Genomic DNA, 230,686 nt, shown 5'->3' on the forward strand with positions numbered 1-230,686 from the left:
TCGAGGTAGCTATCGCCGCTCTCTGGATGGAGTTGCTCAAGCTGGATCGTGTCGGGCGCCATGACAACTTCTTTGCCTTGGGAGGTCACTCCCTGCTAGCCATCTCGCTTACGGAGCGGATGAGGCGACTCGATCTTCAGGTCGACGTAATTGACATATTCGCGAATTCCACCCCGGCAGCCCTCGCGGCGAAGCTCATAACTTCGAAGTTTGTGACCTCAACTCTGATAAGCGCCGTTTGTATTCATCGGGGAGCGAACAATGAGAAGCCCCTTTTCTTAACACACTGTGGATCTGCTCAAATCATTTACGCGCGAAACCTAGCTCGATATCTCGATTCCCGCATACCCCTATACGGTCTACCCGGACCCACCGACCTCACTCAAGCCAATCTAACCATTGAGGGTATGGCCGCAAAGCTCGTGCAGATGATACGAGGTATTCAACCCTTTGGACCATACCGAATAGCCGGTTGGTCTTTTGGTGGAACCCTCGCGTACGAAGTTGCGCACCAAATAATTGGTGCTGGAGAGAACATATCGTTTTTGGGTCTCTTTGATGCCACGTACGCCCCCCACTACATGGAACAATCAAACGGCTCACCTCATATGTTCTCACTCCCGTTCAACAGTAGCCAAGCGCTAAAAATGCTAGTCCTTACCCGACTATTTTCAGAGGAACGCACCGCCGTCTCGGAGCGCATCGCGACCTCCGTCGCGAAAGATTCCTTCACACAAACCGTAGCCGCGCTGAACAAGCAAGATCTCATTCCGTACCCCTACTCACTAATGAGCGCCGAAGAACTCCGCACTGGTCTCCACCGCGACCACATTTTCTCTAAGGCCCTGTTTGGATATTGCGCTCAACCTTTGCCAATAGACCTTCACGTTTTCATCGCGGCGGACACCGCCACCGCTGAGCCTTTCAAGGGGTGGGAGGATGTTGTGCCACAGAAACAGATGCACCGGCACTTGGTCCCAGGAACCCATCACCTGATGATGGATGATCCCAATGTACCGATCCTCGCCAATCTCCTTTCCGGGCTGCTACTATCTTCATCCGAGCCCGCAAGCCATATCTACCGAAAGGCCTCGCTTAATACCATTCAACGATCAGCGACACAGAAGTATCCTCTTTTGCTCGTCCCCGGAGCCGGAATGGCGATCACATCTTTTCTCGACCTCGTCCAGGAACTCAAGCACGATGGATCTATCTTCGGCCTTCAACCCCCAAGTCTAGAACACAACGTTTCCGTTCCATACAGCAATGTCGAAACTGCCGCAACGGACTATTTGCAAGCCATGGGAAAAACCTTCGCGACCCCTCCCGCAATCATAGGTTATTCCTTCGGAGGATGGGTTGCTTTCGAAATCGCCCTCCGGTTGCAGAATGTCGGTGCGGAGGCCCCCGCATTGCTGTTAGTCGATACTGAACCGCCCGATAATGACCCAGCCGTCGTCCATGAGCTCACTCATTTGGAGGTTCTATCAGAATGGATCAGAGCTTGCGAGCTCTCGGGCGGTGTTAGCCTTGGCATCGATGATGCCCTCCTTAGATCCCGCAGCCACGCCACACAATTATCTCTGATCCATCGGCGCATGGTGGCTGCTAAAATGCTGCCATCACGTTCCACTCCTGAAATCCTTTATGCGCCGATCCGCAATCTCGCGGCTTCACTTCGAACTACTTACGCACCGAAAGCCCCCTACATGGGCGAAGTTCTTCTCGTTTCAGCGGAGGATCCTATGCGCCCATTCGAGACGGCGGCCTCCCAACAAGAGGATGTGCTCACACGCTGGAGAAAGTTTGCCCCAAGGCTCACGAACAAGAGACTTTTCGCCAACCATTTTCAACTGCTCAAGGTCCCATATGTCCATGAGCTAGCCCAGATCATTAAAGATGGCCTCCCACAATGACCACCGTCAATCCACATACCACTCGTCCGAGCAACACGATTTGCGGTTACATGAGGTTGATCGAAGGATGCACAGCTCAACTGGCTGAACAAAAAGTTCTTTGCAATGACTCGTATCTGACTGCTACGGGACCTACTACTCAATCTCAAACCAATCCGATTCACGAGGGCTACTAATGCTAAACCATGATATGCCGTTGAGTATTATTGATCGCTTACAGTTCTCAAAGGATTCCCTGAATGGCACATTACCGATCCATGTCATTGACGGAGCAAAGAACTGGCCGGCAGTCAAAAAATGGAACCCGGAAGACATTGCGAATCTCGTTCCTAGCAGGCAGGTAGACCTCACTATTTCTCTTGATGGTAGTTTTGGGATAAACCCAGATGGATTGCCTTCACATCCAGATACTCGCAAGATTATCAAAAATGTGTCTTTCAGGGAGGCTGCCCTCATAATTTCTCAAAACCACGACGCTCAAACGAGGTTTTATATAAGTCAACAAAGCATTAGTCAGAAACTTCCAGAACTTCTAAATGACATTGAGCGCTGGACAACAACAGATGAAGGAATAAACATTTGGTTTGGATCTGCGGACGTCTCCTCCCCATTGCATTACGATCCTTCGATAAATGTTTTTGGCCAGATATACGGTTACAAAGAAATTACACTCTTCAGTCCCGCAGATACCCCTTATCTCTATCCCTTTCCTCCAGATAGCTTGCTACCGCATCTAAGCTTTGTTGATTTTAGCGATCCCGATCTTGAACGTCACCCCCAATTTTTGCTTGCGACCCCGATCAAAGTCACGTTGGGTCCAGGACAACTACTATTTCTTCCGCCCTTTTGGTGGCACCACGTTCGCTCGAAGACAATATCTATCTCCGTCAACCAGTGGTCTTCGCCCAGGCTTCACCAGTACCTTGGTGACGGAGCGCGTGATCTCCTTCGGCGCCAGTTGCCGATCGACCGAATGCAACGGAAGACCCAAACAAATTTTATGGTCTCAGAGTTGCTAGACGGAGCGGAGCAGCTAGCCCTGTTAGATCCCAAACTATCGATCGGGGCCCTGCTGGCTGCCCTAAACGGGACTATCTCTTACATAGATCCGAAAATACACAGACAGTTGCAGGACAAATTACTTTATCTCGCAAATCAGCTGGATCAATTTCCTCAGTTGCCCTCGACAGATATAATCCATTGTGTACGCCAAATCCGATTTTCCTTAAACACTGTCATCTCTTAGGCGTTCCAGAGGATGCATTAATTGGCGAGTCCAGCATGGCATTATACACCCTCCCCTACAACATAGCTATGTTAAGGTCATCTAAGATGAATACCTACCTTCCACATAACAAGATCTACGAATTGGAAGATTTTCGCAGAGACGATATTCAAGCCATTCTTAGATCTCATCTCGGCTCAGCTGAAACTCATGGCATGGAGCTACGACTTCGTCAGCGCTCGGACGCATGATGGCCGCAGCGTAACGGCTTCTCAACCTGATCGACGAACACGCGCGAGAGATTACTGGTGTGTGGAGAACGCCGCGGGTTCAGTTCCAGGGTCATCTCTGCGCTGGCCGATATGATTGTGATGAAGGGCGTGCCGGAACACCTTCGCTCGGACAATGGGCCAGAGATCTTTCTCCGGCCCCCCGACGGCGGCTACTTGAACTCTGAAAAGCTGCGCTAAACCAACTCATCCAACGGCATAGGAGATAAGCCACTCCATTTGTTGTAGGCGATGTTCGGCCCCGCCAACACGGTAGGCGCTCTTGACTATAACTAAAGCTCTTCCGCTTCTTGTTTGACTTAAGCCTCACACAAGGGCTAAGTGGTGACGGGTCAAACGAATGCGCTGAAGCATCTCGTACTGCAAGGCAAGATCAAAGATCGAGACAAGATAATGCTTGTGGGCTTCGGAGTGGGGCATTTCCTGGGCCTACGCAATTGTGCAATGGTGCCCAACAAGTACGGTTTCTATGAATGCCTGATGAATACGATGAATCGCCCGATCCAGTCAAGGCTCTAGCCCACCTATGAACATGTCAGTGTTTGCCAGAGTCAGCGGTTACCTCCGAAGCGATTCCCCGAACGGTTCCGGTATCAGGAGCGAGAAAATCCTCGAACGATAATTCTATCCCATACGCTGACCGAATTCTAGAAATACAGAGCATGGCGCTGAGCGAATCACCTCCTAGATCCAGAAAATGAGAATCTAGGGCGACATCATCTACCCTCAAAACCTCCGACCACAGTTGGCAAACGTATTGACACACCGCACTGAATGATATGCCGTCTGGCGCTGGTATACTCATGCGTTCTCCTAGTAATTGGGAGCTTCTTGCTGCAATCGCTTGCCACTCATCGCCTTACTGCATTATGCAATCTCTGAATAGACACTAGCGAATCGTTATAATACCATGACCACACATGGAGAGTATACCAAAACGCGGGCCTGTAGTTTCGGTTGTAATGGCTTACAGGAATGAAGAAGTGTTCCTCTTTGAAGCCATTAGGAGTATTCAAGAGCAAACCTTTCGCAATTGGGAACTCTTATTAATAGATGATCACTCTGATGACAATAGTCCGACCATTGCGCAACGCAGTGCGCTATCAGACGGTCGCATCCGGTTACTTCGATCGCCCTCCTACGGTTTAGTTCCCGCCTTGAATTATGGGTGCGCCATGGCCACTGGCACATATATTGCGCGACTTGACAGCGACGATATCGCCGTCTGCTCCCGACTCGAGATGCAAGTGGAGTTTCTTGATCAAAACCCGTCTGTCACTATCGTCGGTGGACACATTGAGTGCATCGACAAAGATGGTCATTTACTGTTTACAATGCTCTGGCCGACTCTGAACCAGGGGCTACAAGACTTCTTGCTTATTGACTGTTGCGTATCTCACACAACGGTCATGATGAGGCGTCAGGCTATTATAAACGCTAATTACTACCGCCTAACATATACTCATGCAGAGGACTACGACCTTTTTTTACGATTCAGCGACGGGCTTCATGTCGAAAATATGCCCACCGTCTTGTCACAATATCGGCTCCACAAAAAGCAGACATCAATGCTTCATGCAGAGCAACAGGTTATCTCAGGTATTGCGGCCCGGATTGCAACGAAAGAAAGGAGAGCGGGACGTCGAGAACCTTTCACAAGCACTTCATCCATTACACGTTATGACATCGAACAGTATGGCATATCCCCAAAACGCATTGCATCTGGCGTCAGCAGATATCAGGACTCAGCTCTGTCCCTAGAGCAAGGTTGGCGCTGGTCTTCGTTGCCCTTCTGTATGGTGCCTGGCAGATGACCTCTCCTCAATTTGTACCTAAGATGCTGGGAGATAAGATTAGCTTTGTCTTGCCCCTGTCTCTAAATGAGTCTTCATTCGGTAATAAATATGTTTATTGGCGCTCCGACACAAGCGAGGTTAATTTCCTACGCCTCGAACGCTTCCTGATTAGTTTTCTTCGATGCTTCAGGCAAAGCGATTTGGGATCATTCCTCATTGTCTGCCCGGTTCAAGATGTCACCAGGGCGTCTGCAATTCTTACGCAGGTCACTAGTGACGCGCGATATTCAGTAATAGAAGAGGAGAGGTACCTGCTAAAACAGTTGCCCGGCAGCGCGGGTTTTCCCTTGGGAGTTTCGGATGGAGAATTCAGCAGGCGATAAAGCTTGCGTTTGCCTTCGAGACGGATTCCACGTTTTACTTAACTTTAGATTGCGATATTCTTTGCATTCGTCCATGTAAACTCTCAGACTTTGTTTTTAATGGAAAAGCCAACACTGGCGTTGAGACCACAGAGACCTATGAAGCACTCTATACCGCGTCGTTTGCGGCAACGGAACTCAAGAGAAAGCGGGAGAGATATAGCAACTCAGCCACGCTCCTAAAGATGAATGCTAGCCCGGAGCCTCGCAACAGTTTTTACAGCGAGACACCGGTTGTTCTTAATTCTCTCTACGTTAGAGATCTGTTGGAGTACATAGCGGAACTTTATGATCGCTCATGGATTGAGGTTTTGCTTAACCGCGCAGGCTGGTCAGAGTACGGACTCTATTTTCAGTTTTGCGAGTTGCGGTGCCTCATGCAACGGAGCTTCGGTCTTGGCAACAGTAGGACAATACTTGACTTGGATAGCTCTGTATGGCAACGCAATGGCGCCTATAAAAGCGCTCGTTCTTATTCGATAGAATCACTGTTATTTGCACAGTCTAAGAATACAGGGGCATTCATATCTATACAATCATGGCTCCCCCCCCCCGATCCTGGCTACCTCCGAATATCTCGTCCCTCTTTTGCTTCTATCGCAACCTTCGCATGTTTTTGAGAAGCGATAGATATCTTTCACTATAGCGGTGAACACATCGGTAACGTTTTTATCCTGATACCGTGCCGATTTCTTGCGACGCATTCTGGCACCGCACTCTTTTGATCTGCTCATTTTGGAATCTTTTACGTTTCTAGTTCCGCGCTTTTTTGTCACCGACACCTTGCCGACTCGGATTGTGCTGATGGCCTCCCATGGTCGGGGTGCAGATTTGATGGAAGTGACCGGGTTCAAGAAGCTAGTCGAATGCTTCCGGAAACCATCGCGTCCATTTGGCGGAAATGAGGCGTGACTTGATGAATGCGTTTGGTAAATCCTCCGCTCATTGGGAGACCTCAATGGGATTACGTAAATAAACGATTTATTTTAAATCTTGCTTTCTGATACGATTATCGTCAAATGGCTAGATCTAATTCCACGTAATAGCTTCCCCAAAGGAGAAGAACTTGTTAAAGTTCAATTTTAGGATACGAATGAATGGGAAAGTAAAAGCTAAATGTGATCGGCATCCGAATTACGACCCAAGTACTAAGGGAAAAGATTTTATTAATGATCGGTGCGGAACCTGTAAGGAAATTGCGGATTTATATGACTCCAAGACCGTACTCGAGAAGGCTCTAAAGAACTTCGAACGTAGAGTAGTGCCATGGCAGACAATCAGGAAATCCATTCGGGAAAATCCGGAAATAAAATGAGCGGCGATGATCGTGTGAAGATATTCAGAGTTCACCCTTAAATCTTGGAGGGGCCTGCCCGATCTTTTGTACCGCGGAGTGTCAGTGTAGCGCAGCTTCTTTTGAGGTCAAGTAGCCGCTGTCGAGGGTGTGGGGAAGTGGAAAGCGTTCTTTGCTTTCCACTTCTCCATACCCTGTTTTGGTTTCCCGCGTCTCGGGTGCTGGTGGCCGATTTCCCAGTGACGAGTGTGGCCGGATGGTTGTAGTGGACTCTCGAGCGTTCTGCGAGAATCCTGATCTCCTTCATCGAGTAGAAGATCTCTCCGTTCAGGAACTCATCGCGCAGCTTGGAGTTTAAGCTCTCGCCGTAGCCGTTTTCCCAGGGTAAGCGTGGGGTGTTGGCCGTTCTCAAGGAATTTAGGGTTTTGAGGGGTGTCACTTGTCGTTATGTGTCCACATAATTTTATGTGGGCACATATTCGTGACTGGTTGTTTGTGGTGTGAGGGTGACGTTCCAGGGCAGGAGTTGGTCGATGGTGGTGATGGGGTGGTCTACGATGCGGGCCAGGACATGGTGGAGATAGAGCTCCGGGTCGAGGCCGTTGAGCTTAGCTGATCCGAGCAGCGAGTGGATGTTGGCGGCTCGTTCGCCGCCTGCATTTGATCCGGCAAAGAGGTAGTTCTTGCGGCCCAGAGCGACGACGCGCAGCGCTCGTTCTGCAGCGTTGTTGTCGATCTCGATGGTTCCATCGTCGATATAGCGAGTGAGTGCAGGCCAGCGCGAGAGAGGGCGTAGCGGATCGCCGCAGCCGTGTCGGACTTGCGTGAGAGCTTCGCAAGTGTATCTTCAAGCCAGGTGTGCTTGGAGCCGATCAGCGGCCTGGCCCTGGCCTGGCGGATGGTCTTCCTGATCTCTGGCGAAGATCCACGGATCTGTGCTTCGATGGCGCAGAGAGCAGCGATGCGCTCGATGGCTTCGGCTGTAGTGGGGGAGGCATGGGCGATGTGGATCTCATGTGGAACTTGCGTCGCGCACGTGCCCAGCTTGCGTCAGGGTAAGCCTTGGAAGGGGGGAAGTGATTTAAGACAACACGGAAACCTTTTGTAGCATTCCAGAGGGTTCGACTCCCTCGCGGCAGAGGCTAGCCGGCCAGCCGAAAGCGAGTCTTGCATGGGCAGGGGTAACTCTGTTCGTGAAGCGTAGACAGCGGGTATTGAAGCCATGTGCTTGGCCACGAAATCATGCATCGTCAGAGCCTTCGTTGTGTTGGGTGCGGGGGCAATATCGAGACGACCGTTATCGGCGAGGTCGTCTGGGTCTGGCCGGGGTCTTGGAGCATGGCAGAGGTATGGATGGAATGCCAAGGAATCTGAGAAGTCCTGTGCTGTCCACGCAGGGAAGCCGGAATGGGGGACGTCGGCGTCGAAATGCCCCTGGCCTGAAAAGACCGCCTCCGGTCTGACAGGAGCGCGTAAGCGATCCACGAATCGAGTGAGGGAAGCGCGGAATCTGGGAGCGAAACCATAAGCGACCGGTATGCAGTGCAGGATGGCGTAGCTTCACCGTAGTATCGCCGAAGCTGGGGAACCTGATCGAGGGGACCCGGTGGAAAGAAGGGAGACGCCATGGAAGAGAGCTGTTGACGGGAAACATGGGAGGAGACTCTGGACTCTATAAACCTGTACACGAAACGGCAGCAGATAGCGGAACTGGCGAGGAACAAACCCGGCGTGGCGCTGTACTCGCTGAGCCACGTCATCGATTTGGAATGGATCGGGAAAGCCTACCGACTGACGCGCAAGAGTGGTGCGCCCGGTATCGATGGAGCCACGGCTGCGGAGTATGAAACGAACCTGGAGGAGAACCTCAAGAACCTCCTTGAGCGTATTCGATCCGGCAGTTATAAGGCTCCACCGGTGCGCAGGGTGTACATACCCAAGGCGGATGGAACGCGACGGCCTCTTGGAATCCCAACCTTCGAAGACAAGGTGGCGCCTCTTCCTTCAGCAAAGATCATCCATCGTTACATCGTTGAGAGCGAAGCTCTTCCGTGAGGAACCGGATGCGGGAAATCCGCACGTCCGGGTCTGTGAGGGGTGAGGGCGGAGACGTCCTCACCTACTCGGCACGCAACTTCGACGATGGTTCCAGACTCGTAGAGCTGTTGGAAGCCGGCGTAGGCGTCAGCCAGGAGAGCGCCCTTGTAGAGCTTCAAGTGCTGGCGCGGGTTCTCCCCCTTGCGATCGGGCGAGTAAGCGAACCAGACAGCGGGCGCGACCGTGTCGCCCGATGGCCGGTCGTCGCGAACATAAGTCCAGAGTCTTCCTGTCTTGGTCCGGCCGTTGCCTGGAGCGAGTACAGGTACCGGCGTGTCGTCGGCATGGAGCTTGCTTGCCGCCATAACATGATCGCGGACGGCTGCGACCAGCGACGCAAGCAACTCACTGGTTGCTCCAACCCATCCGGCCAACGTGGAGCGGTCAAGGTCGACGCCTTCGCGAGCATAGATCTCTGACTGCCGGTAGAGCGGAAGATGGTCGACATACTTCGAGGTCAGCACATGCGCGAGTAGGCCTGGTCCCGCGAGACCACGATCGATAGGCCTCTACGGTGCCGGTGCCTGCACGATCCGGTCGCAGGCATCGCAGCTCAACTTCGGACGCACATGACGAAGAACCTTGAAGCTGGCGCGAACGTACTCCAGCATCTCGGCGACGTCTTCGCCGAGTTCCCTCAGCCTGCCGCCGCACTCTGGGCACGCCTCATGATCTGGCATGTGGGTATGGACTTCTCGAGGAAGGTGCTCGGGCAGAGGTCGGCGGAAGGGCTTGGCCGGTGCAGGCCGGTCTGCTGGAACGACGGACTTCAACTCTCCTATGGCGCTGGCCGCCTGCAGTTCTTCCAACTGCAACTCAAACTGGTCGATCTGGCGAAGAACCTTTTCGCTCTTCGCGCCGATGAGCATCCGTTGCAGCTTCTCGACCAGCAGCACGAGACGCTCGATCTCGCTGCTGCGCGAGGTCAACGCTGCCGTGTATCTCTCATGCTGATCGATCAACATCATCTTCAACGCGGCGGGATCGAGAGTGTCCAGATCGGGCAGGTTGAAGGCGGAGAACATGAAGGCAGTATGCCACAAGAGTAGAGGCGATTAGCAGAAAAAACCCTTATAAAAACTGGATAAAACCTCAAACACTCATCACCTGTTCTGCGGTCCTGACGGGCGCTCTCCAGTCGATTCCTTCAAGCAGCATCGACAGCTGTGCACGGCTTAGAGAGACGGTGCCGCTGCTTGCCTGCGGCCATACGAAGCGCCCCCGTTCGAGCCGCTCGGCAAGCAGACACAGACCGTCTCCATCGAACCATAGGACCTTCAAAATGTCTCCGCGCCTGCCGCGAAAAACGAATACATGGCCTGACAGCGGCTGCTGTTCAAGTACGGTCTGCACCTGGGCGCTGAGCCCATGAAAGCCGCGACGCATGTCCGTCACTCCAGCCGCGATCCAGATCTTCGTACCCGCAGGTAGCGCAATCACGAGCGCAAGCTCTTCAGCACAGCACGCACGATGGCGGGATCAACACAGCCTTCGAGGCTGATCCGGATCTCGCCCGGCAACTCAATATGAATCGAGCCCGAACTCACCGGAAGCAACTTCACGTTACTCTGCGCTATGGCCCCGAGGTTGCCGTCCCGATACAAACGCCGCCACTGAAACACCTGGTTCGCGTTGACCCCGTGCTTCAGCGCAACCTTCGCCACCGAAGCACCCGCTTCCAACGTCTCCTCTACCACTCGGCGACGCTCCGCTGCGCTACGACGCCGACGAGATCCAAACCCTAATCCAGCCCCCAGATCAAGCTCAATCATCCAAACATCATCACCACTCACGATGTCGAAGTACATGCGGCCCACACAGGACGCTTACCATACGCTCATCAACGAAGAATATTGTTCCTTTACTGGAACAGTAGTAGGGCCGGAGGAACTGCCCGAGGTCTGATCTGGGGCCAATCCGTTCTGCTCGACGCACTGGTGCGAGAGTACGGAACTTCCGGATCGACAGCCCTCGATGCAAAGATCAAGTAGGGCATGGAGTTGACGGGGAGCGAGTGCCTTCCGCGACGCGCTCAGTCGCTGAACTCCCTCCCAGCCTCGCTCACACACCGGCAATATTTGCTCATGTGTTCGACAAGTTCGCTACAAAGCTCACTGGCAGGCGCCACTGTTACGGGATCACCGGCGCGGTCCACACTTGTTGGTCACTCGCTCACAGGAGAAGAGCTGAGCTTTCTCGGCTTTCATCATCCTGATATCGGTAAACGTGTGGTCTGGGCCGTTCCTATAAAGTCCGTCAGAGTTGTGAATCCACGCAGCGATATGTGGGTGTGACCTGCCCTCTTTTCTCACCCAATCATAACTAGAGTTTCTCTGTTTAGTTGATGATTATGGTTGGCGAAGGGAGAGGGGCCATAGTCCCTCTCCCTTCGAGGGTTTTGCGGAACTCGTTGGGGGTGCGGTCGTCCAGCGAGCTATGAGGCCGCTCGCAGTTGAACTCTTCACGCCAGGTTTCCAGAGTACACCGGACATCGTTGAGAGTCCGGAACCAGGTTGCGTTGAGGCACTCGTCGCGCAGCATGCCATGGAAGCTCTCTACGTGGCCGTTCTGCATCGGTCGGCCCAGCTTCTTCCACGAAAAACGATGACGTGGCCCGACAGCGGCTGCTGTCCAAGCACTGTCTGCAACTGGATGCTAAGCCCGTGAAAGCAGCGCCGTATGTCCGTCGCGCCCGCCGCGATACAAATCAGTGTTCCTGCCGGGAGCGAGATTACGAACGAAGACTCCTTAAGTACAGTGCATAATTAGATCCTATTCGACACTGCCTCCGAGGCTGATCCGGATCTCTCCCGGCAATTTGATATGAATCGCGCACAAACGTGGTCGAATCACTTCTACGTCCTCGGACTTCGCATACTCACTGTCGTCGGCTACGCTCACCTGCAATAAATTTATCGGGTCCTTCGACGCCGCGCCCAGCTTGCCATTCCGATACAAGCGCGCCACTGGGGGACCTGGCTCGCGTTGTCCTCATGCTTCAGAGCGACCTTCGCAACCGAGCACCCGCTTTCAACGTCCCCTCAAACACCCGCCGACGCTCCGCTGCGCTACGGCACCGCGAGGCCCAACCCCCAACTTAGCGCCCAGATCAAGCTCAGTCATCCAAACATCATCACCAATCACTAAGTTGAAGTATATGCGCCCCATACAGGGCGCTAACTAAAGCCTCCCTTGATGCATAAGGATTAGACGATCCTTTTAGTTGAATGCAGACCACACGCTTACGCTCGTGCGGCGCGCTGAGGTCCATCTTTACTTCGAAATTCAGTATCCCGCGAGGCCGGCCTATTTCTGGTCCGCGCTCATACGCCGCCCATATTGAAAAGGGTCACAAATTCGCCTAGTGAGTGTAGAGTGAAATCATGGCTTATCCTAGGATATCTGTCGTGGTGTTGCGGATTCCAAATCGTTTCGCGATCTGACGCGGCAGTTGAACTCCAAGCCGAGCTCGCGTCATCGCGACATATAGCAAACGCGCCTCTGACGCGATGACTTTAGCTCGCTCTGCGGGAGCAAGGCGGGCAGCCCTCCCAAAGCCAGCCTCAAAGTCCGAGTCTAGGTGCACATAATTCCATTCCCGCCCCTTGGCCCGATGGGCGGTGGAGCAGATGACCTGCGCCGTCGACTCACTCTGTTCGCATTGAGAAAGCGCTCGCAGCATACGGGTTTCGTCGTGCTCCTGAACCAGACTTACCAGCGCCCTGAGCCCCTCACCTTCCGGCCGAGTGCTGAAGCTCATCACATCCTTCCAGCCTTGAAAGCCGACCAACTCTGGAGACTGTCCTGGCTGATCCTGTTTCACTCGTTGCACGTCGGTAAGGATACGCTCCAGTTCGCTCGTTCCACCAACCACAGCACAGCGCAGATTCCGAGCGAGGCAGCGGAGGACATTCGCTATTACGCCCGCATTAGTTCGTGAAAGGAGGGCGTTCGGCCTGACGCGACCAATATGGGATATCAGAGTCGGAGCACCCCGAAGGGCTTCTCGCGCGCCTAAGCTACGGAGCACAATCGTCGCGGCTGCCGCGATCTCCGGGCCAAAGCGAAAAGACTGGGAGAGCAGGCAGCGGTGGCGCGTATGGGCTTGTTCCATAGCGTTCACAGCTCCGCGCCACTCATAGATTTGCTGATGCACGTCGCCCACATAGACAATCTGACACTTAAATCGATTGAGCACCTCCAACAGGACTGGGTTGAGGTCTTGTGCTTCATCCACCATGATGTAATCAGCCGTGGCTTTAGGATTGGATAGTGCCCAAAGTTTAAGATAACCATCATGCCCCAGCGGCAAACCGCTGGAATGTTCAAGCATGCTCCCCCAGAGATAACCAAGGTGTTCAGTTACCTGCTTGGCGAAGCTGTCGAACTGTTCCAGGGTCAATCGGTCAAGAACACCATAGCAAGGAACGTGGACTGCCTTGGGGACCTCATCACTGCTCTGTAAAAATCGTTTAATCCCATCGCGGAGAATCGCTGCGTAGGACCTCTGTTCCAGCACAACTCCCGAATGGAAAGTGATTGTTTCTGGTAAGCGGAACGCTCGGAGGATCAAGTTTGGTGACAGGCTCTCAGTGAGCTTCCATTCCGGGTAACCCAGGCTCTTGCGAACTGCACCGAATGCGACTGAGTGCGTCGTGGCGCACTTGACGTGCGAAGGGAAGCTCTGCTGAGCCTCGATTGCAATAGATCGGTTGAAAGCTAGGTACAGAGCGCGATAAGGCTTGCTTTCAGCTAATAACCTCAATGTAGTGGTCTTCCCCGTTCCAGCAAAGGCGTCGATACGGAGGTTGCCGCCGCCAAGAAAGAGATCAACGGCGAGCCGCTGCTCAACAACCGGCCGAACGGACGATGTGCTCAATTCCAACATTCGATCTTGCCCCTATTCGCTTCTCAACCAATACCCCTAGCGTAGCTCATCAGGGATTCGCTGGCGTGAGACCTACCGGTGTGGGCTATTACCCCAACTATTTGCTCACTCACGTCATGTGATCGAAACCGTTACCCCCCTGCTGTCCAACAACTAGGTCCATTTCCAGGGCAGCAATGAGGTCCAACCAATCGGATATGTGGCTACAACCCGAGCGTCCAACGTATTCGACGAGGTCGAATTGCCATGAGGGCGGGTGGCTATCAACCGATCTTGAAGTACCGGACCAAACTGAGACTCGTCTCTATCGAACGGAGACGAGTTGTAAGCGTCCTGTGTTGACCGCGTGTACATCTCTCTTTTGGGGCGATGGTGATGTACGGATGGTTAATGTTTAGGGTCTGGATCTTGTGTGTCGTTCCGGTCGTCGTCCGCTCAGTGCCGCGGAGCGGCTGCGGATTATGGAAGAGACCTTGTAGGTGGGTACTTGGGGGGCTCGCGTGGCACGCAAGCACGGGATCAACGCAAACCAGGAGTTCAGCAGCACATACCCATAGACCAGCCATCGGAGACGATATGGTGCATCGTCATCAGAAGCACCTGTTCGTCGTATTCCAGCCAAGTAAGATGGCCACGAATCAATGGCCCGGATTCAAAATCAAAGTCAGCACCGACTTCCTGCCCGATCAGACGAATGGGCTCTTACTCTCTCTTTGTGTTGACGAAGATCATCTTCCCGCAAGAGAGAAGTAAGCGTTCGGTCTTGGCCGTTCTTATGAGGGATACCAGAGTTATGTATCCACATGACGTTATGTGGATACATAAGTAAGCGGGCATGGTCTGGCTGGGAGGGCTACGTTCCACGGCAGCAGTTCGTTGATCTTGCTGATGGGATGGCCGGCGATGCGATCAAGGACGTAGTGAAGATAGAGTTCCGGGTCGAGCCCGTTGAGCTGCGCCGAGACGAGCGGGGAGTAAATGACGGCGGCTCATTCTTCGCCCGCATTCGATTCCGCGAAGAGATAGGTCTTCCGTCCGAGCGCGACGATGCGCAACGTGCGTTCAGCGGCGTTGTTATCGATCTCCAGTTGTCCGTCGATTGCGTAGCGGGTGAGCGCGGGCCATCGCGAGAGGCGTAGCGGATCTCCGCCGCCCTGTTGAACCTGCGTGAGAGCTTTGCGAATGTGGCATCGACCCAGGTCCTCATGCCGTCGAGCAGAGGTCTCACCCGGACCTGACGAATGCTTTCTGATCGCCGGCGTGCTTCCCCGGATCTCGGCTTCGATGGCGTAGAGCGCGGCGATGCGTTCGATGGCTTCGCTCGTTATGGGCGAAGCGTGCGCGATGTGAATCTCGTAAAGCTTGCGTCTTATATGGGCCTACCTTGCCACCTTGACGATACTTGCATCTTCATAGAACTTGTTATACGCATCGGCCTACAGCGCACCCTTGTAGAGCTTCAGGTGCTGGCGCGGGTTCTCTCCCTCGGGGTCAGGCGAGTAGGCGAACCACACGGCTGGCACGGCCATTTCGCCCGATGGCAGGTCGTCGCGAACATACGTCCAGAGTCTTCCAGTCTTGTTTCTTCCGTTGCGCGGAGCGAGCACCGGCACGGGAGTGTCGTCGGTGTGCAGCTTGCTTGCCGCCATGACATGATCGCGAACCGCTTGAACCAGGTCCGCGAGCATCTCGCTGGTTGCGCCGACCTATCCGGCCAGCGTCGACCGGTCGAGGTCGACTCCTTCACGGGCATAAATCCCCGACTGCCGGTACAAGGGGCAGTGGTCGGCATACTTGGACTTCAGCACAAGCGGGAGCAGCCCAGTCCCGGGAGTTCGCGATCGATAGGCCGTGACGGTACCGGTGTCTGCACGATGCGGTCGCAGGCGTCGCAGCTATGCTTCGGACGAACCAGACGAAAAATCTTGAAGCCGGCTCGAACGGATTCAAGCATTCCGGCTACATCGTCGCCGAGTCCGCGCAGCCTGCCGCCGCAGTCGGGACACGTCTCATGACTGGGAATATGGACTCCGCACGGAAGATGTTCCGGTAGAGGTCGGCGAAAGTGGCTGGCCGGCGCAGGCTGTTCTGCTGGACAACGGCCTTCGACTCTTCGATGGCGCTGACCGCCTGCGGCTCTTCCAACTGTAACTCAAGCCGGTCGATCTGACGGAGGACCTTCTCGCTCTTGGCACCGAAGAGCACCCGCTGCAGCTTCTCGACCAACAGCACGAGGCGCTCGATCTCTACCGCCCGGCGACGCTCTGCTGCCTACGAGGTCCAACACCTAACCCACCACCTAGATCAAACTCAAGGATCCAGACGGAATCACCACTCAAGATAGCCAAGTACACACGGCCCAGCCAGGACGGTTACGGAGAAAAGGACCGTAACTCGCAATATTCTGCACCGGCTGTCCGTCGACCAGGCTGAAAGTAGTACGCAGAGCTTCATTCGATCCAGTATCCCGTCGAAAGCATGTCGCAAGGCCTACCGGTCCAGGCTGCCGGCCAACCGAAGACTGAACGGCATGTGATACGCCTCACTAGCACCTTCCATCTGCGCGAAATACCACAACGTCTGCTGATCAAACGACAAGGGAAGATCGTCTTCTCGATCGGTCGGGTGATCGGCAACGTTTTCAATCTATTTAGTACAGTGCAAAGTTGTATATTTAGATACAACTATTCTTTCCCTGTGGGTAATCCCATGTTAATGGGCGTCAATTAAAATCATATTTTGCCAACAGAGACGCCTGTCGTTCAAATATTGCCGCATATAATGGGCCGATTGGCACGGACAAGTTGGAGGGATTTTACGCCCTGCGGAGTCGAGGTCTCGACGAAGTCAAGCAAAATACCCATCTGCGGTCTAACGCGCACCTTGATTGCGACTTACATAGATGGAGGTCGACCACGTGTGACGCTATTCCTTCACCAGCGCGGGACAGAATCACTGCAGGCCGGAGCAACCAAAAGGCCATACCTGACATGTTGCTGATCGATGAAGTACCCAGTGAAGCCGACCTTCGCGTACTCCCCGACAACTGGGGAAGCGACGTGATCATTGGCAAGGGCAACCGCTCGGAGGTTGGCGCGCCGGGGGAACGCACGACCCTGTTCGTGGAGCTGGTGCGGCTAGGTAATGCCAAAGCGCCCAACTTCGCTGCGCGCTTCTCGACCCTCCTCAACGGGGTCGACAGCCAGATGCCGCAGTCGCTAACCAGGGAACCGAGATGGCACACCACAAAATCCTTACCGCCACAATGGCGTCGAGGTCTACTTCGCCCATCCACGCTCCATGGGATTGCCGGATCTGCGAAAACGTAAACGGACTCTTCCGGCAGTGCCGCCCAAGGGAACCGTACTCTCGCTCCCCTCCCCGCAACAGTCCGACGAAATCGCTTGGAGGCTCAATGCCAGACCCAGAAAAACACTCCACTGGAAGACCAGACGGAACTCTTCCTTCCACAAGGGATCATCGACATCGTGAAACACTGGCACCCAGACGACCAAATTGAACTTCTGTCTTTAATCCACCATTATAACTTTCTCTTCTTTTTTTTGCGCAGCCTTTCGCTCAGTACGGCCCGTGAATGTATGGGGCCGAGATCCAAGTGAAACTTCCAGCCGTTCCTAGTTATTAAGGACGTTCGTCCACTTCACTAACGCCGCGGCCCACGAAAACCCTACACCGAATCCCACTAGCACTACTAATGCACCTGAGAAGAGGCGACCTTCTAATTGCGCGTGTCTGAGCGCTATAGGGATACTCGATGAAACGGTGTTTCCACAATGGCCCAATGTCAGTTGATATTTATCCTCAGGAATAGAAAGTATTCTTCGAATCTCCTCAAGCAAATAGACATTGGCTTGGTGAAAAACGAAAAGATCGACGTCAGCCATCTCCACACTCGATCTTTCAAGTAAAGACCGCACACTTTCCGGTACCGTCTTTACAGCAAAACTAAACACATTCGGTCCGTTCATGTGTAGGCTCATCGAGCTGCGAGCCTCGCCTGATTCTGTATTCGCGACCGAAGATCTTCGCATACCGCTATTAGGGACGATTAGATCATCAGCGCCGCCGCCGTCTGTCCCATAGACAAATGGCCCTAGCGACTGAGGGATTTCCCGGCTTGCCTTAATCAAGGTCGCTGCCGCCCCATCTCCAAAAATGGCACGTGCGCTCTTGTCGTCCTCGCGGAGATATTTTGTGTATGTGTCAGCTGTGACTAACAGAATTGACTTTGCCTGGCCGGAGGCTATCAGCCCTTGAGCCAATCCTAGACCGTAAACATACCCAGAGCATCCAAGGTTAAAATCCAAAGCACCTGCCGTTGTGGAGATGCCAAGACGTTTTTGCAATAAACACGCGGTAGTCGGAAGTATATAGTCGGGACTTTGAGTGCAGAATAGAATAAAGTCGACTTCTTTGCGAGCATGTGGCGCGGAATCAAACAGAGCTTCAGCCGCGGCACAGGCTAAATCAGAGGCGCATTCCCCATCTGCAGAGATATGCCGCTGCAGGATGCCCGTTTTCTCGGCAATCCTTTCGATCGATCCTCCGGGAAAGCGGGAGGCGAGATCTCTGGTGGTCTCGACCCTCGCTGGAAGGAAATACGCAACATTAGCAATATATCCGTGCATCTAACGACTCCTACTCAACTGGGTTATGACTCAATTTAGGTGAACTAATGGTGGGAATCAATGCGAACGTCTCCGGCAGCGCTATGAGCGCTGTCCAATAGACACCTCGCCGTTTACATTTTGAGGAAACTAGACTCTTCCTGACTACTCTATCGGCTGTCGGTCATACACAAATGCCGTAACGTGTGAGACATGAAGCCTTCGGCCCCAGCACGTCTTGCGATGTCAGAGATGATTCTGATCATACCAGCGCTTAAACCGGCTGCGCACGGTTTCGCGGCGACTCCCGACTGGCCAGCCTCATAGTAGCAGCCTGGGAGAAGTCCTTGGCGAATCCGTAGCAGCTTATGACGTCACTCAGCAACTTGGCATTCTCCTGTGTCTTGACGAAAATATTGGTGGGCTTGCTCCAGCAATTTTCTCTTGTCAAGCATTGCGTTCACGATCGCATGGACTTGCTCCATCTGGTCGCCCGACAGCTTGCCGAGTAGCATGCCCAGAAAGTCCGCGATGGCGCGCTTGACGGCAATCGCGTTCGGGTATTGAAATTCCTGAAAGGGTTCCGGATCGGCAAATGTGGCCACGGTCATCTTCTGTTCCAAGACCAGCTCTGCGATCTCCGGGAGCCCCCGCTCAGGGCGGCGCGCGGATAGCCCATTCTCGACGCAAGCCCCTCGATGCGGTCGGCCTGCTTCTCGACGACCGTCTTTTTGAAGGCACGGTAGCGATGGAGTGGGATCGGCCCGCGGTCCAGTAGACGGGGGCCATAGCGCCGGACGCCATGCTTGACATAAAGCTCCATGTCGAACAATCCCTTCCATAGCACGGCCGTCTCCTCCGCCGACTGGGGGTTCACCGTGTAGAAGGTCCCGTCAGCATAGAAGCTCCCGTCAGCGGATCCCCGTCCATCGCCGCCTACTTTGCACCGCTCCAGTTCCCGGGCGAAGGTGCAACTCGGCGGTGCTTTGTCGCCCTATCGCGGAAGGCGTCTCTTCTTCTGATGTTACCGGACCGCTTTCACACTCACACGCTGGCACCGTTGCCAGAATCATTCCGACAAGGTCCAATCCCGATCCGCTTCGGATCAATTCGCAAAGACGAAACCCTGTACTCCACCAAGTCCGTTCGATCGGTCTCCTCCCGATGTCCGCGAGAGCGCTGGCTGCTCGGGCTTCTGAAGAACCCAGTCGAGAGGCCGTGTGAGTTTTGACAAGCATCATCTCTTTACGAGAATTTCATCTCCGGCTTTGGTTTGGACTGAGGGCGACGCGATTGCCACCTGACGAAACGAATTCCTATCGCGCCCGAATTCCGGTTCTTGACACTGCTGGTGCGCCTTGAGGAGATTCAGGTTCCCGGATAGATCCGAACCTTGGGGTGCCCACCCATCGTTCATTGCATTTTCCTTCGTCCATATCGCCGTCGCGAAATCTCCGGACAAAGCATAGGCACATGCGAGTGTGTCCAAGGAATCTCCGTTTGGGAAGATTGCGGTCGCCTGCTGTCCAAAGGCAACTCTTTTTTCGGGATCTCGGAGCTTGGTTTCAGGAATCACCGTGTAAAGCCACGAGAGATTATTGGCCGACTCATTTGGTCTGCCCGGCTTGAAATGTGCCAGTGGATAAGAGAGAACTGGACAAGGTGAGTATTATGGACGAGCGAAGAAGTACCAGCCTGAGCAGGTGGTAAATCTGTTGCGGCAGATCGAAGTGGCCATAGCGAACGGGAAGACGACTGCTCTGGCGTGTAAGGAAGCCGGGATCGTGGAGCAGACATACTTCCGCTGACGCAAGGAGTACGGCGGGTTGTAGGTCGATCAGGCGAAGCGGTTGAAGGAGTTGGAGCAGGAGAACTCCAAGCTGAAGCGTCTGGTTGCGAACCTGAGCCTGGATAACCTTGTGTCGAAGGACTTTGCCTCGGGAAACTTTTAAGCCCTGAGCGACGACGGATCGCAGCAACTCTGCGCGGCAGAGGCATGGGATGACGGAGCGCAGGGCGTGCCGGCTGGCCAAGCAGCCTCGCGGCACGCAGCGCTATCGTGCGATCCGGCAGGAAGACGAAGATGCGCTCACGCAGGCGATCGTTCTGCTTGCCAGCCAGTACGGTCGTTACGGGTATCGCCGGATCACGGCGCTTGCTGAAGCGGGACGGCTGTGGGTTGGCAAGGATCGCGTGGAACGTATCTGGCGTCGCGAGGGGCTGAAGGTACCGCAGAAGCAGAAGCCACGCGGTAGGTTGTGGCTCAACGACGGCTCGTGTGTGCGTTTGCGACCGACGCATAAGAACTATGTGTGGAGTTATGACTTCGTCAGCGCACGGACGCATGATGGCCGCAGCGTACGGCTACTCAACCTGATCGACGAACACGCGCGCGAAAGCCTGCTAGTGCGCGCGGAGCGGCGCTGGTCCAGCTCCAGGGTCATCTCTGCGCTGGCCGATGTCATGGTGATGAAGGGCGTGCCGGAACACCTTCGCTCGGACATCGTACTAACACAGGAAGGAAAAGCTGGAGAGAAGAGAAGATCCCTTAGCATCCCGTATGGGATGTGCTTGACGACGACTGTACCTCCAAGTGGCTTCCACGAGCAAGGGCTGAGCGTTCGACCATAGCAACACGACCATTTATATTGAACTGGTTAGAGGAGGGGACGAATCGCCGTTCCACAAGCCATTCCACACCGCAAAGACTGCGATACGCGACTTCCCTGCCCTTGGAAACAGTTCGACCGCCTCATGTGGCTTGAGAATGCCACCTCATCAAGGTGGCGATCGATCATCGTAGCTGCCCTGCGCTATGCGTGCTTCATCAGCATCGTGTTGCGTAGGGACAAGGGGCGGCTGGATTCGACTGTGCCTGGCGGTATCCTGCACAGTCGAATCCTGACGACCACGCCGCGTTACCTCTGAGTCGCCCCACGCGGGGCGTGATGATTTTATGGATTGCGTGGACTGGCGTTTGAGCGCTCGATAACATTTGGACTCATGGCTTACCTTGAAATAGGGAATCCAAATCGTAAGTGATGCCAATCTGTCCGCGCCATGTCGGCGAAGTCACAAGTTCTGTGCGGTTTGAATAGGTCACAGAAAGTGGGACGTGAATATTTGACCCGGAACCGATGGTGAGCCGGAACTGCCCGACAGCGATGTTGCCCTTCTTAGCGTACACTTGGGTCGCGGTACTTGGTAACCCAGTAAACGTGACACCATCTACAGGCGAGCCTGGAGTTACATCCAGAATTGCGGGGCTAGTCTGCTCCTGATCGTAGAAGGCGCCAGTCCCAGTCATTCCGACTTTACCCGTCGGCAGCGTAATCGAGAAATCATGGTCTGCCTGAGCGGCGAACTGAAAATCACGCAAACGCCGACCGCCAGCGATATCAGCAGAGACTGGTGAATTGTAGAAAGAGACCGCGCCGTTGGCAGTCATCGTCCATCCGCCAAGTTTCTTCTGATAGATGCCGCGCACCACCGAGTTGCTGGGCTGCCCGCTTGGCAGGTTGTCGTCGTACTCGAAGGAGAGGACAGCGGGACGAGCCATGGTTGCTGCGACTGTCTGTTCCGCAGCCAGGGTTTGGGTATACGCGACAGCGAAGGCACCGGCTTTGTTCAAAAATTCGTTGTCCTTAGCGTCGTCCGGGGAGACGTCCGGCTTGAGCCCGGAGAACATCTCCACATAGGAGTTCGCCAACTTCAACCAGTCAGAGACTGCGTCGGCCTGTCCCTTGCTTGACGCATTGTGGGACATTGGTTCACGGCTATTCTGAGAAATCCAAGCCTGGAAGGTTGAGTTGATGCTTGCTTCCCTCAGTTTGAAGTACTGGGCTTCACCGGCCGCATCACCTGTCGCCTTAACTGAATCGTATGTTTTAAGCGCGGCCGTTATATTTGCCGTCGTTGGCTTACCTTGGATGACAACCCATTTTGCCGTCACGGCGTTGATGCTAGGAGAGGATGAGGATGTGAACGTGGCAGGGACCGTACTGCCAGTTCCAGTTGCGTTTCCGGTGGTCATCTGGCTGTTGGAACTTGTATTGAAAGAGACACTATATGAGACGCGGTTGAGCCGCGACACCAGCTTTGGATTGAAGCAATGTCCATCGCTCTCGAAAAGGCTGTATATATCCGAGGGACATAGCTGCAGTGCGCCCTTGTTGATCAAGGCTAGCGGTAATCCCGCCAGTGTTCCGGACGCAGTTGTGGTTTGCCCGCTGGTTGTCTGTGTTACCGCGCCGAACTCTGATGCCAAGGAGAGCAATTGTGACGCGGCGCCTTTGGAGACGAGGTTAGTCGTTCCGCTGGCACCCGAATTAGCACCTTGCTGCTGAGATAAGGTCTTATAAGCCGAAAGCACAGAATCCTTGATGATCTGCTGATCGGCGGGCTCTGTAACGAACGTTCGAAGTGTTGACTTCAACTGGTTCAGAATGAGCCGAGGGTCTGTATTCTCCATGCTCTTGGACTGCGCCTGCTGCATCGTCCTGAACTGTTTGCTGCTCAGGATCAGATAGAGCGGGCAGAGCTGATCGTTGAGCATGTCGAAAGCACCGTCCGTTTGGATCTTTTCTATGCACGCGATCGGCACACGTTTGGCGGCACCTGGACTTAGATTTTGCGCGATTGCGCCAGCCGGGATTAAAGAGGTAGCCGCAAACATCATGGCGAGCAGAAAGGTGAGAATCAGCTTTTTCATTGGACACTCTCGATGATGTAACCCGGAAACAGGTTGACAAGGGTGACGGCGTCAATAGTCTGGCCGCACGGCTCCTCTTTCACTTGTGCTTGCGCAGACAGTGGGTCAACCAACTGGCTGCACGCAAGGCTTATTAGATACTTCTTGCCCGCTACCATATCGAACTTGAAGCTGGAGGTTGTTGCTGTGAATGGCGGAGAATCATGAGTGCCCGGTATAGACACGTCAAAGACCGTACATTGCAGCGGGCTAAAGGCGGTATTTCCGACAACATCACTGAGCACGAGGGTCAACGTTCCCGCTTGAGCGGTGAAACGGTTGGTCCCCGGGGCGCGGGTGAGAAGGCATGAGGGCATGATGACTCTCCAAGGGTGAAGTCTTTAAGAAACTGCAAGCGGGCGATAACTCTGAGTTCGCCAGGCTGCCCGTACTTCCTCGCTTCGATAGCCTGTCTTGTATGGGTAGGCGTTGCCCGATGGAAAAACAGGCCATGGCCTTTCGTTTTTTCCTCAAATACTCTTTTCCGTCAGGTAGCAGCCCGGGCAGTTCGCTCGCACACCCCGGGTCGCGGCTACGGAGTCGGCATACTGAATGCTATGATTGGGGCTAAATACCCACATCCTCCAGAGGCGTACTGTGAGTTCCAACGACGGGGAAGTGACCCGAATCCTGCACGCAGTGAGGCAGGGAGACAGAGCGGCCCAGGATCTTCTCATTCCGCTCGTCTATCGTGAGTTACGCCGAATCGCGAGCGCCCACCTAAAGCACGAATCTCCGAATCACTCCCTGCAACCGACGGCATTGGTGCATGAAGCCTTCATGCGATTGATCGGCATCGACCGTGTCGACTGGCAGAACCGTGCGCATTTTTTCTCTGTAGCGTCCTCGCTCATGCGACGCGTCCTCGTCGACCACGCCCGTGCTCACCGGGCCGACAAACGCGGTGGAGGGGCTGAAACGATCTTCTTAGAAGAAGCGCTAACGCCTTCGCCGGGCCGTGCCCGGGAATTGGTTGCCCTTGACGATGCACTTGATCACCTCGCGCAACTTGATAAACGCCAGGCCAAGATCGTTGAGATGCGCTTCTTCGCTGGCATGACCGAGGAAGAGACAGGCGAAGTACTTGGCATCTCCCCGACTACCGTCAAGCGTGACTGGCGGATCGCCAAGGCCTGGCTTTACAGGGAATTGGGAAACTGAACAAGAGCCGAGCGGCGCGAAACCGTCTGCGGTCTCTCTGCTCACGATTTGCTTTGGAAATGAGTCAGAGAAAAGAATTTGACACGATACGCGAGTCAGGCGAACCTGTTCACTCCCAGGAATTGTGGTCCGATGAAGGCGTTCGCGCGAGGTAACCGCCTTCGCACTGATCCGTTACTTCTAATGCTTTGAGACGCGAATAGAGGTTGTTGATCGGCAGTGTCGGACCGCGTCCTGCGTTCTACCGAGGGCGAATGGTCGAAGAGCAATGGAAGCGGGTTTCAGACATTTTTCACGACGCGCTGGAGCTACCCGTCGGCGATCGGGATCGTTACGTCTTCGACGCCGCAGCCGGCGATGCGAGCATTGAGTCTGAGGTGCGCGGTCTGATTGAGGCTGACAATCTCGTGCCATATGACTACATGCCCGCCTTGATGTCTCAGGACACCAGTGAAGTCGAGCCTAGGCATCGCACCCCGCTTCTACCCGGAGATGTCGTCGCTGGCCGATTTCACATCGTGAAGGCAGTCGGCGAAGGAGGCATGGGCCATGTATTCGAGGCATACGACGCGGAACTCGCAGTCACCGTTGCCCTCAAGGTGATCCATCCCGGCGTCGCAAGCGATAGACACGCTGCGAGCCGGTTCGTACAAGAAGTCCGTCTGGCTCGCCGTATTACGCATCCCAACGTCTGCCGAACATTCGACATCAACCGCGAGGCGCGAGTCGACGCCGCGAGTGGAAAGTCAAGCGAAATGGTCTTTTTGACCATGGAATTTCTAGAAGGCGAAACCCTAGCCACGCGTCTGAAGAGGACTGGTATTCTGTCGCCGGACGAGGCGCTTCTAATTGCCTCCCAGGTGGCCGCGGCCCTTACAGCCGCACACTCATTGGACATTATTCATCGCGACATCAAGCCCTCAAATATCCTTCTGGTTCAAGGCGAGCCGCGCGGTCCGATGCCGTTGCGAGCGGTCATCACCGACTTCGGCCTGGCTCGCCTCAATCCTGTCCTGCCGGGAATTGAAGTCAAATCGTCGGCCCCATCGAACCAGTTTGTCGGCACGTTGGCATACATGGCTCCAGAGCAAATGGATGGAAGTCCCGTCTCCCCTGCGACGGATATCTATGCCTTCGGTCTTGTGCTCTTCGAGATGATCACTGGCAGGCGTGCCTTCCCGTCGGACAGCTTGTTGAACGGCATCTGGCAGAGGATCTCAGGTGAGCCGCTCTTTGAAACCAACTCCGCCATCTTAGCCCACCCTTGGAAAGACGCCATCGCTGGATGTTTGCAGCGCTTGCCATCTGAGCGATTCCAGTGTGCAGAGGAGGTGATGTCTGTTTTGCGTGGCAGCAGACTTAAGCAGCGCACCCCTGAGATAAGAAGTGTACAGTCCGCTTTGGCGTCTAGCCTGGTTGGCCGCACATGGATAGGAAAAATCGCGGCCGCTTTGATTGCAGTGATCCTATTTGTGGTTTGTTTGCGCTTATATGAGATGAGAGGGAAACCAGAGGTCGCCGCCGGCTCTCTCATCTACCTCGCACCGATCAGCAATCGCACAGGAGACAAAGCCTTGGACGACATGACGGAACTTCTTCGGGCTGGAATCTCTCAATCTACCCAGGTCAACTTTGTTAGTGAAGAACGCGTTGGAGACATCATGCAACAGATGGTCAAGGCTCCAGGGACCGTGATCGATGCGAACACCGCACGCGAAATTGCAATGCGTGCGGGAGCAGTAAGGGTCATCTTTGGTACTGTAAGCCGGAGCGAGGGCGAAAACCGCTTCGAGGTTGACATTCAACAGCCGGACAGTCTCCCTTCCAGATATCGCAATCGATGGAGAAAGGCTTTTCATTGGCAGACCACATCCGTTGACTACGCTTCCAAGAAGATACCTGACGAGCTCTTGACTCAGGTTCGCGCAGCCAGTGACTGGGTTCGACAAATGGCGGGAGAGTCGCAACATGACATTGCTCGACTGGACATTCCACCGGAAGATGTGACGACCGGCGACTGGGAGGCACTGATGGACTTTGATCAGGCAGAGCGATGGCTGACCAAGGGTCGCAAGGACGAAGCGATCACTCTTCTTCGTGAAGCCGTTCGACGTGATCCTGGCTTCGCCCGCGCAAGCGCTGAACTCGCCGACAATCTGGTTTCGATGGGGAAGCTGAGTGAAGGATATGAGGCCTACTTGCAGGCATTGAACAATGAGTCCGGCGAACGCCTCACCCGCAAAGAGCGTGATCGAATCAAGGCGGCTTTTGCCACCGACACCCGAGACTATGAAGCCGCAGTCGAGGCGTTTCAGGACGGCACCGCTTTCTACGAAAACGACTTCTACGCCTGGGCTTACCAGGCTTTCCCTCTGGACAAACTAGATCGCCCTCACGATGCACTCCGCGTTCTTGAGCGCGCCGACAGACTCACTCCCAACCATGGCGCCGTCGGCCAGATGGCGTATCCATACATGTTGCTGGGTAATTACGTCGCGGCAAAGCGCACAATCGCAATGGCACGCTCTGAGGGGCGCTTGGATCTTGCTCTCTATCTTGATGGGCTCGAGGCAATGTGTGAAGGCGATTACTCACGGGCCGGTGAATCGTTTGTCCGGCTCAAGCAAATGGATCATTCGCATCTCTTGAGACTCGGATACCTTGGAGAGATTCGTCTGCTGGCGGAGGAGGGACGCTATGGAGAAGCGTTCACCAGCGTGACCAACGCCATCTCCAGCCTCGACGGGGCTGTGGGAGACGAGGAGAAGGCCAAGCTGTGGCTGGACCGCAGTTACCTCGAGTTTCGTTTGGGACATGAACGCCAAGCGTTAGAAGATACAGGGCGAGCACTCGACAGCAGTAGTACGCCAGATACATTGCTATACGCGAGCACAATCGTAGGTGAAGCAATACCAACGCTTGCTCCGCCAGAGACACGTCAAGCTCGACTTATGCTTGCCCGCATGGAAGCCTCCTTGCCTCAAAAAAATCTCGGCGTTGTGTTTTCCCTGGCCCGCGAGCAGGTGCGCGGCGAGCTTCTATTAGCTGAGGGTGATGCACTCGGTGCCCTGACCGCATTCCGCACTGCCGCCAAGCTGGATGCGCCTATTGCTCCGCGCGAATATCTTGCGCGGGGGCTCCTTGCAGTCGCTGTTCAGCAACACGACCCCGCCCAAGCGAGCGCTTTGCGTCTGGAGGCTCTGAAGATCTACGCTCGGGTGGCTACTCGTCCCGCAACCGCGTGGATCGATCTCTGGAGCATGCCCCCGGGCTTTGTCGCGGACCGGATGACCGCGTACCTCAACGTTGCTCGTAAGTTCCACCATTCGGACTCCAATACGGCATCTGTTGCTACATCGTTGGCGGCACTCCGCAAGAGCTCTTCCGTTGCTTCCACACCACCCCGTGCGGTACGCATGAAGCCGCGCACGTCCCATATTCGCTAAGGAGGAAATACCGATATGAGCAGAACATCCAAAGTGACCCACGCCAAAGCACTTGAGGCGATCCATACTCTTTCAAGTCTTGCCACGGATATTGCACCCACAGTACCTCCATTTTCTTACAGTGATCAGATCCCTATGACACCTTACAACGCAGCTCCGGCGTTGGTCGTTTGGCTTTACCTGGTCACCAATCCTCAGTTCCTGCAAATACTGGATACTGCTCCTGATTATGACTTCGTCCTCCCGCCAGGTCAGCCAAGGATTGTTGTAAATACCGTCCAGGAGATTGCAACTGCAACCAATCTCACCGTGCCCGCTGTTGGCGCAATTCTAGATTCGTATCGCAAACCTGATCCGACGCTTCAATCACAATTCGATGTGAAGCAAACCTTCCGAAATGTTGCAAAGACTTTCCAAAGCTTCGCTGCCAGCTCTCTCTACCCACGTACAAACTGCCCTGGAGACGGAACAGCGATGCTGAATCTTGCAGAAAACGGAGCAACCGTCGATCCGCAGGCGACCAGCTTTCCCGCCTAGTCTGCCGGCGCTGCTCAGAGTTACGAATTTAGATCTCCTGTCGAGGATCAAACGATGAGAAGAATCTTGCTGACGGCAGTCCTAGGCGGCATGTTGTGTGTCTGCGGCATGCTACCTTTCGCGACCAAACTGATGCGCCACGCGCTCTCTGCAACAGTCGTGGCTGCTTCGGCCAGGCTTGTGGATTTCCCGGCACCGCGATTGAGTCACCTTCGCAATACTCCGGGGACCAATCAAGCCTCGCTGATTCGACAACACGCTTGGAAATTGTTCGCTCAACTAAGTCGAACCGCCGGTAAAGGGGCATCGGTGTATACCTCATGGCAGCAACAATGGCCCACAAAATGCAATAAGGCTCAGCTCAGCAGCTATTGTCCTTCTTCCAATTTGCGTGAAAGCACCAAGCAAACCGGAACTTCACCACCGTCGCCTTCATCGACTGCACTACAGTTTTCTACTGTTTATTACAACCAAGCTGTTGAAGACTGGATCTTTGTAAACAGGCTGTATGACAGCGATTCCTTACTGAAGATGATGACGCCCGACCACGGGACAGTTGGCGGTTCGCGTCTCGAAATTAGGACTCAACTCCCAAAGGGAACCCCGGATCATGCTCCCGACTCATCGATCGTGATTAAGGAGATATGGGAGGCTGTCCAGGCGGCTCCTGACAATCATCAAACCTGGGCGCTCAAGGTTTACGACCCCGGCGACTTCCGGGACGGGCAGGGACCAGGGTTCCAACTGAAGACAACGTTGGGGTCGAGAGGAGATTTCGCAACTTGGCAAAGACGGGTAATTCTCAGAAGCACTGATGGAAAGATCGACACTGATACACCGTGCCCACGGAGCAATATTCCGCTCGACCGTACTTACACAACTCTGGACGATAGCGCCTCAGTGAGCAAATCTGTGCCGATCAATTGCTTCTTTTATCGATCGGAGGGACAGGCATGCTCAAACCTGATCTCGGCCACAGTACCAGTGCCGCACCCGATAGCAGTCGAACAAGTCGCTAAGCCCTGCGTTCTCGTGTTGGTAGGCGTCCAGATGATCACTCGCGAAGGCCTTCAGAATTGGACCTGGAGCACCTTTTGGTGGACTGCCAATCCCAATGGTACCGGCGTCGATTACGCTGCGGATAAAAGTAGCATCCCGTTGGGACCGCTCTTTCAAAACTATGCAATGGACACCATGCTTGGAATGGACGGTGATCCTTCCAGGCAAGAGACGCCGCCCTTTATGTTCAATCCTTATCTGGAAGGCCTCCAGGCAAACGGTACACAAACCAACTGCCTGAAATGTCACGCTGCCGCAGCTTATATACCGCAAGCTCATGTGAATCTACCGGCGAATTGCCAAAAGCCCCAAGGAGCCACGGGCCAACGCAACGGCAAAGACATAACCCGCTTGATAGCAAACCCTGGCTCGATACATAACTGCACCGCACAGGAACTGGCTTCCCCCGCCACAAATAGTTGTGCGTTACGGACAAGCTTGCTTTGGAGTCTCGCAAGCAATCAAGACTGCAATGCAGACGCCGCTCAATAGATTCCCCGACCGTAAGGAGGCTTTCGCCTGGACCTGGTGGAAGTCAAAGCGCAGATTTCCGTTCCACAACCCGTTCCACAATTCGTCACGTCTTACGCAATTTGCAAGGATTTGGGTAGCCCTCGCGGTGCTGTAACTTGTTGTAATACCCAGTAAGGGACGATTCACACTGTGGAAGTCTACCTTGAGGTTCACGCCTTCTGTGTCCCCCTAAAAATCTATATATCAATTCTTCCAAGTAGCGGGTGCCCCGTCCCCAGCCATAGCTTTTAAGACGGTCGGATACTGTCACCCGTCGTCCCTCTTACCGACTCCGACAGGCCCCTTAGCACGACAGCCCGGTGCCGGGCTAAAGCGGGCCGGTGCCGGCCCCAAAACATTCCAGGATGGTTCCATCCTGGTTCTACTGAGGAAGGTGGTGCGGGCGGGGGGACTTGAACCCCCACGACCTATTAGGGTCTGCGGATTTTCATACCACTTCGGCTTTCGCCGCCCTGCTAGGCAAGTTCGTGGTCTGGACTATCCCTTCACCATACCTCGTGAGAGGTTTAGGTGCTGCCCATCTAGTCTCTACACCTTCCCGGAAAACATCCGGGCTTGGCTCGGGATTGCCATTCAAGGTTTCCCCGACTTTGAGCAGTTCTACTCCGCCGGTTTCCCAGACGGGCACTCAATTTCCTTAAGTCCGCTGTGTCTGCCGATTTCACCACGCCCGCGTGATGTGTGCCACTTCCCCATCATAATGCACAGGGCGGAGGACTACGCTTCCTCCGCCAAACGCAAAGCTTCCACTCGACCGGGTCCTTTCCTTGAAACAGCTTTTTTCTTCGGGCGCGGCCTCATGATGTTGATTGCGGAAGCATCGAGCCGTGTCTTCAGATGGGCTGCGTAGTATTTCTCAATCATCTCCACGCTCGTCCGGCAATTCTTAGCAATCTGATAGATGTCGGCACCTTCCAGCAGGCGCAGGCAAATGTAGGTGTGGCGCAGGCTGTACGCCGTTCGTGGTCTACCGTCTCGGTCGATACGGAGCTTTTCTTCCCCAAGAATTGCATTGAATAGATCGCGTGGCCATTTCGGAAAGAGAAGATCGGTAGGCCCTGGCTCGTGCCACTCGCCATTCGCCATTGATGCGGTGCGGCTGCCTGATCTGCCGGGACCACCGTCTGGACGTAAGCGGGCTTTCAGTCGCTCGAATGGATGAACCGCACCCGCTGTACTCTTACAAAAACCAACGCCTCGCTTTCCACGGACTTCGATTTCCAAAATGGTTTGGCCGCTGCCCTCGTCTTCAACCACAGTGACATCGCGAAACTGAAGACGCAACGCCTCATCGGGACGGAGGCCAGTGTTGGCTGAGAACAGAACATAATCGTGAAGTTGCTCCGCTTCCCAACGGAAGCGGGGCTGCTTCGGATCGAGGGCGCGCTTTCGCGTAGCCTCGTAAAGCTGCTTGTACTCTTCCGGTGAAAACCATGCTCTATGTGAAATCTTCGGCGACGAACGATACGGTTCTGACAAGTCCGGCAGGTGATCGATCCATCCATGCCGCAGAGCGGTTTTAAATATCTGGCGCAGAGTCACGATCTCCTGGTGCATGGTGTTATGCGCCGGTGGCTTGCCGCGTAGAGCCCTGCTCTGTTCGAGCCGTTGGATTCGATACTCATTGACCCTGCCAGCAGTGATTTCGGGAAGCACCATGTTGCCGAAGAACGGTATCAGGTGGCCGTTTGTACGCGCGTGTTGTCCACGCGCATAAGTCGGACTCCGCTGTCCCTGAGTGATGATGTCAAACTCGCGCAGGTACAGCTTCGCGGCCTCGCGAAACATTTTGCCGCTCTTAAGATCGCCGTCGCGAAGTTTGCCTCGAAGCTGCAAATACCAGTCTTCCGCGAACTCCTTTGCTTTTGAAAGGCTGTCTTCTTTCGTGGTCGTGCGTCGATTCTTCCCACCCAGATAGCTCGCGCATTGCCAGCGAGGACTGTTGGGCCGCCTATAGATGTGAACTTTGCCGCCAAGGATCGTGTGATTTTCAGACATGCTAATCTCCTCCACACACCCATAAGAACACTCTAAACGTGTAAGAGTTGCGTAAGGTACACGTAATCGCCGATCCGACGATATATATATTATTTTCATGTATTTACGGGTTTTAGAAAGCAGACGTTACCGATTTTAAGTCCGCTGTGTCTGCCGATTTCACCATCCGGGCGTCGGTGGCTCTCATCATGCTAATGCATTCGGGCGGAGGTACGTGCCTCGGTCGAGTGCAGGCCCGAGCGCCAGATCAAGAGGTCCAGTCGATCAAATACAATTCTGTGCGACTTCGAAACGGTGTGGCTGCGTTATCGAGTGAGCTACGCGGCCTATCCTTTCGATTATTTCCAGCAATGAGGTCCGTGCATGTCGATGTCCCGTCTCCTGGCTACTCTGGTGACTCTTCCGGCTCTGTTGCTCACAGCAGCCTGCGCCAACGCCCAGACTCCCTCAGTCTTCCCCGATCCCACGCATCTGCAGACGTACACGCTGCATCGGTCGTCGAGCCGTGAAGCTACCGGCGCGAATGCCGATGCGCGGACAGTAACGCCGGGGCAGACGTTCACCATACTCGATGTCGACGGGCCCGGGATGGTCTCGCACATCTGGTTCACGCTAGATGACTGGGAACCTTACGCGCTGAAGCGAATCGTGCTGCGGATGTACTGGGATGGAGAGGCGACACCCAGCGTCGAGACTCCGATTGGGGACTTCTTCGGACTCGGAACGGGGACTTATTACCACTGGGAGTCGATGCTACTCTCCGCCGGTAATGACAAGGCGCTGAACTGCTATATGCCGATGCCCTATGCGCGCCATGCGCGGATCACGGTCACGAACGAAGGCAAGCAGGCGCTTCGCTCGCTTTACTGGAACATCGACTATCGCGTGGACGCGAAGCCGCTGCCGGACGACACCCTCTACTTTCACGCACAGTATCGGCAGGCGCAGCCCAACGCGGGATGGACGGGCAACTGGTACGAGAATGGCGATCCGATCGTGAACTACAAGCGCAATCTCGATGGCAAGGACAACTACACCTGGTTTGAGGCTAAGGGACGAGGTCAGTTCGTGGGCGTCACCTTCTCCGTGCTGCAGAATCAGGATGGATGGTGGGGCGAGGGAAACGATATGTTCCAGGTCGATGGCGACACGCCTTCAATCGTGGGCACGGGAGGGGAAGACTACTTTTTGGGAGCGTGGTCCTACGGCGGCTCACAGGACTATATGCTGCATGGAGCTCCGGTCGTCGGGAGAGAGCTTGCGGGTGAGCGATCGAGTATGTACCGGTTCCACTTCGACTCGCCGATCCCATTCACCAAGTCGATCCGGGCCAGTATGGAGCATGGCCACGCGAACCATCGTTCGGACAACTTCTACTCCGTCGCTTACTGGTACCAGGCGGAGCCGCATGCGGCCTTCCCTGCCCTTCCGGATGTGGATCAGAGGATTCCGACGCTGCAGTTTGTTGGCGGGCCGGGGAATGCGAAGGGGCCTTACGATCCGAACAGTTTGCATCCGCGTTAGAGGTGAGAACCGTCAAAACCCGGGGCGAGGGCTCCATTTTGGGGGCGCTTCGATTGCTGCGGGCTGAAGCCCGCTGCTACTCCTTGTCTTCGCAAGTGCCAACGGTGCTAGGCGTCGCTGTCGGTTCGGCGTGCGTGTCTGGCGAGGGTGTACTTGGGCAGCCACGAAGCGGCGACTCGAGCCGCGCGCTCGTCCAACGTCGACTCGGATTTGATCGCGATAATTGCTTCGCGCAGCATGCTGACTGCCTCCATCGCTCCGGGCCAGAAGACGCGATTTTCGCTCATCTGGTCGTCGATGAGATGGTTCGCGGCGCGTTCGAGGCAATCGACAGACCAGCCCCTGGCCTGGTTGGAACGGCGGCGGTCCCAGTTCTTCGAGCCGAACGTCAGGTCGGCGAGATCCAAGTCAGACAGGTATTCAGAAGACAAAGATGAAGGCATGAGTTTCCCTTGTGCGGCTAGGATCTTTGGAGTCAGGCTCATGCAGAGTAACAGCGGTTTTCAACCCGGGGCATAGCTCCATCGTGTCATGTCCCGCGTTTAGTCACTAGGCAACTTACTCGAGGAAGGTTACGCAGACACCGTTCGGGTCGATGGCCGCAAACTCTAACGTCCCCCAGGGTTTTCTTGCCAAGCCGCCGTTGGGATGCACCTTGCCTCCGCGCTGCTGGTACTCAGCGAAAAATCTCGTTACATCGTCGACGACTATTCGAACCATAGTCTGGTCGCCAACGGACTTCGCTACGGCTTTATCGGTTATGGAGGCGATATGGATCGAAGCGCCATCGCGGGAGATGCCGGCGTAGTTTGGCGGGGTACTGTCGCGAAACGTCTCGGTGAATCCGCACACGCGGGTCCACCAGGCGAGGGAGGCCGCGACGTCCGTGGCGGGCAAGATGGGCACAGCAGCTTTTACCAAAGCGCTCATGGGAAATAAGACTAAATCATGCTGACGAGGTCCACTGCCGCCTTCACAGGCTTTCCTGTCCTATCTCGGCGTTCTCACCGTCTCCGAGCAGCCGTTGCGGATGCAGCGCTGCCAGTTCGTAGACAGAAAACGAAGAGAAAGTCCCGTCATTGAAGTTGACGAGAAGCGTCTGCTCGCTCAGATGTTCCACCTCAATGATTGCAAGACGTACGTTCATCCCACTCCTATTGCCGGCAGGCCTGGGTCTTGCAAATAAAAAAAGACCGTCCGTGTCGCGAGTGCTAACCCTAGCACTCACGACACGGACCGTCTGTACTGTCACCAACACTGTTCGCCGAACTTCGGCGAACAGGCAGCCCGTAGATCTACTTCAACGTGTTCAGGCTCGGTGGAGGATTGTCGACCTTCACGCCATCGATGCCCGCCTGGAAGACGATGATCTTCTTCAAGATCTCGTAGGGCATAGCTGCTGGCGAGACCGGGAGCATACGGCCGTTGACCGAGAGGGTGGGTGTCTGGTCGATGCCGGCTTCCTCGGCTAGTTTGGCGGAGGCGGCTACTGCGGCCTTGGTCTCAGCCGTCGCCGCGCAGAGGTCGATTGCAGCGGGATCGAGTCCGGCCTTGGTCACTGCCGCATCCAGAGTCTTCGCTGTGCCCTCGGGAGTCAGCGCCTCCTGCGTGGCGTAGACCGCGGCCTCGTACTTGAAGTAGGCATCGGTGCTCTGCTTGGCGACGCAGGCACCTACGGCGGCCGCCTGGAAGGCCGCGGGATGGATGGCTGTCAGCGGGAAGGCTTGGTGCACGATGCGGGCCTTGGGGAAGTCCTTCGCTAATTGCTCCATGGTGGTCGCGGCCTCTTTGCAGTGCGGGCACTGCAGGTCGGAGAACTCAACCAGGAGAAGGTCCTTCCCGGCGGCCCCCTGAGCGGGGCCGTTCGCGCGTTCCTGGAGGAGCTTGCGCTTCTCGGCGTAGGGGTTGATGCCGAAGTCGATCATGGTGTCCGCGATGGCGTGCTTGCCATCCGGCATGACGTAGAAGGCAGTGCTCTGGACCTTCGCGTTGGGGGTCTTGTCGGAGACGTAGACGATCACCTTGCTGACGCCCGGGGCAGAGGTCTTCTGGATGCCCTCGACGCGGTAGATGCGGTTTTCATCGTACCCCCAGAGTGAGTGCAGGAAGCCGTTCACGGTATCGCCGGACGGAGTATCAGTCGTAAAGTACTTCATGTTGACCGGGGGAAATGGATCGGTCGGTGCAGCAGGCGCTGGCTGAGCGGAGGGAGCCGTCAGCGACGGTGGCGCTGCCTGCGCGAATGCAGTTTCAGAGGTCCCAAACGCTCCCACTACCAGAACAGCCGCAAATCCCGTCGAAACTATCGCTGCAATCTTCAAAAACTTCCTCCGTGTATGTTGCTGTTGCGCTACTTAAATTTGAACCTTCGCCGCGATGGGAAACCGTCTGCCCAGACCGAAAGACTTGGGTGTCACCTTCAACACGGGCGCGGCCTGCTGCCTCTTATATTCGCATCTCTCCACCAGTTGGAGGACTGACCGCACCAGAGCTACATCAACACCCTGGTCGCGGGCGATCTGCTCGGCGGAGCAGTACCGCTCTACGTATGCTTCGAGGATCGGATCGAGCACCTCATAGGGAGGCAGCGAGTCCGTATCCTTCTGGTCTGGGCGCAGCTCTGCTGATGGGGGTTTCTCAATCGTCGACAGCGGAATGATTTCGCGCTGGCGGTTCGCATACCGGCTCAACGCATAGACCTTCGTCTTCATTACGTCACCGATGACCGCCAACGCTCCGACCATGTCTCCGTAGAGCGTGCAGTAGCCGGTGGACATCTCGCTCTTGTTGCCGGTGGTCAGGACCAGAGCGCCGAACTTGTTCGAGATGGTCATCAGCAGGCTGCCGCGAATCCGCGACTGCAGGTTTTCCTCTGCGAGCCCAAACTTCGTGCCCGCAAACAGAGGAGCGAGGATTGACTCGCACTGATTGAAGACGTCATGAATTGCCAGCAGTTCGAACTTGATGCCGAGATTCTGCGCCAGAGAGCGAGCGTCGTCGACCGATCCAGTCGACGAGTATTCGCTCGGCATGCCGATGCCCATTACGTTTTCCGGGCCGAGAGCTTCGACAGCGATAGCGGCTACGAGGGCGGAGTCGATGCCTCCGCTCAAGGCGACGAGCGCTTTCGAGAAGCCGCACTTGCGCACGTAGTCGCGCGTGCCGAGGACGAGGGCGTCCCACATCGCGGAGATCTCGTCGTCAACGTTTCCTTGACTGCCCGCACCCTCGCCGAACGTGGCCCCGCTCCCAGCGGGTGGGACGACACCGGAGACGCCATCGCCGAAGCGCACCTCTCCTGTTGCGGAAGCTGTATCGAACAGGATGATGTCTTCAAAGAACGAAGCCGCCTGCGCGACCACGCTACCGTCCGGCCCAATCACGATCGAGGTTCCGTCGAAGATGAGGCTATCGTTGCCACCGACCTGGTTGACCATCGCGACGAAGGCGTTGTGACGCTTGGCCAGGGCTGAAAGCATGTCGCGGCGAACCGTTCGCTTGCCGCGCCAGAAGGGTGAAGCGGAGATGTTCAAGATGACCCGGTGAAAGCCGGGAGGCGCGTCGTCCCACTGCCGCATCAGCTCTTCGACAGGGTCGGTGGGATAGAGCCTGCGCGGCCAAAAGCCCTTATCGTTCCAGGCGTCCTCGCAGATGGTGATGGCGAGCGTCTCGCCGCCGACACTGGTCAGCGCCTGATGACTGGCCGGCTCGAAGTACCGCTGCTCGTCGAAGACGTCGTAGAACGGAAGGAGCATCTTCTGCTGGGTGAATGCGATCTTTCCGCCGTGCAAGAGGGCGGCGACGTTGCGCACATGCTTACCGATCACGGATTTCAGCGGCATGATCGTTCCGCAAAGAATTGCCGGCCGGCCCCGCTCGGCGGTCCATGCAGCGATCCCGGCGAGCGCCGCGCCCGCGCTGTCGAGGAAGTCCTTTTTCTCGAGCAGGTCAGCAGGTGGGTATCCGCAGATGGCGAGTTCGGGGAACATCACGAGTTCCGCGCCCTGCGATGCAGCCCGCGCTGCGAATTCTATGATCTTTTGGCTGTTTCCGGCGAAGTCCCCAACCGTGGGATTGATCTGGGCGAGCGCTATTCTCACAACTTCAAGTCTAACCTGCGGCGTGGCGAAACTGTCATCCAACGGAGAAGCGCCCCGATCATCAACGGATGAGCGGGGCGCTTGATTGTGGAACAAGAGGAGAGGCTAAGAGCCGGTACCGGTAATGACTACCCCTACCGTTCTGACCAGAATCTTGAGGTCGAGAGCGAGACTCCAGTTTTCTACATAGGCGGTATCAAGCGAGATGTAGCTGTCGAAGGACGGATCCTGCCGCGCTTCCACCTGCCAAAGACCTGTCAGGCCGGGGAGGACGTCCAGACGCTTTAGGTGGGAGAGCTCGTACTGTTCGACCTCAGAGGCGATGGGAGGACGCGGACCGACCAGGCTCATATCGCCGCGAACCACGTTGTACAGCTGCGGCAGCTCGTCGAGCGAGTACTTGCGGAGCTTGATGCCAACCCGGGTGATGCGAGGATCGTTGACGATCTTGAAGAGAATTCCCTTGCGCTCGTTCATGTGTTCGAGGTCGGCCTTCAACTTGTCCGCATTGGTGACCATGGTGCGGAACTTGTAGCAGTCGAAGCAGCGCCCCTTGCGTCCGATACGCTTGGCCGCGTAGAAGACAGGGCCTTCCGAATCGATCTTGATCCAGATTGCAAGGACGGCGAGGAAGGGAGAGAGAGCCAGCAGGCCGAGGGCGGCGAGCGTAAGATCGAGCGCTCTCTTGACTAGGTAAGCGCCAATGGGAAAATCTCTGCGGTGCAATGGAATGGTTGGGAACTGGCCGACGTACTCGACCGGCGCGTTCCAGGCGAGACCGTCGTAGAGGTCGGGAACGACGCGGACGTCGATACCGGCGGTGCGGGCCTCCTGCACCAGTCCGAGCACGAGCTTCTTATCTGCGGGGACAGAAAGAAAAATCTCGTCGACGAAGAGTGTGCGCGCCAGCTTCAGGCAGTTCCTGAAGTCGCCCACAATATCAGCGTCGCCGGAGTCGCTCTCTTCCTCAGTGATGGCGACAAATCCCTTGAAGCGGAATCCGAGGTGATCGAGCGAGTTCAGGTGGTTCCGGAGAGCGTGCGCGACGCGGCCTGCGCCGACGATGAGAACGTTGCGCGTCTCAATACCCGCGCGAAAACGCTTGTACATCATGTGTCGCCGGAACATCCGGCGGACAATAATCATCACGAAAGCGATGAGGAGGGTCAACGTAATCTCGATGCGCGAGATCTGGGCACCGCTGGAGAGATAGAGGGTTCCGCAGAGGGTCAGACCGGCGACGACGCTGGCGTGCGCGGTCATGCGGAGTTCGTGCAATCCACTCATCTGCTGGATCGGACGATAGAGACCGTAGGTCCGCATGAAGAAGACGAGGCACAGGCCGAACCAGAGGATGTAGGTCATGAAGACGCCTACAGAGGATAAGGGCAGGTGCCCTCCATCCCACGGGCCTCCCCTAAAGGGGATGGAAGTGCGCAGCCTCATGGCGAGGCCGCCAGCGATCAGGGCGCTGATCAGGTCCAGTGAAGCGGACAGCAGACCCGTTACCGACGGACGATTGAAGAGCCCGAAACTGGTCACCGATGATCCGTCGGCGCTCGATCTTCCGCCGTCCGAGGTCGATATGGGACGCAAATAATCGGGAGCTGCCACACTGCCTCCTTACAAAGTGAAGACGACCCGATGCACAGGTCTGACCTGAATCTCGTGATAGCGCCACCCTGGATCAAACTCCGGTGATCTATATCGAGACTATAGCGGAAGCTGGAAACGCCAAGTCTACTACTATCGTTCAGAACGACAGCCACAAGTAACACTCCTGTGGTAGACGACTAAGCCATTTGGCGTCCGGCCGTAACCTGACTCACTGATAGAAGCGGGCCTGGATTGCATCGGGGTTGGGGAGGTTGAAGTTGATTGGAGATGCGCGTTAGCCAAGCGTAGCCTCACTTCAGCATTTATGTCAACCGCAATTCCCGTCCAAAGCAACTTCACCTCGAATGATTGAGGCAACTGGAAAAACCTCCCACCAGCCGCGTACGTCATCAACTTTCGCTATCCAGTTCAACTCGGTAAGAGAAGTTCGTCTAGCTCCAGGAATTCGTGGATGATGGGATCCTGGCTTGTCTCCATCTCCGCCATGGTGCCAAAGAAACGTGCATTGCCTTCGTGCAGAAACACGATCCTGTCAGCCAGCTTCTTTGCCAACCGCATGTCGTGGGTCACCACGATGCTGGTGAGGTGAAGCTGATGCTTCAAGCGCTGGATGAGATCGCCAAGGAGATGGCCCATTAGGGGGTCCACCATCGTCGTTGGCTCGTCGTACAAGATCGCCTCAGGCTGCGAGGAGAGTGCTCGCGCTATGGCGACGGACCTCTTCATACCAGTGGAGAGATCGGAGGGAAGCAGATTTTCCATCCCTGCGACTCCCACCATCTCGAGGAGGCCCTTCGAAACCTGCAGTATCTGGTCCTCAGCTAACTCTCTCCGCTCCCGCAAAGGGAAGGCGACGTTCTCTCCAACGGTGATCGAATCGAAGAGCGCCCCGTTCTGGAAGACCATCGTGACCTTCCGGCGAATCTCCTGCATTTGCTTCTCATCGAAGCCGGCGATGTCTTCACCGGCAACCCTTACGATGCCCGAGTCCGGCTTGAGGAAACCCATCAGCATCTGCAGTGATACCGATTTGCCCACGCCGCTTCGGCCCAGGATGCAAAGGGTCTCGCCCGAGTTCACACAGAAGCTGACATCCTTCAAGACGACAAAGCTGCCGAAGGACTTCGAAACATTTTCGAACGAGATGTAGCTGCCCGGCTTGGAGTTGGTATCCGGAATCGCATCGGCGGCAGCTTCATTCTGCGCCGCGGCCTGCTCCATAAATTCATCAACGATGGGAGCGACATCTTCGCTGACGCCTTCACTCAAATCCGTTGCCGATATCCCCGGCGATTCGTCCGTTGAAGCAGACGTGGCCTCTCGCGAAGCCTTCGGAATATCAACAGAATCTTTACTTAGATCAGGCATGGCTCTCCAAAAATCTTCAGTTACTGCATCTACCGCGCGATAGTCATTGGATGCGGTCGAGGTCCGTACTTTACCACCCTCCTGCAATTATCTCGCAAGCGGTTCAGGCTGGTTGTTCGAACCCTTGTGCCTGAGCAAAGTCGCGACTTTTATTAGATCAGCTTCGGTATTCACATTGATAAATTGTTCTCGACACTCTCTGAACGAACATTCATTTTGAACCGCATCTTCGGAGGCAACTCCAAGATGAATTCGGATCAGAGATGCCCATTGAAAGCCCAAAGAGTTGACCACGCGGATAGGAGTCGATGACGACACTGTGGCTTGGTCCTGACTTAGAAGTTCCTGATCGAATAACGCGCAACATGCCCCTATAGATTGCAGCACTGACACGACCTTATACCGGCCTGCCAGCAACGCTTCCCGAACCAACTCCAGTGCGGAACGATGGATAAGACTCACCAGAGGTTGAGGCCTTCCCTCCACTTCAACAAGGCAGGCACCGAGACTCTCGCTCTTTGAGAATTCGATGACCCACGCAGCCAATAACTGCTCGATCAACGCTTCGGAGAGCAGCGGCATGTCCACCGGGATGAAGAACGCCCAGTCGGCATCGTCTCTTGTCGCCAGATCATTCAGTGCTGCCTCGATGCCGCCCAAGGGTCCACAGGACGGATATCGATCAAGGATCGCGCGGTCGGCTCCTTCAAGAGCATCGCGCTCGCCGCAGATGGTCACCTCGACGCGCCCATCCTCCGATTGCAGCCCTCTTGCCGACCGGAGAGTATCGACCGCCCTCGCGAGCAGCGTCTTCCCCTCGAGCTCCAGCATGGCCTTGTCACGACCCATGCGGGAGCTCTTGCCGCCGGCCAGGATGTACGGCCTTATCCGCAGGACCAAGCTCAGGCCCCGACCGCTGCGAGGAACCGGATGATGGACTCGATGCCGCGATGGAAGTTGGACAGGTTGAACTTTTCGTTCGGCGCATGAAGATTGTCGTCTGGCAGACCGAAGCCCATCAGCACCGTCGGCGTCTTCAACTCACGCACGAAGTCACCGACGATTGGGATGGATCCGCCGCCGCGCACGAAGACGGTGTCCTTGCCGAAGACTTCGCGCATGGCTTCGGTCGCTGCCCTCACAAAAGCATTGTCCGTGCTCACCACGATTGGATCGCCAGAATGGATCAGCCGGACTTCCAGCACAATCCCCTTCGGGCAGATGGATTCGACGTACTCCTTATAGAGAGCAAAGGTCTCTGCAGGCGTCATGTCCGGCACCAGCCGCATGCTTACCTTCGCAACAGCCTTGGCGGGAATTACGGTCTTCGCTCCAGCACCGATAAAGCCGCCCGGCATCCCGTGAACGTCGAGCGTTGGCCGCGACCACGTCCGCTCCAGCGTCGTATAGCCCGGCTCGCCTGTCAGCTCCGTCGATCCGACTTCATGCTCGCGATACTCTTCCTCGTCGAACGGAAGCGCCTTCCACGCCTTCAGCTCGGCGTCCGTGGGCGTCTGTACCTTGTCATAGAAACCGGGGATCAGTATCTTTCCGTCTTCATCTTTAAGCTTCGCGATCACCTGCGCCAGCGCCACGAATGGGTTCGGCACTGTGCCGCCGTACATGCCGGAGTGCAGGTCGGTCCTCGCGCCGCGAGCTTCGATCTCGGTGTAGATCATGCCGCGAAGGCCAACGCAGAGGGTTGGAGTCTCGGGCGCAAACATCTCCGTGTCTGATACGAGAGCCACATCCGCCTTGAGCCGCTCGCCATGCTCACGGACAAAGGTCGCGATGCCCTCGCCGCCAACCTCTTCTTCGCCTTCGAGGATGACACGGAGGTTTACCGGCAGCTTGCCGCCACACGAAATCATCAGCGATTCGATCGCCTTGACGTGCATCCACATCTGGCCCTTGTCGTCGACGGCGCCGCGAGCGTAAAGATTGCCGTGGCGTTCCGTGGGCTCGAACGGGGGCGACTTCCACTCGTCCAATGGCTCCGCCGGTTGCACATCGTAGTGCCCGTAGCAGAGGACCGTCGGCTTGCCTGTCGTGTGCAGGAAATCGGCATACACAAGCGGGTGGCCGCCCGGACGCTCCGTCGTCGCCGTCTCAATCAGCTCGATATTCTCGAGCCCGATGCGCTTCAGTTCGTCCGCGCAGAACTGCGCCGCACGGCGTACATCTTCCGCATGCTCGGGCGCGGTCGAAACCGACGGAATCCGCAGCAGCGCCTTCAACTCGTCAACGAATCGGTCCCCGTTCGCCTTTGCAAACTCAACTGCGGCCAGTGTCCCGGCTCCCACTTCCATCATCGCCATTGATCCCTTCACTCTCTATCACTGAACAGCAGCGGCCAGATACAGGCATTCCCTTCAGATGGCATTAGAAGTTCTAATACCGCTCGCACTCTGGCACACACAGGCACGAAACTTGAGTATATGAAAGATCAAGCGACTCCATCATCTACCATCACCGGCCAAACCTGGGACACGGCAGCCTACGCCGCCAACGGACGCTTCGTGGCTACTCTCGCGAAGGGTGTCGTGGAACTGCTCGCACCCCGGCCCGGCGAACACATCCTCGACCTCGGCTGCGGCGATGGTGCGCTGACCGAGGAACTCGCCGACGCCGGGGCAATCGTCACCGGGGTCGACGCATCCGCGGCCATGGTCGAAGCTGCCCGCGCTCGAGGTCTGCGCATCGACCACCATGACGCCACGGCTCTACCCTACGAGAGCCAGTTCGACGCTGTCTTCTCGAACGCGGCATTGCACTGGATCCGCAACGCGCCGGCGGTACTTGCCGGAGTCCACCGCGCCCTTCGACCTGGTGGGCGCTTCGTCGTTGAGATGGGAGGCCACGGCAACATCGCTGCGATCCGCGTCGCGTTGCAGGCGGTAATGGCCGGCTACGGCATTGACGCGGAGGAGACAGCAGCGTCCCTGTTTGCATCACCGGCCTTCTACTCACGCCTGCTCGAAGCCGCCGGCTTTCGCATTGAATCGATCGACCTGATTCCCCGCCCTACCCCGCTTCCGTCCGGCATGGAGGTCTGGCTGAACACCTTCCGCAACGGTGTCCTCGACCGACTCGCCGGCGCAGACCGCGCCCAAGCCGTCGCCCGCACCCTCGAGTTGCTGCGCCCCGTCCTCTGCGACTCCGACGGCAATTGGATCGCCGACTACGTCCGGTTACGGTTCCGGGCTATTCGCGACTGATTCCACTGCCCTCGCGACTTATCCACCTCACCCCGCATCTAATCCGAAATACCATAAGAGAGGCAGGACGCGGCATGCGATACTGACGCACCGGGCTGTATCATTTAAGCCCCAAACGGCTGGCGCGATCTCGGGATGGCATCTCTACATCCTCGATTCATTTGTCCGGGAGCAACGCTGCACACGGACCCTTCCATACAGAGTTTGAAGCATCTCAACCGTACGACAGGAGAACATGTACTCAAAACTCCGCAATCTCACGATGCCCTCACTATTCCTCGCCGCGATCAGCTTCTCAGCGGCGGCGCTCGGTCAGCAGATCGCCCAGACCCTCCCGAACGCTCCCGACTTCCCCGCCGCGACCGAGCCGGCCTACAGCACCAGTGCCGGCCCGTCGGATGAGACGACCGTCCAGCAGGACCAGACGCCCATCCAGGCCGCTACTACGCCCGCTCACCCAGCCCACCAAGACGGCCAGACCAAGCGCATCCTTGGCATCATTCCCAACTTCCGCTCGGTCAGCGCGAATCAGCACCTACCGCCGCAGTCGATCAAGGAGAAGTTCATCACGGCCTCGCAGGACTCCTTCGACTATTCCTCGATCGTCGTCCCTGCCCTCCTCGCGGGCTATAACCAGGCGCGCAACCAAACGCCTGAGTTCCACCAGGGGGCTGTAGGCTATGGACGCTATCTCTGGCATTCGACGCTCGATCAGACGAGCGAAAACTACTTCGTCGAATTCATCGTCCCAGCCATCGCGCACGAAGACACCCGCTACTACACTCTCGGTGACGGAGGCTTCTCGAAGCGCGCGCTCTATGCCATAAAACACGTCGTGATCACCCGCGATGATGCCGGCAAGGACGTCTTCAACGCCGGCGAAGTTCTGGGCTCAGGTATGGCCGCTGCGCTTTCGAACGCCTACTACCCCTCGCCCGAGCGCACGTTCGGAAACACCGCCGAACAGTGGGGCACCAGCGTCGGTATCGACGCCTTCACCTTCGCCTTCCGCGAGTTCTGGCCGGACATCAACCACAAGCTTTTCCACGGTTCGAAGGAATAGAGGTGAGTTGTCAGTTCTTAGTAAGAGTTAAGAACTGACAACCCCTTTAGCCTTTCTTCCACACTTCCCGAATATCCCTGCTCATCATCCCTGCCCGGAGTGCGGCTTCAAGACCCTCGTCCGTATCTTCAAAGACGATGCACTCGGCAGGTGCCACTCCTATACGCCTCGCCGCCTCCAGATAGACATCAGGCGCCGGCTTGCCGTGTTCCACCTGTTCGGCAGTCACGACGTGGTCGAAGAGCCCCAGAAGCCCGGTGACTCTAAGCGTCGCCTCGACATTCTTCAACTGCCCATTCGAACCCACCGCCATGGGCACCTTGCCATGGTTCGCTCGCGCGATATCGGCGACCACCGCAATTTCTCGCACTTTGTCGAGGTTGCCGGTAAAGAATGGCGCATACCGCCGCCCCAGGTCGGGCTTGTCGAGAGTGACGCCCGTTAGCTCTTCGAAATCGGTAAACAAGGCCGTCGGAGTCAGCCCGGCTCGGGCGTAGTACCAGTCCTCCGGCATCTCCAGCCCCAGCGGCTTCAGAGCCTCATTCACCGCATAGAAGTGCACCGGGGCTGTGTCTACCAGCGTCCCATCGCAATCGAAGATCAATCCCGCATACGGCTCGTCCAAAGTGAAAGCACTCATCACTTAAGCCTACCGCAGGCTTGGACTACTTCTCGCTGCTTGGCGGAACGAGTCCCTTGAGGCGCAGATAAAGCGCCAGCGTCGCGTACTGCTCGTTGTCGTGCGAGACCGTCCCCCAGGCCAAGCCGATGCGCGATCGCGTCGACGGTCCCGACGGGATCATCTGCAGCAGATTCGCCTCGGTCAACGATGCGAAGGCCTTGTCGCACTCTGCGAACGAAGCATTCAATGCCGCGACGATCGTCGCCTTGTCCGCAGTCTCCTCAGAAACTTTGGGCTGCGCCTCCGCTGCGGTTCCATTGATCGCCCCACAACTATGCCACTGTGCTTCAGTGATATGGTTCACCACTCGCGCATACGTCCGAACCTCTGGTGTCGGTCGATACGAATAGTTCTCTGCAGGCATCCTGTCGGCGGACTTCAGGATGTTCCCCTTCAAGGCTGCGTAGCCTCTCTGAACGTCGGAAAACGGCGTGACCGGCACCGTAGAAACCGGCTTGCCCGGAGCCTGCGCGACCAGGAGAGAATTCACGCCCACAATGGCTGTAACAACTACGCAACGCGATAAATTCAGACTCAGATTCAAAGATGGCTCCTTGGTATGCAACGGTATGCAACTCTGACCGTACTTGCTGTTCACTGCAGATTACTCCAACCCGCGAAAACCCTCGTGACAAATCCGCCCAACCTGCAGCGGACGGCGAACTTAGGCATCGAACCATTTACACTAATCAATGGACGCTATCGCGCCCAAAGGACCGGTTTTGATTAACTCAGTAATCTCGAAAGTCTTCGGTACCAGCAATGAACGCGCCGTCAAGCGCCTGATGCCCCTCGTCCAGCAGATCAACGACTTCGAGCCGTCCATCGTCTCGCTCACGGACGAGCAGCTCCGCAACAAGACCGTCGAATTCCGCCAGCGCATCGCCGAATCGATCGCCGCAGCGAACGTGCCGAATGACGAGCAGGGCAAGCCCGACGAGGACGCCCTCTACGCTGCTGAAAAGGCCGCGCTTGACGAGATTCTGCCCGAGGCCTTCGCCGTCGTTCGCGAGGCTGGCAAGCGCGCCGTCGGCATGCGTCACTTCGATGTCCAGCTCATCGGCGGCATCATCCTGCACTCCGGCAAGATCGCCGAGATGAAGACGGGCGAAGGTAAGACGCTGGTCGCGACGCTTCCCTGCTACTTGAACGCCCTTGCGGGCCGCGGCGTCCACGTCGTCACCGTCAACGACTATCTCGCCAAGCGCGACGCCGAGTGGATGGGCAAGATCTACGGCTTCCTCGGCCTCTCGGTCGGCGTGATCGTGCATGATCTCGACGACCGCCAGCGCAAGGAAGCTTATGGCTCCGACATCACCTACGGCACCAACAATGAGTTCGGCTTCGACTACCTGCGCGACAACATGAAGTTCGAACTCGCCGACCAGTCGCAGCGGGGCCACTACTACTGCATCGTCGACGAGGTGGACTCGATCCTGATCGACGAAGCCCGCACTCCGCTCATCATCTCCGGCCCGACCGACCAGACAACGGACAAGTACGCCCGCGTCAACGTCATCATCCCCGAGTTGGAGTTGGGCGAACTGATTGAGACGCTCGAGACGAAAACCTACTCCGGCGACTTCGTCGTCGACGAGAAGGCCCGCGCCATCACGGTCACGGATGAGGGCTGGGAGAAGATCGAAGGCCTGCTCGGCATCGGCAACATCGCCGACCCCGAGAACTGGGACCTGAAGCATCACGTCGAGACTGCCATCAAGGCGCACAACCTCTATAAGCGCGACGTGGAGTACGTGGTAAAAGACGGCGAAGTCATCATCGTCGACACCTTCACCGGCCGTCTCATGCCGGGCCGCCGCTGGTCGGATGGCCTGCACCAGTCTGTCGAAGCCAAGGAAGGCGTGGCCATCAAGAAGGAAGACCAGACGCTGGCCACCATCACCTTCCAGAACTACTTCCGCATGTACAAGAAGCTCAGCGGCATGACCGGTACCGCCGACACCGAGGCCGCCGAGTTCGATAAGATCTACAAGCTCGACATCGTTGTGACACCGACGAATCGCAAGATGCAGCGTATTGAGAACTCCGACGTGGTCTTCCGTACCGCGAAGGAGAAATACTTTGCTGTCGCCGACGAGATCTCCCGTCTGCACGAAGAGAAGCAGCCCGTCTTGGTCGGCACCACGTCGATCGAGAAGTCCGAGTTGCTCTCGGACATCCTCAAGCGCAAAGGCGTACGTCACGTCGTCCTCAACGCGAAGTTCCACGAGAAGGAAGCCGAAATCGTCGCGCAGGCTGGACGGCTTGGCATGGTCACCATCGCCACCAACATGGCGGGCCGCGGTACCGACATCCTGCTCGGCGGTAACTCCGAGTTCATGGCTCGCCAGGAGCTGGTGAAGAAGTCCCAGGCGCGGGCTGTCTCCGCCGCTGAAGGTGCGATCAATCCCATCGCAACTCCAGGCCACGTCCGGTTCTATTACCAGTCGCAGGAGTTCGAGACGCCGCAAGCCTCCTGGGATGCTGCTATCGCTTCGCACGAGTCTGCGGCCAAGGCCGAGCACGCGGCGGTGATCGCTGCCGGTGGTCTGCACATCATCGGGACTGAGCGCCATGAGTCACGACGCGTCGACAACCAGCTTCGTGGTCGCGCCGGACGCCAAGGCGACCCCGGAGCGTCGCGCTTCTATCTCTCTCTTGAAGACGACCTGATGCGCATCTTTGCGCGCGAGTGGGTCTCTACCCTGCTGCAGCGTATGGGCATGGAAGAGGGCGTGCCCATCGAGAGCAAGATGATCTCGAACCGCATCGAAGCCGCACAGAAGGCAGTTGAGACGCAGAACTTCGAGTCGCGCAAGCACGTCCTCGAGTACGACGACGTGATGAACAAGCAGCGTGAGGCCGTCTACGGTCTGCGTCGGCAGCTGATGGGAGGCGTCGACCAGAAGCAGCTCATCACCGACGACTACGTCTCGACGATCCTTTCAAACATCCTCGACGAGAACGCACCCGAGAAGGCGCATCCCGACGAGTGGAAGACCGACGTCATCTTCAACCAGCTATATGATGTCTTCGGCGTTCGCTTCGAAAACGAGCTCAAGATCGAAGAGCTGACCCGTCACGAACTTGGCGAGACGATCTTCGAGAAGCTGCGTGGGCGTTACGACCGCAAGGAACTCATCCTCGGACCGCAGGCGATGCGCTATCACGAGCGCATCGTCATGCTCTCCGTGCTGGACGGCCTTTGGAAGGATCACTTGCTCGCCATGGACCACCTGAAGGAAGGCATCGGTCTGCGCGGATACGCGCAGCAGGACCCGCTGGTCGCCTACAAGAAGGAGTCCTTCGAGATGTTCGAGCAGATGATGATGCGCTTCCAGGAAGACACGGCACGCCATCTCTTCCGGATGCAGATCATCGGTCCCGACGGAACGCCTATCGATCCCGAGACGGTCACCTTCATCGCTCCCGATGCCCAGCTTGGGCTTCAGGAGCCTGACGATGAGCCAGCACAGCGCGAGCTAAGACAGGGCGAGCCAAGGCAGATTGAGGCAAGCTCCAACGGAAACGGCAGCGCTGCCCAACATCAGGCACCGGCACCTGTCGCGGTTCCGACGCGCGCTCCTTCGACGACCATCGATGCGCTCGAAAAGGAGTTCCAGCGCAAGAAGCAGCGGGAGCTTGATGCCGCTCGCGCGTCTGGGGCAGCGGCTAATGGCAATGGGGCAGCAACTCCGACACGGACTGGCGAGAAGGTTGGCCGGAACGACGACTGCCCTTGCGGCTCTGGCAAAAAGTACAAGAAGTGCCACGGCATAGCTTCTTAGCGCTGCAGAGAACGGTCTAGGTGCAGCCGTTCAAACCGCGAACTTCGCCGGCTCACTTTTGAACGTCATCGACCAACAAGTCCGCCTTGGTCGCAAGGATCCTCGCGCCTTCAACGTCACCACCCTTGAGGGCGTCTGAGGCTTCCTTCAGGAATAGTCGCACCTTGGCGATCTGTCTCTGCTCGTGATCCTGCACGGTGCCAGGAAGGTCGATGATCCGTTTCTCAACTGCGGAGATTTTGTCGGCCACGTCCTTTTGCTGGCCAGGACTGGCGTCAATGCCCGAACCAAGCGCGCCGAGCTTTGCCGAATCAGGCGGCGGCATCTCGACGGGGGGATTGGTCGTAGCGACCGTGGGAGTCGGCGGAGTCGTGCTCGGCTGCTTCTTCGGCCGTTTCTTCGGCTTCACCTCTTCGGCGACGACCGGCTTCGCATCGGTGACACCGGCAGGAGGCTTTGAATCCATGGGCGGAAGATCGGCTTGATCCGGAGGCGGAACGTAGATGTTCGGCGTCTTCGCATGGGGGGCCAGCGCGGGAGCGGTCTGCTGATGAAGGCATCCAGCCAGAAGCGCGCACATCAGCGCAAGGCCGGTCGACGCGCCGATGTTCGTCCGAAGCTGTGTCACGCTTGTGCGCCTCGTACCGCAAAGCTGTTCTGGGTGGATGTGTCTACCCGCATGTTAGAACCCGGTGATGAGATCGGCAAGGTGAGCGTAAATGCGCTGCCTCGATCCTCCGACTGCATGTCAGTCGTAGACCGGACAGCCAGCGTTCCCCCGTGCATTTGCAGGATACGGTACGTGGTAGCCAGGCCAATACCACTTCCGGTCTTTTTTGTCGTGAAGTAGAGTTCGAAGATTCGTGGCAAGAGCTCCGCCTCGATTCCGGTGCCGCGGTCGCGTACTTCGATGACGGCGGATTGATTTTCGCGGCGCAGGATGATGGTCACCATGCCGCCGCCCGGCATGGCCTGCATCCCGTTCAGAACAAGGTTGAGGATCGCCTGGCGGATCAGGTCCGAGTCTACGTGGACAAGAAGCGGACCTCGTACCGCCTCAGCCTTCACTGTTACGTTGTTGTCCTTCATCTGTTCCCAGGTCAGGTCGATGACCGAGGCCACGACTTCGCGCAGATCGACGATACGCAGTCTGAGCTCCATGGGACGGGAAAAGTCTGCGAGCGTCTGCACTACACGGTCGAGGCGTTGCATCTCGCTGGCGAGGATGTTGACGTGGCGTTGCGCGGACTCGCCAGAGTCGCCGTTGGCAGACAGCTTTCCACGCAGGAGCTCAAGGTGAAGGACCATGGCGTTGATGGGATTCTTGACCTCATGCCCGACACCGGCAGTGATCCTTCCGATGGCGGCGAGACGGCGGGACACCTCGAGCTCCTGCTCCAGTTGCATCGCGCTGTCGATATCGCGAAGCGTCAGCATGATGCCAATGTCCGATCCCGGTGTATTGCCATCGGGGATGCGGTCGAGCGAGATCTGGACCTGCCGGCCGTCGTCGAGCACAGCGAACTCAGGGGTGGTTCTGTCATGCTCGAGGGCAGCAGCCACCGCAGCACCAAGCGCGGTCTCCGGCGCAAAGATCTCCTCAACGCGGCGGCCAATGAGTTCGCCGTGGCGTTTTGGGGGGCCTTCCTCCCCAGGCACGCGTAGAAAGGGAGCGACCGCGTCCGACACCATCACCGACCGCAACTCTCCCGTAGCCCGATCCGGGGCCAGGAGCAGGACGCCGTCGCGGAGCGTGTCCAGCATCTGTTCCATGTTGGCTTGAAGCGCGGTGTATCGAGTCTCCTTGCTGCGCATCTTGCGCTCCAGCCGGTCGATGGTCTTGGCGACGCGCACGACCGTGTCTCGCTGCTCTCCGTCTGGATGATTCGAGACGCCGTCGACGGACTGAGCGCCGTCTTCTTCGGCACCGACGCTGAGGAGTTCCAATTGCGCGTTGACCGCTTCAAGCGGCCGTAAGGCAATGTTTGTCAGGGCTCCCGCACCCAGCACGAGAAGAAGCGTCGCCGGAACAGCAAAGAGGAGAGCATCACGCAGGCCGGGGGCGAATGAGGCGCGAATGAAGGTCGAACGCACTCCTATATGGACGATCAGAAAGGGTTGACCGTTACGATTTAGCGCCGATCCGAGGTCGAAGACATGCGGTACGCCGAAGACCTGCCGCCACTGATAGATAAGTCCGCGCATCGATACAGCCTGAAGGCTTATACGGCCCGCGGAGGGCTGGTCGACCGCGTCAGGATCGGTGCTGGTAAGGACGATGCCGTGCGAGTCGGTGACGTTTACATCCTGCACAGTCAGCGAGTAGCGAACGATCGCGCCCATCTGGGCCTGCAACGTCTCATCGCTACGAAGCACGGCGCTGACGCTCTTCATCAGCTCGCCTTCGGAGGCTCCGGCGCTAAGGTCGCGGGCAAGACCGGACTCAAGCGCATGCCGCGCTGTCGACCTTACCTGGTTTGCCAATACCTCGTTTGAAGTGGCGGTCTGCTCGATCCTCTGCCGCAACAGCTCCGCGATAAAGAGCCCAGTCAGCAGCAGCACAACAAACAGCGTGACCCCGGTCGCCGCGAGAACGAGCTTTGTCTTCAGCCGCATGACTTAATTATTCCGTCCGCATGGAAGCACTATATTCCTTCAGCTTGTTCTGTAAAGTTTTGGAACTGATCCCGAGAATCTCAGCTGCCTTGGTCTTGTTGTTCTGTGTGGACTGCAGGGTCTTCAGTATAAGCTGGCGCTCCGCCTCGTCGACGGTTGTGCCCACCTCCACTGAGACCATCCTCTCCTCGGCGCGGCGCTCCTCCGCCCGGCGCTCCGGCGAGGAGGGCTGTGCAACCTCACCGTCAGGCATCGTGCGTTGGGAGTTTCTGGGTCGGCGCGCAAGCGGAGAGAATCCGGGTTCGCCGAAGTTAGGCGGCAGATGATCGACGCCGATCGTTCCGGAGCCGGCAAGAATCGTCGCCCGCTCGATCGTGTTTCGCAGTTCGCGGACGTTTCCTGGCCAGTCATAGGCGGTCAGCTTTGCGAGCAACTCTTCGGACATTCCCTGCACCGTGCAGTCGTGCCGGGCGTTCATGTCGTCGATCATCTTCTCGGCGATGGCCTGGACATCGACCAGATGCTCCCGCAGAGGCGGCATCTGGACGTTGAAGACATTGAGGCGATAGAAGAGGTCTCCGCGGAGTTCGCCGTTCTCGACGGCCTCCTGCGGATTCTTGTTGGTCGCGGCGACGACTCGGACGTCGATCGGCGTCTCGACCTTGCTGCCGAGCCTGCGAAAGGCCCGGTCTTCGAGGACGCGAAGCAACTTTGCCTGTGTTGCCGCAGGCATCTCGCCGATCTCGTCGAGCAGCAGGGTGCCCTCTTCTGCGAGTTCGAAGCAGCCGGCCCGGCGCTCGATGGCGCCGGTAAAGGCGCCTTTCTCATGGCCGAAGATCTCGCTTTCGATCAGCGTCTCCGGGATGGCGGCGCAGTTGACGGCAACGAAGGGTTTGGTGCGTCTGGCGCTAAGATCGTGCAGGGCACGGGCTACAAGCTCTTTGCCGGTGCCGCTTTCGCCGGTGATGAGGACGGGAACATTCGACGGCGCCACGCGCTCAATGAGTTTAAAGATGGCCTTCATGGCCGGGGAGCTGCCGACGAGCGATCCGAGCGTGCCGCTGTCATGGGCAAGTCGACGAACTGGCTCAAGCTCAACATCGGTCTCCTTCTGGAGAGTTGCGTTGTGCAGGATGGTCTTGAGGCGGGCGGAGTCGATTGGCTTGGGCAGATAGTCAAAGGCCCCCAGGCGCATCGCTTCAACGGCAGAGTCGATCGACCCCTGGGCAGTGAGCATGACGACGGCAATCCGCTCCGGCAGATCGGTGATGCGCTGCAGCAGCATCATTCCATCCATGCGTGGCATTTTGAGGTCGGTAACAACGATCGTCGGGGACCACTGGATTACCTTCTCCAGGCCTTCAACACCGTTTGAGGCGGAACTGGCGCGATATCCCCAAGACTCAATGAGCTCCGTAAGACCGGTTCTTGCGTGCTCTTCATCTTCGACGATCAAAACTTTATTCACAGAACAACAACCCTCCGCACGTTTCCGGTCCTGTTTGTGGCCGGAGGTGCTCAGAAAATTTAAACATCGCCATGACGGGGCGCAAGGAAAGCCGACTCAGTCGATGTCATCGATTGGAACAGGTTGCACCATTCTTGGGCATATTACCTTGGTTCCAAAGGGCAAAACTCTGGGCATCCTAAACGCCGGTTCCAGTCACCAAACGCTTCAGGTTTTCGGTCCGCGAGGCACCTTGGTAGCCAGAGCAGAAGGAAGTTATTCTTTTAGAATGCTCGATCCAGAGATCAATGCGCAAGCCCTTGTCCTGCAACTGAAACAAACCGATCCCCCTCTGCTGCTCGACGTTCGCGAAAAATGGGAGTTCGACACCGCGCATATCGACAACTCTTTGCTGATGCCGATGGGCGATGTGCCCTCGCGTGCTCATGCAGAGATAGACCCCGACGAGCCCATTGTCGTTATCTGCCACCATGGGGCGCGATCGCTGAATGTGACCATGTGGTTACGGGCGCAGGGATTCGAACATGTGCAATCGCTGGCGGGTGGAATCGATGGCTGGTCACGTTCGGTCGATCCGAGCGTCCCGAGGTACTAGCCGCACCGTTGGGCACATAGTGGCGAGACAGGTTCGCGTCCGGTAAAAGCTAGCTGCGGGCCCTGGGATGGGTCTCGTCGTAGACGCGCTGGACCTGGCCGACGGTGAGCTGGGTGTAGCGCTGGGTCGTCGAGAGGCGCTCGTGGCCGAGCATCTCCTGGATGGCGCGGAGGTCTGCGCCCTCTTCGAGCATGTGGGTACCGAAGGCGTGGCGCAGGGTGTGCGGGTGGACGTCGGCAGCTAGGCCACGAGACTGGGCGATCGCCTTTACGATACGACCGACGCTGCGCGTGGTGAGGCGGCAGTCTCCCCGCGCACGCATATTGATGAGTAGCGGACCTTCCAAGAGGAGCACGCCCTTCCCTGCCGCGGTGAGCTTCGCTTCGCGGGCTGGCAGATAAGAGCGAATGGCAACGGCGGCTTCGTCTCCAAGCGGGACATAGCGTTCTTTCCGGCCCTTACCGCGCACCAGGATGGTGTCGTTGCTCCACTGGATGTGGTTGAGGTCGATGCCAACCAGCTCCGAGTTGCGGATGCCGCAGCCGTAGAGAAGCTCGAAGATAACTCGGTCGCGCTCCGGCCACGCTGCGGCCTCTTCCTGCTTGGCCGTGCCTTCGAGCGAGTTGAGGACACGGTTGACGTCTTCCATGCTCGGCACGCGCGGAAGACGAACCGGGCGCTTAGGCGTGGAGACAAGCAGCGCGGGATTCTGCTGGACAACCCCTTCCTTCGCCAGCCACTTGAACCAGGAACGAATGGCCGCGAGCGCGCGGGCGGCGCTCGCCTTGGTGAGGCCGCGGTCATAAAGAAGAGATAGGTAGGCGCGGATGTGGAGGTGCTCCACCGACGCAAAGCTGCCGGAGGAAGTGAAGGCGTCGTCGAGATGCGCGGCGAAATTGTGGATCTCGCGAGTGTAGGCGCGGAGGGTGTGCGCGGAGGAGCCGCGTTCGTTGGCGAGGATCTCCAGGAAGCGCTGAGCTTGCTGGTGGAATGCGCTGGGGATGGTTGCCGGGGCAGAAGAATGCGGGGATTCTTCGCTGCGCTCAGAACGACGAGCCTTTTCCTCTTGGCTTTCGGCGGATTCGGCGGTCATGCGACGGCCTCAACAGGACGCTCGCGGCGCTTGCCTCTTGGGTGATGCAGGCGGTGGACCTGCTTCAGGTGCTCCATGGCGACGTGAGTGTAAACCTGCGTGGTCGCGATGTCGGCGTGGCCGAGAAGCGTCTGCACGCTGCGCAGATCAGCTCCGTGCTCCACCATGTGGGTGGCGCAACTGTGGCGAAGCTTGTGTGGGCTGGCCTTGGTGCCTGCCGGAGCGGCCGAGCGAACCATCTCCCACACCCATTGGCGGGTGAGGGCTTTGCCGGTTTTGCTGAGGAAGAGAGCGCGCTGGATGCGGGCCTTCGCCAACGCCGGACGACCGCGCTGCAAATAGCTTTCGATGGCTGCGACCGCTTTTTCGCCGAGCGGGACGATACGCTCCTTATCTCCCTTTCCGCGAACCTGGGCGCGGGCCTGGTCCAGGTGAAGGTCTTCTTCGCGTAGGGCGCAGATTTCGCCGACGCGTAAGCCACCGGCGTAGAGGAGTTCGAGGATGGCGTGGTCGCGCAGCGCGAGAGCGTCAGCCTCAGGATGGGAGGCAGCGATGCCAGTGCGGTCGAGCATCGCGGCGACTTCGGACTCCGCGAGCGACTTGGGCAAAACCTTCCAGCTTGCGGGCGTCTCGATGTTGACAGTGGGATCGTGGGCGACCTTCTTGTCTATCAGCAGCCAGCGATAGAAGCCGCGCAGACCGCTCAACTTGCGGGCGATGGAGCGGGATTCGACGTGATTGGCACGTAGGCGCTGCATAAAAGCACTGACGTCAGCTTGAAGGGCGGTGAGCAGGAGACCGTCGGTCTTCTCGAGATGTTCGGCGAACTGCTCGAGATCGAGCGTATAGGCGGCGCAGGAGGCCGGACGCAGGCCCTTCTCCACCCGGAGATAGGCGGCGTACTCGCGGATGAGTCTCGCGCTCCCCTCGACGGGGGCGTTCGCCGTCGTGCCCTCAGCCGCGTTCTCACTCGGGTGCATGGGTTGATTATCGGCTCCGTGGCGCTTCTTGAAGGGCGGGATGAGGTCAGTCGAACCAGCCACGCTAGCACCAGCCTCGCTACGTGTATCTCGCTGATAAACTGGTGACGAGACGAAAATTATGTTTGAGAACCTTTCCGATAAGCTGCAACGATCCTTTAAGCACCTGCGTGGCCAGGGCACCATCTCCGACGAAAACATTGGCGAGGCACTGCAGGAGATCCGCCTCGCGCTGCTGGAGTCCGACGTAAACCTTACGGTCGTCGACGAACTCGTCAGCCACATCCGCGCCAAGGCGATGGGGACGCAGGTCACCACCGCGCTCAGCCCGTCCGAGCAGATCGTCAAGATCGTGCACGACGAACTGGTGAACCTGTTAGGCAAGGACACGGCGAAGTTTAAAACCGCCTCGCAGCCGCCGAGCGTCATTCTTATGGCCGGCTTGCAAGGTTCGGGTAAGACCACCACGTCCGGAAAACTGGGCCAGTGGCTGAAGAAGTCCGGGCATCGGCCGATGCTGGTCTCGGTCGACGTATACCGTCCCGCCGCGCGGCAGCAGCTTGCGATCGTCGCGAAGTCAATCGGAGCCAACATTTACGAGGGCGACCTGAAGGGCGAGACGGCAAACTCCGATCTCGTGCTTCGACTCGCTAGGGAAGCGCGCCGGGAGGCCGCCAACTTTGGCTGCGACATCCTGATCGTCGACACCGCAGGCCGCAACCAGATCGACTCCACATTGATGGACGAGATGGCGCAGTTGAAGAAGCTGCTGAACCCCTCCGAAATCCTATTTGTCGCCGATGCGATGACCGGCCAGGACGCGGTGAAGTCCGCGAAGAGCTTCCACGACTTGCTCGCGCTGACCGGCGTCGTGCTGACGAAGATGGACGGCGACGCGCGCGGCGGTGCTGCGCTCTCGATCCGCCACGTGACCGGAGCGCCGATCAAGTTCCTCGGCACGGGAGAGAAGCCGGACGCCTTCGAGGCGTTCCACCCGGACCGCATCGTCAGCCGCATTATGGGCATGGGCGACATCGCCACGCTGCTTGAACGCGCGGAAGAGAAGCTCGACCGCGGCAAGGCGGAGCAGTTCGCGAAGAAGGCGCTCTCGGGTGACGGCTTCTCGCTCGACGACTTCCGCGACCAGTTACGGCAGATCAAGAAGATGGGATCGATGAAGTCGATCCTGAAGATGCTGCCCTCGGTGGGCCCCTTCGCCGGCATGGCTCAGGCTGCGGAAAATGTGGACGAGAAGCAATTTGGGCGCGTGGAGTCGATCATCAACTCGATGACCAACAAGGAACGCCAGGACCACGAGATCATCTCCGGCAGCCGCCGCAAGCGCATCGCGCGGGGCAGCGGCACGACGGTGCAAGACGTGAACAACCTGCTGCGTCAGTACGCGCAGATGCGGAAGATGTTCAAGACCATGGGCGGCGGCGGAGGCATCAAGGCGCAGCAGAGGATGATGAGCCAGATGCAGGGGAAGCAACGGTTTGGGCGATAGGCCTCGCGTCTCAACATCTTTATTACGCCACGATCAAAATCTGCATCTCACTCCGTGTTGTGAAATTAAGTAGCACGGAGAAAGCATGATTATCCTTCTGATCGTTCTGATTTTGGTCTTCGGTTTTGGCGGAGCCCGCATGGGCCCTGGGCTTGGCTACTATGGCGGAGGCGGCATCAGCACGATCCTGCTCATCGTCCTAATTCTGCTTCTGCTCCACGTCATATAATTGCAGCACCTGAATGACATCGTCCTTCGCGCCGGCTTTGGCCTGCGCGGCTCGAAGGATGATGGTTGTACTTAAATCTCTTTCACCATCCGCACGACAGCAATTCCCTCCCCTGCACCAACCGGCACCCTGATCTCCTCCTGTTTGCGATAGCCCTTGAGGTTGTAGAGCGGCACGCCCGAGAGCGTGCTTCCCATCTCGAAGCGGCGGAAACCGGCGTCCTTTGCGGCATTCTCAGATCGTTCGAGGATGGTGGAACCGAGGCCTTGCCGCGAGAAAGCCGGGTGAATGAATATGGCGCGGATCTTTGCGGCGTCCATCGCTGGATTGAGGAACTCGGGTTCGATTGCTTCAACCTGGTGGTCGCCGCCGTAGAGCGTCTTACGCTTGCTCCATCCGCCGCAGCCGGCGAACGTGCCGTCCGCCGCGAAGGCGAGGAGGTAGGTGCCGTCGGCGATCAATTGCGTATCGACAGTGAAGACCGTTGCGAGGGTAAGTTCGCGCTGTTCGACCGTGTATTCGATTTGGAGCGTGCGGACCGAGGCGGCAATAAGCTCGCGGATGGCGGGGATGTCGGCGACAGTGGCGGCGCGGAAGTGGAAGGCCATCGAGACAGTTTAGCGGTTTGCGGCGCTTCGCCAACTTAGCGACGATAGAGCTGTCGCGAAGATGGGGCGCCCGAACTTGTTGGCGATTCATCGGGTGAATTCAATCCTCGCGCCACGGTTGTCGCGAGACGCGGGGGCGGATTACACTTCTTCGCATGAAGCCATTCTGGAACCGTTCCCTGCTCAAGCTTGCCGCCGCCCTCGTCCTGGTTCCTCTCGCCGCTCCGGTTGTTCATGCGCAGGACTGGGCAAAAGCACGGCTCGACAAGTCGCCGCGCCATCGCGAGTGGGTAACGCTGAAGCATGATGGCCGTTCGTTGCAGGCGTATGTCGTCTATCCCGAGGTGAAACAGAAGGCGACCGTGGTGGTGCTGATCCACGAGATCTTCGGGCTGAGCGACTGGGCGAAGGAGATGGCCGATGAGATCGCGGCGGAGGGATATATCGTCGTTGCGCCGGATCTGCTGAGCGGCCTTGGGCCAAAAGGTGGCGGATCAAGTGAGTTCGCCGATCAGGAGGCTACGGTGAAGGCCGTCTCCGGACTCGACGCTGCTGTGGTGACGGCGGATCTGGATGCGGCGGCGGACTACGGCAAAAAGCTTCCCTCAGCAAATGGCAAGTTCGCAGTTGCGGGCTTCTGCTGGGGAGGCGGCAAGACGTTCGCGTTCGCGACCCATCGCAAGGACCTGTCGGCGGCGTTTGTTTTTTACGGGCCTCCGCCATCGGATGTGACCACGGTTGTGGCCCCGGTGTATGGCTTCTACGCGGGTAATGATGCGCGCATCGGCGCCACCCTGCCGGACACGATTACGGCGATGAAGGCCGCAGGAAAGAAGTTCGAACCCGTGACCTACGAAGGCGCAGGACATGGATTCATGCGCGCAGGCGAAGATCCTTCGCCCGCGACGACTCCCGCCAACAAAAAGGCGCGAGAGGAAGGGTTTGCACGGCTGTTGACGCTGTTGAAGCAGGTTGATCAGCAAACAGCGCAGGCCGCCGCCCCGGATGCCGACCGTCCTGTTGTGAAGCAGGCGAAGACTGCGGCGCCAGTGAGTTGCGAGCACGGAACCGTGACGTCGGACACAGCGAAGACCACCGCCACGGCTGCGATAATGTAGTCATGAACGTTACACCGCAGACGAGCCTGCAGGACAGGCTGGACGAGATTACAACCAGGACGCGGGCTCTGGTGCAGGCCGATCGTCTGGCCATCTCGGAACAAGCCACGGCAGAACTGTTTGCCTCAGGTATTGAAGACGCGATATTGAAGCCCGGGCGGAAGGCACCGGACTTCAGCCTGATCGATGCCAGCTCACGCAAGGTCGTGCAATTGGCAGACCTGATCTCGCTGGGACCGACGGTAGTTAGCTTCTTTCGTGGCAGGTGGTGTCCCTACTGCGTGACCGAGATGGAGACGTGGCGCGAGCTTCAGCCGGAGCTGCGCAAGCGTGGGGCGTTGTTCGTCAGCATCGCGCCACAGAGCGTGCGGCAGAGCAACTTCATGATCGAGCAGCATGCGCTGACGTTTCCCGTGCTCTCCGATCCCGGCGCGGCGGTCGCGGAAGAGTATGGCGTTGCCTACAGCATTCCCGAAGTTCAGCGTCGGTACTACCAGAGCATCTTGATCAACATCCCCTTCAATAACGCGGGGCTGAGCTACCACAATGCGACTGAGGCGAGTTGGCGGCTGCCGTTGCCGGCAACGTTCCTGGTCGGGCGGGACGGCGTGATCGCTTATAGCCAGGCGCATGCTGACTTTCGCGTGAGGACGGAGCCGGCCGAGGTTCTGGCGCTGCTTTAACGGCTCAGCAGCCGACCTTGCCGCGCCGTTTAGGAGAGTTCTTGCCTATTGGGGCGACGCCCGATCCGACCCAGGGCTGGCAGTCGGGACACCAGTACGTTGATCTCGCCTGCTCGCCCTGCTTGCGCATCATGATGGTGGCTCCGCAGCGGCGGCACTCTTCTCCCTGACGGCCGTAGACCCAGAGACGTTCGTCGCGGTTTGAGTTTCCTGTCGTCCGGCGATTGCCGAAGTAAGTGACGATACCGTCACCAGAACCGTCGAGAACGTTGGCCTGCATATAACTCTGTGCGAACTCGGCCATCTGTTCCCTCTCTCGCGGCGAGATGGTGCTCATAGCGCGAAAAGGGTTGACGCCAGCGATGAAGGCGATCTCGCTCTTATAGACATTCCCGAGACCTGCGAGCACGCGCTGATTCAGCAAGGCGACCGCGATCTCGGCGTTGGGGTTGGCGGCACCGTATTCTGCCAGACGCTTCGCGCCTGCTTCGACGGTGAAGTCGTCCGACAGAATATCGGGGCCCAGCTTGGGGATCTGCGTATAGCGTTCGAGTGAGCGTGCGGTGTGGAACTCAGCAACCGGGACGTTGAAGGCGACCGCTTCGTAGTCTGCGACATGGATGACTGCACGCATGGCGCGATGAGGCATGCGCCAGCGCTCGCCGGTGCGATAGATGTGCCAGCTTCCGCTCATCAGCATATGGGTCACGAGGATCAGATCGCCGGAGAAGTGAATGAGGCACCACTTGCCTCGGGACTCGACGCTCTCTACGGTGCGGCCGATGATCGGGGTGTCGTCGTTCACGCGAGCGAGCGGGGCCAAACCGGTTTCGAAGCCAGTGACGACCTTGCCGCCGATGGCGCGTTGCAGCGCGCGAGCGGCTCGGAAGATTGTGTCGCCCTCAGGCATTCGGTCGCGCCTCTCTTTGCTGGCTGGGCAACGACGGCAGATTGCGGCGGACGTTGAAGCCCATTGGGGCAGCCTGGAAACCGGCATCGAGGAGGATGCGGGCGATAGGGTGTTCTGCGACGGCGATGCCGTTAATGGTTGCGATCAGCATTCCGACGCGTTCGCTGGGTTGCGAGCTTTCGAGCTGTACGTGGCTTACCAGGAATTCTGCGAGTGTGCGAGCCGTCTGGGACCGCTGCGGCTCTTCTTCGGGGAGGAAGACTTGCAGATTGGAATTGCCACGGCGCAGGTAGGCGATCAGCGAGCCATTGCACAGAATCACGCGAGCGCCGACGCTTCGGGTGAGCGACGAAGATGCGTCGGGAGCGGCCGGCCAGCGGAGGAGTGAGCCGTAAGGATTGGCGGGATCAGTTGCGGCAAGTTGGACGATCTCGCTCTTGCCAGGGTCAGGCTCGTTGCGCAACGAGCGCAGCAGATCAACGGCTGCGGGCATCGCAAACTGCGTGGCTCCTAGGTCAGCGGCAAAGTAGCCACGGCGGACCTTGCCACTCTCTTCAAGGGCCTTCATCACGTCATAGATCGCGGAGAAGCCGCCGGGGAGGTTCTCGGCATGTGCGGTCTCACGCAGGACGACGCCGTAGCGCGTGAGCAACTGATGCGCGATGGCGTGCGACCAGTTGGTGGCGGAGCGTTCTGTATCAAAGGCAGTGGATTGCAGGGTCCATCGGCCTTGCACGGTTGGCGGAGTTGTGCGGCGAGAACGGAAGGCGCTCTGGTTATGGACGCGTTTGGCTGGGCGTGAGTTGGTGGAAGGACGCTCGCAATAGGCGCGCAGGGCGGCGAGGCCGTCGTTGCGAAGCTGGCCGCGCCAGACGAGGTTCCAGATGGCGTCGATGGTCTCGCCGGGATAGCCACCGCCGAGGGCGTCGTGGATGTCCGAGAAGAAGGACGCTCCGTGGCTCCGCAAATATGCAACGATCGCGGTTTCTTTTTCCGCGGCGCCCGCGTACTGCTCTTCTCCTTTCTCCCTCGTTCCTTCACTCTGCGTTATTGGCCAGAGCTCGGGAAGCTTTTCCGCAAGGTAGAGGCCGATGCGGCCATCGCGTTCGCCTATGGGATCGAAGCCTGCCCAGACAACTTCGCCAGCGGCGATTAGGGTGTCGAGGTCGGAAGACTTGTAGTTGAGGATGCGCGCGGGAAGGATCTCGGTTTCGAGGATGGAGGCCGGGAGAGGTGCGCCCTGAAGATTTTCGATGACGTCGAGGAGAGCGTCGAGGCCGCGACGAGGCTGGATGACTCCTTGCCAGCGCGTGATGAGGCGAGCGAGCGTGCGCTGCTCGACGGGTTCAACTTCTTTCCGAAGTCTTGCCAAAGATTTGCGTCGTATCGTGCGGAGAACCTCGTTGTCGCACCACTCGCGATGGATGCCGCCGGGGCGGAAGCCGCCTTCGACGATGCGTCCTGTACCGACGAGGCGATTCAACGTGGCATCGACTATCGCGGGCGAGAGCGCAAAGCGGCCTGCGGCCTCCTGGGTTGTAAATGGGCCGTGAGTGCGACCATAGCGACGCAGCAGGTCGAAGAGCGCTTCAGGGACTGCGTTGAGGAAGGCCGAAGGCAGGCCGGGTGGCAAAGGTACGCCTAGAGCATCGCGGTAGCGCCCCGAATCTTCGACGGCGATAAATCTCTTCTCTCCCGCTACGGTGACTTCGAGTACGCGTCGTGCCTTCGCGAGGCGACCCACTGTATTTGCAACCTCTTCGGTTACACATCGGCGAAGTAACTCTTCCCTGCTGAGATCGCCGAGACGCAGCAGCAGGTCGTGCGCGCCGTCCATATTCTTTGCCTTGTATGTGTCGGCGAGGCACTGGAGTTGTTCTTCGGTCTCTTCGATGGCGTTGAGGTCGAGGAGCTCGCGAAGGTCGGCGTCGCCCATGAGTTCGCGGAGTTGGTCCTGGTCGATGGAGAGCGCCTGCGCGCGGCGTTCGGCCAGGGGAGCGTCGCCATCGTAGATGTAGTTCGCTACGTAGCTGAAGAGCAACGCCGAGGCGAAGGGTGACGGCGTGCGCGAGTCCACGGTGTGGACACGGAGTGAACGATTGCTAACGGCGCGAAGGATCTCCATCAGCGCGGGCATGTCAAAGACGTCGCGCAGGCATTCGCGATAAGCCTCCAGCAGAATCGGGAAAGACGCGTAGCGGGAGGCGACACTTAGGAGATCGTAGGCGCGCTTGCGTTGTTGCCACAGAGGTGTGCGGCCATCGGCGCGGCGGCGTGGCAGTAGTAAAGCGCGAGAGGCACTTTCGCGAAACTTCGCGGCGAAGAGAGCGGTCGAGCCAAGTTGGCGTAGCACTAGTTCGGCGGCTTCTTCGGGTTCGAGCAGCAGCGGTTCAATGGGCGGAGCTTCATCGGCCTCGGGGAAGCGAAGAACGAAGCCATCTTCGCTCCACATGGTCTCGACTTCCATTCCGTTGTTGCTGCGGATCTTTGCGGTGGCTGCCATCGCCCAGGGTGCATGGATGCGGCTGCCGAAGGGTGTCAGCACGCAGACGCGCCAGTCGCCGAGCTCGTCGCGAACACGCTCGATGACGATATTGCGGTCGTCAGGAACAGTGACGGTGGCGATCTCCTGGTCGGCGAGATAGCGCAGGACGTTCTCGGCGGCTCGGGGTTCAAGGTCGTGCTGCGAGACGAGTTGCGTGATGGCCACGCTGCGCGGCATCTCGCGAATCTCGCGGACGAGAGCGCCGATGCGGCGGCCAAACTCCAGCGGGCGGCCTGCGCGATCGCCATGCCAGAAGGGCATCTTGCCGGGGTCGCCGGGCGCGGGTGAGACGAGGACGCGGTCGTGGGTTATCTCATCGATACGCCAGGTCGATGCGCCGAGGATAAAGGTGTCTCCGGTGCGTGACTCGAAGACCATCTCTTCGTCGAGCTCCCCGACGCGGACGGGCTTGCTGCGCTCGCCCGAGAGGAAGACGCCGTAGAGGCCGCGGTCCGGGATGGTGCCGCCGTTGAGGATAGCGATGCGTTTGACGCCGGAGCGCGGGGTGAGCCAGTTGCGGTTGCGATCCCAGGTAATACGGGGGCGGAGCTCGGCGAACTCATCCGATGGGTAGCGGCCGGCGAGCATGTCGAGCACGCCGTCGAAGACGCTCTGGCTGAGACCCGCAAACGGAGCGGCGCTGCGAACGAGAGCGTAGAGCGCGGCGTAGCTGATGCCGGGAGACTCTTCTTCATCGGACTTCTTCTTGCTGCGCATAAGAGCGTCGGCAACATCGAGCGGCGGATGCGCGATGATCGCGACCATCTGCTGTGCAAGCACGTCGAGCGGATTGCGAAGAAAGCGCGTGGACTCGACGTGACCTTCGTGCATCGCGCGCGTGACGGCGGCGCAGGCGATGAGGTCGGCGCGATACTTAGGGAAGATGATGCCGTTTGAGGGCGCTCCGACCTGGTGACCGGCGCGGCCGATGCGTTGCATGCCGCTGGCGACTGATGGGGGAGCTTCGATCTGGATGACGAGGTCAATCGCCCCCATATCTATGCCGAGTTCGAGCGAAGAGGTTGCGACCAGCGCTTTGATCTTGCCTGCCTTCAGCAATTCTTCAATCTCGCTGCGTTGCGTGGCGGCGAGCGATCCGTGATGGGCTCTGGCTATGGGCTCGCCTGCGAGATCATTCAGTGCACCGGCAAGGCGTTCCGCGACGCGGCGGGCGTTGACGAAGATGAGCGTGGAAGTGCGCTCGCGAATAATCTCCAGCAGGCGTGGGTGAATCGACTGCCAGATAGAAGTGCGCTTCGGACCTTGCGATGCCGGGCCGCTGGGAATCTCTTCGATCTCGCCAAGCTTGGCCATGTCTTCAACCGGCACTTCGACGCGAAGGTCGAGGAGCTTGCGGGCTCCAGCGTTGACGATGGTAACGGGGCGATAGACCGGACCCGCGGCATCGGACGGCGCTGCTGGATCCTGTGCGACCTCCATCAACACTTCGGAGACTTCGCCTTCGACGTTTGCGATCAGGCCTGCGTCGGTGCCGGAGTTGACAGCGTCTGCTCTGGTCGTTGCTCCGACGAGAAAGCGCGCGACCTCTTCGAGTGGGCGTTGCGTGGCGGATAGGCCAATGCGCTGGATGGAGCGACCCGTGAGCGCCTCGAGACGTTCAATGGAGAGAGCCATGTGAGCGCCGCGCTTGCTAGGGACGAGGGCGTGGATCTCGTCGATGATGATGGTCTCTACGGAACGGAGAGACTCGCCTGCTTCCGAGGTGAGCAGGAGATAGAGTGACTCGGGTGTGGTGATGAGGATGTCGCCGGGATGGTTGCGGAAGCGTGCGCGCTCCTTCGGCGAGGTATCGCCGGTGCGAACACTGATCTCCGGCATGCGGAAGGGAACGCCTTCGCGCTGGGCCATGTTGGCAATGCCCTGCAGCGGCGAGCGGAGGTTGCGTTCGACGTCGGCGGCAAGCGCCTTAAGCGGTGAGATGTAGACTACGCGGCAGCCCTTCGGCGCACTGGCGGGCGTTTGCATCATCAGCTTGTCCAGGCACCAGAGGAACGCGGTGAGGGTCTTGCCGGTGCCGGTGGGCGCAAGGATGAGCGTCGATTCGCCGCGAGCGATGGCGGGCCAGCCCTCACGCTGCGGAGCTGTGGGACCGTCAAAAACTGCGCGGAACCACGCGGCGGTGATGGGGTGGAAGAGTGCCAGTGCGGCTTCGGCGGATGCGACGTTCTCTTCCACAACGACGGCCTCAACATTGGCCGTCTTCTTCGGTTTCGACTCTTTCGATTTGGCAGGGGTGCGCGGCATGAAATCTTTCACCCTTAGCTTACTTTGGGCTCTCGTGATGAGATGCGGATTCCTCGCGATTATGTGTGCGCCATCAAAGCATTCGGTCAGCGACGATTGAGTAAGATGGCGGTATGTCCGATTCCCTGCACGCCAGCGGCTTTGCCGCCGCTACGATCGACGATCTTCTCCAGCAGGCGAAGACGGTTGCCGAACACTCGCACTCCCCTTACAGCCGATTTCGGGTCGGCGCAGCCATTCTGATTACCGCTGGCGAGTCGCCAGAGCAGCATGTTGTCACCGGCTGCAACGTCGAGAACGCGTCGTTCCGGTTGACGACCTGCGCGGAGCAGTCGGCGATTGCAACGGCAGTAGGAATGTATGGGCCGAAGATCAGAATCCATGGTGTCGCGGTCGCGAATCTGAATGGCGCGGCGAGCATGCCGTGTGGAGCTTGCCGGCAGACCATTCTTGAGTTTTCGACACCGGAGACCTGGGTCTTTTATCCGGCGGAAAAAGGTGCGGCGGCAGAGGCGAAGCTCACCGACCTAATTCCTGCGGCCTTCCGATTGGAGCAAGTATGAATGAGACCCAACAGATCCATCCTGTCGATGTGATCCTGCACAAGCGCGACGGCCTCGCGCTGAGCGATGCGGAGATTCAGTACTTCATCCATGCCGTCGTCGAGCACACTGCCACCGACCCGCAAATTGCCGCTTGGCTGATGGCGGTTTGGCAGCGGGGGCTAAATGCGCGCGAACTGGCCACTCTGACTACGGCGATGCGCTACTCCGGTGAGACATTCGATTCGGCTTTCCTCAACAGCTTCTGCATCGATAAACACTCGACCGGCGGCGTGGGCGATAAGACTTCCCTGCTGATCGCGCCCATCGTCGCAGCCGCCGGGTTGAAGGTGCCGATGATCAGCGGGCGATCGCTTGGGCACACAGGCGGCACACTTGATAAGCTCGAGACCATTCCCGGCTTTCGCACGCAGCTCTCGATGGCGGAGTTCGCCGATGTCATCTCACGGTGCGGCTTCTTCATGGCCGGACAGACGCCAAGACTGGTTCCCGCCGATCGCATCCTGTACGGCCTGCGCGATCATACGGGCACGGTGGAGTCGCCAAACCTGATCTGCGCCAGCATCATGAGCAAGAAACTGGCTGAGGGGATCAACGGCCTTGTGCTTGATGTAAAGACGGGCAGCGGCGCATTCATGTCGAAGTACGAGGACGCGAAGCACCTGGCGTCACTGATGGTCGAGACAGGCGAACTTGCGGGAACAAAAACGGTCGCTCTGCTGACGGCTATGGATGAGCCGCTGGGTCGGTTCTCCGGCAATTGGGTCGAGGTTTGGGAGTGCGTCGATATCATGAGAAACGTACGGCATCCCATGTCCGCCGACCTAATCGAGCTATCGAACATTCTTGCGGGATGGATGCTCTATCTTGGCGGCAAAGCTGAGACGCCGGAGTCAGGTGCGGTGCTCTCAGACGAGATGCTCACGAGCGGCGCGGCGTACAAAACATGGCTTGAGATGACAGAATTGCAGGGCGGTAATGCCCGCGTCTTCGATGACCCTGCATCGCACCATAAGCCAGTAGCCACCCGCGTGCTGAGCGCCGAGACTGCGGGCTACCTGTATTCGATGGACTGCCGCGAAGTTGGCTGGGCGGTCCAGCGTCTGGGAGCGGGACGCGCGAAGCCGGGCGATCCGGTAAGCGCATACGCGGGTATTGAGGTTCACACGAAGCTTGGCGCAAAGGTCGAAAAGGGCCAGCCGCTGCTGACCCTCTTCGCCGAAGATGCGGCCTTACTGGATGAGCCGGAGGCGATGCTCCGGGCTACCTATAAGATCGCGCCGGAGCCACCTGAGTTGAACCCGATGATCCGCGAGATCATCAGGCATGAGGGATAGAACTAAGCGCTGCGCCGGCGGCGTCCGCTGATGAGGTAAATCGCAGCGCGAAGCTCGAGCAGAGGGTCGTTCGATGGCTCGATGCCGTCGACGCGCGGGATCGGATCGAAGATGGTGTGCTTCTGCTCGGCGGCATCGTCTTCGACCAGCGAAGTCAGCGTAATCGAACCGAGATCGACGATCTTGCTGTCAGCAGCCCAGTGGATCGTCGCGTCGTCGACTACTTCGGCCACTCCAGCCAACTGCGCCTTCACCTTGAAGGCGATCGGGGCGGACTTCACACGGGTGGCGATCTCGTCGAAGAGGTAGTTCGCTTCTTTCGCCTTGGTCGCTTCGTCGTTGAGGTGATCGAGGCCCGCCTCCGGAGAGATCTGGTACCGGATGAACTGCGAGGCTCCTTCAGCGTTCAGGAACTCCATCGCGGTCACGCCGAAGTAGCCTTCCGTGGCGAAACTGACCGGGGCAGGCTTGGGTGTCTGCACGAATGCGAGAGCTGCGGGATGCGAGCCGACGAATGCTTCGACGGGCGTGGGAGAGGGTGTTCCGGGAGCGCTTGCAGCGATCGCCTGCAGGAATTCGAGGAACTCTTCGCCGGTGTGGGTTGGGAAGCCGTCAGTGGAGTGGGCGACGATGTCGGTGTGAACACGCTCGCCGAGGTGGAAGCGGACGGCGATGCCGCGCGGGTTCGCATTCGGGTCGTTGTCCGGGATGAGCGGGACGCCAGTCGAGTTTGAGAAACGCACTGTGACCGGGGTTGAAGCGCTCGCAAAGTGGGGAGCACGGCTCAGCGTCGAGGCTCCCGCCGCAGGGGTGAACTCGCCCTTCAGCAGGATGCCCTTGGCATGCGCCGGACGGATGCCGGGATAAGCGCCGAAGATGGCCTGAAACTTTTCGATCAGGGCTTCGCTGAGTGCGATGAGCTTTTCGTCATTGGGAAGCGGCATAAAGTGATCTCCTGTATTGGTTCGCTGCAAAGGGTTGAAAGCTAACTTTACCGAGCATGGCGACGGAATGCCACCCCCGCTCCGGTATTCGGAATAAAATCCGTGTGAATCTTTTCAAGCGCGGTCTCTTCCCTCAGCGTGCTCAAAGTGGGATACTAAGTCGCTGATGCGTAAGCCACTGATCGCCGCGAACTGGAAGATGTACAAGACGCCCGCTGAGTCGGTCGCCTTCCTACACGAGTTTCTCCCCCTGGTCTGCAACATCGACGACATCGACATCGCGATCTATCCGACGATGTCTTCGCTGGCGTCTGTCATCGGGGCCGTCCAGGGCACGAACGTCTCGGCCGGAGCGCAGACCATGCACTGGCTGAATGAAGGCCCGTACACGGGTCAGACTTCGCCCACCATGCTGGCGAGCATAAACTGCGACCATGTGCTGTTGGGTCACTCCGAACGTCGTATCTACGCGCACGAGACGGACGACATGGTGAATTGGAAGCTGCGGGCGGCGCTCGCGCAGGGTCTCATTCCCATGGTGTGCGTGGGCGAAACTCATGACAAGCGCGAGTCGGGACTGACTGAAGCGGTCCTGCGCTGGCAGATCAGTTGCGCGCTGAACAGCGTTAAGCCCGAAGAGGCCGAACCCATTGTGATCGCGTACGAGCCCGTCTGGGCGATCGGCACGGGATCTGTGGCGAAGCCGGACCAGGTATCGGAGGCGCATCGGATCATTCGCCGTGAAGTCGCAGCGCGGCTCGGAGAACAGTGTTCGGAGATGGTGCGGATTATCTACGGCGGAAGCGTGAAGCCGGACAACATCGCGGGCATCATGGAGCAGCCGGAGATCGATGGAGCCCTGGTCGGTGGAGCGAGCCTGAACCCGCAGACCTTCGCCGCGATCATCCAGAATGCGCTGCCGGTGGCACACGCCGCCAGCCGCCTGAATTGCTAAGCGCGATAGCACCCTGGAACGAACAGGCTAGCGGACTACGCCCATCTGATCCACCGGCCAGTAGACAAACGCCGCTTTGCCGTAGATGAGATCGCGCGCTACGGGACCGAAGTCACGGCTGTCGCTGGAGATGTTCCGGTGGTCACCCATCACCCAATATTCGTGCGGCGGGATGACCGTCTCCGGCTGCGAACGTTCGTCCTCATATCGGATGGGGACATAGCCCTCTTTGAGCGGCTCACCATTGACGTAGACCTGCCCATGGTCAATCCTCAGCCGGTCGCCGCCCACCGCAATGACCCGCTTGATGTAGCTCTTCGAGTGATCGTGGGGGTAGAGGAAGACGACCACGTCCAGGTGATGAATGTCGCCCACGCGGTACGCAATTTTATTGATGAAGAGCCGATCCTCATCCTGCAGCATGGGCAACATGCTGGTGCCTTCAACGCGAACCGGCTGGTACAGGAAGACGATGATGAACGCCGAGACGATGACGGAGACGAGGATGTCCCGTGCCCAGGAGGATGTCCACGGGCGCAGAGCGGTCGCTGCGGAATCGTTACTGTGACCGGCGGGTTCAGCCTGTAAAGGGTCGACCATCGCACCGGAATCCGGCGGGAGCTCCGGGCTGGGGGCGCTGGCCGGATGTGGCTGTAGATCTTCTGCCTGAGACACGTCGGTGATCGCTCCTGCCTGTGGTCAAGTAGCCTCCAACAGTGCCAGCTGGAGACCTTTCCCTTCACCAATTTACACTCGCTCGTTCACGAAGCCCAGCGGCGGCGATCGAGACTGGACGCCGAAAAGCCTCTCCGATGTATCAATCCCCTCGCGAAAATACGGCCATAGACCGAAATCCGGCAGGAAATCGCTTTAGCGAGTGACCTGAAAGGAAACGTAAGGTACTTTGGGCTCACTACTCCCTAAGCCAGTTGCTACCCGCCAAAGCTTCAAACTACGCCTACATCCAGCATCTCAATGACATTCGTTAATCCCTCAAAGATACAGATCTAACTGCAAAACAATTTACAGACCGCAGGAGAGACGTCATGAACTCACGTCAAATCACACGAATTGCCTTCGCTTATGGCCTTCTAGTCGCATCTACCGCAGCCGCGATGGCGCAACAGCCGGTATCGAATGTGGTGCCAAAGAGTGACGCAACCCCGGCGGTCACTCCCGCCGTTACGACATCGACCTCGGTCACAACACCAGGCGGCACTGCTGGACTGATGCCTGTCTTTACTGGCACCTCGACCATCGGCAACTCCATCGTCTATCAGACAGCCAACGGCATCGGCATCGGCCGTTTCCCGAACGCAACCCTGGACATCGGCGGAACCTCCACCTTCCGCGGATCGATGGGGGTCTCCCGCGCGGGCGATGCGACGACTTCAGCCGGAGCAAACTCTTACCCTATCCTCATGCAGTCGTCGGTCTACAACACGTCGCAGGGAAAGAACGTGCTTCCCTACTTCCAACTCATGACCGAACCCGCTGGGAACAACACGGCCACCGCGGGAGCGACGCTGAACTTTATGTACTACAGCGGGGTCGGTGCCGCACCGGCTGAGAGCGGTCTCTACTTCAACGGAAACGGCGTCATCCACTTCTCCCCATCCCAGACCTTCCCCATCACCCAGGGCCCGGCTGGCCCAGCCGGGCCAGTCGGCCCTGCGGGACCTAAGGGCGCAACCGGAGCTACTGGCCCGCAAGGGCCCTCCGGCACCCTGGCGTTGCCATACGCCGCATCAGGTGTGGGCACTGCCAAGCCCGCATTTCAGGTCACCAACACCGGCGTCTACTCAAACACTGCTCCCTATTTGCCAAACGGCATCGCCGGATACGGGGGCTCCTCTGGCACCGTGAACTACAGCTCAGGGGGCACCGGCGTCCTTGGCTATGGCGGAGTGGCAACAAGCTCGTCGACGATAAGCACCTACGGTGGAAATGGCGTAGTCGGCATTGGCGGTGTTGGAAATCCCCTGGGCACCAGCAGTTCCGGCGGCTTCGGCGGCGAATTCACCGGCGGTGACGGTGGTGGCGGCACCAGCCCCTTCGGTGGCGACGGTGTCGTTGCCTTTGGTGGCTCTCCAAACGGTGTCGGACTCTACGTTTACTCCGCCGGCGAGAGCACGCAAAGTACAGCAGCTGTCTTCATCGGTGCGGTGGATGTCTATGGAAATCTATACAAGTCCTCCGGAGCCTTCAAGATCGACGACCCCATCGATCCCGCCAACAAGTACCTTGTTCACTCATTCGTAGAGTCCCCCGACATGATGAACATCTACAACGGCAACGTAGTCACCAATGGCAGCGGCGAAGCCGTCATTATCATGCCCGACTACTTCGAAGCTCTGAACCGCGACTTCCGGTACCAACTCACCACGGTTGGCAGCTTCTCCCGGGCAATGATCGCCTCCGAGATCAGCAATGGGAAGTTCGTCATCCGCACCGAACAGGGCAACGTCAAAGTCTCCTGGCAGGTCACAGGAGTTCGTCAGGACGCATGGGCGAACGCGCATCGTCTCCCCAACGAGGTAGAGAAGACCGAGAAAGAACGGGGCCACTACATTCATCCGGAACTCTTCGGCCACAAGGGTGAACCAAGCATCAACGAAGTGCTGCATCCCGCAGGCCGGACTAGTCCATTGAATGCTCAACAGTAGCCATCTACGCGGGTGAACTCCACGGCACGTCTTCGTGAATGGCACGGCAGACCACACTGTCGGGCAACGAATCGCTCTGGCTCGCCAAAAAATCTGCCGTACGCTCGCATCCCCATTTGCGAACGTACGGCATCCTCTTTTAGGCTCGACTTCATCGATTCAAGAAGTCGTATGAGCCATGAGTTCGCGTTCTCACCCAAAAGATGGAGTGTGCAAAATGAATGGTCGAATAGACTACGGGGTAAGTTGATGGTCGGCCACGCTGCCGACCTCTGTGTTTCGGAAGCCGGCTCAGCCCCAAGGTCGGACCACTTCGGCGCTGGCAGCCGCAATCGATGAGATCCCAGAGGCGCTATGTCGGAAAGACCACATAGCGACCTGCACACCTTGCGGGCGAATCAGCGGCGTTATCCATGCATCACCATTCCCTATGGACAACATCAAAGTTAGCAGTAGAATGACTCAGGATCGCATACACCTATGGCTACTCTCACACTGCCCGACCTCCCCATCGTACAGAAGGCTGGTACAAACTACGTGTCAGATCCGCTCCTGATCACAACCGAGACGGCGAACGCAGCGTCCGAGGGCTTTGACAAGAAATCGGCTCTTGAGATTGCCCGCATCATCAACCACGAAGACGCCAAAGTGGCGGCGGCAATCAAGAAGGCACTTCCCGAAATCGCTGTCGTGATCGACACCGTGGCCCGCGCACTTCGCGACGGCGGACGCCTAATCTACGTTGGAGCCGGATCGAGCGGACGAATTTCAGCGCTTGATGCCTCTGAGTGCCCGCCGACTTATTCGACCACTCCGCAGCAGGTCCAGTACATCATGGCCGGCGGCCCGAAGGCACTCGCCTCTGCTTCCGACGTGAATGAAGATTCTCCAGAGATTGGCCAGCGTGACATTGCCCGCCGCCGTCCTACCCGGAAAGACATCGTAATCGGCGTCTCGGCCAGCGGCCGAACACCGTATGTGGTGGGTGCCGTTGAGTATGCTCGCGCACGCGGAGCCAAGACCGCCGCCGTCGTCTGCAACCTGCACACCCCGTTGGCGGAGGTCGCCGACACGACTATCGTCGCCGAGGTTGGCCCGGAGGTCGTCTCAGGCTCGACCCGCATGAAGGCTTCCAGCGCCCAAAAGATGATCCTGAACATGATCACCACGGGAGCGATGACCCGTTTGGGATATGTGTACGACAACCTAATGGTCAACGTACACATGAAGAACGCCAAGCTCGTCGAGCGCGGCATCCGTGTTCTGATGACCGTATGCGAGATCGACCGCGATACCGCGATCCGCACTATCAAGTCTGCAGGCAAGTCGATTCCGATCGCCGTCGTGATGCTGAAGGCGAACGTGGACAAGATGGAAGCTGTACGACGCCTGACGAAGTCTGACGGAAACGTCCGGCTGGCGATTGAAGACTCCAGGCTGGAGTTGTAAGACCCTATCGACTCATGGATTCCGTTTCAAGTGAAGGGCGAAGCGTAACAGCTTCGCCCCCTTCCGTTTTTGGACTGCCCGCTTGAGCGGGATTCCCTTGACTCTCCTTCGCTCTCCACTGCCTTCCCTCCGCCCCGGTGATGACGGCCGTAAACCGCGGCAGCGCTCGATTCAGGATGGTATAAACCGCGACCAAAAACACAATTACTGCGATGGGAACCAGGAAGAACAGCAACAATTCCGAAACTGTGCTGTGTGGCTGAATAAGACGGAAGGATACCTTTCGCAGAATCGACAGCAGGGGTTCGTGCGCGGCATAGACGAAGAAGCTGGCCTCCGCCAGACGTTCCAGCGGCGAGCGCCATTTGGGCCGATCTACCGCCCATTTTGTGAGACCCCACGCAAAGGGCAGGCCGAATAGCATCATCGAATTCACGATAAGTCTTAGCACTTCAGGGTTCGTCTGAGTCGTAATCATCAGGACATCCACGAGCAACAGCAGGCTTCCGAAACCTACACCCAAAGGAACAATCCAGGGATCGGGGCGCGTCGGATCCATATTTTTTGACGCGATGTAGCAACCTGCGATGAAAAACAACAGCGTCTCAGATCCGGGAACAACCAGGGGCCAATAGCCCGTCATCCACAAGGCGAGCATGATGGTCAGGAAGGGTATCGCCACCGCTCGGCGCTTTAGCAGTAGATAGATCAGCGGCGACAGAACGACCATCACCATCAGGTCCCTGATAAACCAGAACTGGTACGACATCGGAAATTTGACGGTGAAGCCGAAGAACGCGTTCGCATAATCAAGCGCTGTAAACGATCGAATGGGCGGCCAGTATTTCGTCGCGAAATACACCTTGGTGGCGGGGATCGACTCGCCGGCGAAATAGACCAGGTAGGTTGCGAAGTTCCAGATAAGAAACGGAATCAGAAGTGTCTTGACTCTTCGCGAGAGCTTTTCCTTATAGGTCGCCCACGAACCATCATATTTCTGAAAGAACAGGAAGCCGGAGACCAGGAAGAAGAGTGGAACCGCGAGATTCCCGAAGCCCTTTGAGACAAAGATCCGAACAAACGCCGAAACCGGATCCACTTGCTGTGACCCTGCTATGCCGCCTCCCGCCAGGTCTACCGAGGCTGTATATGCGTGAAAAAAAACGACTAAAACAATCAGGGGGAAACGTAACACAGTCAGTCGTGACGACACGGAACGGGTTATCACTCTTCCCTCGCAATCGGACGGCAGTTCTTTCGTCGGTCAGGTGGTGCAATAGACCCTGGATAATGGCCCACAATCAAACTTTCAACGGATCAGCTGCAAGGTCAGTTTAGTTTTTCTATCCGCAAAAGTCATTGCACCTTGGCGTCATCTGCGCGCTAACAATTTTCTGTTGAACAAGAACGTTCAAGAAGGCCGGGAAAGGCTCTTGAAGCGCTTCTCGCGTAAGGCGAACGCAGGCATGGCGACCCTATTAGCTCTTTGGATCAAAAGACAAGGTCTTCCGTCAGGCCAGATACTTTTCGTGGAAGAGCGTCAGATGATGCTCAGCGTGGCCAGCCAGAAGAAATGCCATCGCGCGCACGGTGAAGCTCTTTCCGCTTGCGGTTCCGCTCCGCATCCAGGCATCTGGCGGCAGGTTTCGATAGAGCGTCAAGGTTGAGAGCCTGACCTGGCGAAAATCCTCCAGGTGATCGGCAAGACGCACCCTATCCGCATCGGCTCCGGCCACTGAGACATCCTGGTCGAAGCTGGGCAAAGGGTCGTTCAGGCCGCGGGCAAACCACAGCGCTCGGCCTGCGAAGATGCGCTCCGTATCGGTGACGTGGCTCATGGATTCCCGGATGCTCCACTTGCCGGGAGCGTAGCGATGAAGTGAACGTTCCTCTGACAATTCTCCAAGGAGCTCCTCAAACTGCGGCAGTTGGTTCAGAAGAGCCGCCAAAGGATCGTCGCCCTCCACCTGGTTGATGTAGTTCCAGTGAAACTCCGCTGCCTCGTGCCGCTCCGGTCGTCCGATCATGGCAACACTCTAGCAGAATGACTGAACCACCCCCGCCACCCATTTCCACCCCGAATCCCCATAAACTAAGGAGATGGACAAGTTTGTAGTACGCGGCGGCAACCCGCTTCTCGGCACGATCAAGATATCCGGAGCGAAGAACTCCGCGCTTCCCTGCATGGCCGCCGCCATCCTCACCGCTGACGAGGTCATCCTCGAAAACATTCCCCAGGTCCGCGACATCGAGACCGAACGCAAGCTGCTTGAATCGATGGGTGCGGAGGTCGAGCTGGGCTATGGTCGCGCCCAACATCGGACGTCGATCAAATGCGCTATCCTCTCCGATCCGGTCGCCAAGTACGAGATCGTCAAGACCATGCGTGCGAGTTCGCTGGTGCTTGGGCCGCTCCTCGCCCGCACCGGCATAGCTCGCGTCGCAATGCCGGGTGGCTGCGCCATCGGCGGTCGCCCGATCGACCTGCACATCAAGGCCCTCGAACAGATGGGCGCTGTCGTCACCTACGATCACGGCTATCTTGAAGCGAAGACTGACCGCCTGAAGGGCACGCACATCGTCTTCGACAAGATCACCGTTACCGGGACGGAAGACATCCTGATGGCGGCCACGCTGGCCGAGGGCGAGACCATCCTTGAGAACTGTGCTCGCGAGCCCGAGGTCACCGACCTTGCCGCGCTGCTGATCGCCATGGGCGCGAAGATCGAAGGCGCTGGCACGTCGACGATCAAGGTGCAGGGGGTATCGAGCCTGCATGGCGCGCGCTACCGAATCAACCCGGATCGCATTGAAGCGGGCACGTTCCTCATCGCCGGTGCGATCACCGGCGGCGATCTCATCGTCGACTGCTGCGATCCCTCGCACCTCGGATCAATCATCGGCAAGCTAGAACAGGCGGGCGTGCGGCTCGACGTCGGCACCGATAACATCCGCGTACGCTCCGAAGGCGGCGGCACGCTCAAGGCCGTCGACATCTCGACGGAAGAATATCCCGGCTTCCCCACAGACATGCAGGCGCAGTATATGGCACTAGCGACGCAGGCCGAGGGCATGTCCATCGTGACGGAGAACATCTTCGAGAACCGCTTCATGCACGTGAACGAACTCATCCGCATGGGCGCAAACATCACCGTCTCCGGCCGCACGGCGACGGTGCGCGGAAGGACTCCGCTGCAGTCCGCAGCCGTGATGTGCTCTGATCTTCGGGCCTCCGCGGCGCTGGTCCTGGCGGCACTCGTAGCCGATGGAGAGAGCATTCTCGACCGCGTTTATCACATGGACCGTGGCTACGAGCGCATGGAAGAGAAGCTACGCGGAGTGGGTGCCCAGATCCGGCGGATGGGTGACGTCTTTGGGAAAAAGTAGAGCGACAACTGTCCCGGGTTCAACTCGATCGACTGTGTCAATGGTGAGAATCTGGGGTCTCTCCCCTGCGTTTCGCTTTGGCCGATACGGCGAGCTTTTTCTAAACGTCTAGAACCACGTTGCAATAGCACCTCGATTTCGGTGATAATACATCACGGAATCGAGGTGTTGATTGCCAGCTGCCCTACTCGTTGAACAACTCGCTCCCAGTGTCACCGGCTATCCCTTTGAGCACGCGGCGAACCTCGCGGATGAGCGCGAACGAGCCCGGCTGAGCGCGAGTGCGTTGAAGGCATTCCTCAACATCGCATCCAAGTGGGAGTTAAACGAGGTGCAGTCGCGCGGTCTGCTTGGCGGGGTAGCTTCGTCCACCTTCCACACATGGCGGTCGAATCCGGGCGGTAAGAAGCTCGACCAGGACACGCTTACCCGAATTTCACTGGTGATCGGTATCTATAAGGCGCTGAACATCTACTTCAGCAAGCCATGGTCGGATCGCTGGATCACGCTCGAAAATCGCGGGCCGCTTTTTGCCGGTCGCGCGCCGATTGCATATATGCTGCGCTATGGCCAGCCGGGGATGGTCGAAGTCCGCCGCATGCTGGACGCCTGGCGTGGCGGGCACTAAGATCGCCGTGGCTAGCCCTCCACTCCAGCCATTTCGCAAGCGCGGCGTGCATCGCCTGATCCCTTCGAAGTTCAGTGAAGGTGGAACGGTGCTTGCCGACGTGGCCGACGATGAATCGATGCTCGCCGACATGATGCTGCTCGACGGCGCAACCAACGATCGTATCCAGGGTGAACATCATGGTCTCTCCGGCATCACGCCTTTTGAGTTGGTCTACGGAATTCCGAACGCGCACATCGTGCGAGCGGCATACCTTCATCCCAACCCATTCGGCAGCCGGTTCAACGACGCAAGTCGGGGAGCCTGGTACGCGGCGATCAAGCTGGAGACATCGCTCGCAGAGGTGATCTGGCACCGCGGCGAGCACCTGGGGGAGATCGTCGTGCCGGAGTTACCGGACGAGCGGCCTGACCATGAACTCTCGGAGTACGACGACTGGCAGGCGGACTTCAACACCGCGTTCCATTCGCTTGAGCCCCTGGAAGCTTACGAGGACTGCCTTCAGCACGGTCCCGTGCCACAGTGCTACGTAATTCCGCAGGCGCTCGCCCGCAAACTACTCAGCGACCGCTCGAACGGAATCATCTATCCCAGCGTTCGTCATGCTGGAGGCACATGCGTCGTGTGCTTTCGGCCAGCGCTGGTCTACAACCCTCGCCGGACTGGACGATATCAGATTGAACTTAGAATGGCAGGCGGAGCCTACAGAAGCAGCATCCGCCGAGTGAAGTTCGACTAACGCTGCTGGCCGCGCCAGAGCTTGTAAATTCCCCACGCCGCCACCGTGCAGTTGTCGACGATGGTGCCGTCGAGGATCATTGCTTCGAATCGCTCCAATGGTACGCGGTGAATCACTAGGTCATGTTCCTCAGCGTCAGGTTCAGACTCGCCGGACTTGAGGTCTTCCGCGAGGAAACAGACTTGCTTCTGGTTCATTACGCCGTAGGCAATCTGGAAGGTCGTGAGGTGGGTCATCTTCCCTGCCGTGAGGCCAGTCTCTTCGCGCAGCTCTCCGCGAGCGAGCTCTTCAGGATCGACATCGGCGGTCTCCCATCCCCCCTGCGGAAACTCCAGATGATTTGCAAGGACGGTGTAGCGGAACTGCTCGATCAAATACAGGAATTCGCCTTCGGCTGTAACTTCAAGCGGAATGACGATGCAGGCTGGGTCTTTATCGACGACTCCGTAGATTCCGCGCTGGCCGTTTGCACGCTCGATCACGTCTTCGCGAACGCTCGTCCAGGGATTGCGATACACCTCTCGCGTGCTGATCGTCTTGATCGACATCTCTCGAGCTCTCCTCTTGGGTGCTGGGCGAAACTGCTTTAACCTTAGCAAGCGAAGCGCGCTTTCGAGTGAAGACTAACCCAAGAGTTGCACTTAGTTCGGGCTGAGAAACTCCAGGCGCGAAGGATACTTCGGCGAGCCGTAGATGGTCATGGTCTGAGCCTTGTATGCCCCAGCTGGTGCGGACATGATGTTTGGAACGAAGGTCTGCGGGTTGCGGTCGTAGAGCGGGAACCAGCTTGACTGCACTTCGACCATGATCTTGTGCCCCTTCAGGAAGGTGTGGTCCGCGCCGTGGAGACTCCACTTGTACTCGTTCACTTCGCTGGGCTTGATGGCCTCGGGATGCTCGAAGCTCTTGAGATAGCGCCCGCGGAATATCTCGTCGACGATCATCAACTGATAGCCGTTCATGGGCGCGGGAGCGTCATCGGGGCTTACATCGATCAGCTTGACTACCCAGTCGGCATCGGTTCCGGTGGTTGCGGCGAAGATGTCGGCGACGATGTCTCCCGTGACCGTCACATCGTGGTCGAGCACCGGCGTTGTGAAGTTTGCAAGATCCTTGCGCTCGCTGACGAAGCGCTGGTCTTCCACCAGCCATGGTCTCCATCGCGATCCGGTTCCATAGGTCGATTCAACGGGCCGCGCGCGGAAAGGAATCGGGTCGGCGGGATCGGCAACATAGGCACCGGCAACGGTGTTGTAGTCGCCTGTGGGCGCGATGAATCCAAGCGCATGCTCCGCGCCGAGATAGAGCTTCTCGCCCTTGAAGCCACTGACCGGTGGCCAGACATCGTAATGCTCCCACTGGTTGACGCCGGTACGGAAGCTGGCTACGCCCTTCAGATCGAAGCCACTCTGGCCTTTGAGGTACTTCTCAAAGAATGGAAATTCTATGGTCTTGCGATAGTCTTCGCCCGTGGGTGCGCCAAAGTCTACCGCTCCCAAGTTTTTGCCCGGGCCGCCCCATCCGCCGTGGTTCCATGGGCCGAGCACCATGAAGACTTCGCCCTTCTTATCGTGCGGCTTCAGCGCGGCGTACTCGGCCTGCGTGCCCCACATGTCTTCCTGATCCCACCATCCGCCGACCTCAAGCGTTGGCACCTCGACCTTGGTCAGGTGCGATTCGACGGCCATGTCCTGCCAGAACTTCGTGTAAGCCGGCTGCGTGAGGAAGATCTTCGCGGTGGGCAGATTGCTCATCTTCGCAGCCTCGGCTGCGCCGGCGAAGTTCCCATGTTCAAGAAAGAAGTTGTACTGGTCTTCCTTGGAGTCAGCGGGGACGTCGGTCTTCTGTGCCTCTAACTGCTGCACATAGTCGAAGCCGTAGGTCTCGCGGAAGGCACCGTTATGGAAGAAGTCGTCACCCTTCCATACGTTCGTCATGGGCGCCTGAGGAGAGATTGCTTTCACGGCAGGATGAGCGTCGATGCCGGCCATCATGGCGAGGAAGCCGGGATAAGACACACCGAACACGCCCACCTTGCCGGAGTTGTTGGGCACATGCTTCAGCAGCCAGTCGATGGTGTCGCGGGTGTCGGTGGTCTCGTCGACATCCTGCTTCGAATGGTGCGCGACGATGGGGCGGTTCATCACGAAGGTGCCTTCGGACTTGTACCGGCCACGAATGTCGCAGAGGACGAAGATATAGCCGCTGGCAACCAGCTCCGGCTTGGACATATTGATCCGCTCGGAGGTAGCGTGCTCTGCTCCATACGGCGTGCGCTGGATAAGGAACGGCAGCGACGGGCCAGACTTTTCAGAGCCCACCGGCCGCAGGATGACGACGTGAAGCCTCACGCCGTCCCGGGCAGGGATCATCTCTTCCTGCCGGGTGTACTCGTGATCGTGATGTTCCGGCTTCGCAGCGACATCCTGAGCGAACGATGGCAGAGCAGCGGATAGAGAAATCGAAACTCCCAGTGCGAGAACTGCTTTACGGAATACGGTCACGATTACCTCGTCTCACAAATTCGTACTGCTTGCTGCGCGGCCAAGGTACGGGGCCATCTTCTGTCTCAAAAGGTCCACCAACTCGGGCTGCATGTAGGTGTAACGGTCCAGCACTCCCAGGCAAACGACGGTCTTGTCTTTCAGAGCTTCAGCGAATCTGGTCTGCAAAAACTTCTTCTGCCGCGCTTCCATCACGAAGATGGCGTCCGCCCATTCCACCATTTCCACATCGATTACGCACTCGGCATCCGGAGCAGTACCCGCAGAGCTGGTCTCGATACCGTCAACCCCGGCAAAGACGGCCTCTGCCGACGGCGAGCGAAGACGATTCCTCGCGCAGACGAACAGAAGCCGCTTCATTTATTTCGGTTCTCCAAAGCTTAGCCCAGCGCTACCGGCTCGACCGGAATCGGGCTAGCGTCGCACTTCCAGCCCTCGCGGCCGTGGGTTCCGTCGCAGAACGGGCGCTTGGACGAGAGTCCGCAGCGGCAGAGCGATATCGCCGGCTTGCCTGTCAAATCCCACACATTTCCGTTCACGTCCACCAGTTCAATCAGACCCTCAACCCGGAATGGGCCATTCGGACGAACCGTGATCTTGACCGACGGCACCGGCGTCTCAGCCGCACTCACAACTACTTCTTCAGACATTCAAATCTCCCTCAAAGCCAACCTGCGCTTGATAAGTCAGCATAGCAAACGATTCGTGATCCACTTCGCAGCCGAAGGTTAAGCTTTGACCTTTGCGATGGCCTGACGCAACGCCGGTATGCCGCCCTGACGCACCGGACCGTGGCCGCAGGCAAATCTCTCAATGGGGTAGGCAAGCAGGTTCTCTGCACTGGACACTGCAACTTCGGCGTTCCACGTTACAAATTTGGGAAACGGAAAGAACCAAGGCGCGTGGTTGCTTACATTCAGCTCACCCACCGCCACCAGCGCATCGCCTGCAAACAGTGTTCCATCGCGTTCATCGAGGAACGACATGTGGCCGGGGATGTGGCCCGGCGTGTCGATGCACCTGAGCGAGCCGACCGTCTCTCCTTCAACCAGCAGACGGGTCGGCTTTGACTTGATGCCGGGAGTACCACCTTTGATCTTTCCCGGAGCCTCGCCCGGCCGCATGGACAGATCGGGCGGCGTCCGCAGAATCGGCAGGCTTCGTTCGTTCGAGATCAGTTCAACCTGATCTGCTCCGAGCTTGTTCACCAGCGCATCGACTGAGCCCACATGATCCGTGTGAGCATGTGTCAACAGAATCCGGCGAATCGTCCCGCCAAGCTCCCGCGCAGCATCGAGAATGCCCGCAGCGCTGCTACTGAAGATGCCGGTATCAATCAAAGTGAAGCCGTCATTCTCCCGCACCAGGTAGCAGTTCACGAATCCAAGCCGGTTCAGTTGATAGGAGTTCTGTGTAACCTGGGTCATCTTCATTGCGAGTGGCACCGCCCTTTACTACTGAGAACCATACATGCAGTAAGACTCTTGGATGCGTCTACCGGCGGCCCTGTTCTTCTGCAACGGGCCTCTAAAAATCGATATGCGAGCGGACGCTGAATACGATGACCGGCCCACGCGCCGTGTTGTAGCCCGGATGATCGATGAACTGCGTATCGAAGGCGTAGAAGAGGCCGCGCCAGGCGTGGGCGTTGTAGTAGCCCTCGAGGATGTCCTCGCGGCCATAGCTCAGGTTGCCGTCACCAAGGATGAAGCCATGGCCGCCAAGTTTCAGATACTCCTGGTGATCGTGCTTGATCGCGTTGGTGACGAATGCGATGCCGATCTTATCGAGCGGGCGATTCCAGCGTGATCCTGCATAGTCGCCGCCGACCTCGAAGGTCTGATCAACTTCGGTGTAGGCGAAGGATTCGTGCTGGCCTTCGTTCCAGCCGACTCTGCCGAAGACGCGAAGCTCCTTCGATAGCTCCTGCTCCGCGTTTAACCCGAAGCCGTACTTCACCTCGCTGTTACGTTCGTGAGTGACGATGTCCGGTACCGCGTCGGTGCCTTTTAGGTAGGCGTTGATCGCATCGCGATAGAGACCCATGTGGGCGTGGTTGGCGTATCCCAGAAGGCGGACGACTGTCTTTCGGCCTTCTCCGGCGCCGCTGCGAAGCAAGGGAAATCTAGACTCGAACTCGAAGTTCTGCCCGCTCGCGCGCCGGAGAGCCCAGTCAAGATCGATGCCATTCGCCACAGTGGGCATCAGAGCCAGTGCATAGCGTGCTGTCCATTGCCTGTCGTCGTACTCGGTCACGACACCGTAGGTGTAGCCGCGTGTGTCCGCCGCATAGTCCCATGCGCCGTTGTTGTCCACGGTCCAGTTCATGAACTGGAGATGGCTGTCCGTGCCGATGGAGTTGATGTCGAGCGAATCAGGTAGACCCATCTTGCCGGCGCGGATCTCGAAGCGGCGTTCCGGCACCAGCGTGGCCAGGTTGAAAACACCACGCTGTGCCTCAACCATCTTGCTCGTCAGGCCTATCGTCTGGCGAAGTTGCACCCGCGCAAGATACGGCTTTGATCCGAGGTTCGGATTGCGAACGACGTCGAGGTTGGTAAAGCCGGCGATGCCCAGAGCCTCGCTGAGACCGCGCCCGCCCGCCGATTCAAAGTCCAGCAGGAAGTCCGTCTCAGTGCGCGGATTCTTGCGGAGCTGCATGCCGAGATAGAGCGTGCCGACGAGGGAGACTTTGTATTCCCCTCGATTGATGAAGCTGTTCACGCCTTCGTACGGGGAATGGAAGGCCGGATCGGCCTGAAAGATGATGTTGGTCTGGCCCGCGGCATAGAACCGGGACGTATTGGAGTGCGGGAATACGGTGACCGGAGCGCTCTCAGCCGGAGGCACCTCCGCGCGCGCTGCAGAGTCGGCAGCCGATGACGCCTGCGGGGCATCGGGTATCGTTTGAGCAGAGGCTGTAGGCTGGAGGCCGGAGGCGATCGCCAGTAGCAGAGCCGTCGCTCCCCAGAGTCGCCAGATTGATGTCATAAGCCTTTGATTTTCATGCTTCGAGATGAACGTCGTGCAAAATTGCATGAGGACGGATTCGCTTTCGGCCAAGCGGGTTCAGATATGAAAAGTGTTTATATGAGATTAGTATACCCCGGTAGGGTATAGGCGGGAGCCATGACGAACGACAAACCCGGTAAAGAACGTGTGAAATTGCTGAACCGCGTCAAGCGACTTCGCGGTCAGTTGGATGCAGTGGAACGAACCCTGGCAGAAGACCGCGAGTGCGCGGATGTGCTGATGCTGCTGGCGGCGGTTCGCGGAGGGATCAACGGCCTGATGGCCGAGGTGCTCGAAGATCACATACGGCTGCACCTGCTGCAGGATGGCCGGGTGCCGCTGACGCCGGAGCTTGGGGAGGAGCTGATCGACCTGGTGAGGGCTTATCTAAAGTAGCTCCTACGACCGGGCTTTCAGGCCGTGGCAAGAATGATTCCCGTTTTTCACAGGCTATTTGACTTCCAACTCCCACGGGTCTATTTTCTAGCTACACGGGAAAGGAGGATGGTCCAGCCTATGAAAATTGATTGTTCCAGTTGCACAACGCTACGTGAGGTGACTGAGGCTTAGAGCGTCCTAGCTCTAGTCCCAGCGGTTTTTCTCAAGTATCCCCGCAGCGGCCCATGCACGAGTGTGGACGCCTCAAGTCAATCCCACCAGATCACCGCCGAACGGCCCGCATCGATCCTCGATGCGGGCCGTTCGCTTTTGCGCGACACCCACACTTCCGCCGTAAAATAGTCCACATGATGAGTCCTCTGGTAATCGCGGGAAAGGCATTTCAGTCGCGCCTGATCGTTGGCACGGGCAAGTATAAGGACGGGGCCGAGACCCAGGCTGCCGTCGAAGCCTCCGGCGCGGAGATGGTCACCGTTGCCGTGCGACGCGTCAATCTCGACCGCTCGCGTGAGTCGCTGCTCGACTTCCTCGACCCGGAGCGCTACTTCCTTCTGCCCAATACGGCCGGTTGCTACACCGCCGAGGAAGCCATCCGCGCCGCGCGTCTTGGCCGCGAGGTAGGCCTGTCGGATTGGGTCAAGATCGAGGTCATTGGGGATCAGGCGACCCTGTATCCGGATATCCAGGCCACGCTTGAGGCGACCCGCGTTCTCGTGAAAGAGGGCTTCACTGTGCTTCCCTACACGTCCGACGACATCGTCTTCGCCAAGCGCCTCATCGATGCCGGTGCCGCCGCCGTCATGCCTCTGGGAGCGCCCATTGGCAGCGGTCTCGGCCTGCAGAACACGGCCAACCTTAGGATCCTGCGCGAGCTCATCACCGAGGTCCCGCTGATTGTCGACGCCGGTGTCGGAACGGCGTCGGACGCGGCCCTCGCCATGGAACTCGGCTTTGATGCGGTGCTGATGAACACCGCCATCGCTGCCGCCAGCGATCCCATTCTGATGGCCGAGGCAATGCAGCATGCTGTGCTCGCTGGGCGGCAGGCGTTTCTTGCGGGACGGATGCCGAGGAAGCTTTACGCGACGGCTAGTTCTCCGCTTGAAGGCATCTCCAAGTGAGACGCACGGCGGGCCTCACCACCCGCCGTGCGATCAGTTAGTCATTGTTCTCGTCGAGCTGCAACAGACTCGCCGTGCAGCTTGTCTGTACAGCGCTTCCATTGAAATAACCCTCGTCTGAACCGCTGGTGAATGTCCCGGTTGCGGATGGCCGTGTCAATTGGATGTAATCCGATGCGATGGTTCCCACCCCTAAAAAGTCTGGGTCGGCACTCGTTACGCTGAGCGTCAGCTTCTTTCCATCGGTCGAAACACATCCTGTACCACCCGTCGTTAAGACGACAGTGCTGGCGGTCTTTGTGAAGCCTGACCATGCTGTGCAACCGCCGCCCGCAGGCACAGTAAAGTTCGGTGCGATGAAGGTCGTGCCGCCACCTCCAAAGCCTCCATTCGCTGCGATGCAAACGGCGTTGCCGGTCCCGGTCCCGCCAGGGAAGATCTGAGCCGGGGAGAAGTGGAGGGTCCCGTTCGGGTTCAAGAAGAACCCGGTCTCCTGTGGTCCGGCGCCGCCGATACCGCTGTAGTAAAGGAAGTTCATCGTCGCTCCGGTGCTTGCCGTATTGTTCCCGGTGGGCTCAGTCTCGATCTGGAAAAAAGGCAGCACGTTGGAATTGCTCGAGCTATTGTGGACCGACGATTGAAAGTAGAACGGGAAGGACGGGAACGCTTTCGTTGTCGTGGCATCGGCCGACCGGGAGAAGCCGAGTGAGCCGCGAATGACCGCGTTACCGTTGACGTCCAGCATAGCGGCTGGCAAACGTCCGATGCCTAACCCCGTCGCGTTGACAAAAATATTCGAACTCTCAATGTTGTTGCTGGTCGTGAACGTCGGAATCGTACCCGGCTTACCTCCGAGACTGGTTGTGACATTCGTTACTGCGGCAGGCGTGATAGCTGATTTAACTCCAGCCGGCGCGCTCGAAGACTGGCCCGTTTGACCAGCAAGCACGAAGGCCGAAGCTGGATAGCCTCCAAGCGTAGCCGCGTCCGCAGCCTTCAGCGCGTATGGAACGCTGGTAAACAGGGTTCGAGGCTGGGTTGGTTGCCCCGTAACCTGGACTTCCAGCCATCGGACTTCGCCTGAGCCGAACAGATCGAGAGGGATGCCACTGCTCCGGGTTGAACCGAGGCGGACGGTGTAATGGCCATCCGAATAGGGAACGACAGTCTGGGTTTCGGTATAGATCGGCTCGCCACCAGTCTGGTCTTTGAAGAGAAGAAAGGTCATCGCTGTCTCGCTGCTCAGCGCGCGGCCTTCCCGGTCAACGGCAATCCCTGAGAAAGGCACAAGCGCAGGGACAGCAGTCTGCGCGCTTGCTGCAACCGGCGTGATCGAAGCTACGCTGGACGATTGAAGCTGCGCGAAAGATAGACTACTGGCGAGTGAGACTGAGAGCGCAGAGAGACTTAGGAAGTATTTCGGACGGATCGTCATGGATTCTCCTTGAGACAATTTGAGCGCGACCTGGAGTGTTTCTGGATTGGGATTATTCGGCGGAAAAGAGTCGGGCCGGCTACATCCGCATGGTGAGCCTGAAGCAAAAATCGTTTCCATATAGAAATTATTCGGCGACCGAGTTATTCCATCACCAGGACAAATGACCAGGTTTTTACTTCGGCCTGATACGTATGTGCTTTACCGCGCTCTTTCGCAGGTATGGAAGCCTGTCGATCCAGTTGCGATAAACTTCCACCATGCGCGTCTTCGGCATTGATTGCGGCACCGAGTTCACCGGCTACGGCGTGGTCGAGATGGACCACGAGGCGCGCAACCCGAAGCTTCTCCACCTCTGCGCCGGGACCATCAAGCTGAACAAGAAAGAGACCACGCCGCAGCGACTGGCGCAGGTCTACGCCGAACTGATCGAGCTAATCGCACGGCATGAGCCGGACGTTGTGGCAATCGAAGAGGTCTTTTTCTCCGCCAATGCCAAGTCCGCGCTGAAGCTCGGACAGGTTCGTGGAGTTGCGATGCTTGCGGCCGCTACCTGCAAGATGCCCGTCGTCGAGTATGCTCCGCTTTCGATCAAGAGCGCAGTTGTCGGCTATGGCCTTGCCGCCAAGGAGCAAGTACAGTTCATGGTGACGCGGCTGCTCGAACTCGACGAGATTCCAAAGTCACCCGATGCCTGCGACGCGCTCGCCATCGCCATCTGCCACATCCACACCGCGCAGACGCTGACCCTGCAGGGAGCCACTCGTTGACCGCACTTGTACGAAGCTTTGCCGCAACTTTTCTGCTCCTTGTTCCCTTCGCTGGACTCTCTCAGACGCAGCCCACAGCCTCGGAGGTTTCGTTCCACTTCGAGCATCCAGGTCTACCCGTCCCGATGTTCACCCTCACGGTCGATGAGACCGGCACAGCGCGCTACGAGGCCGAAGAGGCAGCCACCTCGCGAGGAGCCCCGGACGCTGATCCGCCGCCGACGCAGCACATCTCCCGTACCGTCACCCTGAGCAAGGCCGCGACCGAAAAGATCTTCGCAAACGCCCGGGCGCTTGACCGCTTCAATACCGCCTGTGCCTCGAAGGCGAAGAACATCGCCGACACGGGCAGCAAGACGCTGCACTACTCCGGCTATGGTGGCGACGGAAGCTGCACCTATAACTTCTCGGAGAACAAGAGGGTCGTCGTGCTCACCGAACTTTTTACCGGCATTGCTCGGACGTTGGATGTGGGCCGAAGGCTGGACTTTCAGCATCGGTTCGACCGGCTGGGGCTGGATGCCACCATCGCCAGCCTTGCCGAAGAAGTGGACGCTGGCAGAGCTGTTGAGGTGAGTGTGATCACGCCGACGCTGCGCTCGCTGGCCGACGACGGCGACTTGTTGCAACGGGTGCGTCAGCGGGCGGCGCGGCTATTGCAGGCAGCGCAATCACCCTCGTAACCAACGCTCTAGACCCACCTGCGTTACCGCCGCCAGATTTTTTAGTCCCGGTGCCCGCTGCAGCACGTCTAATTTCTGTCGCCTGTGTTTCCATGAATTGTGCGACGAGAGCGCACGACTGTAGCGCAACACAATGGGAGTTGCATCAATGTCCCTCTTTCCTCTGCTTACCAGCCCGAAGTCCCTCTTCTCCAACCACAGCAAGGCCGTGTTTCTGGGGACCTTTGCCGTTCTCGTGGCTCTTGCAACGGGGACTGTCTTCGCTGAAGATGCCAAGCCTTTTCGCACGGCGCGGCTAACCTATCTGGCGGGCGATGTGCGTGTGGAACAGAATGGCACGTCGTCGGGATCAAAGGCGGTGGTGAATCTGCCCCTGGTTGAGGGTGCGGTGCTGTCGACCGGCGACGACGGACAGGCGGAAGTGGAGTTTGAGGACGGCAGCCTGCTTCGGTTGACGCCGCACTCCGGCACGGGACTGGTGAACCTCGGCATCGACAGCAGCGGCGAGTATCAGACCCGCATCGCTATCCTGGGCGGACTGGCGTACGTAGAGCTGCGCGGTGGGACGAAGTATCACTACCTGGTTGACGCGGGTGGGGACGAGCTTTCTCCAGTGGAAAATGTAATTGCGCGCATCAACTTCGATCAGCCACCAGCGTCGATCTCGATCTTGGATGGAAGCGCGCACCTAGTTGCAGCCAGCGGGTCAGATGTCTCGGCTACGGCTGGGCAGACAGTGCGAGCAGGCGATGAGTCCGAGGGGGGAGCATACATGGCTAGGGAGATCGTTGCGCCGGAGAGCTGGGACCAGTGGAACCTTGACCGCGATGCGGCTGCCGCGGGCGAGTCGGGGAGTGAGACCGATGTGCGGTCGAAGTATGCGGGTGACCAGGGGTATGGCTGGTCTGATCTCGACGCGAATGGAAACTGGTACAACGTCCCCGGGCAGGGCGAGATGTGGCAGCCGGATGCTGCAGCGCAGTCGGTTGATGATGGCAGCGATGACGCTTCGGCTCAGACCTCGTTCGATCCCTACAGCTACGGAAGCTGGGCGTATACGCCTGCAGGATACGTTTGGGCGTCGGGCTACGGCTGGGGATGGCTTCCCTACCACTGCGGCAACTGGAACTACTGGGACGGCTTTGGATGGGCTTGGAGCCCAGGGCTTAACTGCGGGGCATTTGGCTTTGGCGGCTACTCGGACGGCGGTGTGTACATCGGCCGCGCTCCCGTTTACTACAAGAAGCCCGGACGTCCTCTGCCAAAGCCGGGGCCGGTCCATCCGATCCTTCGCGGTCGTGGAGGGCCAATGCCGGTTGCGCCCGTTCACCCCATCAAGCGACCCAATTCGAACAATCCTGATCCCAACAGGCTTGAGCGCCGCGATACCGGAGAGCGCGTGATCGCTGGCATCCGAGTGATGCCTCTTCCTCGCGCGGGAGGCCAGGTTCCAGCGCACGATGCATCGAGCAACGCTCGCGCGACGGTGGGAGCGGGGCTGCGGCGAGACTACGCCGCCGACCCGACCGGAGCTCCGGTAACGGGCGTGCAGCCCTCGACGTTGTATGGTTCTCCGTCATCGAACGCGCGAGCCCCGTGGCATCCGGCGCAGTCGACGGACGGAACAACGCGTCAGTCGACGGTCGTGCAGAGGCCTGGCTACTCGGCGCCCGAAGGTGGCAGCCGTCCTGTGCCTGTCGTGCGGTCAGCGCCGGTTCTTCCGCAGCGCCCTCCCGCTCCGGCTCCAGCACCCCGGGCGGCTCCCGCGCCGGCTCCGCGCCCCGCTCCGGCTGCGTCTGCCGGCCACCCGAAGTAAGCCGGGCGAAGGCATACTGGAGAGGTGACCGTTTCCGCACAACTTTTTCTGTTATTGGAGGCGGCAGCGGCCTTCGTGGGTCTGATCTTCGGGAGCTTCCTGAACGTCTGCATCGCCCGTCTGCCGCAGGGCGCGAGCGTCGTGACTCCGCGGTCGCGGTGCATGTCCTGTGGGCACACGGTTCGCTGGTACGACAACTTCCCTGTCCTGAGTTGGCTGGCGCTGAGAGCGCGCTGCCGCGATTGCAAAGCGGCCATTTCCTGGCAGTATCCTGCGGTCGAGATTGCGACGGCGGCATGGTTTGCTATCGCGGTCTCGGGGTTTGCGAGGATGGTCTCTTCGGCCCAACCTGGCCAGGGTTACAGCACGGAAGAGTGGGCGATCTCCGCGGTCTCAACCCTCTCGATCGCCCTTCTTGGCTTTCTGCTGATTGGCCTGATGATGATGGATTGGCAGACCTACCTTCTGCCGGATGCGTTCACCTTGGGCGGGATGGCGGCGGCATTCTTCCTTACATGCAGCGAGGCGATCTTTCTTGCTCCAGGCGAAGACCAGATCGTGCTGAACTCGACTCACCAGCTCCGCTTGCGCAGTCCGGGCAGCTTTGCTTCCATGGGAAACGTCTTTCTGACTGGACCGGAGCACCTGATCTTTGGCCGTTTGGCCGCCGCCTGCGGCGTAGCGCTGCTTCTGCTCTCCATCCGCTGGATCTACAAGGCCCTGCGCCAACGCGAGGGCATGGGCATGGGCGACGTGAAGCTGCTGGCGATGATTGCCGCATTTCTCGGCTTCTGGCCGGCGATTCTTGCATTGTTTGTTGGCGTCCTGACCGCTGCTATTTACTCCGTCGCCCTGGTTACCAAAGGTCGAGGGACGGTGACGACCCGCATCGCCTTCGGCAGTTTCCTCGCACTCGGCGGATTGTTCTCGGCGGTCTTCGGTGACCGCGTCATTGCGGCGTATTCCCTGCTGCTGCAATGACTCCCAGCCGCCGCAAGAACGGGACAATCCTTTCCACGAGACCACACTCAACTCCTTGTTTGCTTGACACTTGACAGTCGCACTCTTAGTCTCAAAAGTGGCCATGCAAAGTTACCCATACATCTGGAATTACCTTCCGCTCGTGCTTCAGGTGCTGGTCGCGCTGGGGTTGGCGTGCGGCATGGTAGGCGCATCTTTCTTCATCGGCAAGCATAAAAACAGCCGCACCAAGGGTGGCGCATACGAGTGCGGAATGGATCCCGTCGGCGACGCGCGCGGCCGATTCTCCGTCCGCTTCTACATGGTAGCGATGCTGTTCATCCTCTTCGACGTGGAAGCCGTCTTCATGCTTCCGTGGGCTGTAATCTTCCGCCGCCTGCCCGCGATCACTGGCTCGAAGTTTTTCGGCTTCAATGAGATGATCGTCTACCTCGGCTTCGTCGCCGTCGGCCTCTTCTATGTATGGAAGAAGGGCATCCTGGACTGGTCGAACGACAAGGGAGACCTGTAAATGTACGATCCCGCAAGCAAGATCGCCGGATTTGCCGCTGTTCTTGAGGCTCAGCCCGAGAACGCCTCAGTAAAGGCTCTGACCGCTCTGGCCGTCGATGCCAAGTTCGATCGCAACGAATTCACCTTCACGGTCAACCGCGAGAACATCATTGAAGCGGCGAACGCAGTGAAAGCCGCCGGGTACAACTTCCTCGAAGACGTCACCGCTGTTGATTGGTATCCCTCCGAGCCGCGCTTTCAGATCAGCTACCACATCCTCTCGCACAAGCTGAAGGAACGTATTCGGCTCGTCGTGCGCCTCTCTGGCGACGATGCGAATGTCGACAGCATCATCTCCGTCTGGCCCTCGTGCAACTTCTATGAGCGCGAGATCTTCGACCTCTTCGGCGTCCACTTCGCCGGCCATCCCAACCTCGTCCGCATCATGATGCCCGAGGACTGGGAGGGTCATCCCCTACGCAAGGACTACCCCGTGGAGGGCTACCGCTAATGGCTCCTGTCGCAGAAGAAGAAGCAATCAAGCGCTACTCCGCGCAGAACCCCGGTGTAAACGACGTTCTCGCCGATGCCCGCGCACACAGCACCGGCACAACCAAAGACCACACCATGGTCATCAACATGGGACCGCAGCATCCGTCGACGCACGGCGTGCTCCGGCTCGTCGTGGAGATTGATGGTGAGTCCGTCGTAGGTCTGGCTTCGGACATCGGCTACCTGCATACCGGCATCGAGAAAACCTGCGAGGCGAAGTTCTACCAGCAAGTTGTCCCGCTGACCGACCGCATCGACTACCTCTCGCCGATGTCGAACAATCTCTGTTATTGCCTCGCGGTCGAGAAGCTGTTGGGCCTTGAGATTCCCGAGCGCGCGCAATATCTGCGCGTTCTGTTCAACGAACTGACGCGCATCCAGTCGCACCTGGTCTGGCTGGGAACACACGCCATGGACATCGGCGCGCTGACCGTCTTCCTTTATTGCTTCCGTGAGCGCGAAGCTCTGCTGCGCATCTTCGAGGCCGTTGCCGGCCAGCGCATGATGACCAGCTACTTCCGCATCGGCGGCATTAGCCTGGAGCCGCCAACCGACCTCTATAAGGACATTCGCAAGTTCCTCGATACGATGCCGTCGTACATCGACCAGTACGAGAACCTGCTGACCGGCAACCCGATCTGGATCGGCCGCCTGAAGGGTGTCGGCTATCTCTCGCCCGAGGACGCCATCGCTCTCGGCGTGACCGGGCCTCCGCTGCGTGCCAGTGGCGTCGACTTCGACCTGCGCCGCGACATGCCCTACTCCGGCTACGACAAGTTCAAGTTCAACGTTCCCACCTCGACCGATGGAGACGTCTGGGCCCGCTACGAAGTCCGAATGCTGGAGATGCGCGAGTCGGTAAAGATCTGCCTACAGGCGCTCGAGGGACTTCCCTCCGGGCGCATCGTGGCCGACGCTCCGAAGATCATCCTTCCCGACCGCGAACAGATGAAGACGCAGATGGAGTCGCTGATCCATCACTTCAAAATTGTGACCGAGGGTTTTGGCGTACCGGCTGGCGAGGTCTATCAAGGCATCGAAAGCCCGCGCGGACAGATGGGATATTACGTTGTCTCGGACGGGACGGCGAAGCCATATCGCGTCCACATGCGCAACCCCAGCTACGCTACGCTGCAGGCGCTGGAGACGATGTGCAAAGGCAAGTTGCTGGCGGATGTGGTGAGTGTGATTGGGTCGATTGATATTGTGCTTGGAGAGATTGATCGGTGATGAGCGGAAAGGATTGGCGATGCTATGTCTTAACCGGGCTCCTGGTGGTCGCCACTTTGTTTGGAAGGCCATCACGCGCTTCAGCGGAGAAAGCATCTCTTGCTCCAGCAGTCGTCGCCGCGAAATCCGTGTTTCTTGAAAATGAGACGGGTAATCCTGCCGTCTTGGAGACAGCCAAAAAAGAGTTCGGGGATTGGGGCCGTTTTTCATTTGCTCAATCAGAGGATGACGGAGATCTGATCGTCATCTTCAGTCATAAATTTGGAATGGATGTATTCGGCGATGTCAGCTTTACTGTGATGGATGTCTACGTAAGGGGCGTGACCGATTCTCCCGCTTTCGAAGCCAAGAATGCTGTCAAACTAATCTGGGATCCGCAGCGGCGTACGCGGGTCTGCATAACGGATTTTCGGAAACGTTTAGAGAAGAAGAACTAGAACTGAGAAGCTTACAGTTTTGTGAAAGGCATTCGAAGTCATTGGAACGCGCTCTTCACACCGAACTTTGGACCTCCTTCGCTTCGCAGATTCGCAGTTACGGCGCGGCACACGGGCTCAACAGTCAGCACCAGGCAGTCGTAGAAGTAGGCAGTGACGTAATTCTCCTTCGTGTCGGAACCCGCTGGCTCCGCTTCACCCCCAGCGAGATGACCGAAGACAACAACCGATCTCACCCCTTCCACCTGAACGAAGATGGAACCGTGACCGTCGGAGATGTAACCGAAGATATGGACTTTACCGCCGAAAGGCTGACGCGGGAGCTAATGCAGTGAGCACAATCGCCAACACGATCTTCTCGCCAGAGATGGCGGCACGCTTCGACAAACTCGTCACGATCTATCCGGTGCGCCGCTCGGCTCTCGTGCCCATGCTGCTGTATGCGCAGGACGACCTGGGCTACGTCTCGGACGCAGCCGTCGCCGAGATAGCGCTCCGCATCGAGATCCTCGAGCTCGACGTGCGCAACGTGCTCAGCTATTACTCCATGCTGCGCACCAAGCCCGCAGGCAAGTACAACGTGCAGGTGTGCACGAACATCTCCTGCATGTTGCGCGGCGGGTACGAGATCCTCGACCACTGCAAGCACAAGCTGGGTATCGGCCACAAAGAGGTCACGCCGGACGGCGTCTTCTCGCTTGAAGAAGTCGAGTGCATCGGTGCCTGCTGCTGGGCTCCGGCCATGCAGATCAACTATGACTTCCACGATGATTTGACGCCTGAGAAGGTCGACGTTCTCTTCCAGATGTATAAGGACGGCCAGGGAAAGGACGTGAAGTAAATGCCTACACTCGTCTCGCATCCCGATGAAGTGAAAGTCATCTCGCGCCGCTTCGGCATGGGCGCAACCGATATCGACAAATACGTTGAACTGGACGGCTACAAGGCCGTGCAGAACGCCATCGCCGAAGGTCCCGAGTGGATCATCAATGTGATGAAGGCCTCAGGCATGCGCGGTCGTGGCGGCGCGGGCTTCCCTACTGGGCTCAAGTGGTCGTTCGTGCCCAAGCAGTCCGAGAAGCCGAAGTACGTCCTCGTCAATGGCGACGAGTCCGAACCCGGCACCTGCAAAGACCACGTCATCTTCCTTCATGACCCGCACGCGGTGATCGAAGGCACGATGATCGCCGGCCTCGCCATCGGATCGAAGCTCGGCTTCATCTATCTTCGCGGCGAGTACCGCTACCTGCTCAAGATTATGGAGAAGGCCGTCGCCGACGCTTACGCGAAGGGCTTTCTGGGCAAGAACATCTTCGGCACCGGCGTGGACTTCGACATCATCACGCAGTCGGGCGCTGGAGCGTACGAGGTCGGCGAAGAGTCAGCGCTGATGGAATCGCTCGAAGGCAAGCGCGGAGTTCCGCGCATCAAGCCTCCCTTCCCTGCTGTCGTCGGTCTCTACGGTGGCCCCACCGTCATCAATAACGCTGAGACTATTGCGGCTGTTCCTCACATCTTGCTGATGGGCGGCGAGGCCTTCGCCAAGCTCGGCTCGGAACGCAACGGCGGAACTCGCCTCTTCGGCATATCCGGACATGTGGAGCGGCCCGGCGTCTATGAACTGCCCATGGGCTACAGCCTGCGCAAGGCTATCTACGATGTCGCAGGCGGCGTAAAGGGCGGCAAGAAGCTGAAGGCCGTCGTGCCCGGCGGATCGTCGTGCCCAGTGCTGACCGCCGACGAGATCGACGTTGGCCTCGACTTCGACCAGATGGGCAAAGCCGGAACCATGCTCGGCTCAGGCGGCATCGTCGTGCTCGACGAGACCGTATCCATCGTCGAGTTCGCCCTGCGCACCATCAGTTTCTACCAGCATGAGAGCTGCGGCTGGTGCATTCCCTGCCGCGAAGGAACAGACTGGATCAAGAAGACACTGACACGCGTTCACGCAGGCGGCGGATCGAAGAAGGATGTCGACAACGTGCAGTATCTCGCCGAAAACATGCTGGGCCGGACGTTCTGCCCGCTCGGCGACGCAGCAGCCATGCCGACACTCGGATTCGTGAAGAAGTTCCGCAAAGAGTTTGAAGATTACATTGACGGCAAGAAGGCCGGCACACCCATCATCACCGTGGACCAGTTGGTCGGAGCACATTAATGCCAGACGTAACCTTTACTGTTGACGGAAACAAGCTCACCGCGCCCGCGGGCACCCTGCTCATCGAGGCCTGCAAGTCGGCTGGCATCGAGATCCCCGCGTTCTGCTACTACCCAGGGCTCTCGCTTCAGGCCGCCTGCCGCATGTGCGTCGTGCGCATCGAGAAGATGCCCAAGCTGCAGACCGCCTGCACCACGCCGGTCGCCGAGGGCATGGTCGTACAGACCGAGACACCCGAGATCGCTCAGGCGCGCAAGGCAACTCTCCAGCTCCTCCTCGGCAACCACCCCCTTGACTGCCCCGTCTGCGATGCCGGCGGCGAGTGCGAACTGCAGGACATGACCTTCAAGTACGGCGCCGCCGACAGCTTCTACGCCGAGCCGAAGAACCACCGCGAAGAGCAGAAGTGGTCGCCCGTCGTCTACTTCGACCGGCCGCGCTGCATCCTCTGCTACCGCTGCGTGCGCATGTGCGGCGAGGGCATGGACGTCTTTGCTCTCGGCATCCAGAACCGCGGAAGCTCTTCCGTCATCGCTCCGAACGTGCCCGCGCAGATGTCCCCCGACGACCTCGCACACGTCGACTGCGAACAGTGCGGCATGTGCATCGATGCCTGTCCGGTCGGCGCACTGACCTCCGGCACCTATCGCTACAAGACCCGTCCGTGGGAGATGAACCACGTCGCCACCGTCTGCACGCACTGCGGCGATGGCTGCAAGACGACTCTTGGTGTTCGCTCGACCTCCGACGGAGCCGAGATCGTTCGTGGCGACAACCGCGACAAGTCCGGCATCAACGGCGACTTCCTCTGCAACAAGGGTCGCTACGCCTTCGACTTCGCCAACTCGCCCGACCGCATCACGCAGCCCCTGGTTCGCAATTCGAGCGGCGTGCTGCTTCCCGTCTCCTGGGAGCAGGCTCTTGAGCACGTCGGCAAAAAGCTTCGCGAACTCCGCGACACCCGCGGCGGCAAGAGCATCGGTGTGGTCGGCGGCAATCGCCTGACCAACGAAGAGGCCTACCTGCTACAGAAGTTCGCCCGCACGGTACTGCAGACGAACAATATCGACCATCACCGGACTGCAGACTATGTGAGCTTCGCGCAGGCTCTCGCGGGGACCACCGGAAAGGCAGCCTCGCAGCGCGATATCGAAAAGTCTCCGGCGATCTTCATCATCGGCGGCGATCCGACCAACCAGAATCCGCTGACCGCGTGGAACCTGCGCTCGAACGTCCGCCTGAACAAGGCGCGCATCTACATTGCGAACACGGAAGAGATCAAGCTTCGCCGCAACGCGAAGGCATTCCTGCACGTCGCTCCGTTTGGCTACAGCGCGCTGGCTGACCTGATGTCCGGCGACGATTCGACCCTCGAATCGCTCGTCCAGCCCGGCACCAATAAGCAGGTGGCCCTCGACTTCCGCGCCGCACTTCGCGCCGAAGAAGAAGTTGTCGTCCTCATCGGCTCCGAGCTTCGCGGCGGCGACCTGAAGAAGGTCATCGAGTTCGGCACCAAGCTGCCGGGCCGCAAGTTCGCGCTGCTCTCGGACTACGTCAACTCGCGCGGAGCAGCCGACATGGGCCTGCTCCCAGACATGCTTCCCGGCTACACGCCCATCACGGCGGGCAGCAATCTCGCGACCGAATACAACATCGCGACCGAGCCCGGTCTCGACATGCTCGAGATCTTCGATGCGGCTGGCAAGGGCGAGCTTTCGGCGCTCTACGTTGTCGGAGCGAACCCAGTTGCGCGCTTCGGCGTCGATCCCGCCGCGCTCAGGAACACCTTCGTTGTCGTGCAGGAGATGTTCCTCACCGAGACCGCTGCTCTCGCCGATGTCATCCTTCCGGCAGCCAACCTCTACGAGAAGTCGGGCTCGGTCACTAACAGCTACGGCGATTTGCAGCAGGTCAACAAAGCCGGCGACCGCGCCGGTGTCCGCACTGACTTCGAGATGATCGTCCGCATCGCCGACAAGATGGGCGCGAATATGCGCGCTCTGGTTCCCTTTGGCAAAGGCCTTCACGCCGACATGGGCCAGACCCGCGGCGCGCAGTCCGGCGAGGCCGATCGCCATGCTGTCTGGCTGACCGCGAACAACCTCGAACCGCGTCTGAGCCCGTTTGATCCAATGGCGATCCTCGACGAGATCAATCGCCTCGTCCCCGGCTACAGCCTGCTGCGCCTGCAACTGCTCTCTGGCAACGATCAGCACCTGTCGCCAGCCGCGCCCAGCGACCTCGTCCAGATCACCAACCGCCGCGACCTCGTGCTTCCCGCGAACGACGGCCTCTTCACCTCCGGTACACTGGGCCGCTACTCCGCCATGCTCGCCGACCTGCAGCAGAATGCAGCCAGCAGAACCGCCGCCGCCGAACAGACCGCAGCCGACTGAACGTTTTTCGAGAGATGAGATAAAGAGATACGATGACGCACCTTCTAGACAGCCTCTCCGAGTTCCAGATCTTCCTGCTGATCACGATCGTAAAGGTCGTGGTGGTGCTGGTGATCACGCTGACCGCAGTCGCCTACACGGTGCTACTCGAGCGCAAGCTCATTGGCCGCATGCAGAACCGCTGGGGCCCCAGCCGCGTCGGTCCCTTCGGCCTGCTGCAACCGCTCGCCGACGGCATCAAGCTCTTCCTGAAAGAAGACCTGACGCCGCTCGCGACCGAGAAGCCACTCTTCCTCATTGCTCCGATTATCGCGCTTACCTGCGCGCTGATCTCTGTGGCGACGGTTCCCTTCGGCGCGATGCACCGCGTGGTGGTCAACGGCAAGGCGAACGCAGACATCTTCCAGATCGCTGACATCAACGTTGGCCTGCTGGTCATCCTCGGCATCACATCGATCGGCGTCTATGGCATCGCGCTCTCGGGCTGGGCATCGAACAACAAGTTTGCCCTGCTCGGCTCACTCCGCGCCACCGCTCAGGTCATCAGCTACGAGTTGGCACTTGGCCTCTCGCTGGTCGGCGTTGTTCTCCGCGCCGGGTCTCTGCGGCTGCGCGACATCGTCGACGTACAGTCGACGCACGGCTTACTCTCCTGGAACATCCTCGGCGGATTTGCTCGAGAGCCGGATGGTCACGGCGTTGTGGGATGGACCGTCGTTGGCGGATTTCAACTACTGGCCTTCTTCATCTACCTGATGGCCGCGTACGCCGAGACCAACCGGTCGCCCTTCGACCTTCCCGAGGCCGAGTCCGAGCTCGTCGCCGGCTACCACACCGAGTACAGTTCCATGAAGTTCGCCATGTTCTTCATGGCCGAATACGCCAACATGATCACCGTGAGCTGCGTCGCCACGCTGCTCTTCTTCGGTGGCGCTTCCAGCCCGCTCGGCCACCTGCTACCGGATAACTTCGGTGGCCCGATCCTCGCGGCCATCTTTCCCATCCTCTGGTTCGTCGCCAAGATCTTCTGCTTCCTCTTTCTCTACATCTGGGTCCGTTCCACGCTACCCCGCTTCCGTTACGACCAACTCATGGACTTCGGCTGGAAGTTCCTTCTCCCGGTCGCCATGGCCAACATCGTCGCCACCAGTCTCGTATTAGCACTACGCGGCTAAGTTTCACGTAGCTAGCTGTTTTACAATCAGCAGATAGCCGCAACCTCTGCTGGAAACCGTTTGAGCTTCACGCTTTCGTGCTGGCTTCAGCGATAAAGGATTCGACGGACGAACATGGAACTGGCACTCTTCATCATCTTCGGGCTGATCGCGGTGGCAGGGGCGCTCAACTTCCTCTTCCAGCGCCACCCCATCAACAGCGCGCTGTCGTTGGTCACCGTGATGATGTCGCTGGCCGTCCTCTACTGGTCGCTCGGCGCGGAGTTCCTAGCCGCCGCCCAGGTCATCGTCTACTCAGGCGCGATCATGGTGCTTTTCGTCTTCGTCATCATGCTGCTGAACGCGGGCGAGGAAGAGCGCACCACCGGCAGCCGCATGGCCTATATCGCAGGCTTCCCCGGAGCGGCTGCGATCTTCTGCCTGCTCAGCTTCGTCTTTTTGACGGAGCGCAAGGCGCTTGGTAACGCGAACATCGGCGGATACCTGAACAATTTCACATCGAACATCTCGGAGATCAGCACCGTTCTGTTTACGAAGCTGCTGCTTCCCTTCGAGGTCACCTCGGTGCTTATCCTGGTCGCAATCCTCGGCGCAGTCGTCCTCGCCCGGAAGGAGCAGTAGCCATATGGTCCCCATCGCCTGGTACCTGATCCTCGCCGCGATCCTCTTCTCAACTGGCGTAGCGTCATTCCTCATCAAGCGCAACGTCGTCACCATCTTCATGTCGATCGAGCTGATGCTCAATGCCGTCAACCTGACCTTCGTCGCCTTTGCGCATATGTGGCACCAGGTCAACGGTCAGATATTCGTCTTCTTCGTGATGGTCGTCGCAGCGGCAGAGGCCGCTGTCGGCCTCGCCATCATCATCGCCATCTTCCGCACTCGCAGCACGTTGAACGTGGATCAGATCAACCTGATGAAGTCGTAACCGTCGCTCTGACAGGCAGGAAAAAGTAAGCTATGCCCTCTTCGTATCTCTGGTTGATTCCGCTGCTTCCCTTCGCCGGCTTCCTCATCAACGGAACCGTCGGTCGCAAGCTGCCACGCCCTGCCGTCACCGGAATCGCTCTACTCTCCACGCTCATTCCCGCACTTCTTGTTGCATGGATCTGGAGCGGAGTTCTTGCCGGTGCTGCGCCAATCTCGATTGTCAGCGCTCCCTGGATCAGCATCAGTGGCTTCACCGTCAACTTCGCCTTCACGGTCGACCACCTCACCGCGATCATGCTGGCCATCGTCACCGGCGTCGGCTTCCTCATCCATCTCTACTCCGCCGGATACATGGCGCATGAGGACGGGTTCTGGCGTTTCTTTGCCTACCTGAACCTCTTCATGTTCTTCATGCTCATCCTGGTGCTGTCGTCTAGCTTCCTTCTGCTCTTCGTCGGCTGGGAGGGCGTCGGTCTCGCCTCTTACCTGCTCATCGGCTTCTACTTCAAGAAGGACTCCGCCGCCAACGCCGGCAAGAAGGCCTTCGTCGTCAACCGTATCGGGGACTTCGGCTTCCTGCTCGCGATGTTCCTCATCGTCGCCCACTTCGGCTCGCTCGACTTCGCGACTGTCTTTGCCCGTGCCTCCATGTTCCACCTCAGCGGCGGCTTCCTCACCACCATCTGCCTCCTGCTCGTCGTCGGAGCAGCCGGCAAGTCCGCCCAGATTCCACTCTACGTCTGGCTGCCGGACGCGATGGAAGGTCCCACCCCGGTCTCAGCGCTCATCCACGCCGCGACCATGGTCACGGCGGGAATCTACATGGTGGCCCGCTGCCATGTGCTCTTCGATCATTCGCCCACGGCTTTGATCGTTGTCGCCTGCATTGGCGCGGCCACTGCTCTCTTCGCCGCCTGCATAGGCCTGGTCCAGACGGACATCAAGCGCGTCCTCGCCTACTCCACGGTCTCACAGCTCGGATACATGTTCCTGGCCTGCGGCGTTGGAGCCTACTCTGCCGCCATCTTCCACCTGATGACCCACGCCTTCTTCAAGGCGCTGCTCTTCCTCGCGGCCGGATCGGTGATCCACGCGCTCTCGGGTGAGCAGGACATGAACAAGATGGGCGCGCTCCGCAAGCGCATCCCCGTCACCTTCTGGACGATGACCATGGGCGTCATTGCTATCGCCGGAATTCCGCCATGGGCCGGGTTCTTCTCGAAGGATGAGATCCTGTACCAGGCGTTTACTTCGACGAACCCTGTCGGCAAGCTCGTCTGGGCAGTCGGCCTGATTACCGCAGGCATGACCTCCTTCTACATGTTCCGCCTTTGGTTCAAGACCTTCTTTGGCGAATCGCACGTAGAAGAACATTCGCAGGGACACGACAATCACGGTGGTCACGCCCACGGTGTGCATGAGTCGCCCGCAGTCATGCTGGTCCCTCTCGCAGTCCTCGCTATTCTTTCGATCATCGGCGGCTGGGTAGGCGTCCCCGAAGCTCTCCACGGCCACGACGAGATCGGACACTTCCTCGCGCCCGTCCTTAGCTCCGGCGCAGCCGAAGCCGTCGAGGGTAGCCACGGCACAGAGATCGGCCTCGCCCTCGTCTCCATCCTGACAGCGTTCATCGGCCTCGGCGTCGCCTACTTCCTCTACATCGTGAAGCCCGGCACCTCAACCAAGCTCGCCATCACCTTCAAGCCCGTCTACACCCTCTTCGAGAACAAATTTTACGTCGACGAAATCTACGCGGCGCTCATCATCACGCCACTGCAGGTCTTCTCGCGGCTCTTCCTCGCCGGTCTCGTCGATGGCGGCGTCGCCAGCGGAGTCCCTTCAATGACCGCCGCCGGCGTTCGCGGACTGGGCAGTATTACTCGCAAGATGCAGTCGGGAAACATTCGCTCCTACGCCGGATGGCTCGCGCTTGGCGCGGCAGCCGTGCTCGTCTTCATGATCTTCGTCCACGTTCGATAACACTCGGGTGCCCCACATCTCGACTTTGAGATGTGGGACGTAAAAGTTCAAGCAGTTGCTTCGCCAAGGAAAAGATGAACTTCGATCCCTACATCCTTTCGATCATCACCTTCGTCCCGCTCGCGGGCGCACTTCTGCTCGCGCTGCTGCCGGACAAGGGCAAGACGATGCAGTGGGGCGCGCTTGCCGTCAGCCTCTTCACGTTCCTCTGTACGCTGCACCTGCCCGCGCACTACGATTACAGCGCCCACGGCTACCAGTTCGTTGAGAACTGCCCGTGGATTGCCGCGCCCGCCATCAACTACCACCTCGGTGTCGATGGCCTCTCGCTCTGGCTGATCGTCCTCACCGGCTTCCTCGCCCCGCTCGGCGTGCTCATCAGTTGGAACGCGATCCCGAAGCGCAAGAAGACCTTCTACATCCTCTTCCTGCTGCAGCAGACAGCGATGTTCGGCGTCTTCGTCGCGCTCGACCTCTTCCTCTACTACGCCTACTGGGAGCTCACGCTCGTTCCCATGACCATCCTGATCGCCACCTTTGGCCGCACCGAAAAGCGCCGCGCCGCCGCGATCAAATACTTCCTCTACGCCTTCATCCCTTCGGCGATTCTGCTGGTCGCCGTCCTCTGGCTCTACGTTCAGACCGGCACGTTCGACGTTCCAAAGCTTACGCAGCTTGCTTCAGTTCACGGCATCTCAGCCAACTCTCCCGCCCTCTGGCTCGCCTCGCTGGCCTTCCTCGCGGCGTTCGCAGTCAAGGTCCCCGTCTTCCCGCTGCATGGCTGGCTGTCTGACGCTGTCGCCGAAGCCCCCACCGCTGCCGTTATGGTGCTGGTCGGCAAGCTCGGCCTCTACTCCATCCTGCGCTTCAGCTTCGGCATCTTCCCGGACGAGAGCCACCGAATCGCTCCCCTGATGATCGCGCTGGCCGCCATCGGCATCGTCTACGGCGCATTGATCGCGCTCGTACAGAAAGACCTGAAGCGCCTAGCCGCCTACGGCACGCTAGGCCACGTCTCGGTCGCCGTCCTCGGCATCTTCACCTTCACCATCGCCGGGCTCGACGGCGGTATCTACCAGACGCTCAACGAGGGTCTCGGCGGCGCGGCCTTCTTCATGCTCCTCGGACTCCTCTACGAGCGCTACCAGACCTACGATATGCGTGAGTACGGCGGCCTGGCCGCCAAGTTCCCGTGGATGGTGACACTCTTCGTCATCACCACGCTGTCAGTCATCGGCCTTCCCATGCTGAATGGCTTCGTCGGCGAGTTCCTCGTCTTCTCCGGCTCCATGCAGTGGTCGCTCGCGCACGGCAGCAGCTTCTGGTGGACGGCCCTCGCAACCTCAGGCGTCATTCTCACGGCAGCTTATATGCTCTGGATGATCCAACGCGTCTTCTACGGCGATCTTGGCATCAAGAGCGAGACTGTTACCGGGTGGGACCTCGACGCCCGTGAGCACATCGCGTTGTGGCCGCTGGTTGCTGTCTTCCTCGTCATGGGCTTGGCATCGCCCTACTGGACCAAGGCCATCGATACGTTCGGAGCCGCTGCTTCTTATCCCATGTCGATCTATTCGCCTTACGTCGTGGAGTACAACAAGACGCATCATCACGGCCACGTCACACTCTCCATTCGTAACGCCGATGGCACAATGCAGCAGCCTAAGCCGATCGGCGTAGTCGACCCCTCACTCGCCGCCGACGCCCTCAACAAACCTGCTCCGCAGACAAACAAGGGAGCCCGCTACTAATGTCGCCCAACGTCATCGCCCTGCTCCCTGAAATCGTTCTCACCATCACCGGCGTGCTCGTCATGCTCATCGAGGCCGTGCTCACGCCCGGAACCAGCCGCAAATCTCTGGGATGGTTCGCCATTCTCGGCACGATCGCCTCAGGCGCTGCCGCCTTCTATCAACTCCAGTTCGGCACCGTCCAGGCCTACTCCGGATCGATCCAGATCGACGCGTTCTCGGTCTTCTTCCACGTCCTCATCGCAGCCGTGGTACTCGTAACGCTGCTCGGATCGCTCGACTACTTTCATGGCCACGCAACCCATGCCGGCGAATACTTCGCTCTCTCGCTCTTCGGCGCTGTCGGCATGATGCTGATGACCTGCTCGGTCGAACTGCTCATGGTCTTCATCGGCCTTGAGATCTCCTCCATCTCGACCTACATCATGGCCGGCTTCCGCAAGGGACAGGCCACCGGTTCTGAGTCGTCGATCAAGTACTTCCTTCTCGGAAGCTTCGCGACAGCCTTCTTTCTGTACGGTATCGCGCTTGCTTTCGGTGCAACGGGCTCAACCAGCATCGCCGCCATCGCCGCCGGCCTCGGCAGCTCCGCCACACCTCTGATGGCCTTCATGGCCCTCGCCATGATCATCATCGGCATCGGCTTCAAGGTCTCCGCCGCTCCCTTCCACGTCTGGACGCCGGACGTCTATCAAGGAGCCCCGGCCCCCGTCGTCGGCCTCATGTCGACCGCCCCCAAGGCCGCCGCGTTCGCCGTGCTCCTCCGCATCACCTTCAGCGGATTCCCCGGGTTCGAGCCGCGCTGGGCGCTGCTTATCGGCATCATCGCCGTTCTGTCGATGACCATCGGAAACCTCGGTGCCCTGCTGCAGAAAGACGTGAAACGCATGCTGGCCTACTCCAGCATCGCCCACGCCGGCTACCTGCTTGTCGCCTTCACCGCCTTCCCGAAGGACGCCATCGCCTCGGCAGCCTTCTACATCGCAACCTATTCGGCGATGAACGTCGGGGCATTTGCGGTCATCACGCAGGTCTCGGGCTACGATGAGACCTCACGCACCGCGGAAGACTTCACAGGTCTTGCCTTGCGCCGCCCTGTGATGGCCGCACTGCTCACCTTCTTCCTGCTTTCGTTGATAGGGATTCCCTTCACCGGCGGCTTCTTCGGCAAGTTCTACGTCTTCTCCGCTGCCATCGGCGCCGGCCATATCTGGATCGCTGTACTCGGCTTGGCCAACAGCGGATTCGCCTGCTTCTACTATCTGCGCTTGATCGCCGCGCTCTACACGAAGTCCCTCAAGGACGTTACGACGGCTGGCGAAGACATCGCTCATCCTTTCACAGCAACCACCATCCCTGCAGGCATCGGCCTCACGCTCGCCGCCGCTGCCACGCTCATCCTCGGCATCCTTCCCGGGCAGGTATTGCAGCTTGCCCAGCGCGCTGGCACCACGTCGCTCGCTCCGGTCGAGAAGGCGTCCATGCCGGTCATTGAAGTAAAGTGAGAATCCCATAAACACAGATTCCTTTCGGGATTGCAAACGAGAAGAAAGGCCCTGTTCGCAACGTGCGGACAGGGCCTTTTCGATTTCGGCAGGAATCCGCACCGGTGATCGCACACCGATTTGCCACCCCCATTCTGAAAGCGGAAAATTGAAGGTAAGTCACACTCGGAGAAGACAATGCGCAAGAAGGTCACCATCGTAGGTTCGGGCAATGTAGGAGCAACCGCAGCACACTGGATCGCCGCCAAGGAACTGGCCGACGTCGTCCTGCTGGACGTAGTTGAAGGCGTACCGCAGGGCAAAGCGCTCGACCTGCTCCAAGCCATGCCGATTGAGAAGCGCGACTGCAACATCCTCGGCACCAACGACTACGCCGACACCGCGAACTCCGACATCGTCGTCATCACCGCCGGCATCGCCCGGAAGCCCGGCATGAGCCGAGACGACTTGTTGAACACCAACTCCGGCATCATGGCCAGTGTCGTCAAGCAGGTCGTCGCTGCTTCTCCAGACACCATCATCATCGTCGTCTCAAACCCTCTCGATGCCATGGCCCAGGCTGCATTCAAGCACTCCGGCTTTCCTCGCGAGCGCGTCATCGGCATGGCCGGCGTACTCGATTCCGCGCGTTTCCGGACGTTCATCGCGGCGGAGCTGAACGTCTCAGTCGAAAACGTCACCGCCTTCGTCCTGGGCGGCCACGGCGACACCATGGTGCCACTCTCTCGCTACTCGACAGTCGCCGGCATCCCGATCACCGAACTAATTGAGCCCTTGCGCCTCAAGGAGCTTGAGAGCCGCACGGCCAATGGCGGCGCAGAGATCGTGAAGCATCTCAAGACCGGCTCGGCCTACTACGCTCCATCAGCGGCAGCAGTCGAAATGGTCGAAGCCATCCTGAAGGACAAGAAGAAGATCCTTCCCTGCGCAGCCTATCTCCAGGGCGAGTACGGCATCTCAGGACTCTACGTCGGCGTGCCTTGCAAGCTTGGAGCGAAGGGACTCGAGCAGATCATCGAGATCAAGCTCACGGCTGAAGAGCAGGCAGCGCTTCAGAAGTCTGCCGACTCGGTGAAGGAACTATGCGCTGTCATTGGCGTGGCCTGAGGAGGTTCGCTTCCCCATGCAATTCCGACGGGTTACACACACCAAGCATGATCGAGCCCTGGTGTGTGTAACAAGTCATCTCTCCAAGGTTTCGCCACGCTGCTGATTCTTCGGGTGCGACGAAAAGTGCGCAAGGTACTGTAGCCGTCCTACATATCCCAGTCGAATCTTTTCACTCGCGTGCGGCATAATCCAGAAAGCCCCATATACAAAAAGGAGCGCGGCAGCCGGAAAGCCATAGGCAAAGCCCTTGCGCACGGGGTTTGGCTCTTCTGATGCGCGCTTTTCTTTTGCCTTTGCATCAATGAGCATAAGCAGTATCTGGATACTGACGACGTGGAGATAGATCCACCTTCCCCAATCGACCGCGTAGACAAAGAGTGCTATCGATACGAGAAATGAACCGCAAGCAACCGTCCAGACAGTAATGATCTCTCGTCGAAACCCGGATCGTATAAGAACCACGGTCTCTCCCACTGCGGGAAAGATGGCAAGCAAGCTAAAGATCGTGAATATCTTGAAATAGTCGTATTGCTGAATGACTGCCCAAGTGTCCGCTCTAGCTATTTCTTTTGTTTTAGTCAAATAGGGAATCGCTCCGCTGGCGCAGATCTCAAGTCCTCGGGGAGCTCCAAGTTTGTAACCCAGCGAAGAGCATATTTTGTCAGCCACCTCAAAATTCCCTGGATGAAGAAGGCAGAAATAAAATGCAATTCCAGCCAGCGCGAATGGGATCAAGCAAAGCCGCATCGCTTGAAGCGGCGTTCGGCCAGAAAGCATCAGCAGGGCAATAAAATATGGGCAATAAAAGATTGTCACTTCGTGGGACAACGTACCAAATACAAGAACAGCACTGAGAAATCCAACGATTGCTAAAGAAGAAATTCTATGTTGCTGGAGCAACAGCGCCAGGAGCGCGAAAGCCGCCAGATAGATGAGTTCCTTGTGAAAGCCTGCCTGCGGACCGAGTATCTGGAGCGATAACGTTGCAGGCGAGACCAACAGTGCCAGTATCCAAAAGTTATAGGATGTCGCCAGCGTGATTTTGCGCACCGCCCAAAGAAAAATTGCGTACAGAGCGAGGTAATCCAGGACAGCGAAGAACACGGGCGTTATGTGCAGGAGCCGCGCAAGATGAAAGGCTATCTCTCCTGGAAGACCACGACGCACAAATCCGCCCTGGTAATTGATAAGCCAATCGGAGATGGTCCACCCTCTCGATAGCCGCACCATTAAAAATCCTTCGACCAGAGTCACGGCTCCGACATAAAGGAAAAATAAGTTGATTGCCAGCCTTGAGCTCTTTGGCGGAAACGCAGAATCCATCATTGCCTCCGGCACCATCCGTAGTATGCGCGCCAGTTAGATTTTTTCGCGAACTGCTATCTGATATTGAGTTGGAAAAGGCAGATGAGTATTTACGGCCGGACTCGATCACCCCATCGTCCGTACAAGGCAACTATAGCTGAAGTGCATCACCGTTTCCAGATCGGCAAGGACGCCGTTCAAGTGCAAGCCATAGCCTCTATTTGCACGCAAAAAGACGATGGGCTCCTGCTCACTACGCGGCGAGCAGGAACCCATCTTCATGCCAATCGTAACTCCGCTCCCGTGTCCTGAAACGGAGAATAGGTCGGCAGCGTCGTCAGGCTTTACAAACTCGACTATGCAACGCGGTCAATGGTGACAGACTCGAGGACTACCGGAGTTTTGGGCCGATCCATGCCGTCCTTGCTGACCTTCGAAATCTTCTCGACGATGTCGTAACCCTCAACGACTTCGCCGAAGATGGTGTGCTTGCCCGTCAGCCAGCTGGTGTCCGCAACGGTGATGAAGAACTGCGATCCATTCGTATTCGGGCCGGCGTTCGCCATGGCAAGCTTGCCCTTCTCCTGGAAGCCGTGCTTCGAACCCTTGGTCTCGTCCGCAAACTTGTAGCCGGGGCCGCCCATGCCGGTTCCTTCCGGGTCGCCGCCCTGGATCATGAACTGTGGAATCACGCGATGGAAGATGGATCCGTCATAGAGCCTGTCGCCCTTCTTGGAGCGGCTGGTCCATTCCTTGGTTCCCTCGGCGAGACCGATGAAGTTTGCAACCGTCTGCGGGGCGTCCGCCTCGAACAGCTCGCAAACTACAGTTCCCTCGGATGTCTTGAATGTGGCGTATACGCCGGGCTTGGTAGGCATTGTGAATCTTCTCCTTGCAGGTTAGTGGATCGGTAAAAGAGCGCTCCCGCTGGATCGCAGGATGTGCGCAAACTATTTTGGAGTCGCCGCAGGTGCAGCTACGGCTGGCAGCGGCGGGATGGGTTGGCCTTCACGCACAACTGTCACCTTATTGATGATGACTGGCTCGCGAGGTTTGTCCTGGGCATCGCGATCGACGCGCGCGATCGACGCTACAACCAGCACACTGTGCTCATCGCACTGGCCGAAGATGGTATAGCCGCCGTTCAGATCCGGGTATGCCGTCTCGGTGATGAAGAACTGCGATCCATTCGTACCGCTGCCGTTCGCACCCTGGCCGGCATTCGCCATGGCGAGCCGACCGGGAACGTCGAAGGTCAGCGATGGGTCGGTCTCATTGTCGAAGTAGTAGCCGGCATCGCCCATGCCCGTGCCCAGGCGGTCGCCGCCCTGGATCATGAATCCCGGAATGACGCGGTGGAAGGTAACGCCGTTGTAAAACGGCTGATGATGCACCTTCTTGTGGGTGGTCTGATCCTCCCAGTCTTTCGAGCCTTCCGCCAGGCCGATGAAATTCGCCGAAGCCACCGGAGCGATCTTGTCGAAGAGCTTACAGACCATCCGGCCCATGGAGGAATCGATCACCACAGTCGGCCCGGCGGGTGCCGGTGGTGCCTTGACGTGGCTCACGGTACTGGGAGCGTCGGGCAGGTCGTCTGAGGCGGCTGCAGGCGCTGATTGGGTGGTGGTGGGCGCCGAAGGCGGGGTCTGCGAGGCCGGAGCCTGCGCCAACGCGGAAGAACAATATGCGGCTGGGCCTAAGAGCGCCACCAGCGCGAACGAGCGAAAGATCATTGAGCGGTAAATCTCCACTTAGACAGGCTATCGCAGCCGTCGGTATGAAGCAAAGCCAGCCGCGTAGCCATAACTGCGCTTCAAAACGGAACGCGCGCGCCGTGAAACGTTGCGCTCTCGCGTAACCTCTGCAAACCTGGTGCATCATAGCAACAGCAACAGGAGGCTAGACCTATGGTTCGTTACGCACTGTATGGACAACTGAAGGCAAAACCCGGCAAGGAAGCCGACGTGGAAGCATTTTTAAAGCTGGGCGCGGAGATGGCAAAGCAGGAGAAGGGCACGGTCACTTGGTACGCGCTGAAGGAGGGCGAAGGAAGTTACGGCATCTTCGACACGTTTGAAGATGAAGCCGGCCGCGATGCCCATCTGAACGGCGATATCGCCAAGGCGCTGATGGCTAAGGCCGAAGAACTCTTCTCGACCCCGCCAAAGATCCACAAGATCGACATCCTCGCCGAAAAATAACAGTTTCAGCGGCGTTTCCGATTGCTTTCCGCCTGCGACAACCTCGCGCCTACCTCCTACATCACATGAACGAACATGGAGGTGCTTTTCATGGCACAGGGACTTGATTCAACCAAATCTGCAGCACGCCCGTCGCACGAGGCAATTGAACAGGAAGCCGACGCAACCGAGCTTGGAAACTCCGAACAGAAGCGTATCGACCACATCGGAATGGAAGCGGCGAAACGCGGCAACAACCGCATCATGAGCAACGATGAGAAGATTCCGTCGAGCACGATCTTCTCTAAGTAACGACATGACATCACTTCCCCAGAACGGCATAAGAAAAGGCGCTCCGATTGGAGCGCCTTTTCTGTTCTACCGTGGCCCGAAGGCCGAAGACTAGACAGCCTTGAGGTAGATGATGACGAAGGTGAAAAGTGCGAGGGACTCGATGAAGGCGAGACCGAGAATCAGGAAGATGAAGATTCCGGGACGGGCGCCGGGGTTGCGTGCGAGAGCTTCGGTAGCTGAAGCGGTCGCCTTGCCCTGACCGAGACCGCAGAGGCCCGATGCGAGCGCCATGCCGAGACCGGCAGCCAGCGGAACCGAGTTGAATCCACCTGTCGCAGTTCCCTGCGCGAAGGCCGGCGATGCGATGAGCAACGCAGCCAAGGACATAAATACGTACTTGAAAACCATGAACGTGTTCTTCATTGTGTTGCTCCTGCTCCCAGAATGTACGTCGCCAGTGGGTGGTTGATGCTCACCGTGCTGGCACCCTCACGCTATGCGACGCTGTTGCAATCCCGCGGAGTGGGAGCCACTCTCCACGGCGAAACTTGGCCAATCTCTAATGATCGTGTGAGACAGCCAGCGAGAGATAGATCGTCGCCAGCAGGAAGAAGACGTAAGCCTGAACCACGGCCACGCCTAGGTGCAGACCAAGAAAGATCAGCGGCACGCCGATCGGCACCAGCGAGAAGAACGCCAGCGTGACCAAGTCGCCCGCCAGCATGTTGGCGTAGAGACGAACCGTGAGCGAAAGGACGCGGGCCAGGTGCGAGATGATCTCGATCGGCAGCATCAGCGGATAGAGCCACCACACCGGCCCAAGGAACTGCTTGATGTAGCCCGCGCCGTTCGCCCGGATGCCGTGGTAGTGGTAATAGAGGAACGTGCAGAGCGCAAAGCCGAGCGGCACTGAGGCGACTGCTGTCGGCGACTCAAGGCCCGGGATCAGGCCGAGCAGGTTCGCCAGCAGGATGAACAGAAAGAGCGTCGTCAGGTAGGCCGTGAACTTTTCATAGCCATGGCCAACGATCGACTCGCTCTGGTCGGCGACAAACTCGGTGGTCATCTCCGCGAGATGCTGCACCGCACCGGGCTTCTCGACGCTTAGCGACATCCGCACCGCGATGAAGTACAGCAGCAGGAACGCAGTCACGAGCAGCTCCATCGCCACGGCATTCGTGATGGGAGCCTTCGGGTGAAGCACATGAATATGCAGCGCAGCCAGGAGCGAGTCCACCGGTCCGGCGAAAAGCGAGTTCAAAGACTTTGTCAGCAGTAGCTGTTTCGGCATAAGTAGTTTCTTTTGATCTGAATTCTGACTACACCGTCCAGGCCTTCATCAGCCGGATGCCCTCGATTGAGAGACAAAACACTCCCAAACCAAGGCCAGCCGCGAGCGCAAACACTGAGCCGTGTAGAACCTTAAGGCTACCATACAGAAGCACGACGGTAAGCCCCAGCCGCAGGAAGAAACCCAACAAAACACGGCCCATAGGCTTGGCTTTCCCGGTACCTCCGGGCTCGGCATCCATCTGGGCGATTACGGCTGTCATCAGGCGCAGCCACTCCCAGAGGCCTGAGCCGGAGATGGCCGCGCCGACCAGTAGCAGCGCAGCGCTGGGCCAGCCAAGTTTCAGCCAGAGCGGGACTGCACCGACCACGGTCAGGATTGCCAGCAGCCTGATAGCTCCGATCACTGTCCGGCGAAAATCATCATCCGTAAATTCGTCAAAAGCCTTCATCAAGTCTTACTTACGCCTCGTTGCAAATCCGTCATCCTGAGCGGAGTCTCTTGCAGCATCATAGCGAGAGACGTAGTCGAAGGACCCCGACGCCGCTCGCTCCGCCACGACTGCGCGGACCTTTCTACCGCCGCCCTACCGCCCGTCACTCAGAAACTTCGAAGCTGTCCGGAAGATCTGGATGAACCCGGCGGCAGCGCCCAGCAGAATTCCGACGATCCCGATCCAGTGCTGGTGGAAGTGCCGGTCCGCCCATCCCCCAGCCAGCCATCCGATCAGGCACCCGGCAGGCAGCGCGATCGCCAACTGGATCATCGACTCGGCCTTGACCACCTCGCCCAGCCCACGCTTCTTGTCTTCACTCGCCATATCGCCTTTCATTACATCATGGCTGCATCGCTGCTGGCTCTGCCGCGATGTAGCACCTCGTTATACTGAAGTGTCTGGCCTCCACGCCAGCCGTCAAAGGGACACACGTGTACGAATCGAAGTTTGAGGAAGACCTCTACCAACTGCGCCGCGACAAGCTGAAGCAGATCGCCGACCTCGGCCAGCCCAGCTACCCCAACAGCTACGCCGCCACGACGACCGTGCCCGAGATCTGGGCCGCCTACGACCCCATCACCTCCGAGCAGTTCGAGGCCGACATCGCCGCCGGAAAGAAGATCGAAGTCTCCATCGCCGGGCGGATCATGGCGATCCGAGTCCAGGGTAAGGCGGGCTTCGCGCAGTTGCAGCAGAGCGGTCGCCGCCTGCAGATCTATGTGCGTAAGGACGATGTGGGCGAGACGGCGTTCGCCATCTACAAGCTGCTCGACCTGGGCGACCACATTGGCGTGCGCGGCCACCTCTTCCGCACCCGCACCGGCGAGCTGACCATCCACGTCGCGGAGTTGACGTTCCTGACCAAGGCGATGCTCTCCCTGCCGGACAAGTACCACGGCCTCGAAGATACCGAACTGCGCTACCGCCAGCGCTACGTCGATCTCTTCATGAACACCGGCAACGCCCCAAAGGCAGCCACTGCACCGGGAGCCACCACCATACCGGGTACGAATACGGAACCGGGAACCACGACAGAACCGGGTGCCGCATATCTGGCGGCCTCATCGCCAGATGTGGGCGAAGCGCCACAGGTCCAGCCCGAAGGCCCACCCAACGTCCGCGAGGTCTTCGTCAAGCGGGCCGCCATTCTCCGCGCTCTGCGCACCTTCTTCGACTCGCGCGGCTACCTCGAAGTCGAGACGCCGATGATGCACTCCATCGCCGGAGGAGCCGCCGCGCGTCCCTTCACGACGCACCACAACACGCTGGACATGGACCTCTTCCTGCGCATCGCGCCGGAGCTTTACCTGAAGCGGCTGGTGGTCGGCGGCATGGACCGCGTCTACGAGATCAACCGGAACTTCCGCAACGAAGGTGTCAGCACCCAGCACAACCCCGAGTTCACCATGCTCGAGTTCTACCAGGCGTATGCGAACTATCACGACCTGATGGATTTGACGGAAGAGCTGGTGAAGTTCGTAGCGGTGGAAGTGAACGGGACGACCATTTGTAACTTCAATGGGAACGAAATCGATCTGGGCACATGGACAAAGGTTTCAATGCGTGAGGCGATCGTGAGGTGGTGGCCGGACGGGTTCGGCCCCGCACCATCTCTGGATACTTTCGATAGCGCAGCTACGTTAGAGGAGTTTTTGCACGGCTCACTCATTTATCTACAGGAGCACTATCCGCAGATATCGACGCCCACCTCCGAAGTTACAGGAGTTGACGTCGAGGAACATCGCCTGCGCCGCAGTCTAATGATCCTGATTAGCACCCAATTGATCCTGCTTCGTGGGGATCTGGTATCACGATTTCCGAAAGAATTCTGGCAGGCTCTCGGTCTTCCGTCTCCACCTCCGCCCCGACCGGCTTCCCCACAACCACTCGGAAAGACGATTGCGGGAATCTTTGAGGCAGTTGCGGAACGCCACCTTATCCAGCCCACGATCATCTACGACTTCCCTCTCGCCGTCTCTCCGCTCTCCAAGCAGAAGCCCGACGAGCCCGACTGGGTGGAGCGTTTCGAGTTCTACATCGGCGGCTTCGAGGTGGGCAACGCCTTCTCCGAGCTCAACGACCCCGACGAGCAGCGCCGCCGCTTCGACGCCCAGATGGCCGAGAAAGAGCGCGGCGACGACGAGGCCCACGGCATGGACGAGGACTACGTCCGCGCCCTCGGCTACGGCCTGCCGCCCACCGGCGGCGAGGGCATTGGCATCGATCGCCTCACCATGATCCTTACCGGCAGCCGGTCGATTCGTGACGTGATCCTGTTCCCGCTGATGCGGCCTCAGGCAAAGGCGCAGCAAGCCACTGCTCCCGAAGAAGATCAAACCGGAAAGTAGCTCGACCCGATGTGTCCCAGCCGATGTCCGTGCCCCATTCATCGCAGCCGTATCGCGATGAATGGGTGAAGCGGAAAAACTCTTCAACGGTTGTACCGCGTAAACACTGGCCGTGCGGACTGTTTACGTCCCACTCATCGCGTGAAACAGAGGCGCGATGAATGGGGCACGGAAACGTCGCACGGAGACGTGGCGTAGATCAACCCTTCTTCAGCCGCTTCACCACCTGCGCCAGCGTAGTCTCGTTCATCGCCGCGACCGCGTGTGATGCAGTCTTCTTCATTTGCGAAGCGAGCGCCTTGTCCTCGACGCCCAGCCAGTCCCCTGCCGTCGCCGCGAAGACATCGCCGATGCCGATCTCCTTCGCCGCCACCTTCAGCTTCGCTCCTCCGCTTGGCCCCTTGCGCTGCACGATGAAGCCTGCATCGTGTAGTTGAAGAAACACACGGCGCACCATCACCGCGCTTTCGTTGAGCTCATCCGCAATTGCCTGCGAGGTGTGCATCGCCTCAGGTTCAGCCGCCAACAGTGCCAGAACACGCAGCCCCAAATCGAAACGTCCATTCATTGCCATGCAAAGCAAGCTATCACACGCTCTGCTAGCATTTCGAAGTGAATATCCTCTTTGTCGGCGACGTCTTCGGATCAGCCGGCCGCCATATCGTCCGCGAACACCTCCCCCACGTCATGGAAACCAACGCCGTCGACCTGCTGGTCATCAACGGCGAGAACTCCGCCGGCGGCTTCGGCATCACGCCGTCGCTGGCCGAAGAGTTCTTCGACATGGGCGCGCATGTCATCACCACCGGCAACCACATCTGGGACAAGCGCGAGATCTTCGAGTACATGACCGTTCCGGCCGACTCGCATGTTCGCGGTCGCCGCGTTTTGCGGCCGGCCAACTACGCTGTGGGCACGCCGGGCTTCGGCGTCTACCAGGGCGAGCTGCCCACGGGGCAGAGCTATGCCGTGCTGAACCTGCAGGGCCGCGTCTTTATGTCCTCATGCGACGACCCCTTCCGCAAGGCCGATGAGCTGCTCTCGAAGATCACCGCGAAGGTCATTTTGTTGGATTTTCATGGCGAGGCGACATCCGAGAAGGTGGCGCTTGGTTGGTATCTCGACGGCCGCGTCACCGCCGTGCTGGGCACGCACACGCATATTCCGACGGCCGACAACCGCATCCTGCACAACGGGACGGCTTACCAGACCGACGTGGGCATGTCGGGGCCGTACGACTCGGTGATCGGTGTCGAAAAAGAGCTCATCCTCGCCAAGTTTCTTACCGGGATGCCGGGCAAGTTCGAGGCGGCCAAGGGTAATGCGAAGATGTGCGCCGCGTTGATCGAGTGCGATGGGGCGACCGGGCGGGCGACGCAGATTCAGCGGATTATGCTCGGGGAGTAGGGGCTACGGCTCGAAGCGGAGCTTGCTCAACTGCTGGCCGGAGCTGTCGAAGTTTTCGGGATTTAACCAGCGAAGATATCCAACCCGCAGCCTCGGCCACTCGCTGTCAAGCATGGAGAACCATGCCGTGTCGCGGCTTTGACCTTTGACCACCATGTGCCGACGGAAGAGTCCTTCGTACTGGAAGCCGAAGCGTTTCGCGGCGCGCTTCGAGGGGACGTTCAGGTCATTGCACTTCCACTCAAAGCGGCGGTATCCGAGCGCGAAGATGTAGTCGGCAAACAGGAAGAGTGCTTCGGTTGCAGCACGCGTGCGGGCGATCGCCGGACCCCAGAGAATGTTGCCAATCTCGATGACACCATGGGCGCGATTAATCCGCATGAGCGTTTGGCGGCCTTCGGTCAGTCCGGTACGTTTATCGATGACGGCAAAGAACATGGGGTCTCGGCTCGGTTCGAGCTTGCTCACCCATTCGGAGAAAGCCCCCAAATCGGTCGGGGGCTCATCGAAGAGGTACCGGAAGCGGTCCTCGGCACCCGGGGCCTGGGAGGCTCGGAAGAGAGATGAGGCGTGAGCCTCCGCCTGCAGCGGCTCAAGGCGTACATAGGCCCCGTCGAGCGTCTTGTGTTCCGGGTTCGGGACACCGTTCCAGCCAGATACTTCCACGCGATGTTTCTCCTGGGTGACGTCCTTCCAAACATAAGAGAGGCAGCCCAAAGGCTGCCTCTCTTAGTCTGCTGCCGCTCAAACTACTTGGCAGCCGCCTTCTTGTGTACAGGAGCCTTCTTCACGGGAGCCTTCTTGGGTACGACAAGCTCAGCGTCGCTCATGGTGATCATCAGCGGGCTGGGCGTGTAGGAGGCGTAGGTTCCGTTCAGCGTGACCTTGTCGCCGACAGCCGGAGGAGGCGTCTTGAGGGGCTCCTTCAGGGTGAAGGTGAAGTCAGCCGTCTTGGCCTGGACAGAGTCGTCGGAGACAGAGACCTGAATCGCAGAGTCGGTGGCCGAAACGACCGTGATCTCAGGCAGTTCGACCGACTTGCCCTTGATCGTCTGCCATACCTTGTCCGCATCCTCAGGCTTGCCGTTGGCCAGGATGAACTCCTTGTCGCCGACTGCGAGGGTGGAAAGATCCGGGGTGTCCTTGATGACGCCGGCGACGATGTCAGCAGGCGAAGGTGCCGGAGCGATGGTGAAGCCCGCTGGCGGATCAAGGTTCGTCTGAACGGCGGCGGTTACGGCTTCATAGCCATCAGCCTTGCCGTGGTACTTCTTGTAGCAGTAGTTGGCGACCTTGAGGAACTCAGTCTTGTAGGGGTCCGGAGCGAAGGCGGCGGCGCGCGAGGTGTACCAGGTGCAGTTCACGTAGTCAGGCGGAGTGGACTGGTAGTAGGCGATGCCGAGTTGGTAGGTGTCCTGAAGCAGGGGGCCAGGCTTGGTCGTCTGATCCACGGGAACCGAGGAGAGTTCCGACTTGTAGTTGGTGATTGCGGTTGCAGTATCCTTCTTGGCAAGCGCGGCAGTAGCAATCGCGCCGTAGAAGGTCGGGGTCACGCCGGACTTAAGGGTGTTGAAGTCTGCGTCCGCCATGTCTTTGGGCTTGGTTGCGGCAAGGCCCTTGGTGGCGTAAGAGGCGGCGGCATCGAGAGCGGCCTGCTTGGCGGCTGGATCGGTCACGGCATCGGCATTCTGTTTGCGGAGGAAGACTTCGAAGGTCAGGCCGCGAAGATTGTTCGGGTCGACCTGCAAGAGACGATCCGCTGCGTCCAGAGCCTTATCGGGAGCGGGAACCTGGCTGTAAGCGATCATCAACTGCTGAAGCACATCGGCCTTCACAGCGGACTGCGGAAATGCCGTCAGATAAGCCTCGCAAGCGGGGGCCTTGGCGGCGGGTGTCGTCGCGCTGGCGCAACCGTTATACGACGCAAATTCGGCGGCCGGCATCTGCACCTGCCCCGCGTCTGCTGCCTGACCAAAGGCGGTCATGCTGACTTGAGGGGCAAAGCTTGCGACCGTCAGGAGAGATGCAACCACTACCTTCTTCATTCAAAGCTCCTCAAAACATTCAGGTTGTCGATTGGCCAACGGAGTGCCCAATTCCTATGCACACATGAAGGACGTACTCCGCTGCGTCCAACTGCCAGTGAAGCGGATTATAGAAACCGTGAACTACTCATGCAAGTTTCAAGGGTTTTGCTCAACAATACACGTCAATTCGCAACGCATCCATAGAGATTTGTATCCCATATGTATCGCGGCGGGTGACGCATTCACGCCTTGCCGTCGTTGAACCGTTTCGTCGACTAGGCCAATCTTTGCTTCACAAGCATGTGAGATGCGTTCTTCTTCGTTCTGGTGCTTCTGTTCCGGGATTTCCCCTTTCCAACCATTTAAGACCTGAAGGTCGACGGTTTGGAGACGCCTCAATACGCAGCCGGCATCTATTTGTTGGGTTACGCCCCGATTTCCCACAAGATGTAGCGTTGCACATGTTGCCTGACGAGGTTCGCGCCACTAAAGTACAGCTAGGCGGTCTTCTCCTGATCCTCGGAATGCGCCGCGTCCAAGAGGCCACATGCTCAAGCTCAAAAAAGTTCAGATCCTCGGCTTCAAGTCCTTCTGTGACCGCACCGAAGTCCAGCTATCAGGCGAAGGCATCGCCGCCATCGTCGGGCCGAACGGCTGCGGCAAGTCGAACATCTCTGACGCCATCACCTGGGTGCTGGGCGAGCAATCCGCCAAGAGCCTGCGCGGCATCAAGATGGAAGACGTGATCTTCGCCGGCACGCGTGATCGCAAGCCGACCGGCATGGCCGAGGTATCGCTGACGCTGGTCGATCCAGACGTCTACGACGGCAATCAGTTGCATGACGAGTCCGATGTCGTCGCTATCAATTCCACATCTGTCTCCGACTGGGACGAGACCGCGCTCCGCCAGCAGCGCGCCGAAGAGACCGAAGAGGCTGTCGCCGACGCGCAGCCCGGCACCGTGATCGAGGGCGATCAGAAGATATTGCCCGCAGAGGCGAATGCTGAGCCCGATCCGGCCAATCCCGATAACGTCGTCCTGAAGATTCGCCGCCGCAAGTTCGGTCGCGCTCCTGTGCGCGCCGGGGAGATCACCATCACCCGCCGCCTCTTCCGCACCGGCGACTCCGAGTACCTGCTCAACGGCAAGATCTGCCGCCTGCGCGACATCCAGGACATCTTCATGGGCACGGGCCTTGGTGGCGAGAGCTACGCCATCATCGGCCAGGAGCGCATCGGACAACTGCTCAGCTCGAAACCGCTCGACCGCCGCGGCATCATCGAAGAGGCCGCCGGCATTACGCGTTTCAAGACCAAGAAGAGACTCGCCGAGCTTCGCCTCGAATCGGCCAAGCAGAACTTATCGCGGGTCAACGACATCTTCGACGAAGTCACCAAGCAGATGGGCACGCTGAAGCGCCAGGCCGCCAAAGCCGAGCGCTACGGCGCGTTGCGGGACGAGCTTCGCACGAAGCTTCGCGTAGTGCTCGCAAGCCGCATGTCGCAGCTCGATACCGAAGCCAGCGCTGCGGCCACGGAGATTGCGCGCCTCGGGGTCGTGATTGACGCGCAGGCCGCCGACCTGGAGACGATGGACGCCGCGCACACTGAGGGCGTCAGCACCGGCTACACGCTGGACGCGCAGATTCGCGAGGCGAACACCACCGCGAACCAGTCCGCCGTGGAGCTTGAACGCATCACCGCCCGCACCGCATCGAACACGGATCGCGTCGCAGAGCTGACCAACCGCATCGCCAATGGCGGCGAGGAGCTAGAAGGCGCCCGACTGCAACTTGCGCAGCTTGCCGGAGAGCAGGAACAGCACCGCAGCTTCCTCGAGACGGCAACGGAGGAGTCGACCGGATCGCGCGAAGCCGCACAAGCCCAGCAGGCCGCAGCGCAGAACGCTATCCGCGCCCTCGCCCAGGCGGAGCAGCAGGTTGAAAACAATCGTCGCAACGGCATGTCTCTGCTGCAGCGCGCATCGCAGACTCGCAACGAAGAGGCTCAGGCTTCCGCCGCTCTCGCCAGCCTCGACCGCGAAGGCGAGCGTCTCAAGAGCGAGTCCGACGTCGCGCGCCAGGAGCTCACACAGCTTGGTCTTGAGCGTGGACAGGTCAAGATGTCCTTCGAGTCCGTCACCGAGCGCCTGAAGCGCCTGGAGGCCGAGATTGCGGCCCTGCGCCTCGAGCTCGAACAGGCCCGCAACGCCGAGAATCAGTCGAAGCGCCGTGGCGACCAGCTTCGCGGAGAACAGGCCACGCTGCAGGGCCGTCGCAACTCGCTTGAATCGCTGATCCGCGAACACAGCTACTCGACCGACACGGTCAAGAACCTCTTCCGCGCCAAGCCCTCGGCTGGTGCTGGCGAGCTTGCACCGATGGGCACGCTCGCCGACTTCCTCGATGTCGAAGGCAAGTACGAAGGCATCGTCGACGAGTTCCTGCGCGATGAGCTGAACTACGTCGTCGTCAAGAGCTGGGACTCGGCCGGCGAAGGTCTCCGGCTGTTGCAGAAGGATGTCGCCGGACGCGCCACATTTCTCGTCCATACCGAAAATCCCGATGGCTTCGCCAACGGCGTGAACGTCGCCAATCAGCCCAGCGGTGACGGGATCGTTGCGCTGAAGGACTGCATCAAGGTCCGCAACGGCTTTGGCCGCTCGCTCGAAGTTGTGCTGCCGCGCCTGCGCGATGGCTATGTTGCTCCTGACTCGGAGACCGCTCGCAACCTTGCTCTCGAGTATCCGCAGGCCTTCTTCCTAGCTCCATCTGGGGATACCTTCCACAACGTCACCGTGACCGGTGGACGGACTCGCGCTCAGGGTCCTCTCGCACTGAAGCGTGAGTTGAACGAAGTCCAGCAGAAGGTCGACGCTGCGGCAGCCGAGCTTGCAGCAACCGACACGAAGACCGCCGAGTTGCAGCACAGCATCTCCGAGCTCAATCGCTCGCTCGAAGGCAAGGGGCACGAGCGCCGCGACGCAGAGCGCGAGGTTGCCAACTCCGGCGCTGCCCTTCGCCAGATGGACTCCGAGGCCCAACGTATCGAACGGCGCCTCCAGGACTGGCAGATCAACAGCGAGCGCAACCGCGACGCGCGCACGCAGAAGGCCGACCTCATCGCCCGCTTGCAGGACACCGCCGAGAAGCTCGACACCGAGCGCGCCGCTTCGGAGGCCGGACTCGCCGACCTGCAGCAGCAACTCGGCAATCTACGCGAGCAGCGTGAGCTTCTACAACAGGCTGCGGCCGAAGCCTCCGCCTCCTTGGCCGGATTGGAAGAACGCCGCCGCAACGCCGCCGCCAACCTCGAACAGACCGCGCGCCTCTTCAACACGCAGAACGCCCGCATCCAGCAGCTTGAGCAGCAGCTCGCCCAGGCGAGCACGGAGAAGCAGCGCCGCGAAGAAGAGACCTCATCGCTTGCGATTCAGCACGAGCAGTTGAGCGAAGCCCGCGCTACCGCCGCCGCAAACGGCGCTCGCCTTACCTCAGAGGCAGCAGAGCTTCGCGCGCGCATGACCGAGCTCGACCAGAAGCTCCGCACGCTGCGTCACGAAACGGAAGCGTTGCGCGAACAGCGTGCTGTACTGACCGCACGCGCTGCCAAGTTGGCTTCGGACATCGAGCACATTGAGGCGACGTGCCTCAACGACCTCGGTGTGGTCGCGACGGCGCTGCGTGAAGATGCAGGCATCGCCCGCATTGAAGGCGAAGCTCTGGTCACCGAAGAGGAAGAGTCCCGCTCGCTCAAGCAGCGGCTTGAAGCCATGGGCCCGGTCAACATGATGGCGCTTGAGGAGTACACCGAGACCGCTGAGCGCCACACCTTCATGGAAGGCCAGCGCAAGGACCTGCTCGAATCGATCGAGAACACGCAGGCGTCGATCAAGGAGATCGACGATGTCTCGCGCCTCAAGTTCGACGAGGCCTTCAAAGTCATCAACGACAACTTCTCGGTCACCTTCACCAAGCTCTTCGGCGGCGGGCAGGCCTTCATGCGCCTGACCGACGAACAGAACTCGGCCGAGTCCGGCATCGACATCGTCGCCTCGCCCCCGGGCAAGAAGCTACAGAATATCCTTCTGCTCTCGGGTGGAGAGAAGGCGCTCACCGCGCTCTCTCTGCTGGTCGGAATCTTCCAGTTCCAGCCCGCGCCGTTCTGCATCCTGGACGAAGTCGACGCTCCGCTGGACGAGACCAACGTGGGCCGCTTCGCCAAGCTCATCTCCGACATGAGCGCGACAACGCAGTTCGTGGTCATCACCCACTCGAAGCGGACGATGTCGCAGGCGGATGTGATCTACGGCGTCACCATGCAGGAGCCGGGTGTGTCGAAGATCGTGAGCGTTGCGCTCGGCAAGGGCAACCGCAACGAGCAGGACCGCCGCGCCGTGGCGTAGCTCCGACGAAAACAAGTTTGCGCAGCCGGGAGCGTAATCACTACGCCCCGGCTTTTTTCTCTTTCCCGCTGTTAAGCAGGTTTATAAATGGCTATGCCCTTTCGTTCGCTTCTCATTCTGGTCTGCTTGGGATTCTTCGCCTCTAGTCAAGCCGAAGGGTCAGGCTGTGGACTCAGCGCGATCCGTGAAGCGACGACTCTTCTATATCCGCCGATTGCCAAGGCCGCACATGTTTCCGGCCAGGTGATCGCCATGATGAAATTTTCGCCCGATGGCACTGTCTTGGATGTTGAAATATTGAGCGGCCCAGAAATGTTGCGTAAGTCAGCGAGAGACTTCCTTGCGGGCTGGACTGTCAATCCCTATGGGGGTTCCAGAGCTTGCCCTGTCGTAATTACCTACAACATTGGTGATGCTGAAGAGCACGACAAGTTCATTCAGAAGGACATGCAACACTATGTGCTCACGGGGTACCCGATACATCTCCATGGCCCCGTGCTTTATTGATTCTCAGAGGTCTCGCTTCTAGCCTCTTGAAAATCGCAATTACTACCTTGCCCGTGAGTCCTATTCCACCTGTTTCATCACCAGTTCCCCAGCCTGTTCCACCGTCACATTTGGGGATTGAAGCTCGAACTTCGTCCGCTCATCATCCTCTTCCAGCGACACGCTCTTGAACAGCAGAGCGTTTCCGACGAGGTGAACATGCAGCGACGTAAGCTGCCACAGTGAAGGCCCGGTCTGCGACTGCTCCAGCGCGAACGAGCTTCCCTCCTTCAACCTTCCCAGCAGGCCGCCGCCGAAGGTTATCTCGTGGGTCAGATGCCCGCTCATGCTGCGGACGCGCAACTGCTGGTTGTCGACGACAACGTCGCCCACCATGCCGCCGAAGACCTTCGCCTCGCGGGTTGGAGGGTGGAACTTCGGATCGGGCTCGAAGTGCAGCGTGGTGTTAACCGCGTCGGATGACGTCTGCGTCCAGATAAACGCCACCGGCAGCAGTTTCAGGAAGTCATCGATCTGCTTCGCGTCGTGGGCGTCTTCCTCAACCGACTTCTTCTGGGCGTGCGCGTCGTGCAAAAATTCCTGCACAACATCGCGCTGCCTCGCATCCGGAATTCGCTGCCCGTTGCGCTGGCAGACGCGGTGTACGTCGCCGTGCTGGGTCGCGGCCACCCACTGCACGACGCCGTCCTTCGGCTTCTTTACTTCTTCGTGATACATCCAGTTCGAATGATCGTTCTGGTTGGCCGCGCGTTCGGAGTTCACCGCCCGCTGAATCAGCGACTGCGGACTCTCGGCACTCGCCGCTGTTGTAGTCAGCAAAATCCCCACCGCGAAGACTACCACTCCCCGCAATCCCATCCCGCCCCCTTATGCTCGCTACACCTTCGGCGAAAAGTCTGTCATGGTCATGAAAGTAGAGTCGACCTTCTCGACGATTTTTCCGCTGGCCTCGCTGTCCGTCTTCACCTTAATCCAGTCGGGATCGTCCTGGAACGCCTTCCAGTTCTTGGTCGCCTCCTCGCGGCTTGGATGCTTCAGCACGTAGATGAGCGTCTTGTCCTTCAGGGGATCATCGGTGGGCGTCCAATAGGCAACGCTGACGATGCCGTGTTTCGTGAAGAGGCTTACCGTGTGGTCGCGGAACCGCGCCAGCAGCGCAGGCAATCGGCCTTCCACCGTGTGATAGATCCGCAACTCGAAGACGGTTGCGCCGTCCTTTGATCCGTCCTGCGCCTCCGCCGAGAGACCGCCCATGGCAAACATCATCGCTCCCGCTCCCATCGCCTTCAGCATCGTGCGTCTTTGTTCTTGCATACCGCGAATTGTAGCGCGAGACTGTGAGTGACGATCAAGTCTATTTACCGCATGCACAGGGAGCCTTCCATGAAGCTGTACCGCGCAGGGATGTACGTGCTTCCCGCACTCTGCCTGGCTGGCCTGAGCCTGTGGCGAACTGCGCCGGTTCATGGATTTGCCGGCCCTTCCAATCCGGGTGCGGGAACATGGGACAAGGCAGCGGCGGCAAAATATCTGGATGATCGCGAGGTATGGTGGCAGGGCTGGCCTCGGGCGCAAAAAGATCATGGCACTGTCTGCATCTCCTGCCACACCAATGTGCCCTATGCGATGGCGCGTCCGGCGTTACGAGCCGCGCTACACGAAACCTCGGCTGCAGCGCCGGAGACGGTCATGATCGCCAGTGTCGAAAAGCGCGTCGGCCAGTGGGGCGAGGTAGTTCCCTTCTACTCGGACGCGCATGACGGCGCTGGCAAGACGGCCGAGTCGCACTCAACCGAAGCTGTGATGAACGCAGTCATTTTGCTCAGCTACGACGCCAACCTGGGGCGGGTGCGGCCCATAACGCGCACCGCGTTGGATGAGGCATGGGCGCTGCAGTTGCAGGCGGGAGACGATGAAGGCGGGTGGATCTGGCAGAATTTTCATCTCTCCCCTTGGGAGTCGAACGAGTCGAGCTACCAGGGTGCGGCGATGTTGATGCTGGAACTGGCGTCTACCTCGCCGGCCGCACTCACTTCGCCGGAAGACGCGCGACATTTGGGGCTTTTGAAATCCTACCTGCGAAAGCACTATGCCGAACAGCCGCTGCTGAACCAGTTATACGTTTATTGGGCATCGGCGAAGGCTTCGGAGTTACTGGACGCTGCACAGCACGGGGATCTTCTCGCCCGGGTGCGCAAGCTGCAGCAGAGCGATGGAGGATGGAAGATCGCCTCGCTGGACTCGATCGATCGCATTGACAAGACGGCGCAGCCCGCGGAGAGTGACGGCTACGCTACCGCGCTGGTCGCTCTCGCGCTAGAGGCCAACGTGTCCGATCGCAAGGACGCATCGCTGCGAGGCGCGCTCACGTGGCTCGAAGACCACCAGGGCAAAGATGGCCGCTGGCAGGCCGCTTCGTTGAACAAGCAGCGCGATCCGGAGAGCAATATCGGCAAGTTCATGAGCGACACCGCGACGGCTTATGCCGCGCTTGCGCTGGAGCAATCGGCCGCGAAGCCCGCCCTTTAGAGCTTTAATGAAGAAACAGGATCATGTGCTCCTCGTCGACATACTCATCGCCGGCACGGAGCGCTCTCGGCTCTAATCCGAAGGGCACAAATCCCAGGCCAAGATAGACCTTGCGCGCGCCGGTGTTGAAGACACCTACAGCCAACATCAGCTGCTCGATGCTGGGGTCTGTCTTCACCTCGTCGATCAACGCGCCGATAATCGCCTTGGCAGCTCCACGCCCGCGATGCGAGGCTGCGACGTACACTCCGCGAACATGTCCTTTATGACGTTCTTTGCTTCCGTGCTCGCGTTCGAATCGGGCGAATCCGATCATGGCTTCGCCATCGAAGGCACCCATTACGAAGGTGTCCTGCCCAAAGAGGAACGCGACGATCTCATCGATCGTGACCTGCCGGTGCTCCTCGGGCGTCGGGCCAAATGATCGCGGTTCGCGTTCTATCGCCTCCAACCGCAGCGCCCAATACGCGGCGGCGTCCTCTTTCAGCAACTTCCTATACTCCAACTCTTACCCTCGCTTTGGCTGATTTCGAACAGCAGATTCCCATCGGGAATGACAAACAAAAAGGACGAGCAAAGAAGACAAGAACGGGATTGGCCCTTTATCGAGATGATCGCACGGCACCCGGCGTTCTGCGAGATACTGGAAGTCCCATGAATTCGCATACGTCTTCTGCTCTGCTCACTACCTCTCTCGGCGATATCCCGCTCACCGCTCGCGGCAAGGTCCGCGATCTCTACGCCATGGGCGAAGAGCTTTTGTTCATCGCCACCGACCGTATTTCAGCCTTCGATCACGTGCTCGGCTCCGGCATCCCGGAGAAGGGAAAGATCCTCACCCAGCTCTCGCACTTCTGGTTCGATTTCGTTGCAGATACCGTCCCGAACCACCTGCTTGCGTCGCCGTCGGCGGAATTGCTCGCGAAGATCGCGCCCTACGAGTCGCAGATCGAAGGCCGATCCATGCTCGTCCGCCGGGCGGAGATGTTCCCTGTCGAGTGCGTGGTTCGCGGCTACATCTCCGGCTCTGGCTGGAAGGACTACCTCGCCACTGGCTCCGTCTGCGGCATCGAGCTGCCTAAAGGCCTGCGCGAGTCCGACAAGCTTCCCTGCCCCATCTTCACGCCAGCCGCGAAGATCAACACTGGCGGCCATGATGAGAACATCTCCTACGGCGTGATGGTCGACACCATCGGCGAGCATTATGCGGCGGAGCTGCGCCGGCTCACGTTTGCCATCTACGAGAAGGCGTCGGCTCATGCCGCGACGGAGGGCCTGATCCTCGCCGACACCAAGTTCGAGTTCGGACTTGTGGACGGGAAGATTGTGCTCGCCGACGAGGTCCTTACCCCGGACTCTTCGCGCTACTGGCCTGCGGAGAGCTACTCACCCGGCGGTGCGCAGCCCAGCTTCGACAAGCAGTACGTCCGCGACTATCTCGAATCCATCCACTGGAACAAGCAGGCACCCGCGCCATCGCTGCCGGATGAGGTCATCTCGAAGACGCGCGAGAAATATCTCGAAGCCTTCCGGCTTATCACCGGGCGGTCCGGTCTCGAAATGGTGAGATAGACATTACCCGCGAAGGTACCTTCACGCCATCTGGTGATCGTGGTTCGCTTACGGGCGAGAGAATATGAGGAAGGTCCATGAACGTGCCTGATATTCGATCCTTCAACCTATTCGACTGGTTTCTTGTCGCGGTCGTCGCCTATTCGACAATTGCGGCGATCATGCGCGGCTTCTTCCGAGAGGTCTTTTCGCTGGTGGGGCTTATAGCCGGCATCCTGCTGGCCAGCTGGAACTACTCGCTCTTCAGCGCCTACCTGACGCGGCTGCTGCCTTGGACGGTCGCCCAGATCGTGGCGTTTCTGCTGATCGTAGTAGTCACGATGGTCCTGTGCGGGCTCGCGGGGACGCTGCTGCAGAAGACCGCCAAGACAGTCGGGCTGGGCTTCATCGACCGCCTGCTCGGCGGCGTCTTTGGATTGGTGCGCGGCTGCCTGATGGGCGTTGCGCTATTGATGGTGGGCGCCGCTTTTCTGCCTCAATCGTTCTACCTGAGAAATTCTGCTCTCTCCGGGTATTTCCTTCAGGGGGCGCATGCGGTATCCTTCGTGGTGCCAACCAACCTTCAGCAACATATCCGCGAGGGCATCCAGCAACTCCATCACAAGAGTTGAAGCACAGGACCTTCGATTGGATCAAGCGGTCGATGTAGAGGCACAATGTAAAAGCTGGTCCCGCATAAAAAGGCGGGGCCACGGTGAGGGAAGCCTTTGAAACGCGAGCTCGATATACTGGTTACCCAGATGCACGCCAACGGTGTGGATTACACCGAAGCTGTGCGCCAATTCAAAAAGCGCTACATCCTCGAAGTGCTCGCGCACCACAAAGGCAACCAGTGTAAGGCAGCCGAAGAGCTTGGCATGCACCGCAACACGTTGAGCCGGACCCTCGCCGAGCTCGACATGGACACCGCGAAGATCCGCAGCGGCATGCGTCGTCCGCCCAGTAGTGACAGAATGGGCGACCGCGCCAGAATTACGAGCATCGCCAGCGCCCGATAGTCGCCTCATCCGTCTAAACTGAAGTCGGATGAGACTTCCAGCCCTCCACGCTATCTACGATGACACCAGAAAGCGGCCTTGTCGGCGCTTTGTCTTCGCTGGACTCGTGCTGGGTGCCTGTTTCTGCTCGCACTGCGCGTCTTTGATAGCCCAGACCTCCGGGACAGCGTCCGATCCTGGGATCACTACCTCCGTCACTGGTGCCGTCTCCCAGCAACGCAACCCCAAGAACAACACCCACGCGAAGGAAAATAGCAGGGCCGAGCAAGCCTTCATCGACGGCGCACGTCTGCTGGAACGCAACGACCGCGAGGCTGCCGAGCGCCAGTTCCAGATTGCGGCCAACCTTGCCCCTGATAACCGGGACTACGCGCTGGCGGTGACGTCGGTTCGCGAGGGCCGGGTCGTCGAACTTGTGCATCAGGCTGGCAAGGCCCGCATCGACGGCCATGTGATACAGGCCGAAGCTCTTCTGACGCAGGCGCGCAAGATCGATCCTGACAATCCACTGTTGGCGCAGCATCCGAATCCGAACGAACCGGTGAAAAGTTCCAGGGTGGACTCATGGATCATCGATGGACCGCGGCTGGCCGGCCCTGTCGAACTGAAGCCCGCGGCTGGTTTGAAGAGCTTTCACATCCACGCCGCCCTGCCCGAAGCCCTGCGTCAGTTGGGCGCAGCCTACGGCCTGAAGGTCATAACGGATAGCACCGTCCCGCAGCAGCAGGTCAAGTTCGACCTTGAAGACGTTACTTTCGCACAGGCCGTTCGCGTCCTGAGCCAGATGGGAACCATCTTCACAGTTCCGCTGACTCCGGATAGCTTCTTCGTTGCTATCGACAACCAGGAGAGCCGCACGAAATACCAGCACCAGGTGCAGGAGACCATCTACGCCGCGGGAATGACCAATGAGCAACTGGCGGAGCTAGGCAACATGATCCGAAGCGTCTTCGAGGTGAAGCAGGTTACGGTTCAGAACAGCTTCGGGACTCTCGTCGTCCGGGCCCCGGCCGACACCCTCGACGCGCTGAACCTGACCTTGCGCGATCTGCTCGAAGGAAACAGCGAGGTCATGATTGACCTGAAGCTCTACAGCGTCGATAAGACTACGACCCGGAACATTGGGGCCACGCTCCCCTCACAGGCGGGGGCCTTCAGTCTTGCCGGCGAGGCCCAGAGCCTGGTTGCCGCAAATCAGACGCTCATCAATCAGGCCATCGCGCAGGGCCTCGTTCCCGCAGGTACCAGCGACATCCTGGTGGTGCTGGCGCTTATCAAGGCGGGCCTCATCACCAGTCCTCTGATCTCCGGACTGCTTGCCACGGTCGGCGGAGGTATCACGACAGCGGGGATCTACTCCACGACGACCTCGGGACTGAATCTTGCTCTGAACTCGAGCGACACGCGTGCACTCGATGAGATTCAACTGCGGGTCGGGGACCGCCAGAGCGCGACCTTCCGTGCCGGCTCGAAGTATCCCATCACGCAGTCCACTTACTCGACTACTGCCGCATCTACCTCGGCGCTTGGGGGCGCCACCGTGAATGGCGTCAGTGTGGCTAGCCTTCTAAACGCCGCGACGACTGCCACCACCCCACAGATTCAGTACGAAGATTTGGGCCTGACGCTGAAGGCGACCCCGACAATCCAGAAAGCGGGTCTAATCAGCCTTCACCTGGACTTCAAGATCGAATCGCTCGCCGGCGGCTCGGTAGATAACATTCCCGTCCTTACCAATACGTCATTCACCTCGGACGTGACCGTCGCCGACGGCGCGACCGCATTCCTGGTCAGCAATATGTCGCAGAGCCAGTCAGCCGCGGTAACCGGAATTCCCGGGCTGAGCGATCTTCCCGGATTCCAGAGCACCCCCGATCTCTTGCGTACGGTCGACGCCGGTGAGTTGTTAATGGTGCTGACACCGCACCTTGTCCGCAAGCGCTCCAACGATACGGCGGGTCCGCTGATTCCGATCACGGTGCCGGCTTCTTCTACCTCTGAATAGCTGATGTGCTAGACCAGATCGGCCTCAACCTCTGTGTGGATCACCACGTGCCCGCTCGTAGCGGATCCCGCATCCGCGGTGAGGCCGAGGCTGTCGAATACCGGGGCCAGCGTAAGCAAAGACATACACAGGATAGCGACGTGGAAGTCGTTGAGGTGCGGCGCCGCAGCCTCATGACCGTGGGCGTGCGCTGCCAGTCGAAGCGTGACTGCCCCGACGGCCACGCCTACGCCCATCGATAGCTGCATCACCGCCGATAGGAAACCGTTCGCCTGGCCCATTCGCTCTGACGGAATTTCGGTGTAAGCCAGGGTGGTCATGCAGGTGAACTCGAGCGACCTGGAAGCACCGTGGAAGTACAGGATGGCAATGATCAACAGCGGCGGCGTGCCCGGAGAGATGACCGCGCAAAGGGCCACTGACGCTGCCGTAATCACACCATTCACGATCAATATTCGCCGGAAGCCGAAGCGCCGCAGCACCTGTATGACAAACCCCTTCATGCTGAGGTCGCCTGCGAAGAGCGCCAGCAGATACAGCCCAGACTGAAAGGCAGTCATGCCAAAGCTGATTTGGAACATCAACGGAAGCAGGAATGGAAGCACCGCGACAGCAACCCGGAAGCCGCTTGCCCCATAGATGGAAAGTGCATACGACTTCAGCTTCATCGATTCGAGATCGATGAAGGGGTAACTTGAACGCTGTGCCGCAAAGACTGCCAGTACCCCGCTTATCACGCTCAGGGCGAGAATCAACAGTGCAGAGGAAGTAGCCATCGCCGCGCCGCCGAGACTTTCGAGCGCATAAACGACGCCAGTTGAAGCCACGCCGGCGAACAGAAATGTCAGCCAATCGAACGGATGGCGTTCGTCCGAGCGGAGGTTCTCCACCCATAGGAGTGTCAGCGTCAGCGCCACAGCGCCCAGCGGCAGGTTCAAGAAGAAGATCCAGTGCCAGCTGAAGTAGGTTGTGATGAATCCGCCCAGCGGGGGGCCTACAACCAGGGCCGTAAGAGCCGGCCAAGTCATATAAGCGATTGTCTCGGTAAGATCTTCCTTCGGCGTATCCCGCAGGACGATCAACCGGCCCACGGGAAACATCATCGCCCCGCCCAGCCCTTGCACAACGCGCATCAGGGTGAACTCTGTCAGCGTGTGCGCGAGCCCGCAGAACAGCGACGCTATCGTGAAGACACCAATCGCGGCGGCAAAGACACTTCGCGAACCGAACCTGTCTGCTACCCATCCGCTGATGGGAATGAAGACAGCCAGCGCAAGCATGTACGCCGTCATCCCGATGTTCAAGTGAACAGCCCCAACATTGAAGCTCTTCGCCATCTGCGGCAACGCGGTCGCGATGATCGTCCCGTCGAGCATCTCCATGAAGAGGGCAGCGGCAACAAGCGTCGTAATGTAATACCGCGAACGGACCTTCGACATACTTCTTCTATTTTACGAGCAACGACTTACTTCTTCGTTCCCGACCATTCGAGATAAGAGCTGAACTCAGTAGCCCCGGGCGGCTCAATCTGGAACTTACCCGTCATGACGCCGCCGTCGAGGTGATAGATCAACCGGAACTTGGGTCCTGGTGCGATTGTGAGAAAAACCACTGTCTTCGCGTCGGGAAAGCTGATGTCGTAGTGCAGCACATGCCCCTCGTTGTCAGCATAAAAAGCATGGAGCGTTGCATCGCCCATGTCTCGATAGATCGTCAGCAGATCATGATGCTGGCAATCAAAGCTGGCCGAGCCTTTACACGAGTCCGCGGAACCCGTCCGCGAGATGACCGCCCCGCCAAGATCGCTCTGGAACGTGTACGTGCCCAGCGAAGTGGCTCCCGCACTTCCCTTCGCGGATGTGGCAGCACCCCACGTGCCTAGAAGAAAGTCAAAACCAGCGAACGGAGCCGGTGTTTGGGCAACTAAGCGAATCGAGACAAAGGCGAAGAGAAAGAGAAGGCGGCGCATGGCCATTTATAGCACCACGCCCCGCCAGTGGAAATCTTTCTTTTGGCCTAGGCCTTTACGACTGCCCCATCCACAACCTTGACTGGATCGAGGAACGGCATCGACTTCCGCAGTTCGGCTCCAACCGACTCGATCTGATGCGCAGCCTCGGCCTTACGAATCCGAGCGAACTCGTGCCGCCCAGTCTCGTTCTCTTCGATGAACTTCTTCGCGAACGTGCCGTCCTGGATGTCGTTCAGCAGGCCCTTCATCGCTTTCTTGACGTCAGCGGTCACGATGCGAGGCCCGGCAACGTAGTCGCCCCACTCCGCAGTGTCGGAGATCGAATGACGCATGTACTCGAGGCCGCCACGATACATCAAATCGACAATCAGTTTAAGTTCGTGCAGCACTTCGAAGTACGCAAGCTCCGGCTGATATCCAGCCTCGACCAGCGTCTCGAAACCAGCCTTGACCAGGGCGGAAGTTCCGCCGCAGAGCACAGCCTGTTCGCCGAAGAGATCGGTCTCGGTCTCTTCCGTGAACGTCGTCTCGAGCACGCCAGCGCGCGTGCATCCAATTGCCTTCGCGTAGCTCAACGCGAGTGCGAGAGCCTTGCCGCTCGCATCCTGCTCGACCGCAACCAAAGCTGGGACGCCGCCGCCCTCGGTGTAGACCTCACGCACCCGGTGCCCCGGCGACTTCGGCGCAACCAGCGACACATCAACGGTCGCAGGCGGCTCAATCGTGCGGAAGCGGATGTTGAAACCGTGCGCGAACATCAGCGTTGCGTCGGACTTCATGTTGGGTGCAATCTCTGCGTGGTAGACCTTGGCTGCAGTCTGGTCCGGCGTCAAGTTCATAATGACGTCGGCCCACTTCGAAACCTCGGCGACGGTATCGACAACCAGACCAGCCTTCTCCGCACGTGCCGCGTTCGCCGAGCCGGCCCGCAGACCAACCCGAACATCTACGCCCGAGTCCTTCAAGTTCAACGCATGGGCATGGCCCTGCGATCCGTAACCGATGATTGCAACCTTCTTCGCCTGGATAAGAGAGAGGTCCGCGTCTGCGTCGTGATATGCCTTTGCCATGTCTGTCCGTTTCTTCCTTTTCTTCAGTTAGTAAATCTCTATCAATCGCGAAAAGCACCTTCTCGCATAAATTCCGCTCGACGCAACGCCTCTACTCATGTCGAACTTGTCTTGCTTAAGGGCACGACTTCAGCCGTGCCACAAATTCATCGTTTGCCATGCGGCTTGAGCCGCTGAGGTACTTCTTTACTCCTCTTCTTCGTGCACGTCGTCAAATTCGTTTGGAAGAATCTCGGCGCTTGTCAGTTTTGCATCGTCATTAGCTCCATTGGGCCCACCAAGAGCCTTCATCACGCGGCTTGTATGCTGCCCGCGCCGCATCGCCATCCTGCCCGTCCGTGATACTTCAAGAATGTTGTAGCCACTCTCCGTAATCACCTGGATCAGGCCTTCGATCTTCGACGCCGCGCCGGTCATCTCCAGCATGATCGACTCCGGGGCGAGGTCTACGACGCGCGCGCGAAAGACGTTCGCAAGCTCGAAGATCTGCGACCGCGAGTTCTGTCCGAGCGGATGCGACGGCCCGGCCTCCACCTTGATCAGGCATAGCTCGCGAATCACCGCCTCGCTGCGACCGACTTCATCCACATTGACTGTGATCTCCAGCTTATACAGCGACGCCTTGATGCGATGCGCCGCATGCTCGGGAGCCTCGCAAACGATCGTCATTCGCGAGACATCCGCTCGTTCCGACTCACCCACTGTCAGCGACACGATATTGATATTCAGCCGCCGAAACAGCGAAGCCACCCGCGTCAAAACTCCCGGCTTGTCACTTACCAAAGCTACAAACGTATGCAGCATAGTCCCTTTCACTTCCGTCTACTGCGCCTAACCCTTTGTCATCCCTGAATGGGATCTGCTTTTCCTTCTAACTCCCCTTCACATAAACCTTCTCCGCATCCCACAACTCCGTCTCTTTATCCCCATCGCGAATCACTCCTCGATCCAGCTCCTTATTCGCATATCCGCCATAGGTATAATCCCCGGCACCGTTATAGCGATTGCCGCATGGCAACGGCCCATCGGCATACTTCTCCGCCGCACACTTAGGTCCACGATAGATATGAAACCAAACCAGCGGTGCGCGCTCATCGACCATCTTCTGGCTCACCTTCAACGCATCAAGAGTCCGAGCATGGGCTGCATCCCGCAACTCCCAGATTAAGCTCTCGATCTCCTCATCCGTCGCATCCTGCTTCGTCACTAGCGTGATGATGCTGTCGTGCGTATGAAAGACCTTGAACGACGGTGGCTTTACCGTGGGTCGCACAGTATAGACAACTGTGGGCTCCGCAGCTTTCGGCAGCGCGGTCCGGGCAACGGGCTGCGAACTTTTGCAGCCGGCGACAAGCATCGCAAGCACAGCCGAAGCACCGACGTTCGCGATAAATGGGGATCGAAGGTTCATTCGCACTCTCTACTCATCCTCCGCCGTCTCCAACAAAGGGTCCTTCGTCGGTCGTCTCACCATCTCATGCAGCGCGGCGCCTGGAGCGATCATCGGATACACTCCGTCTTCCTTCTCTACCTGGAAGTTGATCAGGAACGCTTTCCCGCTCGTCCTCGCTTTTGTAACCGTAGGAGTTACATCCTTGCGCTTGCTCACCGTCGCCCCATCGATGCCGTGTGCCGCTGCCAGCATCACGAAGTCCGGCGAAAGGATCGGGCTGGCCGAGTAGTTCTTGTCATAGAACGCCTCCTGCCACTGACGCACCATTCCCAGAAATCCGTTATTGATCACGGCAATATTAATCGCATAGCCTTCCTGCACGATCGTGGAAAGCTCCGACGCCGTCATCTGGAAGCCGCCATCGCCCGCGATCACCCAGACGTCCTTCTCCGGGCAAGCCGCCTTCGCTCCAATCGCAGCGGGCAACGCGAAGCCCATCGTGCCAAGGCCGCCTGATGTGATGAGACTTCGCGGCGCGTCGTGCTTGTAGTACTGAGCCTCCCACATCTGGTGCTGGCCTACATCGGTCACAATCACCGTCTGCGCCAGCCTTCCCGCATCGAGCGCCTCGCGCCAAATATCGTTGATCACGTGCGCCGCATACAGGTGCCCGTTGTCCGGCAGGTTAATGATGTCCCGAACCGATGCCGTCCCCTTCATCGCGTCGATCTCGCGCAGCCACTCCGTCGGAGGTTCACCATACGATTTCTCGTTGGCCCTGTCCCACGTATCCTCCGCAACCGGCGAATCGCCCAGCATCGGCAGCAGTGCATCGAGCACCTTCTTCAGGTCGCCGATGAGCGCCACGTTGACCTTCACGTTCTTGTTGACTTCCGAAGGATCGATGTCGATATGGATCTTCTTCGCATTCGGAGCGTAGAGCGCGAGGTTGCCCGTCACGCGGTCGTCAAAGCGCATGCCAAACGCCAGCAATAAATCCGACTGTTGAATCGACTCGTTGACCCACGACTCGCCATGCATTCCCATCATCCCCAGCGACAGCGGATGATACGTCGGGAACGCCCCGAGCCCGAGCAATGTGCTCGCCACTGGCACCTGCAACTTCTCCGCGAACGCGATCACCTGCTCCCGCGCGCCCGACTCCACAATCCCATGCCCCGCAAGGATCACCGGTCGCTTTGCTGCCCTGATCAACTCAATCGCATCGGTGAAGGCATTGGTCTCCGTCTTCAGCATCGGGTGCGGCCGCGCCGGAGCGGGCTCCGCAGCTTCAAAGCTGAACGCGGCCATCGCCTGCTGTGCGTCCTTCGTAATGTCGACAAGCACCGGCCCGGGGCGTCCTGACCGCGCTACCTGAAACGCTTTGCGGACAGTTGCAGCGATGTCCTCGGCGCGCGTGACGAGGAAGTTGTGTTTCGTAATCGGCAACGTGATTCCGGTGATGTCCACCTCTTGAAACGCGTCGCTGCCCAGCACCTTTGATGACACCTGCCCGGTGATGCACACGATAGGAATTGAATCGAGCATCGCCGTCGCAATGCCGGTCACAAGATTGGTCGCGCCCGGCCCGGAGGTCGCCATGCACACGCCCACCTGCCCCGAGGCACGCGCGTAACCGTCGGCCATGTGCGACGCTCCCTGCTCGTGCCGCACCAACACATGGTGGATAGGAAACTTCCGCAGCGCATCGTAGATAGGAAGAATTGCTCCGCCGGGATAGCCGAAGACCGTGGTAATTCCTTCGCCGACAAGCGTGGCCCAGAGGATTTCGGCTCCGGTTAGTTGCGGATATTGATTTTGTTCAGCCATGTTTCTGTCCTCCTAGAAGAGCAGATGTCTTTTATGAAATATCAATGGGTCTGAATCTGATTGCAGCGTCAGCGTGAGATAGCCAAATAGGTTGTCAAACATACCAAATGCGTAATGATCGTCTCGACCTACCGCCGCAGCAGGCGCGTTCAGAAAGCTTCCTTCGAAAACGATATGTGCATCAGCATTTCCCATAAAACGCCAAGTTCCTGAAGCATTCTTCTTCTGACCGTTAGTCAAATCTTCCTGTTCGTAAGTATGGTCGGTGCGCAGATACAGTACATCCGACCTGCTTGACCTGTCCGCGACATATGTACCTGGTATGTTGCCATCCGTAAAGTTATTGCCCTCGTAATACCAAAATGCAAAAACAATAAAGAGAGCCAGGAAAGCAGTGGCAGGCACGAGCTGCTTTCGTAGCCAACTCGATGTCCCGCCCCGAATCTGTGCGTTGCTCTTCATACCTACGTAGTGACCGCTCCCTCACTTGCACTGCTCACGCTCTTCGCATACTTCGCAAAGACTCCCCGCTTATACCTGGCCACCGGGGCTTTCCACTCCTTCAGTCGCGAAGCAATCTCTTCCGCCGACACTTCCAGCCGCAGCTCGCGCTTCGGAATATCGAAGCTGATCAAATCACCCTCGCGCACCGCGGCAATCGGGCCGCCTAGCTGCGCCTCAGGAGCGACATGGCCCGCCATCAGACCGCGTGTAGCTCCCGAGAAACGACCGTCGGTAAGAAGAGCTACAGTTTCGGATAATTCAGGGATGCCCTTAATCGCCGCCGTCACCGCCAGCATCTCGCGCATACCCGGCCCGCCCTTCGGCCCTTCATAGCGGATCACAAGTACATCTGACGGACTGATCTTGCCCGCTTCGACTGCAGCATGGCACGCATCCTCCGAATCAAACACCCGCGCCGGTCCTTGATGAAATAGCCGCTCGTGCCCGGCGACCTTGATCACGCAGCCCTCCGGCGCAAGGTTTCCCTTCAGGATCACGAGTCCTCCAGTCGCCTTCAGCGGCTTGTCGAGCGTATGGATCACCGGCTGCCCTGGCGTCTCCACCGCAAGCGCCGCCTCTTCCGAAATCGTGCGGCCAGAGACCGTCGGCTGCGAACCGTCCATCAGCCCAGCATCGATCAACCGCTTTGCCAGCACGCGAGATCCGCCCGCCTCCTGGTAGTCCGTCGCCGCGTACTTGCCGCCCGGCGAAAGGTCGCAGATGAACGGCGTCTTCTCGCTGATGCGGTCGAAGTCGTCCATGCTGAGCGGAATGCCAAGCTCACTTGCAATCGCGATCAGGTGCAGGACGGCATTGGTCGAGCCGCCACTCGCGCAGACCGCAACGATCGCATTGTCGATGGCCTTGCGAGTAAGGATCTTGCTCGGCCGAACATCATGCCTACAGAGGTCCATGATCATGCGGCCAGCCTCGCGACTCGCGCTTGCCTTCTCTGCCGACATCGCGGGAACGCCCGTCAGGTTGAATGGCGAGATGCCGAGAAACTCGCCCGCCATCGCCATCGTGTTCGCCGTGAACTGGCCGCCGCAGGCTCCCGGCCCAGGGCAGGCCGCAGCTTCGAGTGCCTCAAGCTGGTCGTCGTTGATCTTGCCAGCAGCGTGCGAACCCATGCCCTCGAATACGTTCAGGATGGTGATGTCCTTGTGAGTGCCATCGGGCTGGGCAAGCTTGCCCGGAGCGATCGACCCGCCATAAAGCATAATTCCCGGAATATCCAACCGCGCCATAGCCATAATTGTTCCCGGCATGTTCTTATCGCAGCCCGCGATGCAGACGATGCCGTCGAATAAATTTCCGCGCGCTACCAGCTCGATAGAATCGGCGATTACTTCGCGCGAGATCAGGCTGGCCTTCATGCCCTCGGTGCCCATGGTGATGCCGTCCGAGATGGTGACGGTGTTGAACTCCATCGGTGTTCCGCCTGCATCGCGAATCCCCTGCTTCACCGCGGCGGCTACTTCGCGCAGATGGAAGTTACAAGGGCCGATCTCGGTCCATGTATTCGCGACGCCGATGATCGGCTTATGCAGGTCTTCTTTCGAGAAACCCACGCCGCGCAGGTAACTCCGCGCCGCTGCGCGTGATGGGCCTTCGGTAAGAGGGATGCTGTACTTCTTCGGGTTTATTTCGTTGCTCAAACTGGTCTCCGTATTCCTAAGTACAAATGCGAAAAGCAGATCCTCCGCTACGCGAAGGATGACAGCTTTTAGGCGGTGCGTGGCGTCAGCCAGAACTCTGCGTCGTGCTTGGTCTCATAGGTATCCAGCTCCGCTTGGTGACGCAGCGTTAGCCCGATATCGTCTAGGCCATTCAGCAGGCAATACTTGCGGAACGGATCGATCTCGAACTTTGCTGAGAAGCCTTCGTCATCCGTAACCGTCTGGTCTTCAAGGTTGATCGTGATCGAATGGCTGGGACGCGCGGCACTGCGATGCGTCAGCAGATTGACATCGTCCTCAGAGAGTCGGACGAGAATCATACCGTTCTTTCCCGCATTCGAGAAGAAAATGTCTGCGAAGCTAGGAGCGATCACCGCGAGAAATCCAAAGTCGGTAAGCGCCCATGCCGCATGTTCGCGTGAGCTACCGCAGCCGAAGTTCTTCCCGGCAATCAGAATCTTCGCGCCAGCGTACTCTGGGTTATTCAGCACAAACGAAGCATCCGGTTCACCTACGCTCGGACCATCCTGTACTCGACGCCAGTCAAAGAACAGAAATTCGCCATAGCCCGTGCGCTCGATGCGCTTCAGAAACTGCTTCGGAATAATCTGATCGGTATCGATATTCGAGATATCGAGCGGCGCGGCAGTGGAGGTAAGAATGTTGATTGCCAGCATTAATTCGCCTCCTTAAACTTCCAGTTGCGAATATCCGTGAAATGTCCCGCAATCGCCGCAGCGGCAGCCATCGCTGGACTTACAAGGTGCGTGCGGCCACCGCGGCCTTGGCGGCCTTCGAAGTTGCGATTACTGGTCGAAGCGCAGCGCTCTCCCGGCGAAAGAATGTCAGGGTTCATGCCCAGGCACATGCTGCAGCCGGGCTCGCGCCAGTCAAAGCCCGCCTCGGTGAATACTTTGTCGAGACCTTCCTTTTCCGCCTGCGCCTTCACCGATTGCGACCCCGGGACGACCATCGCCCGCACCGTCGTCGCAACATGGTATCCCTTCACGACAGAGGCGGCGGCGCGCAGGTCTTCGATCCGCGCATTGGTGCAGGAGCCCAGAAACACAGCGTCGATGTTGATTGCCTCAATCGGCGTCCCCGGCTTCAAATCCATGTATTCAAGGGCCCGCTCGAAGTTCTTCTGGTCTGCTTCACTTGCCGCGGGATCAGGCAACGGCACGGTCGATTGCACACCCGTTACCATCCCTGGCGAGGTCCCCCAGCTAACGGTCGGCGTAATCGAAGCGGCATCGATGCGAAGCTCGCGGTCGAAGATTGCTCCTTCGTCGGTTACAAGTCCTGACCAGTGCGCGACCGCTTCGTTCCAGGCCGCATCCTTCGGCGAAAAGCGGCGGCCCATCAGATAAGCGAAGGTCGTAGCATCCGGCGCGATCATGCCTGCCCGCGCTCCCGCTTCGATGCTCATGTTGCAGACGGTCATGCGGCCTTCCATGCTCAACGCGCGAATCGCAGAACCTGCGTACTCGACGACGTATCCGGTCGCGCCCGCCGTACCGATCTCTCCGATGATGTGCAGTACGACATCCTTCGCCGTTACGCCGTAGGGCAGATCGCCTTCAACCGAGATGCGGAAGGTCTTCGGCTTATCCTGCGGCAGCGTTTGCGTGGCCATGACGTGCTCCACCTCGCTGGTACCGATGCCGAAGGCCAGCGCTCCGAATGCACCGTGCGTGCTGGTGTGTGAGTCGCCACACACAATCGTCATGCCCGGCTTGGTCAGCCCAAGCTCCGGCCCGATGATGTGCACGATTCCCTGCTCCGGCGACTGCACGTCGTACAACTCAACACCAAACTCCGCGCAGTTTTTGCGTAGCGCCTCGACTTGCTTCGAAGCGATCTGGTCAATGATATGCAACCGGTCCTGAACGCTTGACGTCGGCACATTGTGGTCGACCGTCGCGACGGTGCGGTCGGGGCGGCGCAGCTTGCGGCCGGCAAGTCGCAGACCATCAAACGCCTGCGGGCTGGTGACTTCGTGCACGAGATGCAGATCGATGTAAACGATCGACGGCTCGCCCGCGGGCGCGGCCACAACATGTTGCTGCCAGACTTTTTCGAACAGGGTACGTGGTGTGCTCATTGTGCGTCCGTTTCGGGTTTGGGCGTTGGCAGCGTGATGCCAAGCGCTGCGATGGGTAACTGGTGCGGCGTGCCGTCCGGGTCGACGAGGATAGCGTGCGTGATCTTTTCGACGATGACGGTGCCAGGCATCGGCTCTTTCGTCCATCGCGAGATGCTGCGAACCAGCGCGGCGGGAATGTGGTTGGTGGCGTCAGCCGTCAATCCAAACGCCTGGTTTGAAAATAGCCACAACGTGTATTCGGCATCCGGCTCACTTGTCGTCTTGCTGTCGCGAATCCAATCGACTCCCGCAAACGCCACTAGATTTGTGGTCTTCGGCGCAGCGTTCAGATCAACCCACAGCAGCCCGCGCGACGGGCAAAAATGAAAGACGCAGCCGGTGATCGTGAGATAGCGATCGTCATCCGCGATCACCTTGCCGGGCACGGAGAGGAAGTCCATCGCTGTATCGGCCAACGATTTGTACTTCGTGCCCTGCACCCCCCAGAACGACTGCGGTGCGGTCAGGCTCTGCTTCAGAAATGGGTAGAACCGCGCGTCCTGGATCAACTGGTTCTCCCTTCCCTCAGCCGGCGGTGGACCGTACTGCCACATCCACTCGGCGTCCGAATACTGCTTCTTGTCTTTCTTGTGCTTCGCGCCATCGATCTGTGGCGAATGAAATTGCGCCATCGCAGACCATGCCATCAGCGCGAAGAGCACTGTTGGCACAGCCAGCTTCGGCAACCTAAACCGCATGCATCGCCTGCTGCTGGTCGATCGATTGGGCCAGCGCTTCATGCACCAGCCTGCCCATCTCGTGCGTTGTGACTGGAGTCTGCCCAACGGTCTGGCCGCGTGCAATGTCGCTGGTGCGATAACCCGCGTCGAGCACCTTGACGACTGCCGTCTCGATCGCTGCAGCATCCTGTTCGAGGCCTGCGGAGTGACGGAGAATCATGGCCGCGGTGAGGATCGCACCCAGGGGATTCGCCTTACCCTGCCCTGCAATATCCGGAGCTGAGCCATGCACGGGCTCGTAAAGATTGACCGCTCCGCCAATGGTCGCCGAAGGCAACATGCCGAGCGAACCGGTGATCACGCCAGCTTCGTCCGAGAGGATGTCGCCAAAGAGATTTTCCGTCAGTACGACGTCGAAGTTTCGCGGCGTATTCATGATGTGCATCGCCATGGAATCGACTAGCTGATGCTCGAGCGTCACGTCGGGATAGTCAGCAGCGACTTCGCTTACCGCCGCGCGCCAAAGTTGCGAGACCTCAAGTACATTGGCCTTATCGACGCTCGTCACCTTTTTCCGACGCTTGCTGGCAAGCTCGAAGGCGATACGTGCAACGCGGACTACTTCAGCCTTCGTATAGCGCATCGTGTTGATGGCGACTTCCTTCTCGCGGTCCCACTCACGCGGCGCTCCGAAGTAGAGTCCGCCCAGCAACTCGCGCACGAAGAGCATGTCTACGCCTTCGGTGACCTCTGGCCGCAGTGGAGAACTCGCCGCCAGCGACTTATATGCGATCGATGGCCGAAGGTTCGCGAACCCGCCCAGCGCCTGGCGAATCTGCAGCAGACCCGCCTCGGGGCGCTTGTCCGGCGTGAGAGAGTTGAACTTGTTGTCGCCCACAGCACCCAGCAGAACAGCATCGCACTCAAGCGCCGCATCGAGCGTTGCCGTTGGCAGCGGCGTGCCTGCTTCGGTGATCGCGACGCCACCAATCAGCAGCGGCACGAAGCTGAAGTCATGCCCGCCAAACTCCGCCACGGCGCGCAAGATACTCGTCGCCTCATTCGTCACTTCCGGCCCGATGCCGTCGCCGGCAAGCACTGCAATCTTCAGCTTCATATCTCTTTCCTCGACGTTCTTAGTTGGCGGCTGTGACTTCGACGGAGGGTGCGCGCAGGAGGCCAATCAGGTCCTCGTCGTAGATCGCCTTCTTGCGGTCGGCGAGTTCGGTGAACCGCGTGTAGGCCTTCTCAAGCTCGTTCTTGGAGAGCGCGTGGCCGAGTTCGATAAAGCGATGCTCCAGCGCCTTCCGCCCGGAGTGCTTGCCCAGAACGATAGTTGTCGCCGTCACTCCGACCGAAGCCGGAGTCATGATCTCGTAGGTCAGCGGGTTTGACAGCACACCATGCTGGTGAATGCCGCTCTCGTGCGAGAAGGCATTCTTGCCGACGATCGCCTTGTTCGGCGCGACCTGGAGACCAAGGATCTCCGAGAGCAGGGCGCTGGTCGGATAAAGCTTCTTGTGGACGATGTTCGACTTGTAAGGCAGCACATCCTGGCGCACCAGCAGGGCCGCGGCCACCTCTTCCAAGGCCGCATTGCCGGCACGTTCGCCGATGCCATTTACGGCAACTTCTACCTGTCGCGCGCCGCCTTCGATGCCTGCGAGCGTGTTGGCGGTCGCGAGGCCAAGGTCGTCATGGCAATGGGTCGAGAAGATGATCTTCTCTGCGCCCGGAAGCTCGCGCAGCATACGGAAGATCGCCATGTACTCCGCGGGGGTGATGAAGCCGACCGTGTCGGGAATGTTGATCGTCGTCGCGCCCGCTTCGATCGCTACTGCGACCATCGCGGCCAGGAAGCCATGGTCGGTGCGCGTGGCGTCCATCGGCGAGAACTCCACGTCATCGACGAAGGTCCGAGCCTGGCGAACGGACTCGCCCGCAAGATCAAGAGCCTGGTTCCGCGACATCTTCATCTGGTGTTCAAGATGGATGTCTGAAGACGAAAGAAAAGTGTGGATTCGAGCGAGCTTCGCCGGTGCTACCGCGCGTGCTGCTATCTCGATATCGACGGGTTTCGCCCGGGCCAGCGCGGCGATTCGCGCTCCTTCGACCTCCGATGCAATGGTGCGCACCGACTCGAAATCTCCCGAAGACGCGATGGGAAATCCCGCCTCAATGATGTCGACGCCAAGCTCCGCAAGCTGATGGGCAAAGCGCAGTTTCTCCGCCGGGTGCATGGTGCAGCCGGGCGACTGTTCGCCATCGCGCAGGGTGGTGTCGAAGAAGACGATCTGATTCGATTCGGACATAGTTCAATGTTCCTTCAGCTCTAAAACTGTCTGGACTCGATCATAACGCAGGCTTATGATCGTCTGCACACACATCACAATTTCTAATCCAACTATTCACTCAGAACGATAACAACAGCATAGTCTCGCAGAGGCCCCCCGATGGACCTGTTCCAACTCGAAACCTTTCTCGCGGTCGCCGAGGAGCGCAGCTTCTCCCGCGCCGCCACCCGACTGCATCGCACGCAGCCGGCCGTCAGCCAGGCGATCTCCAAACTCGAAGGCGAGCTCGGCGAGATCCTCTTTGAGCGCTCGTCGCGCGATGGCACGCTGACCGACGCCGGGGGGGTCCTGCGTGAGTACGCCCTGAAGCTCCTCAACCTGCGGACGGAAGCCTCCAGCGCGCTGGCCGAGTTGCGGGAGCTCCACAGCGGCAAGCTGCTTCTCGCGGCGAATGAGTACACCTGTCTCTACCTCCTGCCTCTACTGGACGAGTTCCGCCGCCAACACCCGCGTATCAAGGTGGCCGTGCAGCGCTCGCTCGCCAGCCGCATTACTGACGAAGTTCTGATGCACTCGGTGGAGATCGGCATCCTGTCTTTCCGCCCCGACGACGTCCAGGTCAAATCCACGGTTGTCTACCGCGATGAGCTGATGCTGGTTGTCAATCCGAAGCACCCCTTCGCGCGGTCAGGCGAAGTCGCAATTCGCCAGCTCGGTACTCAGAATTTCGTCGCGCATAATATCGCATCTCCGCAACGCCAGAAGGTGATTCAGACCTTCCGCAAGTACAAGACGCCCCTCCAGATGGGCGTTGAGCTGCCCACCATGGAGGCGATCAAGCGGTTCGTTGAGATGGGCAACGGCGTAGCCCTGATCCCTGGCCTTAGCGTGCGCAAAGAGCTCGCCAGCGGCGAACTCGTCCGCATCCGGGTCAAGGAACTCCAAACCGAGCGCAAGCTTCGCCTGGTCTACCGCCGCCAGGCAAGTCTCTCGCACGCGGCGCTTGCCTTCCTACGGATTGTCGAGAAGTTTTCGGCAAGCCACGGTGATCCGTACAGCTTTCTTCCTGAGCGCGGCTAACCGGCCAAACATATTTGCGTATCGCGGAAACTTTTCCCCTCGGCCAGCGTTTGTACAGGCAGAACGACCAGCCCGGAGATGCTTCCGGATCGACGTTTCACGAGGATTACACCGATGAAGATTACGATTCCCGCAACAAAGCATATGCGCTCCGCAGCGCTCGCACTCTGTGCCTTTGCCGTAGCCTCCGCGCCGGTATGGGCACAGGCCACGCAGGACGCTCCCCCGCCTCAATCCGACGGCAGCGCACCGCCGGCGCACGGCCGCGGCGAACACATGCAGGAGCGTCATCTTGAGATGATGACCAAGCACCTCAACCTCACCCCCGACCAGGTCGCCCAGGTCAAGGCGATCGACCAGGACGGCATGACCCAGATGAAGGCGCTGCACGAGGACACGACCACCGCGGCAGCCGACAAGCATGCCAAGATGAAGGCGATCCGCGAGACGCAGACGGCCAAGATCCGCGCCATTCTTACCGACGAGCAGAAGCCGAAGTTCGACCAGATGATCGCCCGGCAACAGGAGCACATGGATCACCGTCGCGGCCCCGGTGGTGAAGGCAACGAGCCGCCTCCGCCGCCCGCAGCTTAGCCAGAACAGGTCATGCGACCCGGAGCTGGCTGCGTAGACAGGCTGGCACGATCAACTCAAACTCCACTCTCCCAAGAGACACCGCGAACAGGCGGGCTGACGGTCACCCCCGACGTTAGCCCGCTTCTTCCTTTCCGGTCACCCTCAATCGCGCGGCTACGGGTACAATTGGGTCAGCGACTTTGCCCGCAGTCTGTTTCGCGGCAAGAGCCATGCCGTGTTGCGCAAATGCTAAGGGGTTTGAAGAAGAATGAAGAAGACGATGTTGTTGTGTGCTCTGCTTATGTCGGCGTTCGCCGCCCACGCGCAGGAGAGCCGTCAGGATGTAAGCATCAGCGCCACAGGCACCTTTTCTCCCACCATTCACGGCGCCACCGGGACCTACACCAATACTGATACATCGCTCGGAGCACTAGTTAGCTACCGCTATCTGCTCACGCCCCGCAGCGGTCTTGAAGCAAACTACAGCTTCACGCAGAACACCCCGAGATACGTTGTCCCGGGAACTTCGGACAACAACGTCCATCTCCGTCAGCAGGAGTTCAGCGGTGCTTACGTCTACACCATGACCTTCAAGCGCTATAACCCCTTCGTGGAAGGCGGTGTCGGGGCGATGTTCTTCTCGCCGATCAAGGACTTCCAAACCACACAGCTAGACGTGAAACGCACCACGGTTCTCGGCGGTCTATTTGGTGCCGGTGTCGCCTATGAGCTGAGCCCAAGCTTCGACATTCGTGCCGAGTATCGCGGCTTCCTCGGGAAGACTCCGAACCTTGGCCACGAGGCCTTCACGACGAACCGCTACAGGGTGCTCTCGATGCCTACCCTCGGCATTGCTTACCACTTCTAAACCGTACTGACGGATCATCAACGGCCCCGGAGCGATCCGGGGCCGTTTTGCGTTTAGCGAAAGTCGCTTATGCTGAGTTCATGACGCCAACTCTTGAAGGTCAAAACATCCGTCTGGAGCCGCTCACGCTTGCCCACCTGCCTGCGCTTGAGAAGATCGCCCTCGACCCCGTCGCGAAACCGGTCATCTGGCGCTACATGGTCCATTGGCCGCAGAGCGCGGACGACCTTCGGGCCTGGGTGCAGGTCGCACTCGACTCTGAGGCAGAGGGAACGGCGATGCCGTGGGTAACTGTGATCAAGTCGACAGATCCCGAGGTTCCCGAGCAGGTAATCGGCAGCACACGATTCTTTACCTTGGACCGCAGCCATAAGACTGTCGAGCTGGGCCACACCTGGATCGCACCCGCCTTTCACGGCACCCGAGCCAATACTGAGGCGAAGTATCTTCAGCTTTCGTATGCGTTTGAGGAGCTTGGGCTGAACCGCGTCGGCATGAAGACCCACCATGAGAACCGCCGGTCCCAGGCAGCGATCAAAGCCATCGGCGGCGTCTACGAGGGAACCTTCCGCAATCACCTGATCATGCCGGACGGCAGCCAGCGCGACAGTTGCTGGTACAGCTTCATCAAGCAGGATTGGCCCGAGGTGAAAGACCTGCTCCGACGACGTCTCCAGGCTCCCGTCTAGCTCGCGAAGAGATAGCTCCGGCTCGCTTCCGCTAAACTGGATCGAGACATGGCCTTCTCACTCTTCGGCAAGCGCACCCCTGATCCGGAACCGGAAATACCTGCTGCGGCAGAGCCCGCAGCTGAACCCAAGCGCGGCTTCTTCGACCGGATGAAGCAGGCGGTCACCCGCACCCGCGACACCTTCACCGAATCGATCAGCTCCGTCATCGCGCTTACCCGCGAGATCGACTTCGCCTCGCTCGACAAGCTTGAGGCCGTTCTACTGGCGGCCGACATCGGTTCTGCCACGACCTTACTTGTCATCGAGAACCTGAAGCAGCGCGCCCTGCGTCAAGGCATCGAGGGCGGTGCTGAACTCCGCCGTCTCCTCAAGATCGAGCTAAAGGCCGTCCTGGACGGTGTCGCAGTCCCCGTCAAACACCCACAGATGCCGCCCGAAGTCATCATGATGGTGGGCGTCAACGGAACCGGGAAGACTACCACCTCCGGCAAGCTTGCAGCGCTCTTCAGCGCGCAGGGAAACTCCGTTCTGCTGTGCGCCGCAGACACCTTCCGTGCCGCAGCTATCGAGCAGCTCGAGGTCTGGGCGAGTCGTTCGAACGTGCCCCTCATCAAGACCAAGCAGGGCGGCGACCCTTCGGCCGCGCTCTACGACGCCTGCGCCGCCGCCAAATCCCGTGGCACCCAGGTCCTCATCGTTGACACCGCCGGCCGCCTTCACACCAAGACCGACCTGATGAAAGAGCTGGACAAGATGCGACGGACAGCGGAGAAGCTGGTCCCTGGCGCGCCTCACCAGACGCTGCTCGTCATGGACGCGACGACAGGACAGAACGGTCTGCAGCAAGCGCGCCTCTTCACCGAGGCCGCCCGGGTCACCGGTATCGTTCTCACCAAGCTCGACGGGACGGCTAAAGGCGGAATTGTGCTCGCCATTGCAACCGAACTACGGCTTCCTGTCGTCTACGCAGGCATCGGTGAGAAGATGGAAGATATTTTGCCGTTCGACAGCGACAGTTTCATTGACTCACTTCTGGAGTAATCGGGCCGACCAAAATTCAAAGATCGTATCCATCAGAGCGTGACCACGATGCCCGAAGATCTTCACTTTATGCAGCGAGCCCTTGATCTCGCCGCCAGCACCATCGCCCTCGCGTCCCCTAATCCCCAAGTAGGCTGCGTCGTTGTGAAAGACGGCGAAATTATCGGTGAAGGGGTTCATCTATATGAGACACGCGACCACGCCGAGATCGTCGCTCTAAGGCAGGCTTCCTCAAGCACTGCGGGCGTAAAGGGGGCAACAGCCTACGTTACGCTCGAACCCTGTAGCCACTTCGGTCGCACTGCTCCATGCGCCGATGCGTTGATCGCTGCGGGCATCTCACGCTGCGTCGTCGCGACCGGAGATCCGAACCCCTTCGTTAGCGGCACTGGCCTTCAACGACTCCGCGACGCCGGGGTCGAAGTGAGAGTCGGTGTTCTGGAACAGGCCGCCCGCGATATCAACGAAGCCTTCGCGCACTTCATCCAGACCCGCACTCCCTTTGTCACACTCAAGGCCGCTATCTCGGTTGACGGAAAACTGGCTCCGCCACTAGCGAATCGCGCGCCCGGCAAACCGCACTGGATCACAGGACCCGAAGCCCGCGCCGAAGTTCAACGCCTTCGCCACGCCTCGGACGCCGTTCTAACCGGAATTAACACCGTCCTCGCCGATGACCCGGCATACACCGACCGCACCGGCCTTCCCCGCCGCCGCCCGCTCCTGCGCGTCATCCTTGACACCCACCTCCGCATCCCGCTCGACTCGCAACTGGTCCGCTCCGCCAGCACTGGCGGAACCCCCAACGAAGACCTGCTCATCTTCTGCGACAGCGCCGCGGCCGCAGCGAAGATTGCCGCGCTCGAAGATGCCGGAGCCGAGGTCGAACCCATCGTCTCGCACAATGGACGCCTCAGCCTCCCCGCCGTCCTCGCCGACCTGCACGACCGATCCATCGTCTCGCTTCTGCTCGAAGGCGGATCGCATCTGAACGGCAGTTTTCTCACCCAGCGCCTTGTCGATAAGGTTGTGCTCTTCTGCTCGGAGACCGAGCTGGGGGAAGCAGCACTTCCCTTCGCCGCAGGCTTTCCATCCCCGTTCCTGCTCGAACAAAGCCTCCGCCGCACGACCAACGCTATTTTTGGCCCACCTGACCGGCCCGACAGCTGCCTTACCGGATACCTGACCGACCCATGGCCACCCACTTCCGCCTAGGGCTACACCCTATCCTCTAAACGCTGTACCCTGTCCTTATGTTCACCGGACTGATTGAATCCACCGGCACCATTCTCGCGCTCGGCAAATCCGAGGGAGCCACCCGCATCACCGTCGCTGCGCCCGCCCTGGCCGCACGGCTAACCACCGGCGACAGCATCGCCGTCAGCGGCGTCTGTCTCACCGCATTGCACATTGAGCCTAATGCCTTTCCACCGCGCTTTTCGGCCGATCTAGCGGCTGAGACGATCGCCCGCACCACGCTCGCGCATCTCCGTGAGGGCTCCGTCGTCAACCTCGAACTTCCGACGCCTGCAGGATCGCCCCTAGGCGGCCATGTCGTGCAAGGCCACGTCGATGACACCGCTACCTTGATTTCGCTCGATGCCATCACGCCAAATGCCACGGAGACCGACTGGCGCCTCCGTCTCCGCATCCCGGAGGCACTCACCCGCTACGTCGTGCCGCAAGGCTCGATCACTATCGAAGGCATCAGCCTGACGGTCGCCGCGCTGCATGGGCAGGATATAGAAATCGCCATCATCCCGCACACCTACGCCGCCACCAGCCTGTACACCCTTGCTCCCGGTAGCCCGCTGAACATCGAGGTCGATGTTCTCGGAAAATATGCCGAACGCCAGATGCAGACCCCCACGAAACATCTGCTCACCGAGCAGTACCTCTTGGCGAACGGCTACTAGGTCAAACGCAAGAAGGCGCGACCCGAAGGCCGCGCTTTTCGCTAATTCGCTGACAGCTAATCAGCTCTTTCGCTCGAACTAAATCGAGCTCATATTATGTAGGAACTCCTGGTTGTTTCTGGTCTTCGCCAGCTTGTCCGTCAGCAACTCCATCGCTTCAACCGGCGACAGCGGATTCAGCACCTTGCGCAGAATCCAGGTCCGCTGCAGGTCTTCCTTCGGGATCAACAGCTCTTCCTTACGTGTGCCCGAGCGCTGAATGTCGATCGCCGGGAAGACGCGCTTGTCGACCAGCTTGCGGTCGAGGATCACTTCCATGTTGCCGGTACCCTTGAACTCTTCGAAGATGACTTCGTCCATGCGCGAGCCAGTATCGACAAGAGCCGTTGCGATGATGGTCAACGAACCACCCTCTTCGATGTTGCGGGCAGCACCGAAGAAGCGCTTCGGCCTCTGCAGCGCGTTCGAGTCCACACCGCCCGAGAGCACCTTGCCCGAAGGCGGCACAATCGTGTTGTAAGCACGCGCGAGACGCGTAATCGAGTCAAGCAAAATGACGACGTCGCGCTTGTGCTCAACCAGACGCTTCGCCTTCTCGATCACCATCTCGGCGACCTGTACGTGGCGCGCCGCCGGCTCATCGAAGGTCGAAGAGATGACCTCGCCCTTGACCGAACGCTGCATGTCGGTGACTTCTTCCGGACGCTCGTCGATCAGCAAAACGATTAGAACGACTTCGGGATGGTTGGCGGTAATGCTGTTCGCGATCGACTGCAGCAGCATCGTTTTGCCGGTGCGTGGGGGAGCGACGATCAATCCACGCTGGCCCTTGCCCACCGGAGTCAGGAGATCCATTACGCGGCCGCTGATGTGGTCGCGGACCGTCTCCATCTTGATCCGCTCCTGCGCGTAAAGCGGGGTGAGATTGTCGAAGAGAATCTTGTTGCGGGTCTCTTCCGGAGACTCGAAGTTGATCGCTTCGATCTTGACCAGAGCGAAGTATTTCTCGCCCTCATGGGGTGGGCGAACGTTGCCGCTGATCGTGTCGCCGGTCTTCAGGTCGAACTTGCGGATCTGCGAGGGCGAGACGTAGATATCGTCCGGGCCGGGGAGATAGTTGTAATCGGGCGAGCGGAGAAAGCCGTAGCCGTCGGGGAGGATCTCGAGCACTCCCTCGGCGAAGATGTGCCCTTCCTTCTCACTCTGCGCCTGCAGAATCTTGAAGATAAGGTCTTGTTTGCGGAGGCCGCTGGTGCCTGCGATGTCGAGGCCACGGGCAAGCTTGCCCAACTCGGCTATGTTGTGTTCTTTCAATTCAGAAATCGTCATTTTTTACCTGGAGGTGTCTGGGAGTTCGGATGGAAGGAGGTTGATGCGGAGGCGGGATCTGCGAGACAGGGGCCGTCAGGACGGATCGGAAGAATCCAATCGCCCGGAACGGGGGTCGTGCGGAAAGCCAAGTGCAGTGATCTGAGTATAGCTCAGGATTTCAGTGTGAGAGGTGTTGCAGGAGGAGTGAGAGGAGAGGCGGGTACTGGTTAGAGTTCCGAGTGTGGAAAGAACTGCCGCGCACTAAGCTGCGCGGCGTTCCTGAAGCGATACCTTCTCGACGACCGGTTCGACGGCTTCATCCATCGGAACGGTGTCCTTGAAGCGGTCGAGCACCTCGTTGGTCGTGTCCTGCAGACGGGTGTTGGGCTTGTGCAGCTTGCGGGTCGCCTTGGAAGCGAGCTGGCAGAGCTGGTAACGGTTCGTGACGTGCGTGAGTGCTCCAAAAATCAAATCTGAGCGCATAATTTCTTTCTCCTTCAGAGCGAACAGGGGCGACAAGGACCCTGCTCGATCGTCGTACTCGCAGTTAGAAGCACCGGCGATTGCCGGGCTGACGTTCTTTTAGACGCTTAATTGCTGGACGGCGGTGCGAAAAATCTACATCTGAGGAATCTGCATGGTTCCGTTCGTCGGCAAGGCGCATGTGATTTGACGGTGTCTCTATATTCTCTGTATCTCAGGTTGCAGGCCCGCAGCTATGACCGCGTTGCAATACCCGACCAAACCTATTCTGCGTGACCACCCATCACCATCGCTCGACTCTGAGATATGCGAAAGATCGTTTGGTTGGCTGTAACCGATCAAAACTCACCGGCCCACATGAAAAGTAACGCTTCGTCACGAGAAGGTCAATACTTTTTTTAGAAACTTGCCGAAATCGTTATTCCATAAACAGGATTTCCCCGTGGTTTGACCGCTTTGCCTGGCACCGGGATGAGATCTAACCAGCAAGCTATTGATTCCATTGTATCTATACGAAAGAGTGTCCCACGATGTCCCCTATTGACACCGTGAAAGTGCGAGCAAACCTGCCGTGCGGAGAACTCGTCAGGGCAGCTAAGACCAGTAGCTCCGGTCCAGCGTCCGGTACTGGATGGCCTCGGCGATATGTTTCACGACAATGTCCTGCGACTGTTCGAGATCGGCGATCGTTCTCGCCACCTTCAAAATCCGGTCGTGCGCCCGCGCGCTCAACCCCTGCTGTTGCATCGCCCTCTCCAGCAGGCGCTCGGCGTCGGAGTTCAGTTCGCAGTGCATTCGGATCTGCTGCGTCCCCATCTGCGCGTTCGCATAGACCTGACGCGATGCCGCGCTCGCCGATCCGCGCGTGCGGTCGCCGGCCTGTGCAAATCTCTCTTTCTGCCGCTCGCGTGCCTTCAGCACCCTGGCGCGAATCTCCGCTGATCCTTCCGCTGCGCTCCCGCCGCGAAGCTCCTTATACTGCACCGCCGGAACCTCGATATGGATGTCGATCCGGTCGAGCAGCGGCCCGGAGACCTTTGACACATACCTTTGGATCATCGGCGGCGTACACATGCACTCCCGCGACTTGTCGTTGAAGTAGCCGCACGGGCAGGGATTCATCGCCGCAGCTAGCATGAACCGCGCTGGAAAGCTGAGACTCATCGCCGCCCGGGCAATCGTCACCATGCCGTCTTCCAGCGGCTGCCTCAACACCTCCAACACGTTACGCGGAAACTCCGGCAGCTCGTCCAGAAACAGCAGTCCGTTATGCGCAAGAGAGACCTCGCCCGGACGCGGCATCATTCCGCCGCCAATCAGTCCCGCATCCGAGATGGTATGGTGCGGCGACCGGAATGGCCGGTGCGTCACCAGCCCCTGCTCGGCATCCAGAACGCCAGCAACCGAATGAATCTTGGTCGTCTCGAGCGCCTCCTCGAAGCTCAGCGGAGCCAGGATCGACGGCAGCCGCTTTGCCAGCATCGTCTTGCCCGATCCCGGCGGCCCGATCATCAGGATATTGTGGCCGCCCGCAGCCGCTACCTCCAGCGCGCGCTTCGCTACATGCTGTCCGCGAACGTCCTTGAAGTCGAAGGGAAAGTGCTGCAGCTCCTCCAGCAGATCGCTCGTCTTCACCTTCAACGGAGCAGCCTGAACCACCCCCAACGTCGTCCCATTCAGTAGCGCGCGCACTTCCAGCAGCGAGTGCACCGGGTAGACGTTCACGCCCTCCACTACCGCCGCCTCCCGAGCGTTGCTCGCCGGGATCAGCAGGTTGTGGATACCCTTCTCCCTCGCTGCGATCGCAATCGGGAGCATCCCCTGCACCGCCCGGAGGCTGCCATCAAGCCCGAGTTCCCCGACAAGGAGATAGTCCGAGAGATCCTTTGTCTGCAGCGCTCCATACGCTCCTAGAATGCCGATCGCTATCGGCAGGTCGAACCCTGAACCTTCTTTCTTAAGGTCAGCAGGGGCGAGGTTGATCGTGATCCGTGTGGGAGGGATATCGAAGCCGGAGTTCTTAATCGCGGATCGGACGCGATCGCGACTCTCACGAACAGCCGCGTCGGGAAGCCCCACCGTCGCAAACTGCTCCTTCTCCATCTTCACACCGGAGAAGTCCACCTCGACGTCGATGATGTTCGCGTCGATGCCGTACACCGCAGCGCTGCGTGCTTTGAAGAGCATGATTGTTTGCCTGATATTTCCCTGAGGCCGAAAGTCTCGCGAGTATAGCATTTACAATCGCGTTCATCCCCCAAGACACGAACAGGTCCTCTAACCGGTAAAACCCACACGCATCGCCGGAGCCAACAAGTGAAACTCACGCACGACCGATTCCGTTCCATCCGCGCCACTCGCAGCTCTTTCTTCGCCTGCCTTCTTCTGATCACGCTCAGCGCGTCAGCACGATACCTCGCCGCGCAGAACAGCCCACAGGCCGCTGCTTCGGACGTCGACACGCCTCCTCCTACCAACCGTCCCGCGCATGACTCCCCCTCTGTCGACATCGACACCGCGTGGTCGATGCTTACCTCGGCGCTGCTGGACAATAAACACACACCGCTACAGATCCAGTCGCTGGCGGCGCTCGGCACCATCGGTTTCAACCCACGCGCTGCACAGTTGATCACGGAATCGATGCGTGACCCCGACCTAGATGTCCGCACTGCTGCGGTTCTCGCAGCCGGGCAGACTCCTGCCCTCACCGCAAAGCGCAACTTCTCCATGGAGCTTCGCACGCTGCTCGATGATAAGGAACCTCAAGTTGCTGTCGCCGCCGCGTCCACACTATGGAAGATGGGGGACCACTCCGGCGAAGACATCCTGGTCGCTGTCGCCGCGGGCGAGCGTAAGGCCAGCGCGGGCTTGATGGATTCCACGCGGCACACCATCACAACCGACCTGCACAACCCCTCCACCATCGCCCGAATCGGTGCGCTCCAGGGAGCGTCCATGCTCCTCGGCCCCTTCGGCTTCGGCGTCACCGCGTATGAGTACATCCACAAGAACGGAGCCGACACCTCGCGCACTCTCGCTATCGAGCTGATCTCGCAATCGAAGACCAAGCCCATCCACGATGAACTGATCAACGCCCTGACCGACAAGGACGTAGGCGTCCGCGCCGCCGCAGCTAAAGCACTGGGCGAATACCACGACAAGGAGACCGCCGCCGCCATCGCCAACCTCTTCTACGACTCCAAGCCCCCGGTCCGCCTGACCGCAGCAGCCTCCTACCTCCGCGCGTCTGGTGCAGTCGCGTCGCCCGCCGCCCACGCTGCGAAGAAGTAGCTCCCGCAATCAACTGTCATGATCGAGTGCCCATCTATGCAGTGTCATCGCATCGGTGGGCATTCGTGCGATACACCAAGGACCACTCCTTGCTCCACTTCAAGGCAGAGGAGTAGCGTGATCCCATGATCCTGGTCAGACGAGCGAACCAGCAAGACGCAAGCGCAATCGCCCGCGTCCACATCGCAAGCTGGCGGACGACCTACGCCGGCATCGTCCCGAACGATTATCTGAAGAGCCTCAATGAATCGGAACGAGTTCTCCAGTGGCAGGACTGGCTCGCGCGCGACGTCAGGGTCTACGTCGCGGAACTGGACGGCGAGGTTATCGGCTTTGCCAGCGCCGGGCCGACGCGCGAGCTGCTCGAGGGCTGCGACGCGGAACTCTACGCCATCTACCTGCTCAATCGAGCCCAGCGAATCGGCATCGGAACCACTCTTGTGCGCACGCTCGCGACCTACCTCTGTGCCAAAGATTTCAAGTCCATGATGGTGTGGGTCCTGGAACAAAATCCAGCGATACACTTCTACGAAAAATCCGGGGCCGTACGCGTGACTTCAAAGCAGATCGAGGTTGGTGGTGCGGTCCTCGGCGAGATCGCTTTCAAATGGCCCGATCTCTCGATGCTTGCATCGCTCACCTAGCCGACTTCCCTGCTTCTGTTCCGAGATACAGGAGACATCCGTGGCCACCGCCAACGACTTCCGCAGACTCGCTCTCAGCCTCCCCAACGCGATCGAAAGCTCTCACATGAACCATCCGGACTTCCGCGTCCTCTGCCCGGACAACAAGCTGCGCATCTTCTGCACGCTCTCAGGCGAAGCCCTCGGCAGAGGCGTCGTCAATCTCACGCTCGAACAACAGGCCGCCTTTTGCGAAGAGCTTCCGCAGGTCTTCGAGCCTGTGCAAGGAGGCTGGGGCCGCATGGGAATGAGCTACGTCTATCTCGAAGCCGTCGCCGAAGACACATTGCTCGGCGCACTCACCACGGCTCATAGAAACGTCCTCGCCAAGTCGATGACGAAGCCAGCCGCCAAATCGGTCGCTAAGAAAACCACCCGCACTAAAGCTAAGATGAAGTCGTGAACACTAGCCTCTTCGAGCTCTTCAAGATCGGCATCGGACCATCGAGTTCCCACACCGTCGGGCCCATGCGCGCGGCCTTGCGCTTCGTTCGCGAGCTCGACGGAGACGGCAAGCTCGACCGCACTGTCAGCGTCACCGTGCATCTCTATGGGTCGCTCGCTCTCACTGGGATTGGCCATGGAACCGACCGTGCCATCCTCCTCGGACTGCTCGGCGAGGCTCCCGACATGCTCGATCCCGCCACCGTCGAAGCGAAGCTTACCGAGATTCGCGACAGCCATTCGCTCCCGCTCATCGGTCGCCACCGCGTGCCCTTCTCCGAGTCCGCCAACCTTCCCTTCCATCGCGACCAGATGTACCCGACGCCGGGCATCCCGACTCATCCCAACGGCATGAAGTTCACCGCCTGCGACGCCTCCGGCTCACTCATCTCTGAAGCCGTCTTCTACTCCATCGGCGGCGGGTTCATCGTCACCGAAGCCGAACTTGCCGCTCCGCAACAGACCTCCTCGCGGAACGTTCCCTACCCATTCCGAAGCGCGCAGCAACTCCTTGCACTCGCCTCCGAGCACAACCTCTCCATCGCAGACCTGCTGCTCGCCAACGAGGTCGCCCTGCTCGCGGACCCTGCGGTGAACATCAACCGCCCCGGTTCGCCTTCGTCAAGCTCGTCGCCGGAAGAAAAGATCAAAACCAGCATCCTGGAACTGTGGCGCGTCATGCAGGAGTGCACCTCCCACGGCATCGCCACGGAAGGAATCCTTCCCGGCGGCCTCAACGTACGACGCCGCGCTCGGCGCCTTACCGAGCGGCTCCTCAGCACGGGCTCGAAAGACCCGCTCGCTCCCATCGACTGGGTCACGGTCTGGGCGATGGCCGTGAACGAAGAGAACGCCGCCGGAGGCCGTGTTGTCACGGCCCCCACCAACGGAGCCGCAGGCGTTATCCCGGCCATCGCGCACTATTACGTCCATTGCGTCGCTGACCTGCCTGATGTCGCACTCTCAAAGGAAGAGACCGAAGCGGGCCTCATCCGCTACTTCCTTACCGCCGCCGCCATCGGCATCCTCTACAAAGAGAACGCAAGCATCTCCGGAGCTGAGGTCGGCTGCCAGGGCGAGGTCGGTGTCGCCTGCAGCATGGCTGCGGGCGGTCTCGTCGCCGCGCTCGGCGGCACGAACGAGCAGATCGAGCACGCCGCCGAGATCGCCATGGAGCACAACCTGGGAATGACGTGCGATCCCATCGGCGGCCTCGTACAGATTCCCTGCATTGAGCGCAACGGCATGGGTGCGGTCAAGGCCATCAACGCCAGTCGTATGGCCATGCATGAGACCGGGGGGCACAAGCTATCGCTCGATCAGGTGATTGCGACGATGTATCAGACAGGCCTCGATATGCAGTCGCGGTACAAGGAGACTTCGCTCGCCGGGTTGGCCCTCAACATCATCGAATGTTAGGTCTGTCGAATTCCGCACCTCAAATACCTATTCGCGATTAGGCTACGAAGATGCCCGTTGAGTCTGCGGAACAGCCCTGCGAAGTCGAAGTAAAACAGCCTCCGCTGCCTGCACCGTGGCAGCACACGCTGCTCTTAGCTTTCGTGCTTGTACTGTGGGCGATCTATGGAGCGCTCCGGGCAAATCTCACGACAAGCCAGATGCCGCAACTCATCAGATACATCTCCACGGGCATCTTGCAGTGGCTGCTCGTTGGATCAACGATCGCGGGTCTCTATCATCGACGAAGCTTTATCCTCGGTGTCCTTGGCTTGCCGGCGCGTCGAAGGCTCGGTGGAGATCTACTGTCTGCTCTTGCGATCCTCGTCTCGGGATGGATCGTAGTCATCGCACTACGCATCGGCCTTAGACACACCTCACTGCATGTCGATTCCGCGAACAACGCAGTAAAAGCCTTGCTGCCTAATACACCTCAGGAGATGATTCTCTGGGTCTTCGTCGCGATGACCGCCGGAGTCTGCGAAGAGTTCATCTTTCGCGGTTACCTTCAGCGGCAGGTGTCTGCATGGTCGGGAAGCGCAGTCGTCGGGATCGCTATTCCCTCGCTGATCTTTGGATGTCTCCATCTCTATCAGGGCATCGGCAGTGCAATTGGCATCACAGGGCTCGGTCTTGTCTATGCAATCTGTACTGCGCGCATTGGCAACGTAAGGAGCGTGATGATCGCACATGCCAGTCAGGACCTGCTAGTCGGACTCATACATTACCTCCGTCATAGCTGAGAAACGCGCACCATCACGCAATCGGTGCACCGGCCGCTTTATAGATCCCCTCCATCGCCACCAAATCTTTCAGTCCCTCATCCCCGCTCGTCCATGGCTCCGTATTGTTCCGGATGCAATCCGCAAGATGGTCTGCCTCCAACGTGAACTGGTACGGCATCACACCCTTGCTCGTCTCATCGACCGCCCCTGTCTTCGTCTCTCCCTTGAACCTCACGCCCTGATACCCATACGCCGGCTCGACACGAAGATGCCCCTCTGTTCCGTAGATCATCAGGTAGTTGTCGCCCTCGACTCCATACGACGAGCCCGCTGAAGCCAGCACTCCCGAAGCCATCTTCAGGCTGAACTCCACCGACTCCTCAACCGATGCGAACCTCGGCCCCGGAAGTTTCGTAGCAACCTGCGCCGCGAAGCTCACCGGCTCTTCTTCCGCGATCCAACGAATGGCATTCAACGGATAGACCCCCAGATCCATCAGCGATCCTCCGCCGGAGAACTTGCGATCAAGCCGCCACTGCCCTGCCTTGAAGTTGGCGCGGAAGCCGCCCTGGAACTCCTGTATCTCGCCGATCGCTCCCGATCGCGCAAGCTCCTTCACCCTGAGCCAGATCGGATCATAGTGGACGCGATACGCAATCATCAGTTTCACGTTCGCCTGCTTGCACGCATCGATCATCGAGCGGCACTCTGCCGATGAGATCGCCATCGGCTTCTCGCACAGTACATGCTTGCCTGCCTTGGCCGCGCGGATCGTGTACTCCGCGTGCATGCTGTTCGGAAGTCCGATGTATACCGCATCGATCTCCGGGTTGTGCGCCATCTCATCGAAGGTCTCGTAGTTGTAGATCGACTTGTCCTGCACGCCGTAGAGAGACTTGTACTTCGGTGTCTTCTCCTGCACGTGTCCGCTGATGAGCCCTGTCACCTTGCACTTCTTGGATTGCGAAACCGACTTCATGAAGATGTCGGAGATCTGCCCGAGTCCCACAGCCGCATAACGTACCGGCTGCTGCGGCTGCGCGAACGAAGACATCGCCGACAACGCGGCAGTGGATGCGGCGACCTTAACAAAGCTGCGACGATTCATGGACATGATGGGACTCCGCTGGAGTGACGTGAACTTGTGCTTGATTTGGCGCTGTAAAAATCGATTCAATACAAGCGTCTGCCAGCATAGCAAAGCGAGCGATGACGGCGCTCGACGCGAGACGATCTCACCATGGTCCTCTTGCGAGCTCGCAGCAGTTCCACATGAGCAGTGCCACGCCTAAAAAAAATGTGCCAACGTATCGATTTCTCTTGACACTCTTTTTCACGAAATCTATACCTTCGTTAGCTGCAATGCACGTTGTGCAGCGCACACGCTTGATCACAGGGAGAACAGGCAAAATGGCAACGAAGAAGGCAGCCAAGAAAGTCGCAAAGAAGGCAGCGAAGAAGAAGTAAACCCAACAGGCAAACATAATAAGGGGGACGCCGATGGCGTCCCCCTTATTCGTTTAACTCATATCTCGATTACACGCCCATACCGCCAAAAGCCGCATGAACATTGAGTTTACTGCGGAGCGTCCGCTCCTTTGGGTGCGTTCTTGGGCGTCGACAGGTATCCCGACACCTTGTTCTTGTCCAACTGATTCACCACCAACTCGTACAGCACCGGAGTCTTGCCCGTGTAGAACTGCACCGGTTCGTCGAGTCCCTTGTCCTTCTTCTCGATGTTGCGGTCGTCGGCGCTTACGTTCATCGTGTAGCGCGAGTGCTTCTCGTCCACCTTCTTCAACTGCAGCTTGATCGTCGCCAGCAGCGTTGGCTTGCCGCCCTTCTGCAGGGAGAACTCGTAGTAGTTCCGATCGCCCTTGTGCCTCAGCACTTCGAGCTCGTCGTGGTTCGTCGCAATCAGGCCGCTCATCACACCCTGGTCGCCCATCGTGCGATTGAGCTGTGTCTTTGTTGCTTCAAGATCGCTCTTCGTTGTGGCGACGTCGGTCTTCACGCCGCCCACGTCCGTCTTCACACTCGCCACATCGTTCGAGACGGCGCCGACCTGCTTCTCGGTCGCCTGTTGTTGCGCCTGCAGCTTTGCGGCGATGTCGCGCTGCGCCGCCTGCGCAGCCAGAAGACCCTGCGTCTTCAGCTCAATCTGTTTCTGCGTCATGCCGACACTCTGTCCGAGCGTCTCGGTCGTCGCACGCAGCCGAGCGTTGGTCGTGTCCAGCTTCGCCGAAAGCTCCGTGTTCTGTTGCTGCGCCTCGGACAGCTTCTGTTGATTCACGTTCACGTTCTTCTGCAGAAAATAGCACCAGCCCAACGCGCCAATGGCGCTCAGGAGCGCAACCGCTACGACGCCTATGAACGCACCTGAGACAGACCGTTCCACTTCCACTTCCTTCACGTATTCCATCGCTTCACCCCGAACTTTCGAATGACGAACGTCACTGCCATCCACAACTGAATCTAACGCTCTCCCATCCTACAGGCGAAGGCCAAACAACCGAGGCGGTAAATTATTCCCTACCGGCTCCGTCGCGCCGCGCGTTTCACACATTTAGACGTAGCTTCCCTCCCTTCGGCGAGGAGTTTTGAACGGCGCCCAGGACGGCGATGACCTTAGACTTGGAAGTATGACTCAATCGGACATCTGTATCGCCGGCGCTGGAATTATCGGGCTCTCACTCGCGCTTGAGCTCCGCGCCCGGGGCCTGAGCGTCATTGTCCTCGATTCAGGCGCGCCGATGCAGGAGGCCTCGACCGCAGCCGCTGGGATGCTGGCTGCGGATGATCCGCATAACCCGCCGGAACTCTTCGCGCTGTCACACTTAAGCCGGTCGCTCTATCCCTCCTTCCTCGACCGCGTTCGCGACCTAGGCGGCATTGCCGTTCCCTTCCAGACCCACCGCACACTGCAGGCCCTGGCCGGCAACCGTGCATCTACGCTGCCACAAGAACTGCAAACCGAACTCCTCGTGAAAGACAGCGATGCCGTCGTCGATCCCGGCTCCGGGTTCACCTTCCTTCGCGAGCACTCCATCGATCCGCGCCAACTTGCTCCCGCGCTTATCGAAGCCATTGCCTCCACATCGATCCGGACTCTCTACAATTCTCCCGTCATCACAACCGGCTACGGCGCGGGACGAGTCACCGTTCGTACTTCTGCCACGACGATTCAGGCGGACCACTTCGTCGACTGCACGGGCGCGTGGGCCGGTTCCAGCGAAACCGACACGGCATTCCTCGCCATACCGATCAAAGGCCAGATGCTTGCGCTCACTCTGCCAGCCGATTTGCAGCTAAAGACCACGCTCCGCGCCGCAGACATCTATATCGTCCCGCGCACACTCGGGCCCGGTAAGGGTCGCGCCATCGTTGGGGCGACCGTTGAAGATGCAGGCTTCGATAAAACAGTTGAACCGGCAGCGATCGAATCGCTCCGCCAGCGCGCGATCTCCCTCGTCCCCGGCCTGGCCCACGCCACCATCGCCGACACGTGGGCAGGACTTCGCCCCGGAACCCCGGACCGCCTTCCGATCATTGGGCCACATCCCACGCGGTCGCATCACTGGTTCGCCACGGGCCACTATCGCAACGGCATCCTGTTAGCGCCTGCTACCGCCCGAGTTATGGCGGACCTTATCCTTGGCCAATCACCGACAGCCTCGCTCGAGTCCTTTTCTCCATCGCGGTACACACTCTCCTTAGCGATCGGCGTCCAATGAAGAGACAGACCGAAATCGCACAGCCGCACCGATATTCGCGCACAGCTTAGACAACGCTTTCTCCGCTGCGCTACCCTGAATTACTTCATCTTCCGATAGGAGAGAGATCGAATGTCCACCACTGTTGCACCCAAGGGTCTCGAAGGCATCGTCGCCACGACCTCGTCGATCTGTTACATCGACGGCGAAGCCGGCGTCCTCTCCTACCGCGGCATCGATATCCACGAGCTCGCCGGCCATTCAACCTTCGAGGAGACCACTTATCTCCTCTGGTTTGGCAAGCTCCCCACCGCGGATGAACTCGCTTCTTTCTCCGCAGAGCTTGCCGCCGCTCGTGTGCTTCCCGAAAAGGTGGTCGAACTTCTTCATACAGTTCCGGCGGATGCTACGCCAATGCAGGTCCTCCGTACCGCCGTCTCACTGCTCAGCATCTACGATGCCGACGAACCCAGCAGCACACACGACGCAAATGTCCGCAAGGCATACCGACTGACCTCGCAGATCGCGATGCTTGTCGCCACCTTCGACCGAATCCGCAAGGGAAAGTCCATCGTCGAAGCCGACCTCACGCTCTCGCACGCCGCCAACTTCCTCTGGATGCTAAACGGCGAGAAGCCCTCGGAGACCGCGACCCGCGCCTTCGACATCGCGCTCATTCTGCACGCCGACCACGAACTTAACGCCAGCACTTTCGCCGCACGCGTCATCGCGGCCACCCTCGCCGACATTCACTCCGCCATCACCGGCGCGATCGGGGCGCTCAGCGGCCCTCTGCATGGCGGCGCGAATGAGGCCACCATGCGCCTGCTCTACGCCATCGAAAAAGCCGGTGCCGATCCCGTCGAGTACGTCCGCGACATGCTCGCCGCTAAGAAGAAGATCTCCGGCTTCGGCCACCGTGTTTATCACACGGAAGATCCTCGAGCGACCCACCTCCGCCGCATGTCTGAGGAGTTGGGCAAGGCCGCAGGCAATACGAAGTGGTTCGACATGTCGAAGAAGATCGAGGGCTACATCAAGTCCGAAAAGAAGCTCAACGCCAACGTCGACTTCTACTCCGCCTCCACCTACACCACTCTCGGCATCGACATCGACCTCTTCACGCCGATCTTCGCCGTAAGCCGCATCTCCGGCTGGGCCGCCCACGTGATCGAGCAGCACGACGACAACCGCCTTATCCGCCCCCGCGCCGATTATCTTGGGCCTGCGTATCCCGCACCATACATTCCTCTAGCCGACAGAGCGTAAGTCAGACCGCTTCAATAAGAAGCGTCGTCTCGACCGAGCCGCGTGAGCGGGGATTCCCCGCATTTTGCTTTCACGCGCACAAAAGCCCGTCATTCGAACCAGAATGACGGGCTTCGTACAAGCTTGATACTTCTCACCGATCCTGGAAGATTCGGTCCGCTACTTCGCACTGGCCGGGGGCACAATCCCGTTCATGCGCAGGTACTCGCAAAGCTGCCCGTAGTGGTCGAAGCCGTGCGCAATCAAGCCGCCCGCCAGACTGGCGCGCGTCCCGGTTCCGCGTACACTTTCGAACGCATTTGCCGGCGTCAGAGTCCCAATTGCCTTATGCGCAAACGCGAAGGAAGCCTCCAGTGCCGCCACGATCTTTTCCTTTCCCTTCAGGGTCTCCATCGCCTTCGTATCGACGTCGGGCTTGGTTCCGCTGAGCGCGCTCCCGTAGTAATAGTTGGCCTCGGCAATATGCAGCACCATCGCCCCGAACGTCCGCACGCCCGTGTACTCCGTCTTCTGCCCGGGCACAAAGATCGCCGCGCTCGGAGCAAAGTCATACTTATCCGCCGGCATCGCCTTCACGAGCGGCACCAGCTGCTTCTCGAGACTGCTCAACGCATCGTCGAAGCTCTTCGACGGTGCAACGATTGTTCCTGCTGCAACTTTCGGCGCCGCATCCATCTGTGCGTTCGCCATCACCATCTGTCCGCTACAGAGGGCAAGTGCAGCTCCCAATGCCACCTTTGCCATCACGCCTTGCTTCGTCATCATCGATCTCCTGAACAGTTTGTGAAACGCCCTAAGCCTATCAGACCTTCGCGAGCAACCACCGTAAGCAGCCGGCGGTCGCAAACGGCGTAAACTAGAGATATGCGCCGGATCTACATGGACGCGAACGCCACCACGCCTCTGCTCCCCGAGGTCTTTGAGGCGATGCGCCCCTTCTGGATCGAGCACTTCGGCAACGCCAGCTCCATCCATCAGCAGGGCCAGCAGGCACGCGCCGCAGTCGACCACGCCCGCGACTCGGTCGCCCGCCTGCTCCACTGCCGCACCTCTGAAGTCGTCTTCACCTCCGGGGGCACCGAGAGCGACAACCTCGCTGTCTTCGGCGTGCTCCAGCCGTACATCACCTCCGGCGAACCTGCCCACCTCATCACCACATCGATCGAGCACCACGCCGTCCTGCACGCTGCCGAGGCACTCCGAGACCGCGGCATTGAAGTAACCTTTCTCGAATGCACCCCGCAGGGCCTCATCACGCCGGACGCTCTTCGCGCCGGACTGCGACCGCATACCAAGCTTGTCAGCATCATGCTCGCGAACAACGAGACCGGCGTCGTCCAGCCGATCGCCGAACTCGCCGCGATCGCTCACGCACACGGCGCTCTCTTCCACACCGACGCGGTCCAGGCAGCAGGCAAGCTGCCCCTTGACCTTTCGAAGACTGGCGAGTTGAAGGATGTCGACCTGCTCTCCATCTCCGGCCACAAGATGTACGCGCCGCAGGGAACGGGTGTTCTCTTCACTCGTCGCAACGTTCGCCTCTCGCCCATGTTCTTCGGCGGAAGCCACGAGCGCCAACGCCGCCCGGGCACGGAGAATGTCGCCGGCATCGTAGCGTTAGGCAAGGCTGCCGAGCTCGCACAAACCTGGATGTCGGATGGCGGACCAGATCGTCTCGGGGAACTGCGAGACCGCCTCGAACAAGGCATCCTTTCCGCGATTGAAGAGTGTGGCGTGAACGGCGCCGGCCTTCCCCGCGCCGTCAACACGTCGAACCTCTACTTCGATCACGTCGAAGCCGAAGCTCTCGTCATTGCACTCGACCTCAAGGGCCTCGCCGTCAGCGGGGGCTCCGCTTGCCAGTCCGGCGCGACTGAACCCTCGCATGTCCTCACCGCCATGGGCCTAAGCCCGGCGCGCGAGAGAGCCAGCGTTCGATTCTCCCTGAGCCGCCTCACGACTGCCGAAGAGGTTGACTACGCCCTCGAGATCATCCCAACCGCAGTTGACCGCCTGCGTAGCCTGTCACCTACCTGGAAGAGGCCGGTAGCAGCACTCGCCTAGCTCTGATTCCAGAACGAGAGATGAACCCTGGCAACAAGGGCAGAGATCTCTTGCTCATCAATCCAATCAGGCAGAAAGCTTGAAGCAGCTGCAGTTTCAGCATCGAGCTTTGCCCGCTCCGACTCAGCCAGAAAGCGTTCCAGCGTCCAGCTTCCGCCTCGGAGATCGATCAATACCTCTCTCTCCGGTCGCGGCAAAGTAATCGTGCCCTCCTGCATCAACTCACGGCACTCGAACAATAGCCGCAGCGTGTGCATCGCCGCTTTGGTGTCGTACCCGAACGCACCTTCATACTCAGGCCGTGTGCCCTTCGCACCCTTGCCTTTTTCTCCTGAAATTCGCTTGAGCTGATTCTCCGCGAATCCAAGAAACTGGACGGCGGATCGCTTCGAGAGAAACAATTGCTTCTGATCCTGGATCAACGACCAGACAGGTGCACTCGCGGCAGTCGCAGCTGCAAATAGGAAGTGGAGTGCCGTTGCATTTCCCTTTGCCGCCATCGCCGCCCACTTGCTCAGCGAATAGAGTGTCAGGTCGACGTCGTCCGGCCCATTCCGCCGATCATCGCTCGCCGTCGACCAAACGAAATGCTCCTGTGGATTCAGTCCGAGAACATCTTCAGGCTCGCCAATGAACACGCCATAGAGATCGAGATCATCGGTCGCACCAACCTTAGCCCCGTGCAACTCCGACCCGCCCACGAAGAGGTGAATGACAGAATCTACCGGACCGAATCCCGAGCGCTCAATCTGCGCCAGATGAGGAGAAGTCAACATCTACGTTCACAGATACCAGGGTATGTTGACCACCACTACCCGCTGCTTCGCCCGCAACAGCAGCAGCAGCTTCAGCAGCTGCACCCTCTGCCCATGCAGCGCATTCTCCCACCAGTGTTTCACCACCAACTCTGGCAGCAGCACCGCAACCTTGCGATCAGGGTTGTCGCGCTCAAGCGTCAGGATGTACTCCATCAGCGGCGCGATGATGAACCTGTAGCTCGAAGCGATTCGAACGAGCTCCGGCTCCTGCATCCCCTTCTCCTTCAAAGGGTCCAGAACCATCTCGTCCCAACAGCCTGCAAGCTCATCCGGGTCGTCTTCCGAATGCACATGGACCACCTTGATCTCTTTCGAGAGCAGCAGCCCGAAGCGAAGCGCCTTTTCCGTGATCCGGTCCCAGTGCGCCATCGGGATGACTACGATCGGCTGGGTCAGGTTCTCAAGGTTGATCGGTGTCCGGTCCACCATCTCGGCGTGCACTCGCGTGTAGTGCTTCTTCACGCTGTACATGATCAGGATCAGTGTCGGCACCAGCAGTGCTGTAACCCATGCACCGGCCATGAACTTCGCTACCAGCACAACGATCAGCGTCAGTCCCGTCGCACCCGCGCCCACGCCGTTCACGAACATGTGCCAGACCCGGCCGCCCTTATGTTCGCCATGCTGGTTCTTCCAGTGCACGACCATGCCAGCTTGCGACAGCGTAAACGCCAGGAACGCACCGATCGCGTACAGCGGAATCAGCCTGTCTGTGACTCCATCGAACAGGATCAGGATGACCGCCGTCAGCCCGGTCAGAGCATAGATACCGTGCGAGAAGAGCAGCCGCCGACCGCGCAGAATGAACACATGCGGCAGGTAGTCGTGGATCGCGATCGCCCGGGTGAGCCGTGGGAAGTCCGCGAACGCCGTGTTCGCGCTCAGAGCGAGAGCCAGCAGCACGCTGCCCATGGTCGTGTAGTAGAACCATCCGCGGCCAAAGACAGCCTGCACCAGCAGGCTCAGCAGGCTCTGGAAGTTTGGCTCGTCCGGGCTCATTGCCATGATGCCGTAAGCCCTCGCCAGCCACGCGGTCCCAAACAGCAGGACAATCAGGATCACGACGATGATCGAAAGCGTGATCTGCGCCTTCCTCGCTCTCGGCTCACCAAACGCCATAACGCCATTCGACACTGCCTCGACACCGGTCATCGCCGCGCATCCGCTGGAGAAGGCCTTGATCAACATCCAGTAGCCGAGATATTTCACCGTCTGCGGGATCTCCGGCGGCAGTGGCTCTATGGAGTGAGGATGTCCGCCGCTGAGGATCGTCTTGTAGACCCCCACAACGATCAGGGTCAGCAGCGTGCCAATAAATAGAAAAGTGGGAGCGATAAACGCCGTTCCCGTATCCTTCACTCCGCGCATGTTGATGATCGCCAGGATCATCAGAATGAATAGGCAGAGCAGAAGCGTATGCGGCTGCAGGCTCGGCACAGCGGAGGTTAGCGCGGTAACGCCAGCCGAAATTCCCACCGCTGCCGTCAAAATGTAGTCGATCATCAGGGCTGCGGCTGCCAGCAGCCCCGCATTGTTACCCAGGTTCTCGGTCGCCACGGTGTAGCTGCCACCACCGTTCGGATAGGCCGCGATCGTCTGCCGGTAGCTGAAGAAGACGATCACCAGCAGCACCAGGATCGCCGAGATGATCGGCACAATGTACGTCACGCCGAGCGCCGCACCCAGCGGGATCAGCAGCGTCATCGCGGCCTCTGGCCCGTAAGCCGCGCTGGTCAGGGCGTCGAGCCCAAATATCGGAATACCGGCGGCGATGCCGATATGCTCTCCACGTTCTTCACTTGTTGCCAGGGGCTTGCCAAACAGTACGTCGCTAATTGCCATGTCGACTGTTATGGTATCTGGTCTGTCAACGATCTCAACTGGCGAGCGCCCGGAAACTTACGCAATCTTTATGACTTCTTTCATCCCGTGATAGCCGGACCCTGCTGGCCGGCTGCACCATTCGTCGGTACAGGTAATAATTGAGACATGGCTAATCTTTACGACATTCCCGTGAACCGGATCACCGGAGAAGGAACCTCGCTCGCCGACTTTCGCGGTAAGGCGCTCCTCATCGTCAATACCGCATCGAAGTGCGGCCTTACCCCGCAGTACGACGCCCTCGAAAAGCTGTACGCCCGTCACAAGGCGGACGGCCTTGAGATCCTCGGCTTCCCTGCCAACGACTTCGGTGCCCAGGAACCTGGATCGAATGAAGAGATCGCCACCTTTTGCAAGGGCAGCTTCGGCGTCTCGTTCCCCATGTTCCAGAAGATCGTTGTCACCGGACCGGACACTCACCCGCTCTATCAGGAACTGATCGCGGAGAAGCCCGAAGCCACGGCTAAACAGCCAGGCGAATTCCGTCAGAAGCTTGCGAACTACGCGCCGCCTAACCCCGCGCCCGGCATCCTGTGGAACTTCGAGAAGTTCGTCGTCGATCGCCATGGACGCGTGGTTGAGCGGTTCTCACCGGAGACGCTGCCTGATGATCCCATCGTCCTCTCCGCGATAGAGACAGCACTCCAGAGCTAAGCCGGAAACCGTCCCTGTACTCACCTTGTGCCCCACGCCTCGCAGCCTTATCGCGATGCGTGGGACAACTCCCGATGTGCGCAACCCCTGAGAACTCGTCTTCTCGACAGGAGCGCAGCGAAGTGCAGAGACCCAGCTTTCTTGCACTCTCCTGTAGAGATCAATCGCCTCTGCGTCTTCCCCAGCACCCATTCGTCCAATAATTAAATAGTCATTTCAGCTGCTTTCCCCGAGAGGATCCAATCCATCCTGATGCACTCCATTCTCAAGTCCGCCGCACTTCTTCTTGCCGCCTCTGCCGCAGCGGCCCAGACCGCTCCCATCCGCATCGCCGCCGACCTCACCGACACTCCACGCAAGGTCTATCACGCTGAGATCGACATCCCGGTCAAGCCTGGTCCCGTCACCCTCACGACCCCGCAGTGGATTCCGGGTACGCACCGCCCAACCCCTCTAGTCGACTCCATCACTGGCGTGGTCTTTACCGCCGAAGTAGCCGGCACGAAGCAGACGCTCGTATGGCGTCGCGATGACGTAAATATGTACGAGTACCACGTGACCGTGCCGAAGGGCGCGACCAGCTTGCATGCGCATCTTGATCTCATCAATCCCGGTCGCCAGACCACAAAGCTCGCTTCGCTGGAGTGGGAAGGGCTGCTCCTTTACCCCGCAGGCATTCCCGTCGCAAAGATCGCAGTTGAACCCACCGTCATCGTTCCCAAGGGATGGGGAGTAGGCACTGCGCTGTCCCCCGTCGGCTCTTTTCACGGTATGGGACCCGGCGACGTTCACAAGTTCGCCGCCACCACCGTTGAGCAGCTTGAAGACTCGCCCGTCGACACCGGCCTCTATTACCGCCAGTTTGCGCTCGCACCCGAGATCTCCCCCAAGCACTTCCTCGATGTAGTCGCCGACGAACCCGACGACGTCAACATCCGCCCCGCCACGCTCGCCGAGATCAACAACCTCGTCCGCGAGGCCGACGCGATGTACAAGTCGCATCACTACAACGAGTACCACCTACTGCTCACGCTCACCGACGCCACCGGCGGAATGGGTCTCGAGCACGGTCAATCCTCCGACAACGGCATCAACGAGAAGGGCTTCTCAACCGACGAGCAGCAACTAGGCAACTCCGATCTGCTCGCCCACGAGTTCACCCACTCATGGAACGGCAAGTACCGCCGCCCGGCACGCCTCTATCAGCCAGACTTCGCCACCGCCCAGCAGGGCGACCTGCTCTGGGTCTACGAGGGCATGACGCAGTACCTCGGCAACGTCCTCGCCGCCCGCTCCGGCCTCAAAAATCAGCAGCAATACCGCGAGATACTCGCGCTTTCGGCCGCAAACCTCGACTACAAGTCCGGTCGCCAATGGCGGTCGACAGAAGACACAGCGATCGCCTCCAGCATCCTACGCGGGGGCACCGCAAGCTGGTCCAACTGGAAGCGCGGACAGGACTACTATCAGGAAGGCGAACTCCTCTGGCTTGATGCTGACACCCTGATCCGCAAGCTCACGGACAACAAGAAATCGCTCAACGACTTCGAGGCGATCTTTCTCGCCAAGGGCGGTAACACTGGCCCGCTCATCGTTCCCTACGAACGCCCCGAACTTATCGCCGACCTCAACCAAGTCGTCGCCTACGACTGGGCCACCTTTCTGCATGAGCGCATCGACGACATCAATCCCCACGCTGACCTGGCGGGTATCGAGCGGGGCGGTTACAAGCTCGTCTACAACGACCAACCTTCTCAAGCACAGAAGACCCTGACCGCTGCGGGCGGCCGCCGTGGTGGAGGCATCAGCGCCTGGTACTCACTCGGCATCAACTGCGGTGCGGACGGCACCCTTACCGATGTCCGTTGGGGCGGCCCAGCCGACAAGGCAAAGCTCGCGCCCGGGCAGAAGATCTACGCCGTCGACGGTCGCACCTTCTCGGGCGACAACCTGAAGGCGGCAATCAAGAAGGCCAAAGGCACCTCCGAGCCGATCCACCTCATCCTGGAGCAGGATGGCCTCGTCACGCTGGCCGACATCAACTACCACGATGGCGAACGCTACCCCACGCTCGTCCGCGTAGAAGGTACTCCTGCGTACATGGACGACATCACGAAACCACTGACAACAGCACCGACCAAGTAAAGTGTTCCCCTCTGCTAAGAAGGCTGACACCCGCAGAATCGCGGGGGTCAGCCTTCTTAGTTTTGCCTCTTGGCAATCCAGCCGGTTTCTACTTACCGCCCCAAATCCTCTCCATCACAAGCTCAAATCCGGCCACACACCCAGTGCCTTGCACCGACGTGGGATCTTCCAACACTTCGGCTTCCTGTCCCGGCCGATAGATCGTCACCCTGCGCGTCTGTGAATCGACGAGCCACGCAAGCTCAGTACCATTGGCTATCCATTCGTCCAGCACTTTCTTCTTGACGTTTTCAAGCCGGTCGCTCGGCGAGGTCAACTCGATCACAAATTCCGGACATACCGGGGCATAACCAGTCTGCTGTTCCGGCGTGAGAGCATCGCCTTTTCGATGACTAAGCCATGAAGCGTCCGGAGATCGAATTGCACCGTTTGACAGCGTGAACCCAGTGCTGGAGTCAAATACCACACCGCGACCATCCTCATCCGCCCAAACTCCGAGCGCCTGCGATATCCGCTGATTGGTCGACCCCGTCCGATAGCCCGTCGGTGTCATGATGAGAATCTCTCCATTCGGCTCACGCTCCATCCGGTACGGACGATTCTCCCTGCTGAACCGCATCAACTCCTCGTCGCTCATAGGCGTCTCAGGCCTTAAGCGAATTGGAAGGTCCAACGATGACAGATCCAGGTTCATGGATGAAGTGTACTCCGGACAGATCACGAAACCCGGTATCATTGATGATTGATGCCATCGCAGTCCCAACCCGAGACCATCGCCGTCGCCATGTCAGGAGGAGTTGACTCCTCCGCCGTCGCCGCGCTGCTCCGCGCCCAGGGCCACACCCTGATCGGGCTCACCCTGCAGCTCTGGAATCAGCGCCGCCTGGCTGGCCACGAAGGCATGCCCGAAGCTGTTCAGGGCCGCTGCTGTTCGATTGACGACGTCTACGACGCTCGCCGCGTGGCCGAGCAGCTCGACATTCCTTACTACTTGGTCAATCAGCAGGACCGCTTCGAAGCAGAGGTAGTGAAACCTTTCGTCAGCGAGTACCTCGCAGGCCGCACGCCGATCCCCTGCACTCTCTGCAACAACCACCTCAAGTTCGATCAGCTCCTCATCACCGCCCGCCAGATTGGCGCCGACCGCATCGCCACCGGGCATTATGCCAGGAACCATTTTGACGAGGAGAGAGACCGCTGGATCCTCTCCCGCCCCGAAGACAAGTCCAAAGACCAGACTTACTTCCTCTTCGGTCTGACGCAGGACCAGCTATCCCGCACCCTCTTTCCGCTCGGCGAGATGCAGAAGCCTGCAGTGCGCGCCATGGCGTCAGAGGCAGGCCTCAATGTCGCCACCAAGCCCGACTCGCAGGAGATCTGCTTCATCCCCGGCGGCGATTATTCCACCTTCCTCAAGGCATATCTGGACGAACAGGGCGAAGATCTCCCCGACAGCTCAGGCGAACTCGTCACGACGACCGGCGAAGTGATTGGACGCCATAACGGCATTCATAGCTTCACCGTGGGCCAACGCAAGGGCCTCGGGCTGACCTCGGCGAACCCACTCTATGTCTTGAATATCCATCCGGATTCGCACCAGGTCACCGTCGGAGCCGATGAAGACTTGATGTCCCGGGATCTTCGCGCCGACCGCGTTAACTGGATCTCCGTTCCCAATCTCGCTCGGGGCGAGACCCTCCGCGTCCAGATCAAGATTCGCCATCGCCACGAGCCCGCGTGGGCCACACTCTCAAGCGACGGTGGCGATGACGCTAGTGCTATCTTTGACACACCGCAGCGCGCCATCACACCGGGCCAGTCCGCTGTCTTCTACCAGGGCGACGAAGTCGTAGGAGGTGGCTGGATCTACTGAAAGCCGGCATCAGGCGCAAGAAAACGAGGGTCTCAGCCCCCGTTTTATCGATCCGCCGCAACCTCTAGTCTTCGAACTTCGTGATCGCAACCGACTTTACCTTTGGTTTCGACTTACTGAACAGCACATCCATCCCTGCCTTGAATCCGTTCACAACCCCCGACATCTCCACCAGGGGCATCCGGATGCCCTTGTGAACCATCTCAGCGAGCGAGCCAGTAGCCGTCAGCGCTGTCGAGACCATCCCGTCCACACGGGCCACCTGAGCCCTGGTCTTCAGATTCACATCGCTCAGCGTGACATCGAACTCTTTAGCTTTCGATTTCACGATCTCACTCGTCTCCACAAGATTGTCGGAAATCCTCTCGATCTTGGGCAGCGTAACCTCGACCAGTATTTCAGCCTTATTGATGATGGGGATTGCCTTGTCAATAAGTGGCGTCGCCCGAGTCCTGAGCTCCTCCGCGATCGCCAGAACCCGCTTCTGCGTCTTCGTTGCGCCAATCGCGGCGACGATCACCACGATCGCCTGTACGAACATCGAGAGCGCAACGATCCCGACGAAGATCATCAACAGTCGTGTATTACCGGCGGAGATCGAGTCGTTCTCTAATCCCTGCCACGCCGCCATCATCCACATGGTTCAAACTCCGTCTCTGCGCAGAGCGCATGTCTTTCATCTTAGGAGATACGCTCACTTGCACGCCAAAACGGGGGTGGACTGCATTGCAGCCACCCCCGGCACGGCGGCCCAAAGGTCGAAACTTCCCTTAGACTAAGTGCTATCAGCCGTGGGTAGTCGTGTTCACGTAAGCATCCTTACCGGCTTCAACGGCGGCGGAAACCTTCTCCTGCTGCTCGTTCACCAGGCTCTTGCCCTTTTCAACGTATTCGGTCCACTGTGAACGACCCTTGTCGTAATACTCACGGCCTTTGTCGACATACTCGCCGGCAACCTGCTTAGTCTGCTCGACCGCCTGACCAACCGCCTGCTTGCTCTGGTCTACATACTGTCCGACAGCCTGCTTGCCCTGATCCACATATTGGCTTGCGACTTCGGCCCCGCGCTGCGCCAGAACTGCCGCGCGCTCCTTGGCATCAAGAGCTCCGGAGACGAGATCCTCGCGGGTCTCCTTGCCAGACTTCGGCGCGTACAACACACCGACTAAGGCACCTAGTCCCAGCCCTGCAAGAAACCAGCCGAACCCGCTCGCTCCGTTATCGTTATCCGCCATGATTGCCTCCGTTATCTCGTATCTTTCGTGTCTGATTTTGATGAATCGCTTTGAGGCGATGAATCGACGCCTGTTCGAAAGTCTATATCGTCTTACCTGCTTCTTACGCGCTCACATAAAATTCCAAGTGCAAGCCCAATATTGCTCTCTCTTGGAAGATGCCCTTTGCCCACCTTTGGTTGCGCCAGCAATGACATCCGCCACCCAGGCACGCGGTGAAGTCTACTCCGCTGGGATGGCCTCGGCCAATCGGCCCGGTCTCGAGGGCCGAATGTACATCTGCGGGTGTCGGCGATGAGAGATTCTCGTGCCCCAATTCCAAACGACTACCGTCAAACTCAGCAGGGTCGATCATGACTCGCCTCTTCCGACACGACTGGAGAGTCCGACGCAGGTTTAGCGCATCAAAAGTGAGTAAAATTTGCTTATACGAAGCACGACGCCTTGCAAACGCGGTAACTAAGGCACGAAGGAACACTGACATGCACGATAACGAGATTGTCCGCCTGGAATCAAGAACTTCAACCGCCGCAATCGAAGACGTGTGGGGATATCTCGCCGCAATCGCCGTACTGGCCGCAGCGCTCTCCGTCACCGGATGCAAGCACTCCTCTGCTCCCGCTCCGCAGGATGACACCTCACTTACCCAGGCGGTCCAAACTAAGATCGCGGCGGAATCCTCGCTTGCCTCTGAGCCCATCCAGGCATCCGTGCGGCAAGGAGTTGCCACGCTCACCGGCACCACCAGCAATGATGCCGCACGTTCGCTCGCTGCCAACGACGCGGCCCTGGTCTCAGGTATCAGGACGGTGGTGAATAATCTCACGGTCGTCAGCAGTCAGCCCGCTCCGGCACCGCAGACCGCTTCCGTTGCTCCGCCACCCCCGGCTCCCATCAAAAAAGAGCCGCGCCCCGAGCGCAAGCCAAAGCCAGTGTTGCCTGCCCCGCCGGCTCAGACTTATGTCGCTCCCGAGCAGGCTCAGATCGCTTCTCCACCGCCTCCGGCTCCGATTGAGCGCGCCACTCCAAGTGAGCCGCCAGCGCCACCACGCGTCCGCTCGGTGACCGTGCCTGCCGATACGACCATCCCGGTTCGCCTGAACCAGACCCTTGACAGTGCAACCACCCAGGAGGGCGATACCTTTTCGGGTGTGCTCGCCTCCGATGTCCTGGTTGAAGGCAACATCGTTCTCCCCCAGGGCACCGCCGTCAGCGGGCGCGTCGACACCGTTCAGGAGGCCGCGCACTTCAAGGGCAGCTCTCTACTGGTCATTCAGCTCACCAGCGTTCATCCTCGCGGCGCAAATCTCGCCGTCTCAACTGACGCCTACAGCAAAGCCGGCACAGGCCGCGGAAAGAACAGCGCCGAGAAGATCGGTGGGGGAGCCGCTGTCGGAGCTGTCCTTGGGGGCATCTTCGGTGGAGGCAAGGGCGCAGCCATCGGAGCAGCCGCAGGCGGCGGCGCGGGTGCCGGAGCGCAGGCCATCACGCGCGGTCAGCAGGTGCAGATTCCCGCCGAGTCGCTTGTCCGCTTCCGCCTCACCAGCCCCGTGACAGTCCGGCTCTCAGGCTCTCAAGGACCCGCAAGCGATGCCGAGCTACAGCGGCACAACTAAGCTGAACGATGCATCTTTAGCTATAACCGTCCGCCGAATACCTTCTTCAGCAGCGGAGTCACCTGCGCCGAAGGGTTCGTGCGGATCTTGGTCTCTTCCTGTCCCATCACCACGAAAAGGCCACCGACCGCCTTCTCCAGCACATAGGCGTTGATGTCCACGCTCGGCGTCTTCATGAACGGGATCGCCGGAGCATTGCCCATCAGCTCTTTAAACTGGGCGGTCACGCCGATCTTGTCCATCGATTTGTCGATCGTCGGCTTGAACGCGTCCGCCACCTTCGACGAAGTCGTCCGCTTGAAGTACTCCGTCCCAGCAGTGTTGCCGCCAGTGACGATTCCCTTCGCGTCCTCGATCGTCATCGACCGCAGCGCCTCCATGAAGATCGCCTTAGCAGCCGGAGCGGCCTCTTCGGCAGCCGAGTTCATACTCTTTACAAACTCGTCCACGCGGGGCCCTTGCCCCACCGACCTGAGCCCCTTCTCCACCTTCTGCAGCGATGGCGGCATCAGTATCTTGATCGTCGCATCGTCGAAGTAACCACCCGGCTTACCCGTTGAACTTACCGCCGTTGAGATCCCTCGCGACAGAGCCTCCTTCAGTCCGTCTCCCGCCTGAGCCGAAGTCAAAGACGCTATGTCGATCTGGGCGCGGCCAACCTGGGAACCCGCACTGAAGACGATCGCCGAAACTGCTACAACTCTCTTGAAATATCCGACCGCCTGTGTTGTCATAGCGACCAAGCTACCACCGCGAGCGCGCCGATTAGAATAAATCTTGTGGCGAACTCACCTCTCCTTCGCAGCGTCGACGCGCTTACCGCTGCATCCATTCGCCCCGAGCACTCGCACAACCCCATCATCTACTGGCATCTGCTATCGCTCGACGCCCCCACGGTCGCTATGCTGTGGACCTGGTTTATCGCGGAGAGCAACGGTGTAAAGCTCCCCCTGACATCCATTCTGGCCATGGGAGTCGCGGTCTGGATTCTCTATGCAACCGATCGGCTGCTCGATGCACGATCGACCATGGATGCACAGTTGGAGCGCCGTCATCTCTTCCATCAGAATCACCGAAGCGCCTTCCATGCAGGCATCGCCCTCGCTTCGCTAGCTCTCGTCTTCCTTGTCTCTTGCATCAGTCCCGCCGCGCTCCGGCTCTACGTGATCCTGGCAGCACCGCTGATCGGCTACTTCGTCCTCATCCATCTCCGGCGCAAGAGTTCCAAAGCACGCTCCACTCCGCGTCTTCCCAAGGAGATCGCCGTTGGCATCTTCTTCTCGGCCGCCACCTTCATCCCTTCGGTTGCGCGCAATCCAGTCTTACGGAGACCTTTGCTCCCCGCCGCCGCACTCTTCGGTCTCGCATGCTGCCTTAACTGCCTTTTCATCTATGCGTGGGAACACCCATTCGCCACGTCGGTTCCCTACCCCGAGGCCCATCCAGCCACTCGCCTTGCGCTGCGCTTCCGTGCATTCCTTTCAATTCTTGGAATCGCTGGCGGTTTCGGGCTCGCTCTTTACAGCAGCTTCTCACGCGGCCCCAACTCTGCGCCCTGGCAACTTGAAGTGGCGATATCCCTGTCCGCAGCGCTGCTGCTGCAGCTCCACTTCAGACGGAGGCATCTCGATCCCGCCGCCCTGCGCGCAGCCGCCGATCTCTGCCTCCTGACTCCCATACTGCTGGTCTTCACTCTCCATTCGTGAAAGCCGCGCAGCCAGACTTCGATCTCATCGCCCGTCCCTACCGCTGGCTCGAGTACATGACTCTCGGACGCGCGCTCGAGCGGTCCCGACTTCACTTCCTCCCAGAACTTCGCGATCGCACTTCCGCGTTGGTACTTGGCGACGGCGACGGCCGCTTCCTTGCACGCCTCTTCGCTCAGAATCCCGCGCTGCAAGCCGACGCTGTCGATACCAGCCGTGTCATGCTCGAACTTCTTCGACACAACTGCCCGTCGGATGCCGTCTTGCGCACACACCAGGCCGACGCCCTGATCTTTCTTGCCACGACCCCGAAAATCCAATATGACCTCGTCGTCACCCACTTCTTCCTCGACTGCCTCATACAGTCTGAAGTCAATGAGATCGCCCGAGAGATTGCGCCCTTCCTTGCTCCGGGAGCCCTCTGGGTCGTAACTGACTTCGCCATTCCGTCTGGTGCTATGCGCATTCCCGCGGATTTGTTGGTTCGGTTTCTGTACCTCGCATTTCGCATCCTCACCGGGCTTCGCGTCTCCCGCCTGCCCGACCACGATGCCGCCCTGCAAGCCGCTGGTTTCATCCGTGTTCGTCAGCATTCGTCGTTTTTCGGCGCCCTGGTTTCTGACATTTGGAAGTTGAGCGAAGCGGTTCCATGACTTTAGAGTTGAAGTGAAATCAACACGGCCCTCATCTATAATGTGAATAGACTATGAATTTGTTTATTCTTCGCCACGCCAGCGCCGGAACTAGCCGTCCCAATCCACTCGTAGACCGTAAACGCCCACTCGACAAGGAAGGCAAGAAGCACTGCCTGCAACTCGCCGCAATCCTCAATAATCAGAAGACCCAGTTCGATCTGATTATCTCGAGCCCGCTCAAGCGCAGCCTTCAGACGGCCCAGCTTCTTGCCACCGAGACCGGCTACGAGGCCGAGATCATCCATTCAGACGCTCTCGCGCCCATCGCCACCTTCAAAGACTTCCAGAAACTCCTCCAGACAGTTTCGGGGAACTTTCCGGAGAAAGAAAATATCCTGGTAGTCGGCCACAATCCAAACCTGGCCATCTTCCTCGCAAACCTTATTCTTCCCGCACCAGCGGCGGTTGTGCCAAAGATCCGTCTCCGCAAAGGATCGCTCGCCCACGTCACCTACGGTCGTGGCCCAGCGATCCTGCAGAATCTCATCGACCCCCGGGTCGTTCGCGCCAGCTTTGCCGCAGGCACCAAGCGGCCGCGCCGCAAAGCTGCAAGCCGCAAGCCCGCGACTCGTAAGAAGATCACCAAGAAGTAACCGCGATCACTCTCCCCACCTCCCAGTTGGCTACGGCACCATTTCGAGGCATCGAACCCGCTCCCGATATCATCCCAATAGAATCGGAGTGCACGTATCTCGCTACTCTGAACGACGAAGACTAGCGATGACGACAAAAACCTACGCAGCATCCGAATCGACCCCGCGGCAGCGCGGCGGCATACCAGAGCCTATCGCGAATCTGCCGGCGCCGTCGCGCTCGGTTGGCATTGCTATTCTGTTCGCGCTTTGGGCGGCAGTCTTTTTCGCGTCGCTCTTCGCTCCTCCTCTGCTCGACGACGCCGACGCGACCCACTCGAACGCCGCCCGCCATATCCTCTCCTCCGGCGACTGGGTCACGCTGTACGTCAACGGTATCCGATACCTCGAAAAAGCGCCGCTGCCTTATTGGATCGACGCGGTCAGCTTCAAGCTCTTCGGCTTCACCGCCTTTGCGGCTCATCTGCCCCAATCCATCGCGGTCTTCCTTCTCGCATTGCTCGGGTATCTATGGGCGTCAAAGGCCTACAATCCGCGAACTGGCCTCTACACAGGCGTAGCCGTTCTCACCTCTGCGGGAGTCTTCCTCTTCACCCGCGTCTTCATTCCGGAGATCTGGCTGTCGCTCTTTCTCGCTACGGCTCTCTATGCCTTCCTGCAATCTCTCGAACAGGGTAAGAGCCACGCTTACCTCATGTGGACGAGCCTCGCCCTGGCCGTGCTCACCAAGGGCCTTATCGCGCCGGTCTTCATCTTCGGCACCGGCGTCGTCTATCTCGCTCTCACAGGCGAGTACCGCCAGTGGCGCCGCCTCAAGCCGTTCACCGGCTTCCTGCTCTTCCTCGCCACCGCCGCCCCGTGGCACATCCTGGCTGGCCTCCGCAATCCCGACGGTTTCCTCAATGGCCATCCCCACGGCTTCTTCTGGTTCTACTTCGTCAACGAGCACTTCCTCCGCTTCCTCGGCAAGCGCTATCCGGTCGACTACAACAAGCTGCCGGGCTACCTCTTCTGGAGTCTGCACCTCGTCTGGCTATTTCCCTGGGCACTGTTCACACCTCTCCTCTTCGCTGGCGTCCGTCGCAGAGTCTCGACGATCCTCGCGCCCACCTACGCCGCCCGCACCGCACTCCTTCTGGCCCTCTACTCAGCCCTTGTCCTGCTCTTCTTCTCCTTCTCGACCAACCAGGAGTACTACACATTTCCCGCTTATCTCCCTCTGCTAATGCTCATTGCGGCCGCGCTCACCCGCGCTGAGAGCACCTACTCCGAAGAGAAATCCTCTCGCCGATGGATCACCTTCGCCCACGCCGCCCTTACCGTCATCGGCGTGGCCGCCGCCATCGCCCTCTTCATCGGTCTCTGGCGTTCACGCCATCTCCCCTTCGTGCCCGATATCGGAGAGCTCCTTGCTCACCGGGGCGTCGGTGACTACACCCTCTCCATGTCGCACCTCTTCGATCTAACCGACTCGAGCTTCGCCGCCCTGCGCCTGCCTGCCGCGCTCGCGGCCATAGCCTTCGCCTTCGGCCCAGCCATCGCCTGGTTCCTGCGCACGAAACGCCGGCATCTCGCCGCGACATCCGCCATCGCGCTCACCTCAGCGACCTTCCTCGTCGCCGCCCACATCGCACTCATCCGGTTCGGCCCGATGCTTTCCTCTGAGACAATGGCCGCCAAGATCACCGATCTTCGCTCCACCCGCGCCATCTCGCCTGACACGAAGCTGATGCTCTACGGCGACCAGTCCTACGGTTCCTCCATCGCCTTCTACCTCGGCGAACAGCTCCCGCTCGTCGAAGGTGTCTCCAGCTCCATGATCTTCGGCAGTAGCTTCCCTGACGCTCCCAAGATCTTCCTCACCAATGCGAACCTCCTCGCCACCTGGGGCACAGGCCCGCGCAAGCTCCTCTTCGTTCCCCTCGAGCGCCGCGATAATCTTGACCTCGTCCTCCCCGTATCCCGCCAGATCGTTCTCGCAGAAACCTCCGGCAAAGCGCTCATTACCGATCGCCCTTTGGATAATCGATAGAATTCGCATCCTCATCCGTTAGAATCACGACATAGAGAAACGCGTCTGAACCGATCGCTCCACCCCAGGTCTCGGCTAAGTGCGCAACGTGATCCTCCGATGCCCAGCCTTGTCACCGAACGCCCCATAACGACAGCACCAAGCGCCGTAGCCCCTAGCTGGAGCCCTCGCTCTCTCGGTATTCTCTTCATCGCCTGGTTGATCCTGCAGTTTAGCGGCATCTTCTCTCCCGGCTTGCTGGACGACGTCGACTCCATCTACATCCAGATCGCTCGAGAGATGTTGCAGCGCCACGACTTCGTCACTCCGTACATCGATGGCATCCGCTTCTTCGACAAGCCGCCCCTGATGTACTGGATGGCTTCCACGTCGATGAGCGTCTTCGGAGTTTCAGACTGGGCCGCTCGACTCCCGCTCTCGCTCGCCGTCCTTGCGCTCCTTCTGAGCACCTACGCCCTCGGCAATCGCCTGTTCTCGTCGGTCTCGCCAGCCCATGCACGCGACCGCGGCGGCTTCTACTCGGCGCTTGCGCTCGCGACGGCGATCGGCCCGTACCTCTATACGCGTTTCTTCATCCCCGACATCCTCATCGCCCTCTGGATGACCGTGGGCGTCCACCTCTTCCTCATCGCCCTCGAAAGAATCGCCGACAATCCGGGTGCCCGACGTCTCGCTTCCGAGACGTCGGCGGAGGCGGCGTCGAAATCAACTCTCGTCCCCTGCCTCGGCTTCGCAGCCGTCATGGCGCTGAACGTCCTCACCAAGGGACTCATCGGAGCCGTCTTCCCCATAGGCTTCGTCTTGCTCTACCTCGCCATCACCCGCCGCCTCCACCTCCTGACACGTTTCCATCTCGTCTCCGGAACCGCTGCCTTCCTCGCAATCGCCGCCCCATGGCACATTCTTGCCGCCTTGCGAAACCCGGCCATCGCTCTTCCGGCAGGGCTCGGTCTGCCTGTCCACGGCGGCTGGACCTGGTTCTATCTCTACAACGAGCACATCGCCCGCTTCCTCTCGAAACGAATCCCACACGACTACGGCCAGACGCCGGTCTGGCTCTTCTGGCTCTACCTCGCGATATGGGCGATGCCCTGGACGACGTTTCTTCCGGCAGCCATCTCAACCCACATCCGTGCACTGAGAACCCGCGCCATGGCGTCAGCAAGGGAGCACGAGGCGGCTCTCGCACTCCTCCTCTGGTCGCTGCTCGTCCTCGGCTTCTTCACGCTCTCCGCCCGGCAGGAGTATTACTCCCTGCCGGCGATCCCGGCGCTCGCTCTGATGGCTGGCGGTGTCTTATCCCGCGCCGAACGCAACAGGACGGACCTTGGCGCAACGGAACTCTCCGTCAAGCTCTTCCGCTGGTCTGCCTTCTTCCTGCTTCCCCTAACCACCGCCGTAGCCGCCCTATGCGCCTGGTTCGCGATCGTCGCTCCGCGCCCGGTGCCCGGAGCCACCCTCTCCACCCTGCTTGCCACCAACCCTGAGCTCTACAACCTTTCGCTCGGCCATCTCTTCGATCTCACGGGCCCGGCCCTGGGTCTCTTCCGGGGTCCGCTCGCTGCCGTGGCCGTTGGGCTCGCTATCGTCGGCGTCGCCAGCACTATTCTTCGCCGTAAGGGACACGCTTACGCAGCGAACCTAGCCATCGCGACCGGCATGACCATCACGCTCCTGGCTGCGCACGCTGGCCTCTCCCGCTTCAACCCCATCCTCGGGTCAAAGGATCTGGCGAAGTCCATCAACGCCGTCCTCAGACCCGACGATGTCATCGTGCTCGACGGTGAACTCACGACCGGATCGACCATCCTCTTCTACACCGGTCACCAGGTGCACCTCGTCGATGGTCGCGTCAACGGTCTCTGGTATGGCAGCTTCTGGCCCGACGCTCCCCATGTCTTCGAGACAGAGGTCTCTCTCAAAGCCCTCTGGCAGGGCCCACGCCACGTCTTCCTGCTCACCTCAAACGCAGCTTCCCGCCAGCAAACCCTGGCCCCAGCTGCAATCCTCGCCACCTCAGGCGGCAAAGCCGTTCTCACGAACTTCGCACCGCCACGGCCTTAGAAATCTAGAGCGCTGGCCGCATCCGTCCCTCTGCCAGCAACTCGTAGACTTCGCCGCGCCATAGAATCCGGTTGCTCCCATAACTGGCCGCCCAGAAAAAGATCCCCATCAAGTCGCGAATCGGAAACAGAAACGCCGCCCTCCACGGATTCGGCTCCTGTACGGTGTACTTCGCTACGACGAAGCCTTGCACGATCCGCCCCGCGAGGCTATAAGCAAGAACCGCCCCTCCCAACCATGGCATCCCTAACATCAGCGCCCCAATTAGAGCGACGATCCCAAAGGGCACTCCAAAGGTAAGACTCGTCCCAAAGTGCCCTTTCGGCCGAGAGAACCGTGTGCTCTTCATCCAACGGATCTGGTGCCGGATCGAATCGACAAAGCTCACATTCAGCACGACGTGGTCGATCGCGTGTCCGATCAGCTCCACCCGATGCCCCTTCGCCGCGATCCAGTTCCCTAAGACAAAGTCGTCCGCGCAGTAGTCGACCATCGCCTCGAATCCGCCAATCTCCGCCACGCACTTCCGCCGAGCGACCATCGTCGGCCCAAGCGCGAACTGCATCGGTTCCATCAAGTTCGCCGCCATCACGCCGGAGCTCATCTCAACCGTCATCCCGACCGCTTCAAGCTGTGTCCAAATCCCGCCCACAGCCACGCCGCGATAGAGGCATGTCGCGCACCCGACCTTCACATCGCGAAACGGCAACACCACGCTTCGCAGATACTTCCGATCTACGCGGACATCGCTGTCGCTGATCACCCAGAGATCGTGCGTCGCTGCCTTCGCCATCACCGTCATCGAACACGCCTTCGCGTTCGCTGCCCACGGCTCTCCGCTTGCTAGAAACTTGCTGGTCACACCGAGGTACTCTGCGGCCACCCGATGCGCGATCTGCATCCCTGCGTCGTCCAGCGTTCGCGCGCAGAACAGAACCTCTACCGGCGCAGCATAGTCCTGTTCGAAGAAGCTCCGCAGGTTGCGTTCAAGCCCCGGCTCCGCACCATGTAGCGGCTTGAAGAGGGTCACGGGCGGCAGAAACTCCGGTTTCTCTGCCAGCATTCGTTCCTGCAGACGGGCGTCCCGCAGAAACGCCCGCACCCCAACCAGGACCATCCCAAGAAACACGCTTGAAGTAAGCAGCCCGAACAAGCCGACTGCCAGAGGTACATATTTCAAAAACATGGAACCCAATCTCGGAGAGCGCGCAGTAGAGTAGGCCATCTCCGGTAGCCGCTTACTTTTTCTTGACGCCCTTCAGCGCAACCTTCGCCGCAGGCTTCACCGGCACGATAACCGCTCGCCGCAATGGCACAAGACCAGCCCCGGGGTCCTGCTGCTGCTGCATCCGAGATAGCATCTCCGTCCGAACGTAGTCGACAAACCCCTGCATCTGCCGGTTCATCTCCTCCATCCGCTCGCGCATCTGTAGCACAATCGCGATCCCGGCGATATTCACGCCCAGGTCCCGCGCCAGGTTCAGAATGAACTCAAGCCGTTCTAAATCCTCATCGGTGTATAGCCGAGTATTTCCGTCACTGCGCGATGGCCGCAGCAACCCCTCGCGCTCATACAGTCTCAACGTCTGCGGATGAATCTCGTACATCTCCGCCACCGCCGAGATCATGTACGCACCCTTGGTCTTTCGCTTCGTCGCCACGAAACCTTCTCCGCCCGCGACGGCATCTCTTGTCTCATCAAGGTGCTAGTCCGGTGTAACCGATCATACCCGATAGCAATTTCACAGGGAACGCTCTTCCTAACGCGCCGCCGCAATCCTCCCTTTCAGCCGCAGGATTGGATCCTCAAACCACCGCCGCGACGCCATCGCCACCCCGACTGCCACTCCATTTGCCACGACGAACCGCAGCAATAGCAACCCGCGATCATGCGTAAACCCCTCGCCAAAAGCCCGGTCATAAATCTGCAGCAACAACAGATGAATCAGGTACAGCCCGTAGCTGATGTTACTCAGGAAGACCATCCCGTTGAGCCATCGCGGGAGAGCCCGTTCGCGAAACACGCAAAGCATCCACACTACCGCGCTGCTGCAAATCAGCAGAAAGCAGCTCAGACCCAAGCTGTTCCGCAGCACATCTTCTGACCCCATCCTGCCCGCGCCAAACAGGCCGACTAGCCCCACAATACCCGCCGCTAGCTGCGTCCAGCCGAGCGCGGCTACCCTCGCCACCGTCATCCCCGGCCACCGCAGCAGGATTGCCAACATCGCCCCCATCGCCAGGTTGTCGCCGACCATCCACGTCTTACTGAGCGCATCGCCGGTATGGAGAACATGCGCAAACGAAAGCCCACGAAGCACAGGACAGATCACGAGCAGCGCCAGGCTCGACACCAGCATTCCTCGCCGCCGCAGCTTGCGATACATCATCGGCCATAAGAGATAGAACTGCTCCTCTACCGCCAGAGACCAGAACGGTCCATAGAAAAGGTACCCGTGCCGCAGAAAGAGTCCCGGCATATTCGCCAGGAACAGCAGGGAGATACCCACGTAATTCGGCGTCACAAACCCGGTCGCCCAAGCCAGGAAGAGCACGGCGACGTAGGCGGGTAGAATTCGCAGCGCTCGCCGGATATAAAACCGTTTATAGAAGTTTTGCCGTTGAAGCGTGTCGTCGAGGATCCCTGTGATCAGAAATCCTGAGATCACGAAGAAAAGATTGACGCCGAGCCATCCCCAAGCCGTCAGCCCATAGATCGCATTCGCAATCGGATGGCCCCATTCGACCGCAGGAGCGTGGTAAGCCATTCCATGAAAGACGACCACCGCCAGCACAGCGGCACCCCGCAACACGTCGATCCCCTTCATGTGAGCAGTGAGCAACTCTGAAGCCAGCATCCGCTCAGGGCGCGAAGCACGATTGACGCCCCCAGGTGGGCTCAGCGCAACGGCTTCCACGACTTCAGTGTCCACAGGAGCCCTCACAGGTCTTATTCACTGTTCAGGGTTTGAACTCGCTCGCAATGGGTCCGGAGCTTTAAGGAAACCCGCCTACTCTGAGTGGTCTATGCCAGAACGTGTCGCAATGTGCTACATAAACCAAAGTAACCGGTTCGCAACAAATGTCAATGCGAAAACAGGAAGGGCGTTCGACCGAAACATTTGAATCTTGAATTCATTGCGGCAAAGACACCGCGACCCCGGTCACCGCACCTCGCCCACCCGCGCCGTGGTTTGCGGCCGAGATCACCCCACTCGGCCGTCCAGCCGCCACCACCTCATACTGCCCATAATCGACGGACAGCGTAATCTCCCCACCAATCCGAAGACGGCTCACCGTATGATTCTTCGCGGGAAGCCAGAACTCCCCATCTTTCGCATAGGTGTAGTCGAAGTTTGAGCTACCCATCAGCCAGGTCGGATTCTTCGCTGGCGCGCCCACAATCCTCATCACCACGAAGTCCTGCTCGCTCACCCAAACTTTGCCCTTGTAGTTGAAGCGGTTCTCGTCCTTCGGCGTGACCTGAAGCACCCACGTCTTCTCGCCCGCGAACATCTCTTCGCCGAGTAACTCCAGCCGGTCATTCTCTGGTGACAGCATCGACCGCAGTCGGTTCCCCTCCAACGCTCCTTCGCGCTCGCCTTCCATCAGCCGGGAGATCACCTGATGACAGAACACCGTCGATCCCGTCTCCGAAAGCACCGTGAACTTCTTGCTGTCCGGAGCGGAGTAGTCCATCCGCACCTGCATCCGCGCGTGCCGCACCCCGATCGGGCCCTTGTAGTCCATCTCGTAGGTTCGTTCTGATCCATACCGGATCAGCGCGTCCCGGCGCATCGCGTCGTGCTGCATCACCCGCCGCACAATCTCATCTGCATTCATCGTCTGCGCAGAACCCAACCCGGAACCCAACTCCGCAGCCCCAAGCAATAGCACCACCCATGCCATTCGCTTCATAGTCCCTCCCACAGACCCATCTCACCACAGCCGCACAAATATCTGTGCAAACATTGCGTGTAAATCTCGAGATTTCTGTGGGGACCAGAACCCGTTTGGGAACAGGACCTCTTGCGGCGACCAGGACACGCCGGGTGCCCCACACCTCGATTCTGAGATGTGGGGCTTCGTCGACTACACCTGCCCGAAGATTCCGCTCCGCGGGTCCTCTGGATTGAGCGCTGCCAACTCCCGGAGTATCTCCTTCGACCGCTCATCCTGCACCTTCGGGATCACGATCTTCACCTCCACGATCTGATCGCCGCGCACGCCATCGCGCGTCGCACTGGGAACGCCTTTTTCGCGCAACCGCAGCTTCTGACCCGTCTGAGTCCCCGGCGGAATCTTCAACTGCGTCTTCGGTCCGCCGTCATGCGAATCGACCGTCGGCACATCGATCTTCGCGCCCAGCGCTGCTTCACTGACAGACACCGGAACCGTCACATAGATGTCGTCCCCCTGCCGCATAAATACCGGGTTCGTGCCGCCCTTGATGATCAGGAACAGGTCTCCTGCCGTTCCGCCATCCGTGCCGGCGTTGCCTTTTCCAGCAAGCCTGATCCTCTGGCCATCTCTGGTCCCAGGCTTGATACGAAACTCCAAAGGCTCGCGCTTCGTGATCACACCGGCTCCGCTACAGGTCGCACACGCGTTCTGCACTTTGCCCGACCCGCTGCAGCGTGGGCACTGGATGTTGAACTTCATTCGCCCGCCCATCTGGGTCACCTGGCCCGTTCCTTCACACTCCGGACACTCCATACTCCCGCCCGAGGTCGACTTCCCCTTACACGTCGGACATGTCTCCTTCCGCGTGATCTCCAGCTTGGTCACACCGCCGCGAATCAGGGTCCAGAAGTCCACATTCACCTGGTACTCGAGGTCTGTCCCCGGCTGCGCCCCGCGTGAAGACTTCTGCCCTCCGCTGAACATGCCGCTGAAGATATCCTTGAAGCTGCCGCCAAAACCACCACCTGCATCGGTGCTCCGAGGCTCGCGTCCGCCTTGGAAACCTGAAAAGTCGAAGCCGCCAAAGTCGAATGGGACTTCCTGGCCGGGACGACCGCTCGCGCCCGCGCCGCCCGGAAATCCGCCGCCGCCGTAACCGCCACGAGCAGCCGCATCCGCCGCTGCCGGGTCGATATTGTCCGAATAGAAGCCGAACTGGTCGAAGACCTTCCGCTTCTTCTCGTCGCTGAGGACGTCGTTTGCCTCGGAGATCTCCTTGAACTTCTCTTCGGACTTCTTGTCGTTCGGGTTCACGTCCGGGTGATACTTCCGCGCCATCTTGCGGAACGCCTTGCGAATCTCATCCTGCGTCGCGGTCGACTTCACGCCCAGCGAGCCGTAATAATCCTTCTTCTGTGTTGGAGCCATAGTCTTCTATCTTCTCTCAGCATCACGCATTCAGATGCTCATCCACTGATCTTGTCATCCCGTGCAAAGAACCTTGTCATCCTTCACGAAGCGGAGGATCTGCTTCTGCGCTTGATCTTGCACCTTCTTCAGTCACACCCACCAGCATAAATAATGGCGCCGACAAACTGCATCGGCGCCATCACTTCAGTTCGTTTCAGGAACTCAGTTCCAGATCTTGTACGCTTCAATCGCCTCAATTGAGAACTGCTGATCCGGCTCCATCGGCTTCATCCGCTGCACAAACTGCTCTGCTTCAGCCTTCGTGTCGAACATCATCCGGTTGTAGAGCTGACCAAACCGTAACTGGTCGCATATCCAAAGCGTCTCTGACATTGTCATCACCCTCGCGACTAGATTTGAGTTCCAGACCTTCAAAGCCGTTTCTCTACCTGTTCAAACCCCGGTCCTGGGAATTTGTCTTGCTCTATGCCTGAACAGTCCATGCATCCATCCGCAAACCGCGCCTGCACTGCTCCTCTGGAACGCGCCCTTGCTTTCGGTTCGCCGCGATAGCCTTATTCAACTCGGCTTGCAATTAGTTTGATTCACTTCACTACACATTGGACGCAGAAGCACGCCGATCGGTACGCCCGCATCAACAACGTCACCCCTTCTTTCCTTCTTCGGCCTGACAGGTGGGGCACCAGAAGAGATTCCGCGCTGCCATCTCCCGTTTCAACACTGTTGTCCCGCAGACAAAGCAAGGCTTCCCATTTCGCCGATAGACATAGTGTGCCTCTTCTTTGTCCGGTCGAGCCGCTTTCTTCTTTCCTTTCGACGATGGCCGGTCTTCCGGTCGCGTCGTCACAATCCTGCGATCCACCATTCCCGCCCGCATCAACGGCAACGCCTCCTTCCAGATCGCCTGCAGCGTAGCCTCCGCAACGTCTTTCCCAGGCAGAAAGGGACTCAGTCGCGCCCGAAACAGCAACTCCGCCCGATAGATATTGCCAATCCCCGCAATAACCGACTGGTCCATCAGCAGCTCCCCAATCGACTTCCGGCTCTTCAGGATCTTCGCAAACGCCTTCGCCGGGTCATCTCCGCCCGTCCCATCCACACCCAGCGGATCAGGCCCCAGACGCTCCCTCAGCTTGTCCCACTTCGCGTCCGTGTACACCGAGCAGTCCATCGGCCCGCGCAGCTCTACCCACGCCACCTTCTTGGCGTCGAAGTCGTTCGAGCCATCATCGTCCGCATACCACGCATGACGCTTGCTCTCCCCCGGCGCTGCGGGCTTCTTCACCGCAGCCTCATTCCACATCCTCAACCGCAGCGCCCCACGCACCTCCGGCAGCGGCCCAGAGCCCTCGGTAAAGTCTCCCTGCAGCCCCAGGTGGATATGCAGAATCCGGTCTTTCCCAAACACATATCCCAGATGCTTGCCGACAGCCATCACTCGAAGCAGCTTCCGCCCATCGATCGCATCGACATCGGTAAACCGCCCCTGCGGCCCATCCGCCCGAACAACCTTCCCACCAAACGCAGCAAAATGCCGCTCCGCCCACCGATGTATCTCATTGCCTTCAGGCACCCACTACCCCCAGACTTGAAAGCCACTCACTCTCACCCTTGTCATCCTTCGACGAAGTCGGAGGATCTGCTGTTGCACTTGCCGTTGCCTGTCCTTGCCGTCATTCTGAGCGCAGCGAAGCATCCCCGCATTTCGCTCGTGGTTCCGCCAAGCTCAAGCCACCGAAACTTCCCTCGGCAGCACTTCCCTCTCGATCACACTTCGAGCATGCTTATAAGCGACTGCCAACTCATAATTACTCTGCAGATTCATCCAGAACTGCGCCGGCATTCCAAAGTACCTAGCCAGCCGATAAGCAGTATCCGCGCTGATACTCCGCCGCTCCGCCACAATCTCGCTGATCCGCGTCGAGGGCACCCGCAGCGCCATCGCAAGCGCGTTCGCTGAGATATTCAGCGGCACAAGAAACTCCTCCCGCAGCATCTCGCCCGGATGTACCGGAGCGCCGGGATGATTCGGATTACGTGGAATCGCCATAGCTCACCTCAATGGTAGTCAACAACTTCAACATCTTCCGGACCCTGACCCATCCAGCGAAAACAAACGCGGAATTGATCGTTCACACGAATACTGTGTTGCCCTGCCCGTTTCCCCTTTAGAAGCTCCAGCCGATTTCCAGGCGGGACTCGAAGTTCATCCAGCTTCTCGACAATATCCAACTGCTTCAGCTTTCGCAGAGCCACGCCGGATGCAGTACCGAAAGATCGGTGCCGCCCCGTCTCAAACAGCGCCTCGGTAGCCTTGTCGGCAAACGAACGGATCACAAGAAGAGCGTATCACGTTCAACGCGGCGCGTTGAACGTGATACGCGCTGCCATTTAGTTGCGCCTCCCAATCTCCCAATCATGCCCAAACGGATCGCTCACCCTCCCAATCCTCCATCCATACTCATCCTTCATCGAGCACGAAACCTTCGCTCCTGCCGTCAACGCCCGCTCATACATCGCATCCGGATCATCCAGTTCGATCACCATCCGCGCCGTAGCTCCGCCGAGCGTCTCCGGGCTGAAGTTCTTATTCTCCGGCGACTCATCCGACAGCCAGAACCGTCCCTCGCCCACGCCCATCTCGCACACCACCGAGCCATCCGGCCCATCATGGCGAAACAGCACCTCCGCCCCAAACGCGGCCTTATAAAACTCGATCGCCGCCGCACCATTTCTCACAGAGAGAAACGGCGCAACGGCGATCTTTGAAACTCCCACCTTAGATCCAGCCTCACTCATCACTCACCTCGCCGCATTCCTTCACGCGAGGCAAGTCTACCGCGAAGCCAATCTCCTAATTCCACACATGCTGAATCGGCATCGGTTCAATCTTGAACATCAGATCCGGGGCCACACCGGAGAGCTTCTTCGCAAACGCCCGCGCCTGCTCCTCGCTGAGAAACATCTGGGCCTCTTGCATCTGCCCGCCGAACCACTGCTCGCACTTCCAAACCATGTTTGTCATCGCAGCCCCCTTGTAGTCGACTCAGGTTCTATTCCCTATCGACCGATGTTCATCCTTTGTACAGAAGGGCGCCCCTCAAAGTTCCGGGGCGCCCTTCCTTTCTCAACCGGCAGTGATCGCCTGAAAGGTTACTTCTCAGCGTCTACGTACTCAGCATCGATTACGCCTTCGTCCTTCTTTGCCTCTTCATGCGTAGTGCCCTCTGCAGCCGCAGCGCCATCGGTCGGAGCGGATGCCGCGCCAGCCTTGTACACCGCTTCGGCAAGCTTGTGGCTTGCCGTCTGCAGCTTGTCCTTCGCCGCATTCAGGTCGCTCGCCGAAGGTGTTCCAGCAAGCTTGTCCTTCGCCTCGGCAAGAGTAGACTCAACCTCAGTCTTATCGCTCTCCTGCACCTTGTCTCCGCTCTCCTTCAACATCTTTTCGATGTTGTAGACCAGCGAATCAAGCTGGTTGCGCGCCTCGATCTCTTCCTTCTTCTCCTTGTCTTCGGAAGCATGAGCCTCGGCATCCTTCGCCATCCGCTCCACTTCGTCCTTGCTCAGACCTGAAGAGGAAGTAATCGTGATCTTCTGGTCCTTACCGGTGCCGCGATCTTTTGCGGTCACATTCAGAATGCCGTTCGCGTCGATGTCGAACGTCACCTCAATCTGCGGTACGCCGCGCTGTGCCGGAACGATGCCACTGAGCTTGAACTTGCCCAACGTACGGTTGCCGTTCGCCAGTGGACGTTCGCCTTGCATGACATGGACTTCTACTTCGGTCTGGTTATCCGCGAAGGTCGAGAACGTCTCCGACTTCTTCGTCGGAATCGTCGTGTTCCTCGCAATCATCGAAGTAGCCACGCCACCCGCAGTCTCAATCGACAGCGTCAGCGGAGTGACATCGAGCAGCAGCAGGTCCTTCACTTCGCCAGCCAGAACACCAGCCTGGACAGCGGCGCCGATAGCGACAACCTCATCCGGGTTCACACCCTTATGCGGCTCCTTGCCAAAGAGTTCTTTGACGAGCTGCTGGATCTTCGGCATACGCGTCTGACCGCCGACAAGAACGACCTCGTCGATCTTCGAAGCATCGATGCCGGCATCCTTCAACGCCTGCTTCGAGGGTCCAATCGAACGCTGCAACAGGTCATCGACCAGCGACTCAAGCTTAGCCCGCGTCAGGTTGCGAACCAGGTGCTTCGGTCCGCTTGCGTCCGCCGTGATGAAAGGGAGGTTGATCTCCGACTCCTGCGCCGTTGAAAGCTCAATCTTCGCCTTCTCCGCCGCGTCCTTCAGACGCTGAAGCGCCATCTCGTTACCCTTCGCATGAAGGTCGAGACCGGTGTCCGACTTGAACTCGCCAATCAGCCAGTCCACAATGCGCTGGTCAAGGTTATCGCCGCCAAGGTGCGTATCGCCGTTGGTCGACTTCACCTCGATCACGCCTTCGCCAACCTCAAGAATCGAGATATCAAAGGTACCGCCGCCAAAGTCGTAGACCGCAATCGTCTCGTCCTTCTTCTTGTCCAGACCATAAGCAAGCGCAGCCGCCGTCGGCTCGTTCACAATGCGCTTCACATCAAGTCCGGCAATCTTGCCCGCATCCTTGGTCGCTTGACGCTGTGCGTCATTGAAGTAAGCCGGAACCGTGATGACAGCTTCCGTAACCGACTGGCCAAGGTAGTCCTCGGCGGCCTTCTTCAGCTTCTGCAGGATCATCGCGGAGACTTCAGGAGCGGTGAACTCCTTGCCCTGCGCCAGAACGCCGACGTTGTCGCCCTTGGTTACGACCTTGTACGGCACCATCTTCATCTCATCGCCGACTTCGTTCATCCGGCGGCCCATAAAGCGCTTAATCGAATACACCGTGTTCTCAGGGTTCGTGATCGCCTGACGCTTCGCCACCTGACCCACCAGGCGCTCGCCGCTCTTCGTAAACGCAACAATCGACGGGGTCGTACGTCCGCCCTCTTCGTTCGCGATCACCTTCGGCTCGCCGCCTTCCATCACGGCCACGCAGGAGTTCGTGGTTCCTAAATCGATACCAATAATCTTGCCCATATGTACTGCCCCCTATTTGTCTCTGAACTTCCGACTCACCCATCATCACATGTGAGTGACTTACTGTCAAGGTATCTGATGCATGCCCCATACCCGGAGATTCACGCCTATCGCCATGAATTGTCGCCGGGAGCGGGCCCGATCGATCCCAGCCCGATCAGAACGAAGTCTATATGCATCAGTAGCTTACGGAAGCGATCGCTAGAGTCTCAGCCACCGTCAGGAGACCAGACGCTGCTCAACCTCCACTGCACTACGTCTAGGTACGGAATGCCGCCGCTCCTTCGCCGCATACATATCCAGATCCGCATGCCGCTGCAGCTCCTCCGCCGTCGTCCCATGTACAGGAAAGACCGCTAGCCCAATGCTCGCCGATCCATCCACGACCACACCTTCCAGATGAAAGCGCTCCTCAAAGGAGCTTTTCAGCCGCTGCCGATACATCTCCGCATCCTCGTGGGTGCGCAGCGTGGCCGTCAGCATAAACTCGTCCCCGCCGATCCTCGCTAGCAGGTCGCTTGACCGCACCTTCCCGTTCAGCCGCTCCGAGATCGCCTGCAGATACAAATCCCCGGTCTTGTGTCCATGCACATCGTTCACCTGCTTGAAGTGGTCCACGTCGATATACACCACTCCGACCAGCCGCCCGCTCACCTTCGCATCGCGCAGCGCCTCATCCAACCGCAGGTCGGAGAGCCTCCGGTTCGGCAACCCCGTCAGCGGGTCATGCGTGGAGGTAAAGTTCAACCGCTCAAACAGCCTCCGCTGATTCAGCGCGATGTTCGCCAGGCTGGCACACACAGTCAACGCCTCGCGCTCCTCCGCGCTGATCTTCCTTCCCGCCGAACCCACCGCGCGGAAGACCCCTATCGCCGCCCCGGTCGTGTCCGTCATCATCGCCTCGAAGACCGGTGTTCGCCTCACCTCGATCGAGCCCCGCGCCACCCCGGCATCCGGAGCCCGATGCTCAACAGTCCAATCTTCGCTGAGGTCACAGCAGCTCTCCAGTAGGTCATAGCTGCAAGTCACCTCGGCCACCAGCTCCTCAAACGATCCGCAAATGTCCTCCATCAACTCCGTCAGAGGCATCTGTGAATTGATCGCCTCCAGCAGACGTCCTCGCTCCCGCTCAACTGCCATTGACTGCTGAATCCGTTCCGCCTGTGCCGTCACTCGCCGCCGCAGCGCCAGCGCCCATCCCGTCACCGTCAAAGACACTACCAGCAGCGCCAGCAGAAGCAGCAGCAGGTGCAGCACCGTCCACCACGAGGCCACCCGCACCACCGTCACATCTCCCGCCTCCCGCATCTCCAGCAGAAACGACACCGAGTTCCCCCATGGATCGGTCTTCGTGATGTGGCAGATTCCGGTCACCTTCACCACCGTGCCCACAGCCAGGGGTTGCAGCCGCAGCCGGTCGCTCGTCCACAGCAGTACGTTCACGGGGTGCTCATCGACGGTAATGACCATCGAATCCGACACCTCGCCATGCAGCTCCGACAACACCTTGCCTTCCAGCGTCACCAGCCCTTCGCTGTACAGACCGGTAATCGCGTCCTCGTAGGAGACTGGCCGCGGCATGACGGTCTCAAACTCGCCGGTCGGAAAGATCTGCGCCTCGTCCAGCATCGGCCCAGACCCATTTCCATCCGCAAAGCCCACCAGATCCACCACCTGCCCTAGCGCTATCGACTCCAGATCGTGCGTCTGAGCCAGCAGACTTTCGCCATCATGCTGAATGACGATCGAGTTCGCCGGTTCATAGAACGTCACCGCTCCCCGCACCCGTACGCGCTCGGATCTGTCCTCGACATACCGGGTCTGCAGCACATCGTCGATCGCAGTCCACGGAAGCTGCCTCGGCCGCACCTTCGCCGGACGTAGCACCATCAGATCGCCCTTGTTCGTGCCATACAGCACCGTCTGCATCAGCTGCTTGCGCCCGTTGAAGATGCCCCCCGCAACCCCGGAGAACTCCACCTCAGCGTCGATCAGATCGGTCAGATCCACCCCCTCCCGGTCTTCGATGTAGGCCCGCACCAGCCCGCCCGGAATCTGGATCTCAAGCTGAGCCATCTTTCCGCTTGGGTCCTTCTTGATGCTGGCCGAACGCACCGTGCCGCGAATCTTCACCAATTGGCAGTCGTCATCACCTGACATCAGCTCGCGAAATCCGGCTGCCTTCGCCGCCGGCAGCGAACCCGGGCCCAACACCCGGATGTGTGGCTTGATCACCGTCGTCTTGTAGCTCTTGTTGGTGATCCCGGCGATCTCGATCAGGTCGCCGCGGCGCATCCCCTGCGCCTCCGGCGTCACCAGCCCGACGTAGATCCCGCCGGTCGGGTCCGCCACGAACATCGTGTACCGCCCCGGCTCATAGTAGGTGATGGTCGCCGTCAGATGGACCGGCAGCCCCTTCGCTGCCTCCGCCGGTGGAAGCTGTTCGATCTCCCGCACCGTATGCAGAACGCCATCCGGACGGCCAATCCCTTGTGCCCCGCTCCGGCAGATCGCACCCGGCAGCAAAGCAAGCGCTATCCCGAGCCCCATGAGACGCACCCGCCCGAAGCGTCCTTCCGACCCGTTGCGATCTTTCCTCACCGGCCGCCCACCTCGACCGCCCGTGCATGACATGGCATCCCTGATCTCGCGCCCCGCTCTCTTCCCAGGCTTGTTTCGCTGATTCCCCGAAGTGCTCATCGGCCCCGCTTCACAGGGTCTTGAGCTAAAGAAGGCACAACCTCCGTGGGATACCAGACAGCGCCGTCACCAAAGAACTTGACGCAGCGACCCACCCGGACAATCATTAATGAAAGCGACTCTCCGAGCCCGGCCCACCAGCCGGGCTCGTTCCATCTCTGGATCAGGCCATGTATACCGTGGTATATCCCTAAGTTCTTATTTTTGAATATTTTGACGCAAAACAAGGGGGAGGGGGGTATCAAGCAGCACCGGCGACATCTGTGCGAGCCACTCACCTCCACCCGACAAAATCTGTGCCCCGCTCATTCGCAGCTTCACCGCGAATGAGCGGGATCGGGCCCTTAACCTCCACGAGCAATCCGTCTCTGCTTCATCCGGCATCTGTCTCTGCTGTTACATCCTGTGATTCGCATTTGCCGTCATCGTGAGCAAAGTCTATTGAAGTCTCACCGCAAGAGACGCAGCGAAGGACCTGCTTCTCCACCCCGCCCTTCAGCCACCACGCTCCTCCGGACAAACGACACCACGATGCGCGCCATCCTCGCAACCCTCATCCTCGCGATCACGTTCCCGACTCACTCCCACGCCCAATGGGAGATCGAGGAGTCCCATACCACCGCCAGCCTGCGCGGCATCCACAACGTCGGCGGCGGAGTCGCCTGGGCCAGCGGCACCAACGGAACTGTTCTGCGGACGGAGGACGGCGGCTACCTATGGCAGACCTGCGCCATCCCCCCGGGTGCCGAAAAATTAGACTTCCGCGGCATCCAGGCCTTCGACGAGAAGACCGCCATCGTCATGTCCTCCGGGCCCGGCGACCTATCCCGCCTCTACAAGACCACCGACGGATGTCAGACATGGAAGCTCCTCTTCACCAACCCCGATAAAGATGGTTTCTGGGACGCGCTGCGCGCGCTCAATGAAGACACCTACGAAATTGCTGGCGACTCCGTGGATCACACTCTAGTAAGCGAAAAATCTGGACATGTTCTGCCCGTCTGGCGATTCGGTCCCGGAGATGATCCCGATTCTAGGCTGTCTGATTATTTCTTCGAGCTTCATGCTGAGCCAAATGAGGGAGGCTTCGCCGGGAGCAACTCAACGCTGGTTATAGGTCTGAAGCCTCACCGTGATCCCACCTGGGGCTATCAATGGCTCGCCACCCAGACCCCAGATCATTCGTACGTTCACAGGGAAGGAACTGAACAGACACCGACCTGTGAGCCATGCCGTATGGAATCAATGTGCGTCGAAACTCCGATGTCTCAGGGAACATCGAGCGCAGGAATTTTCTCCCTGGCATTCCGTGAAGACAAGTTTGGAGTCGCTGTTGGCGGTGACTACCAGAAGCCGTCGGCTACCTTGAAGACCGCCATCTTCTCCACCGACGCAGGCAAATCCTGGACTTTAGCCCAGACCCCACCCCACGGCTACCGCTCAGCCGTAGCCTACGACGCCCCCACCAAATCCTGGATCACCGTAGGCCCCAACGGCACCGACATCTCCACCGACGACGGCCGGAACTGGCGTTCCCTCGCGCCTTCATCGCTCGACGACAAAGACGCCAACAAGAACTGGAACGCCCTCTCGCTCCCCTTCGTCGTCGGCCCCAAAGGCCGCATCGGCAAGCTCCGAGCTACAGCTCTTACACCCGCGACTTCAATTGTCGATAAGCCGACAAAGCGACCATGAAACGCCCTTGACGCGACATTCCCATGGGGCTGAAGCTCCATTGCCTTATTGAAGTCACTGTCAAAGGCTGTAGCCTAGGTCTGCTAAAGCCAAAACAGATGCACCCGCCCTACTGCGGATTCTGCGCAGGAGCCGGATTCGGCGTGGGCGTTGGGTTATTGGGGTTGTTCGGATCGGTCGGTGTCGTCGGATTGGTCGGAGTTCCTACTCCACCCGTCGGAGTGCTGCTAAGCCCACTCGCGGATCCTAGCCCACCGCTCTGTGTTGCGATCCCACCGCCGAAGATGCTCGACTTCCCGTAGAGCAGCTCGATACGCGGGTCGTAAATAAACTCCCATGTCGAGTAGTTCGTCTGCTCGTTCAGCGTGATGATCGAGTTGCCATCCTTCGACAGCCCTACGCCGAGGAACGGCCCCACCGATCCTCCGTCAAGCGGCGAGTCCGATCCTGTCCCGGTCGATCCGCTCTGTCCGCTTTGTCCGAAGCTGCTCTGACCGAAGCTGCTGGTGCCGCCAGAACTTGACCCGCCTGCGGTTCCCGAATCACCGGACGTTCCGGTAGCCGTCGTGCCCCCCGGCCCGAGAACATTTCCACCCGCTGTGCCGCCGGTCGTCGCGCTGCCGCCAAGGCCGCTCGACAACCCGGAGGCAGATCCCAGGCCGCTCGTCGCCAACCCCGAAAGCGGTTGCCCGAAGAAGCCCTTCACCGTCGTCTTGGCTTGCCCCACGCCGATCAGCCGCCAGTCGTCCTTGCCCGTAAACGGGTCGATATAGTGCTGGCGAAGATAGCGCTCGTTGTTGGTCTTTTCCAGCTGCTTGACCGATGCCGGGAAGGCGTTCGTCTTGAGGTGGAAGAGCCGGATCGCGTTGACGTACTGCTCTCCCCGATGGACTGCCTCAAGCTCCTTCTCTCGCTGGAGATCCTTCGCCACGATGGGGGCGGCTACGCTCAGGAAGATCAATATCAGCGCGATCATGACGATCACGCCGAGCAGCAGAAATCCCTGCTCGCCGTCGCGAGCTTCGCGCGGTTGCGGATTGACCTTGTAGATCGCCATGTCAGTTCTTTTGCAGCGGCAGATTCTGTTTGTTGTTATTGGTCATATCTTCCACCTCAACAGAGTTCGCCGAGATCGTCCCAATCTTGTAGCGCCGTTGCACGATGGTGCCTGTCGCTGCCAAAAAGACATCGTCCCCGTGGAGCAGGAATGCCTGACGGCTGCCGTCCGCCTTCGTCGCCGTGCCAAAGAACTTCAAGTCGATCGGAGGCGGTGGCGGCGGCACATACACCTGTTCTACAGGCTGGACTGGCCCTGTATTTCGCACCGATGCGATCGGCTTGATGATCGGAGCCAGCGCAGTCACCGGAGAGTCGGAGAAGATGTTTCTTCCGGTGCCCGAGTACTTCAGAGATTCGGCGACCAGCATGGCTCCCATACGCAACGAAGGATCGTACTGCGAAGCGGTCGTTCCGACCTTGATGGCGTCCTTCACGCCTTTGGTAACCACGCCGCTTGGTAACGCCGTAGCGGTGGCGCGGTCGGAACCGGCGGGAGTCGTCTTTACCGGCGGAAGCATGATTGATGGCGAAACCACGGGCGGGGGCGAGTCCGGAGTTCGCAGTTGCAGATATCCGTACACGACGACAACCAGCAAGGCTCCGCCGATGACTCCGTAGCGAATGATCTTGTCTTTATCGCTTGCTCCGAGGCTCATTGCGCGGTACCTCCCGCAGCAGCGCCCACAGCTTCGTCGTCCTTTGAGTCTTCCGGCAGCGGTCCGGCCTTCTCGTCGCCTCGCGGCGGACGTACGTACGTCGTCAACTTCATCCGAAGACTCACGGTGCCGCTCTGCTGGCCTGTCAGGGTGACACCGGTAATGAGGAAGAACATCCGATCGCGCTCCAGTTCGTTCACCAGTTGGACGAGTGAGCGGTACTCCCCGGTGAAGCTGGCGTCCATCCGCATCTCGGTCACTGAGGGCACGACATCCGGGCCTGGAGCGGTTCCGTCAAGATATAGCGGCGTATATCCGTACTGCACCCGCGTCATCTTCGCGTTCTGCTTCTTCGCCAGCGCGCCCACCTCCATGACAACTTGAGAGCCCGCATAAGGCAACCGGGACTGGTAGAACTCGTTCGCATCCGCAGTAGATGTCTGCAGCTTTCCGTCAAGGCCATCGAGCGGGGCGGCTGCGATCTTCGCTGTCTGCAGCCGGACCTTCTCCTGCGCTACTGCGTTCGCGTCCTGGCTGTTTGCGGTCTGCCATAGAAAGGCCATGTGGATCAGGAGATACACGTTCAAGAGCACCAGCAGGGCGACTCCAGCGAAGTGGAGGTTCAATGCCGTCAGGGCACCGCGCGTCCTCTCTACGGCGACGCCGAGGCCTGCACGCCCGCTGAGCGCCCCTCCAAATCTTGGCCGCTTCACGACCACTCCTTCGGCACGCGCGCTCATCGACGGCCTCCGGGAGAGACGCGATGTGGCGCAGCGGGCGTTCCCGTGGCCGACGACTTCTTCGCGCTCTTATGTTTGACTGGCTCGCCATCGCTGTCGGCGGCCTTCTTGGCCTCCGCTGAGAGCGCTGCGGCCTCCTCTGTGGAGATAGGGTTGTAGCCGCTTAGAATGTCGAACTGCACGCCTAATTGAGCTCCAGCGGGAAGCTGATTCAACCCTCCGGGCCCGCCTGCCTGGCTTGCTTGAAGGGATTCGTTCGAGAGCCTTGGCGACAGGAAGCGTCTCGACTTCTCGAGGTTCCGAACCAGTTGCACGGCTTTCTCGCGGTCGCCGTTCACGCGAAGGCGGATGTTGACGTCGCCTTCCTTACTGATGGAAGGATCGATGCCCATAACCTGCACTCCGGAGGGGAGGACACGTTCGAGATCCATCATCACCGCCGTCCAACTAAAGCTCTTCTTCTCGAACAATTCGTTCAGGAAGCGCGCCCTTTCCAGCACAGCGCGATTCTGCGGCTGCTTCATGCGGGCTTCGTTCTTCAGCATGCGCCCCTGGTAGTCCGCCGTCTGCGCCTTCAGAGCGTCCATCTGTGCCGTCGCCGCGTCGGCGCGCTCTTTCAACGCGCGCAGTCCGATGATCAGCGCGATTCCCAGCAACGCCAGACCGATCATGGCTAGCCGCAGCTTTGCCAACAGAGGCCTGAGTTCCACGAACGGCCGGGTGGCCAGGTTGATAGATACCAGCATCAGCTTCTCAGCGCCCCCCGAACTCCCGACAACCAGCCCTTCGGCACGACCGACGTCACCGCCTGGCCGGCTAGAGAATCCTCGTCGACCACCTCGCGAACCCGAATCCGGCTCCCGGCTTCCATCATCTCTCCAAACCCCGCCTCAGTCAGCATTGCTCCGAGCGACTGCGCGCTGACGCTCCCAGCCGACAACACCGCGCTGGGCGAGCTCTCAAGAGTGTCTTCAAAGTAAGCCGCAGCCACGCTTACAGCCTGCGTCACTTCGCGGAGATAGCCCTGCTCGGCGATCTGAGCTTGAGTCTGCCTTGGCGCTACCGCAGCTTCCCGGGCGGCGGCGTAGGCCGCAGCCTCCAGGGCCGCCTCGGACAGTGCCTGAGCTTCAATCTCCGCTACCAGTGCGTCCTCCGAAAGTCCGCCTGCGTAGAGCGACCGACGAGTTCCCTGCGGTAGAGCTTCGCCGCGGCCGAACGGATCTACAGCCTCCTGCATCGCCCACTCCTGCTGCGAATCCTCGACGTCGATCAGCGGCAACAGAGGCACGGTCACGGTCTCCTGTTGCGCGTCGGTCATGGATACGGTCGCCTCTGCGAGTATCCCAACCTGCAGATTGCCCGACATGTCGACGGAGCGGTGGAGCAGAAGCACACCGCCACTGACGATCGCGGTCGTAACGGCCTGCGGACCTGCGTTCACTACCAGCGCGGGCGCGCCCGTTGCGTCTTCGCCGAGCCCCGAGATAGCAGCCATGGTGCTTGGCAGCACGGCTCCCGGTTCAAAGCCCGCCTCGCGGACTACCGCTTCGTATTCAGCCAGGACCTCGCGAGGAATCGCTACCGCAACGACCCGAATGCCGCCCTTCGCGGTTCCCGACTTGCCACCCATAATCTGATAGCTGACCGCCGCGTCATCCGCTTCAAAAGGAAGCAGCTTCTTCAGCCGGAATCGAACGACGGGAAGAGCTTCAACTGGCTTGCCCGGCAGCGAGTCGAAGTCCAGCAATAACACTCGCACGGCGGAATCGGGCACCACGAGTGTGACTTCCCGCCCGATCCCCTTCTCGGTCACAGCCTCGAGCGTCTTGCGAACCGCCGCTACGACATCGGATGGGACACGGAAGTTTCCAGCCCGCAACCCCGGTTCGACCGCGTCGATGGGGAGGTCCGCCTTCGCGACGGCCGACAGCACCCCGGTCGATGCGTCGTCCGCCCGTGCTGCGACGACGCCGCCCCAGCGAATCTCTACCGCCAGCCGTGGCCGGGTCCCTAAAGCCTTTGGCAATATCTCCATCGAGTCCTAGCTTACCTGCACCTGCAAGATTACGGCCCAAAGACCATCTACGTCTTTCGAATCAACATCCCAAACAGGGATCGAGCTGGTTAAGAGGAGGTTGAACAGTAGCCTGTTCGCTCACCTTCCGGCCTCGATAAAGGTCACCTTGTTAATCTCTTTCAGCGTTGTCACGCCCTCGCGGACCCGGTCAATCGCCGAATCGCGGAGGAACGCCATTCCTTTATCCTTAGCCTTCTTGCGAATTTCGCTCCCGGGTTTCTTCGCCAACAGCATCTCACGAATCTCGTCATCCAGTTCGAGTAGTTCGTGGATCGCCGAGCGGCCCCGAAAGCCGGTCCCGCCGCACTCAATACATCCCGTACCCTCGCGGAAGGTGAAGCCCTGCCACTCGGCCGGGTTGAGCCCGTTCAGATCAAGCTCCGCATCGGTGTATTTGACGGCGCGAGCACAGAAATCACAGACCGTTCGAACGAGCCGCTGCGCTAGGATGCAGTTCAGCGCCGACACGAAGTTATAGGGCTCTACGCCCATGTTCAGGAAGCGGCCCAACACGTCGACGACGTTGTTGGCGTGGACGGTCGTAAAGACAAGGTGGCCGGTAAGCGCCGAGTTAATGGCAATCTGTGCTGTCTCGGCGTCGCGAATCTCGCCCACCAGAATTTTGTCCGGATCGTGGCGCAGAATCGAACGAAGCCCGCGGGCGAACGTCAGCCCCTTCTTCTCATTGACCGGAATCTGGGTGATGCCGCGAATCTGGTACTCGACCGGATCTTCGATGGTGATGATCTTGTCTTCTTCGCTCTTGATCTCGTTGAGCGCGGCGTAGAGAGTCGTCGTCTTACCCGAACCGGTTGGCCCAGTGACCAACACCATCCCGTAGGGCTCCTTGATGTAGCGGCGGAAGCGGGTCAGGTCCTTTTCAGCGAAGCCCACAACGTCGAGTGAAAGCTTCTTGAACTTTTCGCTCATCGACTCTTTGTCGAGCACGCGGAGTACAGCATTTTCGCCATGGACGGTGGGCATGATGCTGACACGGAAGTCGATCAGGCGGCCTTTGTAGCGCACCCGGAAACGACCGTCCTGCGGCACGCGCCGCTCGGCGATATCCAACTCGCTCATGACCTTGATACGCGAAAGTATGGTCTGGTGGTGCTCGCGCGCGATGGGGGCCATCGCCTGTTGCAGAACACCGTCGATCCGGTATTTCACCAGCAGCGAGTCGTCGAAGGTCTCAAGATGTATGTCGGATGCACGACGCTCCAGGGCGGTGAAGATCGTGGTGTCGACAAGTCGAATGATGGGCGAGATGTCATCTTCGCTGGTCAGGCGCTCAATCGAGATGTTCGAGTCGGAGTTCTCGTCGTTGGTCAGAACGTCGAAGGCGAGCCCCTCGCTCGCCTCATCCAGAACGCGCTGCGACTGCTCGGTCTTCTTCAACAGGTCGGTGATCTGCGACAACGTCGCCACCCGAGTCACCAGTCGCTGGCCGAGCAGGCCCGAGATCTCATCCAGGACCATGAGCTTCGACGGGTCAGAGACCGCAATCGCCAACCGCCCTTCATGCTGCTCCAGCGGCACAAAGTTGTAACGGAACATCATGTCCACCGGCACACTCTTGAAGAGCTCGTGCTGGATCTTGAAGTTCTTTAAGTCAACGAAATCGGCATGATAGCGACGAGCAAGCACCTGCGCCCGGGCAGTCTCGTCGACCCCAGCCTCCGCCAGCGGAATTGCCATCGGTACGTTTCCCATAGCCTGTGAGACTCCTTTGAAGCTCTTCAGTTAGTCGACAATCGGAACGTTCTGTGACCTAAGAGACCAACATCATCTACCAGATAGCGTTCCAGAGCCATCCTCCAACTGGGTCAGGCAGCTTTACTGCGACCCTGCCCTTCTGTAATGTACCCAATCATTGCCTCTCCTGCTCGGAAACGCTAGGATTCAGAGACCATTGCAACTTTACTTCCCATTCTGTGTTTCTGCCTGGAGACTTTTCGTCCCCCCGTTCGTATCTATCTTGTTGACGCAAAATAAACTGGCGCACCCAGATCGATTCAACCGGAATACCCATCCACGCATGATTTGAATGGAAGGATACGAGTTGCGGATTCTGCACATCATTGCGACGCTTGCCCCGCAGGCGGGTGGGCCTTCGAACAGTGTTCGCAGGATTTTGACAGCTTACCCCGGTATCGGCAGCGGGGGCGAGGTCGTTACCCTCGACGATCCCGACGAACAGTTTCTCCGCGACATCTCGTTCCCTGTTCACGCCCTGGGCCCCGTCTCGACCCGATTCGGTTTCAGCAGACGCCTCATCCCCTGGCTCATCGCCAATCGTGACCGCTTCGATGGCGTCGTTGTTCACGGTCTGTGGCAATATCTCGGGTACGCTGTCCGCCGCGCAATCAACGGTCGCAAGCCGTACCTCGTCTTCACCCACGGAATGCTGGATCCCTACTTCAGGCGTGCTCATCCGTTCAAGCACATCAAGAAGACGCTCTACTGGCTGTTGAACGAGTATTGGGTGCTGCGGAACGCCCATAGAGTGCTCTTCACCTCGGAGGGCGAAGCGGTCAACGCGGCAAAAAGTTTCTGGCCACATCGCTGGCGCGCCTCCGTCGTTCCTTATGGGGCCACCGCGCCTTCGGGAGATCCCGCCGTCCTTGTTGAAAGCTTCCTGCGGGAGCATCCAGAGCTCCGGAAGCCCGATGGCCGGCCTCGGCCCTATCTCCTCTTCCTTGGCCGCATCCATGCAAAGAAGGGCTGCGATCATCTGCTGGAAGCCTTCGCAAAGATCGCATCGCGAGTTCCGGATCTTCAACTTGTCTTTGCCGGGCCCGACGGAGCCGCAGCCACCGGGCTTAGTAAGGCGAGCGCCTCGAACATGGGTACATCGGGTCTCAAATCGGCTCTCGTCGCCGAAGCCAAGCGCTTGGGACTCGCTCACCGCGTTCACTGGACGGGAATGCTGGAAGGCGACCAGAAATGGGGAGCCTTCCACGGCTGCGAGGCCTTCTGCCTGCCCTCGCACCAGGAGAACTTCGGTATCGCCGTGGCCGAGGCTCTCGCTTGTGGCAAACCCGTTCTCATCTCCGACAAGGTCGACATCTGGAAGGAGATCCTTCACGATCGCGCCGCCTTCGTCGGTCACGATAACGTTGCAGGCGCGGTCTCGACACTCGAGAGCTGGATTAGCCTCCCGGCGTCAGAGAGAGCAGCGATGGGCGCTCGTGCCCTGCAATGCTTCCGTAGCCGCTACGATATGCAGGCAAATGCCAGCGGCATCGTCGAGGCCTTCAACCAAGCGATTGCGACCAAATCCGGGAAACGCGCAGTTCGTGCTGAGGCTAAACTTCCGGCGCTTTGATCCATCGAGGAACAGACGACCCCGGAAAGTTCAAAACTGCGATTATTGCCCGCTTCCTGCGCTCAAGCTGAAGATCGGCAGATAGAGCGCGATTAGGATCGTCACGACCACTAAACCCATGAAGATCAGGATGAGCGGTTCAATCAGACTCATCGCGGCTGTAAGGTTTGTCTGGACATCCTCTTCGAAGAACTCCGCGACGGAGTTCAGCATCTGCGGTAGAGCTCCGGTCGACTCACCCACCTCGATCATTTCGATCGCCAGTTCGGGAAAGATCTTCGTTGCCTGCAGACTCTCCGAGAGCCCTTTGCCCTCCTGAACGGTCGCAACGGAGCGAGTCACCGCAATGGCGATCTGCTTGGAGTCGATGGAGCGGGCAGCCGTCTCGAGTGACGGAACCAGCGGCAGGCCGCCCGTCAGCAACGTCGAAAGCGTCCGCGAAAACAATCCCACCTGGTATTTTAGCCACACGTTTCCAACGATCGGGGTGCGAATGCGAATTTTGTCGACGGTCGTCGCGCCCGCCTCGGTCTGAATCCATCGGTAGCCCAGAAAGCCAACCGTCAGCACTACGATTCCGATGTAGATCCCGTAACTCTGGGCGTATCGTCCCATGTCGAGCAGCAACACCGTCAGAGCGGGCAGCTTCGTTCCCAATTGGTCATAGAGCTGCGCGAACCGGGGAACGACGAAGGTAATCAAAAAGATAAACAGCGCGATCACCATGAAAACAAGCAGCGCCGGATAGATCAGACTCGCCTTGAGCTTCTTGCGAAAGGTCAGCGAGACGCGTTGGAAGTCGAGATATCGTTGCAGCACCTCTTCAAGGTTTCCGGAACGCTCCCCTGCCAGCAACGTCGTCGTGTAGACCAGAGAGAATCCGCCCTGCGCCTCAAATGCCTCGGAGATCGACTGCCCCGTCTTCACCCTGGCGCCGACGTCCTCCAACTGCGCCCGAAATGAAGGAATCTTCTGGCGGCGGGCAAGGAGCTCCAAAGACCCCAGGATCGGCAGTCCCGCCTTGATCAGCGTAAGAAACTGCTGGTTGAAGACCAGAAAGGTGTCGAGATTCACCTTCTTCTTCGAGCTGCCGCCGAGCACGTTGCGCGACTTCACCGAGTAGACGTAGTAGCCAGCCTGGGTGAATCGCGACCGCAGTTCGTCGGCCGTCGCAGCCGAGTGCGTCTGCTCCTGAATCTTCCCTCGTTCGTCCGCGAGCCTGATTACAAATTCAGTCAAACCTGGTCCCCGATCTTCAACTTCCAGCTTCGTCTCCATATTAGACGGGACAGTGTCGATCGCGGGGATCCGATCACAAAGCTGTTCCTAGGGAGTTCAAAGCCGGAAGTTCGAAGTCAGAGATTGCCGACGAGATTGCAGTTGCCGGGCGAGCAATTGCCATCTCCTTACTGATCTCCTATGCTTGCAAGGTTCCCGATTGTCAGTCACCTGGCGATACTGACCTCACTATCTCCCCATGAACCCGTTCCGATTTCTAACCCGAGTCTTCATCGATGTCTTCGGCATCACTCACCCAACTGAGCGGGAAGAGAGGCGCGCAGCGTGGTTCATCTGCTCGCTCCTTGCCCTGGTGGTTGCCGGTATCGCGTTGATTTTCTTCGTCGTATTTACTTCGGCGCACCACTAAAGCAGCATGTCGCGACGCTGCTACCACGGGTTACACTCTCGTCGAAGGCCGTCTGCTTCACCCGGGCCAGAGCACTTAAGCGATTTTGAGATCGATCCCGCGGAGAAGTTCATGCCAACCGGCAGCCCCGTCGCCCGACAACCAGACAGAGGCCCTTCAGAGATCAACCTGAGTGCAAATTGGCTGCGGTCTGCGGCGGCGGCAAGGTGTGCGCTGGGCACCTCAGCCATCGTGTTCCTACTTGCGTTCTGCGCATCTCCCGCGCTGGCCGCTCCCAGCATGACGGCGATCACCGTGTCCGGAGTGAGGAACGAGGTAATCTGGCCGATTCTCTGCGGAACGGCGGGCATCTTGGCATTTCTCATGCTTCGCGCGATCGTTCGATTGGCTCGCGCAGCGGTTGCCCGCAGCTCGAATCGCAAAAGAAATGGCGATCTCCCGGCCACTTCCATTGAGCAGTTCGTGGAAGAGGCTCAGAGACTTTATATCAATCCGCAGATTGCCCACGAGACCTTTCAGCTCCTTGTTAGCCTGGTTCCTGCGGGATCAACAATCAGCGCGAACGACGAGCTTCGTGGATCTCTGCGACTGTCGGACCAGCAGATTGGCTCCCTGCTCTCCGCTCTTCCGGAGCTCTGTGATCGGTCCAGGCAGCCGGCAGACGCCGCCACGGTTCTCAGCGTCTACGACCTCCTGCACCACATCGAATCTTCTCCCAAGTCGGCGTCAGGACAGTCTCCCATTCGGAACGGCGCGATTGTTCCTGCGGTGCCGGCATCACCTACGTCTCCGCTCGCTGACCTGAAGAATGCCTCGCCCCGAGGCTCCCGGTTTCGCACCCGCGCCCACTTCTCCGGGGTCAAGCGGCGCGCCAGCGACCACAGCGGCCCCTACCGACGGGCCACGGACAGACGACCCGACGAGAACTACACTGGCCCCCTGCGCCGCGCGTCAGACCGGCAAGATGTAAGCGGCTCCGGCTCTGCCCCCCGGACAGACGATCGCCGAAGTTCGGAACGCCGTGCGGTCGTCCCACAGGAGACCTCTGAGCCGGCAAGGCAGCACCGGGCCGTATCGGCGGATACCAGCCTGCTCAATCAGTACCTCAACACTTCTTCTAAACAAGGCGGCGGGGAACAAGACCGAGACAGGATAGCTCCCGCCATGGCGCGCGAAGGCGTTTTGGTAGCCGCAGCACCGCTTCAACAACGCTGAGTCAGGTCAGATCATCCGCATCGAACCCCGGGACCTTCCGGCCCAGGGCTGTCATGTCATGCCTTCCGCCAATTAGGCTCTCCACCACACCGTTGATCTCCGCGTCCGATTCAGCCTCAGCCGTCATCCGCTCCAGCCCGTCCGAGACGACGATGCTCTCGAGCAGCACGGTCGCGTGAGCTACGGCCACGTGATCCTGGTTCAAGCCCTCAGGGGTCTTCGCTTTGATGCCGACTTCGCTCGGCTTCAGGTGCAGTAGCTCAGCTACTCGCTGCCGCAGATCGCCGGAGATCGGTCCGATCTTCGGCGCGGCCAGCACGAGCACCGTATCGATATTGACGATGCGGTAGCCAGCCATCGCAATCTCTTCCAGAGCTGTCTCGAGAAAGATCGCCGAGTCGGCGTTCTTCCAGCGCGGATCGCTAGGCGGAAAGAAGCTGCCTATATCGCCCGCCGAGACGGCACCCAGCAGCGCGTCGGTGATCGCATGCAGCAGTACGTCACCGTCCGAATGCCCTGCCAGCCCCTCATGATGCTCCATCTTCAACCCGCCGATCACCAGCGGAACTCCCGCCTTGAACGCATGCGAGTCGAAGCCGTACCCAATCCTCATGCTCATGCGTGCCTCGTTCCCGATTCAAGATAGAACTCCGCAAGCTCCAGATCGCCCGGCTGCGTCACCTTGAAGTTCCTCGCCGATCCTGCGACAACTACAACTGGCACTCCAGCCCGTTCGAGCAGACTTGCCTCATCGGTGCCCTGAAACTCATCGTTGGCAGCTTCATCAAAGGCACGCTGCATCGTCGCGTAGCGAGCGCCCTGCGGCGTCTGCGCATACACTACGCGCTCTCGCGGGATGGTTGAACTGACCAATGCGCCATCGGCAGTACGCTCTACCTGCTTGATCGTGTCGACCGCCGGCAGGCCGACGATTGCCGCGCCATGCTTCAGCACCGCGTCGATGGTCTTGTCGATCGTCGCCGATTCGATCAGCGGTCGCACAGCATCGTGTACGAGCACCACGTCGTCGGCCGCAGCGGCATACTTGCCGCCAACCTCCGCCAGAGCCTTCGCCACAGAATCCTGACGGCTGTCACCGCCCTCCACCACGAAGATTCGGGCATGCTGGGATAGGTTTGCCTTGTCGATCTGCTGCCCCACCCGCTCCATCTCCTGCGGCTTCACCGCGACGTAGATCGCGTCGACGCGCTCCACTGCAAGAAAGGCCTCAAGCGTGTGGATCAGGATTGGCTTGCCGCCAATCGTAAGAAACTGCTTCGGCGCAGGAGTTGGCATCACTGCAACGGATGCCGATGCCGCCATCGCAGGGACAACATGCAGGCCATCAGAAATGCTTGAAGAATTTGCAGCAACATGGCCGCCATGGCCCGAAGCCATCCGCGTGCCAAGGCCCGCCGCTGGGAGAATTACATGGACTCGCATAACCACCTAACTATAACAACTTGCACGGATGTGGACGGGACTACCTCGCTGCCTGGGCTTCGCTGCTGACTGTCTCGTCTGCGGCGCTTACGGTCTTATCGCCTTTGCGAGGGTTGAACAAGAGCATCATTTCGTTGGTCTGGCGGAAGCCGTTCTTCTCATAGATCGGCTTGCCGAACTTCGAGGCATGAAGCGTCACCACCTCGCAGCCGCGCAGCCGGGCCTCCTCGACGCACTTCGCCAGCAGCGTCTTCGCCAGCCCGCGGCCGCGAAACTCCGCCGCTGTATAGAAGTTCAGCAGGTACGCCCGCAACGGCGCGGGATCGAGAAAGTGGGGTGGAAACTCCATCAGCCACAAGCCGGCGCCGCCTACGACCACGCCGTCCTCACTGGCTAAAAAGCCAATGTAGCGGTCCTCGACGATCTTCATCCGCACCCAAGGCACGAACGCCTCCTCCATTGCCGCCATTACCGCGTCGTCAGGCTGCCCCGCATCCAGAAACATCTGCCGCCGCTGCTGGCCGATCAACTCGGCATCTTCCAAAGTAGCTAACCGTATCTCGAACATCGCAGCAGTATATCCGCCATACATGCCCGCCCAGCCGAGCATGCGATATGCTCTCGGTGTCACTGCTTTGCATAAGGAGCAACCATGCGCCAGAGAAGGCCGCAGCTCGAACTCGCAATAGAGTCGCCCTGCACCGAGTCATGGGACAACATGTCCGGCACTTTGGCGCAACGACACTGCTCCTGCTGCCAGAAACACGTCCACAACTTCGCGGCGATGACCCCGCGCCAGATTGAGCGCACCCTCGCCGAAAACGAAGGCCACCTCTGTGCGCGCATCACGAAACGTGTGGATGGATCACTCGTAACTGCACAGGAACTTGCGGGCTCGGGTTTCACATCACGAGCTGCGGGTCTGCTGCTCGGAGCCGCTCTCTCGACCGCTGCGGTGCATGCACAATCGACTCCCACAGCAGGAAAAGCGATCGTAAGCGGCCGCTTCACAGCGCCAAATGGTGGTCCTCTACCCGCGCAAGGCTATGTCATCTTCGCCGCTAACGGGCAAAGCATCATTGAGAGCAAGACCGATCAAGATGGCAACTGGAAAGCAGAAATCGCGCCCGGCATGTATGACGTGATCTTCCGCACCAGCCCATTCTTCGGGGAGCGAATCAATGCCGTCGAACTTCACCCCGGTGACCAGAAATTCGCCGCCATTCCCGGGCGTCTCGCGCTCGGCCATCTCGGTCTCGTCGATAGGTACAGAGACAACACTCAAACTTTCACCACGGGTGGAGACCTCGCGACTAGCTATCGCTACCCCATTTCCTACCTTTTCAAGCGCCCGCTTCGATATCTCAAGCATCTTCCGCACAACTTCTCCTGATCCACTCCGCCCGGTGCCTCATCCATCGCGCGTTGCCTCACTCGATGGGTGGGACATTTGTGCGAAGCACGAACCGCCTTCCCAACCTCCGTTCAGTCAACCCACGTAAACTCATACCGATGCTCCCCTTCTCCCGCGAATACCTCCGCCCCGGCGACCGCCTCTGCGCTGCCGTCTCCGGCGGAGCCGACTCCGTTGCCCTCCTGCTCGCCCTTCACGCCGCGAATCGTCAGCCCAAAGAGTCCCTCGGAGTCGTCCTGTCCGCCGTCCACGTCCATCACAACCTTCGCGGTGCGGAAGCCGATGCAGACGCCGCCTTCGTCGCCGACCTCTGTACCCGCCTTGAAGTCTCGCTGCATCGCATCGACGCCGACGCTCCCGCCCACATCGAAGCGACCGGCGAGAGCATGGAAGAGGCCGCGCGAAACCTGCGCTACGCGGCGTTCCACAGTCTCCTCGCCACCAATCAAGCTGATGCCATCCTTACCGCTCACACCCTCGACGATCAGGCCGAGACCGTACTGATGAAGCTGCTACGCGGGGCATGGACCGACGGCCTGAGTGCAATCCACCCCGTCTTAATTCCGGAAAAGCCCAAAACGGGAAGAATTATCCGTCCCCTCCTCGCCACCCGCCGATCCCAGATAGAGACGTACCTCCGTGACCTCAACCAGCCCTGGCGCGAAGACTCCTCGAACGCCGACACACACCACACCCGCAACCGCGTGCGCCACGAGCTCATGCCGCTCCTCCGCACCTTCAACCCCAATCTCGACCAAGCCCTCGCCAACATCGCCGAACTTGCCCGTGACGAGGAATCGCGCTGGCAATCCGAAATCGCCCGGCTTCTCCCGCAGCTTCTTCTGCCAGGCAAACCCGTCCGTGGCGGCGGCCGGTCGGTGAGCACAAACCCCGCTAATTCAGCACTATCGATCGAGATCGAGCGCCTCCGCTCACTCGACCCCGCACTTCGCCGCCGCGTACTGCGCGCCGCCGCCCGGCAGCTTGGCGCGCGCCTCTCGTTTGAGGAGACAGCCCGCCTGCTCGCTCTCTGTGGCCTGCAGCGGCACCCAACGGTAACGTCCCGAAACGGGGCAATCCTGCAACTTTCGAACCACCTCCGGGCGGAGCGTTCGATCCGCGAGCTACGGCTTTCCCGCGACTTGCACTGAACAGTGCTTCCAAATCTCGCCAAAATCCCATAGTTCAGGCTCCGTCGTCGGCCGATCAAGGCCTCCTCGGCACCTTGGGCGCCCAAAACCATTCGTAACTTCCGCAAAACCATCTGCACGGAAGTATCGTTCTCCAGAGTAGAATTGTGATCAATTGGGAGGCACTACTTTGGTGGGCCGAAACCCGTCTCATCAGACTCCTGAACCGTTGTGAACAAAGTGTCGTCTAATGGATAGCTGTCCAGGTTTCCGCAACTCTATCGGCCTCCCCATGCACCAGGCCACCGATAGTCTTCGGCTACTGGGCTCCTAAGTCAGCCGGACAGAGTCAAACCGGCCGGGATAAGCCGAAGTAGGAAAACGAGGAAATGCACTTGAACTCAACCGTTAAACAAATTCTCATCTGGGTCTTCATGATCGCCTGCCTGATCTGCCTCTGGCAGTTCGTCGTCAAGGGCACGGGCATGGGACAGGATCACTCCGTCAGCCTGTCACAGTTTCTGAATGACGCCAGCACAGGCAAGGTCAAGGACGTGGTCGTGAACGGCGCTGAGGTCACGGGCCACTACCAGGACGATCCTAAGAACCAGTTCCGCACTACCATTCCGGCTAACTACCCGGACATGTATAAGACGCTGCAGGAGCATGGCGTTTCGGTCACGATCAAAGACCAGAACTCCAATCAGTGGATCAGCCTGCTGATCTCGATTGCGCCGTTCGCTCTTCTGCTCGGCCTGTGGTTCTTCCTATTGCGCCAGATGCAGTCCGGCGGCAACAAGGCGATGAGCTTCGGCAAGAGCCGCGCCCGTCTGCTCTCCATGCAGCAGAAGAAGATCACCTTCAAGGATGTCGCTGGCGTTGACGAAGCCAAAGAAGAGCTCAAGGAAATCATCGAGTTCCTTCGCGAAGCCCAGAAGTTCCAGCGCCTCGGCGGCCGCATCCCTAAGGGCGTCCTTCTCGTCGGACCTCCCGGCACGGGTAAGACTCTGCTTGCTCGGGCGGTCGCGGGTGAAGCGAACGTTCCCTTCTTCTCGATCTCCGGTTCGGACTTCGTCGAAATGTTCGTCGGCGTCGGCGCAAGCCGCGTTCGCGACCTCTTTGAGCAGGGAAAGAAGAACGCCCCTTGCATCATCTTCATCGATGAGATCGACGCCGTAGGCCGTCACCGTGGCGCAGGCCTTGGCGGCGGGCACGACGAGCGTGAGCAGACCCTTAATCAGCTTCTGGTCGAGATGGACGGCTTCGAAGCAAACGATGGCGTCATCCTCATTGCTGCAACCAATCGCCCCGACGTTCTCGATCCGGCACTTCTCCGCCCTGGCCGTTTCGACCGTCGCGTCGTTGTCGATCGCCCGGACATTCGTGGTCGCGAAGAGGTTCTCCGCGTTCACTCGAAGAAGGTTCCCATGGCCGAGGATGTCAACCTCAACCAGCTCGCTCGTGGAACACCGGGTTTCTCCGGTGCCGACCTGGCGAACATGGTGAATGAGGCTGCTCTCACCGCCGCCCGCTTCAACCGCAAGGCCGTACACATGTACGACTTTGAAGTTGCCAAGGACAAAGTGCTGATGGGTGCGGAGCGCAAGTCCATGTTGCGCAGCCCGGATGAACTGAAGACCACCGCCTACCACGAGGCCGGTCACACCCTCGTTGCGGCACTTCGAGATCACTCGGACCCGCTGCACAAGGTCACGATCATTCCTCGCGGAATGGCGCTGGGTGTCACCGTCTATCTTCCGGATGGCGACAACCACACCGTCTCAAAGGATTATCTCGAGACCCGTCTCGCCATGATGATGGGCGGACGCGTTGCTGAAGAGATCTTCCTCAAGCAGATGACGACCGGAGCCGGCAGCGACATCGAGCGCGCTACATCGCTCGCTCGGGCCATGGTCTGCGAGTACGGCATGTCGGCTCTTGGGCCGATGACGTTCGGCAAGAAGGAGCAGGAGGTCTTCCTCGGTCGAGAGATCGGCCAGTCCCGCGACTTCTCCGACGACACCGCCAAGCAGATCGATGTGGAAGTTCGCCGCTTCGTTGATGAGGCTTACGCTTCGGCCTACAGCATCCTCGACAACAACCACGACATCATGCACCGCATGTCGGCTGCCCTGCTCGAGCGCGAGACGCTCGACGCGGTAGAGATCAAACTGATCATCGAAGGCAAGGAACTTCCTGAGGCGCGTTCTCCGCTCTCCCAGGTGGGTCCCGGCGGCGGTGGCGATGTACAGAAGGTCATCAAGCCAGAGGTCGGTCGCAAGCCCGGCTTCGGCGACAGCCAGCCCAGCCCGGCGTAAACGAAACGTTTACTACAACGCAAACAAAAGAGGCAGCCTAAAAGGCTGCCTCTTTTGTTTGCACCCGTTGATTCTGTTACTTCGTAACTAGCTCTTCCACACTCTCCTTGTGGACTTTGACATTTGAACTCTTCGGCTTTGAGCTAAGCTTGCCGGTGCCCACGGACGTGGCTGCCTTCTGAGCATCATCCTGCTTGCCTCGCTCCTCGCCGCCGATCTTTCCGTTGACGTCACCTACCGAGAGCCCCTTGCCGCCAGCCACCTGCGACTCCACAACGTGCAGGCCGTACGCCGTCGTCCATGGCCCACGCATATCCGTGTCGCCTTCGCTTCCGTCGCCCGTCGAGCCGTTGAAATACTCGTCCACGATTCCTGGAGTTGGCTTCAGCATTCCGATCGAAAACGGACTCTTCTCCAGGCTCTCAAGCGCCGCTGAGAACGCCTTCATGTGTGTGATCTCGCGCGTCATCAGGAACTGCAATGTGTCGATCGAACCTGGATCGTCTGTATGGTCGATCAGCCGTTCATAGACGATCTTCGCGCGGGCCTCAGCTGCGATGTTGCTTCGCAGATCTACATCCAGCTCGCCGGTAATCTGAAGATAGTCAGAGGTCCATGCATTGCCCATAGAATCGAAGATGCCTACTCCTCCGCCACCCGCAATCGTCACCAGAGGATCTGCCTCGGCGGCCTCGCGATCGGTCTTCAATGGCGCAAGATGCATGCGGATCAGAGCGCCAACCACTTCCAGGTGACTCAGCTCTTCCGTGCCGATATCGAGCAGCAAGTCGCGTCGGCCGAGATCGTCGACGCAGTTCCAGCCCTGCACGGTGTATTGCATTGCCGCGGCAAGTTCGCCGTTTGCACCACCGAACTGCTCCAGCAGCATCCTGCCGAACCTGGGGTCCGGCGTTCCGATATTAACGGTGTACATGAGTTTCTTTATGTGGTGATACATGGGGAGGGCTCCATCATTGCTGGCGGAAGATCTTGCTGTTCAGGGAATTGCAAGGATCGCATGCGCACTCCCAGATTTGGGAGCATCTTCACATATCCTCGCCGCTGACGCTAGCTGCGTACGCGCACATTCCCTAAGGATGCAGGCAGTGCAGATCGCGCCGCCTCTGTATCCCATGAATAAAGCAAGCTATCTCGTTCTTCTCTCAACCTTGAGGGATTGCGACTAGTCAGCCTCACTCAGCGACATCTTGTGTCGCACATCCGACCCACGGACCCAAAAGATGACATCTTCCGCGATGTTCGTCGCATGGTCCGCCGCCCGCTCCAGGTTCCTTGAGATCAGGATCGCGTTCAGAGCCTGCTCACTCACCAGCGAATGCTGTTGCATCACGCCAATCAGCTCCGTCTGCACTGAACGGTTCATCTCGTCGACCTCATCATCCATCGCCAGCACGGACTCCGCCAACTTCGCATCGGCTTCAAGCAGAGCCTGAATGGCCGTGCGGATCATCACTCCCACCTTCTCGCTCATCGTCTGGATGTCGACCGGCAGGGAGATCTGAGGCGCGTCCTTCAACGATCGAGCCCGCTGCACAATGTTCGCCGACTGGTCGCCAATGCGTTCGAGATCGCTGTTGATCTTGATGACCGAGAGGATGAAGCGCAGGTCGATCGCCATCGGCTGCTCCTTCGCGAGCAGGTCGTAGGCCATGTCGTCCACCGAAGTCTCTGCGGCGTTGATCGCAGCTTCAATCTCCAGAACATGCGCGCAGAGAGTCATATCGCCGGCCAGATAGGCCTCCACCGAAAACTCGAGTGCCTGCTGCGACAATGCTGCCATGGCGAGCAGTTTGTCCTTCAGCGCAACCAACTGTTGTTGAAAATTGATCCGCGGCAAGGGCAGACTCCTCCGTCATTCATTTCCATGCAATTGTCTATTGTCACTCAATTCACAACAACTGCATATGAATCATCGCGAAACAAGCGCCGCCCTACTTATAGATCAGATACTTCTCCCTCTTAGCCTTGAATTCGGCGATCCCCGCTACCCATCCCGCCGCAATTTCGCGCGGATCGATTCCCTTTTCCAGCGCCTCCATCGTGGCATCGTTCACGATCAGTGCCGAGGTCTTCGCCATCTTGAACTGCTCTGGATAGAGCTTATGCAAGGCCGCAATCAGCTCAATGCCCAACTCTGGAGCGTCGAGCGCCTTCCGGTCCACGGCCGCCATGGCGACGCCCTCGATCTCCTGCCCGTGGAACGGGTAGCGATTCTCATCGTCTGCCACCGAAAATTTCGTAGCCGTGAACCGCACCGCGGGAATCTTCCTTGCGGTCAGGTAAGCCGCCAGCTCTGCGCCTTTGATCCATGCGGCTCCGATATGTTCGAACGGCGTCGCCGTGCCGCGTCCTACGGATACGTTCGTATAGTCCAGCAATCCAACGCCAGGATAGAGCGCCGCCGCAGCAATAGACCGAAGGTTCGGGCTCGGATTCACCCACTTCAGTCCTGTCTCGTCGAAGTACTCATTGCGATGCCAACCTTCCATTGGTACCACCGTCAACTTCGCTCGCAGACGGTCTTCGCCGTTGAACATCTGCGCCAGCTCTCCGAGAGTCATGCCTTGCCGCAAGGGCTCCGGCCTGTAGTTGACGTAGGCCTCTTTGCCAGCATCGGAGACCGGCCCCTGCACCATCTCCCCTCCTACAATGTCGGGTCGGTCAAGCACGAAGATCGGCGTCCCAGCCTTGCCAGCAGCCTCGATGAAGTAGCCCATGACGGACTCATACGTATAGAAGCGAACCCCCGCATCCTGCAGGTCAATCGCGACTGCATCGAGCTTTGCAAGATCCTCAACTTTTGGCCGCTTGTCCGAACTCTTAGGTCCATAGAGGCTGATAACCGGCACGCCGCTCACAGCATCCACCCCACTCTTTAGGTTGAAAGAGTCCTTGGCGCCGGCGATCCCATGCTCGGGCGAGAAAAGCATCGTCAACTCCATTCCCGGCGCGGCTTTCAACACATCGATCGTTCGTCGTCCGGCTGAATCGAGCCCCGTCTGATTCGTGAGTAGAGCCACTCGAAGATGGCCGTCCTTCGTCGCAGCCTTCAGCGCCGTGAAGTTTGTCTTCTCCAACACATCGATGCCAGTCAGAACCTTCGCAACACTACCCTTGTCATCCTTCGCCGCAGGCGGAGGACCTGCTTGTGCCGCCACACCAAGCGCCCTCGCCGCAGCCGTAGCCACCTGCCCCCGCAACCCCGATATCGGCGCTCCGCCCCTCGGATGAACTGCATTTGCCAGCAGAACCACATAGCTATCACTCGCAGGATCCATCCACAACGATGTCCCGGTAAACCCCGTATGCCCGAAGCTTCCAATCGGATATAGCTCACCCCGAGGCCGGGAGAATGCCGTGTTCATGTCCCACCCAAACCCGCGAACCGCGATGCCCTTGGTGGGCTTGCCATCCGAAGTGAACACCGTCGCTCCGGACTCCGCTGTGCCCGGCTGCTCCGCCGAAGTCATCAGTTTCAATGTGGCCTGCTTCAGCGGAAATGGGCCCGTCCCATGCACCAGCTTCTCCATCAGCGCCGAAGCATACAGACTCACATCAGTTGCCGTAGAAAACACACCCGCCTGCCCCGCAACTCCGCCCATTCTTCTTGTTGTTGGATCATGCACGACCCCACGCAGAAGATGATCAAAGTCAGGATTCACCGACGCATCCAACTCATTGTCATGCGCCGTCGGAGCGGCGTTGGGAATCCAGGCGGCCCGCGACCACTGGGCAGGCAGGCAGGCAAACGTACTCCGTGCACCTAATCTGGCTCCCGGCCATACGATCGGACCACATCCTCTATCCAGTGGGAGAAAGCGCGTGTGCTCCATCTTCAACGGCTTGAAGATATGATCCGACGCATACACATCCAGTGTTTCCCCACTCAGCTTCTCCACCAGAGCGCCCAGCACGATGAAGTTAATATCCGAGTATTCAAAGTGTGTCCCCGGCAAAGCCACAAGCGGTGAAGCAAAAGCCCGCTTGTAACCTTCGGCCTTATCCGGAGAGGCTAGTCCCCAGGCATCTTTCAAGTCCACATCCGGCGGCAGGCCCGAGTAGTGCGTCAGCAGCGCTCGAATTGTGACGTGCTCTTTGCCATTCGCAGCAAACTCGGACAGATACTTCGCCACCGGATCATCGAAATCGAATTCATGTAACTCGTAGAGTTGCATAATTGCCGTCGCAGTCGCGAGACACTTCGTCAACGAGGCCATATCGAAGATGGTGTCTTCGGTCATCGGCTCTGCTGGCGATGGTTTGCCCTCGAGCCCCGGCTCACCCGCCAGCTTGCGATCGCCGTATGCCTGCTTGAAGACGACCTTGCCGTTGTGCCCAACGACAACTACCGCGCCCGGCAGCTTCTTCGCGGCAATCGCTTCGTTAACGAGAGTTGAGATCGGAGAGAAGTCAGGCGCGGTCGTGGTTGAAATGGTTCTAGAGACAGTGGCAATGGATTGCGCGTCGGGGTCCTTCGACTGCGCGTCGCAGAAGCGCGACGCTCCGCTCAAAATGACGGAGAGAAGCAGCAAGGCTGCCACCGAGCGCACCTGTTTCGACGACTTGCGAAGAACAAGGCTGGCGAGCGATCCGACGGCGAAGGTCACAACCGACCCGATGAGGACATACCAGGTAAATGCAACTTTCGGAAGCACAAATCCATTCGCCAGCACCAGCGCGTTCGGAAACTGCCATAACGCTACATTGAGCGCGAACCCAACAACCATCCCCACAATCGCTCCCCCTTGCGTCGCATACTTTGTCAGGGCACCCAGCAGAAAGACCCCAAGCAGCGCACCGTAGGCCACCGAAGCAATCGACAATCCCACCTCCACCACATGACCTTTGCCGCCCACTCCTACGCTGTAGACCGCGATGGCGAAGAGCACCACCGCCCACATCACTGTCGACGAGCGGGAGACCATAATGCGCTCACTGTCGCCGGCCTCGGGCCGCCAGCGCATGTAGAAGTCGACGACGGTCGTCGAGGAGAGCGAGTTCAGCGCCGCGCTGAGATTCGACATCGCTGCCGCCAGGATCGCGGCCACCATGAGGCCAGCAACGCCTGTCGGCATCTCGCGAACGATGTAGGTGGGGAAGATGCGGTCCGCGCTCGCGAAGGCCGTCGGATGCAGGCCGTAGAAGACGTACAGCCCGGTTCCGATCAATAGGAAGAGCGTGAACTGGATAAAGATCACCACGCCTGAACCTAGCAAAGCCAGTCGTGACTCGCGCAGGTTCTTCGCCGCGAGCATGCGTTGAACCATCAACTGGTCGGTACCGTGCGAGGCCATCGTCAGGAAGGTCCCTCCAATCACGCCTGCCCAAAACGTGTACGCAGTCGTCAGGTTCATCGCGAAGTTGAAGAGATGAAATTTACCGGCCGCATCCGCAACGCGATGGATCTCCGTCCATCCTCCCGGCACGTGCTGGCCGAGGGTCAGGATGGCAACGACGGTGCCGCCGACGTAGATCGCCATCTGGACGACGTCGGTCCAGATCACTGCCGCCATGCCGCCCTCAAACGTATAGAGCAGCGTCAGCGCGGAGATGATCGCGATCGAGAGCACGTCCCTCGTCCCAATCGCGATTCCAACCACGATCGAGACGGCAAAGACGCGAACTCCCTCGGCTGCGGCACGCGTCAGCAGAAACAGGCCCGCCGTCACTTTGTGGAGGGCGTGGCCGAAGCGGTTGTCGATCAGTTGATAGGCCGTCATCATCTGGCCCTGGAAGTACTTCGGAAGAAAGATCGACGCCACAACGATGCGCCCGATCATGTATCCGAAGACCACCTGCAGGAAGCCGAAGTTCCCCGCGAAGGCGACGCCCGGGATCGAGATGATGGTGAGCGTGCTGGTCTCCGCCGAAACGATGGAGAGGCCTATCGCCCACCAGGGGATCGTGTTGCCCGCAAGAAAGTAGTTCTTCAGCGAACGGTCTTTACCTCCGCGAAAGCGCAGGCCAAAAATCGTAATGCCGACCAGATAGAGCGCAACGATCGTCAGATCCAGATTCGAAAGCCGCGCTCTGAAAGGCGCAGCAACTAGAACATTCGGCAGGAAGAGAGCGGCGGCCAATCGAATCAATACTTAGTCTCCAGAGGACAATCATGCACCCGGAACAGAGGGGCTGGGTCGGCTTCAGACCACAATCGCCAAAGATCAATTCTTTTCGGCGACAAAACGCATTCGCTGTGCGATGATCGGACGCTCCCCGGATTTCAAAACCAGAGGTACGCTCCATGACTTGCTCACAGTGTTACAGCAATGAGCTGCGTCGCTCCCGTCTGCGATGGTATGAGTATATTCTTCGTCCGCTTCAAATCCGTCCGTTCCGATGCACGAGTTGCCTGCATCGTTCGCTCCACTTCTCTCGCGGGGGTGCCCTGCCTTCGCATTCCGAAAGTGCACGATAACGCACCTTTCGGATGGTTCGGCTGAGGCCACGCTTGACGCACACAGGTGCTGCCATTAACCTTAACTGAATGGCTTATTCCCCTCTCATGCGCGCCACGACCCACTGCAGCTGTTGTCGCTGCCTTGCGCGCTGTCCGCTCTGTACCGTCTCGTAGACTCCGTCCCCCTCCAGTCCGAGCCAGAACACAGCCCCAGCCGCCCACAAATCATGTGGGCTTTTTTATTTTCTGCATACCGATAGCTCAAAAAGTGTCTAGTAAACATCAAAAGGATCAGCATGTCCGATACCGCCCCTGAAGTTGCCGTAACTTCCCCCAAGCCCGTCAAGGAGACGAAAGCTCAGAAGTCCGAACGGCTGAAGCTTGCCAAGAATCCGTGGGACGCATGGGACGAGGTCCGTCAGTTTGCGAAGGAAGGCCGCGATTCCGTGCTTCCGGAGTGGACCGGCCTCTATTTCAAGTGGTGGGGCGTTTACACGCAGGGCGACGGGCTGGGTGTGACCGGCGGCACGGCGGGCGAGGGTAAGGCAAGCGAGTACTTCATGATGCGTATCGGCATGCCCAACGGTATGCTGACCAGCGCCCAGACCCGCGTCATCGCGGACCTCACGAAGAGGTACGCCCGCAACCTCGCCGATATCACCACGCGGCAGAATATTCAGCTTCACTGGCTGACCATTGAGGCGCTGCCCGAGGTTGTAGACGCGCTGACTGCTGTCGGGCTTTCGCCCAAAGGCGCTTGCGGCGATGTGGTCCGCAACGTGACCGGCTGCCCACTTGCGGGATTGCACAACCATGAGCTGCTCGATGCCAGCCCGCTTGCGCTGGAGATTGCGCAGAAGCTCACGGCGAACCCGGAGTTCTACAATCTACCGCGTAAGTTCAAGATCTCGGTGACCGGATGCCCGGAGTGGTGCTCCTATCCGGAGATCAACGATGTCGCGCTGACTGCGATCCAACGCGGCGATGAGATTGGCTACACGCTGCGCGTCGGCGGCGGACTTTCGACCGAGCCACACATGGCCGTCCGCATCCCTGCGTTCATCAAGCAGACAGAGGCCTACAACGTCGTCGAAGCGGTAGTTCGCATCTTCCGCGAGCAGCAGGACCTGCGTGAAAACCGTACCCGCGCCCGCATCAAGTATCTCTTCATGCGCCATGGATGGACTGCGGAGTCGATGCTTGAGGCGATCGAGGAGAAGCTGGGCTACAAATTGGATGGCGCGCCTGCGACCGATGAACATCTTCTGGACGATATCTATCGCGACCACATCGGCATCACCCCGCAGCGCCAGCCCGGGCTCAGCTCCGTCGGCGCAAGCGTCCTGAATGGCCGGCTCAGCGGCGACCAGCTGGCCAAGTTGGCAGACTTGTCCGACAAATACGGCAACGGACAGCTCCGCGCGACGATCATGCAGAACATCGTTCTGGTCAATGTGCCGGACCGTGAGACGGCGGCTCTGGTCATCGAGCTGAACTCGCTCGGCCTGCACGTCGATATCTCCGCCTTCTGGCGGGGCGCAGTCGCCTGCACTGGTACCGAGTTCTGCAAGCTCGCCATCGCAGAGACCAAGGGCTTCAGCAAATGGCTGGTCTCCGAGATGGAAGACCGGCTTCCCGGCTTCGACCAGCAGATCAGGCTGCATGTCACGGGCTGCACCAACTCCTGCGGCCAGCATTGGATCGCCGACATAGGGCTCGAGGGCAAGAAGATCAAGAAGGACGGCCTGTCGGTGGATGCCTTTTACTTCTGCGTTGGCGGAGCGGTGGGCAAGTATGCACGGCCGGCTCGCGCACTCGGATACCGCGTGGCGGCAGACGAGGTACCGGCGGCCATCGAGCGGATGCTGCGTGCATATCTACTGGCACGCACGGAGGGCGAGGACCTACGCGCTTACTTCGCGCGTACGGACGACGATTCTCTCCGCGCTCAGCTTGCCGGAGCGGTGATCGATCCGGTCGAACGCGATGCTCCGCCGGTTGGAGCGGGACGGCACGCGCCAGGCGAGTAGGGCGTTCACGATATCCTAATTCCGTGGCTGACCTTACCTTCGCGCAATCCTCCCGCAGAAACTATGCCGTTCCCATCCTGATCGCGGTTCTGATCCTCGGCGCAGTAGCGACGATGGTGAACCACCACCTCTCCGGCCGCACGGTAAAGGCTGCGATCACCCACACGGAAGTCTTCCCGATCCGCGTCACCTTCAAGTCCCAGCAGCAGGCCCAGGGCTTCAAGGTCCTCAGCGACAAGCCGGTCTCGCATGACGAGGGCGTCTACGTCTTCGCAGCGGTGCACATCGAGAACCACCTAACCGATCCTCTGTTCCTGAAGGACTTTCATGCGGTGCTCGATACGGGCAATGGGCAGTTGGGCACAAGTGCGATCGAGCAGGCAGACCTCTCAGCCGTTACCGCTGCATTCCCGGAGTTGAAGTCGAAGATCGCGAATCCGCTTCTGCGTGAATCGACAGTCTCTCCGGGGATGACGGCGGATGGCGTGGTTGTGCTCCAGTTCCCGATCACACAGGCGATGTGGGATGGGCGGAAGTCTGCGGCATTGACCATCGACTTTTATCACCAGGATTCGATCGCAGTGACGATCCCCAAACCCTAAGAGACCCTATGAGACGCCGCTTCATCGCCGATACCTGGACCGACACGACCGCTGCCCTGACGGGCGACCAAGCAGTCCATCTTGCGCGTGTGCTGCGGGCAGAGCCGGGGCAGATCTACGACATCGTCGCGAACGGGTTTCTGCATCGAGCGGAGATCACGCGGGTTGCGGCGGACGAGGTGGTGTTTACGCTTCACGAGGAGCTTGAGGCGAATGCCGCCCTGCCGCTGCATCTGCTGCTGGCGATCTTCAAGTTCGACCACTTTGAGTGGGCGGTGGAGAAGGCGACTGAGTTGGGAGTGGGTAGCATCACGCCGGTGCTGGCTCGCCGGACGGAGAAGCACCTCGCTCAGGCTGCGGCTAAGCGGGTGGAGCGGTGGCGGCGGATTGCGCTGGAGGCGGCCAAGCAATCGCGGCGCACGGATATTCCCGCGATTGGCGATCCTTTCCCGCTGAAGCTGGCGCTTGAGCAGGAGTCTGCGGCGACGCGAATTCTTCTGAGCGAGACGGAGCAGGAGGTGACGCTGAAATCCGCCCTGGGGGGCTCGAAGGCGGGCGAGGTGGCACTGGCGATTGGGCCGGAGGGCGGGTGGGCTCCCGAGGAGATGGCGCTGTTCACTACGCATCAGTGGACGCATGTGACGCTTGGGCCGAGGATTCTCCGGGCGGAGACGGCGGCGATTGCCGCGATTGCGATCTCTTCAACCTGCTTATCTTGATGGATGACCGGCGCGGTGATTGCGTTCGGTTGGCGACGGGAGGCCCGGTTGAGCAAGCCCCCCGCCGCTAGCATTAGCTGTATCTCGCAAATGAAGATCATCAACCTTCAACTTCTTATTTCGATTCGACCAGCCCTGCAACAACTGCGGCAAGCTTATCGAGTATCTGGTTCCAGCCCTCCAATTGACCGCTGTCTTTCGCGCTTTCCATGGGTTCATTTCCAATGAAGGTGAGTCTCGTCTGGCCGGTTCCGAGATCCTCAAAGAGGGTCACGTCGTACGCACCTTCTATGGCCTCATGTTCTATTCCTAATTCTGCAGGGTCAATCTTGTTTCCCTTCGAGTCGGAAAAGTACATGGAGGAGACGATCTTTTCGTAGGGAACAATCTCGTGGTAATCAGTCGCATTCCAGAACTCCTGCCCGTCCGGCGACTTCATGCAGCAGAGAAACTTTCCTCCAACGCGAAAATCCATCTCACAAACGGGTGCGGTAAAGCCCTTCGGCCCCCACCATTGCATCACGTACTTCGGGTCTGTCCACGCCTTCCAAACCAGCTCGCGTGGGGCATCAAAAACTCTTATAACGACCATCCGCTCAACTTCGTTAATCGTCTTTTCCGTCATCTCTGACCTCCTCTTTATTCATTTGATTTACAACAACTTCCAGCTTGTCGAAGCTCTCTTCCCAGAATCGGCGATAGCTAAAGGCCCAGTCGCTGACCGTCTTAATCGCCTCTGGCCTTAGCGCGCATACACTCTCTCGTCCACGCTTGGTCTTTACCACAATCCGAGCCCGCACTAGGTATGCGATATGTTTGGAAATCATCTGCTGCGAGAGTGCAAACGGCTCCGTCAATCCATGCACGGACGAAGGGCCACGAGCGAGTCGTTCAACCATCGCCCGCCGGGTGGGGTCAGACAGAGCCGCAAATGTTGTATCCAATGAATCCACAACCAAATGGTAGTTGATTGTCGATCAATGTCAACTGCTAATTCTGCGTTCCTGATCCCCGTCCCTGAGACCACTCTAGCGAGGTTCCCGCAACTGCCGGTCTTCGGCAACCGGAGCTGAGTCTGAAGCGCCGTTCGCGTTCCTAAGCAAAGAAAGGGCTGAAGGCTGGCCCATGAAACGGCAAACCTCCAGCCCTCATTTCTTCGATGAAAAAGCCTAGCTAAAAATATCCTTCACCTTGCTAAAGACTGAACGCGAAGCAGGCGTGTTTTCCACCGTCATCGTTTCTTCTAGTTGCTTCAAAAGATCGCGCTGAGATTTGGAAAGCTTCGTCGGCGTGGAGACACGGATCTCTACAATAAGGTCGCCCTTGCCGTGTTCGTTCAGATGCGGAACGCCTTGTCCGCGGAGTTTGATCTCCTTGCCGCTTTGGGTGCCTTCAGGGACTTTGATCGTGGCTGGACCGTCGAGAGTTTGGATCTCGAGCTCGGTTCCGAGGGCTGCCTGGGGGAACGAGATCGGCACCATGCAGTGGAGGTCATCGCCGTCGCGCTCGAAGAACTTGTGCGGCTTGACGTTCAGCACTACATAGAGGTCGCCGGTGGGGCCGCCGAACATGCCGGCTTCGCCCTCGCCCTGATAGCGGATGCGGGTGTCCTGCTCGACCCCGGCGGGGACCTTGACCAGGATGGTGTGCTCCTTCTGGACGCGGGTCTCGCCACGACAGGACTGGCAGGGGTCGCTGATGATGGAGCCGGTACCGCTGCACTTGGGGCAGGTGCGGGCGACCGAGAAGAAGCCCTGCTGGAAGCGCATCTGGCCAGCGCCTTTACACTGCGGGCAGGTGACGGGAGCCTTGCCCTTAGCGGCTCCGGTGCCACGGCAGTCGAGGCAGGTCTCCATCCGCTTGATGGTGATCTCCTTTTCCTTGCCAAAGACGGCCTCTTCGAACTCGAGGGTCATGTCGAAGCGGAGGTCGCGGCCACGCTGAACGCGGGAGGCCTTGCGCTGGCCGCCCATGTTAAACATCTCGCCGAATAGGTCGCTGAAGACGTCGCCGACATCCTGACCGCCGAACGGGTTGCCGCCCTGGAACGGACTTCCTCCGTTACCAGCACCCGCGCCGCCACCGAACGCTGCGTGGCCGTAACGATCGTAGGCCGCGCGCTTGTCCGGATCGCTGAGCACCTGGTAGGCCTCGCTGCAGGACTTGAACTGCTCTTCGGCCTCCGGATTGTCCGGGTTGCGGTCGGGGTGATACTGCATGGCGAGCTTGCGATAGGCCGTCTTCAACTCCTGGTCGGAGGCGTCCCGCGATACACTCAGCACTTCATAGAAATCAATCTTGGTCACGTTTGCCGTCGCACTCATCTCTTGGGGACTCTCGTTCTAATCTGGTTCAGTTGAAGGAAACTAGGCCGAAATCTGGGCCGAGTTCGACGCAATGCGTACGAGCGCCGGGCGCAGAAGCTTCTCGCGGATCTTGTAGCCGCGGCGAATCTCCTCCAACACCTGGTGGTCGGGGAACTCCGAAGTTTCGATGCTTCCAAGGGCCTCGTGGACTCGCGGGTCGAACTGCGCTCCAACGGTCTCTACCGGGAGAACCTGCAGGCCCTTTAGCGCGTCTTCCATCTGCTTTAGAATCAACTCGACACCACCGCGGAGCTGCTCGGCGGTGCCATCGGCCTTGAGGGCGAGCTGGAAGTTATCCATGACGCCGAGGAAGGGCTCGATGGTGCTGCCGATGGTGTACTCGCGGGCATCGGTGCGTTCCTTCTGCTCGCGCTTGCGGGCGTTATCGAACTCGGCCTGCAGGCGGGCGAGGCGGTCGATCAACTGCTCTTTTTCTCCACGAAGTTGATCGATCTCAATCTGCGCAGAACTGGCGGTGACGGCCTCCGAGCCGCTCTCTTCGCCGGCCTGCTGCACCGTCCGCTTCCCTGCGTGGGTATCGTTCATCTGCTGGTCACTCGCTTCTTCAAAGACTTCATTCTGTGTCGTCATCTCTTCCCCAGTTTCCTTGTTCTTATCAATTCCGGCCCATCTTGCTACCCGATCCCAACTTTTTTCCCGCTTCTCTGCCACAAAGATCTCCTATCCCGACGGATGCAGCATGCGGTCAAAGACCTGCGAGATATAGCTCACCGCATTCATAGTGTTCTCATAGTGCATCCGTTTCGGGCCAATGACACCGACGGTTCCCCGGCTTTCGCCGGCCATCCTTGCCGGAGCGGCAATGAGTACCAGCCCCGCCATCTCGGGCGCGTGCTCCTCAAGATCGAAGACAACGCGGACCGACTCCTGCCTTGCATCGATGTATGCATTCAATAGATCGACCAGCCGTTGCTTCTCTTCAAGAGCTGCGAGAACCTCGCGCAGCCGTGAGGCGTCCTGCTGTCCGGAGATCTGACCGGAGATCAAGTTGGCGACACCCTCGACATAGACGGTCTGATGCGTTTGCGTGCTTGCCGGAACGGTGCGCGACCAGAGTTGCTGCACCTGGGTAATAAGCTTTTGATACTCGCTGCGCTCGTGCTCGACCATGCGGGCGATCTCTTCGCGGACGCGCTCGACGCTCCAGCCACGGAAGTGCTCGTTGAGGAAGTTGGCGGCAGTCTCGAGCTCGCGAAGAGAAAGGTCACGATCGAGGGCAAGGACGCGGTCGCGGACCATGCCGGATTTAGTAACGACGACGGCGAGGACACGAGCCTCGGCAAGGCGCGAAAAGTGGACGTGCTCGAGCATGTCGCCATCCGAGGCAGCGGCGATGGCAACGCCGACACCGCTTGAGAGCGTGGCGAGGACATGCGAGGTTCGCTGGAGGACGGCCTGGGTTCCGGCTAGGCCGACGAAGTTCGAATCGATCTGCGAGCGGGAGCTGGCGGAGAGACGTGCTGGGGTAATTCTGGGCTGCTCGCCGCCGCTGAGCTGTTCGACATAGATGCGGAAGGCGCGGGCGGTGGGAATGCGACCTGCGGAGGTGTGCGGCTGCTCCAGGAGGCCAGCGTCGGCGAGTTCGGCCATCTCGTTGCGTATGGTGGCGGCAGACATACCGATGGCTTGGCCCGTGCGATCCAGGACCTGCAGGCGGGCGACGGTGGCCGAGCCGACGGGCTCGCCGGTGGCGATGTAGCTTTCTACGATGGCCGTAAGAATCGCCCGCTGACGGGGGGTGCAGCTCAAGCTACGGTTTGCCTCTGCCATTTCTACTGGCCACCCTTCCTAAAGATTTGCGGATCGCACGACGTCCCACTCACATTTAAGAATACGCCAAGCGTCAAGAGGCAGGGTGCAGGGAATAGGGCCTAGGCGTTAGCGAGGCAATTGCTACACCCTAAACCCTGCACTCTAGGTGATCTCCAGGACATCATCTGTGCGTCCGGCAATCTCTACCGCAGCACTGGCTACCTTGCGGGCTATCTCGTAGAAACCCTTCGCGATCTCGGAGTCGGGGCCGGCTAGGGAGACGGGGAGACCAGAATCTCCGCCTTTTCGGATGGACGGGTCGAGTTCGAGCGAGCCGAGGAATTCGAGGCCGAACTGGGCCGCAGTGCGTTCCGCACCGCCCGAGGAGAAGATGTCGATGACCTGCTGGCAGTGCGGGCAGGTGAAGTGGCTCATGTTTTCGACGATGCCGATGACCTCGACCTTGACCTGGTGAAACATTTCGAGGGCTTTCCGAGCGTCCTGCAAACTTACATCGCTGGGAGTAGACACGACGACGGCACCGGTGAGCGGGACGGTCTGGACGAGCGAGATGACGACGTCGCCGGTGCCGGGAGGAAGGTCGACGATGAGGAAGTCGAGCTCGCCCCACTGAACCTGCTGCAGAAATTGTCGAATGATCTGATGCAGCATGGGTCCGCGCATGACCATGGGCTTGTCACCGGGAGAGATGAGGCCGACCGAGATAAACTTCACGCCGTGGGAGACGATCGGTTCGATCATGTTCTCACCCACGATGTTGGGCTGGCGGGTGACGCCGAGCATCATCGGGACATTGGGTCCGTAGATATCAGCGTCGATAAGGCCAACTTTGTAGCCGAGCTTGCTGAGGGCTACGGCAAGATTTACCGCTACCGTGGTCTTGCCTACGCCACCTTTACCGCTGCCGACCGCTACTACATGCGCTACGCCGGGTAGGGGTTGAGGTGCTGGTTGCTGCATTCCATGTGCTGCCATCAGATGATCTCCAATCGAATTCCCTTTAGATGTGCCAGGTTGGGGTAAGTTCCGCGCGCTGTTCGCGCTTGCGTCTGGTCTCTTCTGCCCGCATCTCGCGACGTCTGCCAGCGTCTTCGTAGCGGCGTTTCTGGTGCTCTGTTTCGGGGATGACCTGCGGGACTTCCAGCTTGTTGCCGGTCTGGTCAACCGCGACAAAGGTCAAATAGGCGGAAGAGACGTGGCGGAGCTTCTGCTGGCGAACGTCTTCGACCATGACGCGGACTCCCACTTCCATGGAAGTGCGGTAGGCGCGGTTGACGCTGGCCTTGAGGATGAGCAGCTCGCCGATTTTGACGGGAGCAACGAAGTCGAGGTGGTCCATGCTGGCGGTGATGCAGATGGCGCGGGCGTGGCGCGAGGCGGCCATGGCGGCGACGAGGTCGATGTACTGCATGAGGCGGCCGCCGAAGAGATTGCCGATTCCGTTGGAGTCGTTGGGGAAGACGATCTCGCTGCGCTCGGATTGGGATTCGGCGACGGTGCGGGCTGTCTGGGTTGGCTCACTCATTCGTATCCATCATACTTTGCCGTCTTCACAACTCTTCACGCCGGAGCACGCTAGAATTCAACTTGACCATGGATAGACTTGCCGCCTTCGCTGAACTTCTTGCCGTCGACCCCGCCAATTCCTTTGCCCGCTACGGTCTGGCGATGGAGTATCTGAGCCAAGCGAAGCTCGATGCAGCGCTGGCGGAGTTTGCTCGGACCATCGAGCACAACCCCGACTATGTGCCTGCTTATCAGATGTCGGCGCAGACGCTGGCGAAGATGAACCGGTCGGAAGAGGCGATCACGCTGCTGCAACAGGGGCTGGCGGCGGCGGCGCGGACTGGGAATGCCCATGCTGCGAGCGAGATGCAGGGGCTGCTGGACGAACTCGCGTAATTTCTCCACCTCACGCACACGGTAAAGCTGGGTGCATCCCTGAGCTG

General features: G+C 59.1%; 210 protein-coding genes and 6 pseudogenes. 97 read left to right on the plus strand and 119 right to left on the minus strand.

Annotation, left to right across the window (positions count from 1 at the left end; genetic code table 11):
* The 3 genes and pseudogenes from HDF16_RS17235 to HDF16_RS30730 form a co-directional block, all read left to right on the plus strand.
* Positions 1–1,916, plus strand: a 1,916-nt coding sequence (locus HDF16_RS17235) for an alpha/beta fold hydrolase (RefSeq protein ID WP_184219302.1), incomplete at its 5' end; no start/stop codon positions are given.
* Positions 1,917–2,091: 175 nt separating this feature from the next.
* Complete coding sequence (locus HDF16_RS17240; RefSeq protein ID WP_184219306.1) at positions 2,092–3,162, plus strand: cupin-like domain-containing protein; 1,071 nt, start codon at positions 2,092–2,094, stop codon at positions 3,160–3,162.
* Positions 3,163–3,357: 195 nt separating this feature from the next.
* A pseudogene (locus HDF16_RS30730) lies at positions 3,358–3,557 on the plus strand (IS3 family transposase); the annotation flags it as partial.
* 409 nt (positions 3,558–3,966) lie between these two features.
* On the opposite strand, the gene HDF16_RS31880 reads toward HDF16_RS30730, so the two are convergent.
* Positions 3,967–4,236, minus strand: a complete 270-nt coding sequence (locus HDF16_RS31880; RefSeq protein ID WP_184219309.1) for an acyl carrier protein — start codon at positions 4,234–4,236, stop codon at positions 3,967–3,969.
* A 157-nt stretch (positions 4,237–4,393) separates the two neighbouring features.
* On the opposite strand from HDF16_RS31880, the gene HDF16_RS17250 reads away from it, so the two are divergent.
* Genes HDF16_RS17250 through HDF16_RS31890 form a run of 3 tightly spaced genes read left to right on the plus strand, consistent with a single transcriptional unit; the run spans position 4,394 to position 6,269 of the window.
* Positions 4,394–5,245 (plus strand): glycosyltransferase family 2 protein, encoded by an 852-nt coding sequence (locus HDF16_RS17250; RefSeq protein ID WP_221312863.1) that lies wholly within the window; start codon positions 4,394–4,396, stop codon positions 5,243–5,245.
* Positions 5,246–5,268: 23 nt separating this feature from the next.
* A complete protein-coding gene (locus tag HDF16_RS31885) occupies positions 5,269–5,610 on the plus strand; it encodes a DUF6492 family protein (protein ID WP_432432254.1) in 342 nt (113 codons plus the stop codon).
* Positions 5,595–6,269, plus strand: coding sequence for a DUF6492 family protein (locus tag HDF16_RS31890; protein WP_432432255.1), 675 nt, complete (start codon positions 5,595–5,597; stop codon positions 6,267–6,269). The genes HDF16_RS31885 and HDF16_RS31890 overlap by 16 nt, the downstream gene beginning before the upstream one ends.
* A gap of 776 nt (positions 6,270–7,045) precedes the next feature.
* Here the strand turns inward: HDF16_RS31890 and HDF16_RS30735 are convergent.
* Positions 7,046–7,337: pseudogene (locus tag HDF16_RS30735) on the minus strand (integrase core domain-containing protein); the annotation flags it as partial.
* Between the two features lie 69 nt (positions 7,338–7,406).
* A pseudogene (locus tag HDF16_RS30740) lies at positions 7,407–7,992 on the minus strand (IS66 family transposase); the annotation flags it as partial.
* Positions 7,993–8,674: 682 nt separating this feature from the next.
* On the opposite strand from HDF16_RS30740, the gene HDF16_RS17270 reads away from it, so the two are divergent.
* Positions 8,675–8,998, plus strand: coding sequence for a hypothetical protein (locus tag HDF16_RS17270; protein WP_221312865.1), 324 nt, complete (start codon positions 8,675–8,677; stop codon positions 8,996–8,998).
* A gap of 71 nt (positions 8,999–9,069) precedes the next feature.
* Here the strand turns inward: HDF16_RS17270 and tnpC (HDF16_RS30745) are convergent.
* The 10 genes and pseudogenes from tnpC (HDF16_RS30745) to HDF16_RS17340 form a co-directional block, all read right to left on the minus strand.
* Positions 9,070–10,008 (minus strand): annotated as a pseudogene (tnpC, locus tag HDF16_RS30745) (IS66 family transposase); the annotation flags it as partial.
* Between the two features lie 124 nt (positions 10,009–10,132).
* A complete protein-coding gene (tnpB, locus tag HDF16_RS17285) occupies positions 10,133–10,480 on the minus strand; it encodes an IS66 family insertion sequence element accessory protein TnpB (RefSeq protein WP_184219321.1) in 348 nt (115 codons plus the stop codon).
* The gene (locus tag HDF16_RS17290; RefSeq protein ID WP_184219324.1) at positions 10,477–10,812 is read right to left on the minus strand and encodes a transposase; all 336 of its coding nucleotides are present in this window, start codon (positions 10,810–10,812) and stop codon (positions 10,477–10,479) included. The genes tnpB (HDF16_RS17285) and HDF16_RS17290 overlap by 4 nt, the downstream gene beginning before the upstream one ends.
* A 565-nt stretch (positions 10,813–11,377) precedes the next feature.
* Complete coding sequence (locus tag HDF16_RS17295; protein ID WP_432432256.1) at positions 11,378–11,626, minus strand: integrase core domain-containing protein; 249 nt, start codon at positions 11,624–11,626, stop codon at positions 11,378–11,380.
* Positions 11,596–11,772, minus strand: coding sequence for an IS66 family insertion sequence element accessory protein TnpB (tnpB, locus tag HDF16_RS31895; protein WP_184220725.1), 177 nt, complete (start codon positions 11,770–11,772; stop codon positions 11,596–11,598). Before tnpB (HDF16_RS31895) ends, HDF16_RS17295 begins: the two co-directional genes overlap by 31 nt.
* A gap of 656 nt (positions 11,773–12,428) precedes the next feature.
* Positions 12,429–13,928 (minus strand): UvrD-helicase domain-containing protein, encoded by a 1,500-nt coding sequence (locus HDF16_RS17305; protein ID WP_246409253.1) that lies wholly within the window; start codon positions 13,926–13,928, stop codon positions 12,429–12,431.
* Positions 13,929–14,465: 537 nt separating this feature from the next.
* Positions 14,466–14,624 (minus strand): condensation domain-containing protein, encoded by a 159-nt coding sequence (locus tag HDF16_RS31900; RefSeq protein WP_184220728.1) that lies wholly within the window; start codon positions 14,622–14,624, stop codon positions 14,466–14,468.
* Between the two features lie 293 nt (positions 14,625–14,917).
* A pseudogene (gene tnpC / locus HDF16_RS30750) lies at positions 14,918–15,736 on the minus strand (IS66 family transposase).
* On the minus strand, positions 15,730–15,882 hold the full coding sequence (locus HDF16_RS31905) for a hypothetical protein (protein ID WP_432432253.1): 153 nt from the start codon (positions 15,880–15,882) through the stop codon (positions 15,730–15,732). The pseudogene tnpC (HDF16_RS30750) and the gene HDF16_RS31905 overlap by 7 nt, the downstream one beginning before the upstream one ends.
* Before the next feature lie 5 nt (positions 15,883–15,887).
* Entirely contained in the window at positions 15,888–16,160 is a 273-nt protein-coding gene (locus tag HDF16_RS17340) for a hypothetical protein (RefSeq protein WP_184219338.1), read from the minus strand.
* Between the two features lie 758 nt (positions 16,161–16,918).
* On the opposite strand from HDF16_RS17340, the gene HDF16_RS17345 reads away from it, so the two are divergent.
* The gene (locus HDF16_RS17345; RefSeq protein WP_184219341.1) at positions 16,919–17,257 is read left to right on the plus strand and encodes a hypothetical protein; all 339 of its coding nucleotides are present in this window, start codon (positions 16,919–16,921) and stop codon (positions 17,255–17,257) included.
* A gap of 306 nt (positions 17,258–17,563) precedes the next feature.
* Here the strand turns inward: HDF16_RS17345 and HDF16_RS17350 are convergent, their stop codons facing one another.
* Together HDF16_RS17350 and HDF16_RS17355 are read right to left on the minus strand one after the other, a co-directional pair.
* Positions 17,564–18,577, minus strand: coding sequence for a 3-oxoacyl-ACP synthase III family protein (locus HDF16_RS17350; protein ID WP_184219345.1), 1,014 nt, complete (start codon positions 18,575–18,577; stop codon positions 17,564–17,566).
* A 353-nt stretch (positions 18,578–18,930) separates the two neighbouring features.
* Complete coding sequence (locus HDF16_RS17355; protein ID WP_184219348.1) at positions 18,931–19,179, minus strand: hypothetical protein; 249 nt, start codon at positions 19,177–19,179, stop codon at positions 18,931–18,933.
* A 1,080-nt stretch (positions 19,180–20,259) separates the two neighbouring features.
* Between HDF16_RS17355 and HDF16_RS17360 the strand changes: the two are divergent.
* Positions 20,260–21,058, plus strand: a pseudogene (locus HDF16_RS17360) (IS3 family transposase); the annotation flags it as partial.
* Between the two features lie 499 nt (positions 21,059–21,557).
* On the opposite strand, the gene HDF16_RS17365 reads toward HDF16_RS17360, so the two are convergent.
* Both HDF16_RS17365 and HDF16_RS17370 read right to left on the minus strand, forming a co-directional pair.
* The gene (locus HDF16_RS17365) at positions 21,558–23,267 is read right to left on the minus strand and encodes a hypothetical protein (RefSeq protein ID WP_184219351.1); all 1,710 of its coding nucleotides are present in this window, start codon (positions 23,265–23,267) and stop codon (positions 21,558–21,560) included.
* The gene (locus HDF16_RS17370) at positions 23,264–23,623 is read right to left on the minus strand and encodes a hypothetical protein (RefSeq protein WP_184219354.1); all 360 of its coding nucleotides are present in this window, start codon (positions 23,621–23,623) and stop codon (positions 23,264–23,266) included. Before HDF16_RS17370 ends, HDF16_RS17365 begins: the two co-directional genes overlap by 4 nt.
* Before the next feature lie 280 nt (positions 23,624–23,903).
* On the opposite strand from HDF16_RS17370, the gene HDF16_RS17375 reads away from it, so the two are divergent.
* From HDF16_RS17375 to HDF16_RS17390, 4 genes are all read left to right on the plus strand, one after another.
* Positions 23,904–24,467, plus strand: a complete 564-nt coding sequence (locus HDF16_RS17375) for an ECF-type sigma factor (RefSeq protein ID WP_184219357.1) — start codon at positions 23,904–23,906, stop codon at positions 24,465–24,467.
* A gap of 254 nt (positions 24,468–24,721) precedes the next feature.
* Positions 24,722–27,913 (plus strand): protein kinase domain-containing protein, encoded by a 3,192-nt coding sequence (locus tag HDF16_RS17380; protein ID WP_184219361.1) that lies wholly within the window; start codon positions 24,722–24,724, stop codon positions 27,911–27,913.
* A 33-nt stretch (positions 27,914–27,946) separates the two neighbouring features.
* The gene (locus tag HDF16_RS17385) at positions 27,947–28,450 is read left to right on the plus strand and encodes a hypothetical protein (RefSeq protein ID WP_221312868.1); all 504 of its coding nucleotides are present in this window, start codon (positions 27,947–27,949) and stop codon (positions 28,448–28,450) included.
* Between the two features lie 66 nt (positions 28,451–28,516).
* The gene (locus HDF16_RS17390) at positions 28,517–30,001 is read left to right on the plus strand and encodes a hypothetical protein (protein WP_184219367.1); all 1,485 of its coding nucleotides are present in this window, start codon (positions 28,517–28,519) and stop codon (positions 29,999–30,001) included.
* 759 nt (positions 30,002–30,760) lie between these two features.
* Here HDF16_RS17390 and HDF16_RS17395 read toward each other — a convergent pair.
* Positions 30,761–32,140: a tyrosine-type recombinase/integrase gene (locus HDF16_RS17395; RefSeq protein WP_246409255.1), complete on the minus strand. Its 1,380-nt coding sequence runs from the start codon at positions 32,138–32,140 to the stop codon at positions 30,761–30,763.
* A 264-nt stretch (positions 32,141–32,404) separates the two neighbouring features.
* Between HDF16_RS17395 and HDF16_RS17400 the strand changes: the two genes are divergently transcribed.
* The gene (locus HDF16_RS17400) at positions 32,405–33,565 is read left to right on the plus strand and encodes a glycoside hydrolase family 172 protein (RefSeq protein ID WP_184219370.1); all 1,161 of its coding nucleotides are present in this window, start codon (positions 32,405–32,407) and stop codon (positions 33,563–33,565) included.
* A 107-nt stretch (positions 33,566–33,672) separates the two neighbouring features.
* Here HDF16_RS17400 and HDF16_RS17405 read toward each other — a convergent pair whose 3' ends face one another.
* From HDF16_RS17405 to HDF16_RS17445, 9 genes are all read right to left on the minus strand, one after another.
* Positions 33,673–34,008, minus strand: coding sequence for a hypothetical protein (locus HDF16_RS17405; RefSeq protein ID WP_184219373.1), 336 nt, complete (start codon positions 34,006–34,008; stop codon positions 33,673–33,675).
* 115 nt (positions 34,009–34,123) lie between these two features.
* On the minus strand, positions 34,124–34,495 hold the full coding sequence (locus HDF16_RS17410; RefSeq protein ID WP_184219376.1) for a VOC family protein: 372 nt from the start codon (positions 34,493–34,495) through the stop codon (positions 34,124–34,126).
* A 43-nt stretch (positions 34,496–34,538) separates the two neighbouring features.
* Positions 34,539–34,712 (minus strand): hypothetical protein, encoded by a 174-nt coding sequence (locus tag HDF16_RS17415; RefSeq protein ID WP_184219379.1) that lies wholly within the window; start codon positions 34,710–34,712, stop codon positions 34,539–34,541.
* A 148-nt stretch (positions 34,713–34,860) separates the two neighbouring features.
* Positions 34,861–35,886, minus strand: a complete 1,026-nt coding sequence (locus HDF16_RS17420; RefSeq protein WP_246409257.1) for a thioredoxin domain-containing protein — start codon at positions 35,884–35,886, stop codon at positions 34,861–34,863.
* A gap of 33 nt (positions 35,887–35,919) precedes the next feature.
* The gene (locus HDF16_RS17425; RefSeq protein WP_184219382.1) at positions 35,920–37,665 is read right to left on the minus strand and encodes an NAD+ synthase; all 1,746 of its coding nucleotides are present in this window, start codon (positions 37,663–37,665) and stop codon (positions 35,920–35,922) included.
* A gap of 105 nt (positions 37,666–37,770) precedes the next feature.
* A complete protein-coding gene (locus HDF16_RS17430) occupies positions 37,771–39,279 on the minus strand; it encodes an exopolysaccharide biosynthesis polyprenyl glycosylphosphotransferase (RefSeq protein ID WP_184219385.1) in 1,509 nt (502 codons plus the stop codon).
* A gap of 411 nt (positions 39,280–39,690) precedes the next feature.
* The gene (locus HDF16_RS17435; protein WP_184219388.1) at positions 39,691–40,650 is read right to left on the minus strand and encodes an ATP-binding cassette domain-containing protein; all 960 of its coding nucleotides are present in this window, start codon (positions 40,648–40,650) and stop codon (positions 39,691–39,693) included.
* Positions 40,651–40,737: 87 nt separating this feature from the next.
* On the minus strand, positions 40,738–41,550 hold the full coding sequence (locus tag HDF16_RS17440; RefSeq protein WP_281383496.1) for a molybdenum cofactor guanylyltransferase: 813 nt from the start codon (positions 41,548–41,550) through the stop codon (positions 40,738–40,740).
* Positions 41,551–41,552: 2 nt separating this feature from the next.
* A complete protein-coding gene (locus HDF16_RS17445; RefSeq protein ID WP_246409259.1) occupies positions 41,553–42,968 on the minus strand; it encodes a dipeptidase in 1,416 nt (471 codons plus the stop codon).
* Positions 42,969–43,088: 120 nt separating this feature from the next.
* Here HDF16_RS17445 and HDF16_RS17450 point away from each other — a divergent pair, with 120 nt between their 5' ends.
* A complete protein-coding gene (locus HDF16_RS17450) occupies positions 43,089–43,868 on the plus strand; it encodes a class I SAM-dependent methyltransferase (protein WP_184219394.1) in 780 nt (259 codons plus the stop codon).
* 235 nt (positions 43,869–44,103) lie between these two features.
* Positions 44,104–44,931, plus strand: coding sequence for a hypothetical protein (locus tag HDF16_RS17455; protein ID WP_184219397.1), 828 nt, complete (start codon positions 44,104–44,106; stop codon positions 44,929–44,931).
* Between the two features lie 46 nt (positions 44,932–44,977).
* Here HDF16_RS17455 and HDF16_RS17460 read toward each other — a convergent pair whose 3' ends face one another.
* Both HDF16_RS17460 and HDF16_RS17465 read right to left on the minus strand, forming a co-directional pair.
* A complete protein-coding gene (locus tag HDF16_RS17460) occupies positions 44,978–45,571 on the minus strand; it encodes an HAD family hydrolase (RefSeq protein WP_184219400.1) in 594 nt (197 codons plus the stop codon).
* A 25-nt stretch (positions 45,572–45,596) separates the two neighbouring features.
* On the minus strand, positions 45,597–46,157 hold the full coding sequence (locus tag HDF16_RS17465; RefSeq protein ID WP_246409261.1) for a DinB family protein: 561 nt from the start codon (positions 46,155–46,157) through the stop codon (positions 45,597–45,599).
* 178 nt (positions 46,158–46,335) lie between these two features.
* Between HDF16_RS17465 and secA the strand changes: the two genes are divergently transcribed.
* Positions 46,336–49,401, plus strand: coding sequence for a preprotein translocase subunit SecA (gene secA, locus HDF16_RS17470; protein ID WP_184220750.1), 3,066 nt, complete (start codon positions 46,336–46,338; stop codon positions 49,399–49,401).
* Positions 49,402–49,453: 52 nt separating this feature from the next.
* Here secA and HDF16_RS17475 read toward each other — a convergent pair whose 3' ends face one another.
* From HDF16_RS17475 to HDF16_RS17485, 3 genes are read right to left on the minus strand one after another with little or no spacing between them, the layout of a single operon-like run.
* The gene (locus HDF16_RS17475; protein ID WP_184219403.1) at positions 49,454–50,029 is read right to left on the minus strand and encodes a hypothetical protein; all 576 of its coding nucleotides are present in this window, start codon (positions 50,027–50,029) and stop codon (positions 49,454–49,456) included.
* Positions 50,026–52,017 carry a sensor histidine kinase gene (locus tag HDF16_RS17480; RefSeq protein ID WP_184219406.1) on the minus strand — a complete coding sequence of 664 codons (1,992 nt, stop codon included), beginning with the start codon at positions 52,015–52,017 and terminating at the stop codon, positions 50,026–50,028. Before HDF16_RS17480 ends, HDF16_RS17475 begins: the two co-directional genes overlap by 4 nt.
* A 7-nt stretch (positions 52,018–52,024) precedes the next feature.
* Entirely contained in the window at positions 52,025–53,485 is a 1,461-nt protein-coding gene (locus tag HDF16_RS17485) for a sigma 54-interacting transcriptional regulator (protein WP_184219410.1), read from the minus strand.
* A gap of 268 nt (positions 53,486–53,753) precedes the next feature.
* On the opposite strand from HDF16_RS17485, the gene HDF16_RS17490 reads away from it, so the two are divergent.
* Entirely contained in the window at positions 53,754–54,080 is a 327-nt protein-coding gene (locus HDF16_RS17490; RefSeq protein WP_184219413.1) for a rhodanese-like domain-containing protein, read from the plus strand.
* A gap of 49 nt (positions 54,081–54,129) precedes the next feature.
* Here the strand turns inward: HDF16_RS17490 and HDF16_RS17495 are convergent, their stop codons facing one another.
* Both HDF16_RS17495 and HDF16_RS17500 read right to left on the minus strand, forming a co-directional pair.
* Complete coding sequence (locus HDF16_RS17495; RefSeq protein WP_184219416.1) at positions 54,130–55,173, minus strand: tyrosine-type recombinase/integrase; 1,044 nt, start codon at positions 55,171–55,173, stop codon at positions 54,130–54,132.
* Positions 55,170–56,153 carry a tyrosine recombinase gene (locus tag HDF16_RS17500; protein WP_184219419.1) on the minus strand — a complete coding sequence of 328 codons (984 nt, stop codon included), beginning with the start codon at positions 56,151–56,153 and terminating at the stop codon, positions 55,170–55,172. The genes HDF16_RS17495 and HDF16_RS17500 overlap by 4 nt, the downstream gene beginning before the upstream one ends.
* A gap of 121 nt (positions 56,154–56,274) precedes the next feature.
* Between HDF16_RS17500 and ffh the strand changes: the two genes are divergently transcribed.
* Complete coding sequence (gene ffh, locus HDF16_RS17505) at positions 56,275–57,660, plus strand: signal recognition particle protein (RefSeq protein WP_184219422.1); 1,386 nt, start codon at positions 56,275–56,277, stop codon at positions 57,658–57,660.
* 85 nt (positions 57,661–57,745) lie between these two features.
* On the plus strand, positions 57,746–57,889 hold the full coding sequence (locus tag HDF16_RS17510) for a DUF3309 family protein (protein ID WP_184219425.1): 144 nt from the start codon (positions 57,746–57,748) through the stop codon (positions 57,887–57,889).
* 71 nt (positions 57,890–57,960) lie between these two features.
* Here the strand turns inward: HDF16_RS17510 and HDF16_RS17515 are convergent, their stop codons facing one another.
* On the minus strand, positions 57,961–58,497 hold the full coding sequence (locus HDF16_RS17515; RefSeq protein WP_184219427.1) for a GNAT family N-acetyltransferase: 537 nt from the start codon (positions 58,495–58,497) through the stop codon (positions 57,961–57,963).
* 155 nt (positions 58,498–58,652) lie between these two features.
* On the opposite strand from HDF16_RS17515, the gene HDF16_RS17520 reads away from it, so the two are divergent.
* Both HDF16_RS17520 and HDF16_RS17525 read left to right on the plus strand, forming a co-directional pair.
* A complete protein-coding gene (locus HDF16_RS17520) occupies positions 58,653–59,615 on the plus strand; it encodes a dienelactone hydrolase family protein (RefSeq protein ID WP_184219430.1) in 963 nt (320 codons plus the stop codon).
* A gap of 2 nt (positions 59,616–59,617) precedes the next feature.
* A complete protein-coding gene (locus tag HDF16_RS17525; RefSeq protein ID WP_184219432.1) occupies positions 59,618–60,298 on the plus strand; it encodes a peroxiredoxin family protein in 681 nt (226 codons plus the stop codon).
* A 4-nt stretch (positions 60,299–60,302) separates the two neighbouring features.
* Here the strand turns inward: HDF16_RS17525 and HDF16_RS17530 are convergent, their stop codons facing one another.
* The gene (locus tag HDF16_RS17530; protein WP_184219435.1) at positions 60,303–61,208 is read right to left on the minus strand and encodes an Fpg/Nei family DNA glycosylase; all 906 of its coding nucleotides are present in this window, start codon (positions 61,206–61,208) and stop codon (positions 60,303–60,305) included.
* Positions 61,201–66,018, minus strand: coding sequence for an Lhr family helicase (locus HDF16_RS17535; RefSeq protein ID WP_184219438.1), 4,818 nt, complete (start codon positions 66,016–66,018; stop codon positions 61,201–61,203). The genes HDF16_RS17530 and HDF16_RS17535 overlap by 8 nt, the downstream gene beginning before the upstream one ends.
* 113 nt (positions 66,019–66,131) lie before the next feature.
* On the opposite strand from HDF16_RS17535, the gene HDF16_RS17540 reads away from it, so the two are divergent.
* A complete protein-coding gene (locus HDF16_RS17540) occupies positions 66,132–66,581 on the plus strand; it encodes a cytidine deaminase (RefSeq protein ID WP_184219441.1) in 450 nt (149 codons plus the stop codon).
* Positions 66,578–67,918, plus strand: coding sequence for a thymidine phosphorylase (locus HDF16_RS17545; protein WP_184219444.1), 1,341 nt, complete (start codon positions 66,578–66,580; stop codon positions 67,916–67,918). The genes HDF16_RS17540 and HDF16_RS17545 overlap by 4 nt, the downstream gene beginning before the upstream one ends.
* Positions 67,919–67,920: 2 nt before the next feature.
* On the opposite strand, the gene HDF16_RS17550 is transcribed toward HDF16_RS17545, so the two are convergent.
* Positions 67,921–68,862: a catalase family peroxidase gene (locus HDF16_RS17550; protein ID WP_184219447.1), complete on the minus strand. Its 942-nt coding sequence runs from the start codon at positions 68,860–68,862 to the stop codon at positions 67,921–67,923.
* A gap of 166 nt (positions 68,863–69,028) precedes the next feature.
* Between HDF16_RS17550 and tpiA the strand changes: the two genes are divergently transcribed.
* A complete protein-coding gene (gene tpiA / locus HDF16_RS17555; RefSeq protein WP_184219451.1) occupies positions 69,029–69,817 on the plus strand; it encodes a triose-phosphate isomerase in 789 nt (262 codons plus the stop codon).
* 27 nt (positions 69,818–69,844) lie between these two features.
* Here tpiA and lepB read toward each other — a convergent pair whose 3' ends face one another.
* A complete protein-coding gene (lepB, locus tag HDF16_RS17560) occupies positions 69,845–70,492 on the minus strand; it encodes a signal peptidase I (RefSeq protein ID WP_348641346.1) in 648 nt (215 codons plus the stop codon).
* Positions 70,493–70,863: 371 nt separating this feature from the next.
* On the opposite strand from lepB, the gene HDF16_RS17565 reads away from it, so the two are divergent.
* Both HDF16_RS17565 and murQ read left to right on the plus strand, forming a co-directional pair.
* Positions 70,864–72,483 (plus strand): collagen-like protein, encoded by a 1,620-nt coding sequence (locus tag HDF16_RS17565; RefSeq protein WP_184219454.1) that lies wholly within the window; start codon positions 70,864–70,866, stop codon positions 72,481–72,483.
* 480 nt (positions 72,484–72,963) lie between these two features.
* On the plus strand, positions 72,964–73,932 hold the full coding sequence (gene murQ, locus HDF16_RS17570; RefSeq protein ID WP_246409263.1) for an N-acetylmuramic acid 6-phosphate etherase: 969 nt from the start codon (positions 72,964–72,966) through the stop codon (positions 73,930–73,932).
* A gap of 4 nt (positions 73,933–73,936) precedes the next feature.
* Here murQ and HDF16_RS17575 read toward each other — a convergent pair whose 3' ends face one another.
* On the minus strand, positions 73,937–75,160 hold the full coding sequence (locus HDF16_RS17575) for an acyltransferase family protein (RefSeq protein ID WP_348641347.1): 1,224 nt from the start codon (positions 75,158–75,160) through the stop codon (positions 73,937–73,939).
* 283 nt (positions 75,161–75,443) lie between these two features.
* A complete protein-coding gene (locus HDF16_RS17580; RefSeq protein ID WP_184219460.1) occupies positions 75,444–75,959 on the minus strand; it encodes a DinB family protein in 516 nt (171 codons plus the stop codon).
* A 73-nt stretch (positions 75,960–76,032) separates the two neighbouring features.
* Here HDF16_RS17580 and murA point away from each other — a divergent pair, with 73 nt between their 5' ends.
* From murA to HDF16_RS17595, 3 genes are all read left to right on the plus strand, one after another.
* On the plus strand, positions 76,033–77,319 hold the full coding sequence (murA, locus tag HDF16_RS17585; RefSeq protein WP_184219463.1) for a UDP-N-acetylglucosamine 1-carboxyvinyltransferase: 1,287 nt from the start codon (positions 76,033–76,035) through the stop codon (positions 77,317–77,319).
* Positions 77,320–77,491: 172 nt separating this feature from the next.
* A complete protein-coding gene (locus HDF16_RS17590; RefSeq protein WP_184219465.1) occupies positions 77,492–77,947 on the plus strand; it encodes an antitoxin Xre-like helix-turn-helix domain-containing protein in 456 nt (151 codons plus the stop codon).
* On the plus strand, positions 77,934–78,686 hold the full coding sequence (locus HDF16_RS17595; protein ID WP_221312871.1) for an RES family NAD+ phosphorylase: 753 nt from the start codon (positions 77,934–77,936) through the stop codon (positions 78,684–78,686). The genes HDF16_RS17590 and HDF16_RS17595 overlap by 14 nt, the downstream gene beginning before the upstream one ends.
* Here the strand turns inward: HDF16_RS17595 and HDF16_RS17600 are convergent.
* The 6 genes from HDF16_RS17600 to HDF16_RS17625 all read right to left on the minus strand — a co-directional run bounded on the left by HDF16_RS17600 (position 78,683) and on the right by HDF16_RS17625 (position 84,181).
* Positions 78,683–79,234 carry an NUDIX domain-containing protein gene (locus tag HDF16_RS17600; RefSeq protein WP_184219471.1) on the minus strand — a complete coding sequence of 184 codons (552 nt, stop codon included), beginning with the start codon at positions 79,232–79,234 and terminating at the stop codon, positions 78,683–78,685. The genes HDF16_RS17595 and HDF16_RS17600 overlap by 4 nt on opposite strands.
* 93 nt (positions 79,235–79,327) lie before the next feature.
* On the minus strand, positions 79,328–81,190 hold the full coding sequence (locus HDF16_RS17605) for a CocE/NonD family hydrolase (protein ID WP_348641348.1): 1,863 nt from the start codon (positions 81,188–81,190) through the stop codon (positions 79,328–79,330).
* 12 nt (positions 81,191–81,202) lie between these two features.
* Positions 81,203–81,550, minus strand: coding sequence for a low molecular weight protein tyrosine phosphatase family protein (locus HDF16_RS17610; protein WP_184219474.1), 348 nt, complete (start codon positions 81,548–81,550; stop codon positions 81,203–81,205).
* Between the two features lie 20 nt (positions 81,551–81,570).
* Complete coding sequence (locus HDF16_RS17615) at positions 81,571–81,840, minus strand: CDGSH iron-sulfur domain-containing protein (protein ID WP_184219477.1); 270 nt, start codon at positions 81,838–81,840, stop codon at positions 81,571–81,573.
* A gap of 78 nt (positions 81,841–81,918) precedes the next feature.
* Positions 81,919–82,635: an MBL fold metallo-hydrolase gene (locus HDF16_RS17620; protein ID WP_348641349.1), complete on the minus strand. Its 717-nt coding sequence runs from the start codon at positions 82,633–82,635 to the stop codon at positions 81,919–81,921.
* A gap of 82 nt (positions 82,636–82,717) precedes the next feature.
* Complete coding sequence (locus tag HDF16_RS17625) at positions 82,718–84,181, minus strand: carbohydrate porin (protein ID WP_184219483.1); 1,464 nt, start codon at positions 84,179–84,181, stop codon at positions 82,718–82,720.
* 138 nt (positions 84,182–84,319) lie between these two features.
* Here HDF16_RS17625 and HDF16_RS17630 point away from each other — a divergent pair, with 138 nt between their 5' ends.
* Positions 84,320–84,598 (plus strand): metal/formaldehyde-sensitive transcriptional repressor, encoded by a 279-nt coding sequence (locus tag HDF16_RS17630; protein WP_184219486.1) that lies wholly within the window; start codon positions 84,320–84,322, stop codon positions 84,596–84,598.
* Between the two features lie 353 nt (positions 84,599–84,951).
* The gene (locus tag HDF16_RS17635) at positions 84,952–85,722 is read left to right on the plus strand and encodes a thiazole synthase (protein ID WP_184220763.1); all 771 of its coding nucleotides are present in this window, start codon (positions 84,952–84,954) and stop codon (positions 85,720–85,722) included.
* Between the two features lie 37 nt (positions 85,723–85,759).
* Here the strand turns inward: HDF16_RS17635 and HDF16_RS17640 are convergent, their stop codons facing one another.
* The gene (locus HDF16_RS17640) at positions 85,760–87,157 is read right to left on the minus strand and encodes a hypothetical protein (protein WP_184219489.1); all 1,398 of its coding nucleotides are present in this window, start codon (positions 87,155–87,157) and stop codon (positions 85,760–85,762) included.
* 260 nt (positions 87,158–87,417) lie between these two features.
* Between HDF16_RS17640 and ruvC the strand changes: the two genes are divergently transcribed.
* From ruvC to mdh, 19 genes are all read left to right on the plus strand, one after another.
* The gene (gene ruvC, locus HDF16_RS17645; protein WP_184219492.1) at positions 87,418–87,927 is read left to right on the plus strand and encodes a crossover junction endodeoxyribonuclease RuvC; all 510 of its coding nucleotides are present in this window, start codon (positions 87,418–87,420) and stop codon (positions 87,925–87,927) included.
* Positions 87,924–88,610 carry a hypothetical protein gene (locus HDF16_RS17650; RefSeq protein ID WP_184219494.1) on the plus strand — a complete coding sequence of 229 codons (687 nt, stop codon included), beginning with the start codon at positions 87,924–87,926 and terminating at the stop codon, positions 88,608–88,610. The genes ruvC and HDF16_RS17650 overlap by 4 nt, the downstream gene beginning before the upstream one ends.
* Before the next feature lie 148 nt (positions 88,611–88,758).
* Positions 88,759–90,426, plus strand: a complete 1,668-nt coding sequence (locus HDF16_RS17655; protein WP_184219497.1) for a DUF6600 domain-containing protein — start codon at positions 88,759–88,761, stop codon at positions 90,424–90,426.
* A gap of 24 nt (positions 90,427–90,450) precedes the next feature.
* Positions 90,451–91,407: a prepilin peptidase gene (locus HDF16_RS17660; RefSeq protein ID WP_184219500.1), complete on the plus strand. Its 957-nt coding sequence runs from the start codon at positions 90,451–90,453 to the stop codon at positions 91,405–91,407.
* Positions 91,408–91,510: 103 nt separating this feature from the next.
* The gene (locus HDF16_RS17665) at positions 91,511–91,918 is read left to right on the plus strand and encodes an NADH-quinone oxidoreductase subunit A (protein WP_184219503.1); all 408 of its coding nucleotides are present in this window, start codon (positions 91,511–91,513) and stop codon (positions 91,916–91,918) included.
* Positions 91,919–92,410, plus strand: coding sequence for an NADH-quinone oxidoreductase subunit C (locus HDF16_RS17670; RefSeq protein ID WP_184219506.1), 492 nt, complete (start codon positions 91,919–91,921; stop codon positions 92,408–92,410).
* Positions 92,410–93,681 carry an NADH dehydrogenase (quinone) subunit D gene (gene nuoD / locus HDF16_RS17675; protein WP_184219508.1) on the plus strand — a complete coding sequence of 424 codons (1,272 nt, stop codon included), beginning with the start codon at positions 92,410–92,412 and terminating at the stop codon, positions 93,679–93,681. Before HDF16_RS17670 ends, nuoD begins: the two co-directional genes overlap by 1 nt.
* Complete coding sequence (locus HDF16_RS17680) at positions 93,681–94,118, plus strand: hypothetical protein (protein ID WP_184219511.1); 438 nt, start codon at positions 93,681–93,683, stop codon at positions 94,116–94,118. Before nuoD ends, HDF16_RS17680 begins: the two co-directional genes overlap by 1 nt.
* Positions 94,119–94,159: 41 nt before the next feature.
* Positions 94,160–94,453 carry a transcriptional regulator gene (locus tag HDF16_RS17685; protein ID WP_184219514.1) on the plus strand — a complete coding sequence of 98 codons (294 nt, stop codon included), beginning with the start codon at positions 94,160–94,162 and terminating at the stop codon, positions 94,451–94,453.
* Entirely contained in the window at positions 94,450–94,959 is a 510-nt protein-coding gene (nuoE, locus tag HDF16_RS17690; protein ID WP_184219516.1) for an NADH-quinone oxidoreductase subunit NuoE, read from the plus strand. The genes HDF16_RS17685 and nuoE overlap by 4 nt, the downstream gene beginning before the upstream one ends.
* Positions 94,960–96,276: an NADH-quinone oxidoreductase subunit NuoF gene (nuoF, locus tag HDF16_RS17695; RefSeq protein ID WP_184219519.1), complete on the plus strand. Its 1,317-nt coding sequence runs from the start codon at positions 94,960–94,962 to the stop codon at positions 96,274–96,276. It begins immediately after the preceding gene.
* Positions 96,276–98,672 carry a molybdopterin-dependent oxidoreductase gene (locus HDF16_RS17700; protein WP_184219522.1) on the plus strand — a complete coding sequence of 799 codons (2,397 nt, stop codon included), beginning with the start codon at positions 96,276–96,278 and terminating at the stop codon, positions 98,670–98,672. Before nuoF ends, HDF16_RS17700 begins: the two co-directional genes overlap by 1 nt.
* A gap of 32 nt (positions 98,673–98,704) precedes the next feature.
* On the plus strand, positions 98,705–99,847 hold the full coding sequence (locus HDF16_RS17705) for a complex I subunit 1/NuoH family protein (protein ID WP_184219525.1): 1,143 nt from the start codon (positions 98,705–98,707) through the stop codon (positions 99,845–99,847).
* 114 nt (positions 99,848–99,961) lie between these two features.
* Positions 99,962–100,468, plus strand: coding sequence for an NADH-quinone oxidoreductase subunit J family protein (locus HDF16_RS17710; protein WP_184219528.1), 507 nt, complete (start codon positions 99,962–99,964; stop codon positions 100,466–100,468).
* 4 nt (positions 100,469–100,472) lie between these two features.
* Positions 100,473–100,775: an NADH-quinone oxidoreductase subunit NuoK gene (gene nuoK, locus HDF16_RS17715; protein ID WP_184219531.1), complete on the plus strand. Its 303-nt coding sequence runs from the start codon at positions 100,473–100,475 to the stop codon at positions 100,773–100,775.
* Between the two features lie 32 nt (positions 100,776–100,807).
* On the plus strand, positions 100,808–102,757 hold the full coding sequence (gene nuoL, locus HDF16_RS17720) for an NADH-quinone oxidoreductase subunit L (RefSeq protein ID WP_184219534.1): 1,950 nt from the start codon (positions 100,808–100,810) through the stop codon (positions 102,755–102,757).
* 74 nt (positions 102,758–102,831) lie between these two features.
* Positions 102,832–104,508, plus strand: a complete 1,677-nt coding sequence (locus HDF16_RS17725; protein WP_184220766.1) for a complex I subunit 4 family protein — start codon at positions 102,832–102,834, stop codon at positions 104,506–104,508.
* The gene (locus HDF16_RS17730) at positions 104,508–106,013 is read left to right on the plus strand and encodes an NADH-quinone oxidoreductase subunit N (RefSeq protein WP_184219537.1); all 1,506 of its coding nucleotides are present in this window, start codon (positions 104,508–104,510) and stop codon (positions 106,011–106,013) included. Before HDF16_RS17725 ends, HDF16_RS17730 begins: the two co-directional genes overlap by 1 nt.
* Before the next feature lie 177 nt (positions 106,014–106,190).
* Complete coding sequence (mdh, locus tag HDF16_RS17735) at positions 106,191–107,120, plus strand: malate dehydrogenase (protein WP_184219540.1); 930 nt, start codon at positions 106,191–106,193, stop codon at positions 107,118–107,120.
* 75 nt (positions 107,121–107,195) lie between these two features.
* Here the strand turns inward: mdh and HDF16_RS17740 are convergent, their stop codons facing one another.
* From HDF16_RS17740 to HDF16_RS17750, 3 genes are all read right to left on the minus strand, one after another.
* Positions 107,196–108,449, minus strand: coding sequence for a hypothetical protein (locus HDF16_RS17740; RefSeq protein WP_184219543.1), 1,254 nt, complete (start codon positions 108,447–108,449; stop codon positions 107,196–107,198).
* Positions 108,450–108,784: 335 nt separating this feature from the next.
* Positions 108,785–109,306, minus strand: a complete 522-nt coding sequence (locus tag HDF16_RS17745) for a peptidylprolyl isomerase (protein ID WP_184219546.1) — start codon at positions 109,304–109,306, stop codon at positions 108,785–108,787.
* A 72-nt stretch (positions 109,307–109,378) separates the two neighbouring features.
* Positions 109,379–110,161, minus strand: a complete 783-nt coding sequence (locus HDF16_RS17750; protein ID WP_184219549.1) for a peptidylprolyl isomerase — start codon at positions 110,159–110,161, stop codon at positions 109,379–109,381.
* 174 nt (positions 110,162–110,335) lie between these two features.
* Between HDF16_RS17750 and HDF16_RS17755 the strand changes: the two genes are divergently transcribed.
* Positions 110,336–110,629 (plus strand): putative quinol monooxygenase, encoded by a 294-nt coding sequence (locus tag HDF16_RS17755; RefSeq protein ID WP_184219552.1) that lies wholly within the window; start codon positions 110,336–110,338, stop codon positions 110,627–110,629.
* Positions 110,630–110,719: 90 nt separating this feature from the next.
* Positions 110,720–110,920, plus strand: coding sequence for a hypothetical protein (locus tag HDF16_RS17760; RefSeq protein WP_184219555.1), 201 nt, complete (start codon positions 110,720–110,722; stop codon positions 110,918–110,920).
* Between the two features lie 90 nt (positions 110,921–111,010).
* Here HDF16_RS17760 and HDF16_RS17765 read toward each other — a convergent pair whose 3' ends face one another.
* The 4 genes from HDF16_RS17765 to HDF16_RS17780 form a co-directional block, all read right to left on the minus strand.
* The gene (locus HDF16_RS17765) at positions 111,011–111,325 is read right to left on the minus strand and encodes an ATP synthase F0 subunit C (RefSeq protein ID WP_184219558.1); all 315 of its coding nucleotides are present in this window, start codon (positions 111,323–111,325) and stop codon (positions 111,011–111,013) included.
* A gap of 136 nt (positions 111,326–111,461) precedes the next feature.
* Entirely contained in the window at positions 111,462–112,193 is a 732-nt protein-coding gene (gene atpB, locus HDF16_RS17770; protein WP_184219561.1) for a F0F1 ATP synthase subunit A, read from the minus strand.
* Between the two features lie 28 nt (positions 112,194–112,221).
* Positions 112,222–112,644: a hypothetical protein gene (locus tag HDF16_RS17775; protein ID WP_184219564.1), complete on the minus strand. Its 423-nt coding sequence runs from the start codon at positions 112,642–112,644 to the stop codon at positions 112,222–112,224.
* Positions 112,645–112,779: 135 nt separating this feature from the next.
* Positions 112,780–113,013 carry an AtpZ/AtpI family protein gene (locus tag HDF16_RS17780; protein ID WP_246409265.1) on the minus strand — a complete coding sequence of 78 codons (234 nt, stop codon included), beginning with the start codon at positions 113,011–113,013 and terminating at the stop codon, positions 112,780–112,782.
* Positions 113,014–113,120: 107 nt separating this feature from the next.
* Here HDF16_RS17780 and HDF16_RS17785 point away from each other — a divergent pair, with 107 nt between their 5' ends.
* Entirely contained in the window at positions 113,121–115,037 is a 1,917-nt protein-coding gene (locus HDF16_RS17785; RefSeq protein ID WP_184219570.1) for an amino acid--tRNA ligase-related protein, read from the plus strand.
* Positions 115,038–115,236: 199 nt separating this feature from the next.
* On the opposite strand, the gene HDF16_RS17790 is transcribed toward HDF16_RS17785, so the two are convergent.
* The gene (locus HDF16_RS17790) at positions 115,237–115,611 is read right to left on the minus strand and encodes an RrF2 family transcriptional regulator (protein ID WP_184219573.1); all 375 of its coding nucleotides are present in this window, start codon (positions 115,609–115,611) and stop codon (positions 115,237–115,239) included.
* 38 nt (positions 115,612–115,649) lie between these two features.
* Here HDF16_RS17790 and HDF16_RS17795 point away from each other — a divergent pair, with 38 nt between their 5' ends.
* On the plus strand, positions 115,650–116,444 hold the full coding sequence (locus HDF16_RS17795) for a TIGR00282 family metallophosphoesterase (protein ID WP_184219576.1): 795 nt from the start codon (positions 115,650–115,652) through the stop codon (positions 116,442–116,444).
* Positions 116,445–116,447: 3 nt separating this feature from the next.
* Here the strand turns inward: HDF16_RS17795 and HDF16_RS17800 are convergent, their stop codons facing one another.
* Both HDF16_RS17800 and HDF16_RS17805 read right to left on the minus strand, forming a co-directional pair.
* Complete coding sequence (locus tag HDF16_RS17800) at positions 116,448–117,110, minus strand: GNAT family N-acetyltransferase (protein ID WP_184219579.1); 663 nt, start codon at positions 117,108–117,110, stop codon at positions 116,448–116,450.
* Between the two features lie 83 nt (positions 117,111–117,193).
* Positions 117,194–118,489: a hypothetical protein gene (locus HDF16_RS17805; protein ID WP_184219581.1), complete on the minus strand. Its 1,296-nt coding sequence runs from the start codon at positions 118,487–118,489 to the stop codon at positions 117,194–117,196.
* Between the two features lie 529 nt (positions 118,490–119,018).
* Between HDF16_RS17805 and smc the strand changes: the two genes are divergently transcribed.
* Positions 119,019–122,876: a chromosome segregation protein SMC gene (gene smc / locus HDF16_RS17810; RefSeq protein ID WP_184219584.1), complete on the plus strand. Its 3,858-nt coding sequence runs from the start codon at positions 119,019–119,021 to the stop codon at positions 122,874–122,876.
* Between the two features lie 87 nt (positions 122,877–122,963).
* The gene (locus tag HDF16_RS17815) at positions 122,964–123,383 is read left to right on the plus strand and encodes an energy transducer TonB (RefSeq protein ID WP_221312872.1); all 420 of its coding nucleotides are present in this window, start codon (positions 122,964–122,966) and stop codon (positions 123,381–123,383) included.
* A 60-nt stretch (positions 123,384–123,443) separates the two neighbouring features.
* Here HDF16_RS17815 and HDF16_RS17820 read toward each other — a convergent pair whose 3' ends face one another.
* Entirely contained in the window at positions 123,444–124,241 is a 798-nt protein-coding gene (locus HDF16_RS17820) for a hypothetical protein (protein WP_246409269.1), read from the minus strand.
* 18 nt (positions 124,242–124,259) lie between these two features.
* Positions 124,260–124,697: an NIPSNAP family protein gene (locus tag HDF16_RS17825; RefSeq protein ID WP_184219590.1), complete on the minus strand. Its 438-nt coding sequence runs from the start codon at positions 124,695–124,697 to the stop codon at positions 124,260–124,262.
* 69 nt (positions 124,698–124,766) lie between these two features.
* Here HDF16_RS17825 and HDF16_RS17830 point away from each other — a divergent pair, with 69 nt between their 5' ends.
* Positions 124,767–125,912: a hypothetical protein gene (locus HDF16_RS17830; RefSeq protein ID WP_184219593.1), complete on the plus strand. Its 1,146-nt coding sequence runs from the start codon at positions 124,767–124,769 to the stop codon at positions 125,910–125,912.
* Positions 125,913–125,916: 4 nt separating this feature from the next.
* Here the strand turns inward: HDF16_RS17830 and HDF16_RS17835 are convergent, their stop codons facing one another.
* The gene (locus tag HDF16_RS17835; RefSeq protein ID WP_348641350.1) at positions 125,917–126,417 is read right to left on the minus strand and encodes a GNAT family N-acetyltransferase; all 501 of its coding nucleotides are present in this window, start codon (positions 126,415–126,417) and stop codon (positions 125,917–125,919) included.
* 149 nt (positions 126,418–126,566) lie between these two features.
* Here HDF16_RS17835 and HDF16_RS17840 point away from each other — a divergent pair, with 149 nt between their 5' ends.
* The 4 genes from HDF16_RS17840 to HDF16_RS17855 all read left to right on the plus strand — a co-directional run bounded on the left by HDF16_RS17840 (position 126,567) and on the right by HDF16_RS17855 (position 130,487).
* Positions 126,567–127,484, plus strand: coding sequence for a phosphoribosylaminoimidazolesuccinocarboxamide synthase (locus tag HDF16_RS17840; RefSeq protein WP_184219598.1), 918 nt, complete (start codon positions 126,567–126,569; stop codon positions 127,482–127,484).
* Positions 127,485–127,561: 77 nt separating this feature from the next.
* Positions 127,562–128,095 (plus strand): CvpA family protein, encoded by a 534-nt coding sequence (locus HDF16_RS17845; RefSeq protein WP_184219603.1) that lies wholly within the window; start codon positions 127,562–127,564, stop codon positions 128,093–128,095.
* A gap of 96 nt (positions 128,096–128,191) precedes the next feature.
* Positions 128,192–128,482: a helix-turn-helix domain-containing protein gene (locus tag HDF16_RS17850; RefSeq protein ID WP_184219606.1), complete on the plus strand. Its 291-nt coding sequence runs from the start codon at positions 128,192–128,194 to the stop codon at positions 128,480–128,482.
* Positions 128,483–128,510: 28 nt separating this feature from the next.
* A complete protein-coding gene (locus HDF16_RS17855) occupies positions 128,511–130,487 on the plus strand; it encodes a hypothetical protein (RefSeq protein ID WP_184219609.1) in 1,977 nt (658 codons plus the stop codon).
* An 8-nt stretch (positions 130,488–130,495) separates the two neighbouring features.
* Here the strand turns inward: HDF16_RS17855 and HDF16_RS17860 are convergent, their stop codons facing one another.
* The 13 genes from HDF16_RS17860 to HDF16_RS17920 form a co-directional block, all read right to left on the minus strand.
* The gene (locus HDF16_RS17860; RefSeq protein ID WP_184219613.1) at positions 130,496–131,926 is read right to left on the minus strand and encodes an MFS transporter; all 1,431 of its coding nucleotides are present in this window, start codon (positions 131,924–131,926) and stop codon (positions 130,496–130,498) included.
* Between the two features lie 26 nt (positions 131,927–131,952).
* Complete coding sequence (locus HDF16_RS17865) at positions 131,953–132,462, minus strand: hypothetical protein (protein WP_221312873.1); 510 nt, start codon at positions 132,460–132,462, stop codon at positions 131,953–131,955.
* Between the two features lie 41 nt (positions 132,463–132,503).
* Positions 132,504–133,529 carry a ketol-acid reductoisomerase gene (gene ilvC / locus HDF16_RS17870; RefSeq protein WP_184219618.1) on the minus strand — a complete coding sequence of 342 codons (1,026 nt, stop codon included), beginning with the start codon at positions 133,527–133,529 and terminating at the stop codon, positions 132,504–132,506.
* A gap of 186 nt (positions 133,530–133,715) precedes the next feature.
* Positions 133,716–134,333: an acetolactate synthase small subunit gene (ilvN, locus tag HDF16_RS17875; protein WP_184219621.1), complete on the minus strand. Its 618-nt coding sequence runs from the start codon at positions 134,331–134,333 to the stop codon at positions 133,716–133,718.
* 67 nt (positions 134,334–134,400) lie between these two features.
* On the minus strand, positions 134,401–134,940 hold the full coding sequence (locus tag HDF16_RS17880) for a hypothetical protein (protein ID WP_184219623.1): 540 nt from the start codon (positions 134,938–134,940) through the stop codon (positions 134,401–134,403).
* 9 nt (positions 134,941–134,949) lie between these two features.
* Positions 134,950–136,752 (minus strand): biosynthetic-type acetolactate synthase large subunit, encoded by a 1,803-nt coding sequence (ilvB, locus tag HDF16_RS17885; RefSeq protein ID WP_184219626.1) that lies wholly within the window; start codon positions 136,750–136,752, stop codon positions 134,950–134,952.
* 12 nt (positions 136,753–136,764) lie between these two features.
* The gene (locus HDF16_RS17890) at positions 136,765–137,214 is read right to left on the minus strand and encodes a hypothetical protein (RefSeq protein ID WP_184219629.1); all 450 of its coding nucleotides are present in this window, start codon (positions 137,212–137,214) and stop codon (positions 136,765–136,767) included.
* A gap of 2 nt (positions 137,215–137,216) precedes the next feature.
* On the minus strand, positions 137,217–138,914 hold the full coding sequence (ilvD, locus tag HDF16_RS17895) for a dihydroxy-acid dehydratase (protein WP_184219632.1): 1,698 nt from the start codon (positions 138,912–138,914) through the stop codon (positions 137,217–137,219).
* A gap of 68 nt (positions 138,915–138,982) precedes the next feature.
* On the minus strand, positions 138,983–139,612 hold the full coding sequence (leuD, locus tag HDF16_RS17900) for a 3-isopropylmalate dehydratase small subunit (RefSeq protein WP_184219635.1): 630 nt from the start codon (positions 139,610–139,612) through the stop codon (positions 138,983–138,985).
* Positions 139,612–141,039 (minus strand): 3-isopropylmalate dehydratase large subunit, encoded by a 1,428-nt coding sequence (gene leuC, locus HDF16_RS17905; RefSeq protein ID WP_184219638.1) that lies wholly within the window; start codon positions 141,037–141,039, stop codon positions 139,612–139,614. Before leuC ends, leuD begins: the two co-directional genes overlap by 1 nt.
* Positions 141,036–141,779 (minus strand): hypothetical protein, encoded by a 744-nt coding sequence (locus HDF16_RS17910; protein ID WP_184219642.1) that lies wholly within the window; start codon positions 141,777–141,779, stop codon positions 141,036–141,038. The genes leuC and HDF16_RS17910 overlap by 4 nt, the downstream gene beginning before the upstream one ends.
* Positions 141,769–142,878 carry a 3-isopropylmalate dehydrogenase gene (leuB, locus tag HDF16_RS17915; RefSeq protein WP_184219645.1) on the minus strand — a complete coding sequence of 370 codons (1,110 nt, stop codon included), beginning with the start codon at positions 142,876–142,878 and terminating at the stop codon, positions 141,769–141,771. Before leuB ends, HDF16_RS17910 begins: the two co-directional genes overlap by 11 nt.
* Before the next feature lie 19 nt (positions 142,879–142,897).
* A complete protein-coding gene (locus HDF16_RS17920) occupies positions 142,898–144,073 on the minus strand; it encodes a 2-isopropylmalate synthase (protein WP_184219649.1) in 1,176 nt (391 codons plus the stop codon).
* A 141-nt stretch (positions 144,074–144,214) separates the two neighbouring features.
* Here HDF16_RS17920 and HDF16_RS17925 point away from each other — a divergent pair, with 141 nt between their 5' ends.
* From HDF16_RS17925 to HDF16_RS17955, 7 genes are all read left to right on the plus strand, one after another.
* Entirely contained in the window at positions 144,215–145,135 is a 921-nt protein-coding gene (locus HDF16_RS17925) for a LysR family transcriptional regulator (protein WP_184219651.1), read from the plus strand.
* Positions 145,136–145,249: 114 nt separating this feature from the next.
* Positions 145,250–145,729, plus strand: a complete 480-nt coding sequence (locus tag HDF16_RS17930; protein ID WP_184219654.1) for a Spy/CpxP family protein refolding chaperone — start codon at positions 145,250–145,252, stop codon at positions 145,727–145,729.
* A gap of 250 nt (positions 145,730–145,979) precedes the next feature.
* A complete protein-coding gene (locus HDF16_RS17935; protein WP_184219657.1) occupies positions 145,980–146,579 on the plus strand; it encodes an outer membrane beta-barrel protein in 600 nt (199 codons plus the stop codon).
* A gap of 47 nt (positions 146,580–146,626) precedes the next feature.
* Positions 146,627–147,268, plus strand: a complete 642-nt coding sequence (locus tag HDF16_RS17940) for a GNAT family N-acetyltransferase (RefSeq protein ID WP_221312874.1) — start codon at positions 146,627–146,629, stop codon at positions 147,266–147,268.
* Positions 147,269–147,316: 48 nt separating this feature from the next.
* Entirely contained in the window at positions 147,317–148,312 is a 996-nt protein-coding gene (gene ftsY / locus HDF16_RS17945; RefSeq protein ID WP_184219663.1) for a signal recognition particle-docking protein FtsY, read from the plus strand.
* Positions 148,313–148,360: 48 nt separating this feature from the next.
* A complete protein-coding gene (gene ribD / locus HDF16_RS17950) occupies positions 148,361–149,527 on the plus strand; it encodes a bifunctional diaminohydroxyphosphoribosylaminopyrimidine deaminase/5-amino-6-(5-phosphoribosylamino)uracil reductase RibD (protein WP_184220770.1) in 1,167 nt (388 codons plus the stop codon).
* A gap of 38 nt (positions 149,528–149,565) precedes the next feature.
* The gene (locus HDF16_RS17955; protein WP_184219666.1) at positions 149,566–150,228 is read left to right on the plus strand and encodes a riboflavin synthase; all 663 of its coding nucleotides are present in this window, start codon (positions 149,566–149,568) and stop codon (positions 150,226–150,228) included.
* Between the two features lie 78 nt (positions 150,229–150,306).
* On the opposite strand, the gene rho is transcribed toward HDF16_RS17955, so the two are convergent.
* From rho to HDF16_RS17970, 3 genes are all read right to left on the minus strand, one after another.
* Positions 150,307–151,557, minus strand: coding sequence for a transcription termination factor Rho (gene rho / locus HDF16_RS17960; protein WP_184219669.1), 1,251 nt, complete (start codon positions 151,555–151,557; stop codon positions 150,307–150,309).
* A 243-nt stretch (positions 151,558–151,800) separates the two neighbouring features.
* A complete protein-coding gene (locus tag HDF16_RS17965; RefSeq protein WP_184219672.1) occupies positions 151,801–152,022 on the minus strand; it encodes a DNA-directed RNA polymerase subunit omega in 222 nt (73 codons plus the stop codon).
* 594 nt (positions 152,023–152,616) lie between these two features.
* The gene (locus HDF16_RS17970; RefSeq protein WP_184219675.1) at positions 152,617–154,209 is read right to left on the minus strand and encodes a YifB family Mg chelatase-like AAA ATPase; all 1,593 of its coding nucleotides are present in this window, start codon (positions 154,207–154,209) and stop codon (positions 152,617–152,619) included.
* 129 nt (positions 154,210–154,338) lie between these two features.
* Here HDF16_RS17970 and HDF16_RS17975 point away from each other — a divergent pair, with 129 nt between their 5' ends.
* From HDF16_RS17975 to HDF16_RS17995, 5 genes are all read left to right on the plus strand, one after another.
* On the plus strand, positions 154,339–155,313 hold the full coding sequence (locus HDF16_RS17975; protein WP_348641351.1) for a HEAT repeat domain-containing protein: 975 nt from the start codon (positions 154,339–154,341) through the stop codon (positions 155,311–155,313).
* 125 nt (positions 155,314–155,438) lie between these two features.
* Positions 155,439–155,957 carry a GNAT family N-acetyltransferase gene (locus HDF16_RS17980; RefSeq protein ID WP_221312875.1) on the plus strand — a complete coding sequence of 173 codons (519 nt, stop codon included), beginning with the start codon at positions 155,439–155,441 and terminating at the stop codon, positions 155,955–155,957.
* Between the two features lie 40 nt (positions 155,958–155,997).
* Entirely contained in the window at positions 155,998–156,399 is a 402-nt protein-coding gene (locus HDF16_RS17985; protein WP_184219678.1) for an MmcQ/YjbR family DNA-binding protein, read from the plus strand.
* Positions 156,396–157,859 carry an L-serine ammonia-lyase gene (locus tag HDF16_RS17990; protein WP_184219681.1) on the plus strand — a complete coding sequence of 488 codons (1,464 nt, stop codon included), beginning with the start codon at positions 156,396–156,398 and terminating at the stop codon, positions 157,857–157,859. The genes HDF16_RS17985 and HDF16_RS17990 overlap by 4 nt, the downstream gene beginning before the upstream one ends.
* Before the next feature lie 50 nt (positions 157,860–157,909).
* Positions 157,910–158,641: a type II CAAX endopeptidase family protein gene (locus HDF16_RS17995; RefSeq protein ID WP_184219684.1), complete on the plus strand. Its 732-nt coding sequence runs from the start codon at positions 157,910–157,912 to the stop codon at positions 158,639–158,641.
* A gap of 13 nt (positions 158,642–158,654) precedes the next feature.
* Here the strand turns inward: HDF16_RS17995 and HDF16_RS18000 are convergent, their stop codons facing one another.
* Positions 158,655–159,737, minus strand: coding sequence for a Gfo/Idh/MocA family protein (locus HDF16_RS18000; protein WP_246409272.1), 1,083 nt, complete (start codon positions 159,735–159,737; stop codon positions 158,655–158,657).
* 462 nt (positions 159,738–160,199) lie between these two features.
* Complete coding sequence (locus HDF16_RS18005) at positions 160,200–161,045, minus strand: hypothetical protein (protein WP_184219686.1); 846 nt, start codon at positions 161,043–161,045, stop codon at positions 160,200–160,202.
* Positions 161,046–161,265: 220 nt separating this feature from the next.
* On the opposite strand from HDF16_RS18005, the gene HDF16_RS18010 reads away from it, so the two are divergent.
* Together HDF16_RS18010 and HDF16_RS18015 are read left to right on the plus strand one after the other, a co-directional pair.
* Complete coding sequence (locus HDF16_RS18010) at positions 161,266–162,357, plus strand: NAD(P)/FAD-dependent oxidoreductase (protein WP_184219689.1); 1,092 nt, start codon at positions 161,266–161,268, stop codon at positions 162,355–162,357.
* A 111-nt stretch (positions 162,358–162,468) separates the two neighbouring features.
* On the plus strand, positions 162,469–163,605 hold the full coding sequence (locus tag HDF16_RS18015) for a citrate synthase (RefSeq protein ID WP_184219692.1): 1,137 nt from the start codon (positions 162,469–162,471) through the stop codon (positions 163,603–163,605).
* A gap of 159 nt (positions 163,606–163,764) precedes the next feature.
* Here HDF16_RS18015 and HDF16_RS18020 read toward each other — a convergent pair whose 3' ends face one another.
* On the minus strand, positions 163,765–164,370 hold the full coding sequence (locus HDF16_RS18020; RefSeq protein WP_246409274.1) for a DinB family protein: 606 nt from the start codon (positions 164,368–164,370) through the stop codon (positions 163,765–163,767).
* Between the two features lie 99 nt (positions 164,371–164,469).
* Between HDF16_RS18020 and HDF16_RS18025 the strand changes: the two genes are divergently transcribed.
* Complete coding sequence (locus HDF16_RS18025) at positions 164,470–165,669, plus strand: cysteine desulfurase family protein (protein WP_184219695.1); 1,200 nt, start codon at positions 164,470–164,472, stop codon at positions 165,667–165,669.
* On the opposite strand, the gene HDF16_RS18030 is transcribed toward HDF16_RS18025, so the two are convergent.
* A complete protein-coding gene (locus HDF16_RS18030) occupies positions 165,666–166,445 on the minus strand; it encodes a DNA polymerase beta superfamily protein (protein ID WP_184219698.1) in 780 nt (259 codons plus the stop codon). The genes HDF16_RS18025 and HDF16_RS18030 overlap by 4 nt on opposite strands.
* Positions 166,446–166,451: 6 nt before the next feature.
* Positions 166,452–168,329, minus strand: coding sequence for an APC family permease (locus HDF16_RS18035; RefSeq protein WP_184219701.1), 1,878 nt, complete (start codon positions 168,327–168,329; stop codon positions 166,452–166,454).
* A 147-nt stretch (positions 168,330–168,476) separates the two neighbouring features.
* On the opposite strand from HDF16_RS18035, the gene HDF16_RS18040 reads away from it, so the two are divergent.
* Positions 168,477–169,022, plus strand: a complete 546-nt coding sequence (locus HDF16_RS18040; protein WP_184219704.1) for a glutathione peroxidase — start codon at positions 168,477–168,479, stop codon at positions 169,020–169,022.
* A gap of 252 nt (positions 169,023–169,274) precedes the next feature.
* Positions 169,275–171,167, plus strand: coding sequence for a M61 family metallopeptidase (locus tag HDF16_RS18045; RefSeq protein WP_184219707.1), 1,893 nt, complete (start codon positions 169,275–169,277; stop codon positions 171,165–171,167).
* Positions 171,168–171,255: 88 nt separating this feature from the next.
* Here the strand turns inward: HDF16_RS18045 and HDF16_RS18050 are convergent, their stop codons facing one another.
* On the minus strand, positions 171,256–171,804 hold the full coding sequence (locus HDF16_RS18050) for a Uma2 family endonuclease (RefSeq protein ID WP_221312876.1): 549 nt from the start codon (positions 171,802–171,804) through the stop codon (positions 171,256–171,258).
* A gap of 108 nt (positions 171,805–171,912) precedes the next feature.
* On the opposite strand from HDF16_RS18050, the gene mnmA reads away from it, so the two are divergent.
* Positions 171,913–173,040, plus strand: a complete 1,128-nt coding sequence (mnmA, locus tag HDF16_RS18055; protein ID WP_184219713.1) for a tRNA 2-thiouridine(34) synthase MnmA — start codon at positions 171,913–171,915, stop codon at positions 173,038–173,040.
* Between the two features lie 64 nt (positions 173,041–173,104).
* On the opposite strand, the gene HDF16_RS18060 is transcribed toward mnmA, so the two are convergent.
* Together HDF16_RS18060 and HDF16_RS18065 are read right to left on the minus strand one after the other, a co-directional pair.
* Complete coding sequence (locus HDF16_RS18060; RefSeq protein ID WP_184219716.1) at positions 173,105–173,680, minus strand: hypothetical protein; 576 nt, start codon at positions 173,678–173,680, stop codon at positions 173,105–173,107.
* Between the two features lie 145 nt (positions 173,681–173,825).
* On the minus strand, positions 173,826–174,275 hold the full coding sequence (locus HDF16_RS18065; protein ID WP_184219719.1) for a YtxH domain-containing protein: 450 nt from the start codon (positions 174,273–174,275) through the stop codon (positions 173,826–173,828).
* A gap of 482 nt (positions 174,276–174,757) precedes the next feature.
* On the opposite strand from HDF16_RS18065, the gene HDF16_RS18070 reads away from it, so the two are divergent.
* On the plus strand, positions 174,758–175,891 hold the full coding sequence (locus tag HDF16_RS18070; RefSeq protein WP_184219723.1) for a BON domain-containing protein: 1,134 nt from the start codon (positions 174,758–174,760) through the stop codon (positions 175,889–175,891).
* Between the two features lie 20 nt (positions 175,892–175,911).
* On the opposite strand, the gene HDF16_RS18075 is transcribed toward HDF16_RS18070, so the two are convergent.
* Positions 175,912–176,625 (minus strand): DUF4197 domain-containing protein, encoded by a 714-nt coding sequence (locus HDF16_RS18075; protein WP_184219726.1) that lies wholly within the window; start codon positions 176,623–176,625, stop codon positions 175,912–175,914.
* A 45-nt stretch (positions 176,626–176,670) separates the two neighbouring features.
* Here HDF16_RS18075 and HDF16_RS18080 point away from each other — a divergent pair, with 45 nt between their 5' ends.
* The 5 genes from HDF16_RS18080 to HDF16_RS18100 all read left to right on the plus strand — a co-directional run bounded on the left by HDF16_RS18080 (position 176,671) and on the right by HDF16_RS18100 (position 182,981).
* On the plus strand, positions 176,671–177,597 hold the full coding sequence (locus HDF16_RS18080) for a hypothetical protein (protein WP_221312877.1): 927 nt from the start codon (positions 176,671–176,673) through the stop codon (positions 177,595–177,597).
* The gene (locus HDF16_RS18085) at positions 177,594–178,250 is read left to right on the plus strand and encodes a class I SAM-dependent methyltransferase (RefSeq protein ID WP_348641352.1); all 657 of its coding nucleotides are present in this window, start codon (positions 177,594–177,596) and stop codon (positions 178,248–178,250) included. Before HDF16_RS18080 ends, HDF16_RS18085 begins: the two co-directional genes overlap by 4 nt.
* A 53-nt stretch (positions 178,251–178,303) precedes the next feature.
* Entirely contained in the window at positions 178,304–178,885 is a 582-nt protein-coding gene (locus HDF16_RS18090; protein WP_184219729.1) for a SixA phosphatase family protein, read from the plus strand.
* A gap of 127 nt (positions 178,886–179,012) precedes the next feature.
* Entirely contained in the window at positions 179,013–180,917 is a 1,905-nt protein-coding gene (locus HDF16_RS18095; protein WP_184219732.1) for an ArnT family glycosyltransferase, read from the plus strand.
* Positions 180,918–181,016: 99 nt separating this feature from the next.
* Positions 181,017–182,981 carry an ArnT family glycosyltransferase gene (locus HDF16_RS18100; RefSeq protein ID WP_184219735.1) on the plus strand — a complete coding sequence of 655 codons (1,965 nt, stop codon included), beginning with the start codon at positions 181,017–181,019 and terminating at the stop codon, positions 182,979–182,981.
* A gap of 4 nt (positions 182,982–182,985) precedes the next feature.
* Here HDF16_RS18100 and HDF16_RS18105 read toward each other — a convergent pair whose 3' ends face one another.
* From HDF16_RS18105 to HDF16_RS18165, 13 genes are all read right to left on the minus strand, one after another.
* Positions 182,986–184,167 (minus strand): glycosyltransferase, encoded by a 1,182-nt coding sequence (locus tag HDF16_RS18105; RefSeq protein ID WP_184219738.1) that lies wholly within the window; start codon positions 184,165–184,167, stop codon positions 182,986–182,988.
* Between the two features lie 52 nt (positions 184,168–184,219).
* The gene (locus HDF16_RS18110; RefSeq protein ID WP_184219741.1) at positions 184,220–184,642 is read right to left on the minus strand and encodes a MerR family transcriptional regulator; all 423 of its coding nucleotides are present in this window, start codon (positions 184,640–184,642) and stop codon (positions 184,220–184,222) included.
* Between the two features lie 99 nt (positions 184,643–184,741).
* On the minus strand, positions 184,742–185,914 hold the full coding sequence (locus tag HDF16_RS18115; RefSeq protein ID WP_184219744.1) for an acyltransferase family protein: 1,173 nt from the start codon (positions 185,912–185,914) through the stop codon (positions 184,742–184,744).
* A 202-nt stretch (positions 185,915–186,116) separates the two neighbouring features.
* A complete protein-coding gene (locus HDF16_RS18120; protein WP_184219747.1) occupies positions 186,117–186,899 on the minus strand; it encodes a sigma-E factor regulatory protein RseB domain-containing protein in 783 nt (260 codons plus the stop codon).
* A 174-nt stretch (positions 186,900–187,073) separates the two neighbouring features.
* A complete protein-coding gene (locus HDF16_RS18125) occupies positions 187,074–188,312 on the minus strand; it encodes a DnaJ C-terminal domain-containing protein (protein ID WP_184219750.1) in 1,239 nt (412 codons plus the stop codon).
* A gap of 204 nt (positions 188,313–188,516) precedes the next feature.
* A complete protein-coding gene (locus HDF16_RS18130; protein ID WP_221312961.1) occupies positions 188,517–188,693 on the minus strand; it encodes a hypothetical protein in 177 nt (58 codons plus the stop codon).
* A gap of 265 nt (positions 188,694–188,958) precedes the next feature.
* Entirely contained in the window at positions 188,959–189,888 is a 930-nt protein-coding gene (locus HDF16_RS30255) for an Fpg/Nei family DNA glycosylase (RefSeq protein WP_184219756.1), read from the minus strand.
* A 153-nt stretch (positions 189,889–190,041) separates the two neighbouring features.
* Positions 190,042–190,365 carry a HigA family addiction module antitoxin gene (locus tag HDF16_RS18140; protein ID WP_184219759.1) on the minus strand — a complete coding sequence of 108 codons (324 nt, stop codon included), beginning with the start codon at positions 190,363–190,365 and terminating at the stop codon, positions 190,042–190,044.
* 8 nt (positions 190,366–190,373) lie between these two features.
* On the minus strand, positions 190,374–190,652 hold the full coding sequence (locus tag HDF16_RS18145) for a type II toxin-antitoxin system RelE/ParE family toxin (protein ID WP_184219762.1): 279 nt from the start codon (positions 190,650–190,652) through the stop codon (positions 190,374–190,376).
* A 54-nt stretch (positions 190,653–190,706) separates the two neighbouring features.
* On the minus strand, positions 190,707–191,114 hold the full coding sequence (locus tag HDF16_RS18150; RefSeq protein ID WP_184219765.1) for a VOC family protein: 408 nt from the start codon (positions 191,112–191,114) through the stop codon (positions 190,707–190,709).
* Between the two features lie 55 nt (positions 191,115–191,169).
* Complete coding sequence (locus HDF16_RS18155) at positions 191,170–191,340, minus strand: hypothetical protein (RefSeq protein WP_184219768.1); 171 nt, start codon at positions 191,338–191,340, stop codon at positions 191,170–191,172.
* A gap of 128 nt (positions 191,341–191,468) precedes the next feature.
* Positions 191,469–193,382 (minus strand): molecular chaperone DnaK, encoded by a 1,914-nt coding sequence (gene dnaK, locus HDF16_RS18160; RefSeq protein ID WP_184219771.1) that lies wholly within the window; start codon positions 193,380–193,382, stop codon positions 191,469–191,471.
* Positions 193,383–193,601: 219 nt separating this feature from the next.
* A complete protein-coding gene (locus HDF16_RS18165) occupies positions 193,602–195,932 on the minus strand; it encodes a GGDEF domain-containing protein (protein ID WP_184219774.1) in 2,331 nt (776 codons plus the stop codon).
* Between the two features lie 591 nt (positions 195,933–196,523).
* Between HDF16_RS18165 and HDF16_RS18170 the strand changes: the two genes are divergently transcribed.
* Positions 196,524–197,777, plus strand: coding sequence for a WD40/YVTN/BNR-like repeat-containing protein (locus tag HDF16_RS18170; RefSeq protein ID WP_246409277.1), 1,254 nt, complete (start codon positions 196,524–196,526; stop codon positions 197,775–197,777).
* A 109-nt stretch (positions 197,778–197,886) separates the two neighbouring features.
* Here HDF16_RS18170 and HDF16_RS18175 read toward each other — a convergent pair whose 3' ends face one another.
* The 6 genes from HDF16_RS18175 to HDF16_RS18200 form a co-directional block, all read right to left on the minus strand.
* A complete protein-coding gene (locus HDF16_RS18175; protein ID WP_184219779.1) occupies positions 197,887–198,834 on the minus strand; it encodes a type II secretion system protein in 948 nt (315 codons plus the stop codon).
* Position 198,835: 1 nt separating this feature from the next.
* Positions 198,836–199,492 carry a hypothetical protein gene (locus tag HDF16_RS18180; RefSeq protein ID WP_184219782.1) on the minus strand — a complete coding sequence of 219 codons (657 nt, stop codon included), beginning with the start codon at positions 199,490–199,492 and terminating at the stop codon, positions 198,836–198,838.
* Positions 199,489–200,232: a hypothetical protein gene (locus HDF16_RS18185; RefSeq protein ID WP_184219785.1), complete on the minus strand. Its 744-nt coding sequence runs from the start codon at positions 200,230–200,232 to the stop codon at positions 199,489–199,491. The genes HDF16_RS18180 and HDF16_RS18185 overlap by 4 nt, the downstream gene beginning before the upstream one ends.
* Positions 200,229–200,978, minus strand: a complete 750-nt coding sequence (locus HDF16_RS18190) for a PilN domain-containing protein (RefSeq protein ID WP_184219788.1) — start codon at positions 200,976–200,978, stop codon at positions 200,229–200,231. Before HDF16_RS18190 ends, HDF16_RS18185 begins: the two co-directional genes overlap by 4 nt.
* Entirely contained in the window at positions 200,978–202,267 is a 1,290-nt protein-coding gene (locus HDF16_RS18195; RefSeq protein ID WP_184219791.1) for a hypothetical protein, read from the minus strand. Before HDF16_RS18195 ends, HDF16_RS18190 begins: the two co-directional genes overlap by 1 nt.
* 120 nt (positions 202,268–202,387) lie before the next feature.
* Entirely contained in the window at positions 202,388–204,022 is a 1,635-nt protein-coding gene (locus HDF16_RS18200; protein WP_184219795.1) for a GspE/PulE family protein, read from the minus strand.
* A 349-nt stretch (positions 204,023–204,371) separates the two neighbouring features.
* On the opposite strand from HDF16_RS18200, the gene HDF16_RS18205 reads away from it, so the two are divergent.
* On the plus strand, positions 204,372–205,637 hold the full coding sequence (locus HDF16_RS18205) for a glycosyltransferase (RefSeq protein ID WP_246409279.1): 1,266 nt from the start codon (positions 204,372–204,374) through the stop codon (positions 205,635–205,637).
* 42 nt (positions 205,638–205,679) lie between these two features.
* Here HDF16_RS18205 and HDF16_RS18210 read toward each other — a convergent pair whose 3' ends face one another.
* Positions 205,680–206,876 carry a type II secretion system F family protein gene (locus HDF16_RS18210; RefSeq protein WP_184219802.1) on the minus strand — a complete coding sequence of 399 codons (1,197 nt, stop codon included), beginning with the start codon at positions 206,874–206,876 and terminating at the stop codon, positions 205,680–205,682.
* Positions 206,877–207,114: 238 nt separating this feature from the next.
* Between HDF16_RS18210 and HDF16_RS18215 the strand changes: the two genes are divergently transcribed.
* Positions 207,115–207,285: a hypothetical protein gene (locus tag HDF16_RS18215; RefSeq protein WP_184219805.1), complete on the plus strand. Its 171-nt coding sequence runs from the start codon at positions 207,115–207,117 to the stop codon at positions 207,283–207,285.
* A 111-nt stretch (positions 207,286–207,396) separates the two neighbouring features.
* Positions 207,397–208,500 carry a hypothetical protein gene (locus HDF16_RS18220; RefSeq protein ID WP_184219808.1) on the plus strand — a complete coding sequence of 368 codons (1,104 nt, stop codon included), beginning with the start codon at positions 207,397–207,399 and terminating at the stop codon, positions 208,498–208,500.
* Position 208,501: 1 nt separating this feature from the next.
* Here the strand turns inward: HDF16_RS18220 and ispF are convergent, their stop codons facing one another.
* The 3 genes from ispF to HDF16_RS18235 are packed head-to-tail and all read right to left on the minus strand — an operon-like array spanning position 208,502 to position 210,553.
* Positions 208,502–209,119 carry a 2-C-methyl-D-erythritol 2,4-cyclodiphosphate synthase gene (gene ispF, locus HDF16_RS18225; RefSeq protein ID WP_184219811.1) on the minus strand — a complete coding sequence of 206 codons (618 nt, stop codon included), beginning with the start codon at positions 209,117–209,119 and terminating at the stop codon, positions 208,502–208,504.
* Positions 209,116–209,943: a 2-C-methyl-D-erythritol 4-phosphate cytidylyltransferase gene (ispD, locus tag HDF16_RS18230; RefSeq protein ID WP_184219814.1), complete on the minus strand. Its 828-nt coding sequence runs from the start codon at positions 209,941–209,943 to the stop codon at positions 209,116–209,118. Before ispD ends, ispF begins: the two co-directional genes overlap by 4 nt.
* A 40-nt stretch (positions 209,944–209,983) precedes the next feature.
* Positions 209,984–210,553, minus strand: coding sequence for a GNAT family N-acetyltransferase (locus HDF16_RS18235; protein ID WP_246409281.1), 570 nt, complete (start codon positions 210,551–210,553; stop codon positions 209,984–209,986).
* Between the two features lie 42 nt (positions 210,554–210,595).
* Between HDF16_RS18235 and HDF16_RS18240 the strand changes: the two genes are divergently transcribed.
* From HDF16_RS18240 to ftsH, 3 genes are all read left to right on the plus strand, one after another.
* Positions 210,596–211,336 carry a carboxypeptidase-like regulatory domain-containing protein gene (locus tag HDF16_RS18240; RefSeq protein WP_184219820.1) on the plus strand — a complete coding sequence of 247 codons (741 nt, stop codon included), beginning with the start codon at positions 210,596–210,598 and terminating at the stop codon, positions 211,334–211,336.
* A gap of 119 nt (positions 211,337–211,455) precedes the next feature.
* A complete protein-coding gene (tilS, locus tag HDF16_RS18245; RefSeq protein ID WP_184219823.1) occupies positions 211,456–212,508 on the plus strand; it encodes a tRNA lysidine(34) synthetase TilS in 1,053 nt (350 codons plus the stop codon).
* Positions 212,509–212,882: 374 nt separating this feature from the next.
* Complete coding sequence (gene ftsH, locus HDF16_RS18250) at positions 212,883–214,805, plus strand: ATP-dependent zinc metalloprotease FtsH (RefSeq protein WP_184219826.1); 1,923 nt, start codon at positions 212,883–212,885, stop codon at positions 214,803–214,805.
* A gap of 76 nt (positions 214,806–214,881) precedes the next feature.
* Here the strand turns inward: ftsH and HDF16_RS18255 are convergent, their stop codons facing one another.
* The 3 genes from HDF16_RS18255 to HDF16_RS18265 form a co-directional block, all read right to left on the minus strand.
* On the minus strand, positions 214,882–215,763 hold the full coding sequence (locus HDF16_RS18255) for a manganese catalase family protein (RefSeq protein WP_184219829.1): 882 nt from the start codon (positions 215,761–215,763) through the stop codon (positions 214,882–214,884).
* A 225-nt stretch (positions 215,764–215,988) separates the two neighbouring features.
* Entirely contained in the window at positions 215,989–216,663 is a 675-nt protein-coding gene (phoU, locus tag HDF16_RS18260; protein WP_184219832.1) for a phosphate signaling complex protein PhoU, read from the minus strand.
* Positions 216,664–216,757: 94 nt separating this feature from the next.
* Positions 216,758–220,915 carry a sodium:solute symporter family transporter gene (locus HDF16_RS18265; protein WP_246409283.1) on the minus strand — a complete coding sequence of 1,386 codons (4,158 nt, stop codon included), beginning with the start codon at positions 220,913–220,915 and terminating at the stop codon, positions 216,758–216,760.
* 607 nt (positions 220,916–221,522) lie between these two features.
* Here HDF16_RS18265 and HDF16_RS18270 point away from each other — a divergent pair.
* Genes HDF16_RS18270 through HDF16_RS18280 form a run of 3 tightly spaced genes read left to right on the plus strand, consistent with a single transcriptional unit; the run spans position 221,523 to position 224,577 of the window.
* The gene (locus HDF16_RS18270; RefSeq protein ID WP_184219836.1) at positions 221,523–223,256 is read left to right on the plus strand and encodes a nitrite/sulfite reductase; all 1,734 of its coding nucleotides are present in this window, start codon (positions 221,523–221,525) and stop codon (positions 223,254–223,256) included.
* A gap of 23 nt (positions 223,257–223,279) precedes the next feature.
* The gene (locus tag HDF16_RS18275; RefSeq protein ID WP_184219839.1) at positions 223,280–223,858 is read left to right on the plus strand and encodes a hypothetical protein; all 579 of its coding nucleotides are present in this window, start codon (positions 223,280–223,282) and stop codon (positions 223,856–223,858) included.
* 8 nt (positions 223,859–223,866) lie between these two features.
* Positions 223,867–224,577, plus strand: a complete 711-nt coding sequence (locus HDF16_RS18280; RefSeq protein WP_184219842.1) for an RsmE family RNA methyltransferase — start codon at positions 223,867–223,869, stop codon at positions 224,575–224,577.
* A 115-nt stretch (positions 224,578–224,692) separates the two neighbouring features.
* On the opposite strand, the gene HDF16_RS18285 is transcribed toward HDF16_RS18280, so the two are convergent.
* The 7 genes from HDF16_RS18285 to HDF16_RS18315 all read right to left on the minus strand — a co-directional run bounded on the left by HDF16_RS18285 (position 224,693) and on the right by HDF16_RS18315 (position 230,262).
* A complete protein-coding gene (locus tag HDF16_RS18285) occupies positions 224,693–225,202 on the minus strand; it encodes an SRPBCC family protein (protein ID WP_184219845.1) in 510 nt (169 codons plus the stop codon).
* The gene (locus HDF16_RS18290; RefSeq protein WP_246409285.1) at positions 225,183–225,476 is read right to left on the minus strand and encodes an ArsR/SmtB family transcription factor; all 294 of its coding nucleotides are present in this window, start codon (positions 225,474–225,476) and stop codon (positions 225,183–225,185) included. The genes HDF16_RS18285 and HDF16_RS18290 overlap by 20 nt, the downstream gene beginning before the upstream one ends.
* A 270-nt stretch (positions 225,477–225,746) precedes the next feature.
* Positions 225,747–226,901 (minus strand): molecular chaperone DnaJ, encoded by a 1,155-nt coding sequence (dnaJ, locus tag HDF16_RS18295; RefSeq protein ID WP_184219851.1) that lies wholly within the window; start codon positions 226,899–226,901, stop codon positions 225,747–225,749.
* A gap of 42 nt (positions 226,902–226,943) precedes the next feature.
* Entirely contained in the window at positions 226,944–227,534 is a 591-nt protein-coding gene (locus tag HDF16_RS18300) for a nucleotide exchange factor GrpE (protein WP_246409287.1), read from the minus strand.
* 90 nt (positions 227,535–227,624) lie between these two features.
* The gene (gene hrcA, locus HDF16_RS18305) at positions 227,625–228,734 is read right to left on the minus strand and encodes a heat-inducible transcriptional repressor HrcA (protein WP_184219854.1); all 1,110 of its coding nucleotides are present in this window, start codon (positions 228,732–228,734) and stop codon (positions 227,625–227,627) included.
* A gap of 144 nt (positions 228,735–228,878) precedes the next feature.
* Positions 228,879–229,712, minus strand: coding sequence for an Mrp/NBP35 family ATP-binding protein (locus HDF16_RS18310; RefSeq protein WP_184219857.1), 834 nt, complete (start codon positions 229,710–229,712; stop codon positions 228,879–228,881).
* A gap of 25 nt (positions 229,713–229,737) precedes the next feature.
* Positions 229,738–230,262, minus strand: coding sequence for an acyl-CoA thioesterase (locus HDF16_RS18315; RefSeq protein WP_184219860.1), 525 nt, complete (start codon positions 230,260–230,262; stop codon positions 229,738–229,740).
* Between the two features lie 68 nt (positions 230,263–230,330).
* Here HDF16_RS18315 and HDF16_RS18320 point away from each other — a divergent pair, with 68 nt between their 5' ends.
* Positions 230,331–230,639, plus strand: coding sequence for a tetratricopeptide repeat protein (locus HDF16_RS18320; protein WP_184219863.1), 309 nt, complete (start codon positions 230,331–230,333; stop codon positions 230,637–230,639).
* The last annotated feature ends 47 nt before the right edge of the window (positions 230,640–230,686 follow it).

The sequence above is a fragment of the Granulicella aggregans genome (genome assembly GCF_014203275.1).
In the GTDB taxonomy this organism is placed as follows: domain Bacteria; phylum Acidobacteriota; class Terriglobia; order Terriglobales; family Acidobacteriaceae; genus Edaphobacter.

Bases quoted from the DNA above. Each gene is read 5' to 3' on its own strand.
- HDF16_RS18100 (WP_184219735.1), top strand. From the start codon at position 181,017: ATGCCCAGCCTTGTCACCGAACGCCCCATAACGACAGCACCAAGCGCC.
- HDF16_RS18070 (WP_184219723.1), top strand. From the start codon at position 174,758: ATGCACGATAACGAGATTGTCCGCCTGGAATCAAGAACTTCAACCGCC.
- HDF16_RS18150 (WP_184219765.1), bottom strand. From the start codon at position 191,114: ATGAGTGAGGCTGGATCTAAGGTGGGAGTTTCAAAGATCGCCGTTGCG.
- HDF16_RS17525 (WP_184219432.1), top strand. From the start codon at position 59,618: ATGAACGTTACACCGCAGACGAGCCTGCAGGACAGGCTGGACGAGATT.
- HDF16_RS18165 (WP_184219774.1), bottom strand. From the start codon at position 195,932: ATGGGGCTCGGGATAGCGCTTGCTTTGCTGCCGGGTGCGATCTGCCGG.
- HDF16_RS17535 (WP_184219438.1), bottom strand. From the start codon at position 66,018: ATGCCGCGCACCCCTGCCAAATCGAAAGAGTCGAAACCGAAGAAGACG.
- HDF16_RS18180 (WP_184219782.1), bottom strand. From the start codon at position 199,492: ATGAGCCTCGGAGCAAGCGATAAAGACAAGATCATTCGCTACGGAGTC.
- HDF16_RS18310 (WP_184219857.1), bottom strand. From the start codon at position 229,712: ATGGCAGCACATGGAATGCAGCAACCAGCACCTCAACCCCTACCCGGC.
- HDF16_RS17925 (WP_184219651.1), top strand. From the start codon at position 144,215: ATGGACCTGTTCCAACTCGAAACCTTTCTCGCGGTCGCCGAGGAGCGC.
- HDF16_RS17490 (WP_184219413.1), top strand. From the start codon at position 53,754: ATGCTCGATCCAGAGATCAATGCGCAAGCCCTTGTCCTGCAACTGAAA.
- HDF16_RS17755 (WP_184219552.1), top strand. From the start codon at position 110,336: ATGGTTCGTTACGCACTGTATGGACAACTGAAGGCAAAACCCGGCAAG.
- ffh (WP_184219422.1), top strand. From the start codon at position 56,275: ATGTTTGAGAACCTTTCCGATAAGCTGCAACGATCCTTTAAGCACCTG.
- HDF16_RS18105 (WP_184219738.1), bottom strand. From the start codon at position 184,167: ATGTTTTTGAAATATGTACCTCTGGCAGTCGGCTTGTTCGGGCTGCTT.
- HDF16_RS17625 (WP_184219483.1), bottom strand. From the start codon at position 84,181: ATGACATCAATCTGGCGACTCTGGGGAGCGACGGCTCTGCTACTGGCG.
- HDF16_RS17665 (WP_184219503.1), top strand. From the start codon at position 91,511: ATGCAAAGTTACCCATACATCTGGAATTACCTTCCGCTCGTGCTTCAG.
- HDF16_RS17290 (WP_184219324.1), bottom strand. From the start codon at position 10,812: ATGATTGAGCTTGATCTGGGGGCTGGATTAGGGTTTGGATCTCGTCGG.
- HDF16_RS17805 (WP_184219581.1), bottom strand. From the start codon at position 118,489: ATGAAGAAGGTAGTGGTTGCATCTCTCCTGACGGTCGCAAGCTTTGCC.
- HDF16_RS17710 (WP_184219528.1), top strand. From the start codon at position 99,962: ATGGAACTGGCACTCTTCATCATCTTCGGGCTGATCGCGGTGGCAGGG.
- HDF16_RS18030 (WP_184219698.1), bottom strand. From the start codon at position 166,445: ATGTTGACTTCTCCTCATCTGGCGCAGATTGAGCGCTCGGGATTCGGT.
- HDF16_RS17680 (WP_184219511.1), top strand. From the start codon at position 93,681: ATGAGCGGAAAGGATTGGCGATGCTATGTCTTAACCGGGCTCCTGGTG.
- HDF16_RS17935 (WP_184219657.1), top strand. From the start codon at position 145,980: ATGAAGAAGACGATGTTGTTGTGTGCTCTGCTTATGTCGGCGTTCGCC.
- nuoF (WP_184219519.1), top strand. From the start codon at position 94,960: ATGCCTACACTCGTCTCGCATCCCGATGAAGTGAAAGTCATCTCGCGC.
- HDF16_RS17705 (WP_184219525.1), top strand. From the start codon at position 98,705: ATGACGCACCTTCTAGACAGCCTCTCCGAGTTCCAGATCTTCCTGCTG.
- HDF16_RS18255 (WP_184219829.1), bottom strand. From the start codon at position 215,763: ATGTATCACCACATAAAGAAACTCATGTACACCGTTAATATCGGAACG.
- HDF16_RS17395 (WP_246409255.1), bottom strand. From the start codon at position 32,140: ATGAAAATAATATATATATCGTCGGATCGGCGATTACGTGTACCTTAC.
- HDF16_RS18045 (WP_184219707.1), top strand. From the start codon at position 169,275: ATGCACTCCATTCTCAAGTCCGCCGCACTTCTTCTTGCCGCCTCTGCC.
- HDF16_RS17415 (WP_184219379.1), bottom strand. From the start codon at position 34,712: ATGAACGTACGTCTTGCAATCATTGAGGTGGAACATCTGAGCGAGCAG.
- HDF16_RS18140 (WP_184219759.1), bottom strand. From the start codon at position 190,365: ATGGCGATTCCACGTAATCCGAATCATCCCGGCGCTCCGGTACATCCG.
- HDF16_RS17890 (WP_184219629.1), bottom strand. From the start codon at position 137,214: ATGAAGAGCAACGCACAGATTCGGGGCGGGACATCGAGTTGGCTACGA.
- mnmA (WP_184219713.1), top strand. From the start codon at position 171,913: ATGCCATCGCAGTCCCAACCCGAGACCATCGCCGTCGCCATGTCAGGA.
- atpB (WP_184219561.1), bottom strand. From the start codon at position 112,193: ATGCCGAAACAGCTACTGCTGACAAAGTCTTTGAACTCGCTTTTCGCC.
- HDF16_RS18300 (WP_246409287.1), bottom strand. From the start codon at position 227,534: ATGACGACACAGAATGAAGTCTTTGAAGAAGCGAGTGACCAGCAGATG.
- murA (WP_184219463.1), top strand. From the start codon at position 76,033: ATGGACAAGTTTGTAGTACGCGGCGGCAACCCGCTTCTCGGCACGATC.
- HDF16_RS17435 (WP_184219388.1), bottom strand. From the start codon at position 40,650: ATGCCTGATCTAAGTAAAGATTCTGTTGATATTCCGAAGGCTTCGCGA.
- ilvN (WP_184219621.1), bottom strand. From the start codon at position 134,333: ATGCTGCATACGTTTGTAGCTTTGGTAAGTGACAAGCCGGGAGTTTTG.
- HDF16_RS17350 (WP_184219345.1), bottom strand. From the start codon at position 18,577: ATGCACGGATATATTGCTAATGTTGCGTATTTCCTTCCAGCGAGGGTC.
- HDF16_RS17305 (WP_246409253.1), bottom strand. From the start codon at position 13,928: ATGTTGGAATTGAGCACATCGTCCGTTCGGCCGGTTGTTGAGCAGCGG.
- HDF16_RS17655 (WP_184219497.1), top strand. From the start codon at position 88,759: ATGTCCCTCTTTCCTCTGCTTACCAGCCCGAAGTCCCTCTTCTCCAAC.
- HDF16_RS18010 (WP_184219689.1), top strand. From the start codon at position 161,266: ATGACTCAATCGGACATCTGTATCGCCGGCGCTGGAATTATCGGGCTC.
- HDF16_RS17520 (WP_184219430.1), top strand. From the start codon at position 58,653: ATGAAGCCATTCTGGAACCGTTCCCTGCTCAAGCTTGCCGCCGCCCTC.
- HDF16_RS17830 (WP_184219593.1), top strand. From the start codon at position 124,767: ATGAAGCTGTACCGCGCAGGGATGTACGTGCTTCCCGCACTCTGCCTG.
- HDF16_RS17670 (WP_184219506.1), top strand. From the start codon at position 91,919: ATGTACGATCCCGCAAGCAAGATCGCCGGATTTGCCGCTGTTCTTGAG.
- hrcA (WP_184219854.1), bottom strand. From the start codon at position 228,734: ATGGCAGAGGCAAACCGTAGCTTGAGCTGCACCCCCCGTCAGCGGGCG.
- HDF16_RS18035 (WP_184219701.1), bottom strand. From the start codon at position 168,329: ATGGCAATTAGCGACGTACTGTTTGGCAAGCCCCTGGCAACAAGTGAA.
- HDF16_RS18235 (WP_246409281.1), bottom strand. From the start codon at position 210,553: ATGCTCGGCTGGGCGGGCATGTATGGCGGATATACTGCTGCGATGTTC.
- leuD (WP_184219635.1), bottom strand. From the start codon at position 139,612: ATGCTGGCAATCAACATTCTTACCTCCACTGCCGCGCCGCTCGATATC.
- HDF16_RS17500 (WP_184219419.1), bottom strand. From the start codon at position 56,153: ATGCACCCGAGTGAGAACGCGGCTGAGGGCACGACGGCGAACGCCCCC.
- HDF16_RS17815 (WP_221312872.1), top strand. From the start codon at position 122,964: ATGGCTATGCCCTTTCGTTCGCTTCTCATTCTGGTCTGCTTGGGATTC.
- HDF16_RS18185 (WP_184219785.1), bottom strand. From the start codon at position 200,232: ATGAGCGCGCGTGCCGAAGGAGTGGTCGTGAAGCGGCCAAGATTTGGA.
- HDF16_RS17865 (WP_221312873.1), bottom strand. From the start codon at position 132,462: ATGGCCATGCGCCGCCTTCTCTTTCTCTTCGCCTTTGTCTCGATTCGC.
- ribD (WP_184220770.1), top strand. From the start codon at position 148,361: ATGCCCGAAGATCTTCACTTTATGCAGCGAGCCCTTGATCTCGCCGCC.
- HDF16_RS17840 (WP_184219598.1), top strand. From the start codon at position 126,567: ATGAATTCGCATACGTCTTCTGCTCTGCTCACTACCTCTCTCGGCGAT.
- HDF16_RS17745 (WP_184219546.1), bottom strand. From the start codon at position 109,306: ATGCCTACCAAGCCCGGCGTATACGCCACATTCAAGACATCCGAGGGA.
- tilS (WP_184219823.1), top strand. From the start codon at position 211,456: ATGCTCCCCTTCTCCCGCGAATACCTCCGCCCCGGCGACCGCCTCTGC.
- HDF16_RS18090 (WP_184219729.1), top strand. From the start codon at position 178,304: ATGAATTTGTTTATTCTTCGCCACGCCAGCGCCGGAACTAGCCGTCCC.
- HDF16_RS17610 (WP_184219474.1), bottom strand. From the start codon at position 81,550: ATGAAGCGGCTTCTGTTCGTCTGCGCGAGGAATCGTCTTCGCTCGCCG.
- HDF16_RS18000 (WP_246409272.1), bottom strand. From the start codon at position 159,737: ATGTCCATGAATCGTCGCAGCTTTGTTAAGGTCGCCGCATCCACTGCC.
- HDF16_RS17380 (WP_184219361.1), top strand. From the start codon at position 24,722: ATGGTCGAAGAGCAATGGAAGCGGGTTTCAGACATTTTTCACGACGCG.
- smc (WP_184219584.1), top strand. From the start codon at position 119,019: ATGCTCAAGCTCAAAAAAGTTCAGATCCTCGGCTTCAAGTCCTTCTGT.
- HDF16_RS18190 (WP_184219788.1), bottom strand. From the start codon at position 200,978: ATGCTGGTATCTATCAACCTGGCCACCCGGCCGTTCGTGGAACTCAGG.
- HDF16_RS18240 (WP_184219820.1), top strand. From the start codon at position 210,596: ATGCGCCAGAGAAGGCCGCAGCTCGAACTCGCAATAGAGTCGCCCTGC.
- HDF16_RS18095 (WP_184219732.1), top strand. From the start codon at position 179,013: ATGACGACAAAAACCTACGCAGCATCCGAATCGACCCCGCGGCAGCGC.
- HDF16_RS17615 (WP_184219477.1), bottom strand. From the start codon at position 81,840: ATGTCTGAAGAAGTAGTTGTGAGTGCGGCTGAGACGCCGGTGCCGTCG.
- HDF16_RS18315 (WP_184219860.1), bottom strand. From the start codon at position 230,262: ATGAGTGAGCCAACCCAGACAGCCCGCACCGTCGCCGAATCCCAATCC.
- HDF16_RS17530 (WP_184219435.1), bottom strand. From the start codon at position 61,208: ATGCCTGAGGGCGACACAATCTTCCGAGCCGCTCGCGCGCTGCAACGC.
- HDF16_RS18220 (WP_184219808.1), top strand. From the start codon at position 207,397: ATGCCAACCGGCAGCCCCGTCGCCCGACAACCAGACAGAGGCCCTTCA.
- HDF16_RS17565 (WP_184219454.1), top strand. From the start codon at position 70,864: ATGAACTCACGTCAAATCACACGAATTGCCTTCGCTTATGGCCTTCTA.
- HDF16_RS17250 (WP_221312863.1), top strand. From the start codon at position 4,394: ATGGCTTACAGGAATGAAGAAGTGTTCCTCTTTGAAGCCATTAGGAGT.
- HDF16_RS17495 (WP_184219416.1), bottom strand. From the start codon at position 55,173: ATGACCGCCGAATCCGCCGAAAGCCAAGAGGAAAAGGCTCGTCGTTCT.
- HDF16_RS17550 (WP_184219447.1), bottom strand. From the start codon at position 68,862: ATGCCGCTTCCCAATGACGAAAAGCTCATCGCACTCAGCGAAGCCCTG.
- HDF16_RS17630 (WP_184219486.1), top strand. From the start codon at position 84,320: ATGACGAACGACAAACCCGGTAAAGAACGTGTGAAATTGCTGAACCGC.
- ilvC (WP_184219618.1), bottom strand. From the start codon at position 133,529: ATGGCAAAGGCATATCACGACGCAGACGCGGACCTCTCTCTTATCCAG.
- nuoK (WP_184219531.1), top strand. From the start codon at position 100,473: ATGGTCCCCATCGCCTGGTACCTGATCCTCGCCGCGATCCTCTTCTCA.
- ftsY (WP_184219663.1), top strand. From the start codon at position 147,317: ATGGCCTTCTCACTCTTCGGCAAGCGCACCCCTGATCCGGAACCGGAA.
- HDF16_RS17455 (WP_184219397.1), top strand. From the start codon at position 44,104: ATGTACTCAAAACTCCGCAATCTCACGATGCCCTCACTATTCCTCGCC.
- HDF16_RS18195 (WP_184219791.1), bottom strand. From the start codon at position 202,267: ATGGAGATATTGCCAAAGGCTTTAGGGACCCGGCCACGGCTGGCGGTA.
- HDF16_RS17930 (WP_184219654.1), top strand. From the start codon at position 145,250: ATGAAGATTACGATTCCCGCAACAAAGCATATGCGCTCCGCAGCGCTC.
- HDF16_RS17790 (WP_184219573.1), bottom strand. From the start codon at position 115,611: ATGGCAATGAATGGACGTTTCGATTTGGGGCTGCGTGTTCTGGCACTG.
- HDF16_RS17980 (WP_221312875.1), top strand. From the start codon at position 155,439: ATGATCCTGGTCAGACGAGCGAACCAGCAAGACGCAAGCGCAATCGCC.
- HDF16_RS18120 (WP_184219747.1), bottom strand. From the start codon at position 186,899: ATGAAGCGAATGGCATGGGTGGTGCTATTGCTTGGGGCTGCGGAGTTG.
- HDF16_RS17450 (WP_184219394.1), top strand. From the start codon at position 43,089: ATGAAAGATCAAGCGACTCCATCATCTACCATCACCGGCCAAACCTGG.
- HDF16_RS17910 (WP_184219642.1), bottom strand. From the start codon at position 141,779: ATGCGGTTTAGGTTGCCGAAGCTGGCTGTGCCAACAGTGCTCTTCGCG.
- HDF16_RS17545 (WP_184219444.1), top strand. From the start codon at position 66,578: ATGAATGAGACCCAACAGATCCATCCTGTCGATGTGATCCTGCACAAG.
- HDF16_RS18065 (WP_184219719.1), bottom strand. From the start codon at position 174,275: ATGGCGGATAACGATAACGGAGCGAGCGGGTTCGGCTGGTTTCTTGCA.
- HDF16_RS18020 (WP_246409274.1), bottom strand. From the start codon at position 164,370: ATGATGACGAAGCAAGGCGTGATGGCAAAGGTGGCATTGGGAGCTGCA.
- HDF16_RS17365 (WP_184219351.1), bottom strand. From the start codon at position 23,267: ATGAAAAAGCTGATTCTCACCTTTCTGCTCGCCATGATGTTTGCGGCT.
- HDF16_RS17920 (WP_184219649.1), bottom strand. From the start codon at position 144,073: ATGTCCGAATCGAATCAGATCGTCTTCTTCGACACCACCCTGCGCGAT.
- HDF16_RS18270 (WP_184219836.1), top strand. From the start codon at position 221,523: ATGTCCGATACCGCCCCTGAAGTTGCCGTAACTTCCCCCAAGCCCGTC.
- HDF16_RS17880 (WP_184219623.1), bottom strand. From the start codon at position 134,940: ATGAACCTTCGATCCCCATTTATCGCGAACGTCGGTGCTTCGGCTGTG.
- HDF16_RS17515 (WP_184219427.1), bottom strand. From the start codon at position 58,497: ATGGCCTTCCACTTCCGCGCCGCCACTGTCGCCGACATCCCCGCCATC.
- HDF16_RS18280 (WP_184219842.1), top strand. From the start codon at position 223,867: ATGAGACGCCGCTTCATCGCCGATACCTGGACCGACACGACCGCTGCC.
- HDF16_RS17965 (WP_184219672.1), bottom strand. From the start codon at position 152,022: ATGCGCTCAGATTTGATTTTTGGAGCACTCACGCACGTCACGAACCGT.
- HDF16_RS17820 (WP_246409269.1), bottom strand. From the start codon at position 124,241: ATGGGATTGCGGGGAGTGGTAGTCTTCGCGGTGGGGATTTTGCTGACT.
- HDF16_RS17400 (WP_184219370.1), top strand. From the start codon at position 32,405: ATGTCGATGTCCCGTCTCCTGGCTACTCTGGTGACTCTTCCGGCTCTG.
- HDF16_RS17240 (WP_184219306.1), top strand. From the start codon at position 2,092: ATGCTAAACCATGATATGCCGTTGAGTATTATTGATCGCTTACAGTTC.
- HDF16_RS18125 (WP_184219750.1), bottom strand. From the start codon at position 188,312: ATGGCTCCAACACAGAAGAAGGATTATTACGGCTCGCTGGGCGTGAAG.
- HDF16_RS17540 (WP_184219441.1), top strand. From the start codon at position 66,132: ATGTCCGATTCCCTGCACGCCAGCGGCTTTGCCGCCGCTACGATCGAC.
- mdh (WP_184219540.1), top strand. From the start codon at position 106,191: ATGCGCAAGAAGGTCACCATCGTAGGTTCGGGCAATGTAGGAGCAACC.
- HDF16_RS17750 (WP_184219549.1), bottom strand. From the start codon at position 110,161: ATGATCTTTCGCTCGTTCGCGCTGGTGGCGCTCTTAGGCCCAGCCGCA.
- HDF16_RS17825 (WP_184219590.1), bottom strand. From the start codon at position 124,697: ATGCAAGAACAAAGACGCACGATGCTGAAGGCGATGGGAGCGGGAGCG.
- HDF16_RS17855 (WP_184219609.1), top strand. From the start codon at position 128,511: ATGAGACTTCCAGCCCTCCACGCTATCTACGATGACACCAGAAAGCGG.
- HDF16_RS18290 (WP_246409285.1), bottom strand. From the start codon at position 225,476: ATGGTTGAACGACTCGCTCGTGGCCCTTCGTCCGTGCATGGATTGACG.
- HDF16_RS31880 (WP_184219309.1), bottom strand. From the start codon at position 4,236: ATGAGTATACCAGCGCCAGACGGCATATCATTCAGTGCGGTGTGTCAA.
- HDF16_RS18320 (WP_184219863.1), top strand. From the start codon at position 230,331: ATGGATAGACTTGCCGCCTTCGCTGAACTTCTTGCCGTCGACCCCGCC.
- nuoL (WP_184219534.1), top strand. From the start codon at position 100,808: ATGCCCTCTTCGTATCTCTGGTTGATTCCGCTGCTTCCCTTCGCCGGC.
- HDF16_RS17580 (WP_184219460.1), bottom strand. From the start codon at position 75,959: ATGATCGGACGACCGGAGCGGCACGAGGCAGCGGAGTTTCACTGGAAC.
- HDF16_RS18025 (WP_184219695.1), top strand. From the start codon at position 164,470: ATGCGCCGGATCTACATGGACGCGAACGCCACCACGCCTCTGCTCCCC.
- HDF16_RS31905 (WP_432432253.1), bottom strand. From the start codon at position 15,882: ATGCTTGAATCCGTTCGAGCCGGCTTCAAGATTTTTCGTCTGGTTCGT.
- ilvB (WP_184219626.1), bottom strand. From the start codon at position 136,752: ATGGCTGAACAAAATCAATATCCGCAACTAACCGGAGCCGAAATCCTC.
- HDF16_RS17765 (WP_184219558.1), bottom strand. From the start codon at position 111,325: ATGAAGAACACGTTCATGGTTTTCAAGTACGTATTTATGTCCTTGGCT.
- HDF16_RS17345 (WP_184219341.1), top strand. From the start codon at position 16,919: ATGTTGCTGATCGATGAAGTACCCAGTGAAGCCGACCTTCGCGTACTC.
- ruvC (WP_184219492.1), top strand. From the start codon at position 87,418: ATGCGCGTCTTCGGCATTGATTGCGGCACCGAGTTCACCGGCTACGGC.
- HDF16_RS18130 (WP_221312961.1), bottom strand. From the start codon at position 188,693: ATGACAATGTCAGAGACGCTTTGGATATGCGACCAGTTACGGTTTGGT.
- HDF16_RS18005 (WP_184219686.1), bottom strand. From the start codon at position 161,045: ATGGAATACGTGAAGGAAGTGGAAGTGGAACGGTCTGTCTCAGGTGCG.
- HDF16_RS18040 (WP_184219704.1), top strand. From the start codon at position 168,477: ATGGCTAATCTTTACGACATTCCCGTGAACCGGATCACCGGAGAAGGA.
- HDF16_RS17700 (WP_184219522.1), top strand. From the start codon at position 96,276: ATGCCAGACGTAACCTTTACTGTTGACGGAAACAAGCTCACCGCGCCC.
- HDF16_RS17445 (WP_246409259.1), bottom strand. From the start codon at position 42,968: ATGGCGATGATGGAAGTGGGAGCCGGGACACTGGCCGCAGTTGAGTTT.
- leuC (WP_184219638.1), bottom strand. From the start codon at position 141,039: ATGAGCACACCACGTACCCTGTTCGAAAAAGTCTGGCAGCAACATGTT.
- HDF16_RS17725 (WP_184220766.1), top strand. From the start codon at position 102,832: ATGAACTTCGATCCCTACATCCTTTCGATCATCACCTTCGTCCCGCTC.
- ispD (WP_184219814.1), bottom strand. From the start codon at position 209,943: ATGCGAGTCCATGTAATTCTCCCAGCGGCGGGCCTTGGCACGCGGATG.
- nuoD (WP_184219508.1), top strand. From the start codon at position 92,410: ATGGCTCCTGTCGCAGAAGAAGAAGCAATCAAGCGCTACTCCGCGCAG.
- HDF16_RS17995 (WP_184219684.1), top strand. From the start codon at position 157,910: ATGCCCGTTGAGTCTGCGGAACAGCCCTGCGAAGTCGAAGTAAAACAG.
- HDF16_RS18015 (WP_184219692.1), top strand. From the start codon at position 162,469: ATGTCCACCACTGTTGCACCCAAGGGTCTCGAAGGCATCGTCGCCACG.
- dnaJ (WP_184219851.1), bottom strand. From the start codon at position 226,901: ATGAGTGCGACGGCAAACGTGACCAAGATTGATTTCTATGAAGTGCTG.
- HDF16_RS17460 (WP_184219400.1), bottom strand. From the start codon at position 45,571: ATGAGTGCTTTCACTTTGGACGAGCCGTATGCGGGATTGATCTTCGAT.
- HDF16_RS17480 (WP_184219406.1), bottom strand. From the start codon at position 52,017: ATGCGGCTGAAGACAAAGCTCGTTCTCGCGGCGACCGGGGTCACGCTG.
- HDF16_RS17510 (WP_184219425.1), top strand. From the start codon at position 57,746: ATGATTATCCTTCTGATCGTTCTGATTTTGGTCTTCGGTTTTGGCGGA.
- HDF16_RS17845 (WP_184219603.1), top strand. From the start codon at position 127,562: ATGAACGTGCCTGATATTCGATCCTTCAACCTATTCGACTGGTTTCTT.
- HDF16_RS17970 (WP_184219675.1), bottom strand. From the start codon at position 154,209: ATGCTCTTCAAAGCACGCAGCGCTGCGGTGTACGGCATCGACGCGAAC.
- HDF16_RS17635 (WP_184220763.1), top strand. From the start codon at position 84,952: ATGAGTCCTCTGGTAATCGCGGGAAAGGCATTTCAGTCGCGCCTGATC.
- HDF16_RS31885 (WP_432432254.1), top strand. From the start codon at position 5,269: ATGCTGGGAGATAAGATTAGCTTTGTCTTGCCCCTGTCTCTAAATGAG.
- rho (WP_184219669.1), bottom strand. From the start codon at position 151,557: ATGACGATTTCTGAATTGAAAGAACACAACATAGCCGAGTTGGGCAAG.
- murQ (WP_246409263.1), top strand. From the start codon at position 72,964: ATGGCTACTCTCACACTGCCCGACCTCCCCATCGTACAGAAGGCTGGT.
- HDF16_RS17775 (WP_184219564.1), bottom strand. From the start codon at position 112,644: ATGAAGGCTTTTGACGAATTTACGGATGATGATTTTCGCCGGACAGTG.
- HDF16_RS18215 (WP_184219805.1), top strand. From the start codon at position 207,115: ATGAACCCGTTCCGATTTCTAACCCGAGTCTTCATCGATGTCTTCGGC.
- HDF16_RS17370 (WP_184219354.1), bottom strand. From the start codon at position 23,623: ATGCCCTCATGCCTTCTCACCCGCGCCCCGGGGACCAACCGTTTCACC.
- HDF16_RS18155 (WP_184219768.1), bottom strand. From the start codon at position 191,340: ATGACAAACATGGTTTGGAAGTGCGAGCAGTGGTTCGGCGGGCAGATG.
- HDF16_RS18285 (WP_184219845.1), bottom strand. From the start codon at position 225,202: ATGACGGAAAAGACGATTAACGAAGTTGAGCGGATGGTCGTTATAAGA.
- HDF16_RS18060 (WP_184219716.1), bottom strand. From the start codon at position 173,680: ATGTGGATGATGGCGGCGTGGCAGGGATTAGAGAACGACTCGATCTCC.
- HDF16_RS18050 (WP_221312876.1), bottom strand. From the start codon at position 171,804: ATGAGCGACGAGGAGTTGATGCGGTTCAGCAGGGAGAATCGTCCGTAC.
- tpiA (WP_184219451.1), top strand. From the start codon at position 69,029: ATGCGTAAGCCACTGATCGCCGCGAACTGGAAGATGTACAAGACGCCC.
- HDF16_RS17405 (WP_184219373.1), bottom strand. From the start codon at position 34,008: ATGCCTTCATCTTTGTCTTCTGAATACCTGTCTGACTTGGATCTCGCC.
- ispF (WP_184219811.1), bottom strand. From the start codon at position 209,119: ATGAGCATGAGGATTGGGTACGGCTTCGACTCGCATGCGTTCAAGGCG.
- HDF16_RS17955 (WP_184219666.1), top strand. From the start codon at position 149,566: ATGTTCACCGGACTGATTGAATCCACCGGCACCATTCTCGCGCTCGGC.
- HDF16_RS18175 (WP_184219779.1), bottom strand. From the start codon at position 198,834: ATGGCGATCTACAAGGTCAATCCGCAACCGCGCGAAGCTCGCGACGGC.
- HDF16_RS17780 (WP_246409265.1), bottom strand. From the start codon at position 113,013: ATGGCGAGTGAAGACAAGAAGCGTGGGCTGGGCGAGGTGGTCAAGGCC.
- HDF16_RS17760 (WP_184219555.1), top strand. From the start codon at position 110,720: ATGGCACAGGGACTTGATTCAACCAAATCTGCAGCACGCCCGTCGCAC.
- HDF16_RS17600 (WP_184219471.1), bottom strand. From the start codon at position 79,234: ATGTCGATCAAGACGATCAGCACGCGAGAGGTGTATCGCAATCCCTGG.
- HDF16_RS17640 (WP_184219489.1), bottom strand. From the start codon at position 87,157: ATGACGATCCGTCCGAAATACTTCCTAAGTCTCTCTGCGCTCTCAGTC.
- HDF16_RS17410 (WP_184219376.1), bottom strand. From the start codon at position 34,495: ATGAGCGCTTTGGTAAAAGCTGCTGTGCCCATCTTGCCCGCCACGGAC.
- dnaK (WP_184219771.1), bottom strand. From the start codon at position 193,382: ATGGGCAAGATTATTGGTATCGATTTAGGAACCACGAACTCCTGCGTG.
- leuB (WP_184219645.1), bottom strand. From the start codon at position 142,878: ATGAAGCTGAAGATTGCAGTGCTTGCCGGCGACGGCATCGGGCCGGAA.
- HDF16_RS18200 (WP_184219795.1), bottom strand. From the start codon at position 204,022: ATGGGAAACGTACCGATGGCAATTCCGCTGGCGGAGGCTGGGGTCGAC.
- HDF16_RS17860 (WP_184219613.1), bottom strand. From the start codon at position 131,926: ATGTCGAAGGTCCGTTCGCGGTATTACATTACGACGCTTGTTGCCGCT.
- HDF16_RS17730 (WP_184219537.1), top strand. From the start codon at position 104,508: ATGTCGCCCAACGTCATCGCCCTGCTCCCTGAAATCGTTCTCACCATC.
- HDF16_RS17740 (WP_184219543.1), bottom strand. From the start codon at position 108,449: ATGATGGATTCTGCGTTTCCGCCAAAGAGCTCAAGGCTGGCAATCAAC.
- HDF16_RS18075 (WP_184219726.1), bottom strand. From the start codon at position 176,625: ATGACAACACAGGCGGTCGGATATTTCAAGAGAGTTGTAGCAGTTTCG.